General features: G+C 64.1%; 228 protein-coding genes, 4 tRNA genes, 3 pseudogenes and 1 riboswitch (1 of these 236 running past the window's edge). Of the genes and pseudogenes, 96 read left to right on the forward strand and 139 right to left on the reverse strand.

Translation table 11 applies throughout. The features are described 5' to 3' along the window. The first annotated feature begins 68 nt into the window (after window positions 1–68). Entirely contained in the window at window positions 69–410 is a 342-nt protein-coding gene (locus ACIPK7_RS01280) for a tRNA-binding protein (RefSeq protein ID WP_401084611.1), read from the forward strand. Window positions 411–497: 87 nt separating this feature from the next. After that, complete coding sequence (locus ACIPK7_RS01285) at window positions 498–1,364, forward strand: DMT family transporter (RefSeq protein ID WP_401084614.1); 867 nt, start codon at window positions 498–500, stop codon at window positions 1,362–1,364. A gap of 297 nt (window positions 1,365–1,661) precedes the next feature. Here the strand turns inward: ACIPK7_RS01285 and rfaD are convergent, their stop codons facing one another. Then, on the reverse strand, window positions 1,662–2,654 hold the full coding sequence (rfaD, locus tag ACIPK7_RS01290) for an ADP-glyceromanno-heptose 6-epimerase (RefSeq protein ID WP_401084617.1): 993 nt from the start codon (window positions 2,652–2,654) through the stop codon (window positions 1,662–1,664). Window positions 2,655–2,778: 124 nt separating this feature from the next. Beyond that, a complete protein-coding gene (locus ACIPK7_RS01295) occupies window positions 2,779–3,063 on the reverse strand; it encodes a SelT/SelW/SelH family protein (RefSeq protein WP_401084620.1) in 285 nt (94 codons plus the stop codon). A 70-nt stretch (window positions 3,064–3,133) separates the two neighbouring features. On the opposite strand from ACIPK7_RS01295, the gene ACIPK7_RS01300 reads away from it, so the two are divergent. Beyond that, the gene (locus ACIPK7_RS01300; protein ID WP_401084623.1) at window positions 3,134–5,338 is read left to right on the forward strand and encodes a patatin-like phospholipase family protein; all 2,205 of its coding nucleotides are present in this window, start codon (window positions 3,134–3,136) and stop codon (window positions 5,336–5,338) included. A gap of 96 nt (window positions 5,339–5,434) precedes the next feature. On the opposite strand, the gene ACIPK7_RS01305 is transcribed toward ACIPK7_RS01300, so the two are convergent. The 6 genes from ACIPK7_RS01305 to recQ form a co-directional block, all read right to left on the reverse strand. Further along, window positions 5,435–7,678, reverse strand: a complete 2,244-nt coding sequence (locus tag ACIPK7_RS01305) for a FimV/HubP family polar landmark protein (RefSeq protein WP_192430407.1) — start codon at window positions 7,676–7,678, stop codon at window positions 5,435–5,437. A 294-nt stretch (window positions 7,679–7,972) separates the two neighbouring features. Continuing rightward, window positions 7,973–8,407 carry a transcriptional regulator SlyA gene (gene slyA / locus ACIPK7_RS01310; RefSeq protein ID WP_192430408.1) on the reverse strand — a complete coding sequence of 145 codons (435 nt, stop codon included), beginning with the start codon at window positions 8,405–8,407 and terminating at the stop codon, window positions 7,973–7,975. Window positions 8,408–8,514: 107 nt separating this feature from the next. Continuing rightward, window positions 8,515–9,531 (reverse strand): DUF2804 domain-containing protein, encoded by a 1,017-nt coding sequence (locus ACIPK7_RS01315; protein ID WP_401084626.1) that lies wholly within the window; start codon window positions 9,529–9,531, stop codon window positions 8,515–8,517. Between the two features lie 131 nt (window positions 9,532–9,662). Beyond that, on the reverse strand, window positions 9,663–10,859 hold the full coding sequence (locus tag ACIPK7_RS01320; protein ID WP_192430410.1) for a diguanylate cyclase: 1,197 nt from the start codon (window positions 10,857–10,859) through the stop codon (window positions 9,663–9,665). 67 nt (window positions 10,860–10,926) lie between these two features. Further along, complete coding sequence (locus ACIPK7_RS01325; protein ID WP_401084630.1) at window positions 10,927–11,199, reverse strand: hypothetical protein; 273 nt, start codon at window positions 11,197–11,199, stop codon at window positions 10,927–10,929. A gap of 103 nt (window positions 11,200–11,302) precedes the next feature. After that, window positions 11,303–13,447: a DNA helicase RecQ gene (recQ, locus tag ACIPK7_RS01330; protein ID WP_192430412.1), complete on the reverse strand. Its 2,145-nt coding sequence runs from the start codon at window positions 13,445–13,447 to the stop codon at window positions 11,303–11,305. Between the two features lie 196 nt (window positions 13,448–13,643). Here recQ and ACIPK7_RS01335 point away from each other — a divergent pair, with 196 nt between their 5' ends. The 4 genes from ACIPK7_RS01335 to lapD all read left to right on the forward strand — a co-directional run bounded on the left by ACIPK7_RS01335 (window position 13,644) and on the right by lapD (window position 17,500). Then, window positions 13,644–14,231, forward strand: a complete 588-nt coding sequence (locus tag ACIPK7_RS01335) for a YecA family protein (RefSeq protein ID WP_192430413.1) — start codon at window positions 13,644–13,646, stop codon at window positions 14,229–14,231. 51 nt (window positions 14,232–14,282) lie between these two features. Next, window positions 14,283–14,681: a YbaN family protein gene (locus ACIPK7_RS01340; RefSeq protein ID WP_192430414.1), complete on the forward strand. Its 399-nt coding sequence runs from the start codon at window positions 14,283–14,285 to the stop codon at window positions 14,679–14,681. Window positions 14,682–14,830: 149 nt separating this feature from the next. After that, window positions 14,831–15,532, forward strand: coding sequence for a cysteine protease LapG (gene lapG / locus ACIPK7_RS01345; RefSeq protein WP_192430415.1), 702 nt, complete (start codon window positions 14,831–14,833; stop codon window positions 15,530–15,532). Window positions 15,533–15,544: 12 nt separating this feature from the next. Further along, entirely contained in the window at window positions 15,545–17,500 is a 1,956-nt protein-coding gene (gene lapD, locus ACIPK7_RS01350) for a cyclic di-GMP receptor LapD (protein WP_192430416.1), read from the forward strand. An 89-nt stretch (window positions 17,501–17,589) separates the two neighbouring features. On the opposite strand, the gene pap is transcribed toward lapD, so the two are convergent. Then, window positions 17,590–19,095, reverse strand: a complete 1,506-nt coding sequence (pap, locus tag ACIPK7_RS01355) for a polyphosphate:AMP phosphotransferase (protein WP_401084637.1) — start codon at window positions 19,093–19,095, stop codon at window positions 17,590–17,592. A 107-nt stretch (window positions 19,096–19,202) separates the two neighbouring features. Here pap and mnmC point away from each other — a divergent pair, with 107 nt between their 5' ends. After that, a complete protein-coding gene (mnmC, locus tag ACIPK7_RS01360; RefSeq protein ID WP_401084639.1) occupies window positions 19,203–21,170 on the forward strand; it encodes a bifunctional tRNA (5-methylaminomethyl-2-thiouridine)(34)-methyltransferase MnmD/FAD-dependent 5-carboxymethylaminomethyl-2-thiouridine(34) oxidoreductase MnmC in 1,968 nt (655 codons plus the stop codon). 55 nt (window positions 21,171–21,225) lie between these two features. Beyond that, complete coding sequence (locus ACIPK7_RS01365; RefSeq protein WP_401084642.1) at window positions 21,226–21,975, forward strand: sulfite exporter TauE/SafE family protein; 750 nt, start codon at window positions 21,226–21,228, stop codon at window positions 21,973–21,975. Between the two features lie 16 nt (window positions 21,976–21,991). On the opposite strand, the gene ACIPK7_RS01370 is transcribed toward ACIPK7_RS01365, so the two are convergent. Further along, window positions 21,992–22,471, reverse strand: coding sequence for a MarR family winged helix-turn-helix transcriptional regulator (locus ACIPK7_RS01370; protein WP_192430420.1), 480 nt, complete (start codon window positions 22,469–22,471; stop codon window positions 21,992–21,994). A 132-nt stretch (window positions 22,472–22,603) separates the two neighbouring features. Here ACIPK7_RS01370 and ACIPK7_RS01375 point away from each other — a divergent pair, with 132 nt between their 5' ends. The 4 genes from ACIPK7_RS01375 (at window position 22,604) to ACIPK7_RS01390 (ending at window position 27,759) form a co-directional block, all read left to right on the forward strand. Continuing rightward, window positions 22,604–24,373, forward strand: a complete 1,770-nt coding sequence (locus ACIPK7_RS01375) for an N-acetylglutaminylglutamine amidotransferase (protein WP_401084645.1) — start codon at window positions 22,604–22,606, stop codon at window positions 24,371–24,373. 75 nt (window positions 24,374–24,448) lie between these two features. After that, complete coding sequence (gene ngg, locus ACIPK7_RS01380) at window positions 24,449–26,248, forward strand: N-acetylglutaminylglutamine synthetase (protein WP_401084648.1); 1,800 nt, start codon at window positions 24,449–24,451, stop codon at window positions 26,246–26,248. After that, entirely contained in the window at window positions 26,245–27,468 is a 1,224-nt protein-coding gene (locus tag ACIPK7_RS01385) for an osmoprotectant NAGGN system M42 family peptidase (RefSeq protein WP_192430423.1), read from the forward strand. Before ngg ends, ACIPK7_RS01385 begins: the two co-directional genes overlap by 4 nt. Window positions 27,469–27,528: 60 nt before the next feature. After that, on the forward strand, window positions 27,529–27,759 hold the full coding sequence (locus tag ACIPK7_RS01390; RefSeq protein WP_401084651.1) for a YheU family protein: 231 nt from the start codon (window positions 27,529–27,531) through the stop codon (window positions 27,757–27,759). 367 nt (window positions 27,760–28,126) lie between these two features. On the opposite strand, the gene ACIPK7_RS01395 is transcribed toward ACIPK7_RS01390, so the two are convergent. The 10 genes from ACIPK7_RS01395 to ACIPK7_RS01440 all read right to left on the reverse strand — a co-directional run bounded on the left by ACIPK7_RS01395 (window position 28,127) and on the right by ACIPK7_RS01440 (window position 36,693). Next, window positions 28,127–28,456, reverse strand: coding sequence for a YnfA family protein (locus tag ACIPK7_RS01395; RefSeq protein WP_401084654.1), 330 nt, complete (start codon window positions 28,454–28,456; stop codon window positions 28,127–28,129). Between the two features lie 31 nt (window positions 28,457–28,487). Then, window positions 28,488–28,913 carry a hypothetical protein gene (locus ACIPK7_RS01400; protein WP_024766159.1) on the reverse strand — a complete coding sequence of 142 codons (426 nt, stop codon included), beginning with the start codon at window positions 28,911–28,913 and terminating at the stop codon, window positions 28,488–28,490. Window positions 28,914–29,241: 328 nt separating this feature from the next. Next, window positions 29,242–30,054: an SDR family oxidoreductase gene (locus ACIPK7_RS01405; RefSeq protein ID WP_192430426.1), complete on the reverse strand. Its 813-nt coding sequence runs from the start codon at window positions 30,052–30,054 to the stop codon at window positions 29,242–29,244. Between the two features lie 167 nt (window positions 30,055–30,221). After that, window positions 30,222–30,521: a hypothetical protein gene (locus tag ACIPK7_RS01410; RefSeq protein ID WP_192430427.1), complete on the reverse strand. Its 300-nt coding sequence runs from the start codon at window positions 30,519–30,521 to the stop codon at window positions 30,222–30,224. A gap of 375 nt (window positions 30,522–30,896) precedes the next feature. Continuing rightward, the gene (locus tag ACIPK7_RS01415) at window positions 30,897–31,055 is read right to left on the reverse strand and encodes a DUF3309 family protein (protein WP_017522017.1); all 159 of its coding nucleotides are present in this window, start codon (window positions 31,053–31,055) and stop codon (window positions 30,897–30,899) included. Window positions 31,056–31,174: 119 nt separating this feature from the next. Next, complete coding sequence (locus ACIPK7_RS01420; protein ID WP_401084657.1) at window positions 31,175–31,801, reverse strand: 3'-5' exonuclease; 627 nt, start codon at window positions 31,799–31,801, stop codon at window positions 31,175–31,177. Then, a complete protein-coding gene (locus ACIPK7_RS01425) occupies window positions 31,798–33,588 on the reverse strand; it encodes a DUF294 nucleotidyltransferase-like domain-containing protein (protein ID WP_401084660.1) in 1,791 nt (596 codons plus the stop codon). Before ACIPK7_RS01425 ends, ACIPK7_RS01420 begins: the two co-directional genes overlap by 4 nt. Before the next feature lie 74 nt (window positions 33,589–33,662). Then, window positions 33,663–35,318, reverse strand: a complete 1,656-nt coding sequence (locus tag ACIPK7_RS01430; RefSeq protein ID WP_192430430.1) for a cation acetate symporter — start codon at window positions 35,316–35,318, stop codon at window positions 33,663–33,665. Then, window positions 35,315–35,626, reverse strand: a complete 312-nt coding sequence (locus ACIPK7_RS01435; RefSeq protein ID WP_024763446.1) for a DUF485 domain-containing protein — start codon at window positions 35,624–35,626, stop codon at window positions 35,315–35,317. The genes ACIPK7_RS01430 and ACIPK7_RS01435 overlap by 4 nt, the downstream gene beginning before the upstream one ends. Window positions 35,627–35,838: 212 nt before the next feature. After that, window positions 35,839–36,693: a glycine betaine ABC transporter substrate-binding protein gene (locus ACIPK7_RS01440; RefSeq protein ID WP_401084663.1), complete on the reverse strand. Its 855-nt coding sequence runs from the start codon at window positions 36,691–36,693 to the stop codon at window positions 35,839–35,841. A 283-nt stretch (window positions 36,694–36,976) separates the two neighbouring features. On the opposite strand from ACIPK7_RS01440, the gene ACIPK7_RS01445 reads away from it, so the two are divergent. Then, window positions 36,977–37,198, forward strand: coding sequence for a DUF2061 domain-containing protein (locus ACIPK7_RS01445; protein WP_192430432.1), 222 nt, complete (start codon window positions 36,977–36,979; stop codon window positions 37,196–37,198). A gap of 74 nt (window positions 37,199–37,272) precedes the next feature. After that, the gene (locus ACIPK7_RS01450; protein WP_401084666.1) at window positions 37,273–38,832 is read left to right on the forward strand and encodes a beta (1-6) glucans synthase; all 1,560 of its coding nucleotides are present in this window, start codon (window positions 37,273–37,275) and stop codon (window positions 38,830–38,832) included. A 1-nt stretch (window position 38,833) separates the two neighbouring features. Here ACIPK7_RS01450 and ACIPK7_RS01455 read toward each other — a convergent pair whose 3' ends face one another. Continuing rightward, window positions 38,834–39,199: a hypothetical protein gene (locus ACIPK7_RS01455; protein ID WP_192430434.1), complete on the reverse strand. Its 366-nt coding sequence runs from the start codon at window positions 39,197–39,199 to the stop codon at window positions 38,834–38,836. A gap of 111 nt (window positions 39,200–39,310) precedes the next feature. On the opposite strand from ACIPK7_RS01455, the gene ACIPK7_RS01460 reads away from it, so the two are divergent. The 5 genes from ACIPK7_RS01460 (at window position 39,311) to ACIPK7_RS01480 (ending at window position 43,684) form a co-directional block, all read left to right on the forward strand. Next, window positions 39,311–39,877, forward strand: a complete 567-nt coding sequence (locus ACIPK7_RS01460) for a hypothetical protein (protein WP_192430435.1) — start codon at window positions 39,311–39,313, stop codon at window positions 39,875–39,877. A gap of 69 nt (window positions 39,878–39,946) precedes the next feature. Continuing rightward, window positions 39,947–40,432: a GNAT family N-acetyltransferase gene (locus ACIPK7_RS01465; protein ID WP_192430436.1), complete on the forward strand. Its 486-nt coding sequence runs from the start codon at window positions 39,947–39,949 to the stop codon at window positions 40,430–40,432. An 85-nt stretch (window positions 40,433–40,517) separates the two neighbouring features. Further along, window positions 40,518–41,867 carry a serine/threonine protein kinase gene (locus ACIPK7_RS01470; RefSeq protein ID WP_401084671.1) on the forward strand — a complete coding sequence of 450 codons (1,350 nt, stop codon included), beginning with the start codon at window positions 40,518–40,520 and terminating at the stop codon, window positions 41,865–41,867. Between the two features lie 4 nt (window positions 41,868–41,871). Next, window positions 41,872–42,684, forward strand: coding sequence for a VacJ family lipoprotein (locus ACIPK7_RS01475; protein ID WP_401084674.1), 813 nt, complete (start codon window positions 41,872–41,874; stop codon window positions 42,682–42,684). A gap of 139 nt (window positions 42,685–42,823) precedes the next feature. Then, entirely contained in the window at window positions 42,824–43,684 is an 861-nt protein-coding gene (locus ACIPK7_RS01480; RefSeq protein WP_401084677.1) for a pirin family protein, read from the forward strand. Between the two features lie 122 nt (window positions 43,685–43,806). On the opposite strand, the gene ACIPK7_RS01485 is transcribed toward ACIPK7_RS01480, so the two are convergent. Both ACIPK7_RS01485 and ACIPK7_RS01490 read right to left on the reverse strand, forming a co-directional pair. Next, window positions 43,807–44,976 (reverse strand): patatin-like phospholipase family protein, encoded by a 1,170-nt coding sequence (locus ACIPK7_RS01485; protein ID WP_401085563.1) that lies wholly within the window; start codon window positions 44,974–44,976, stop codon window positions 43,807–43,809. Window positions 44,977–45,049: 73 nt separating this feature from the next. After that, the gene (locus ACIPK7_RS01490; RefSeq protein WP_401084680.1) at window positions 45,050–45,982 is read right to left on the reverse strand and encodes a lipid A biosynthesis lauroyl acyltransferase; all 933 of its coding nucleotides are present in this window, start codon (window positions 45,980–45,982) and stop codon (window positions 45,050–45,052) included. 144 nt (window positions 45,983–46,126) lie between these two features. Here ACIPK7_RS01490 and minC point away from each other — a divergent pair, with 144 nt between their 5' ends. From minC to ACIPK7_RS01515, 5 genes are all read left to right on the forward strand, one after another. Further along, window positions 46,127–47,074 carry a septum site-determining protein MinC gene (gene minC, locus ACIPK7_RS01495; RefSeq protein ID WP_192430441.1) on the forward strand — a complete coding sequence of 316 codons (948 nt, stop codon included), beginning with the start codon at window positions 46,127–46,129 and terminating at the stop codon, window positions 47,072–47,074. Between the two features lie 61 nt (window positions 47,075–47,135). Next, window positions 47,136–47,951, forward strand: coding sequence for a septum site-determining protein MinD (gene minD, locus ACIPK7_RS01500; RefSeq protein WP_017522034.1), 816 nt, complete (start codon window positions 47,136–47,138; stop codon window positions 47,949–47,951). Beyond that, the gene (gene minE / locus ACIPK7_RS01505; protein WP_015478210.1) at window positions 47,948–48,202 is read left to right on the forward strand and encodes a cell division topological specificity factor MinE; all 255 of its coding nucleotides are present in this window, start codon (window positions 47,948–47,950) and stop codon (window positions 48,200–48,202) included. Before minD ends, minE begins: the two co-directional genes overlap by 4 nt. A 77-nt stretch (window positions 48,203–48,279) precedes the next feature. Further along, window positions 48,280–48,915, forward strand: coding sequence for an RluA family pseudouridine synthase (locus ACIPK7_RS01510; protein WP_192430442.1), 636 nt, complete (start codon window positions 48,280–48,282; stop codon window positions 48,913–48,915). A gap of 114 nt (window positions 48,916–49,029) precedes the next feature. Further along, window positions 49,030–50,319: a M18 family aminopeptidase gene (locus tag ACIPK7_RS01515; protein WP_192430443.1), complete on the forward strand. Its 1,290-nt coding sequence runs from the start codon at window positions 49,030–49,032 to the stop codon at window positions 50,317–50,319. 53 nt (window positions 50,320–50,372) lie between these two features. On the opposite strand, the gene ACIPK7_RS01520 is transcribed toward ACIPK7_RS01515, so the two are convergent. Further along, window positions 50,373–51,089 (reverse strand): UTRA domain-containing protein, encoded by a 717-nt coding sequence (locus ACIPK7_RS01520; protein WP_401084686.1) that lies wholly within the window; start codon window positions 51,087–51,089, stop codon window positions 50,373–50,375. A gap of 325 nt (window positions 51,090–51,414) precedes the next feature. On the opposite strand from ACIPK7_RS01520, the gene ACIPK7_RS01525 reads away from it, so the two are divergent. From ACIPK7_RS01525 to ACIPK7_RS01550, 6 genes are read left to right on the forward strand one after another with little or no spacing between them, the layout of a single operon-like run. Continuing rightward, window positions 51,415–52,473, forward strand: coding sequence for an ABC transporter substrate-binding protein (locus ACIPK7_RS01525; protein ID WP_401084689.1), 1,059 nt, complete (start codon window positions 51,415–51,417; stop codon window positions 52,471–52,473). A gap of 57 nt (window positions 52,474–52,530) precedes the next feature. After that, window positions 52,531–53,340, forward strand: coding sequence for an alkaline phosphatase family protein (locus ACIPK7_RS01530; protein ID WP_401084692.1), 810 nt, complete (start codon window positions 52,531–52,533; stop codon window positions 53,338–53,340). Beyond that, window positions 53,337–54,179 (forward strand): ABC transporter permease, encoded by an 843-nt coding sequence (locus ACIPK7_RS01535; protein ID WP_401084695.1) that lies wholly within the window; start codon window positions 53,337–53,339, stop codon window positions 54,177–54,179. The genes ACIPK7_RS01530 and ACIPK7_RS01535 overlap by 4 nt, the downstream gene beginning before the upstream one ends. Then, window positions 54,163–54,951 carry an ABC transporter permease gene (locus ACIPK7_RS01540; protein WP_401084698.1) on the forward strand — a complete coding sequence of 263 codons (789 nt, stop codon included), beginning with the start codon at window positions 54,163–54,165 and terminating at the stop codon, window positions 54,949–54,951. The genes ACIPK7_RS01535 and ACIPK7_RS01540 overlap by 17 nt, the downstream gene beginning before the upstream one ends. Then, a complete protein-coding gene (locus ACIPK7_RS01545) occupies window positions 54,948–55,943 on the forward strand; it encodes an ABC transporter ATP-binding protein (protein WP_401084701.1) in 996 nt (331 codons plus the stop codon). The genes ACIPK7_RS01540 and ACIPK7_RS01545 overlap by 4 nt, the downstream gene beginning before the upstream one ends. Next, complete coding sequence (locus ACIPK7_RS01550; RefSeq protein WP_192430450.1) at window positions 55,943–56,596, forward strand: HAD family phosphatase; 654 nt, start codon at window positions 55,943–55,945, stop codon at window positions 56,594–56,596. The genes ACIPK7_RS01545 and ACIPK7_RS01550 overlap by 1 nt, the downstream gene beginning before the upstream one ends. Before the next feature lie 77 nt (window positions 56,597–56,673). On the opposite strand, the gene ACIPK7_RS01555 is transcribed toward ACIPK7_RS01550, so the two are convergent. Further along, the gene (locus ACIPK7_RS01555) at window positions 56,674–57,636 is read right to left on the reverse strand and encodes an NAD(P)H-quinone oxidoreductase (protein ID WP_192430451.1); all 963 of its coding nucleotides are present in this window, start codon (window positions 57,634–57,636) and stop codon (window positions 56,674–56,676) included. Between the two features lie 138 nt (window positions 57,637–57,774). On the opposite strand from ACIPK7_RS01555, the gene ACIPK7_RS01560 reads away from it, so the two are divergent. Together ACIPK7_RS01560 and ACIPK7_RS01565 are read left to right on the forward strand one after the other, a co-directional pair. Further along, window positions 57,775–59,853 carry a carboxy terminal-processing peptidase gene (locus tag ACIPK7_RS01560; RefSeq protein WP_192430452.1) on the forward strand — a complete coding sequence of 693 codons (2,079 nt, stop codon included), beginning with the start codon at window positions 57,775–57,777 and terminating at the stop codon, window positions 59,851–59,853. Window positions 59,854–59,942: 89 nt separating this feature from the next. After that, the gene (locus ACIPK7_RS01565; protein WP_401084706.1) at window positions 59,943–61,691 is read left to right on the forward strand and encodes a bifunctional diguanylate cyclase/phosphodiesterase; all 1,749 of its coding nucleotides are present in this window, start codon (window positions 59,943–59,945) and stop codon (window positions 61,689–61,691) included. A gap of 1 nt (window position 61,692) precedes the next feature. Here the strand turns inward: ACIPK7_RS01565 and ACIPK7_RS01570 are convergent, their stop codons facing one another. The 3 genes from ACIPK7_RS01570 to ACIPK7_RS01580 form a co-directional block, all read right to left on the reverse strand. Next, complete coding sequence (locus ACIPK7_RS01570) at window positions 61,693–62,109, reverse strand: sel1 repeat family protein (RefSeq protein WP_225614658.1); 417 nt, start codon at window positions 62,107–62,109, stop codon at window positions 61,693–61,695. Between the two features lie 70 nt (window positions 62,110–62,179). Next, entirely contained in the window at window positions 62,180–62,545 is a 366-nt protein-coding gene (locus ACIPK7_RS01575) for a hypothetical protein (protein WP_081520209.1), read from the reverse strand. Beyond that, window positions 62,542–62,859 (reverse strand): helix-turn-helix domain-containing protein, encoded by a 318-nt coding sequence (locus tag ACIPK7_RS01580; RefSeq protein ID WP_401084710.1) that lies wholly within the window; start codon window positions 62,857–62,859, stop codon window positions 62,542–62,544. The genes ACIPK7_RS01575 and ACIPK7_RS01580 overlap by 4 nt, the downstream gene beginning before the upstream one ends. Before the next feature lie 85 nt (window positions 62,860–62,944). On the opposite strand from ACIPK7_RS01580, the gene ACIPK7_RS01585 reads away from it, so the two are divergent. After that, window positions 62,945–63,703 carry a transporter substrate-binding domain-containing protein gene (locus tag ACIPK7_RS01585; protein WP_192430903.1) on the forward strand — a complete coding sequence of 253 codons (759 nt, stop codon included), beginning with the start codon at window positions 62,945–62,947 and terminating at the stop codon, window positions 63,701–63,703. Here ACIPK7_RS01585 and ACIPK7_RS01590 read toward each other — a convergent pair. The 4 genes from ACIPK7_RS01590 to ACIPK7_RS01605 all read right to left on the reverse strand — a co-directional run bounded on the left by ACIPK7_RS01590 (window position 63,691) and on the right by ACIPK7_RS01605 (window position 65,682). Then, entirely contained in the window at window positions 63,691–64,116 is a 426-nt protein-coding gene (locus ACIPK7_RS01590; RefSeq protein WP_045210318.1) for a YkvA family protein, read from the reverse strand. The genes ACIPK7_RS01585 and ACIPK7_RS01590 overlap by 13 nt on opposite strands. Window positions 64,117–64,490: 374 nt before the next feature. Continuing rightward, a complete protein-coding gene (locus ACIPK7_RS01595) occupies window positions 64,491–65,231 on the reverse strand; it encodes an FKBP-type peptidyl-prolyl cis-trans isomerase (RefSeq protein ID WP_192430455.1) in 741 nt (246 codons plus the stop codon). Window positions 65,232–65,516: 285 nt separating this feature from the next. Then, window positions 65,517–65,593 (reverse strand) — tRNA-Asp (locus ACIPK7_RS01600). Window positions 65,594–65,606: 13 nt separating this feature from the next. Then, window positions 65,607–65,682: transfer RNA gene (locus ACIPK7_RS01605), tRNA-Val, on the reverse strand. 177 nt (window positions 65,683–65,859) lie between these two features. Here ACIPK7_RS01605 and rdgC point away from each other — a divergent pair. From rdgC to ACIPK7_RS01625, 4 genes are all read left to right on the forward strand, one after another. Further along, window positions 65,860–66,780: a recombination-associated protein RdgC gene (rdgC, locus tag ACIPK7_RS01610; protein ID WP_138215251.1), complete on the forward strand. Its 921-nt coding sequence runs from the start codon at window positions 65,860–65,862 to the stop codon at window positions 66,778–66,780. 71 nt (window positions 66,781–66,851) lie between these two features. Then, window positions 66,852–67,808 carry a bile acid:sodium symporter family protein gene (locus ACIPK7_RS01615; protein WP_401084714.1) on the forward strand — a complete coding sequence of 319 codons (957 nt, stop codon included), beginning with the start codon at window positions 66,852–66,854 and terminating at the stop codon, window positions 67,806–67,808. Window positions 67,809–67,941: 133 nt separating this feature from the next. Continuing rightward, window positions 67,942–68,256: a quaternary ammonium compound efflux SMR transporter SugE gene (gene sugE, locus ACIPK7_RS01620; RefSeq protein ID WP_017522056.1), complete on the forward strand. Its 315-nt coding sequence runs from the start codon at window positions 67,942–67,944 to the stop codon at window positions 68,254–68,256. Between the two features lie 205 nt (window positions 68,257–68,461). After that, a complete protein-coding gene (locus tag ACIPK7_RS01625; protein WP_138215253.1) occupies window positions 68,462–68,671 on the forward strand; it encodes a cold-shock protein in 210 nt (69 codons plus the stop codon). Between the two features lie 63 nt (window positions 68,672–68,734). Here the strand turns inward: ACIPK7_RS01625 and ACIPK7_RS01630 are convergent, their stop codons facing one another. The 4 genes and pseudogenes from ACIPK7_RS01630 to ACIPK7_RS01645 form a co-directional block, all read right to left on the reverse strand. Next, complete coding sequence (locus ACIPK7_RS01630; protein ID WP_401084719.1) at window positions 68,735–70,609, reverse strand: MFS transporter; 1,875 nt, start codon at window positions 70,607–70,609, stop codon at window positions 68,735–68,737. Between the two features lie 167 nt (window positions 70,610–70,776). Continuing rightward, window positions 70,777–72,948 (reverse strand): TonB-dependent receptor family protein, encoded by a 2,172-nt coding sequence (locus tag ACIPK7_RS01635; protein WP_401084722.1) that lies wholly within the window; start codon window positions 72,946–72,948, stop codon window positions 70,777–70,779. 205 nt (window positions 72,949–73,153) lie between these two features. Then, window positions 73,154–74,005 (reverse strand): AraC family transcriptional regulator, encoded by an 852-nt coding sequence (locus tag ACIPK7_RS01640; RefSeq protein ID WP_401084725.1) that lies wholly within the window; start codon window positions 74,003–74,005, stop codon window positions 73,154–73,156. Window positions 74,006–74,072: 67 nt separating this feature from the next. Beyond that, window positions 74,073–74,659 (reverse strand): annotated as a pseudogene (locus ACIPK7_RS01645) (GNAT family N-acetyltransferase). 244 nt (window positions 74,660–74,903) lie between these two features. Here ACIPK7_RS01645 and ACIPK7_RS01650 point away from each other — a divergent pair. Next, window positions 74,904–78,380 carry a PAS domain-containing hybrid sensor histidine kinase/response regulator gene (locus ACIPK7_RS01650; protein WP_192430461.1) on the forward strand — a complete coding sequence of 1,159 codons (3,477 nt, stop codon included), beginning with the start codon at window positions 74,904–74,906 and terminating at the stop codon, window positions 78,378–78,380. A 127-nt stretch (window positions 78,381–78,507) separates the two neighbouring features. Here the strand turns inward: ACIPK7_RS01650 and ACIPK7_RS01655 are convergent, their stop codons facing one another. Then, window positions 78,508–78,966: a DMT family transporter gene (locus ACIPK7_RS01655; protein WP_081520199.1), complete on the reverse strand. Its 459-nt coding sequence runs from the start codon at window positions 78,964–78,966 to the stop codon at window positions 78,508–78,510. 83 nt (window positions 78,967–79,049) lie between these two features. On the opposite strand from ACIPK7_RS01655, the gene ACIPK7_RS01660 reads away from it, so the two are divergent. After that, on the forward strand, window positions 79,050–79,964 hold the full coding sequence (locus ACIPK7_RS01660) for a LysR family transcriptional regulator (protein WP_401085566.1): 915 nt from the start codon (window positions 79,050–79,052) through the stop codon (window positions 79,962–79,964). 4 nt (window positions 79,965–79,968) lie between these two features. Here the strand turns inward: ACIPK7_RS01660 and ACIPK7_RS01665 are convergent, their stop codons facing one another. Beyond that, window positions 79,969–80,667: a MerR family transcriptional regulator gene (locus ACIPK7_RS01665; RefSeq protein ID WP_318652846.1), complete on the reverse strand. Its 699-nt coding sequence runs from the start codon at window positions 80,665–80,667 to the stop codon at window positions 79,969–79,971. 392 nt (window positions 80,668–81,059) lie between these two features. Between ACIPK7_RS01665 and ACIPK7_RS01670 the strand changes: the two genes are divergently transcribed. The 4 genes from ACIPK7_RS01670 to ACIPK7_RS01685 all read left to right on the forward strand — a co-directional run bounded on the left by ACIPK7_RS01670 (window position 81,060) and on the right by ACIPK7_RS01685 (window position 86,048). Continuing rightward, on the forward strand, window positions 81,060–81,944 hold the full coding sequence (locus tag ACIPK7_RS01670) for a M24 family metallopeptidase (RefSeq protein ID WP_192430463.1): 885 nt from the start codon (window positions 81,060–81,062) through the stop codon (window positions 81,942–81,944). Continuing rightward, on the forward strand, window positions 81,941–83,713 hold the full coding sequence (locus ACIPK7_RS01675; protein WP_401084729.1) for an SDR family oxidoreductase: 1,773 nt from the start codon (window positions 81,941–81,943) through the stop codon (window positions 83,711–83,713). Before ACIPK7_RS01670 ends, ACIPK7_RS01675 begins: the two co-directional genes overlap by 4 nt. An 8-nt stretch (window positions 83,714–83,721) precedes the next feature. Then, window positions 83,722–84,612, forward strand: coding sequence for a metal-dependent hydrolase (locus ACIPK7_RS01680; RefSeq protein ID WP_401084732.1), 891 nt, complete (start codon window positions 83,722–83,724; stop codon window positions 84,610–84,612). An 89-nt stretch (window positions 84,613–84,701) separates the two neighbouring features. Continuing rightward, a complete protein-coding gene (locus tag ACIPK7_RS01685; RefSeq protein WP_401084734.1) occupies window positions 84,702–86,048 on the forward strand; it encodes an NAD(P)/FAD-dependent oxidoreductase in 1,347 nt (448 codons plus the stop codon). A 124-nt stretch (window positions 86,049–86,172) separates the two neighbouring features. Here ACIPK7_RS01685 and rmuC read toward each other — a convergent pair whose 3' ends face one another. From rmuC to ACIPK7_RS01705, 4 genes are all read right to left on the reverse strand, one after another. Further along, window positions 86,173–87,537 (reverse strand): DNA recombination protein RmuC, encoded by a 1,365-nt coding sequence (gene rmuC / locus ACIPK7_RS01690; RefSeq protein ID WP_401085570.1) that lies wholly within the window; start codon window positions 87,535–87,537, stop codon window positions 86,173–86,175. A gap of 568 nt (window positions 87,538–88,105) precedes the next feature. Continuing rightward, the gene (locus ACIPK7_RS01695; protein WP_192430467.1) at window positions 88,106–88,315 is read right to left on the reverse strand and encodes a hypothetical protein; all 210 of its coding nucleotides are present in this window, start codon (window positions 88,313–88,315) and stop codon (window positions 88,106–88,108) included. Window positions 88,316–88,391: 76 nt separating this feature from the next. Next, window positions 88,392–89,156 carry an RES family NAD+ phosphorylase gene (locus tag ACIPK7_RS01700; protein ID WP_401084737.1) on the reverse strand — a complete coding sequence of 255 codons (765 nt, stop codon included), beginning with the start codon at window positions 89,154–89,156 and terminating at the stop codon, window positions 88,392–88,394. Continuing rightward, window positions 89,157–89,525, reverse strand: a complete 369-nt coding sequence (locus ACIPK7_RS01705) for an antitoxin Xre/MbcA/ParS toxin-binding domain-containing protein (RefSeq protein ID WP_401084740.1) — start codon at window positions 89,523–89,525, stop codon at window positions 89,157–89,159. A gap of 265 nt (window positions 89,526–89,790) precedes the next feature. On the opposite strand from ACIPK7_RS01705, the gene ACIPK7_RS01710 reads away from it, so the two are divergent. Further along, a complete protein-coding gene (locus ACIPK7_RS01710; protein WP_401084743.1) occupies window positions 89,791–90,237 on the forward strand; it encodes an RcnB family protein in 447 nt (148 codons plus the stop codon). 6 nt (window positions 90,238–90,243) lie between these two features. Here ACIPK7_RS01710 and ACIPK7_RS01715 read toward each other — a convergent pair whose 3' ends face one another. Next, window positions 90,244–90,678 carry a hypothetical protein gene (locus tag ACIPK7_RS01715; protein ID WP_401084746.1) on the reverse strand — a complete coding sequence of 145 codons (435 nt, stop codon included), beginning with the start codon at window positions 90,676–90,678 and terminating at the stop codon, window positions 90,244–90,246. Window positions 90,679–90,803: 125 nt separating this feature from the next. On the opposite strand from ACIPK7_RS01715, the gene ACIPK7_RS01720 reads away from it, so the two are divergent. The 3 genes from ACIPK7_RS01720 (at window position 90,804) to ACIPK7_RS01730 (ending at window position 92,245) form a co-directional block, all read left to right on the forward strand. Continuing rightward, complete coding sequence (locus tag ACIPK7_RS01720) at window positions 90,804–91,286, forward strand: GreA/GreB family elongation factor (protein ID WP_401084748.1); 483 nt, start codon at window positions 90,804–90,806, stop codon at window positions 91,284–91,286. 143 nt (window positions 91,287–91,429) lie between these two features. Beyond that, entirely contained in the window at window positions 91,430–91,777 is a 348-nt protein-coding gene (locus tag ACIPK7_RS01725; protein ID WP_017522075.1) for a carboxymuconolactone decarboxylase family protein, read from the forward strand. A 99-nt stretch (window positions 91,778–91,876) separates the two neighbouring features. Continuing rightward, window positions 91,877–92,245: a hypothetical protein gene (locus ACIPK7_RS01730; RefSeq protein WP_401084751.1), complete on the forward strand. Its 369-nt coding sequence runs from the start codon at window positions 91,877–91,879 to the stop codon at window positions 92,243–92,245. A gap of 87 nt (window positions 92,246–92,332) precedes the next feature. Here ACIPK7_RS01730 and ACIPK7_RS01735 read toward each other — a convergent pair. From ACIPK7_RS01735 to dapA, 5 genes are all read right to left on the reverse strand, one after another. Next, a tRNA-Ser gene (locus tag ACIPK7_RS01735) sits at window positions 92,333–92,422 on the reverse strand. Between the two features lie 95 nt (window positions 92,423–92,517). Continuing rightward, a complete protein-coding gene (gene purC, locus ACIPK7_RS01740) occupies window positions 92,518–93,228 on the reverse strand; it encodes a phosphoribosylaminoimidazolesuccinocarboxamide synthase (RefSeq protein WP_045210340.1) in 711 nt (236 codons plus the stop codon). A gap of 29 nt (window positions 93,229–93,257) precedes the next feature. Continuing rightward, a complete protein-coding gene (locus tag ACIPK7_RS01745) occupies window positions 93,258–94,016 on the reverse strand; it encodes an MBL fold metallo-hydrolase (protein ID WP_081520173.1) in 759 nt (252 codons plus the stop codon). Next, window positions 93,955–95,145: an outer membrane protein assembly factor BamC gene (gene bamC, locus ACIPK7_RS01750; protein ID WP_081520172.1), complete on the reverse strand. Its 1,191-nt coding sequence runs from the start codon at window positions 95,143–95,145 to the stop codon at window positions 93,955–93,957. Before bamC ends, ACIPK7_RS01745 begins: the two co-directional genes overlap by 62 nt. Before the next feature lie 13 nt (window positions 95,146–95,158). Then, window positions 95,159–96,037, reverse strand: coding sequence for a 4-hydroxy-tetrahydrodipicolinate synthase (gene dapA, locus ACIPK7_RS01755; protein ID WP_401084756.1), 879 nt, complete (start codon window positions 96,035–96,037; stop codon window positions 95,159–95,161). 171 nt (window positions 96,038–96,208) lie between these two features. Between dapA and ACIPK7_RS01760 the strand changes: the two genes are divergently transcribed. Both ACIPK7_RS01760 and ACIPK7_RS01765 read left to right on the forward strand, forming a co-directional pair. Further along, the gene (locus ACIPK7_RS01760) at window positions 96,209–96,766 is read left to right on the forward strand and encodes a glycine cleavage system protein R (RefSeq protein WP_081520171.1); all 558 of its coding nucleotides are present in this window, start codon (window positions 96,209–96,211) and stop codon (window positions 96,764–96,766) included. A gap of 25 nt (window positions 96,767–96,791) precedes the next feature. Then, a complete protein-coding gene (locus ACIPK7_RS01765; protein WP_401084760.1) occupies window positions 96,792–97,265 on the forward strand; it encodes a peroxiredoxin in 474 nt (157 codons plus the stop codon). Between the two features lie 58 nt (window positions 97,266–97,323). On the opposite strand, the gene ACIPK7_RS01770 is transcribed toward ACIPK7_RS01765, so the two are convergent. Next, window positions 97,324–98,403 carry an AI-2E family transporter gene (locus ACIPK7_RS01770; RefSeq protein WP_192430539.1) on the reverse strand — a complete coding sequence of 360 codons (1,080 nt, stop codon included), beginning with the start codon at window positions 98,401–98,403 and terminating at the stop codon, window positions 97,324–97,326. Window positions 98,404–98,457: 54 nt separating this feature from the next. Continuing rightward, window positions 98,458–98,709, reverse strand: coding sequence for a sulfurtransferase TusA family protein (locus ACIPK7_RS01775; protein ID WP_192430540.1), 252 nt, complete (start codon window positions 98,707–98,709; stop codon window positions 98,458–98,460). A gap of 226 nt (window positions 98,710–98,935) precedes the next feature. Here ACIPK7_RS01775 and ACIPK7_RS01780 point away from each other — a divergent pair, with 226 nt between their 5' ends. Continuing rightward, window positions 98,936–100,372 carry a M48 family metalloprotease gene (locus ACIPK7_RS01780; RefSeq protein WP_192430541.1) on the forward strand — a complete coding sequence of 479 codons (1,437 nt, stop codon included), beginning with the start codon at window positions 98,936–98,938 and terminating at the stop codon, window positions 100,370–100,372. Between the two features lie 62 nt (window positions 100,373–100,434). On the opposite strand, the gene nadA is transcribed toward ACIPK7_RS01780, so the two are convergent. The 4 genes from nadA to queE form a co-directional block, all read right to left on the reverse strand. After that, window positions 100,435–101,493, reverse strand: coding sequence for a quinolinate synthase NadA (gene nadA / locus ACIPK7_RS01785; RefSeq protein ID WP_401084763.1), 1,059 nt, complete (start codon window positions 101,491–101,493; stop codon window positions 100,435–100,437). 158 nt (window positions 101,494–101,651) lie between these two features. Further along, window positions 101,652–101,727, reverse strand: a tRNA-Lys gene (locus tag ACIPK7_RS01790). A gap of 59 nt (window positions 101,728–101,786) precedes the next feature. Next, window positions 101,787–102,479: a 7-cyano-7-deazaguanine synthase QueC gene (queC, locus tag ACIPK7_RS01795; RefSeq protein ID WP_401084765.1), complete on the reverse strand. Its 693-nt coding sequence runs from the start codon at window positions 102,477–102,479 to the stop codon at window positions 101,787–101,789. Between the two features lie 20 nt (window positions 102,480–102,499). Beyond that, complete coding sequence (queE, locus tag ACIPK7_RS01800) at window positions 102,500–103,147, reverse strand: 7-carboxy-7-deazaguanine synthase QueE (protein WP_401084768.1); 648 nt, start codon at window positions 103,145–103,147, stop codon at window positions 102,500–102,502. 322 nt (window positions 103,148–103,469) lie between these two features. Here queE and ACIPK7_RS01805 point away from each other — a divergent pair, with 322 nt between their 5' ends. Beyond that, window positions 103,470–103,673 (forward strand): YegP family protein, encoded by a 204-nt coding sequence (locus ACIPK7_RS01805; RefSeq protein WP_401084771.1) that lies wholly within the window; start codon window positions 103,470–103,472, stop codon window positions 103,671–103,673. A 74-nt stretch (window positions 103,674–103,747) separates the two neighbouring features. Here the strand turns inward: ACIPK7_RS01805 and ybgF are convergent, their stop codons facing one another. From ybgF to ACIPK7_RS01870, 13 genes are all read right to left on the reverse strand, one after another. Beyond that, window positions 103,748–104,590 (reverse strand): tol-pal system protein YbgF, encoded by an 843-nt coding sequence (gene ybgF / locus ACIPK7_RS01810; protein WP_401084774.1) that lies wholly within the window; start codon window positions 104,588–104,590, stop codon window positions 103,748–103,750. Window positions 104,591–104,596: 6 nt separating this feature from the next. Then, window positions 104,597–105,103 (reverse strand): peptidoglycan-associated lipoprotein Pal, encoded by a 507-nt coding sequence (gene pal, locus ACIPK7_RS01815; protein ID WP_017522099.1) that lies wholly within the window; start codon window positions 105,101–105,103, stop codon window positions 104,597–104,599. 52 nt (window positions 105,104–105,155) lie between these two features. After that, entirely contained in the window at window positions 105,156–106,454 is a 1,299-nt protein-coding gene (tolB, locus tag ACIPK7_RS01820; protein ID WP_088416498.1) for a Tol-Pal system beta propeller repeat protein TolB, read from the reverse strand. After that, entirely contained in the window at window positions 106,451–107,506 is a 1,056-nt protein-coding gene (gene tolA / locus ACIPK7_RS01825; protein WP_192430548.1) for a cell envelope integrity protein TolA, read from the reverse strand. The genes tolB and tolA overlap by 4 nt, the downstream gene beginning before the upstream one ends. After that, window positions 107,503–107,967 (reverse strand): protein TolR, encoded by a 465-nt coding sequence (gene tolR / locus ACIPK7_RS01830; protein ID WP_026079377.1) that lies wholly within the window; start codon window positions 107,965–107,967, stop codon window positions 107,503–107,505. The genes tolA and tolR overlap by 4 nt, the downstream gene beginning before the upstream one ends. Window positions 107,968–107,991: 24 nt before the next feature. After that, complete coding sequence (gene tolQ / locus ACIPK7_RS01835) at window positions 107,992–108,687, reverse strand: protein TolQ (RefSeq protein ID WP_045210353.1); 696 nt, start codon at window positions 108,685–108,687, stop codon at window positions 107,992–107,994. A 1-nt stretch (window position 108,688) separates the two neighbouring features. Beyond that, window positions 108,689–109,135, reverse strand: a complete 447-nt coding sequence (gene ybgC / locus ACIPK7_RS01840) for a tol-pal system-associated acyl-CoA thioesterase (protein WP_192430549.1) — start codon at window positions 109,133–109,135, stop codon at window positions 108,689–108,691. 52 nt (window positions 109,136–109,187) lie between these two features. Further along, the gene (gene ruvB, locus ACIPK7_RS01845) at window positions 109,188–110,246 is read right to left on the reverse strand and encodes a Holliday junction branch migration DNA helicase RuvB (RefSeq protein ID WP_401084780.1); all 1,059 of its coding nucleotides are present in this window, start codon (window positions 110,244–110,246) and stop codon (window positions 109,188–109,190) included. A gap of 10 nt (window positions 110,247–110,256) precedes the next feature. Continuing rightward, window positions 110,257–110,862, reverse strand: a complete 606-nt coding sequence (gene ruvA, locus ACIPK7_RS01850) for a Holliday junction branch migration protein RuvA (RefSeq protein ID WP_192430551.1) — start codon at window positions 110,860–110,862, stop codon at window positions 110,257–110,259. 34 nt (window positions 110,863–110,896) lie between these two features. Next, a complete protein-coding gene (ruvC, locus tag ACIPK7_RS01855) occupies window positions 110,897–111,421 on the reverse strand; it encodes a crossover junction endodeoxyribonuclease RuvC (RefSeq protein WP_207885031.1) in 525 nt (174 codons plus the stop codon). Between the two features lie 116 nt (window positions 111,422–111,537). Then, the gene (locus ACIPK7_RS01860; RefSeq protein WP_401084784.1) at window positions 111,538–112,284 is read right to left on the reverse strand and encodes a YebC/PmpR family DNA-binding transcriptional regulator; all 747 of its coding nucleotides are present in this window, start codon (window positions 112,282–112,284) and stop codon (window positions 111,538–111,540) included. A gap of 73 nt (window positions 112,285–112,357) precedes the next feature. Next, on the reverse strand, window positions 112,358–114,136 hold the full coding sequence (aspS, locus tag ACIPK7_RS01865; RefSeq protein WP_401084787.1) for an aspartate--tRNA ligase: 1,779 nt from the start codon (window positions 114,134–114,136) through the stop codon (window positions 112,358–112,360). A gap of 43 nt (window positions 114,137–114,179) precedes the next feature. Next, window positions 114,180–114,449 (reverse strand): FmdB family zinc ribbon protein, encoded by a 270-nt coding sequence (locus ACIPK7_RS01870; protein ID WP_017522110.1) that lies wholly within the window; start codon window positions 114,447–114,449, stop codon window positions 114,180–114,182. Window positions 114,450–114,689: 240 nt separating this feature from the next. Here ACIPK7_RS01870 and ACIPK7_RS01875 point away from each other — a divergent pair, with 240 nt between their 5' ends. The 3 genes and pseudogenes from ACIPK7_RS01875 to ACIPK7_RS01885 all read left to right on the forward strand — a co-directional run bounded on the left by ACIPK7_RS01875 (window position 114,690) and on the right by ACIPK7_RS01885 (window position 115,973). Then, window positions 114,690–115,160 (forward strand): Dps family protein, encoded by a 471-nt coding sequence (locus ACIPK7_RS01875; RefSeq protein WP_017522111.1) that lies wholly within the window; start codon window positions 114,690–114,692, stop codon window positions 115,158–115,160. 216 nt (window positions 115,161–115,376) lie between these two features. Beyond that, window positions 115,377–115,640: pseudogene (locus ACIPK7_RS01880) on the forward strand (cold shock domain-containing protein membrane protein); the annotation flags it as partial. A gap of 93 nt (window positions 115,641–115,733) precedes the next feature. After that, window positions 115,734–115,973: a cold-shock protein gene (locus ACIPK7_RS01885; protein ID WP_192430913.1), complete on the forward strand. Its 240-nt coding sequence runs from the start codon at window positions 115,734–115,736 to the stop codon at window positions 115,971–115,973. Window positions 115,974–116,043: 70 nt separating this feature from the next. Here the strand turns inward: ACIPK7_RS01885 and ACIPK7_RS01890 are convergent, their stop codons facing one another. Together ACIPK7_RS01890 and ACIPK7_RS01895 are read right to left on the reverse strand one after the other, a co-directional pair. Next, window positions 116,044–116,250, reverse strand: coding sequence for a SlyX family protein (locus tag ACIPK7_RS01890; protein ID WP_192430554.1), 207 nt, complete (start codon window positions 116,248–116,250; stop codon window positions 116,044–116,046). 3 nt (window positions 116,251–116,253) lie between these two features. Next, window positions 116,254–116,679, reverse strand: a complete 426-nt coding sequence (locus tag ACIPK7_RS01895; protein ID WP_138215296.1) for an HIT domain-containing protein — start codon at window positions 116,677–116,679, stop codon at window positions 116,254–116,256. A gap of 715 nt (window positions 116,680–117,394) precedes the next feature. On the opposite strand from ACIPK7_RS01895, the gene ACIPK7_RS01900 reads away from it, so the two are divergent. Further along, window positions 117,395–118,717, forward strand: coding sequence for an OprD family porin (locus tag ACIPK7_RS01900; protein WP_192430555.1), 1,323 nt, complete (start codon window positions 117,395–117,397; stop codon window positions 118,715–118,717). Between the two features lie 85 nt (window positions 118,718–118,802). On the opposite strand, the gene ACIPK7_RS01905 is transcribed toward ACIPK7_RS01900, so the two are convergent. After that, window positions 118,803–119,210 carry a PaaI family thioesterase gene (locus ACIPK7_RS01905; RefSeq protein WP_139791665.1) on the reverse strand — a complete coding sequence of 136 codons (408 nt, stop codon included), beginning with the start codon at window positions 119,208–119,210 and terminating at the stop codon, window positions 118,803–118,805. 111 nt (window positions 119,211–119,321) lie between these two features. On the opposite strand from ACIPK7_RS01905, the gene ACIPK7_RS01910 reads away from it, so the two are divergent. Both ACIPK7_RS01910 and ACIPK7_RS01915 read left to right on the forward strand, forming a co-directional pair. Then, entirely contained in the window at window positions 119,322–121,037 is a 1,716-nt protein-coding gene (locus tag ACIPK7_RS01910; RefSeq protein ID WP_401084793.1) for a proline--tRNA ligase, read from the forward strand. Between the two features lie 8 nt (window positions 121,038–121,045). After that, window positions 121,046–122,002 (forward strand): hypothetical protein, encoded by a 957-nt coding sequence (locus ACIPK7_RS01915; RefSeq protein ID WP_192430557.1) that lies wholly within the window; start codon window positions 121,046–121,048, stop codon window positions 122,000–122,002. 3 nt (window positions 122,003–122,005) lie between these two features. Here the strand turns inward: ACIPK7_RS01915 and ACIPK7_RS01920 are convergent, their stop codons facing one another. Both ACIPK7_RS01920 and ACIPK7_RS01925 read right to left on the reverse strand, forming a co-directional pair. Next, a complete protein-coding gene (locus ACIPK7_RS01920; RefSeq protein WP_192430558.1) occupies window positions 122,006–122,281 on the reverse strand; it encodes an acylphosphatase in 276 nt (91 codons plus the stop codon). Then, window positions 122,281–122,751 carry a TlpA disulfide reductase family protein gene (locus ACIPK7_RS01925; RefSeq protein ID WP_401084797.1) on the reverse strand — a complete coding sequence of 157 codons (471 nt, stop codon included), beginning with the start codon at window positions 122,749–122,751 and terminating at the stop codon, window positions 122,281–122,283. The genes ACIPK7_RS01920 and ACIPK7_RS01925 overlap by 1 nt, the downstream gene beginning before the upstream one ends. 30 nt (window positions 122,752–122,781) lie before the next feature. Here ACIPK7_RS01925 and ACIPK7_RS01930 point away from each other — a divergent pair, with 30 nt between their 5' ends. Together ACIPK7_RS01930 and ACIPK7_RS01935 are read left to right on the forward strand one after the other, a co-directional pair. Beyond that, a complete protein-coding gene (locus ACIPK7_RS01930) occupies window positions 122,782–124,191 on the forward strand; it encodes a PilZ domain-containing protein (protein WP_401084800.1) in 1,410 nt (469 codons plus the stop codon). 185 nt (window positions 124,192–124,376) lie between these two features. Further along, a complete protein-coding gene (locus ACIPK7_RS01935) occupies window positions 124,377–124,772 on the forward strand; it encodes a hypothetical protein (RefSeq protein WP_401084803.1) in 396 nt (131 codons plus the stop codon). A 4-nt stretch (window positions 124,773–124,776) separates the two neighbouring features. On the opposite strand, the gene ACIPK7_RS01940 is transcribed toward ACIPK7_RS01935, so the two are convergent. Together ACIPK7_RS01940 and ACIPK7_RS01945 are read right to left on the reverse strand one after the other, a co-directional pair. Then, a complete protein-coding gene (locus ACIPK7_RS01940; RefSeq protein ID WP_401084806.1) occupies window positions 124,777–124,974 on the reverse strand; it encodes a hypothetical protein in 198 nt (65 codons plus the stop codon). A 157-nt stretch (window positions 124,975–125,131) separates the two neighbouring features. Next, window positions 125,132–126,361, reverse strand: coding sequence for a YihY family inner membrane protein (locus ACIPK7_RS01945; protein WP_401084808.1), 1,230 nt, complete (start codon window positions 126,359–126,361; stop codon window positions 125,132–125,134). A gap of 125 nt (window positions 126,362–126,486) precedes the next feature. Between ACIPK7_RS01945 and arsC the strand changes: the two genes are divergently transcribed. Genes arsC through ACIPK7_RS01960 form a run of 3 tightly spaced genes read left to right on the forward strand, consistent with a single transcriptional unit; the run spans window position 126,487 to window position 127,883 of the window. Beyond that, window positions 126,487–126,840, forward strand: coding sequence for an arsenate reductase (glutaredoxin) (gene arsC, locus ACIPK7_RS01950; protein ID WP_192430564.1), 354 nt, complete (start codon window positions 126,487–126,489; stop codon window positions 126,838–126,840). Further along, complete coding sequence (gene wrbA, locus ACIPK7_RS01955) at window positions 126,837–127,433, forward strand: NAD(P)H:quinone oxidoreductase (protein WP_401084811.1); 597 nt, start codon at window positions 126,837–126,839, stop codon at window positions 127,431–127,433. Before arsC ends, wrbA begins: the two co-directional genes overlap by 4 nt. Next, window positions 127,434–127,883, forward strand: coding sequence for a DUF2069 domain-containing protein (locus tag ACIPK7_RS01960; protein ID WP_401084813.1), 450 nt, complete (start codon window positions 127,434–127,436; stop codon window positions 127,881–127,883). A gap of 30 nt (window positions 127,884–127,913) precedes the next feature. On the opposite strand, the gene hda is transcribed toward ACIPK7_RS01960, so the two are convergent. After that, entirely contained in the window at window positions 127,914–128,618 is a 705-nt protein-coding gene (hda, locus tag ACIPK7_RS01965; RefSeq protein WP_024764559.1) for a DnaA regulatory inactivator Hda, read from the reverse strand. 145 nt (window positions 128,619–128,763) lie between these two features. Then, the gene (locus ACIPK7_RS01970) at window positions 128,764–129,804 is read right to left on the reverse strand and encodes a DUF2066 domain-containing protein (protein WP_401084816.1); all 1,041 of its coding nucleotides are present in this window, start codon (window positions 129,802–129,804) and stop codon (window positions 128,764–128,766) included. Between the two features lie 212 nt (window positions 129,805–130,016). Here ACIPK7_RS01970 and purM point away from each other — a divergent pair, with 212 nt between their 5' ends. Genes purM through ACIPK7_RS01985 form a run of 3 tightly spaced genes read left to right on the forward strand, consistent with a single transcriptional unit; the run spans window position 130,017 to window position 132,455 of the window. Next, window positions 130,017–131,078: a phosphoribosylformylglycinamidine cyclo-ligase gene (purM, locus tag ACIPK7_RS01975; protein ID WP_236171633.1), complete on the forward strand. Its 1,062-nt coding sequence runs from the start codon at window positions 130,017–130,019 to the stop codon at window positions 131,076–131,078. After that, window positions 131,078–131,728: a phosphoribosylglycinamide formyltransferase gene (gene purN / locus ACIPK7_RS01980; protein WP_401084819.1), complete on the forward strand. Its 651-nt coding sequence runs from the start codon at window positions 131,078–131,080 to the stop codon at window positions 131,726–131,728. The genes purM and purN overlap by 1 nt, the downstream gene beginning before the upstream one ends. 10 nt (window positions 131,729–131,738) lie before the next feature. After that, the gene (locus tag ACIPK7_RS01985) at window positions 131,739–132,455 is read left to right on the forward strand and encodes a DUF3108 domain-containing protein (RefSeq protein WP_138215311.1); all 717 of its coding nucleotides are present in this window, start codon (window positions 131,739–131,741) and stop codon (window positions 132,453–132,455) included. A gap of 70 nt (window positions 132,456–132,525) precedes the next feature. Here the strand turns inward: ACIPK7_RS01985 and ACIPK7_RS01990 are convergent, their stop codons facing one another. From ACIPK7_RS01990 to ACIPK7_RS02010, 5 genes are all read right to left on the reverse strand, one after another. After that, window positions 132,526–133,461 (reverse strand): DUF2167 domain-containing protein, encoded by a 936-nt coding sequence (locus ACIPK7_RS01990; protein ID WP_401084823.1) that lies wholly within the window; start codon window positions 133,459–133,461, stop codon window positions 132,526–132,528. Between the two features lie 170 nt (window positions 133,462–133,631). Beyond that, a complete protein-coding gene (locus tag ACIPK7_RS01995) occupies window positions 133,632–134,189 on the reverse strand; it encodes a glutathione peroxidase (protein ID WP_401084826.1) in 558 nt (185 codons plus the stop codon). A 48-nt stretch (window positions 134,190–134,237) separates the two neighbouring features. Next, entirely contained in the window at window positions 134,238–134,360 is a 123-nt protein-coding gene (locus ACIPK7_RS02000) for a hypothetical protein (protein WP_401085628.1), read from the reverse strand. Next, window positions 134,357–135,550, reverse strand: a complete 1,194-nt coding sequence (locus ACIPK7_RS02005) for an MFS transporter (protein ID WP_401085574.1) — start codon at window positions 135,548–135,550, stop codon at window positions 134,357–134,359. The genes ACIPK7_RS02000 and ACIPK7_RS02005 overlap by 4 nt, the downstream gene beginning before the upstream one ends. Window positions 135,551–135,624: 74 nt before the next feature. Continuing rightward, complete coding sequence (locus ACIPK7_RS02010; protein WP_192430573.1) at window positions 135,625–136,041, reverse strand: MarR family winged helix-turn-helix transcriptional regulator; 417 nt, start codon at window positions 136,039–136,041, stop codon at window positions 135,625–135,627. A 191-nt stretch (window positions 136,042–136,232) separates the two neighbouring features. On the opposite strand from ACIPK7_RS02010, the gene ACIPK7_RS02015 reads away from it, so the two are divergent. Next, complete coding sequence (locus ACIPK7_RS02015; RefSeq protein WP_401084829.1) at window positions 136,233–138,053, forward strand: acyl-CoA dehydrogenase C-terminal domain-containing protein; 1,821 nt, start codon at window positions 136,233–136,235, stop codon at window positions 138,051–138,053. Window positions 138,054–138,229: 176 nt separating this feature from the next. Here ACIPK7_RS02015 and ACIPK7_RS02020 read toward each other — a convergent pair whose 3' ends face one another. The 10 genes from ACIPK7_RS02020 to cobO form a co-directional block, all read right to left on the reverse strand. Continuing rightward, window positions 138,230–138,952, reverse strand: coding sequence for an adenosylcobinamide-GDP ribazoletransferase (locus ACIPK7_RS02020; RefSeq protein WP_225614665.1), 723 nt, complete (start codon window positions 138,950–138,952; stop codon window positions 138,230–138,232). Window positions 138,953–139,044: 92 nt separating this feature from the next. After that, entirely contained in the window at window positions 139,045–139,632 is a 588-nt protein-coding gene (gene cobC, locus ACIPK7_RS02025) for an alpha-ribazole phosphatase family protein (RefSeq protein WP_192430576.1), read from the reverse strand. After that, complete coding sequence (gene cobT, locus ACIPK7_RS02030; RefSeq protein WP_401084832.1) at window positions 139,629–140,684, reverse strand: nicotinate-nucleotide--dimethylbenzimidazole phosphoribosyltransferase; 1,056 nt, start codon at window positions 140,682–140,684, stop codon at window positions 139,629–139,631. Before cobT ends, cobC begins: the two co-directional genes overlap by 4 nt. Then, window positions 140,681–141,202 carry a bifunctional adenosylcobinamide kinase/adenosylcobinamide-phosphate guanylyltransferase gene (gene cobU, locus ACIPK7_RS02035; protein ID WP_401084835.1) on the reverse strand — a complete coding sequence of 174 codons (522 nt, stop codon included), beginning with the start codon at window positions 141,200–141,202 and terminating at the stop codon, window positions 140,681–140,683. The genes cobT and cobU overlap by 4 nt, the downstream gene beginning before the upstream one ends. Before the next feature lie 196 nt (window positions 141,203–141,398). Then, window positions 141,399–142,838 carry a cobyric acid synthase gene (locus tag ACIPK7_RS02040; protein WP_401085577.1) on the reverse strand — a complete coding sequence of 480 codons (1,440 nt, stop codon included), beginning with the start codon at window positions 142,836–142,838 and terminating at the stop codon, window positions 141,399–141,401. Window positions 142,839–142,846: 8 nt separating this feature from the next. After that, window positions 142,847–143,848 (reverse strand): threonine-phosphate decarboxylase CobD, encoded by a 1,002-nt coding sequence (gene cobD, locus ACIPK7_RS02045; protein ID WP_401084838.1) that lies wholly within the window; start codon window positions 143,846–143,848, stop codon window positions 142,847–142,849. Beyond that, window positions 143,848–144,777: an adenosylcobinamide-phosphate synthase CbiB gene (gene cbiB, locus ACIPK7_RS02050; RefSeq protein WP_401084841.1), complete on the reverse strand. Its 930-nt coding sequence runs from the start codon at window positions 144,775–144,777 to the stop codon at window positions 143,848–143,850. The genes cobD and cbiB overlap by 1 nt, the downstream gene beginning before the upstream one ends. Beyond that, complete coding sequence (gene bluB / locus ACIPK7_RS02055; protein WP_401084843.1) at window positions 144,774–145,424, reverse strand: 5,6-dimethylbenzimidazole synthase; 651 nt, start codon at window positions 145,422–145,424, stop codon at window positions 144,774–144,776. The genes cbiB and bluB overlap by 4 nt, the downstream gene beginning before the upstream one ends. Continuing rightward, window positions 145,421–146,713, reverse strand: coding sequence for a cobyrinate a,c-diamide synthase (locus ACIPK7_RS02060; RefSeq protein WP_192430582.1), 1,293 nt, complete (start codon window positions 146,711–146,713; stop codon window positions 145,421–145,423). The genes bluB and ACIPK7_RS02060 overlap by 4 nt, the downstream gene beginning before the upstream one ends. Window positions 146,714–146,741: 28 nt before the next feature. Beyond that, a complete protein-coding gene (gene cobO, locus ACIPK7_RS02065) occupies window positions 146,742–147,353 on the reverse strand; it encodes a cob(I)yrinic acid a,c-diamide adenosyltransferase (protein ID WP_401084845.1) in 612 nt (203 codons plus the stop codon). Between the two features lie 269 nt (window positions 147,354–147,622). Then, window positions 147,623–147,846, reverse strand: a riboswitch (cobalamin riboswitch). Between the two features lie 130 nt (window positions 147,847–147,976). On the opposite strand from cobO, the gene ACIPK7_RS02070 reads away from it, so the two are divergent. From ACIPK7_RS02070 to ACIPK7_RS02085, 4 genes are read left to right on the forward strand one after another with little or no spacing between them, the layout of a single operon-like run. Continuing rightward, on the forward strand, window positions 147,977–149,122 hold the full coding sequence (locus tag ACIPK7_RS02070; RefSeq protein ID WP_401084847.1) for an ABC transporter permease: 1,146 nt from the start codon (window positions 147,977–147,979) through the stop codon (window positions 149,120–149,122). Continuing rightward, a complete protein-coding gene (locus tag ACIPK7_RS02075; RefSeq protein ID WP_401084849.1) occupies window positions 149,119–149,904 on the forward strand; it encodes an ABC transporter ATP-binding protein in 786 nt (261 codons plus the stop codon). Before ACIPK7_RS02070 ends, ACIPK7_RS02075 begins: the two co-directional genes overlap by 4 nt. Continuing rightward, entirely contained in the window at window positions 149,905–150,843 is a 939-nt protein-coding gene (locus ACIPK7_RS02080; protein WP_192430586.1) for an MlaD family protein, read from the forward strand. Continuing rightward, window positions 150,840–151,469, forward strand: a complete 630-nt coding sequence (locus tag ACIPK7_RS02085; protein WP_401084852.1) for an ABC-type transport auxiliary lipoprotein family protein — start codon at window positions 150,840–150,842, stop codon at window positions 151,467–151,469. The genes ACIPK7_RS02080 and ACIPK7_RS02085 overlap by 4 nt, the downstream gene beginning before the upstream one ends. Window positions 151,470–151,475: 6 nt before the next feature. Here ACIPK7_RS02085 and ACIPK7_RS02090 read toward each other — a convergent pair whose 3' ends face one another. From ACIPK7_RS02090 to ACIPK7_RS02100, 3 genes are all read right to left on the reverse strand, one after another. Next, a complete protein-coding gene (locus tag ACIPK7_RS02090) occupies window positions 151,476–151,727 on the reverse strand; it encodes a hypothetical protein (protein ID WP_401084855.1) in 252 nt (83 codons plus the stop codon). Window positions 151,728–151,927: 200 nt separating this feature from the next. Next, window positions 151,928–152,134, reverse strand: a complete 207-nt coding sequence (locus ACIPK7_RS02095; RefSeq protein WP_192430594.1) for a hypothetical protein — start codon at window positions 152,132–152,134, stop codon at window positions 151,928–151,930. A gap of 117 nt (window positions 152,135–152,251) precedes the next feature. Then, window positions 152,252–152,686, reverse strand: coding sequence for a hypothetical protein (locus tag ACIPK7_RS02100; protein ID WP_225614623.1), 435 nt, complete (start codon window positions 152,684–152,686; stop codon window positions 152,252–152,254). A gap of 256 nt (window positions 152,687–152,942) precedes the next feature. Between ACIPK7_RS02100 and ACIPK7_RS02105 the strand changes: the two genes are divergently transcribed. The 5 genes from ACIPK7_RS02105 (at window position 152,943) to ACIPK7_RS02125 (ending at window position 157,125) form a co-directional block, all read left to right on the forward strand. Next, entirely contained in the window at window positions 152,943–153,944 is a 1,002-nt protein-coding gene (locus ACIPK7_RS02105) for a D-cysteine desulfhydrase (RefSeq protein WP_401084858.1), read from the forward strand. A gap of 120 nt (window positions 153,945–154,064) precedes the next feature. After that, the gene (tcyJ, locus tag ACIPK7_RS02110; protein WP_401084861.1) at window positions 154,065–154,865 is read left to right on the forward strand and encodes a cystine ABC transporter substrate-binding protein; all 801 of its coding nucleotides are present in this window, start codon (window positions 154,065–154,067) and stop codon (window positions 154,863–154,865) included. Further along, window positions 154,865–155,536 carry a cystine ABC transporter permease gene (gene tcyL / locus ACIPK7_RS02115; protein ID WP_171049556.1) on the forward strand — a complete coding sequence of 224 codons (672 nt, stop codon included), beginning with the start codon at window positions 154,865–154,867 and terminating at the stop codon, window positions 155,534–155,536. The genes tcyJ and tcyL overlap by 1 nt, the downstream gene beginning before the upstream one ends. Further along, on the forward strand, window positions 155,533–156,300 hold the full coding sequence (gene tcyN, locus ACIPK7_RS02120) for an L-cystine ABC transporter ATP-binding protein TcyN (RefSeq protein WP_192430597.1): 768 nt from the start codon (window positions 155,533–155,535) through the stop codon (window positions 156,298–156,300). The genes tcyL and tcyN overlap by 4 nt, the downstream gene beginning before the upstream one ends. 126 nt (window positions 156,301–156,426) lie before the next feature. Next, entirely contained in the window at window positions 156,427–157,125 is a 699-nt protein-coding gene (locus ACIPK7_RS02125; RefSeq protein WP_401084864.1) for a pirin family protein, read from the forward strand. Window positions 157,126–157,188: 63 nt separating this feature from the next. Here ACIPK7_RS02125 and ACIPK7_RS02130 read toward each other — a convergent pair whose 3' ends face one another. Then, window positions 157,189–157,608, reverse strand: coding sequence for a divergent PAP2 family protein (locus ACIPK7_RS02130; protein WP_192430599.1), 420 nt, complete (start codon window positions 157,606–157,608; stop codon window positions 157,189–157,191). Then, window positions 157,605–158,492, reverse strand: a complete 888-nt coding sequence (locus ACIPK7_RS02135) for a decaprenyl-phosphate phosphoribosyltransferase (protein ID WP_401084868.1) — start codon at window positions 158,490–158,492, stop codon at window positions 157,605–157,607. Before ACIPK7_RS02135 ends, ACIPK7_RS02130 begins: the two co-directional genes overlap by 4 nt. A gap of 41 nt (window positions 158,493–158,533) precedes the next feature. Here ACIPK7_RS02135 and ACIPK7_RS02140 point away from each other — a divergent pair, with 41 nt between their 5' ends. Genes ACIPK7_RS02140 through ACIPK7_RS02150 form a run of 3 tightly spaced genes read left to right on the forward strand, consistent with a single transcriptional unit; the run spans window position 158,534 to window position 160,984 of the window. After that, window positions 158,534–158,935 carry a GtrA family protein gene (locus ACIPK7_RS02140; RefSeq protein ID WP_192430601.1) on the forward strand — a complete coding sequence of 134 codons (402 nt, stop codon included), beginning with the start codon at window positions 158,534–158,536 and terminating at the stop codon, window positions 158,933–158,935. Further along, complete coding sequence (locus tag ACIPK7_RS02145) at window positions 158,932–160,233, forward strand: FAD-dependent oxidoreductase (RefSeq protein ID WP_401084871.1); 1,302 nt, start codon at window positions 158,932–158,934, stop codon at window positions 160,231–160,233. The genes ACIPK7_RS02140 and ACIPK7_RS02145 overlap by 4 nt, the downstream gene beginning before the upstream one ends. 1 nt (window position 160,234) lies before the next feature. Next, window positions 160,235–160,984, forward strand: a complete 750-nt coding sequence (locus ACIPK7_RS02150) for an SDR family NAD(P)-dependent oxidoreductase (protein ID WP_401084874.1) — start codon at window positions 160,235–160,237, stop codon at window positions 160,982–160,984. A gap of 45 nt (window positions 160,985–161,029) precedes the next feature. Here ACIPK7_RS02150 and ACIPK7_RS02155 read toward each other — a convergent pair whose 3' ends face one another. The 7 genes from ACIPK7_RS02155 to ACIPK7_RS02185 all read right to left on the reverse strand — a co-directional run bounded on the left by ACIPK7_RS02155 (window position 161,030) and on the right by ACIPK7_RS02185 (window position 165,747). Next, the gene (locus tag ACIPK7_RS02155; protein ID WP_192430604.1) at window positions 161,030–161,692 is read right to left on the reverse strand and encodes an O-methyltransferase; all 663 of its coding nucleotides are present in this window, start codon (window positions 161,690–161,692) and stop codon (window positions 161,030–161,032) included. A 15-nt stretch (window positions 161,693–161,707) separates the two neighbouring features. Further along, complete coding sequence (locus ACIPK7_RS02160) at window positions 161,708–162,238, reverse strand: C40 family peptidase (protein ID WP_401084877.1); 531 nt, start codon at window positions 162,236–162,238, stop codon at window positions 161,708–161,710. Window positions 162,239–162,318: 80 nt separating this feature from the next. Further along, window positions 162,319–162,945 carry a C40 family peptidase gene (locus ACIPK7_RS02165; protein WP_192430606.1) on the reverse strand — a complete coding sequence of 209 codons (627 nt, stop codon included), beginning with the start codon at window positions 162,943–162,945 and terminating at the stop codon, window positions 162,319–162,321. A gap of 69 nt (window positions 162,946–163,014) precedes the next feature. Then, the gene (locus ACIPK7_RS02170; RefSeq protein WP_192430607.1) at window positions 163,015–163,779 is read right to left on the reverse strand and encodes an NAD-dependent deacylase; all 765 of its coding nucleotides are present in this window, start codon (window positions 163,777–163,779) and stop codon (window positions 163,015–163,017) included. Window positions 163,780–163,807: 28 nt separating this feature from the next. After that, the gene (locus tag ACIPK7_RS02175; RefSeq protein WP_401084881.1) at window positions 163,808–164,479 is read right to left on the reverse strand and encodes a DNA-3-methyladenine glycosylase I; all 672 of its coding nucleotides are present in this window, start codon (window positions 164,477–164,479) and stop codon (window positions 163,808–163,810) included. Between the two features lie 19 nt (window positions 164,480–164,498). Further along, window positions 164,499–165,326, reverse strand: coding sequence for a tRNA 2-thiocytidine(32) synthetase TtcA (ttcA, locus tag ACIPK7_RS02180; RefSeq protein ID WP_017522174.1), 828 nt, complete (start codon window positions 165,324–165,326; stop codon window positions 164,499–164,501). A 253-nt stretch (window positions 165,327–165,579) separates the two neighbouring features. Next, window positions 165,580–165,747: a hypothetical protein gene (locus tag ACIPK7_RS02185; RefSeq protein ID WP_401084884.1), complete on the reverse strand. Its 168-nt coding sequence runs from the start codon at window positions 165,745–165,747 to the stop codon at window positions 165,580–165,582. 276 nt (window positions 165,748–166,023) lie between these two features. Between ACIPK7_RS02185 and ACIPK7_RS02190 the strand changes: the two genes are divergently transcribed. Beyond that, window positions 166,024–166,233: a cold-shock protein gene (locus ACIPK7_RS02190; protein ID WP_081520103.1), complete on the forward strand. Its 210-nt coding sequence runs from the start codon at window positions 166,024–166,026 to the stop codon at window positions 166,231–166,233. 103 nt (window positions 166,234–166,336) lie between these two features. On the opposite strand, the gene ACIPK7_RS02195 is transcribed toward ACIPK7_RS02190, so the two are convergent. The 14 genes from ACIPK7_RS02195 to ACIPK7_RS02260 form a co-directional block, all read right to left on the reverse strand. Next, window positions 166,337–166,714, reverse strand: coding sequence for a response regulator (locus ACIPK7_RS02195; protein WP_401084887.1), 378 nt, complete (start codon window positions 166,712–166,714; stop codon window positions 166,337–166,339). A gap of 140 nt (window positions 166,715–166,854) precedes the next feature. Then, window positions 166,855–167,871, reverse strand: coding sequence for a tyrosine-type recombinase/integrase (locus tag ACIPK7_RS02200; protein ID WP_401084890.1), 1,017 nt, complete (start codon window positions 167,869–167,871; stop codon window positions 166,855–166,857). Further along, window positions 167,871–169,166 carry a hypothetical protein gene (locus ACIPK7_RS02205; protein ID WP_401084892.1) on the reverse strand — a complete coding sequence of 432 codons (1,296 nt, stop codon included), beginning with the start codon at window positions 169,164–169,166 and terminating at the stop codon, window positions 167,871–167,873. The genes ACIPK7_RS02200 and ACIPK7_RS02205 overlap by 1 nt, the downstream gene beginning before the upstream one ends. A 134-nt stretch (window positions 169,167–169,300) precedes the next feature. Next, on the reverse strand, window positions 169,301–170,482 hold the full coding sequence (locus ACIPK7_RS02210) for a zonular occludens toxin domain-containing protein (protein WP_401084895.1): 1,182 nt from the start codon (window positions 170,480–170,482) through the stop codon (window positions 169,301–169,303). A 12-nt stretch (window positions 170,483–170,494) separates the two neighbouring features. Next, window positions 170,495–170,821 (reverse strand): DUF2523 domain-containing protein, encoded by a 327-nt coding sequence (locus ACIPK7_RS02215; protein WP_259753269.1) that lies wholly within the window; start codon window positions 170,819–170,821, stop codon window positions 170,495–170,497. Further along, window positions 170,821–172,329 (reverse strand): virulence factor TspB C-terminal domain-related protein, encoded by a 1,509-nt coding sequence (locus tag ACIPK7_RS02220; RefSeq protein ID WP_401084897.1) that lies wholly within the window; start codon window positions 172,327–172,329, stop codon window positions 170,821–170,823. Before ACIPK7_RS02220 ends, ACIPK7_RS02215 begins: the two co-directional genes overlap by 1 nt. 144 nt (window positions 172,330–172,473) lie before the next feature. After that, a complete protein-coding gene (locus tag ACIPK7_RS02225) occupies window positions 172,474–172,716 on the reverse strand; it encodes a major capsid protein (protein ID WP_401084899.1) in 243 nt (80 codons plus the stop codon). A 13-nt stretch (window positions 172,717–172,729) separates the two neighbouring features. Beyond that, window positions 172,730–172,942, reverse strand: a complete 213-nt coding sequence (locus ACIPK7_RS02230; RefSeq protein ID WP_401084902.1) for a hypothetical protein — start codon at window positions 172,940–172,942, stop codon at window positions 172,730–172,732. 98 nt (window positions 172,943–173,040) lie between these two features. Beyond that, window positions 173,041–173,454 (reverse strand): DNA-binding protein, encoded by a 414-nt coding sequence (locus ACIPK7_RS02235; protein ID WP_401084905.1) that lies wholly within the window; start codon window positions 173,452–173,454, stop codon window positions 173,041–173,043. A gap of 223 nt (window positions 173,455–173,677) precedes the next feature. Then, window positions 173,678–173,905, reverse strand: a complete 228-nt coding sequence (locus ACIPK7_RS02240; protein ID WP_401084907.1) for a hypothetical protein — start codon at window positions 173,903–173,905, stop codon at window positions 173,678–173,680. A gap of 3 nt (window positions 173,906–173,908) precedes the next feature. Further along, window positions 173,909–174,238 (reverse strand): DUF5447 family protein, encoded by a 330-nt coding sequence (locus ACIPK7_RS02245; RefSeq protein WP_401084910.1) that lies wholly within the window; start codon window positions 174,236–174,238, stop codon window positions 173,909–173,911. Window positions 174,239–174,505: 267 nt separating this feature from the next. Continuing rightward, window positions 174,506–174,721 (reverse strand): DNA-binding protein, encoded by a 216-nt coding sequence (locus tag ACIPK7_RS02250; RefSeq protein WP_192209794.1) that lies wholly within the window; start codon window positions 174,719–174,721, stop codon window positions 174,506–174,508. 736 nt (window positions 174,722–175,457) lie between these two features. Beyond that, window positions 175,458–176,066, reverse strand: a complete 609-nt coding sequence (locus ACIPK7_RS02255) for a helix-turn-helix transcriptional regulator (RefSeq protein WP_401084913.1) — start codon at window positions 176,064–176,066, stop codon at window positions 175,458–175,460. Window positions 176,067–176,408: 342 nt separating this feature from the next. Continuing rightward, window positions 176,409–179,552, reverse strand: a complete 3,144-nt coding sequence (locus ACIPK7_RS02260) for a type ISP restriction/modification enzyme (protein ID WP_401084916.1) — start codon at window positions 179,550–179,552, stop codon at window positions 176,409–176,411. Window positions 179,553–180,053: 501 nt separating this feature from the next. Here ACIPK7_RS02260 and ACIPK7_RS02265 point away from each other — a divergent pair. From ACIPK7_RS02265 to ACIPK7_RS02275, 3 genes are all read left to right on the forward strand, one after another. Then, window positions 180,054–180,650 (forward strand): DNA-J related domain-containing protein, encoded by a 597-nt coding sequence (locus ACIPK7_RS02265; protein WP_192430626.1) that lies wholly within the window; start codon window positions 180,054–180,056, stop codon window positions 180,648–180,650. Between the two features lie 160 nt (window positions 180,651–180,810). Further along, window positions 180,811–181,407, forward strand: coding sequence for a Yip1 family protein (locus ACIPK7_RS02270; protein WP_088419777.1), 597 nt, complete (start codon window positions 180,811–180,813; stop codon window positions 181,405–181,407). 170 nt (window positions 181,408–181,577) lie between these two features. Continuing rightward, window positions 181,578–182,075 carry a SprT family zinc-dependent metalloprotease gene (locus tag ACIPK7_RS02275; RefSeq protein ID WP_138525106.1) on the forward strand — a complete coding sequence of 166 codons (498 nt, stop codon included), beginning with the start codon at window positions 181,578–181,580 and terminating at the stop codon, window positions 182,073–182,075. Window positions 182,076–182,081: 6 nt separating this feature from the next. On the opposite strand, the gene ACIPK7_RS02280 is transcribed toward ACIPK7_RS02275, so the two are convergent. Next, window positions 182,082–183,263 (reverse strand): CaiB/BaiF CoA-transferase family protein, encoded by a 1,182-nt coding sequence (locus tag ACIPK7_RS02280; protein ID WP_192430627.1) that lies wholly within the window; start codon window positions 183,261–183,263, stop codon window positions 182,082–182,084. Between the two features lie 42 nt (window positions 183,264–183,305). Continuing rightward, window positions 183,306–184,445, reverse strand: coding sequence for an acyl-CoA dehydrogenase family protein (locus tag ACIPK7_RS02285; protein ID WP_192430628.1), 1,140 nt, complete (start codon window positions 184,443–184,445; stop codon window positions 183,306–183,308). Between the two features lie 145 nt (window positions 184,446–184,590). Between ACIPK7_RS02285 and ACIPK7_RS02290 the strand changes: the two genes are divergently transcribed. Beyond that, window positions 184,591–185,055: a GNAT family N-acetyltransferase gene (locus ACIPK7_RS02290; protein WP_192430629.1), complete on the forward strand. Its 465-nt coding sequence runs from the start codon at window positions 184,591–184,593 to the stop codon at window positions 185,053–185,055. A 193-nt stretch (window positions 185,056–185,248) separates the two neighbouring features. Here ACIPK7_RS02290 and ACIPK7_RS02295 read toward each other — a convergent pair whose 3' ends face one another. Next, the gene (locus tag ACIPK7_RS02295) at window positions 185,249–186,565 is read right to left on the reverse strand and encodes an OprO/OprP family phosphate-selective porin (protein ID WP_192430630.1); all 1,317 of its coding nucleotides are present in this window, start codon (window positions 186,563–186,565) and stop codon (window positions 185,249–185,251) included. 301 nt (window positions 186,566–186,866) lie between these two features. Between ACIPK7_RS02295 and ACIPK7_RS02300 the strand changes: the two genes are divergently transcribed. After that, window positions 186,867–187,781 (forward strand): DedA family protein/thiosulfate sulfurtransferase GlpE, encoded by a 915-nt coding sequence (locus ACIPK7_RS02300; protein ID WP_401084923.1) that lies wholly within the window; start codon window positions 186,867–186,869, stop codon window positions 187,779–187,781. A 90-nt stretch (window positions 187,782–187,871) separates the two neighbouring features. Here the strand turns inward: ACIPK7_RS02300 and ACIPK7_RS02305 are convergent, their stop codons facing one another. Genes ACIPK7_RS02305 through ACIPK7_RS02315 form a run of 3 tightly spaced genes read right to left on the reverse strand, consistent with a single transcriptional unit; the run spans window position 187,872 to window position 189,837 of the window. Beyond that, the gene (locus ACIPK7_RS02305) at window positions 187,872–188,111 is read right to left on the reverse strand and encodes a zf-HC2 domain-containing protein (protein ID WP_138215361.1); all 240 of its coding nucleotides are present in this window, start codon (window positions 188,109–188,111) and stop codon (window positions 187,872–187,874) included. Next, window positions 188,105–188,713, reverse strand: a complete 609-nt coding sequence (locus tag ACIPK7_RS02310; RefSeq protein WP_192430632.1) for an RNA polymerase sigma factor — start codon at window positions 188,711–188,713, stop codon at window positions 188,105–188,107. Before ACIPK7_RS02310 ends, ACIPK7_RS02305 begins: the two co-directional genes overlap by 7 nt. Window positions 188,714–188,715: 2 nt before the next feature. Continuing rightward, window positions 188,716–189,837 carry a beta-ketoacyl-ACP synthase III gene (locus tag ACIPK7_RS02315; protein WP_401084927.1) on the reverse strand — a complete coding sequence of 374 codons (1,122 nt, stop codon included), beginning with the start codon at window positions 189,835–189,837 and terminating at the stop codon, window positions 188,716–188,718. Between the two features lie 426 nt (window positions 189,838–190,263). On the opposite strand from ACIPK7_RS02315, the gene ACIPK7_RS02320 reads away from it, so the two are divergent. Next, window positions 190,264–190,776: an ankyrin repeat domain-containing protein gene (locus ACIPK7_RS02320; RefSeq protein WP_401084930.1), complete on the forward strand. Its 513-nt coding sequence runs from the start codon at window positions 190,264–190,266 to the stop codon at window positions 190,774–190,776. 1 nt (window position 190,777) lies between these two features. Here the strand turns inward: ACIPK7_RS02320 and ACIPK7_RS02325 are convergent, their stop codons facing one another. Next, window positions 190,778–191,680: a LysR family transcriptional regulator gene (locus tag ACIPK7_RS02325; RefSeq protein ID WP_192430635.1), complete on the reverse strand. Its 903-nt coding sequence runs from the start codon at window positions 191,678–191,680 to the stop codon at window positions 190,778–190,780. A gap of 103 nt (window positions 191,681–191,783) precedes the next feature. On the opposite strand from ACIPK7_RS02325, the gene ACIPK7_RS02330 reads away from it, so the two are divergent. Both ACIPK7_RS02330 and ACIPK7_RS02335 read left to right on the forward strand, forming a co-directional pair. Further along, complete coding sequence (locus ACIPK7_RS02330) at window positions 191,784–192,968, forward strand: MFS transporter (RefSeq protein WP_401084934.1); 1,185 nt, start codon at window positions 191,784–191,786, stop codon at window positions 192,966–192,968. 86 nt (window positions 192,969–193,054) lie between these two features. Next, window positions 193,055–194,098 carry an acyltransferase family protein gene (locus ACIPK7_RS02335; protein WP_401084937.1) on the forward strand — a complete coding sequence of 348 codons (1,044 nt, stop codon included), beginning with the start codon at window positions 193,055–193,057 and terminating at the stop codon, window positions 194,096–194,098. On the opposite strand, the gene ACIPK7_RS02340 is transcribed toward ACIPK7_RS02335, so the two are convergent. Further along, window positions 194,080–195,144, reverse strand: coding sequence for a GGDEF domain-containing protein (locus tag ACIPK7_RS02340; protein WP_401084940.1), 1,065 nt, complete (start codon window positions 195,142–195,144; stop codon window positions 194,080–194,082). The genes ACIPK7_RS02335 and ACIPK7_RS02340 overlap by 19 nt on opposite strands. Window positions 195,145–195,318: 174 nt before the next feature. On the opposite strand from ACIPK7_RS02340, the gene ACIPK7_RS02345 reads away from it, so the two are divergent. After that, a complete protein-coding gene (locus ACIPK7_RS02345; RefSeq protein ID WP_192430639.1) occupies window positions 195,319–195,738 on the forward strand; it encodes a 3-isopropylmalate dehydratase in 420 nt (139 codons plus the stop codon). Between the two features lie 19 nt (window positions 195,739–195,757). Here the strand turns inward: ACIPK7_RS02345 and ACIPK7_RS02350 are convergent, their stop codons facing one another. After that, on the reverse strand, window positions 195,758–196,195 hold the full coding sequence (locus ACIPK7_RS02350; RefSeq protein ID WP_401084943.1) for an HIT family protein: 438 nt from the start codon (window positions 196,193–196,195) through the stop codon (window positions 195,758–195,760). Window positions 196,196–196,349: 154 nt separating this feature from the next. On the opposite strand from ACIPK7_RS02350, the gene ACIPK7_RS02355 reads away from it, so the two are divergent. Beyond that, window positions 196,350–197,054, forward strand: coding sequence for a glutathione binding-like protein (locus tag ACIPK7_RS02355; RefSeq protein WP_401084946.1), 705 nt, complete (start codon window positions 196,350–196,352; stop codon window positions 197,052–197,054). A 189-nt stretch (window positions 197,055–197,243) separates the two neighbouring features. Here the strand turns inward: ACIPK7_RS02355 and hrpA are convergent, their stop codons facing one another. The 4 genes and pseudogenes from hrpA to fadD1 form a co-directional block, all read right to left on the reverse strand. Then, complete coding sequence (gene hrpA, locus ACIPK7_RS02360; protein WP_401084949.1) at window positions 197,244–201,263, reverse strand: ATP-dependent RNA helicase HrpA; 4,020 nt, start codon at window positions 201,261–201,263, stop codon at window positions 197,244–197,246. Between the two features lie 163 nt (window positions 201,264–201,426). Beyond that, window positions 201,427–202,182 (reverse strand): methyl-accepting chemotaxis protein, encoded by a 756-nt coding sequence (locus ACIPK7_RS02365; protein ID WP_401085580.1) that lies wholly within the window; start codon window positions 202,180–202,182, stop codon window positions 201,427–201,429. 102 nt (window positions 202,183–202,284) lie between these two features. Further along, window positions 202,285–203,157: pseudogene (locus tag ACIPK7_RS02370) on the reverse strand (cache domain-containing protein); the annotation flags it as partial. 39 nt (window positions 203,158–203,196) lie between these two features. Continuing rightward, on the reverse strand, window positions 203,197–204,882 hold the full coding sequence (gene fadD1 / locus ACIPK7_RS02375) for a long-chain-fatty-acid--CoA ligase FadD1 (protein ID WP_401084952.1): 1,686 nt from the start codon (window positions 204,880–204,882) through the stop codon (window positions 203,197–203,199). A gap of 445 nt (window positions 204,883–205,327) precedes the next feature. On the opposite strand from fadD1, the gene ACIPK7_RS02380 reads away from it, so the two are divergent. After that, window positions 205,328–205,564, forward strand: a complete 237-nt coding sequence (locus tag ACIPK7_RS02380) for a YdcH family protein (RefSeq protein WP_192291468.1) — start codon at window positions 205,328–205,330, stop codon at window positions 205,562–205,564. Between the two features lie 75 nt (window positions 205,565–205,639). Here the strand turns inward: ACIPK7_RS02380 and fadD2 are convergent, their stop codons facing one another. Continuing rightward, window positions 205,640–207,328 (reverse strand): long-chain-fatty-acid--CoA ligase FadD2, encoded by a 1,689-nt coding sequence (gene fadD2, locus ACIPK7_RS02385; protein WP_401084956.1) that lies wholly within the window; start codon window positions 207,326–207,328, stop codon window positions 205,640–205,642. A 306-nt stretch (window positions 207,329–207,634) separates the two neighbouring features. On the opposite strand from fadD2, the gene ACIPK7_RS02390 reads away from it, so the two are divergent. The 3 genes from ACIPK7_RS02390 (at window position 207,635) to ACIPK7_RS02400 (ending at window position 210,373) form a co-directional block, all read left to right on the forward strand. Beyond that, complete coding sequence (locus ACIPK7_RS02390) at window positions 207,635–208,588, forward strand: lysophospholipase (RefSeq protein ID WP_401084959.1); 954 nt, start codon at window positions 207,635–207,637, stop codon at window positions 208,586–208,588. After that, window positions 208,585–209,055, forward strand: a complete 471-nt coding sequence (locus ACIPK7_RS02395; RefSeq protein ID WP_138215376.1) for a MaoC family dehydratase — start codon at window positions 208,585–208,587, stop codon at window positions 209,053–209,055. The genes ACIPK7_RS02390 and ACIPK7_RS02395 overlap by 4 nt, the downstream gene beginning before the upstream one ends. A gap of 142 nt (window positions 209,056–209,197) precedes the next feature. Next, complete coding sequence (locus ACIPK7_RS02400) at window positions 209,198–210,373, forward strand: MFS transporter (protein WP_401084962.1); 1,176 nt, start codon at window positions 209,198–209,200, stop codon at window positions 210,371–210,373. Here the strand turns inward: ACIPK7_RS02400 and ACIPK7_RS02405 are convergent. The 7 genes from ACIPK7_RS02405 to ACIPK7_RS02435 form a co-directional block, all read right to left on the reverse strand. Then, on the reverse strand, window positions 210,357–211,211 hold the full coding sequence (locus tag ACIPK7_RS02405; RefSeq protein ID WP_401084965.1) for an efflux RND transporter periplasmic adaptor subunit: 855 nt from the start codon (window positions 211,209–211,211) through the stop codon (window positions 210,357–210,359). The genes ACIPK7_RS02400 and ACIPK7_RS02405 overlap by 17 nt on opposite strands. A 13-nt stretch (window positions 211,212–211,224) precedes the next feature. Continuing rightward, window positions 211,225–211,434 carry a DUF1656 domain-containing protein gene (locus ACIPK7_RS02410; RefSeq protein WP_037010214.1) on the reverse strand — a complete coding sequence of 70 codons (210 nt, stop codon included), beginning with the start codon at window positions 211,432–211,434 and terminating at the stop codon, window positions 211,225–211,227. Beyond that, a complete protein-coding gene (locus ACIPK7_RS02415; RefSeq protein WP_401084968.1) occupies window positions 211,421–213,409 on the reverse strand; it encodes an FUSC family protein in 1,989 nt (662 codons plus the stop codon). The genes ACIPK7_RS02410 and ACIPK7_RS02415 overlap by 14 nt, the downstream gene beginning before the upstream one ends. Window positions 213,410–213,591: 182 nt before the next feature. Next, window positions 213,592–213,702: a cytochrome c oxidase subunit CcoM gene (ccoM, locus tag ACIPK7_RS02420; protein ID WP_277873429.1), complete on the reverse strand. Its 111-nt coding sequence runs from the start codon at window positions 213,700–213,702 to the stop codon at window positions 213,592–213,594. Between the two features lie 203 nt (window positions 213,703–213,905). Then, on the reverse strand, window positions 213,906–214,067 hold the full coding sequence (locus ACIPK7_RS02425; protein WP_192430650.1) for a hypothetical protein: 162 nt from the start codon (window positions 214,065–214,067) through the stop codon (window positions 213,906–213,908). Next, entirely contained in the window at window positions 214,064–214,663 is a 600-nt protein-coding gene (locus ACIPK7_RS02430) for an alpha-ketoglutarate-dependent dioxygenase AlkB (RefSeq protein ID WP_192430651.1), read from the reverse strand. The genes ACIPK7_RS02425 and ACIPK7_RS02430 overlap by 4 nt, the downstream gene beginning before the upstream one ends. Window positions 214,664–214,711: 48 nt before the next feature. Continuing rightward, window positions 214,712–215,017, reverse strand: a complete 306-nt coding sequence (locus tag ACIPK7_RS02435) for an aspartate-semialdehyde dehydrogenase (protein ID WP_081515872.1) — start codon at window positions 215,015–215,017, stop codon at window positions 214,712–214,714. A 227-nt stretch (window positions 215,018–215,244) separates the two neighbouring features. Here ACIPK7_RS02435 and rapA point away from each other — a divergent pair, with 227 nt between their 5' ends. Together rapA and ACIPK7_RS02445 are read left to right on the forward strand one after the other, a co-directional pair. Continuing rightward, window positions 215,245–218,097, forward strand: a complete 2,853-nt coding sequence (gene rapA / locus ACIPK7_RS02440; RefSeq protein ID WP_401084973.1) for an RNA polymerase-associated protein RapA — start codon at window positions 215,245–215,247, stop codon at window positions 218,095–218,097. Between the two features lie 216 nt (window positions 218,098–218,313). Further along, entirely contained in the window at window positions 218,314–218,766 is a 453-nt protein-coding gene (locus ACIPK7_RS02445; protein WP_401084976.1) for a universal stress protein, read from the forward strand. A 77-nt stretch (window positions 218,767–218,843) separates the two neighbouring features. On the opposite strand, the gene ACIPK7_RS02450 is transcribed toward ACIPK7_RS02445, so the two are convergent. Next, window positions 218,844–220,365, reverse strand: the 3' portion of a protein-coding gene (locus ACIPK7_RS02450; RefSeq protein ID WP_192430654.1) for a phosphoethanolamine transferase. Its footprint extends 137 nt past the window's final position; the window shows 1,522 of its 1,659 coding nt (coding positions 138–1,659); its start codon lies beyond the right edge, outside the window; it ends in the stop codon at window positions 218,844–218,846.

The following is a 220,365-nucleotide window of genomic DNA, read 5'->3' on the forward strand; positions in this document are numbered from 1 at the left end:
CGCGCGACAGACAGCCGCGCGCCAACAACCTAGACTGCCGGCAATCAAGCAGACCAGCAGGAGTCGCGATGTCGGCAGACACCATCGAGTGGCAGGATTTCGAGCGCGTCGAACTGCGCGTGGGCACCATCGTCCAGGTCGAACCCAATGTGAAGGCGCGCAAGCCTGCATACATCCTCCAGGTCGACCTCGGCCCGCTGGGAATCAAGACCTCCAGCGCGCAGATCACCGCGCATTACGAAGCCGACGAGTTGATCGGCCGCCAGGTGCTCTGCGTGTGCAACTTCGAGCCCAAATCCATCGCTGGCGTGCGCTCGGAAGTGCTGGTCACCGGCGCCTACGACAGCGACGAGAAAGTGGTGCTGGCCGGTTTCGACAAGCCGCTGCCCAATGGCGCGCGACTGGCCTGACCCTCGTCTTACCGCGTGCCGGCTGGCCCGGCGCGCCTTCCTCTTTCCAGACAAGGCCCCGCCACGACTGTCGGCGGGAGCTCAGGCATGAAGCGCGTTACTGAACTCACTCCCCGCGGCGCCCTGATCGGCCTGCACATCGGCGCCCTGATGTTCGGGCTGTCCGGCATCTTCGGCAAACTCATCCTCGCCGGCCCCCTGGTCATCGTCTTCGGCCGCGCGCTGTTCGGTTCACTTTCACTGGCAGCAGTGTTCGCCGGGCACTTGCGTCAGCAGAAGCGCCCCACGCTGAAACAGGCGGCCATGCTGGTGGGCGGCGGCGTGCTGCTGTGCACGCACTGGCTGACCTTCTTCCTCGCGGTGAAGGTGGGCAACGTCGCCGTGGCTACCCTCGGCTTCGCCAGCTTCCCGGCCTTCACCGTGTTGCTGGAAGGCCTGCTGTTCCGCGAACGGATCCGCAAGGGCGAGTACCTGGTGGTGGCGCTGGTGTGCATTGGTCTGGTGATGGTCACGCCGACCCTCGACCTGCGCGACGGCGCCACCGCCGGCCTGCTCTGGGGCACGCTCTCCGGTCTGCTGTTCGCCCTGCTGTCGCTGGCCAACCGAGTGAGCGTGCGCGGCATCGACCCGATCCAGGCGGCGCTGTGCCAGAACCTGACGATCATCGCCTGCCTGCTGCCGTTGGTGCTGTTCGACCTGCCTTCGGTACGCGGGATGGACTGGCTCTGGCTGATCGCACTCGGCGTGCTCTGCACCGGCGTCGCCCACAGCCTGTTCGTCGCGAGCTTACGGCTGATCAAGGCGCGCACGGCGGCGGTGATCTTCGCCCTGGAGCCGGTCTACGGTATCGCCTTCGCCACCGTACTGTTCGGCGAAGAGCCGAGCCTGCGCATGCTGGCGGGCGGCGTGTTGATCATCTTCGCGACCTTCCTCAGCGCCCGCGGCTCGCACTGAGCAGGGCTTTCTGTAGGAGCGAGCTTGCTCGCGAACGCATCCTGCTCCGCTGCCAAGCGGTTCGCGAGCAAGCTCGCTCCTACAAGGGCGGAATCGGTGCGTGAGGCAAAAAAGAAGGCCGCCCCGCAGCGCGCGAAACTCGAACCTTGCCCCGGGGAGGGAATGCCAAGGATTCATCGCACGACAGCCTGCGTGGCGGCCTGTTCGGTGGGTGCCTGTGGATATTCTCGCGCGCGCTTCCCCTGCGCAGTGTCAGCACGGGGTAAAGACTGGGTAAAAAACCCGTTACACGCGGTGTCAGTGCGGCTGCAAAAGCCAGTGGCAATAGCGCTGCACGCCCTCCTCCACACCCATCATCGGCGCCCGGTAGCCCGCCTCGCGGAGGAAGGCGATATCGGCGCAGGTGTAGCACTGGTACTTGCCACGCAGCTCATCCGGGAACTCGGTGTATTCCAGCAATCCGGCGCGGATCGCCGCTTCCAGCGTCAGCGGCTGCAGGTCCTGCTGCTCACGCAAGGTGTTGATCACCGCCAGGGCCACGTCGTTGAACGACTGGGCGCGGCCGCTGCCGAGGTTGAAGATGCCGCTGCGCTCGGGGTTCTCGAGGAAGTGCAAGTTGACCTTCGCCACATCCTCAACCGAGACGAAATCGCGCAGGTGGCCGCCGGCCGGATAGTCGCCATACTCGCCGAACAGCTTGACCTTTCCGGTCTCGCGGAACTGGTTGAAGCAATGGAAGGCCACCGAGGCCATGCGGCCCTTGTGCTGCTCGCGCGGGCCATAGACGTTGAAGTAGCGGAAACCGGCAACCTGGGTGCGAGCAGTGGGCAGCACCTTGCGCACGCGCTGGTCGAAGAGAAACTTCGAATAGCCGTAGACGTTCAGCGGCTTCTCGCAGGAGCGCATCTCGCGGAACTCATGGCCACCGCCGTATACCGCTGCCGACGAGGCATAGAGGAACGGCACGCCCAGCGACAGGCTGGCGTCCAGCAACTCGCAGCTGTAGCGGTAGTTGTTGTCCATCATGTAGCGCCCGTCGCGTTCCATGGTGCTGGAGCAGGCACCCTGGTGCAGCAGTGCGCGCACCACGCCGAAGTCGCCGCGGGCGTAGCGCTCGATGAAATCGCGCTTGTCGAGGTAATCGCCGATGTCGCAGTCGGCGAGGTTGGCGAACTTGTCGCCTTCGGTCAGGTCGTCGACTGCGATGATGTCGGTCTCGCCGCGCTGGTTCAGCGCCTTGACGAGGTTGCTGCCGATGAACCCGGCAGCGCCTGTGACGATGATGCTCATGGCGGGCATCCTTTGCGGAGAATGGATGCCACCAGCCTAAAAGCGAGACGCAAGTCTCCTTTTGATGTGAAGCAAAGAAGTTAGCCAGCTATCGAATTAATCTGCCGGGCGGTACAGCCCGGATTCAGGAGCGGTCGTTGTGGCCCAGGTCGCGCTGCGGATCGATGCGGTCGCGCACCCGCTGCTTGAGCACCTTCGCCTCGGGGAAACCGCCGTCGACCTTGCGCTCCCAGATCTGCTCGCCGTCGCAGGTGATCTGGAAGATCCCACCGGTACCCGGTACCAGGCTGACCTTGCCCAGGTCGTCGCCAAAAGTGCTCAGCAGCTCCTGCGCGAGCCAGGCGGCGCGTAGCAGCCACTGGCACTGGGTGCAATAGGTGATGACGATTTCGGCTTTGGCTTCGGACATGAATCAGACTCTGCTGTAGGACGCGAACCTATAATACCGCTCTGAAACGCCCTACCGGACTCATCTCTTCATGCGCCGACTGCTGTTCGCCCTCCTCCTGATCCTTCCCCTTGGCGCCCTGGCGGCGAACACCCCACCGAAGATCGGCCTGGTCCTCTCCGGCGGCGCGGCGCGCGGCCTGGCGCACATCGGCGTGCTCAAGGCGCTGGACGAACAGGGCATCCATGTCGACGCTATCGCCGGCACCAGCATGGGCGCGGTGATCGGCGGCCTGTACGCGGCGGGCTATACGCCCAAGGAGCTGGAACAGCTGGCCCTGGGACTGGACTGGAAACAGGCGCTGTCCGACTCGCCACCGCGGGTCGACGTACCTTTCCGCCGCAAACAGGACGACCGCGACTTTCTGGTAAAGCAGAAGCTCAGTTTCCGCGACGACGGCACCCTCGGCCTGCCGCTGGGCGCGATCCAGGGGCAGAACCTGTCGATGCTGCTGGAAAGCCTGCTGGTCCACACCAGCGATACGCGCAACTTCGACCAGTTGGCGATCCCCTTCCGCGCGGTGGCCACTGACATCTCCACCGGCGAGAAGGTGGTGTTCAGCAAGGGCCACCTGCCCCAGGCGATCCGCGCCAGCATGTCGATCCCGGCGGTGTTCGCGCCGGTGGACGTCAACGGCAAGCTGCTGGTGGACGGCGGCATGGTCGACAACATCCCGGTGGACGTGGCGCGGCAGATGGGTGTCGACGTGGTCATCGTGGTCGACATCGGCAACCCGCTGCTGGACCGCAAGCAGCTGACCACAGTGGTGGACATGCTCAACCAATCCGTCACCCTGATGACCCGCAAGAACTCCGAGGCGCAGCTGGCCACCCTGAAGTCCAGCGACATCCTGGTGCAGCCGCCGCTGAGCGGCTACAGCTCCACCGACTTCGGCCGCGTGCCGCAGCTGATCGACGCCGGCTACCGCGCGACCAGCATCCTCGCCCCGCGCCTGGCGACGCTGCGCAAGCCCGCCGATGCCGAGGCGGTCGCGCTCACCGAAGCGCGCGCGCCGGGCGAACGGCAACCGGTGATCGACCGGATCAAGGTGGAGAACAATTCCAAGGTCAGCGACGACGTCATCCTCCATTACATCCGCCAGCCGCTGGGCGAGCACCTGGACCTGGAGCGCCTGCAGCGTGACATGAGCACCCTCTACGGCCTGGACTACTTCGACCAGGTGCAGTACCGCGTGGTGCACAACAAGCCGGGCGCGGACGGCAAGTCCGACAATGTGCTGGTGATCCACGCGTACGGAAAGCGCGGCGGCACCGACTACCTGCGCCTGGGGCTGAACCTCTCCGACGACCTGCGCGGCGACAGCACTTTCAACGTCGGCGGAAGCTACCGCATGAACGGCATCAACCGCCTCGGCGCGGAATGGCTGACGCGCCTGCAGATTGGCGACCGCCAGGAACTCTACAGCGAGTTCTACCAGCCGCTGGACGTGGGCTCGCGCTACTTCGTCGCGCCCTTCCTGTTCAACCAGGCGCAGAACGTCGAGGCCACCGACAACGACGATCCCATCGCCGAATACCGGCTGGAGCGCTACGGCTATGGTCTAAACCTAGGCCGGCAGATCGCCAACAACGGCGAATTCCGCCTCGGCGTGGCCCAGGCCTTCGGCAAGGCCGACGTGCGCGTGGGCGAGCAGGACCTGCCCGACTACCACTTCAACGAAGGCTACGCCCATCTGCAGTATTCCTTCGACACCATGGACAACGTGGACTTCCCCCGCGAGGGCGAGAACATCCAGACCTCCTTCCGCGAGCACACGCCGTCCCTGGGCGATGACGACCGCTACCGGCAATGGGAATTCCAGCTCGACAAGGCGCTGAGCAGCGGGCCGAACACCTGGGTGCTGGGTGGCGGCTACGGCCGAACCATCGATGACGCCAACGTGGTGGTGTCGAGCTTCCTGCTTGGCGGCGCGCGGCAGCTCTCCGGCTACCGCCAGGACGCGCTGGCCGGACAGAACTACAGCCTCGGCCGGGTCATCTATTACCGGCGCATGACCGAGCGCTCCTTCCTCCCACTGGACTTCCCTTTCTACCTGGGCGGCAGCCTGGAGCGCGGGCGGGTATGGAACAACGACAACAGCTACGACACCGGCTACGTCAACGCCGGCAGCATTCTCATGGGTTTCGAGACGCCCCTGGGGCCGCTGTCCTTCAGCTACGGTCTGAACGATGCGAGCGAGCACGCGGTGTACATCAACCTGGGGCGTAATTTCTGAAGCATACGCTCGGTGGCTCCGTGTAGGACCAGGAACAATTTCCCGCAGGTATGAAAAAGCCCGGCATTGGCCGGGCTTTTTCATACGCGGTGAGGCTCAGGCAATCAGCGCCAGCAGCTCTCTCGCTTCGGCCTTGGCCTTGGAGTCGCCGCTAGCGATCACCTGCTTGAGGATGCCGTAGGCCTCTTCCAGGTTGCCTTGGTCGATGCACTGGCGGGCGCGATCGAGGCTCGCCAGCAGTTCGTCGTGCTCGTGGCCGATATCGTCCGGCAGGTCGAAGGTCAGCTCCTCCTCCACGCCCATGGCCTTGCCGCCATGACCGAACATCTCGCCGTGCTCGCCCAGGTCCAGCTCGGTGATTTCCGGCAGCTCATGCAGATTGCTGCGAAAGTCCGACGGCACTTCCTGCGCGGCTTTAGGTGCGGCAGCCTTGCCTTGCCTGTTGGAGTCGAAGGGGTTGTCGAGTTTGTCCCAATCCAGGTCCAGCGACAGGTCGCTCAGGTTCATCGCGAAGTCCGGTTGGTCCTGCGCAGCCTTGGGTTGTTCCACGGGCGTGGTCGCGGGTTCGCCGAGCTCCAGGTCGTCCCAATCGGTCAGAGTCTCGCCGGTGGGCGGCTGCAGGCTGTCTTCCGGACGAATCAGCATCGCCGGGTAACGCGACTTGAGCTGGTCAATCTGCTTCTGGTCTCCGCCGACAGCCACCAGCGCGTGCTCTTCCTCATGGAAGCCAGCCACATCGCCCAGCTCAGCCAATACCAGCAGCAGCTTCATGCGCAGCTCGCGGCGATTCGGCTCGGCGTTGACGGCCTTGCGCAGCATATCGCGGGCCTGGGTGAAGCGGCCGTAGGCGATGTAGATATCCGCACCTTCCAGGCTGTCCGCGCTGGCGGCGGGCAAACGGGCGACGCCGGGCTCCGGTGTCGCGACAACCACCGGATGCGGCGTCGGCACGGGAGCCACAACAGCAGCAGCCAGCGGCTTGACCTGCGGAAGCGGCTTCACCGGCTCAGGCGCGGCCGCGCGCAGGGGCGGCATCTCGACCGGTTTTTCCTCGCGTTTGCGGCGGGCGAACAGCAGCCCGACCAGCAGCGCGCCAAGGGCGCCGGCGCCCAGCCAGGGCCAGTAATTGAAACCGGAGCCCTGCGCATCCTGCGCTGGAGTTGCCGGCTGCGCGACGCTCGGAGCGTGATTGTCCTGTTGCGCCGGCACCACGGAATTGGGGGCGGCGGGCACGGCATTGGTCGAGGCGTTGCCGGTCGGTGCGGAGGCTGCCGGGGCATTGCCCACGGTATCCGTGCCGTGGCGGCGATCCAGTTCGGCCTGCAGCGACTGTACCTGCTGGTCGCGGCTCTGCAGGGCCTGCTGGAGGGATACCAGTTGCTTCTGCAGGTCGTCCATGCGCTGGTTCATCTGGTCGCGCTGGGCGTTGGCCAGGAGCAGGTCGGCTTCCACTTTATTGGCGACGTTCGCATCGGCGACCGGTGCGGCAGCGTTGCCCTGGGCCTGAGCCGGAGCGCTGGCCGCAGCAGTGGCAGGTGCCTGCGGTGCGCCATCGGCGGCCGGCGCGGGAGCGGAAGCAGCAGGCTGCGGCGCCGAGGCCGTGTTGGCGCTGCCGGCGTGCTGCTGGCCCTGCGGCAGGACCAGCGTTTGACCCACCTTCAGGCGGTGCGGGTCACCATTGACGAAGGCCTGCGGATTCAGCGCGACGATGCTGTCCATCAGTTGCGCGCGCGAGGCGCCACTGCCCGTCAGACGCGAACTGATCTTCCACAGCGTGTCATTGCGCACCGTGGTGTAGCGGCCATCACCCGCCGGCAGCGGCGGTTGTGCCGGCGCGCGGTGCACGGGCTCCGAGCGGTAGGCGTCAGGACGGTAACCCGAAGAGCGCGAAGGCGCGACGTCGCGCGCCGCGACATTGGCGGCCACGCTGCGGTTGGCGCTGTACTCCGGCGGATCGATCAGCACGGTGTACTCGCGCAGCATGCGACCGTTGGGGCGCTCCACAGCGATCAGGAAATTCAGGTAAGGCTCGTGTACCGGTTGCGTGGACATCACCTTGATGTAACCACGACCATTGCGGATCACCGGCGTGAAACGCAGGTTCTGCAGGAACACGAAGCGATCGACGCCAGCGTTCTCGTAGTCCTCGGGACTCGCGAGTTTGGCGATGAGTTCGTCGGAGGTCATGTCGCCGGTTTCGAGCAGGGCGATCTCGGCATCCAGCGGCTGGTTCAGCCCGGAGTGCAGCGTGATATCGCCGAGCCCGAGGGCATTCGCGTGAGCGGAGACAAAAACCGAAAGTGCGGCAAGCGTCAGCGGAATTCTATTTATTCGAGCCATAACCCCATCCCATTGTCCGGGTCTGCACGCCATTCCCTGACCACTCAAGAGCGGCAGGTTGAACCTGTCCACACACTGGACCCATGCCGGACTGCAGACCACAACGCACCACTCCTCTGTACCTTGCAGGGTACAGGCCGTCTGATATCACGGATTAGGTGGTGGCCAGGGTTTGGTCAAGATAAATCGTCGAAAAACCGGCGAATGGTTAGGGGGTGGATAGCGAATGGCCAGCGGCCCGGTAAGGGACCGCCAGAAAAATGGCTACTTTACCCGAATAACGTGACGAATTGCTCAGTTTCGCTCGAGATTGCCGAGAATCCGGCTGAGCGTTTTTTGACACAGCGCGATTTCTTCTTCCGATATCCCCGACAGCACTTCATTGCGAACGGCGGCGGCAATGTTTTCGATATCGGCGATAAGAACGTCTGCCTTGGGGGTGAGGGCGATGCGTTTGGCGCGGCGATCTTCGGCCACTGCCTGGCGACGGACCAACCCCTGGGCTTCGAGACCATCGAGCAGGCGGGCCAGTGTCGGACCTTCGACACCTACCGACTGGGCCAGCTCGCGCTGGGTCGGGGCGGCGGCGTGACGGGCCAGGTGCAGCAGCACCAGCCAGCGAGCCTGGGACAGGCCGAGGTGGCTGAGACGCCGGTCGAGCTCGGCCCGCCATGCACGCGAAGCCTGGGCCAGTTGGGTACCGAAATAGTGCTTATCGTTGTCTGACATTGTGCTGCGTACGGTAGGAGGTTGGTCGGCTAATTGATTTGACTAATTATTAGCCAGCTAATCAAGCCCGTACAATGACAGATTGTCGCAGGGTGTAAATCGTTGTCTCACCATTTCGCATACTGGTCTTCGACGAACCCCCAAAGATTCTCGATGCGCACCTCGGCTTGCCCCACCGGGCGCAGCACGCCGGTGAAGCGCCCGAATATCTGCTTGAAGTTGCTGGCCAGCACACCAAGATTGAGGCGTTCCTGGTGCAGGCCGTGAGCCTCGAAGCACAGCTCGACCTGACCGTCGTAGGAACGAATGGTCCAGGGCTTGAGTGGATGGTCACGGTCGAACTCGAAGCGCACCGTGTCGACTTTCACCAGTTTGCCATCGAGCCAGTAGCAGTTCTCGGTAAAGCTGGTCTCGTTGACGCCACACGACAAGTTCAGGCCGATGCGCCGGCCCGCGGTCTCGCCGGACAGGCAGGCCCAGTTCCAGAACGTCTCGCGGCGCATGTAGCCGGCGGACCAGTCGTGGTGCGCGTAGGCATCCAGCTCGCGCAGGTCGTAGTTGCCCAGCGCGCTGCGTACCTCGCCGTGGCAATGCACGCCGGCCACCTTGCGCGCGTAGACCCAGCCGTTCACCGCCGTCGGCGTGCAGATGCTCATGGGCTCGAAGACCGGTTCCTCCTCGCTGAAGCGCGCGTCTATGCGTGTGCCGTCGTCCAGTTCGACCAGCAGGCGCTTCTCGAAGGGCGAGGAGCTGTTCTCCAGGCGCAACAGGTTGCGCCCCTGGCGCAGTTCACAGACGCCATCGTTGGGTGCCTGCGAGAAATTCGTCCCCATGCCCAGCGGGCACTTGAACTGGCGCTCGATCATCCGCCCGCTCTCGGGGTGGTAGAGGTAGACGAAACCGATGGTGAGCAGGCTGACATCCGCCAGTGCACATCCGCCGATCAGCGTCGGGCTGATCAGGCCGAAGTACTGGAACTGGTGAAAGCTGCGCCACTTGCTCAGCGCACCGAGGCGACGGCCCATCGGCGAGCGGAAGTCGAAGTCGCGGTAATTGATGGTCGCCGGGGTGCCGGGAAAGATGCCGTAGTGCGGTTGGCCGTTGGGCTGGATCAGCTGCTGCATGGGCTCGGGCTCGGTGGCGGGATGCGGCGCATGCTAGCACCGCGCCTGCGCGCGCCGCAGTCACGCACGGCGCCAGCTCGGGGGACGGAATGGGCCACCACCGAAACACCGGACTCGCTGTAGGTCAAGGCTCAGGCCACGACCTGGTTGCGCCCGAACGCCTTGGCCTCGTAGAGCGCACGGTCAGCATGCTCATAGATGCTGCGCAGCGGATGGCCGGTCTCCGGCCACAGGCAGGAGACGCCGATGGACAGCGTCACCTCGTCCGCCGTCAGCGACCCTTCGTGAGCGATGCCCAGCGCCTGCACAGACTCGCGAACTACCTCGGCGCGCTCTCTGGCCTCGCGCTCGCTGGCGCCGTAGAGCAACACGGCAAACTCCTCGCCACCCAGGCGCACAGCCATGTCCAGTGGACGCCGCGCGCTGGTCGCGAGCACCTCGCCGATGCGCTGCAGCACGCCGTCGCCTGCCTGGTGGCCATAGCGGTCGTTGTAGGCCTTGAAGTGGTCGACATCGCAGAGCAGCAGCGCCAACCCCACGCTCTCGCGCTGGGCTTGGCGCCACAAACGTTCCAGCTGGCGGTTGAAACTGCGGCGATTGTGCAGGCCGGTCAGGGCATCGTGCTCTGCCATCACTTTCAGCAAGCGGCTGATGAGGAAGTGCTGGCGCGACTTGTAGTCCAGCAAGTAGCAGCCCACCGCACCGACCAGGTTGGCCAGCAGCAGGAACACCACGTTGCTGATCAGCTCGGGCAGCGGCAACCCCGCGTACAGCTCGAAGCCCACGTAGGCCAGCAGGATCACCGACGCGCAGCCCACCGCCTCGGTGAAGCGCAGGCCGATCAGGAAGTAGGCCGCCATGCTGACCAGCAGCAAGCCTTCGTAGGGATAGCGCTGGTCCACGGTATGGGCGATGCCCACTACGGCCGCTGCGCCGATACCGACGCTGAGAATGCAGGCCAGGCTCAGCGGCACCAGCAGGTGGATATGCCGGCGCTGCAGGATCAACCCACCGCAGACGCTCAGCAGCACGAGCACGCCGATGCGCACGGCAAGCATGTCCCAGTGTTCTGCAGTCCGGATCAGGAGAAAATCGATGGCCGCCAGCGCCAGCCAGATCAGCACCCCGATGGTCAGCGCGGTGCGCTTGAGATCGAAGCTGTCTTCGAGCAGGTAATGGCGGTACTGGGTCTCGAGGTCGGGTTCGAAACGCAGGCGGCGAAAGCCCCGGGAGAGCTGTTCGGCATAGGCATTGGAGCGGACGTCGTCCAGCCAGCTTTGTTGTTGTGGCACGCTCACCTCTTCTCGTGGAGGTCTAAGTGCCACCATAGCCTTTCGGGACGCGCGTCACAAGTTTGTCGTTTTGCCCCGTCACTAAACTGACGGAGCAGCGCACTCACCAGCGATCGTCGCGAGAGTTCCGGTAACGGTCGTGCCCATAGTAGGAGTCGTGGCAGTAGCGGCGATCCGAATGCCCACGGTGCTTGCGGCACTCGCGATCCTCGTCATCGTCGTCCTTGGACATGATGACCAGCCCCGCCACCAGCGCGACCGCCGCAACGCCGATCAAGGCGTTCTTGCCGCCCTCGGTCAGCCCGCCGCCGCTGGCGCATCCACTGAGTTGCCCGACGACCAGCAGCCCCGCCACTACCCGCACCCAGCTCGCCATCTGTCACTCCGAAAGTGATTCGTTCTGACAGATAGGACTGATGGGAAACGGCGCCGTCGCTGGCACATTGATATTTCATCTGTAACGCCGCATTTCTGGGCGATCAGACTTCCAGCTCGGCCTGCAAAGCGGCGCGCACGCAGTGCAGGACGCCCAACGGCACGCGGCCTTCGAACAGCTCGGCGATGGCGCTCACCGGCGGCAGTTCGCCGTCCTCGTCGAGGAAGGCATCCTGGACTTCGCCGAGCAGTTCCTCGGGCAGGTCCAGCGCCTGCTCCAGGCTCAGCTGCTGGCGGCCGATGGCCTCGGCTAGCAGGCTGTACACATTCTTCTCGCTGCAATCGAGCTGGCGGGCGATCTGCGCCGGCGTCATGCCGGCGCGGGCCAGGGTCACCAGTTCGTGGCGCAGGTCGGTGACCGGGGCCGGGGTGTCCGGCGCCTTCTCCGACTCGGTGAGCACGTCGAGGAAGGCCTGGCCGTAGCGCTCCAGCTTGCGCGCGCCGACACCACTGACCTGGGCCATGGCAGAAAGCGTGGTGGGCTGACTGCGGAGCATTTCCAGCAAGGTCGCATCGGGGAATATGACGTAGGGCGGCACCGAGTGCTCCTCCGCCAGCTTGCGCCGCAGGGCGCGCAGGGCTTCCCACATTTCGCGCTCTTCCTGGCGCACCAGTTGGCTGGCGGGGCTGGCGCCACCGGAGGAGGAAGACTTGCTGCGCTGTGGCTTGGGATCGCGGCGCAGGGCCAGCGTCTGTTCACCGCGCAGCAGCGGACGGCAGGCCTCGGTCAGGCGCAGGCCGTTGAAGCCGTCGACGTCCACGTCGGCAAAGCCACGGGCAACCAGTTGGCGGAACAGCGTGCGCCACTCGTCCTCGCCACGGGACTTGCCGATGCCGAACACCGCCAGGTGCTGGTGCCCGACGCTGCGCACCTTTTCGGTGTCCTTGCCCAGCAGCACGTCCACCAGATGGCCGACGCCGTAGCGCTGGCCGCTGCGGTAGATGGCCGACAGCGCCTGGCGCGCGGGCTCGGTGGCGTCCCAGGTTTCCACGCCGTCGACGCAAATGTCGCAGTGGCCGCAGGGGTTGGGCATCACCTCGTCGAAGTAGGCCAGCAGGGCCTGGCGGCGGCAGCGGGTTTCCTCGCAAAGCGCCAGCATGGCTTCGAGTTTGTGCCGTTCGACGCGCTTGTGGCGCTCGTCGCCCTCGGAGTTCTGCATCATCTGCCGCAGCAGCAGCACGTCCTGCAGGCCGTAGGCCATCCAGGCGTCGGCGGGCAGGCTGTCGCGGCCGGCGCGGCCGGTTTCCTGGTAGTACGCCTCCAGGCTCTTGGGCAGGTCCAGGTGCGCGACGAAGCGCACGTTGGGCTTGTCGATGCCCATGCCGAAGGCGACGGTGGCGACCATGATCAGCCCTTCCTCGTTGAGGAAGCGCTTCTGGTGGAAGGCGCGCAGGTCGTTGGACAGCCCGGCGTGGTACGGCAGCGCCGGGAAGCCTTGGTTGGAGAGGAACTCGGCGACTTCCTCGACCTTCTTGCGCGACATGCAGTAGACGATGCCCGCGTCGCCGCGCCGCTCGCTGAGGAAGCCCAGCAGCTGCTTGCGCGGCTGCTCCTTGGGCACGATGCGGTAGAAGATGTTCGGCCGGTCGAAGCTGGAGAGGAACTGCTCGGCGTTCTGCAGGTGCAGGCGCTGGATCATCTCCTCGCGGGTGCGCATGTCCGCCGTGGCAGTCAGGGCGATGCGCGGCACATGCGGGAACAGCTCGGCGAGTTGGCCCAGCTGCAGGTACTCAGGACGGAAGTCGTGGCCCCATTGCGACACGCAGTGCGCTTCGTCGATGGCAAACAGGCCAATCTCCAGGCGCTGCAGGAAGGCCAGCATGCGCGGCTGCACCAGGCGTTCCGGGGCGAGGTAAAGCAGCTTGATCTCACCGCGCTGCAAGCGGTCGGCAATATCGCGCTGGGCTTCGGGGCTCAGCGAAGAGTTCAGTGCCGCCACTGGCACACCCAGCTCGTCCAGCGTGGCGACCTGGTCCTCCATCAGCGCGATCAGCGGCGAGACCACTACCGTCAGGCCTTCGCGCAGCAGCGCCGGGACCTGGAAGCACAGCGACTTGCCGCCGCCGGTGGGCATCAGCACCAGCGCATCGCCGCCGCCGGCTACACGCTCGATGATCCGCGCCTGATTGCCGCGGAAGGCGTCGTAACCGAAAACGTCTTTGAGGATGCGCAGGGCCTGATCGAGCATGAGGGACTCCGAATGAAGCCGCGCATTATACGCAAGCGATCCCACTACGACCGGCACCTTGTCCGGGAAACCGTGGAAAAATCCGTCACATGCGTCCGAACCCCGTGTCGGCGCGGGCTGCAAGGGCATTTGGCTTTTGCCGCGAGCCAGCGGAAAGACTACAATTCGGGACCGATCACCTCCGAGGTAGTACCCGATGTCCTTCGCCGACCAATTGTCCCGCCTGCAAGCCTTTCTCGATGCCGATGATCTGCACGAGGAAGCCTTGGACTACGTGGCGGCACACGGCTACCTGACCGCCCTGGCGATCTGCCCGGAGGAAGTGCCGGAGCGCGAGTGGATCGATGCGCTGTTCGCCGAGCCGCCGCACTACCGCAGCGAAGAAGAGCGCAGCGAGATCGAATCCACCCTGGTCCAGCTCAAGGCTCACATCATCCGCCAGATGGCCGGTGACGAGGAACTGGAGCTGCCCTGCGAGCCCTACCTGGGCGACGAGCCGGACGACTCCGATATCCGCGGCTGGTGCATCGGCTTCATGGAAGGCGTGTTCCTGCGTGAAGCAGTTTGGTTCGAGCAGGCCGAGGAAGAGGTCAGCGAGCTGCTGCTGCCGATCATGGTCGGTTCCGGCCTGTTCGACGAACAGCCCGAGTTCGACGAGATCGCCAGCGACCGCGGCCTGGTGGACGACATGGTCGCGCAGATCCCCGAGTTGCTGACCAACCTCTTCCTGCTGTGCCAGGCGCCGGAAGAGAAGCCGGCGCTGCTGAAGCCGCGCACTCACTGATCCGCCACCGGAGCTGCGCCGCGCGGCTCCGGAATCGTTTCGCGCCAGTCGATGCCTCGAGAAATCCGCCAGAGCCGTCACGCCTGGGTTCGCTACTGCCTGCTCGGCGTCGGCTGGCTCAGCGTGGCGCTGGGCGTGATCGGCATCTTCCTGCCGGTGCTGCCCACCACGCCCTTCCTCCTGCTCGCCGCCGCCTGCTTCATGCGCAGCTCCCAGCGCTTCTACGACTGGCTGGTGAACCACCCCAGGCTCGGCCCGTGGATCCGCGACTACCTGGACGGCGAAGGCATCCCGCTCAAGGGCAAGGTCTACGCCATCGGCCTGATGTGGTGCAGCATCCTGATCTCAGGCTTTGTGGTGCAGCGCCCCTGGGCCTGGGCGTTCATGCTGACCAGCGCCACGCTGGTCAGCATCTATCTGATTCGGATGAAAACGCGGCGGCTGGACTGAGTCTTTTGCGGGCTCGAATACTGCCTCCTGCCCCTCCCTCTGAGCCCCGCCAAGCCCCGTGCTGCGGGGCCTTGCACCCAACGGCGATACGCCAGCGCAAGTTTTCGAAGAGCGCCTAGACTCCACACATCCCACATGGAGCGCTGGCGATGCAGCCACCCCGAGGAGCCCCCCGGCTGTTCGCCAGCCCGCTGCGTCTGCGGGCCGGCGTGCTGCTGCTCGCTCTCCTCGCACTGACAGCCGGCGCAGCCTGGAACTTTGACACCATCCTGAAGAACGCCGAGCAGAAGTACGGCAACCTCGGCACCGCCAAGACCCGCATAGAATCCTGGGGTCGCTTGATCCAGGACAGCGAAAACCTCGACGAGCCCACCAAGCTCAAGGCGGTCAATGCCTTCTTCAACGGCGCCCTGGTCTTCACCGACGACCGCACCGTCTGGCGCCAGGAGGACTACTGGGCGACGCCGGTGGAATCCCTCTACAAGGGCGCCGGCGACTGCGAGGACTACTCCATCGCCAAGTTCGTCACCCTGCGCCGCCTCGGGGTCGCCAGCGACAAGCTGCGCATCACCTACGTCAAGGCGCTGCAGCAGAACCAGGCGCACATGGTGCTCACCTACTACGCCTCCCCCACTGCCGAGCCGCTGGTGCTGGACAACCTGATCCCGCAGATAAAGCCCGCCTCCCAGCGCAAGGACCTCCTGCCCGTCTACGCCTTCAACGCCGAGGGGCTGTGGCTGCCCGGCCCCGGCGGCGGCAAGCGCACCGGCGACAGCAAGAAGCTGTCACGCTGGCAGGACCTGTTGACCAAGATGCGCGCCGAGGGCCTGGACCTCGACGAGACGCGATAGGAGAAACCCGGCATGTCATTGCTCAAGCAACTGTTCCTGGCGATCTGCCTGTTCCTCGTGGTGGCCTTCGCCGGCAGCTTCGCCGCCAGCCTGGAAAGCTCCCGCGAGCAACTGATCGGCCAGTTGCGCTCCCACGCTCAGGACGCCGCCACCGCGCTGGGCCTGTCGCTCACACCGCACGTGGACGACCCGGCGATGATTGAGCTGATGGTCAGCTCGATCTTCGACTCCGGCTACTTCGCCACCATCCGCGTGGTGAGCATTCCCGAGGGCAAGGTGATAGTCGAGCGTGACAGCGACACGCAGAACCAGCAGGTGCCGGCCTGGTTCGCCAAGCTGGTGAACCTCAAGGCCCAAGGCGGCGACGCCCTGATCATGCGCGGTTGGGAACAGGCCGCGCGGGTCGAGGTGGTCAGCCATCCGCAGTTCGCCCTGGCCAAGCTGTGGGACGGCGCGCTGGGCAGCCTCGCCTGGCTGCTGGCCTGCGGGCTGGTCAGCGCCATCCTTGGCGGCTGGCTGCTGCGCACCCAGCTCAAGCCGCTGGATCAGATGGTGCAGCAGGCCCACGCCATCACCCGCCGCGAATTCCTCACCCTGCCCAAGGAACCGCGCACCCCGGAACTCAAGCGCGTGGTGCAGGCGATGAACCAGATGGTCGACAAGCTAAAGGCGCTGTTCGCCGAGGAAGCCACCCGCAGCGAGAAACTGCGCGAGGAGGCCTACCAGGACAGCCTCTCCGGCCTGGCCAACCGCCGCCTGTTCGACGCGCGGCTGGATGCACAACTGTCCCCCAGCGAACAGAACGCCGCCGGTTATCTGCTGCTGCTACGCCTGAACGACCTCGCTGGGCTCAACCAGCGCCTGGGCGGGCAGCGCACCGACGCGCTGATCCGCGACGTCGCCGAGTTGCTGGAGCGTGAGCGCGAGACCCACGGCACCCCGGACTGGCTCGCCGCGCGCAGCCGTGGCGGCGAGTTCACCCTGCTCGCCCCCGGCGTCGACAGCGCCAGCGCCGAACTGCTGGCCGACCAGCTCAGCGCCGCCCTGGAGAACCTGCGCAGCACCGGCGCCAGCGATTGCAAGCCGGTGGCACACCTTGGCCTGGCGGCCTTCCGCCCCGGCGAATCGGCGGCCAGCGTGCTGTCCCGCGCGGACCAGGCACTGGCGCAGGCGCAGTCCTCGCCGGATCGTCCCTGGCAGCGCCTGGACAGCTCCGGCGGCCAGCCCGCGCAGGACTCCCGCGCCTGGCGCGAATGGCTCGACGATGCCCTGCAGAAAGGCAAGCTGCAGCTGTGGTTCCAGCCGGTGCGCGCCTGCGCCGAGAAGGGCGAACTGCTGCACCAGAAAGTCCTCGCTCGGCTGCTCGATCCCCAGGGCGAGGCCGTCGCGGCCGGGCAGTTCCTGCCGTGGATCGAGCGCTTCGGCTGGTCTGCGCGCTTCGACCTGGCGATGCTCGAACACGCCCTCGCCCACCTCGCCCAGCAACCGGCGCCGCTGGCCTTGTCGCTGTCGGCAGAAACCGTGCGCAGCGCCGAGCCGCTGCGTCAGCTGTTCGAGATCCTCCGCGCCCATCCGCAGGAAGCGCAGCTGATGATCCTGGAAGTGGACGAGCGTTACCTGCCGCCGCCGGCAGAGCTGGAGAAGCTCGCCCAGTCGGTGCAGGACGTCGGCGCCAAGCTTGGCCTGCAGCACTTCGGCGGACGCTTCAGCCTGATCGGCAACCTGACCCGCCTGGGCCTTGCGTACCTGAAGATCGACGGCAGCTACATCCGCGCCATCGACCAGGACAACGACAAGCGCCTGTTCATCGAGGCCATGTATCGCGCGTCCAACAGCATCGACCTGCCGCTGATCGCGGAGATGGTCGAGACCGAGGGCGAACTGGCCGTCCTGCGGGAGATGGGCATCGCCGGCGCGATGGGGCGGCTGGTCGGGGCGCCGAAGCCTTCGCAGAGGAATGGAGGGTAGAGGATCGCTGCCTGGTCGGCTCCTACAGGGGAATGCCGTGCCATGCGGTTCGCGAGCAAGCCCGCTCCTACAAAACACAGCGCGAAACCTCAGCCCTTCTTGCCCTTCTTCGCACTGGCGTAAGCCGCCTCCAGCGCATCGTTGATGGTCTTGAGGACCTTCACCCGCGCATAGCGCTTGTCATTGGCTTCCACCAGCGTCCAGGGCGCGATCTCGGTGCTGGTACGGTCGACCATGTCGCCCACCGCATCCACGTAGAGGTCCCACTTGTCGCGGTTGCGCCAGTCTTCCTCGGTGATCTTGAAGCGCTTGAAGGGGATCGACTCGCGCTCCTTGAAGCGCTCCAGCTGGGTCTCCTGGTCGATGGACAGCCAGAATTTCACCAGCACGATGTTGTAGTTCGTCAGCTGCTCCTCGAAGTCGTTGATCTCCGCATAGGCGCGCAACCAATCTGCATCCGAAGCAAAGCCCTCGACCCGCTCCACCAGCACGCGGCCGTACCAGGAACGATCGAAGATGGTGAATTGCCGGCGCGCCGGGATGTGCCGCCAGAAGCGCCACAGATACGGCTGCGCGCGCTCCTCCTCGGTAGGGGCGGCGATCGGCACGATGCGGTACTGACGCGGGTCCAGCGCATCGGTCACGCGACGGATCGCGCCGCCCTTGCCGGCGGCGTCGTTGCCTTCGAACACGGCGATCAGCGAATGGCTGCGGAAGAGCTTGTCGCGCATCAGCGTGGCCAGGCGCGCCTGCTCCTTGGCCAGCTGTTCCTTGTACTGGTCCTTGTCCAGCGACAGGCTCAGGTCCAGCGCATCCAGCAGGCCCTTGTTGTCCAGGCTGGAGACCAGCGGCGCAGCATGGGGCTGCGGGGTCGGGCGGTCCTTGCGCTTGAGCGCGGCCTGCAGGCTTTCGAGAATAGTGCGGCCGACCGTCAGGCTGCGGTAGCGCTCATCGGAGCCCTCCACCACGTACCAGGGCGCATAGTCGCGACTGGTGCGGCGCAGCACGCGCTCGCCGTAGCGCACGAACTTGTCGTAGACCTCGCTCTGCTTCCAGTCGATCTCGCTCAGCTGCCAGCTGCGGGTCGGGTCGTTCTCCAGCGCCTTGAGGCGCTCCTTGAGCTGCTTCTTGGAGAGGTGAAACCAGAACTTGAAGATCAGCGCGCCTTCGTCGGAATACATCCGCTCGAAGCGTTCGGCATCGCTGATCAGGCCATCGAGCTGGCTGTCCTTGATCTCGCCGGTGACCCGCGCATAAAGCATCTGGCTGTACCAGTTGCCGAAGAAGATACCGGTCGTACCCTTGGGCGGCAGGCGGCGCCAGAAGCGCCACTGCGGTGGCCGCGAGAGCTCCTCGTCGGTGGGCAGGAGGAAGCTCTCCACCCGGATCAGCCGCGGGTCCATCCACTCGTTGAGCAGCTTCACCGTCTCGCCCTTGCCGGCACCCTCGATGCCGTTGATCAGGATGATCACCGGGAAACGCGCCTGCTGCTTGAGCTCGTACTGCGCCTCGAGCAGGGCTTCGCGCAGCACCGCGACTTCCTTCTCGTAGGTTTCCTTGTCGATGGAATGACCGATCTCGGCGGATTCGAACATGCAGCTCTCCTTGTTTCGAAGTGAATAGAAGGTAGCGGATGTGACGCAGGCTGTCTGCGCGGCGGATCGGCTAAACTGCCGGCTTCGTTTCACAACCCTGCCCCCACATGCCAGACATCAGCAGCGCCCAGATCGACTGGGACGAGAACGGCCAGCCGACCTCCCGCGTCTACGGCGACGTGTATTTCTCTCCCGTCTCCGGGATCGCCGAAACCCACCACGTGTTCATCAACGGCAACCGCCTGCCCGAACGCTTCGCCGCGCTGCCCGCCGGGGGGCGCCTGTGCATCGGCGAGACCGGCTTCGGCACCGGGCTGAACTTCCTCTGCGCCTGGCAGTTGTTCGAAGAGCAGGCGCCGAGCGATGCACGGCTGCACTTCGTCAGCACTGAAAAGTACCCCGTGGCGCCGGAGGACCTGCGCCGCGCCTGCGCCCTTTGGCCGGAGCTGGCGCATCTGTCAGAGCAGTTGCTGGAGCAGTACGTGGCGATCAACCCCGGCTTCCAGCGCCTGGTCTTCGCCGAGGGCCGCGTGGTACTGACCCTGCTGGTGGGCGATGTGCTGGAAACCCTGCCCGAGCTGGACGCACGCATCGACGCCTGGTTCCTCGACGGATTCTCCCCAGCGAAGAACCCGGAGATGTGGAACGACGCGCTCTATGCACAGCTCGCCCGCCTCTCGGCGCCGGGCACGAGCCTTGCCACCTTCACCAGCGCCGGCTTCGTCCGCCGCGGGCTGGGCGCGGCCGGCTTCAAGATCCGCCGCACCCTGGGCTTCGGCAAGAAATGGGAGATGTCCCAGGGCGAATTCCTTGGCAACGAACAGCCGGCCGGCAAACCCTGGTACAGCCGCCCCGTTCACCCCAAAGGCCCTCGGGAAGCACTGGTGATCGGTGGCGGCATGGCCGGTTGCGCCAGTGCCGCCAGCCTGGCCGCGCGGGGCTGGCAGGTGACGCTGATCGAGCGTCACGCGGGCCTCGCCGAAGAGGCCTCGGGCAATCCTCAGGGCGTGCTGTATCTGAAGCTTTCCGCCCACGGAACCGCGCTGTCGCGGCTGATAGTCAGCGGCTTCGGCCACACACGGCGGTTGATCCAGCGCCTGCAGAAAGGCGAGGAATGGTCCGATTGCGGTGTGCTGCAACTGGGTTTCGATGACGCCGAGACTCAGCGCCAGGCGAAGCTGGCCGACGCCTTCCCGCCGACGCTGCTGCGTCAGCTGGACAAGGCCGAGGCGGAATCCATCGCCGGCATCGGCCTGCCGGCCGGCGGGCTGTTCTACCCCGAAGGCGGCTGGGTGCATCCGCCCGCGCTGTGCCGGCATCTAGCAGCGCATCCGAATATCCGCGTGCTGACCGGCAAGGAAGTCCTCCTGCAACGCGAAGCCGATGGCTGGAGTGCTTGGAGCGGCGAGCAGAAGCTCGCCGGCGCGCCCGTCGCCATCCTCGCCACCGCCGCCGAAGTGCGTCGTTTCGCAGGTGCCGAGTCGCTGCCGATGAAACGCATCCGCGGGCAGATCACTCGCGTGCCGGCCACCGCCGAGAGCGCCGTGCTGCGTACCGTGGTCTGCGCCGAAGGCTACGTCGCCCCGCCGCGCCGCAGCGAGCACACCCTGGGCGCCAGTTTCGAATTCAAACGAGACGACACTGAGCCATCATTGGAAGAACACCTGGGCAACCTCGACCTGCTGGCGGAGATATCCACAGACCTGAGCGAGCGCCTGCACATCGCCCAACTAGACCCGGCAACGCTGCAGGGCCGCGCCGCCTTCCGCTGCACCACCCCGGACTACCTGCCGCTGGTGGGCCCGTTGGCGAATCGCGAAGCCTTCATGCAGTCGTACGCGGTGCTCGGCAAGGATGCGCGCCAGGTACCGGAGACGCCCTGCCCCTGGCTGGACGGCCTGTACCTGAACAGCGCCCATGGCTCACGCGGGCTGGTCACCGCGCCACTGGCGGGCGAGCTGCTGGCCGCCTGGATCGACGATGAACCGCTGCCCTTGCCCCGTGCCGTGGCCGAGGCCTGCCACCCGAACCGCTTCTTCCTGCGCGACGTCGTGCGCGGCCAGAAGAACTCCTGAACACCTCGCAGCCCCTCGACAGGGCCGCGACCAGCTTCCAGAGCGGACCACCGACATGGATGCACTGCTGCTTGAATCTTCCGCCATCGGCCTCATCCTCGGGCTGCTGCTGGGCCTGACCGGCGCTGGCGGTTCGCTAGTGGCGCTGCCCCTGCTGCTCAGCCTGCACCTGCCCTTGCACGACGCCATCGGCGTCAGCCTCGGCGCGGTCGCGCTGTCGGCAGCTATCGGTGCCGTGCCGCGCGCACGGCAGGGCCAGGTGGCGTGGAAGCCGCTGTTCTGGCTGGTAATCACCGGCTGGCCGGGCAATGCCGTCGGCCAGTGGCTGGGCAAGTTCATGCCGGACGCCTGGCTGATCGTCGGCTTCTGCCTGCTGGTACTGTGGTCGGCCTGGCGCATGTGGCAGGGCTCCAGCCAGCCACGCACCTGTGACAAACCGATGCGCAACGCGCCGCTGCTGGGCGTCGGCCTGGCAGTGGGCTTGCTGTCGGGCCTGATGGGCGTGGGCGGCGGGTTCCTGATCGTGCCGGGGTTGCTGTGGTTCACGCCGCTGTCGATGCTGGCGGCGACGGCGACCTCGATGGCGGTGATCGCGCTGGTGTCCGGCGGCGGTTTCCTGCTCTATCTCACCCATGCGCAACCGCCGCTGCCTTTGCTGGCGTGCCTGGCAGCGGGCGGTGCGCTCGGCGTGCTATTCGGCAATCGCCTCGCGGTACGGCTGGGTGGCGCGACGCTGCAGCGCCTGTTCGCGCTGATGCTGGTGGCGGTCAGCCTGTCGCTGGCCGCACAGAAACTGATGAGCTGATTGTCGTCGAAAGGGCCTAGAACTCTTCTTCCTCGGCCTCGGCTCCCGGCGTCTCGAACAACTCGGCGGCGCGCAGCAGCCCGGCGAGGATGGCGTGCTGCTCCCACTCGGGCAGCCCGGCGAAACGCTCCAGGGCATGCTCCGGCAATAGCGCGGGGCCGTGTTTGAGGGCCTTGCGCCCGTCGGATTCGAGGCTCATCCACTGCTTGCGCCGATCATCGTCGTCGCGCCGGCGGGCCAGCAGCCCTTTGCTTTCCAGGCGAGTCAGCGCGCTGGAAATGGACGACTGCGACAGCGCCACCTGCCGCGCCAACTGACCAGCGGTTATCTCCCCCTCCAACTCCACCACCTGCAGGATCAGTAGCTGCAGCGGCGTCAGTTCGCCGTCGCGGCCCAGGCTCTTGGAGTGCACTTCCGCCGCCTGCTGCAGCCGTCTCAGGGCCTGCAGCATGGAGAGTGCGTGGGCGTTGCGCATCGAAGTCTTGCTGTCGGCCATCTCAGTCCACCTGCTGCTCCGTCATTTTTTCTCAATGAAATCAGATAGAACTCTCGCCAGATCGACGGGTCATCCCCTAAGGCGTCCCTGAGGCGCCACCCACTTCATCCCCAACGGAGATCCGGTAAGGACATGTGCGGAATAGCAGGAGAGTTACGTTTCGATAAACAGGCTGCGGACCTTGCCGCAGTCGAACGCATCACCCATCACCTGGCCCCGCGAGGTCCCGATGCCTGGGGCTTCCACAGCGAAGGGCCGGTGGCCCTCGGGCACCGGCGGCTGAAGATCATGGACCTGGCCGAAGCATCCGGTCAGCCGATGATCGACACTTCGCTGGGCCTGTCGCTGGTATTCAACGGGGCAATCTACAACTACCCCGAACTGCGCGGCGAGCTGGAAGCCCTTGGGTACCGCTTCTTTTCCGGAGGCGACACCGAAGTACTCCTGAAGGGATACCACGCCTGGGGCGAACAACTATTGCCACGCCTCAATGGCATGTTCGCCTTCGCCATCTGGGAACGCGACAAACGGCGCCTGTTCATCGCCCGCGACCGCCTCGGTATCAAGCCGGTGTACCTGTCGCAGACCGGCAAGCGCCTGCGCTTCGCCTCCAGTCTGCCGGCACTGCTCAAGGGCGGTGATATCGACCCGGCGCTGGACCCGGTGGCACTCAACCACTACCTCAACTTCCACGCCGTGGTCCCCGCGCCGCGCACCCTGCTGGCCGAGGTGCAGAAACTGCCGCCGGCTACCTGGATGACCATAGACGCTGATGGCCACACCGAGCGCCAGCGCTGGTGGACCCTGGACTACGGCCCGCTGCCGGACGAGCGCGAGCTGACCCTGGACGACTGGGAAGACCGCCTGCTGAGCAGCCTGCGCGATGCCGTGAGCGTGCGTCAGCGTGCCGCCCGCGAAGTCGGCGTGCTGCTCTCCGGCGGGGTGGATTCCAGCCTGCTGGTCGGCCTGCTGCATGAAGCCGGCGTCGAGGACCTGCTGACCTTCTCCATCGGCTTCGAGGATGCCGGCGGCGAGCGCGGCGACGAGTTCCAGTACTCCGACCTGATCGCCAAACGCTACGGCACTCGTCACCACCAACTGCGCATCGACGAGAACGAAGTCATATCGCAGCTGCCGGCGGCGTTCCGCGCCATGAGCGAGCCAATGGTCAGCCACGACTGCATCGCCTTCTACCTGCTCTCGCGAGAAGTCTCGAAGCGCTGCAAGGTGGTGCAGAGCGGCCAGGGCGCCGACGAGCTGTTCGCCGGCTACCACTGGTACCCGAAGGTGGCCGGCGCCAAGGACCCATTGCAGGCTTATCGCGCAGCGTTCTTCGACCGCACTCACGGCGAGTACCTGGACACCGTGCGCGAAGCCCTGCGGGTGGAGGACGTCGCCAGCGACTTCGTCCGCGAGCACTTCGCCCAACCCGGCGCGGAGGATCCGGTGGACAAGGCCCTGCGCCTGGACAGCACCATCATGCTGGTCGACGACCCGGTCAAGCGTGTGGACAACATGACCATGGCCTGGGGCCTGGAGGCCCGCGTGCCGTTCCTCGACTATCGCGTGGCGGAGCTGTCGGCGCGCATTCCGTCGCGCTTCAAGCTCGGCGACGGCGGCAAGCAGGTGCTCAAGGCCGCCGCGCGCAAGATCATCCCCAGCGAGGTGATCGACCGGCCCAAGGGCTACTTCCCGGTGCCGGGCCTCAAGCACCTGCAAGGCAATACCCGCGCCTGGGTCAGCGAGTTGCTGCTGGACCCGAGCCAGGACCGTGGCCTGTTCGAGACGGCGATGTTCGACCGCCTGCTCAGCGACCCGGCAACCGACCTCACCCCGCTGCGTGGTTCCAAGCTGTGGCAGTTGGCAGCCCTCAACCTCTGGCTGACGGAACAAGGCCTCTAGAGCTCGGCAGCGCCGCCTCGCGCGGCGTTGCCTTTTCCTTCAGCCCAGGACAGAAGCCTTATCAGGGAGCGCAAGATGAAACCCCATTCCAACCTGCCCCATCCCCACAACCAGCGGCTGCTGCGCGGCCAGACACCGACCTACGAGCGCCTGCAGGCGCGCTTCGCCGGGGATCACGCGGAAAGTCATGGCCCACTGATCCTGCAGTGCGGCTGGGGTCGCCTGCTGATCGGTCACACCTTCTCCAGCCCGGACAAGCTCGCCGCCGAGCTGCTCAACGAACAGCCCGGCGAACGCGACATCGCCCTTTACGTCGCCGCGCCGCAGCAGGTGCTGGCCCACGCCCCGCAGCAACTCTTCCTCGATCCGTCCGACGCGCTGCGCCTGTGGTTCACCGACTACCGCCCGGCGCGCCGGCCCTTCCGTGGCTTCCGGATTCGCCGCGTGCACAGCGATGACGACTGGGCTGCGATCAATCGCCTGTACCTGTCGCGCGGCATGCTGCCGGTCGACCCTTCCAACGTCACGCCGCGCCACCAGGGCGGCCCGGCCTACTGGCTGGCAGAAGACGCCGAAACCGGCACGGTGATCGGCACCGTCATGGGCATCAACCACGCCAAGGCCTTCCGCGACCCGGAAGGCGGCTCCAGCCTCTGGTGCCTGGCGGTGGACCCGCAATCCAGCCGGCCCGGCGTCGGCGAAGCGCTGGTGCGCCACCTGATCGAGCATTTCATGAGCCGAGGTCTTGCGTACCTGGACCTGTCGGTGCTGCACGGCAACCAGCAGGCCAAGTCGCTGTACCGCAAGCTGCGCTTCCGCGAGCTGCCGACCTTCGCGGTGAAGTGCAAGAACGGCATCAACCAGTCGCTGTTCCTCGGCCCCGGCCCGGAGGAAGGCCTCAACCCATACGCCAAGATCATCGTCGACGAAGCACATCGGCGCGGTATCGAAGTACAGGTGCAGGACGCCGACGCCGGTCTTTTCACCCTGACCCAGGGCGGCCGGCGCATCCGCTGCCGTGAATCGCTGTGCGATCTCACCAGCGCCGTGAGCATGAGCCTGTGCCAGGACAAGACCCTCACCCACCGCGCCCTCGACCGAGCCGGCCTGCGCCAGCCGCAGCAGCGGCTGGCTGGCAGCGAGCAGGAGAATGCCGAGTTCCTCAAGGAGCACGGCACGTTGGTGGTCAAGCCGGTGGACGGCGAACAGGGCCAGGGCGTCGCCGTGGACCTGCGCACACCAGAAGAAGTGGAGGACGCCATCGCCCACGCGAAGCAGTTCGACACCCGGGTGATCCTCGAGAGCTACCACCCCGGCCAGGACCTGCGCATCGTGGTGATCGGCTATGAAGTAGTGGCCGCCGCCATCCGCCGCCCCGCCGAGGTGATCGGTGATGGCCGGCACAGCATCCGCAAGCTGATCGAGGCGCAGAGCCGCCGTCGCCAGGCCGCCACCGGCGGCGAGAGCCGCATCCCGCTGGACGCCGAAACCGAACGCACCCTGAGCGCCGCCGGCTTCAGCTACGACGACGTGCTGCCCAGCGGCCAGCGCCTGGCCGTGCGGCGCACCGCCAACCTGCACACCGGCGGCACCCTGGAAGATGTCACCGAGCGCCTGCACCCGGCGCTGGCCGACGCTGCCATCCGCGCGGCGCGGGCGCTGGAGATTCCGGTCACCGGCCTCGATCTGCTGGTCACCGAGGCCGACCAGGCGGACTACGTGATCATCGAAGCCAACGAGCGGCCGGGTCTGGCCAACCATGAGCCGCAACCCGTCGCCGAGCGCTTCGTCGACCTGCTCTTCCCGCTCAGCCGCGAACTGCTGCACCGCGACAACCGTGACCAGCCACACTCCAACGTGGAGGCCCCGGCATGACCCAACTGCCACAACCGGACCTGAACTACCTGCAGCGCGTGCTGCTGGAAATGCTCGCCATCCCCAGCCCTACCGGCTTCACCGACACCATCGTGCGCTACGTCGCCGAGCGGCTGGAGGAGATCGGCGTACCCTTCGAAATGACCCGCCGCGGGACCATCCGCGCGACCCTGCTGGGCCGGCGCAAGAGCCCGGACCGCGCGGTCTCGGCGCACCTGGACACCATTGGCGCGATCGTCCGCGAGATCAAGCCCAACGGCCGCCTGGCACTGGCGCCGGTGGGCTGCTGGTCGAGCCGCTTCGCCGAGGGCAGCCGCGTCACGGTGTTCTGCGAGAACGGCGTGTTCCGTGGCAGCGTGCTGCCGCTGATGGCCTCCGGGCACGCCTTCAATACCGCCGTGGACTCTCTGCCGATCAGCTGGGACCACGTCGAGTTGCGCCTGGACACCTACACCGCCAGCCGCGCCGACAGCGAGTCCCTGGGCGTCGCCATCGGCGATTTCGTCGCCTTCGACCCGTTGCCGGAGTTCACCGAAAGCGGCCACATCAGCGCCCGCCACCTCGACGACAAGGCCGGCGTCGCCGCGCTGCTCGCCTCGCTCAAGGCCATCGTGGAAAGCGGCCAGGTGCCGCCCATCGATTGCCACCCGCTGTTCACCATCACCGAGGAAATCGGCTCCGGCGCGGCCGGCGCGCTGCCCTGGGACGTGAGCGAGTTCGTCGGCATCGACATTGCCCCGGTGGCCGAGGGGCAGAACTCCAGCGAGCACGCGGTGAGCGTGGCTCTCCAGGACTCCGGTGGGCCCTACGACTTCCATCTTTCCCGCCACCTGCTGCGCCTGGGTGAGCGCCATGAGGTCGCCGTCCGGCGGGACCTGTTCCGCTACTACCACAGCGACGCGCAATCGGCGATCACCGCCGGCCACGACATCCGCACCGCCCTGCTGGCCTTCGGTTGCGACGCCACCCACGGCTACGAGCGCACCCACATCGACAGCCTTGCCGCCCTGGCGAAACTGCTGACGGCGTACATGCTCAGCCCGCCGGTGTTCGACAGCGATGCGGAACCCAGCGAAGGCACACTGGAGCGCTTCAGCAAGCAGCTGGAGCATCCGGTACACATGGAAAGCACCACCCACGTGCCGCCGGTGGACGACCTGATAGACAGCGGCGATGGCTCGTCCGACAAGGGCAAGGAGCCGGACAAGGGCAAGAAGTGAAGCTGCGTTGAGCGCTGCGCGGGACTACAATCCCGCGCTGCGATTCACGAGTAGCCCGCCATGCTGATTCCCTTCGAGCTGATCGAAGCCGACACCCTCAACAACCTGCTGGAAGACTTCGTCACCCGCGAAGGCACCGACAACGGCGACGACACGCCGCTGGACGTGCGCGTGGAGCGCGCGCGCCATGCACTCAAGCGCGGCGAGGCGGTGATCGTCTTCGATCCGGAAAGCCAGCAGTGCCAGCTGATGCTGAAAAGCGAAGTGCCGAGGGATTGGCTGGAGGACTGACACCTCCTTTCAGGAACGCCCATGGCCATCGCGCCAGGTTAATGCCGCGCAGGATGGCGTGGAGCGCAGCGATACCCATCGATTGCGCGTACCCACAGCATGGGTATCGCAAGCTCCACCCATCCTACGCCGAAGCTCAGCGGCTGGACGGTGCAGGCTCTTCGTAGGAGCGAGCTTGCTCGCGAACCCCGCGCTCGCGGGCCATGTCTGTATCGCCGGTTACTCTGTTCGCGAGCAAGCTCGCTCCTACAGGTTTGGCTGGACCATGGGCGATGTAGGGCGCATAACGCCAACAACGTTATCCGCCGATTGCTGACCGGCGGATAAAGCGTTCCGCTTTATCCGCCCTACGGCAATTCCGTCCCGCTCAGGGCGCGAAGCGCGGCCCGAGCAGCACCACGCTGGCGCCGATCACGCAAAGCGCCACACCAACCCAGTCGCTCCACAGAGGACGACTCTTCTCGACGAAGGCCAGCCAGAACAGCGACGCGGCGACGTAGATGCCGCCGTACGCGGCATAGGCGCGCCCGGCGTAGTTCGCCTCGACGCGGGTGAGCAGCAGGGCGAAGACCGTCAGGCTGAAAAGGCCGGGAACTATCCACAGGGCGCTCTTGTCCAGGCGCAGCCATAGGTAGAAGGCGTAGCAGCCGGCGATCTCGCAGAAGGCGGCGAGGACGAACCAGAGGTAGTTGATCATGGGGTTCTTTCCGTGACGGGAAGTACGCCGGTCAGCCACGCAGGCCGCCTTCGCGTTCCCAGGCGCAGCGCACTTTCAGCTCACCTTCGCGGGGGCTGTGGAAGCCGTTCTCGGACTCCCAGCGGAAGGTGTGGCTGCCGTTGACTTCGGTTTCCAGATGCACCACCGCGCTGGCCCAGTAGAGGCGGCGCAGCAGGGCTTCGAACTGTTCGACCCAGAGTTTCCACTCGTACTCGATGGTCTGGTAGCTGGCGCCGAAATGGATCACCTGGGATTGGTAGAGGCCCGCGCCTTCGGTCTCGCAGCGGCTGAACATCTCGCGGCCGAGGAACGGCCAGGCCTCGCCCATGGGCAGGCTGTCGAGCACCTTGCGGTTGGCGGCACGCCGCAGGCGGCGCTCCATCGAGTCGCCGGGCCAGTCGCGGATGCAGCCATAGACGATGGATTCACAGTGCAAGCGGATTCTTCCTTCAATGACACCGGAGCCTTCTAACACAGGCCTGGCATGGCGCAAAGCGCGAATCCCCGCAGCTGCGCAGTAGCCCGAAAAAGCAAAAGCCCCGCGAAATGAGCGGGGCTTTCACCGGGGTCCAACGTACATCAGCCAGGCAGGCCGGTGACTAAAATTAACCCTTTGCACCGGCCTGGGCAAGCCCTCTCTTTCATTGCACCGAAAGGGGGCAAATTCCTGGTTCAGAACCTGCTTTACGATCTTGCGAGCTAGAGCATTTCTCAGCTGTACTCAACGCAGTTATGCCGACGCGCAGCAGATCGTAATCAGGCTCTCAGCTCAGGCTACGGCGCTTGGCTTGCATCTTCTCGGCCATTTTCGCCATCTCGTCGTAGATCGCCTGGGGGTTCTGCTGCTTGATCTGCCAGGCCATGCGGCCCTGTTCGTGGGGCAGGATCATGAAGACGTCGCGGGCCACTTCCTGGTGGATGTAGTCGGCGATGTCGGCGGCGCTGATGGGCGAGCTTTCCAGCAGCTTGCCGACCTGGGTCTTCATTTCCGGACTCGGGCCGCGGAAGGAATCCAGCAGGTTGGTCTGGAAGAACGACGGGCAGACCACGTGGACCTTCACGTCCACCAGGCTGAGGTCGGCCAGCAGGCTTTCCGAGAGCGCCACCACGCCGGCCTTGGCGACGTTGTAGTTGCTCATCGCCGGGCCCTGCATCAGAGCGGCCATGGAGGCGATGTTGACGATGCGTCCCTTGCTCTTTTCCAGCAGCGGCAGGAAGGCCTTGCAGCCCTTGACCACACCCATCAGGTTGATCGAGATCTGCCAGTCCCAGTCTTCCAGCGACAGTTCGCTGAAGAAGCCGCCGGACGCGACGCCGGCGTTGTTGACGATGATGTCGATGCCGCCGAATTTCTCTTCGCAGGACTGCGCCAGCTGGGTCAGCTGGCTGTAGTCACGCACGTCGCAGCGCTGGGTGAAGCCGTCACCGCCGGCGTCGCGCACCAGCTTCAGGGTTTCCTGCAGGCCTGCTTCGTTTACGTCGGCCAGCGCCAGCTTCCAGCCCTCGCGGGCCCAGCGCAGGGCGATTTCGCGTCCGAGGCCGGAACCGGCGCCGGTGATCATGATGCGATTTTGCATAGGGGAGGTCTGCCTTTTCTTGTCTTGTTCGGGACGGGCAATCGACAGGGTTTGTCGACGACTGTGGGCCGAAGTGTAACCAAGGCTTTCTGCTCTCAGCGGCGAAATCAGGGCGCTGAATGCCCCTGGCAAACCGCCGGCGCACCAGCAGTTCGCGGGTTGCGCGGTCAGGCCTGGAGGAGCACGCAGAGCTTGCCCAGCACCAGGGCGATACCGGCGGAGACAAGAAGGTGAGCGGCGCAGTTGATGCGCTCGCGCTTGAGCTGGGCGAAACCGCTGATACGGTAGCGCAGCATGAAGACCCCCAGCGCCACGGGAAGGGCCGGGCCAAGGAAGGCGAACTGCCAATAGCGATCGGGGTTGACCACCGGGTCCAGGGTCATGGCTTCGGCCAATGGCGGCAGGCCCAGCCCGCACTGGACGAGCAACCACACCACGCCCAGCACAACCAGTACAACGCCCAGCATCCCTACGACTCCCTGATGGCAAAGGCCCAGTATGTTAGTACAGGAGCCCCACGAGGGCTGTGCGACGAATCACCCTGCGGCGTATCAGCGCTGTGACGTAGGTGGGGAAAACGGATACCCGCCGGAGCGAAGGCCGAATGATCGCGGACGACGTCCGCTCCTGCGCAGGTGAAGGATGCGGTGTATTAGTAGGAGCCACTGTTTTCTTCTGTCAGCCCGTACCAGGGTTTGCCCTCTCCCCCGCCCTGGCTGCACGCCCCGCTCCGAAGGGAGAGGGAGCAGATCGTGCCAGCTGACGCCATGGTTTCACCGTCTGCACGACGGTCCCTCCCCCGCTTGCGGGAGAGGGTTAGGGAGAGGGCGCTCTAACAGCCTTCAGATCCGTCCGAGCAACAACAACACCAGCAGCACGACCAGCACCACGCCAATCACACCGGAGGGGCCATAGCCCCAGTTACGCGAGTGGGGGAAGACCGGCAGGCCGCCGATCAGCATCAAGATCAGGATGATCAACAGGATAGTCCCGAGTCCCATATCGTCTCTCCTCTTTCAGTCGACGAGGGGCGATGGCTCGCGGGATGCGATAGGCCAGCGCTTGTAGATACCGACCGAGGCGGCACGCGGAAGATTCAAAGAATCTGCGCGCGCCAGAGTCAGCTCAGCTCGCGGGGCAGCGAGCCCTTGCGCAAACGCAGGAACATCAGCGCGGCGGTGCGCGCATCGCCGATGGCGGTATGACGGCCTTCGATGGGGATATCCAGATTGCGCGCCAGGGTGTCGAAGCGCAGGTCCAGGTGCAGGTCGGGAAAGCGCCGGCTCATCTTGCGGTGGTAAATCTCCGAGACCTCCACGCGAGGGTTGTCCAGCCGCGCATCGAACTGCTCGCGCAGGTGCCGGCGCAGCACCGCGACGTCGAAGGACAAGTAATAGCCCAACAATGGCCGCTCGCCGATGAATGCCTGCACCCGGCGCAACGCCTCCGCAAGCGACAACTGGCCTTCGAGGTCGGCCCGACGCAGCTTGTGGATGCGGATCGACTCGCCATCCAGCGACGGCGGCGGCTCCACCAGCAGTTCCAGGCGCTCGCCGAGGATCAGCTTGCCACGCCGGATCATCACCGCGCCGATGCTGAGGATGTCAGCCTTGCGCGGGTCGAGGCTGGTGGTCTCCAGGTCCAGCGAGACCAGCTCGTCCGCTTCCACCGGGTCGTGCCGCCACCAGTAGAGACGGCGGCGCCAGGCGGACCAGTGCGGATCGGGGGCAACGACGCAGGCGTTCATCGGGTCTCCAGGTGGAATTGGCGGGTCAGGCTCTGCTTGAATTTCTTCACCGTGTGCAGCCCGAAGCGCAGCAGGTCGCGCTCATGGCGGCTGAGACGGGAAACATCGAGCCCCTGTTCCCGTCCGTCGCGCTGGCCGTCCAATTGCTGGCGCAGGCGCAGCTGGAGGAACAGCTCGAAGGCTTCGGACAGGTTATCGACCAGCGATTCATCCAGCACGCCGAGCGCCTTCAGCGCGGCGAGGCGGCCGAGCGTGCCGCGCTCGTCCAGCCCTTCGCGCACGGCCAGCACGCGGGCGCCGTGAACGATGGGAAAGATGCCGCCGCGCTTCACGTCCAGTTGCGCGTCCCGGGTCTTCAGCTGGCCGAGGAAGGTCAGCGGCGTGTCAAATTGCAGGGCCGGCAGCGCCAGATCGCTCATCCAGCGGCTGCTGTCGCCGGCCAGCTGGTACAGGCATTCGCGCAGGCTGTCGAACAGCCTCCGGTTGCCTGCCACCGGCCAGGCGTCGGCGAGGATCGACAGGCGCATCAGTTGTTCGGGGCGGCCTTGCAGCGGCAGCTCGCGCAACTCGCGCTGCCATTCGGACAAGGGTTTGCACCACTCCGGCCGGCTGGCCATCACGCCGCCTGGACACGGCGGGTAACCGAACTCCAGCAACGCGGCGGAGAAGCGCTGCATCAGCAGCAGGCCCTGCTCCACCGGCAGGCCGTCGTCGAGTATCAGCGCGTTGTCCTGGTCGGTCTTGAGCAGTTGCTCCGCGCGTCCTTCGCTGCCCATCACCAGCAGGCAGCAACGGCCCCGCAGCACCGGCGGCACCTGCAGTTCGAACAGGCGCTCGAGCAGTTGTTCGTTGAGCGCGCTGACCAGTTGCATGATGAAGCGCAGGCGAATGCCATTGCCCGCCAGGGTCGCGATCAGCGTGTGCAGGGTCTCGGCGGCGGCGCGCAGCTCGGCCTCGCTTTCGGCGCGGGCGATGCGCAGCGCCAGCACGTGGGAATGGGTGGAGAACAGACTGAGCACCTGAGTCAGGTGCAGCAGGCCGACCACCCGACCCTCTTCGCACACGGCCACGCGTTCGATGCGCTGGCGGGTCATGAGAATCATCGCGTCGAAGAGGAAATCGCCCAGCTCGACATGGCTCAGCGGACGGTGCGCCAGCGGGCCGATGGGTTGTGCCTCGCTGAAGCCGTCGCGGAAGTGCGCGGTCATCAGGTCGGTGCGGGTGACGATGCCCAGCGCCCCATCCTCGCGCACCAGCAGCGCGTCCGCACCACGGCAGAGTTGCAGGCGCGCCGCGTCGCCCAGCGGCAGGCCGGGCTCGACTTCGATGGCGGGCAACAGATGTTCGGGGGCGATGCGGGTGAGGATGAACTCGGCCAGGTTCTGCCCGTCGCGGCGCTCCAGCTGGCGCTTGCTGGCCAGGTCCGCGCGGAAGAAGCGGGCGAATTGCGGGTTGTCCGTGCACAGCTGGTGGAACACCGCCGCCGGCAGTTCGTAGACGATGCTTTCTTCCACCGCCTGGTAGCGGTGCTTGCTGCTGCCGGAGAACAGCCCGCGCACATCGAACAGATCTTCGGCGCCGTACTGGGCGAACAGCTTGCCGTCCTCGCCGCGCTCCTCGATCACGCCCTTCATCAGGATGAACAGGCAAGGCACCGGCGCACCGGCTTCGAGCAGCACTTCGTCGACCGTGTAGTAGCCCACGCTCAGCGCGTCGCGCAGCTGCTCGCGCTCCAGCGGGCGGAGCTGGTCGAAGGGTGGCGAGGCGAAATTGAAATCGTCGGACATCCGTAATCCATCCCTGTAAAAAAGCAGGGCCGGAGGTGTTTCCACCCCCGGCCCCGGCAGGTTAGCTCAGGCTATCAGTGGGCGGCTGCGCCACTGGCCCCCAGGCCGGTCTGCGAACGGATGAACTGCGGGAAGAAGCGCGCGCGCTCCTCGTCGGCAGCGGTCGACTTGTCGGTGATGGAGAAGAACCAGATACCGATGAAGGCCACGGCCATGGAGAACAGCGCCGGGTACTCGTACGGGTAGATGGCTTTCTCGTGGCCGAGGATCTGTACCCAGATAGTCGGGCCGAGGATCATCAGGGTCACCGCGGTGATCAGTCCGAGCCAGCCGCCGATCTTGGCGCCACGGGTGGTCAGCTTCTTCCAGTACATGGAGAGCAGCAGCACCGGGAAGTTGCAACTGGCGGCAATGGAGAAGGCCAGGCCGACCATGAAGGCGATGTTCTGCTTCTCGAACAGGATGCCGAGCACGATCGCGACGACGCCCAGGCACACGGTGGTGATCTTCGAGACGCGCAGTTCATCCTTCTCGTTGGCCTTGCCGCCCTTCAGCACGCTGGCGTACAGGTCGTGGGACACGGCCGAGGCACCGGCCAGGGTGAGGCCGGCAACCACCGCCAGGATGGTGGCGAAGGCCACGGCGGAGATGAAGCCCAGGAACAGGCTGCCGCCCACGGCGTCGGCCAGGTGCACGGCCGCCATGTTGTTGCCGCCCAGGAGGGCGCCGGTGGCGTCCTTGAAGTCCGGGTTGGTGCTGACCAGCAGGATCGCGCCGAAGCCGATGATGAAGGTCAGGATGTAGAAGTAGCCGATGAAGCCAGTGGCGAAGAATACCGACTTGCGGGCTTCCTTGGCGTCACTGACGGTGAAGAAGCGCATCAGGATGTGCGGCAGGCCGGCGGTGCCGAACATCAGCGCGAAGCCCAGGGAGAACGCGGAGATCGGGTCTTTCACCAGGCCGCCGGGGCTCATGATGGCCTCGCCTTTGGGGTGAACCTTGATGGCTTCGGAGAACAGGGTGCTGATGTCGAAGTTGACGTGCTTGAGCACCATGATCGCCATGAAGGTGGCGCCCGAGAGCAGCAGCACGGCCTTGATGATCTGGACCCAGGTTGTGGCGAGCATGCCGCCGAACAGCACGTAGAGCACCATCAGGATGCCGACCAGCACGACCGCGACGTGGTAGTTCAGGCCGAACAGCAGCTCGATCAGCTTGCCGGCGCCGACCATCTGCGCGATCAGGTAGAAGGCCACCACCACCAGCGAACCGCAGGCGGACAGGGTGCGGATATCCTTCTGCTTGAGGCGGTAGGACGCCACGTCGGCGAAGGTGTACTTGCCCAGGTTGCGCAGGCGTTCGGCAATCAGGAAGAGGATGATCGGCCAGCCGACGAGGAAGCCGATGGAGTAGATCAGGCCGTCGTAGCCGGAGGTGAACACCAGCGCGGAAATGCCCAGGAAGGACGCGGCGGACATGTAGTCGCCGGCGATTGCCAAACCGTTCTGGAAACCGGTGATGCTGCCGCCGGCGGTGTAGAAGTCAGCGGCGGATTTGCTGCGCTTGGAGGCCCAATAGGTGATGCACAGGGTCAGGCCGACGAAGGCGACGAACATGACGATGGCGGAGATATTCAGCGGCTGGCGCTGCACCTCGCCAGTGAGGGCGTCAGCCCAGAGTGCGGGGGCAAATACGGCCAAAGCGAGGGCCGCAGAAATTCGGCCTTTCATTGCTGGGCCTCCTTGAGGATTTCCTGGTTCAGGCGGTCGAATTCACCGTTCGCCCGGCGCACGTAGATGCCGGTCAGCACGAAGGCCGAGAGGATCAGCCCGACGCCCATGGGGATGCCCCAAGTGACGGACGAATCGGCACTGATCTTCGCGCCGAGCAACTGCGGCTGGAAGGCGATGAGCAGGATGAAGACCACGTACAGGCCCAACATGATCAGGGAGAGCAGCCAGGCGAATCGCTCGCGCTTGGCCACCAACTCTTTGAAGCGCGGATTGGTATCAATCCGCTGGTAGATGCTGTCGTTCATTTTGTTCTTGTCCTCACAGCGGGGATGACGCGGATGTCGTCGATCCCTAATTTATTTGAGCGCTGCAAGGGCTCCAGACGACTTTAGTCGTAGCGCTCAGTCAGACTTCGCGGAGAAGCCCGGAATAGACGCTGTGAAATAAAAAAATCCCCCGCGAACCGGGAGGTCCGCGAGGGATTATTCTGTGGCGCGTGTCAGTTCGATCTAGCTGCTTACAGCCATCCCTTCACGCGATCCGGGTGCGCCTCGACCCATTTCTTGGCGGCCACTTCCGGCTTCTCGCCGTTCTGTACGGCGAGCATGACTTCGCCGATTTCCTGGCCGTCCTTCCACTGGAATTTCTTCAGGAAGGCCCAGACTTCCGGTGCCTTCTTCTCCAGCGCCGGGTTGGCCACGCTGTCGACGTGTTCCTCTTCGCCGTAGACCTTTTTCGGGTCTTCGAGGAACTTCAGTTTCCACTTGGCAAACATCCAGTGCGGAATCCAGCCGGTGACGGCGATGGCCTTCTTGTCGTTCTCCGCGCGGGTCAGCTCGGCGATCATGCCGCTGCCGGAACTGGCCACCAGCTTGTAGTCCAGGCCGTAGTCCTTGATCGCCTGGTCGGTCTTGAGCATCACCCCGGCGCCGGCGTCGATGCCGACGATGCGGCCGTCGAAATCAGCCTTCTGCGCCTTGAGGTCTTCGATGCTGTTGGCTTTCACGTACTCCGGGACGATCAGGCCGATCTTCGCGCCCGGGTAGTTCACGCCCAGGTTGACCACCTTGTCCTTCATCTTGTCGTAGTAGGCACCGTGGGTGACCGGCAGCCAGGCCGAGAGCATGGCGTCGAGCTTGCCGCGCGCCACACCCTGCCACATGATCCCGGCGGCGACGGGCATCAGCTTGACCTGGTAGCCGAGCTTCTCGCGCATGATCTCGGCGGCGACGTGCGTGGTTGCCACGCTATCCGACCAGCCGTCCACATATCCGATGGTGATTTCCGGCTTGGCCGCCGCACCGGCCAGCCCGGCAGCCGCCGACAGCATCAGCCCTGCGCCCAGGCCCAACAGGCGTCGCATCATTTGCATGGTTTTCTCCCCGTGATTTTATCGGCGCGCCTGGGCGAACCCGACGCATTTCGCGGTCTTGGCCGCCCCTTCATGATCGGCGCACCCTGATGGCGAACTGCTCTGAGAGCGACGCCAAACGGTCCGATCCGCGACAGAACCCGTCCATCCACGACCGCGCCAATCCAACCACGACGGACGTGACGGCCTATCGCCTTCATACAGAAGCTCGATTACCCGCGACGGCTGCCGCGCGATAGTCTTCCCGCAACGGAGAATCATTCTCGACTGGAGGAGCACCACCATGCTCAAGACCGTCACCTTCACCCTGATGCACTTCATGATCGCTTTCAGCGTCGCCTACGCGCTGACCGGCAGCATCACCGTGGGCGGCCTGGTCGCGGTGGTCGAGCCGCTGTGCAACGCGGTCGGGTTCCACTTCCACGAGAAGTTCTGGAAGCGCATCGAGGGAAACGCCGCAGGCAAATCGGTCCCGACGCACAACTGGGTTCACCGCCACGCCTGAGTGCCCCGCGTGGGCACTGACGGCGGCCGATGGCGTTGCTAAGATGCGCGCCTCGCCACGGTTCGCGTGCCCTCATGCCACAGTCCTCGCGCTTTCCAGTCCTTCCCTACTGCCTCGCCCTGCTGCTTGCCCTGATCGCCCTCTGCGGGCTCTGGTACGGACTGGGCAAACCGGTGGTCCTGCCCGACGCGGCCACACCCACGCACAAGCTGCAGTGCGCGTCCTACAGCCCGTTCGCCAAGGACCAGTCGCCCTTCGACCAACCTTTCGTGTTGCGCCCGGAGCAGATGGACGCCGACCTGGCCCTGCTGGCGACGCGCTTCGACTGCGTGCGCACCTATTCCATGACCGGCCTGGAAGGCATTCCGGCGTTGGCCCGCAAGCACGGGTTGAAGCTGATGCTCGGTGCCTGGGTCAACGGCAACCCGGCAGATACCGAGCGTGAAGTCGAAGCGCTGATCAAGGCCGCCAACCAGTATCCGGACGTGGTGCAGGCGGTAATCGTCGGCAACGAGACCCTGCTGCGCAAGGAGGTTACCGGGCGCTACCTCGCCGGACTTATCCACAAGGTAAAAGCCCAGGTGCGCCAGCCGGTGACCTACGCCGATGTCTGGGAGTTCTGGCACCAGCACCCGGAAATCGCCCCGGCGGTGGACTTCGTCACCATCCACCTGCTGCCCTACTGGGAAGACAACCCCAGTGGCATCGACGACGCCCTCGCCCACGTCGCGAAGATCCGCGAGGACTTCGGCCGCGAGTTCGCCCCCAAGGACATCCTCATCGGCGAGACCGGCTGGCCCAGCGAAGGCCGCCAGCGCGAGACCGCCCTGCCCAGCCGGGTCAACGAGGCGCGCTTCATCCGCGGCTTCGTGCACATGGCCGAAGAGAAAGGCTGGCACTACAACCTGATCGAAGCCTTCGACCAGCCCTGGAAGCGCCAGAGCGAAGGCGCGGTGGGCGGTTACTGGGGCCTGTTCAGCGCCGACCGCGAAGAGAAAGGCGTGCTCGCCGGGCCGGTCAGCAACCTGCCGGGCTGGCCGCAATGGCTGGGGCTTTGCGCCGTGATCCTGCTCGGAGCCCTGCTGGTGGGCGGCCGCCCGGCCTCTGCGCGCAGTGCTTTCCTGCTGCCACTGGCCGGCGCGCTGGGTGCCGGCTGCATCGGCCTGTGGCTGGAGCTGTCGGTGATCACCAGCCGCTTCTGGGGCGAATGGCTCTGGGCCGCGGCGCTGACGGGCCTCAACCTGCTGGTATTGCTGCACATCAGCCTGGCGTTGTCGGCCCGCGTGGGCTGGCGCGCACGGGCGTTCGACGCCCTGCAACGCCGCGCCGGCCTGTGGCTGGCGGCGGCCGGTTTCGCCGGCGCGGTGCTGATGCTCGGGATGGTCTTCGATGCGCGATACCGCAGCTTCCCCAGCGCGGCCTTGCTGTTCCCGGCGCTGGTCTACCTGTGCCGACCGGTCGAAGCGCCGCGCCGCGAAGCGCTGCTGCTGGCACTGATCATCGCCGTCGGGATTCCCGCACAGCTGGCACTGGAAGGCCTGCGCAATCTTCAGGCCCTGGGGTGGGCGGCGGTGAGCCTGCTACTGCTGGGTGCGCTGTTGCGCGGGCTACACCCGGCACAGCCAAAGGCCTGACTCAGCGGGTCGGCGCGCGCACCAGGCGCAGCCCGGCCAGCACCACGGCGAAAACCGCGAGCCCGGCGTTGTAGAGCACCAGCGCGGGCAGCGTGACCAGCATGGCCAGCACAGCCAGCCACCAGCCAGCCCGACGCGGCACGAAGAAGGCCAGCAGCGAAAGCCCCAGCGCCAGCTTGCCGAACACGCCGAAGTGTATCGCCCAGCCCAGTTGCGAACGCGCGCCGCACTCCCAGCGCGTCGCTTCGTCGGCGCAGATGCCAACCCAGCGACTGTCCTCCATCAGCCCGAAACGCAAGCCATAACTGGCGGCCAGCCAGAGCGCCAGGGCGAGCAGCAGGAGGATCAGGGGCAAACGTCGGGGCATGGCGCCACTACTCCGGGAGGCAGGGAAATCGGCGCCCAGCATAACCAGCGCCGGGGCCGATGCAAGAGGGGCCTAACCCTGCCTAAACTTCCCTCACCCACGGAGCCCTCGATGAAGCGATCGACCCTGTTCCTGTTGGTCTGCGTGGCCACCAGCTTCTGGTGGCTGTGGCCGACCGAGCGCCCCCTGGCACCGCAACAGCAAAGCCAGGCCCTGTCCGGCGGCGGCTTCCGCGTCGAGCGCTATTCCATCTATCCATTGCAGGACTTCAGCATCGAAGCTCGCGTACTCAGCCGCGAGGATTACCGCCTGGGCCGCGAGGCCGAACTGTCGCCCACCGACCTCGCCTTGGGCTGGGGGCCGATGGATGATCCGCGCGTGCTCGCCGATATCCGCATCAGTCAGGGCAACCGCTGGTTCTACTGGCACGCCGACAAGCTGCCGATTCCCCGCCGCGAGCTGGAAACCCACGCCGCCAACATGCACATGATCCCCGCCAATGACGGCGTGGCGCGCACCCTGGCCCAGATCAGTGCCGGGGAGCATGTGCGCCTGTCCGGCAAGCTGGTGCGCGTGGAAGGCGACGACGGCTGGCGCTGGGTCAGCTCGCTGAGCCGCGAGGATACCGGCGCCGGCGCCTGCGAGCTGGTCTGGCTGGAGAGCCTGGAACGCTATTGAAGCGCCCTGTTGCCAGCAGCTCGGGGCATTGGGCATGCTCCTGAACATTCGCAGCACAAGGACTTTCCCATGCCCCGCGTCACCCTGCGCCCTGCCGCCCCCGACGACATCCCGCTGATCCTCGCGTTGATACGTGAACTGGCCGACTACGAAAAGCTGGTCCACGAAGTAAAGGCCGATGCCCAGCGCATGCACGATCACCTGTTCGGCCCGCGCCCCTATGCCGAGGTGCTGATCGGCGAAGTGGACGGCGAGCCCCAGGGCTTCGCGCTGTTCTTCCACAACTACTCCACCTGGCTGAGCCAGCCGGGCATCTACCTCGAAGACCTCTACGTGCGCCCCGCCGCGCGCGGCGCCGGACTGGGCAAGGCGCTGTTGACCGAACTGGCGCGGCTGACAGTGGAGCGCGACTGCGGACGCCTGGAATGGTCGGTACTGGACTGGAACGAACCGGCGCTCGGTTTCTACCGCAGCCTGGGTGCGCGCCCACAGGACGAATGGACCGTCTATCGTCTAACCGGCGACGCCCTGCATGACCTGGCGCGCAAGGGCTGAAACGCACATCGCACTTGTAGGAAATGTGCTGGTCTTAATGCGCGGTCACCTTAGAGTTGGCCTCCTCTTGAAAGGACTCCGAACCATGACATTTCTTCGCCGCGTGGCCGCCCTGATCGGCGGCCTCGCACTGGGACTTGCCGGGCCCGCTTTCGCCCGCGATGTGGATCAGGCCAGCTACGGCTATCCACTGCTCAACCCGTTCGAGGCGACCATCGCCACCACCCCGCCGGAGCTGCGCCCGCAGCTGCCGACGGATGACGACATCCGCCAGTCGGACTACGCCCTCAAGCTGCGCCCGGAGCGCGAGTACGAGCTGCCAAGCAACTTCTGGCCGGTGAAGAAGCTGCACTACCGGCTTGCCTGGCAGGACCACGAAGCGCCGCTGGTGTTCATCATCGCCGGCACTGGCGCCAACTACTCCAGCACCACGCCCGAGTACCTCAAGCGCCTGTTCTACAACGCCGGCTACCATGTGGTGCAACTGTCCTCGCCGACCAGTTGGGACTTCATGGTCGGCGCCTCCCGCGTCGCCACGCCCGGCTACACGCCGGACGACGCCGATGACCTGTACCGGGTCATGCAGGCCGTGCGCGCGCAGCATCCGGACCTGCCCGTCAGCGACTACTACCTGACCGGCTACAGCCTCGGCGCGCTGCACGCGGCCTTCGTCAGCAAGCTCGACGAAACCCGCCGCAGCTTCAACTTCAAGCGCGTGCTGCTGCTCAACCCGCCGGTGAACCTCTATACCTCGGTGAGCAACCTCGACAAGCTGGTGCAGACCCACGTCAAGGGCATCAACGACACCAACACCTTCTACCAGGTGGTGCTCGCCAAGCTGACCCGCTACTTCGAGCAGAAGGGCTACGTCGACCTCAACGACGCCTTCCTCTTCGACCTGCAACAGTCCAAGCAGCACCTCTCCAACGAGGAGATGGCCATGCTGATCGGCGCGGTGTTCCGCTTCTCCTCCGCCGACATTGCCTTCACTTCGGACCTGATCAACCGCCGCGGCCTGATCACCCCGCCCAAGTACCCGATCACCGAAGGCACCAGTCTGACGCCCTTCTTCAAGCGCGCCATGCAGTGCGACTTCGAGTGCTACATGACTGACCAGTTGATGCCGCTGTGGCGCGCCAAGTATGACGGCGGCAGCCTGCCGCAGCTGGTCGATCAGGTCAGCCTTTACGGCGTCCAGGATTATCTCAAGGAGAGCCCGAAGATCGCCGTCATGCACAACGCCGACGACGTCATCCTCGGCCCCGGCGACATCGGCTTCCTGCGCCGCACCTTCGGCGACCGCCTGACGCTCTATCCTCGCGGCGGCCACTGCGGCAACCTCAACTACCGCGTGAACGCCCAGGACATGCTCGACTTCTTCAAGGGACACGATGCCACGGCCGCCGGCATCGCCACCGCGCAGACAGGGAACTGACTCCATGCCACTTCGCCATTCCTGGACCCTCGCCCTGCTGCTGGCCTGCGGCCTCGCCCAGGCCGAGACACCGCAACCCATAAAGACGCCGATCTCCACCGCCTTCGACATGGCGCCGGACGAGGACGGCTTCAAGCACCCCCTGGACGCGCTGAAGTTCAACCCCGGCCTCGACCAGCGCGAGTTCGAGCGCGCCACCTTCGACGCCCTCAACGTCTATGACCCCTGGGAGTCGTGGAACCGCCGGGTCTACCACTTCAACTACCGCTTCGACGAGTGGGTGTTCCTGCCCGTGGTGAACGGCTACGAGTACGTCACCCCGCGCTTCGTGCGCACCGGGGTGAGCAACTTCTTCAGCAACCTGGGCGAGGTGCCGACCCTGCTCAACAGCGTCGCCCAGCTCAAGCCCGAGCGCGCGGCGAACAGCACCGCACGACTGCTGTTCAACACCATCCTCGGCATCGGCGGCCTGTGGGACCCGGCCACGGCCATGGGCCTGCCCAAGGTCAGCGAAGACTTCGGCCAGACCCTGGGCTACTGGGGCGTACCGGACGGCCCGTACCTGATGCTGCCGATCCTCGGCCCGTCCAACCTGCGCGACACCGGCGGCCTGGTCACCGATTTCATCGCCGCCCGCGAAGTGAATTACCTGAACTACTCCGAGCTCAGCCGCGATTACTGGGAGCTGCCGGTGCTGGAGATCGTCAACAAGCGCTACAGCAACAGCTTCCGCTACGGACAGATGAACACGCCGTTCGAGTACGAGAAGCTGCGCTACTTCTACACCGAAGCCCGGCGCCTGCAGATCCAGGAGTAAGCCGGACCGCCGCCTTCGGGCGGCGGTTTTTCTTCCGGGCAATAATCGAATTAATCGATATTTAGACCAAAAAACTCGCAACCATTCATCCATCAATTGGGACTAGGATGATCTCCATTCACAGATCAAGGAGGTCCCCATGACCCGTTTACGTACCGTGATCGACCAGCACATCGGCCACCCGGCCTCCGACGGCGCCGGCGTGCGCCTGACCCGCGTGATCGGCGGCCCCGGCATCGAACGCTTCGATCCGTTCCTGATGCTCGACCAGTTCGACACGCAGAATCCCGACGACTACATCGCCGGCTTCCCGGCCCACCCGCACCGTGGCTTCGAGACCGTCACCTACATGCTCGAAGGGCGCATGCGTCACGAAGACCACCTGGGCAATACCGGCCTGCTCAAGCCCGGCGGCGTGCAGTGGATGACCGCGGCCCACGGCATCATCCACAGCGAGATGCCCGAGCAGGTGGAAGGCGCCATGCGCGGCTTCCAGCTATGGCTGAACCTGCCGGCGAAGGACAAGCTGTCCCCGGCCGGCTACCGCGACATCGAACCCGAGGACGTGCCCCGCGTGACCACCGCGCAAGGCGTGGGCGTGACCGTGATCGCCGGGCGCTTCGTCGATGGCCAGACCGTCACCGAGGGTGCCGTGCAACGACCGGGCACCGAGCCGCACTACTACGACCTGGTGCTGCCGGCGGGCACCTCCGTGGCTCCGCGCATTCCGGCGGGCCATCGGGTGATGCTGTACGTCTACGAAGGATCGCTCAAGGTGCCGGGCGAGCGCGGTGACGAGACCGTCGCTACCAATCGTCTGGTGCGCCTCGGCCAGGGCGACGAGATCCAGCTGTCCAGCGACAAGGGCGCCCGCGTCCTGCTGCTGGCCGGCAAGCCGCTCAATGAGCCGATCGTGCAGTACGGCCCGTTCGTGATGAACAGCCGCGAGGAAATCGAGCAGGCCCTACGCGATTACCGCGATGGTGTGTTTGCCGTCTAACCGTCTCACTGGCCCTTATGTGGTATTTCAGCGCCAGGCCCAGCCCTCACCCTGAGGGCTGGGGTGAGGGAGAAAGCGCAAAAAACGGGACTTCGCGGGGAAAATAGACGGGAGCCTGCGCTCTACAGCGACCAGTCCACCATCCCCAGAAAGCGCGCGATTTCCGTGCGCTTCTCCATCGCATCGCGATACCCCAACTCGATCAACGCATTGCAGTAGCCCGGCTCGAACAGCAGGTAGCTGAGCACGCCGGCCCCGCTCGCCTTGGTCGCCCCCGGCCCGCGCAGGAACAGGCGCAGCGGCTTGGGCAGTTCATGGCGGTATTGTGCGGCGATCTCGTCCAGCGGACGACTCGGCGAAATCAGCAAGACATCCACCGGCGCCAGTCCCAGCGTCGCGCGGCGCGCTTCTTCTGGCACCAGTGAGCTGAGGAAGTTGATGCGATGCAGCAGCTCGATATCGCCCTCAAGGCTGTCGATGAAGGTGCTGTTCAACAGGTGGATGCCTACCTGCGCCAGGCTCGGCGGCTGTCCCGTGCGGTAGTTCGCCACCTGCTCGTTGGCGCTGCCCACCGTGGGGTTGCCGCTGACACCGATCACCAGCACCCGGTTGGCGCCCAGGTGCAGCGCCGGGCTGATCGGCGCCTGCTGACGCACGGCGCCGTCGCCGAAGAACTCACGGAGAATCTTCACCGGGCGGAACAGCAGCGGTATCGCCGAACTGGCCAGCAGGTGCTCGATCTGCAGCCGCGTCGGCACGCCGATGCGGCGGTGGCGCAGCCAGGGATCGATGGTCGCGCGCCCTTGATAAAAGGTCACCGCCTGGCCGGATTCGTAGCCGAACGCGGTGACCGCCACCGCACGCAGGTTGCGCCGGCGCACGGCGGCGGCAATGCCGGAGAGGTCCAGCTCGCGTTCGAGGAGATAGCGCAGCGGCGTGCTATCCAACAACGCCACCGGCTCGCGCTTGCCCAGACCCAGCAGGCTGTGGCCGAGGAACTTGAAAGCCTGGCTGAACACACCGGGCCAGTCGGCGCGGTATACCTGTCCGGTGCGAAAGCCCTTCCAGACCTTGGTCAGGCGCTCTACCGCGCCGGTGAAGGACATCGCCCCGCACGCCAGCCCGACAGCATTGATGGCACCGGCGGAGGTACCGACGATGACCGGAAAGGGATTCTCCGCGCCCTCAGGCAGCAGTTCGGCGATGGCAGCCAGCACGCCGACCTGATAGGCCGCCCGCGCGCCGCCGCCGGAGAGGATCAGGCCGGTGACGGCCGATGATCCTGGGTGAATTGCGGGGGAAGTGGCGGAGTCGGTCACGGCAGAAGTCCTTGTCTCGTCGATTCCAGCGTAGCCCGCCAGCCCACTACTTCTTCTTGTCGTAAAGCTTCGGCTCGCCTTCGGGGCGGCTCTTGAAGCGGCGGTGCGCCCAGAGGTACTGCTCGGGCTGGCGGCGAATCTCGCTCTCCACCCACTGGTTGATACGAATGCAGTCGGCCTCTTCGCTCTCGCCGGGGAAGTCTTCCAGCGGCGGGTGGATGGTCAGGCGGTAGCCAGAGCCATCGGCCAGACGCGACTGGGTAAAAGGCAGCACCAGCGCGCGGCCCAGGCGGGCAAACTTGGTAGTGGCGGTAACGGTGGCCGCCTGGATGCCGAACAGCGGCACGAACAGGCTCTGCTTGGCGCCGTAGTCCTGGTCCGGCGCGTACCAGATGGCACGGCCGGCGCGCAGCACCTTGAGCATCGCGCGGACATCCTCGCGCTCGATGGCGGTGGCGTCGGCATTATGCCGCTCGCGGCCGGTACGCTGGACGAAATCGAACACAGGGTTGTCGTGCTCGCGGTACATGCCATCGATGGTCTGCACCTGGCCCAGCAGCGCGGCACCGATCTCCAGCGTGGTGAAGTGCATGGCCATGAGGATCACGCCCTTGCCTTCGGCCTCGGCCTTCTTCAGGTGCTCGATGCCTTCGATATGGGCCAGTTTCGCCAGACGGGCCTGCGGCCACCACCAGCTCATGGCCATTTCGAAGAAGGCGATGCCGGTCGAAGCGAAGTTTTCCTTGAGCAGGCGCTTGCGCTCGGCGGCGGAGAGCTCCGGGAAGCACAGCTCCAGGTTGCGCGCGGCAATCGCCCGGCGGCTGCCCACCACGCGGTACATCAGCGCCCCCAGTGCACGCCCCAGGCCCAGCAGTGCCGGGTACGGCAGTTGCACCACCAGCCACAGCACGCCAAGGCCGAGCCAGAGCGGCCAGTGGCGGGGATGGAGGAATTCTTGGCGAAAGGTGGGGCGGTCCATGGAACTTTCCGGTCACGATCAAAGCCCGACATTCTACCTTGCGCGGGCGCGCCGTGCCTGCCTTGCGCCCTGGCTATGCGCCACGCTTGCGGCTGCCGGGGCGGTCCGCTATAAGTCCAACCATTTTGATGACGCAGTCCGACCATGAGCCAAGCTGACCTTCTCGACCACGATCCCGTATTCCAGCTCAAGGGCAGCATGCTGGCCGTCACCGTTCTGGAACTGGCCCACAATGACCTGCCGCGCCTGGACCGCCAGCTCGCCGACAAGGTCGCCCAGGCGCCCAACTTCTTCCGCGATACCCCGCTGGTGCTCGCGCTGGACAAGCTGCCCGACGGCGAAGGCCAGCTCGACCTGCAAGGCGTGCTGGACATTTGCCGCCGCCACGGCCTGCGTACCCTGGCCATTCGCGCCAGCCGCGAGGAAGACATCCGCCTGGCCACCATGTTCGACATCCCCGTGCTGCCGCCGTCGGGTTCATCCCGCGAGCGCGCGGTCGAGCCCAAGGACACCGTCCCGCAAGTGACTGGCGCCGCGCCAGTACGGCGCCCGCGTGGCGAGAAGCTCTCCGAGAAAGTCGTCGAGCAGGCAGCCGGCGCTGGAGTGCAGGCCGAGAAAACCGTGGAGAAGCCGGCTGAGCAACCCGCCGAAGCCAAACCCGAGAAGCCGATCGAAGCTGCCGCCGAGGCAACAGTCGAAGCGCAGGAAGCCGCTGCGCAAGCTGCTGTGGAAAAGCCTGCCGAACCGCCGGCGCCGGTCGTCCGTCCGACCAAGCTGGTGACCACCCCGGTACGTGGCGGCGTGCAGATCTACGCCGCCGGCGGCGACCTGATCGTGCTCGCTCCCGTCAGCCCCGGTGCGGAACTTCTCGCCGACGGCAATATCCATGTGTACGGTCCGATGCGCGGTCGTGCCCTGGCCGGTGTCAAGGGCGACACCAGCGCGCGGATTTTCTGCCAGCAACTGGCCGCGGAACTCGTGTCCATCGCTGGTAATTACAAGGTCGCCGAAGACCTTCGACGCAGTCCGCAATGGGGGCAGGCGGTGCACGTCAGCCTGTCGGGTGACGTGTTGAACATCACCCGCCTTTAACGGATACTGCCGCGACTTTCAGGGACCAGAATTCTTCGTTTTTTCTTTGGGGTGAATCACCTTGGCCAAGATCCTCGTAGTCACTTCCGGTAAGGGTGGCGTCGGTAAAACCACCACCAGCGCAGCCATCGGCACCGGCCTGGCCCTGCGCGGCCACAAGACCGTCATCGTCGACTTCGACGTAGGCCTGCGTAACCTCGACCTGATCATGGGCTGTGAACGCCGCGTGGTCTACGACTTCGTCAACGTCATCAACGGCGAAGCGACCCTCACCCAGGCCCTGATCAAGGACAAGCGCCTCGAGAACCTGTTCGTGCTGGCCGCCAGCCAGACCCGCGACAAGGACGCACTCACCCAGGAAGGCGTCGGCAAGGTCATCGAAGAACTCAAGCAGTCCTTCGACTACGTGATCTGCGACTCCCCGGCCGGCATCGAGAAAGGTGCCCACCTGGCCATGTACTACGCCGATGAGGCGATCGTCGTGACCAACCCGGAAGTTTCCTCGGTCCGCGACTCCGACCGCATGCTCGGCCTGCTGGCCAGCAAATCCGCCCGCGCCGAGAAAGGCGAGGACGCGATCAAGGAACACCTGCTGCTGACCCGCTACAACCCCGAGCGCGTCACCAAGGGCGAAATGCTCGGCGTCGAAGACGTCGAGGAAATCCTGGCCATCCGTCTGCTCGGCGTGATCCCGGAATCCCAGGCGGTGCTCAAGGCATCCAACCAGGGCGTACCGGTCATCCTCGACGAAGAAAGCGATGCCGGCCAGGCGTACAGTGACGCCGTCGAGCGACTGCTGGGCAAAGAAATGCCCCACCGCTTCCTCGACGTGCAGAAGAAAGGATTCCTGCAACGACTGTTCGGAGGACGTGAATGAGCCTTTTAGATTTCTTCCGCAGCCGGAAGTCGCAAAACAGCGCATCCATCGCGAAAGAAAGACTCCAGATCATCGTCGCCCATGAGCGCGGCAACCGTTCGCAACCGGACTACCTCCCGCAGCTGCAGAAAGACCTGCTGGAAGTGATCCGCAAATACGTACCCATCGACCAGGAACAAGTCCAGGTCGAGCTGGCCAACCAGGGCAGCTGTTCGATCCTGGAACTCAACATCACCCTGCCGGAGCGTTGATCCGGCCCGGGTGAACCTGCGGCGGCCTCGGCCGCCGCAGTCGTTTCTGTCTTACTTACTTTCGCGTACGAGTTTCCATGCCGCTTTCCCAGATCGAATTCGTCCATGAGGACGCCGCCCTGCTGGTGGTGAACAAGCCCACCCTGCTGCTCTCCGTGCCCGGCCGCGCGGACGACAACAAGGACTGCCTGATCACCCGCCTGCAGGAAAACGGCTACCCGGAAGCGCGTATCGTCCATCGCCTGGACTGGGAAACCTCCGGCCTGATCGTGCTGGCCCGCGATGCCGACAGCCACCGCGAGCTGTCCCGCCAGTTCCACGACCGCGAGACCGAGAAGGCCTACACCGCGCTGTGCTGGGGCGAGCCTGCTCTGGACAGCGGCCGCATCGAAGCACCGCTGCGCTACGACCCGCCGACCAAGCCGCGTCACGTGGTGGACTTCGAACAGGGCCGCCATGCGCTGACCTTCTGGCGCGTCATGGAGCGCCACGGCAACTGGAGCCGCGTCGAGCTCACGCCGATCACTGGCCGCTCGCACCAACTGCGCGTGCACATGCTGACCATCGGCCACCCGCTGCTGGGTGATCGCCTGTATGCCGAAGGCGAAGCCCTGGAACTGCGCGACCGCCTGTGCCTGCACGCCAGCATGCTGGCGCTGACCCATCCGCAGACCGGCGAGCGCCTGCGCTTCGAGTCGCCTGCGCCGTTCTGACCGCTCTCTGATCGGCGTGCAACCGTAAACGGTTGTACACCCGACACCCCGTCCCAGGCCGCAGATTCGTGCATTTACGTTAAACTTCCGGCCATTCGCTGTCCGGAGTTACCCATGCGTACAGAACTCAACCAGGGCCTGATCGATTTCCTCGCGGCCTCCCCCACTCCTTTCCACGCCACTCAGGCCCTCGCCCTTCGTCTTGAAGAGGCCGGCTACCAGCGCCTGGACGAGCGCGACGCCTGGCGCACCGAAGCCGGTGGCCGCTACTACGTCACCCGCAACGACTCCTCGCTGATCGCCTTCAAGCTGGGTACTTCGCCCTTGCTGGAGAACGGCCTGCGCCTGGTCGGCGCGCACACCGACAGCCCATGCCTGCGCGTCAAGCCGAACCCCGAGCTGGTGCGCAACGGCTACTGGCAGCTGGGCGTCGAAGTCTATGGCGGCGCGCTGTTCGCCCCCTGGTTCGACCGCGACCTGTCCCTGGCCGGCCGCGTCACCTTCCGCCTGGCCGGCAAGGTCGAGAGCAAGCTGATCGATTTCAGGGCGCCCATCGCGGTGATCCCGAACCTGGCGATCCACCTCAACCGCGAAGCGAACATGGGCTGGTCGATCAACGCGCAGACCGAGCTGCCGCCGATCCTTGCCCAGGTCGCCGCCGGCGAGACCCGCGACTTCCGCGACCTGCTCGGCGAACAGCTGCAACTGGAGCACGGCATCACCGCCGACGCCATCCTCGACTACGAGCTGAGCTTCTACGACACCCAGCGCGCCGCCGTGATCGGCCTCGATCAGGCCTTCATCGCCGGCGCCCGCCTGGACAACCTGCTGTCCTGCTTCGCCGGCCTGCAGGCCCTGCTGAGCAGCAGCGACGAGCAGAGCGGCGTGCTGGTCTGCACCGACCACGAGGAAGTGGGTTCCTGCTCTGCCTGCGGCGCCGACGGCCCGTTTCTGGAGCAGGTGCTGCGCCGCTTGCTGCCCGAGGGCGATGCGTTCACCCGCACCGTGCAGCGCTCGCTGCTGGTTTCCGCCGACAACGCCCACGGCGTGCACCCGAACTACGCCGACAAGCACGACGGCAACCACGGCCCGAAGCTCAACGGCGGCCCGGTGATCAAGATCAACAGCAACCAGCGCTACGCCACCAACAGCGAGACCGCCGGCTTCTTCCGCCACCTGTGCCTGGAAAACGAAGTGCCAGTGCAGAGCTTCGTGACCCGCAGCGACATGGGCTGCGGGTCCACCATCGGCCCGATCACCGCCAGCCAGATCGGCGTGCGCACCGTCGACATCGGCCTGCCGACCTTTGCCATGCACTCCATCCGCGAGCTGGCCGGCAGCCAGGACCTGCACTACCTGGCCAAGGTACTCAGCGCCTTCTACGACAGCGCCGACCTGCCCTGACCCGACGCCCGGCACAAGCCGGGCGTTTTTCTCCCAGCACTCCGCTTCTGCAATCAGTCCGGAACTTCCACGCTCACGTGGATGGCATCGTGCCGCCAGAACTCGAGGTCGCAATCGATGATACGGCCGTGCTGGTCGCCGTTGATGCGGGTGATGCGCAGCGCCGGGCTTCCCTCGGCGACGCGCAGCACGCTGGCTGCCTCACCGTGCAGGGCGGTGGGCACCATGTCGAAGCGCACGCGGCCGTAACGGATGTCATAGCGGCTGGCGTAAAGCTCAGTGAGCGAGCAGGTCAGGTCGCTGTCGAGGATGCCGGGGAAGTACGCCGGGTTGAGGTAGTGCTCGACGTAGAGCACCAACCGCCCGTCCACCCGCCGCAGCCGGCGAATCTGGTAGACGCTGGACAGCGCCGGCAGCTCCAGCAGCTCACAGATCGCCGCACTCGCCGGTACCTGCCGGGCCGACAGCACTTCGGTCGCCGGCACTCGCCCCTGCCCTTCCACCATGGCGTGGAAGTGGCTGCGCACCAGCGGGTTGTACAACAGGCGCGGCGGCGAAACGAACCAGCCGCGGCGCTCCTCGCGATAGATCAGCCCCTGGGCCTCCAGTTGCCCCAGCGCCTCGCGCAGGGTGATCCGCGTGGTGTCGAACAGCTCGCTGAGCTTGCGTTCGGCCGGCAGCTTGCCGCCGGCGCTGAGCAGGCCGCTGTCGATCTGTTCGATCAGGGCGCGGCAGATCGCCGTCACCGTGGGTAGCGCCGTATCGCGCATTCGTTTCCCTCTTTTGGACTAGTCCAGCCCCAGAACAGGGCATTTCTTTCACCCGACGGGGTGCGGTCATCCTAGGAAAGCCCGATGACCGTCCCGTGACAACGCCTTTTCAAGCAGCCGCCATGCCAGTTAACGACACCAGCGTAGACCAGGCGGATCAAGGCATAGGCGATGGTCTACGCTTTTCCCCGACGACTCGCTGGCAGCGCGCGGCCGGGTCAGCGCGCCTGGGGTTTACATCAAACTGTCATCCGCCCCGCTTAGATTGGCCTGCGTCTTGCTGATCTAGACCAAACCTGAAAACACTGAACCGAAGGAGCACCGAATGAAACGCTTGCTTGCTTCACTGCTGGGATCGGCCATTGCCTTGGGCAGCGGCCTCGCCATGGCGGCCACCGCCGATCTGCAATCGCTGGAAGCCGCCGCCCGCAAGGAAGGCCAGGTCAACAGCGTGGGCATGCCCGACAGCTGGGCGAACTGGAAGGACACCTGGAAGGACCTGGAAAGCAAGTACGGCTTGAAGCACATGGACACCGACATGAGCTCGGCCCAGGAGCTCGCCAAGTTCAAGGCTGAAAAGGAAAACGCCAGCGCCGACATCGGCGACGTCGGCGCCGCCTTCGGCCCCATCGCCCTGCAGATGGACGTCAGCCAGCCCTACAAACCCAGCACCTGGGACCAGGTCCCGGACTGGGCCAAGGACAAGGACGGCCACTGGGCGCTCGCCTACACCGGCACTATCGCCTTCATCGTCAACAAGCAGTTGGTGAAGGACGTTCCGCGCAGCTGGGCCGACCTGCTCAAGGGCAAGTACAAGGTCACCATCGGTGACGTCAGCGCTGCTGCCCAGGCCGTCAACGGCGTGCTGGCCGCGAGCATCGCCAACGGCGGTGACGAGAAGAACATCAAGCCGGGCCTGGAGTTCTTCGCCCAGTTGGCCAAGCAGGGTCGCCTGTCGCTGACCAACCCGGTGATCAACACCCTGGAGAAGGGTGAAGTGGAAGTCGGCATCGTCTGGGACTTCAACGGCCTGAGCTACCGCGATCAGATCGACCCGTCGCGCTTCGAGGTGCTGATCCCCTCCGATGGTTCGGTGATCTCCGGCTACACCACCATCATCAACAAGTACGCGAAGAACCCGAACGCCGCCAAGCTGGCGCGTGAATACATCTTCAGCGACGCCGGGCAGATCAACCTGGCCAAGGGCAACGCCCGTCCGATCCGCGCCGAGCACCTGACCCTGCCCGATGACGTGAAGGCCAAGCTGCTGCCCAACGAGCAGTACGCCAAGGCCCAGCCGATCAAGGACCCCAAGGCCTGGGAAGAGACTTCCAAGCGTCTGCCGCGCCTGTGGCAGGAAAACGTCATCATCAACATGCAATGACGCCCAGCCGCCCCGGTTCGCACCGGGGCGGCCGCGTTCCCACGAAGGCCCCGCCCCATGCGCCACGACGTCATCCTGGTCGTCCTCGACGGCCTCAACTACAGCGTCGCCCACGACTGCATGGGCCACCTGCAGGCTCTGAGCAACGCTGGCCGCGGCCAGCTCTATCGGCTCGAATGCGAGCTGCCTTCGCTGTCGCGCCCGTTGTACGAATGCATCCTCACCGGCGTGCGACCCATCGACAGCGGCATCCTGCACAACGACGTATCACGCCTGTCCAACCAGCGCAGTCTGTTCCACTATGCCCGCGATGCCGGCCTGACCACCGCGGCGGCGGCGTACAACTGGGTCAGCGAGCTGTACAACCGCACGCCCTTCGACCCGGCGCGTGACCGTCACACCGACGACGAATCCCTGCCGATCCAGCACGGCCACTTCTACTGGACCGACCACTACCCCGACTCGCACCTGTTCACCGACGCCGAGTCACTGCGCCGCCGGCACGCGCCCAACTGCCTGCTGGTGCACCCGATGAACATCGACGACGCCGGCCACAAGCACGGCCTGGGCACGCCGCAGTACCGCAACAGCGCGCGACACGTCGACATCATCCTCTCCGAGTACCTGCACCAGTGGCTGGCCGACGGTTACCAAGTAATGGTCACCGCCGATCACGGCATGAACGACGACCGCAGCCACGGCGGCATCCTCCCTGAGGAGCGCGAAGTGCCGCTGTTCGTCTTCGGCGATGCATTCAGCCTGGATGACCAGGCGCGCCCGCGTCAGGTCGAACTCTGCGGGACGCTGTGCGAGATTCTCGGCGCCGCCCACGACAAACCGGTCTGCAGGGAGTTGCTCAAGGCATGAGATCGAACACCGGAAAACTCTTCGCCCTGCTCTGCCTGCTGCCCTTCGCGCTGTTCTTCTTCGCCTTCCAGCTCGCACCATTACTGTGGGTGATGATCAACAGCGTGCGCACCGGCGAGGGCTGGGGCCTGGCCAATTTCAGCGAGATATTCGGCTCGCCCTTCTACCGACAGGCGATCCGCTACAGCCTGGAAATCTCACTGTGGTCGAGCCTGATCGGCCTGTTCATCGCCATCCTCGGCAGCTACTCGCTGCGCCAGGTGGACAGCAAGCTGCGCGACTTCGTAATGGCCTTCGCCAACATGACTAGCAACTTCGCCGGGGTGCCGCTGGCCTTCGCCTTCATCATCGTCCTGGGCTTCAACGGCGCGATCACGCTGCTGCTGAAACAGGCGGGGATCATCGAGGACTTCAACCTGTACTCGAAGACCGGCCTGATCATCCTCTACACCTACTTCCAGATTCCCCTGGGGGTCATGCTGCTCTACCCAGCCTTCGACGCCCTGCGCGAGGACTGGCGCGAGTCCGCCGCGCTGCTGGGCGCCAGCCAGTGGGCCTTCTGGCGGCACATTGGCATCCCGGTGCTGACGCCGGCGCTGCTGGGCACTTTCGTCATCCTGCTGGCCAACGCGCTGGGCGCCTACGCCACGGTCTACTCGCTGACCACCGGCAACTTCAACGTGGTGCCGATCCGCATCGCCGGGCTGGTCTCGGGCGACGTATTCCTCGACCCGAACATGGCCAGTGCGCTGGCGATGGTGCTGGTCGGCCTGATGAGCATCATTACCCTGGCCCACCAGTGGCTGCTGCGCCGGAGCTACCATGTCGCGAAACGCTAGCCCCCTTTACCACCGCGTGGTGGTCTACGCGCTGTTCCTGATCCTGCTGGTGCCGCTGGTAGCCACCCTGCTCTACTCGCTGGCCACCTCGTGGAGCGCCAGCGTGCTGCCGGACGGACTGACCCTGAAGTGGTTTCTGACCCTGTGGAGCGACTCACGCTTCCTCATCGCCTTCGGCCAGTCGCTGCTGGTGTGCTTCGGCGCGCTGATCCTGAGCGTGATGCTGGTGCTGCCACTGATGTTCGTCATCCACTACTACTTCCCGCGCCTGGACGCGCTGATGAACGTGCTTATCCTGCTGCCCTTCGCGGTGCCGCCGGTGGTGTCGTCGGTCGGCCTGCTACAACTCTATGCCTCGGGCCCGGTGCCCATCGTCGGCACACCGTGGATACTGATCGGCTGCTACTTCACCATCGCCCTGCCCTTCATGTACCGGGCGATCAGCAACAACCTGCAGGCGATCAACCTGCACGACCTGATGGACGCCGCCCATTTGCTCGGCGCCAGCACCTGGCAGGCCGCCCTGCTGGTGGTGCTGCCGAACCTGCGCAAGGGCCTGATGGTGGCCCTGTTCCTGTCCTTTAGCTTCCTCATCGGCGAGTTCGTCTTCGCCAACCTGCTGGTAGGCACCCGCTACGAAACGCTGCAGGTATTCCTCAACAACATGCGCAACAGCAGCGGCCACTACACCAGCGCGGTAGTGGTTTCCTACTTCCTCTTCGTCCTGCTGCTCACCTGGGCAGCCAACCGTTTAAGCAAGGACAAGGCATGAGCTTCCTCAGCGTCGAGACACTGAACAAGAGCTACGGCACCACCACGGTGTTCCAGGACATCGATTTCGCTGCCGAGCGCGGCGAGTTCGTCACCCTCCTCGGCCCCAGCGGCTGCGGCAAGTCCACGCTGCTGCGATGCATCGCCGGCCTCACTGCGGTGGACAGTGGGCGCATCCTACTGGACGGCGAGGACATCGTGCCCAAAAGCCCGCAGAAGCGCGGGATCGCCATGGTGTTCCAGAGCTACGCGCTCTTCCCCAACATGACCGTGGAGCAGAACGTCGCCTTCGGCCTGCGCATGCAGAAGGTGCCGGCTGCAGAGTCCGCCCAGCGCGTGCGCGAGGCGCTGGAGATGGTCGAGCTCGGCCCGCTGGCGGCGCGCTATCCGCACCAGCTGTCCGGCGGCCAGTGCCAGCGCGTCGCCCTGGCCCGTTCGCTGGTCACCCGCCCGCGCCTGCTGCTGCTCGACGAGCCGCTGTCGGCGCTGGACGCGCGCATCCGCAAGCACCTGCGCGAGCAGATCCGCCGCATCCAGCAGGAGCTTAAGCTGACCACGGTGTTCGTCACCCACGACCAGGAAGAAGCGCTGACGCTGTCCGACCGCATCGTGCTGATGAACGCCGGGCGCATCGTCCAGAGTGGCGACGCCGAAACCCTCTACACCGCGCCGGAGAATGCCTTCGCCGCCGGCTTCATCGGCAACTACAACCTGCTTGATGCCGCCCAGGCGACGAAGCTGCTGGACCGTCCTTATCGCCAGCAGGTGGCGATCCGCCCCGAATCCCTGCGCCTGAGCGTGGAACCCGGCGAAGGCATCCCGGTTCAGGTACTCTCCCACAGCCTGCTGGGCAACGTGATCCGCTACCGGGTCGACGCCAGTGGCATCGAGCTGACCGTGGACGTCCTCAACCGCAGCGCCGAGCGTCTGTACCCGGCCGGCACCCAGCTCGGCCTGCAAATCGATAGTGAAAGCATTCGGGAGGTGGCCTGATGGCCCTGGTGATATTCGACCTCGACGACACCCTGATCGACGGCGACTGCGCGAGCCTGTGGAGCCAGCGCATGGCCGATCTCGGCTGGGTCGACGCGGAGTCGTTCCTCAAGCGCGACGCCGAGCTGATGGCGCTGTACGCGCAGGGCAAGCTACCCATGGAGGACTACATGGCCTTCGCCCTGGAGCCGATGGCCGGGCGCAGCGTGGACGAGATCGAGCGTGAAGTCGGAACCTTCGTCGAGGACGTGATCGAGCCGCTGATCCACACCGACGCCTGCACCACCCTCGCCCGCCACCGCGAGGCGGGTGACCGTCCGCTGGTGATCTCCGCCTCGGGCGTGCATCTGGTCCAGCCCATCGCCGAACGCATCGGCATCGACGAAGTACTGGCCATCGACCTGGAAGTCGTCAACGGCCACTACACCGGCCGCACCGTGGGCGTGCTGACGTACCGCGAAGGCAAGGTGCTGCGCCTGCTCGACCTGCTGGAGGGCGACGACAGCCCGCTGGCCAAAGCACATTTCTACTCCGACTCGCGCAACGACCTGCCGCTGCTCAAGCTGGTGGGCAAGCCGCACGTGGTAAACGCCGACCCGGTGCTGCTGGAGCACGCGCAGAAGATGGGCTGGGACGTGCTGAACTGGAAGTGACTTCTTCCACAGAAAAAGGGCCGCATCAGCGGCCCTTTTCTTTTGCTTTTCCTGGAGGAGCGAGCTTGCCCGCCCCCTCAGTTCAGGCTCTCGTCGATCAGCACCACCACCTTGCCCTGCACCTGGTTGCTCGCCAGGGCATCGAACGCGCTCTGCGCGTCGCGGACCGGGAAGGTGCGCTCCAGTTGCGGGCTGAGCTTGCCTGTCTCGAACAGCGGCCAGACCTTCTGCCCCAGCTCGGCGATCAGCTGCGCCTTATAGTCGGCGTCGCGCGAACGCAGAGTCGAGCCGATCAGCTGGATGCGCTTGCCCAGCAGCAGGGCCAGGTCCAGCTCGGCCTTGCGACCGCCCATCAGGCCAATGACCACCCATCGACCGTCGCGGCCGAGGATTTCCAGGTCCAGCTTGGCGTAGTTCGCGCCTACGGGGTCGAGGATCACATCGAAGGGCGCGAAATCCCGAAGCGATTCGAGGCTCTCCCCTCGAAGCGCGCCGCCCTCGGCGCCCAGCGCTTCGCAATAGGCCAGGCGATCGGCCGAACCGACGCTGACCCAGCACGGGCTGTTGAAAGCCTTGCACAACTGGATGCCGGCCGAGCCGACGCCGCTGGCGCCCGCGTGCAGGAGGACTTTCTCACCGGGCTGCAGCGCGCCGAGCATGAACAGGTTCAGCCAAGCCGTGGCGTAAACTTCGGGCAGCGCAGCGGCTTCGGCCAGGCTCAGGCCGGCGGGCACCGGCAGTGCATGGCGCTCGTCCACCACCACTTCCTCGGCCATGCCGCCACCGGCCAGCAGGGCGCAGACGCGGTCACCCACCTGCCAGGTGCTGCCGGCCCCGACCTCGGTCACTACGCCGGAACATTCCAGACCGATGATGTCGCTCGCCCCCGGCGGCGGCGGGTAGAGACCGGCCACCTGCAACAGGTCAGCGCGGTTGAGTCCCGCGGCGGCGACCTGGATGCGGATCTGTCCCTGTGCGCAAGTCGGGTTCGGGCGCTCGGCCCACTCCACTCGCCCTTCGATGCCTTGCAATGCGTTCACGCTGCCTCCATAGTGACTTCGCAGGGCCCGATCCGTAAGGTCGGGCCCTTTCTTCGCGCCGAATTCACCTGCGATTGAACCCGGCGCCGCCAATTAAGGCCTAATATGCGTCATAACTCCGCGATCAGTCGAATCAGCATGAAGCGATTTTTGCCCCGTACCGCCCTGTTGTTCATCCTCGGCGCAACTGCCTTTTCCTCGTTCGCGGCGACCACCAGCCCGAACGTCTGGGACGGCCTGCAGCCCGACCGGGATCAAGTGATCGCCAGCCTCAACATCGTTGAGTTGCTCAAGCGCCATCACTACAACAAGCCGCCGCTGAACGACGAGCGCTCGGCGAAAATCTACGACAGCTACCTGAAGACTCTCGATCCGGCGCGCATGTACTTCACCGCCGCCGACATCGACCAGTTCGCGCCCTGGCGCACTCAGTTCGACGACTTCCTGAAAAGCGGCGAACTGGAGCCCGGCTTCACCATCTACAAGCGTCACCTCGACCGCCTGAAGGAGCGCCTGGACTTCGCCCTGGCCACCCTGAACAAGGGCGTCGACAAGATGGACTTCAACACCGACGAATCACTGGAAATCGACCGCGAGAAATCGCCCTGGGCGAAAGACAGCGCCGCGCTGGACGACCTGTGGCGCAAGAAGGTGAAGGACGAAGTCCTGCGCCTGAAAATCGCCGGCAAGGACAACAAGGCCATCCAGGAACAGCTGACCAAGCGCTACAAGAACCAGCTGATGCGCCTGGAGCAGACCCGCAGCGAAGACATCTTCCAGGCCTACATCAACGCCTTTGCCCAGACCTACGATCCGCACACCCAGTACCTGTCGCCGGATAGCGCGGAAAACTTCGACATCAACATGAGCCTCTCGCTGGAAGGTATCGGCGCCGTACTGCAGAGCGACAACGACTACGTGAAAGTCGTGCGCCTGGTACCGGCCGGCCCCGCCGAGAAGAGCAAGCAGATCGCCACCTCCGACAAGATCATCGGCGTCGCCCAGGGCAAAGGCGAGATGGTCGACGTAGTCGGCTGGCGTCTGGATGAAGTGGTCAAGCTGATCCGCGGTCCGAAGGGCTCGCAGGTCCGCCTGGAAGTGATCCCGTCGACCAACGCGCCGAACGACCAGACCAGCAAGATCGTCACCATCACCCGCGAGGCTGTGAAGCTGGAAGACCAGGCGGCGAAGAAGTCGGTGATCACCATCGACCACGAAGGCAAGAACTACAAGCTGGGCATCATCGACGTGCCCGCGTTCTACCTCGACTTCAAGGCCTACCGCGCTGGCGACCCGGACTACAAGTCCACCACCCGCGACGTGAAGAAGCTCATCGCCGAGCTGCAGAAGGACAAGGTCGACGGCATCGTCATCGACCTGCGCAACAACGGCGGCGGCTCCCTGCAGGAAGCCACCGAGCTGACCGGTCTGTTCATCGACCAGGGTCCGACCGTGCTGGTTCGCAACAGCGACGGCCGTGTCGACGTGCTCAACGATGACGAGGGCAAGGCTTTCTACACCGGGCCGATGACCGTGCTGGTCAACCGCCTGTCCGCCTCGGCTTCGGAAATTTTCGCCGGCGCCATGCAGGACTATCACCGCGCGCTCATCGTCGGTGGCCAGACCTTCGGCAAGGGCACAGTGCAGACCATCCAGCCGCTCAACCACGGCGAGCTGAAGCTGACCCTGGCCAAGTTCTACCGCGTCTCCGGCCAGAGTACCCAGCATCAGGGTGTGATCCCGGACATCAGCTACCCGTCCATCGTCGACGACAAGGAAATCGGCGAGAGCGCCCTGCCCGACTCCATGCCGTGGGACACCATCAAACCCGCACTGAAGGCCCAGGCCGATCCGTTCAAGCCGTTCCTCGACCAATTGCGCACCCGTCACGACGTGCGCACCGAGCACAACGCGGACTTCGTCTATGCCCGCGAGCGTCTCGCCCTGGCCCAGGAGCTGATGAAGGAAAAGACCGTCAGCCTCAACGAAGCCAAGCGTCGCTCCCAGCAGACCAGCATCGAGAACCGCCAACTGGCCATGGAGAACGCTCTGCGTAAATCCAAAGGCCAGGAGCCGCTCAAGGAGCTGAAGAAGGAAGACGAGAACGCCCTGCCGGAAGAGGACAAGACCAAGCCGCAGGACGACGCCTACCTCACTGAATCCGGGCACATCCTGATCGACTACCTGAATCTGGACTCCCAGGTCGCCAAACACTGATCGGATGTAATCAAACAGTCATGACGCTGTCGTGAAATGCACAGGGCCGGGAAACCGGCCCTTTGCTTTTCCAGCCACCGAGAACCGTCATGACCGTCACCGAGCAGTTGAGCGCCCTGGACCAGATCCTCGCTCACGGCGACCTGCACTGCCTGTTCCAGCCCATCCTGTCGCTATCGGAACGACGGCTGGTGGGCTACGAAGCCCTTACCCGTGGCCCGTCCAACGGCCCACTGCACTCGCCCCTGCCGCTGTTCAGCATCGCCCGCAGCAGCGGCCGCCTCAGCCAGTTGGAGCTGCTCTGTCGGCGCACAGCCTGCGCGCGCTTCCGCGACCTGAAACTCGAGGGCAAGCTATTCCTCAACGTGTCCCCGGAATCCCTGCTGGAACCGACCCACCAGCCCGGCCGCACGTTGCAACTGCTGCAGACCTTCGGCATCTCACCCAGCGACGTGGTGATCGAGCTGACCGAGCAAACGCCCATTGAGGACTTCACCCTCCTCGACACCGCGCTGCACCACTATCGCGCCATGGGCTTCTCCATCGCGCTGGACGACCTGGGCGCCGGCTACTCCAGCTTGCGCCTATGGTCCGAGCTGCGCCCCGACTACGTGAAGATTGACCGCCACTTCATCGAAGGCATACACCTCGATGCGGTGAAGCGCGAGTTCGTCGGCTCGATCCTGAAGATGGCGCATGCCTCCCGCGCCCAGGTGATCGCCGAAGGCATCGAGATTCCCGAAGAGCTGGCCGTGCTCTCGGAGATGGGCGTGGACCTCGTGCAGGGCTACCTGCTCGGCCGCCCCAACGAAACGCCGCCGCGCGATGCCCGTGCCCTGCTGCCGGAAGTCGACAACGCCGGCGCTCTGCTCGCCGAGGATCAATCCGATCTCGAACCGCTGCTGCTGGAACAACAGGCTGTGCGCGACAGCACGCCCATTGGCGACGTGCTGGAAGCCTTCCGCGCGCAGGCCAACCTCAACTCCCTGGCCGTGCTGGACCGCGACGACCAGCCAGTGGGCATCGTCCACCGGCACGCGCTGTCCGATGCCCTGCTCAAGCCCTTTGCGCCGGAGCTTTACGCGCGCAAGCCGATCAGCCGGCTGATGAGCGACGACTTCCTCGCGGTAGAACGCAGCCAGTCGCTGCAGCAGGTCAGCCGCCTGCTCACCAGCCGCGCGCGGCAGCGCATCGAGGAAGATTTCATCATCACTTTGAACGGCCGCTACCTCGGCCTGGGCCGGGTGATCGACGTGCTCAAGCTGATAACCGAGCAGAAGATCCGCCAGGCCCGGCACGCCAACCCGCTGACCCTGCTGCCGGGCAACGTGCCCATCCAGCAGTGCCTGGCGCGCCTGCTGCAACAAGGCCGCGAAGCCGTGGTCTGCTACGTCGACATCGACAGTTTCAAGCCCTTCAACGATCTCTATGGCTATGCGCGCGGCGACGAAGTGCTGCTCTGCCTGGCGCAGTGCCTGGGCGAACGCGTGGACCCGACGCGGGACTTCGTCGGCCACATCGGCGGCGACGACTTCATGCTGGTGCTGGGGACGCAGGACTGGCGCGAACGCCTCAATCACCTGCTGGAGGATTTCCAGGGGCAGTGCCGACGCTTCTACAGCCGCGAGCACCTGGACGCGGGCTGCTTCGTCGCGCACAACCGTCAGGGGCGGCGCGAGGAATATCCACTGCTGTCACTGTCGATTGGCGTGGTGCACGTGAAGAGCGGCGCCGGGCAGCGCCTGGACGCCAGCCAGTTGGCCGGGCTGGCCTCGGAGGCAAAGCGCCACGCGAAGAACATGCCGGGTTACAGCCTGCACATCCTCACTGCGGAGTGAGTCAGAGGCCCAACTGTCGGGCACGCGTTTCGTAGCGCTCGGCCTGGGCATCGTCGGGTTCCAGCCCCGGGCCGCCGCTGCGATACAACTCGCCGAGTTTGCGTGCCGCCAACGGGTGGCCCGCTTCGGCTGCCTGGCCCCAGTAACGCGCGGCTTCCCGCGCATCAGCGGCATGGCGGGTATCACCCTTGAGCGCTTGCACACCCACTTGGTAGGCCGCCTTGTGGTCTCCCGCTGCAGCAGCCAGACGCAGCAGACGCAAGCCCTCTTCGCGAGCGCCGAAACCCTGTCCGCGGAACAGCAGCAGGTGCCCGTAGAAACTCTGCGCGCCCACATCCCCCAGCGCTGCCATGCGCGAAAACTGGCCCTGCATCCAGGCCCAGGAACGCGGCTGGCGAACCATCCAAGGCCAGCCCATCAGGCGTCGCGCCACGGCGTAACTCAACCGCGCACGCAGGCGCCAGAACAGCTCGCGGGGTGTCGCCACGTCAGAGCTCCTCGGGGTACTCGAACTCGAAGACGCGCGCCACTTCCGCCGCATGCCAACCGGCGGCAGCGGGCCCATCCGGCGCGCCGGAGAAGCGGCCCAGGCGCTCGACGTATTCGAAGAAGCCGGTTCGCGGCAGGCGGCTGGCGCCCTGGCTGATCACCAGCGAGCTGCGCAGCGGACGACCACCGCGGGCATCCAGCGCAGCCAGATGCTCCAGCGCGGCGGTCAGCACGGTCATCGCCGGGGTCGGCAGTTGCAGGCGCTCGATCAGCGCGCGGTAGGTGAGCAGATGGCGTTGGCGGCGGGCATCTTCCAGCTCGCCGAGCAGGCCTTCCCAATGCTTGCGACTGATCTGCACGCTCAAGAAGCGGACTCCCCAGTGCCCAGGGCACGACGCAGGCCATGCTGGATGGCGTCGCTGGCTTCGCGTTCGCCGTTCTCGATCTGTCCGAGGTAGGACGGGCTGATGCCCACCGAACGCGCCAGCGCTTCAATGGACAGGCCACGGGCTTCACGCAGTGCTTTCCAGTCCGGCTTCTCGTCGAGTGCCGGGGCGGCAACGGGTTTGACAACCTGGGCGACACCACGGCCGGCGGCAGCCAGCAGGGCCTGGTATTCGGCCCAGGGAACCACGGCGTACTCCGCTTCGCCGTCACGCATGATGACTTGAACGTTCATGACAACACTCCTTGCAGGCGGCCATCTTAACAGCCTGATGCGCGCCTGTGCCGGCTATACTGCGGACCGCCTCTCGCCACCAGACATGGGGACCGATTTGCCGCGATTCCTTCCGTTCTGCCTATGCCTGGCCAGCGCCCTGTGTGGCGCCGAGGAGCTGCGCTGGGGCTATTCGCCAAGCAACGGCATGCCCTACGCGGAAAGTATCGACCATGAATTGGCACCTGGCTTCATCCGCGATCTGGGCGAAAGCGTCGGACAGCGCCTGGGGCTCGAGGTTCGCTTCGTGGAAACGCCGGACAAGCGCGCAGAACCGGCGCTCGCCCAGGGTGCGATCCATCTGCTATGCATCAACAATCCGCAGTGGATGAAGGCGCCGGAGAAGCTGCACTGGTCGCCGAGCCTGTTCGAAGAAGAGGATGCGCTGGCCCAGCGCGCAGACACGCCGCCGGTGGAAAACCTGGCGCAGTTGCACGATATCCGCATCGGCACCAATCTGGGCTATGTCTATCCCGCCCCACTGATGCAGGCCTTCGCTGAAGGTCGGGTTAAGCGCGCCGACGTGCGCGATCTGGATACCCGCCTGCACATGCTCGAAGCCCGTCGCCTGGACGCATTGATCGAGATGCGCCGCCCCCTGGAATTCCTCCTCGCGCAGCATCGCGAACTGCCCGTGGCGATCAACAGCAGCAATGTGCAGCGCTACTCGATCTTCTGCTCGTATGGCCCAGCGCTGCCGATCCCCGCCGAGCGACTGGATGCGGTGCTGGAGGCGATGGTCAGCGACGGCTCGATCCAGCGGCTGCTTGGCCAACAGACGGCACGGATGCGTCAGAGGCGCTGAATCGCTTCGGGCGGCGGGAGTTGCTTCAGGGCTTCGCGGGTTTCCACGCCTTGCGCATCGCGCCAGACCTTGAAGGCATCGATCTCCGACTGCCAGCGGCGGATCACCCAGGCCAAAACCGCCAGGTCGTCGAGGAAACCGACGCCCAACAGCCAGTCAGGCACCAGATCCACTGGCGAGAGGAAGTACAACAGCGCCGCCACCACCGAGACTAGTGCCTGGGAACTGATGCCGCGGTAATCACCACGCACCCAGGCCACCAGCAACTCCTGCAGCAGCTTCAGGTCGGTCTTGGCCAGCTTCACCCGACCACTCTTGCGCGACACCGCGAACAGCAGCGCCGGCAATCTCCCGCCAGCGATAAAACGGCTGGCGAGCTTCAGGAAACGGTCAAATCCCGGAGGCTTTTTCATCGATTCACCTCGATAGGAAAGTTCGTACAAGATAGGTTCAGGTTATCCACCTTTCCTGTGGATAACTCTGTTGAAAGCCACCCTCGATGCCCCCAAAAGGCCCGAGCCATGAGGGCTGCAGACAGATCGGCGATTTTTTGTTCAGCCCTTTAAATGCGTTAAAAATCATGCAGTTGCGGCTAAGCGATGGGCTCATCAATGTCAAGGGGAGGACATTGTTTCATCTGCGTCAAATATGTGCATAAGGGTAACACCGGCGCGAAGGTTACTCCCATTCAGACCCGGCGGTCAGCGCAGCGTTCCAGAGCGCTTCCCGCACAAATGAAAACGCCCCGTGGGTAACGGGGCGTTTTCTCTGGTACGAAGGTACTCAGTTACTTCTTCGGTTCTTCCGCCGGAGCTTCTGCAGCGTCAGGCTGGTTCGGATCCTTGATGGCCAGCAGTTCCAGGTCGAATACCAGGACCGAGTTGGCCGGGATGGTCGGGCTCGGACTCTGGGCGCCGTAGGCCAGCTCGCTGGGGATGAAGAGCTTGATCTTCTCACCGACGTGCATCAGTTGCAGCGCCTCGACCCAACCCGGAATCACGCCGCCCACCGGCAGGTCGATCGGGCTGCCACGCTGGATAGAGCTGTCGAAGACCGTACCATCGACCAGCTTGCCTTCGTAGTGAACGGTGACGACGTCGGTGGCCTTGGGCTGCGCGCCGTCGGCTTTCTTCACGACTTCGTACTGCAGGCCGGACTTGGTGGTAACCACGCCCTCACGCTTGCCGTTTTCCTCAAGGAATTTCTTGCCGGCTTCCAGGGCCTCGGAATTCTTTTTAGCGACTTGCTCTTCAGCGCGCTTCTGCAGGGCGGTAAAGGCTTCGGTCAGCTCTTCGTCGGTCAGCTTCTGCTTCTGCTTGCCGACGGCGTCTTCGATACCCAGGGCGACGGCTTTCGAATCCAGGTCATTCATGCCTTCCTGGGCGAGGCTCTTGCCCATGTTCAGGCCGATGCCGTAGGAGGCTTTCTGCGCAGGAGTCTTGAGTTCCACTTCGGCGGCCTGTTTGTCGCAGCCCGCGAGAACCAGGCCGACCAGCGCGATCGCTGCCGCCAACCGATGTTGTTTCATGCTGAATCCTTGTCTTTGCGCCGTCATGGCTGAAGTAATGAAGCCGCGAGCTTATCAGGCGCTCGTGGCCAGTGGCTATGGGCAATAGGAACCACTACCGGGGGAGAAGTTCCCACAGCAAACTTATAAGAAAATTAACAGGATAAGTCAGACGGCCAGCACGGAATCGCTGTGATCAAAACGAGCAACTTTCGACGGGAAGCTTCGCAGGAAAGCCCGTTGCCGATAAAAAGGCAGGCAAAGAAAAAGCCCTCAGGCATTGCTACCTGAGGGCTTTTCGAATTGTGGCGCAGCGGACGGGACTCGAACCCGCGACCCCCGGCGTGACAGGCCGGTATTCTAACCGACTGAACTACCGCTGCGTCGGACCTCGAGTGGTGGGTGATGACGGGATCGAACCGCCGACCCTCTGCTTGTAAGGCAGATGCTCTCCCGGCTGAGCTAATCACCCTTCGTCTCGAAGTGGGGCGCATTCTACGGAGGACATTTACACCTGGCAAGCCCCCGGATGAAAAAAATTTTCAGATGTTCCAAAGGCTTAGATGAAGAGAGCGAATGACGAAACGGGGTTGGCCTGAACCGCGCCGAACGGAATAATGCATCCTTTGTGTCCAGGAGTTAGCCCCTCATGTGGTTCCGCAATCTGCTCGTGTACCGACTCACCCAGGATCTGCAGATCGACGCCGATGCCCTGGAGAAAGCCCTGGCCAGCAAGCCGGCGCGTTCCTGCGCCAGCCAGGAACTGACTACCTACGGTTTCTCTGCGCCTTTCGGCAAGGGCCCGGACGCCCCGCTGGTGCACGCCAGCGAAGGCTTCTTCCTGGTCAGCGCGCGCAAGGAAGAGCGCATCCTCCCCGGCAGCGTCGTGCGTGACGCGCTCAAGGAGAAGGTCGACGAAATCGAAGCCACGCAGATGCGCAAGGTCTACAAGAAGGAACGCGACCAGATCAAGGACGAGATCGTCCAGACCCTGCTGCCGCGCGCCTTCATCCGTCGTTCGGTGACTTTCGCCGCCATCGCCCCGAGCCTCGGCCTGATCCTGGTCGATACCTCCAGCGCGAAGAAGGCCGAAGACCTGCTGTCGACCCTGCGCGAAGCCCTGGGCTCGCTGCCAGTTCGCCCGCTGACCGTGAAGACCGCGCCGACCGCCACCCTGACCGACTGGGTGAAGACCCAGGAAGCCGCCGGCGACTTCTTCGTCCTCGACGAGTGCGAGCTGCGTGATACTCATGAAGACGGCGGCGTGGTGCGTTGCAAGCGCCAGGACCTGACCAGCGAGGAAATCCAGCTGCACCTGACCTCCGGCAAGCTGGTCACCCAGCTGTCCCTGGCCTGGTCGGACAAGCTGTCCTTCGTCCTCGACGACAAGGTCGCGATCAAGCGCCTGCGCTTCGAAGACATGCTGCAGGAGAAAGCGGAGCAGGACGGTGGAGAAGACGCCCTCGGCCAGCTCGACGCCAGCTTCACCCTGATGATGCTGACCTTCGCCGAGTTCATCCCGGCGCTGATCGAAGCACTCGGCGGCGAAGCGATGCCCGAAGGCATCTGATGCCCCGGCAGGCGCCGCCTCCGCGCGGCGCCTGACACCATAAAAGGCCCACATAAAAAGAAGGACGGCCCATGCGTGCTCTCATCCTGCTCAGCCGCTTCATGGGCAACACCTTCGCCCTCTGGGTGCTGCTCTTCGCCATCCTGGCGCTCTTCGTCCCCTCCCTGTTCACTCCGCTCACCGCCGCCATCGTGCCCATGCTCGGCGTCGTGATGTTCGGCATGGGCCTGACGCTCAAGGTCGAGGACTTCGCCGAAGTCGCCCGGCATCCCTGGCGCGTCACCCTCGGCGTGATCGCCCATTTCGTCATCATGCCAGGCATGGCCTGGCTGCTCTGCCAGCTGATGCACCTGCCGTCGGAAATCGCTGTGGGCGTCATCCTGGTCGGCTGCTGCCCCAGTGGCACCGCCTCCAATGTGATGACCTGGCTCTCGCGCGGCGATCTGGCGCTATCGGTAGCCATCGCCGGCGTGACCACCCTCCTCGCCCCGCTGCTGACCCCGGCGCTGATCTGGCTGCTGGCCTCGGCCTGGCTGCCGGTATCCTTCGGCGCGCTGTTCTGGTCGATCCTCCAGGTCGTCGTGGTGCCTATCGTTCTCGGCCTCGCAGCCCAGCGACTGCTCGGCGCGCGGGTGCGCCATGTGGTAGACGTGCTGCCGCTGATCTCGGTGATATCCATCGTCATCATCGTCGCCGCCGTGGTCGCCGCCAGCCAGGGGAAGATCGCCGAGTCCGGCCTGCTGATCATGGCCGTGGTAATCCTGCACAACGGCTTCGGGTTCCTGCTCGGTTATTTCACCGCCAAGGTCTTCGGCCTGCCGCTGGCGCAGCGCAAGTCACTGGCCCTGGAAGTTGGCATGCAGAACTCCGGCCTTGGCGCGGCGCTGGCCAGCGCGCACTTCTCGCCGCTGGCGGCAGTTCCCAGCGCACTGTTCAGCGTCTGGCACAACATCTCCGGCGCGACGCTTTCCACCTGGTTCCGCCGGATGACCGAGGCGCCAGCCACCCAGGAAAAGCCCCCACAATAGGGCAGAAAACGAGCGCCGGCTTGCCCGGCGCACCGATTTTGTGCAAAATACTGCACATTGTGAGGACGACCTCACCACCTTCCGGTGCTCCAGCGGGGACGGCCCTCATACCATCCACCGTCTGGAGAGCTCCATGTCCTGGATCATTCTGTTCGTCGCCGGCCTGTTCGAAGTCGCCTGGGCCGTCGGATTGAAATACACCGAAGGTTTCACCCGTCCGATACCGACCGCTCTGACCGTGCTGGCGATCATCACCAGCATGGGCCTGCTTGGCCTGGCGATGAGAAACCTGCCGCTGGGCACCGCCTACGCCATCTGGACCGGCGTCGGCGCGGTGGGCACCGTCATCGTCGGCATCGTGCTGTTCGGCGAGTCCATGGCGCCGGTGCGCCTGCTCAGCGTTGCGCTGATCCTGTGCGGACTGGTCGGCCTGAAATTGAGCCACTGACGCTGTATCGGTTCTCGATACCGGCGGGCTGTCGCTTTCCCGAAAATTTGTCGGTATGCTCCGGACCACTGTGTTTGCTTGGGTCACTGTGGCTCGTGACCTGGTGGGGCCATTCCCCATCACCCGGCTTCGACTGCACCTTGCAACTCAGGAAGAGCGCGGACTGTTCCGCAAAACAATATTCAATAGTTCAAGGTGTATCTCCATGTCGAATCGTCAGACCGGCACCGTCAAGTGGTTCAATGACGCCAAGGGCTTCGGCTTCATCACTCCGGAAAGCGGCAACGATGTCTTCGTTCACTTCCGCTCGATCCAGGGCAACGGCTTCAAATCGCTGCAGGAAGGCCAGAAGGTCTCCTTCGTTGTGGTTGAAGGCCAGAAGGGCCTGCAGGCTGACGAAGTTCAGGTGATCTGAACCGCGACACGCCCATGAAAAAGCCCCGGCAATGCCGGGGCTTTTTCTTTGCCGCGAGAAAAGTCAGCGCGCCGCACCACGCAGCGCAGCGACCTGTTCCTGCAGCACCAGGCGCTTGGCCTCCTCCGGCGCCATTGGCTGGCCGGCCACCAGGCAGACCCGCGACCACAGGCGCCGGAAGAAGCCCTTCTGCGGGTCGCGGCTGAAGAAACTGCCCCACAGTCCCTGCAGCGCCATCGGGATCACCGGCACCGGGGTCTCCTCGATGATGCGCTCCACGCCGCCGCGGAACTCGTTCATCTCGCCATCCAGGGTCAACATACCCTCGGGGAAGATGCATACCAGCTCCCCTTCCCGCAGATACTCGGCGACCTTGGCGAAAGCCCTCTCGTAGGTCTGCGCATCTTCGTTGCGCCCGGCGATGGGTACGGCGCCCGCGGTGCGGAAGATGAAGTTAAGCACCGGGATGCGGAAGATCTTGTAATACATGACGAAGCGTACCGGGCGACGCACGGAGCCGGCGATCAGCAGCGCATCGACGAAGGACACGTGGTTGCATACCAGCACGGCCGGACCTTCGTCGGGGATGGCTTCGAGGTTGCGATGGTCGACCCGGTACATCGAGTGGGTCAGCAGCCAGACCAGGAAGCGCATGGTGAACTCGGGCACGATCTTGAAGATGTACACGTTCACCGCGACGTTCATCAGCGAGAGCACGAGGAACAGCTCGGGGATCGACAGCTTCGCTACCGACAGCAGCAGGATCGAGACGATCGCCGCGACCACCATGAACAGCGCGTTGAGAATGTTGTTGGCGGCGATCACCCGCGCACGCTTGTCCTCCTCCGTGCGCGCCTGGATCAGCGCATACAGCGGCACAATGTAGAAGCCGCCGAAGGTGCCGATGCCGAGGATGTCCGCCAGCACCGCCCAGGACTGCGAGTGCTCCAGCACTGCCAGCCAATTGTAGGGCTGCTCGCCTTGCGGGAAGCCGCCCGAATGCCACCACAGGAGGATGCCGAACAGGCTCAGGCCGATGGAGCCGAAGGGCACCAGGCCGATCTCCACCTTCTTGCCGGAAAGTTTTTCGCAAAGCATCGAGCCCAGCGCGATACCGACTGAGAACACGGTGAGGATCAGCGTCACCACGCTCTCATCGCCGTGCAGCAAGTCCTTGGCGTAGGTCGGGATCTGCGTCAGGTAGACCGCGCCGAGGAACCAGAACCAGGAGTTGCCCACCAGCGAGCGCGACACCGCCGGACGCTGGCGCAGGCCGAGCAGGAGGATGCTCCAGGACTGGCGGAAGATGTTCCAGTCGACCTTCAGGTCGGGCAGCGCGGCGGCGGCGCGGGGGATGTTGCGGCTGGCAAGGAAACCACAGACCGCCACCAGCACCACCGCAACGCCGACGCCGGCGGCGTAGTCCTGCCGCGACATCAGCACGCCCGCACCGATGGTGCCGCAGAGGATGGCGAGGAAGGTGCCCATTTCCACCAGGGCGTTGCCGCCGACCAGTTCGTCCTCGCGCAGGTGCTGCGGCAGGATCGAGTACTTCACCGGGCCGAACAGCGCCGAGTGGGTGCCCATGGCGAACAGCGCGAGGAACAGCAGCGGCAGGCTGCCGAACACGAAGCCGGCGGCGCCCACCGCCATGATCACGATCTCAGCCAGCTTCAGCGCGCGCATCAGCGCGTCCTTGTTGAACTTCTCGCCGAACTGTCCGCCCAGGGCGGAGAACAGGAAGAACGGCAGGATGAACAACAACGCGCAGAGGTTGACCAGCAGGTTGCGGTCGCCGCTGACGGTGAGGTGGTAGAGGATCGCCAGGATCAGCGACTGCTTGAAGATGTTGTCGTTGAACGCACCCAGCAACTGGGTGATGAAGAAGGGCAGGAATCGCTTGGTGCCCAGCAGGGCGAATTGCGAGTGTTGAGACATCGTCCTTGTATACCTGCGTAGCGGCCTTGAGCCGGAATGACAGCACGGATATGACGGCAACAGCGTGAAGAAAAGCCACATTTCCCGCACAAATCCATTCGAACAATGCAATCCGTGCAAGAAAAAGCCCGTCGCGAAGGACGGGCTTTTCACTGAGCCAGGCGACGTCAGAAACCGACGCTGCCCTGCACGTAGAAGGTGCGCGGCTCGCCAAGGTAGATACCGGCGTTGTTGTCGCTGGAGCGGGTGTAGTTCATCTGGTCGAAAATGTTCTTCACCCCGGCGGCGACCTTCAGGTTCGAGGCCTGCGGGCCGAAGTCGTAACCGACGCGGGCATTCCACAGCACGTAGCCGGGAATGTCGCCGTACTGGCCGTCTGCGGTCGGCTCGGTGATGTAGTTGTCGGTGAAGCTGCCGTTGGAGTTGGTGGTCGGGCCGGGCGCGCGCTGCTTCGACTGAGCGAAGCCGTCGAAGTTGTAGGTCCAGCGGTCATGCTCGTAGCGCAGGCCGATGGTCGCCACCTGGCGCGAGTAGAGCGGCAGGTCGCGGCCCTTGAAGCCGGGGATCTCGCCTTCGTAGGTCGCGCGGGTGTAGGTCAGGGTGCCGTAGGCGGTCAGGCCGGCGAGGACCGGGTCGAGCGCTGCCATGTCGTAGTGCGCCGAGGTCTCGATACCCTGGTGCTTGGTGGCGCCCAGGTTGGTCCAGCCCACGTCGTTGCTGATGTACTGCAGCTCGTCGTCGAAGTCGATGTAGAACAGCGTGACTTCGCCCCCCCAGGTGCCGTTGTCGTAGCGGGTGCCCACTTCGTAGGTCTTCGCCTTCTCCGGCTGCAGGCCGCTGGCAGTGTCGTTGCCGCTGCCGCCCTGGCCGAGCTGGAAGTACTGCAGGCTGCCGAAGGACGTCTCGTAGTTGGCGAACAGCTTCCACTCGTTGGACAGGTGATACATCACTGCCAGCGCCGGCAGCGGCTCGTTGTAGTCCTTGCTGCGGTTCTTCTCCTGGACCGGCTTGCCCTTGTTGTCGATGACCGGGCGCTCGTGCCAGTCGGTGGAGATGCGCTCGAAGCGGATGCCCGGGGTGACGGTCCAGTTGCCCACGTCGATCTTGTCGTCGAGGTAGATGGCGTTCGCCTCGGTGCCACCGGTGCGGTCCTGGTAGGTGTGGCCGTCGCCGCCGGGAGTCGGCAGCGTGGTCGGGATATTGTTGATCAGCGCGACCTGGCTGGCGCGCTCGTGCATCGCTTCCTTCAGGTAGCGGTAGCCAATGCTCGCTTCCTGAGTGGTCGGGCCGACCATGAATATCTTCGACACGCGCGGTTCGATACCGAAGGTGTGATAGTCGCGCGGGTACGACGCCAGGGTCTTGAGGTCGCGGTTGGCGATGGTGCTGCCGCGGAAGCTGTCGCTGTAGTAGGTCAGCACTTCGACCTGGGTGAGGTCGTCGATCTGCCGCTTGTACTTGAGCGAGACGTCCTTGCGGCGGCCGGTGAAGTTGTCGTAGTCGCGCACCGACTGGTAGGGGTCCTTGTCGAACTGCGCCTGGGTCAGGCCGCCGGGCATGTCAGCGCTGCCATCGTAGTAGTGGAAGTTGGCGGAGAACTCGTCGGCGTCGGTGGGTGCCCAGTGGGTCTTGAACATCACGTCGTCGATGTCGGTGGCGTCGTTGCTGTCGCGGTAGCCCGCGCCTTTCACGCCCGAGTACAGCAGTGCAGCGCCCATGCCGTTGTCGGCGGTGCCGCCGAGGAAGACGTTGTAGAGCTTCTTCCAGCCGCCGTGGGAAGCGGTTTCCACGGTGCTGCCGACGTCACCGGAGAATTCCTTGGGAATCGCGCGGGTGACGAAGTTGATCACCCCGCCGACGTTCTGCGGTCCGTAGCGCACGGAACCGGCGCCACGCACGACGTCGACGCTGTCCAGGTTACCCACCGACAGCGGGAACATCGACAGTTGCGGCTGGCCGTAGGGCGCCACGGCGGCCGGGACGCCATCGATGAGCACGGTGGAGCGCGGCGACAGGCGCGAAGTCAGGCCGCGCACGCCAACGTTGAGTGACACATCGCTGCCGCCGGTGCCGTTGTTGTCCTGCACCTGCACGCCGGGGATGCCGCGCAGTACGTCGCGCACGTTCTGCGCGCCTTCTTCGATCATCTGCTCGCGACGCACTACGGTGCGCGCGCCGGGGTGGTTCTGCACCACTTGCTGATCGGCCTCGCCAAGCCAGTCACCGACCACGGTAACGGTCTCCAACTCCTTGGTCTCTTCCTCAGCCTGCGCAGGCACCAGAGGCGTGGCCAGGGCCACGGCGATAGCCAGGCGCGACCACGAACGAACGTGCGACATACTTCCCCCTCCCCGGGTACTTCGTTAAGGGGCGGGAAATTAGAACTGATTGTAAATTTTGTAAATGCAAATATATCGCAAATGAAAAAATATTCCGGTTGACTCAAATTCTCTTTTCGGCATCTCGAACGACTGTTCATCAGCCTCGGCAATCGGCCAGCAGCCTTTCGGTGGCGGGGTATGGCTGATAACGGTGCAGGAAGAATCAGGCGGGACTGAAAGACCGCGCACAAGCCTGACGGTACTCGCCGGGACCGACCCCATAGGCCTGCTTGAACTGCCGACTGAGGTGGCTCTGGTCGGCGAAGCCCAACTGCATCGCCACGTTAACCGGCATGCAACCCTGCTTGAGCAGCGCCCGCGCCTGTTCCAGCCGGCGCTGCTTGAGCCAGGCGTGGGGCGGCAGGCCGGTGGCCTTGCGGAACACGCGAGCGAAGTGGAAGGGGGACAGCCCGACGGCGGCGGCCAGTTCTTCCAGCGATGGCGGCTCCATCAACCGCGAACCGAGCAGTTCGCGGGCGCGGGCCACGGCGACGGGCTCGTTGCCGGCAGCCGGTGCCTCGGGAATCCGCGCGTGGCGCTGGAACAGCAACAGCAGCGCCTCGCGCCAGCAGGTCTGGCGTTGCAGCACAGTGGCATCGGAATCCACCAGACTGTGGGCGGCGAACAGCGCCTGCACCAGCTCGGGGTCGAACACCACGCTAGCGTCGAACGACGGCGTGCCACGTCCCCCCAGCTCCAGCTCTTCCAGCACGCCGGAAACCTGCGCCAGCTCCGGGTAGAACCCGCGATAGCGCCAGCCGGCGTCGTCGGCCTTGGAGCCGGTATGCACCTCGTCGGGGTTGATCAGCACCACGCTGCCCGCCGGCGCGAAATGCTCGGCGCCGCGATGGTGGAAGCGCTGGGCGCCCTGCTCGATCATCACGAAGGCGAAGCCTTCATGGACGTGGGGCGAGAACACCTGCTCGATGTAACGCGCGTGCAGTAGCTCGACGCCGCCCAGCTCCTGGGCGCGCCAGAAACGGGTGCGTTCGCCGCTCGCGTGGTGTTCTGCCATGGTCCTGCCTCGATGCCGCACCGCTGCTCTGCAGACTGCGCGGGGTCGATCACCTTACACCGCCCCTTCAGCCGTTGAAACCGGCTTCCAGCGCAGCCTTCACCTGCGGCCATTCCTGGTCGGTGATGCTGTAGAGGATGGTGTCGTCCAGCCGCCCGCCGGCCAGGCGCCGGTGGTTGCGCAGCACGCCCTCACGCACCGCGCCGAGCTTCTCGATGGCGCGCTGGGAGCGCTCGTTGCTGGCGGCAGTCTTGAACTGCACGCGGACCATCTTCCAGCTGTCGAAGGCGTGGCGCAGCATCAAGTACTTCATCGTGGCGTTGAGGCCGCTGCCGTGCTGGGCCTGATCCAGCCAGGTGGCGCCGATCTCGCAGGCCGGCAGCGCCGGGAGGAAGTCCATGAAGCGCGTGGTGCCGACGATCTGGTTGCCCAAACGCACCACCAGCGGCAGGGCGCGACCCTCGCGCTGGTCCGCCAGCCCCTGGCGGTACCAGTCCGGACGCCCCGGCGCACTCATGAACTGCAGGACATCGCGGTTCTGCTCCGCCAGCGTCACCAGGTCCGGCACGTCGGCCTCCACCATCGGCTCCAGGCGCAGGGCCCCGCGCTGCAAGGTGATGGGTAACGGTCTGAACATGGCGCCCTCCTCGACACACGACGCGAAATCATCGCTCACATCAGAGCGTAGCGGCCCTCTGAAGTGCCGCGCGCCGGCAGGCGCATGACAGACGGACCGCGAAAAGGCCGGCAAGCTACCAGCCCGGCGCTCCGTCCTCAAGTGTGAAGCGCGGCACAGCGCCACTGAGACATTGGTAGCAGGCGTCTGACAGTTCCGGACTTTGGTGCGAAACTGCTGCGAGCGCTCCTGCGGGGGAGCCAGTTCACTTCCGGAGTCAGCATGTCGTTGTCCAGTGGGTTGATCGCAACGGTCGCCCTGCTTTACATGGCGGTCCTGTTCGCCATCGCGTTCTATGGCGACCGCCGTCGCGCCCCTCTTTCGCCGCGTGTCCGCGCCTGGGTCTACAGCCTCTCCCTGGCGGTCTACTGCACCAGCTGGACGTTCTTCGGCGCCGTCGGCCAGGCCGCCGACCAGTTGTGGTCCTTCCTGCCGATCTATGTCGGCCCGGTGCTGCTGATGCTCTTCGCGCCCTGGGTGCTGCAGAAGATGATCATGATCAGCAAGCAGGAGAACATCACCTCCATCGCCGACTTCATCGCCGCGCGCTACGGCAAGTCGCAGGCGCTGGCGGTCGTGGTGGCGCTGATCTGCGTGGTCTGCGTGCTGCCCTACATCGCCCTGCAGCTCAAGGGCATCGTCCTCGGCGTCAACCTGCTGATCGGCGCCGGCCCCGACTCCACCGGCATCCGCGCCCAGGACACGGCCCTGATCGTGTCGCTGATCCTCGCGCTGTTCACCATCGTCTTCGGTACCCGCAACCTGGACGTCACCGAACACCACCGCGGCATGGTGCTGGCGATCGCTTTCGAATCGCTGGTCAAGCTCACCGCCTTCATCGCCGTCGGCATCTTCGTCACCTACGGCCTCTACGACGGCTTCGGCGACCTGGTCGACCAGGCCCGCGTCGCCCCGCAGCTCAACGAGTACTGGAAAGAGACCGTTCACTGGCCGGCGATGCTGCTGCAGACCGGCGTGGCGATGACCGCCATCATGTGCCTGCCGCGCCAGTTCCATGTGCTGGTGGTGGAAAACATCGAGCCGCGCGACCTCAACCTGGCGCGCTGGGTGTTCCCGATCTACCTGGTGCTGGCCGCGCTGTTCGTGGTGCCCATCGCCCTCGCCGGGCAGATGCACCTGCCCGCCGGCGTGATGCCCGATTCCTTCGTAATCAGCCTGCCGCTGGCCGAGGCGCATCCAGCGCTGGCCCTGCTGGCCTTCATCGGCGGGGCTTCGGCGGCCACCGGCATGGTGATCGTGGCCAGCGTGGCGCTGTCCACCATGGTCTCCAACGACATGCTGCTGCCCTGGCTGTTGCGCCGCAAAGGCGAAGCCGAGCAGCCGTTCGAGGTGTTCCGCCACTGGCTGCTGACCGTGCGCCGGGTGAGCATCGCGCTGATCCTCTTGCTGGCCTACGTCAGCTACCGCCTGCTGGGTTCCACCGCGAGCCTCGCCACCATCGGCCAGATAGCCTTCGCCGCCATCGCCCAGCTCGGCCCGGCCATGATCGGCGCGCTGTACTGGAAGCAGGCCAACCGCCGCGGCGTGTTCGCCGGACTCGCCGCCGGCTCGCTGCTGTGGGCCTACACCCTGGTGCTGCCGGTGGTCGCGAAGGGCCTGGGCTGGCCGCTGCAGGCCTTTCCCGGCCTTGCGTGGCTGGCCGGGCGCCCGTTCGGCCTGTCCATCGAGCCGCTGACCCTTGGCGTGCTGCTCTCGCTGATCGGTAACTTCGCGCTGTTCGGGCTGGTCTCGGTGTTCTCCCGAACCCGCGTCTCCGAGCACTGGCAGGCCAGCCGCTTCATCGGCCAGGAAATCTCCCAGAAACTCAGCTCGCGCTCGATGCTCGCGGTGCAGCTGGAAGACCTGCTGATGCTCGCCGCCCGCTTCGTCGGCGAAGAACGCGCGCGGCAGAGCTTCATCCGCTTCGCCTACCGCCAGGGCAAGGGCTTCACCCCCAGCCAGAACGCGAATGACGAGTGGATCGCGCACACCGAACGCCTGCTCGCCGGCGTGCTCGGCGCCTCCTCTGCGCGTGCCGTGGTGAAGGCCGCCATCGAAGGCCGCGAGATGCAGGTGGAGGACGTGGTGAAGATCGCCGACGAAGCCTCCGAAGTGCTGCAGTTCAACCGAGCGCTGCTGCAGGGCGCCATCGAGAACATCACCCAGGGCATCAGCGTGGTCGACCAGTCGCTGCGCCTGGTGGCCTGGAACCACCGCTACATCGAACTGTTCGAGTACCCGGACGGGCTGATCTACGTCGGTCGGCCGATTGCCGACATCATCCGCTACAACGCCGAGCGCGGCCTGTGCGGCCCCGGCGACCCCGACCTGCACGTGGCCAAGCGCCTGTACTGGATGCGCCAGGGCACGCCGCACACCTCCGAAAGGCTGTTCCCCAACGGCCGGGTGATCGAGCTGATCGGCAACCCAATGCCCGGCGGCGGCTTCGTCATGAGCTTCACCGACATCACCAACTACCGCGACGCCGAGCAGGGCCTGAAGGACGCCAACGAGAGCCTGGAACAGCGAGTGCAGGAACGCACCTTCGAGCTGTCGCAGCTCAACCAGGCGCTCACCGAGGCCAAGGGCACGGCCGAGGCGGCGAACCAGTCGAAGTCGCGCTTCCTCGCCGCGGTCAGTCACGACCTGATGCAGCCGCTGAACGCCGCGCGGCTGTTCTCCGCCGCCCTCGCCCATCAGGAAAAACTGCCCGAGGAGGCCACCGAACTGGTGCGCCACCTGGACTCGTCGCTGCGCTCGGCGGAAGACCTGATCACCGACCTGCTGGACATCTCGCGTCTCGAAGGCGGCCGCGTCAGCGCCGACGTCACGGCCTTCCCGCTGAGCAACCTGTACGACACCCTCGGTGTGGAATTCCGCGTACTGGCCCAGGAACATGGCATCGACTTCCACGTGCGCGGCAGCAAGCTGCGCGTGGAAAGCGACATCAAGCTGCTGCGCCGCGTGCTGCAGAACTTCCTCACCAACGCCTTCCGCTACGCCAAGGGTCACGTGCTCCTGGGCGTGCGCCGGGAGGCCGGGCACCTGCGCCTGGAGGTCTGGGACCACGGTCCGGGCATACCGCCGGACAAGCTGCAGGTGATCTTCGAGGAATTCAAACGCCTGGACAGCCACCAGACCCGCGCCGAAAAAGGTCTGGGCCTCGGCCTGGCGATTGCCGACCGGCTGTGCAAGGTGCTCGGCCACCGCCTGGAAGTTCGCTCCTGGCCAGGCAAGGGCAGCGTGTTCAGTGTCAGCGTGCCGCTGGCGCGCCAGCCGGCCCCGGCGCCGCTCAACGGGCACAAGGTGGAAACGCCGGAACAGCTCAACGGCGCGCAGGTGCTTTGCGTCGACAACGAAGATAGCATCCTCACCGGCATGAACAGCCTGCTGACCCGCTGGGGGTGCCGTGTGCTCACCGCGCGCAGCCGCGAAGAATGCCAGGCGCTGCTGGACGAGGATGCGCGCCCGCAACTGGCACTGATCGACTACCACCTGGACGACGGTGAACTGGGCACCGACCTCATGGCCTGGCTGCGCACCCGTTTGGGCGAGCCGGTGCCGGGCGTGGTCATCAGCGCGGATGCACGCCCGGAACTGGTGGCGCAAATTCACGCGGCCGGATTGGATTTCCTGCCCAAGCCGGTGAAGCCGGCGGCGCTGCGGGCGTTGTTGAGTCGGCATCTGAGCCTGAGATAAGTCGCCAAGCCGAGCTTTGGCAGCGGCGGCGGTTCGCGAGCAAGCTCGCTCCTACGAAGAGCATCCGACTTTTTCCTATAGGAGCGAGCGTGCTCGCGAACCCGCCCAACGCCTGTCGCAACAGGCCTCAAACCACCCTCCCCCGCCACTGCAACAACACCACCCCGGCAATTATCAGCCCGACCGCCAGCAGGCCCTCGACCGACAACCGCCGCACCGGGAATCCAGCCCAGCCGAACTGGTCGCACAACGCCGACATCAGCATTTGCCCCGCCACTACACAGGCGAGGAAGGTGGCCGCACCCAGCTGAGGCGCCAGCATTACCGCGACGGTCAGGTAGGCCGCGCCGAACAGCCCGCCCAGCCACCCCCACCACGGCGTTGTGGCGATGCCGGCTGCCGGCGGAAGCGGCACGCGAAAGGCCAGCAGCGCGATGATCACCGCCGCCAGACTCACGCCCAGGGAAGTCAGGCTGGCACTCAGCGGATGGCCCAGCTGGCGGCCGAGCAGCGAGTTGCTGCCGGCCTGCAGGGCGACCAGGGCGCCCACCCCAATGGCGGGCAACAGCAGAAGCAATTTCGACATCGAGGGTTCTCCATGGCTTGTCGATAGGCGCCAGCTTCTGCTATCCATCCTGCGCATGGAAATGAATGATCGGTACAGCACAGATGCACTCAATTCATGACTTGCGCCGCATCGACCTCAACCTGCTGGTGATCCTCGATGCCCTGCTGGACGAGCGCCACGTCTCCCGCGCGGCCGAGCGGCTGGCGATGACCCAGCCGGCGGTGAGCCATGCGCTCAATCGTCTGCGTGACCTGCTCGACGACCCGCTGCTGGTGCGCGCCGGCAACCAGATGCAGCTGACCCGCCGCGCCTTCGAACTGGCCGGGCCACTGCGTGAAGTCCTTGGCGGCGTCCGCCGGCTGGTACTGGGCGACGATTTCGACCCGACCAGCGCCGAGCTGGAATTGCGCCTGGGCATGTCCGACTACGGCGCCTGGGTGGTGCTGCCGGCCCTGCTACCGCTCCTGCGCCGCGAAGCGCCGGGCATTCACCTGGACGTGCGCCAGGCCTCGCGTGTGGGTATGGCCGAGCAGGTGGCGAGCGGCGAGCTGGATGGCGCGCTGGGGGTCTTCCCGATGCTGCCCGAAGGACTGCGGATGCAGCAGTTGTTCGAGGAACGCTTCGTCTGCCTGTGCTCAAAGGAAACCCTGGGCGCAAGACAGCGCCTGGACCTGGACGACTACCTCGCCGCCCCGCACCTGCGGGTAGCCCTGCAGCAGAGCCCGGCGGAAGAGATCGACAGTCACCTGGAAAAACTCGGCCGGCGCCGTCAGGTAGCCGCCACCGTGCCGCACTTCAGCGTCGCACCCAGCCTGCTGGCGGGCACCGATCTGGTCCTGACGATTGCCGCGCGGATGCTTCCGGACGATCTCGAAAGCCATGGCCTGACCAGCTTCGAACCGCCACTGAAACTGGCGCCTTTCGACTTCGTGCAGATCTGGTCGGATACCAGCGAGGACGAACCCGCGCGGCGCTGGCTACGGGGAAAACTGGCCGAGGTGGCCGGCCGGACCTGAGCCACTACTCCGGCGTTTCCAGCCGGCGGAGGATTTCCCCGACACGCTCGCCGAGCATCTCGTTGGCCGAGCGCTTCAGGCCGCGCGCCAGCTCCACCAGTACCACCTGCTCGGCTACCGGCCGCAGGCGCTGGAAGACTTCGGCGAGACGCTCGAGATCCGCCGCGCCGGGCAGTAGGTCGGCGCCTGGCTTGTCCACCAGATGGGTCACCACCAGCCGCACGATGCCGGCGGCCAGGTGTTCGGTGTCGGTGCGCAATACCGCCAGATGATCCAGCAGTGCCGCCAGCGGAATACCGGCGCGGTACAGCTCGACGCCGGCATTGAACAGGCGCGGGCTGGGAATGCTGATGCGCTCGCCATCGAATGCCAGCAAGCCCTGCGACAGCGCCTGGTCGATCACCGCGTCATTGAGCTCATCGCCGAAGAGTGTCTGCAGGTCGCTGAACTCGATGCTGCCGGGGGACTCCAGGTTCCACGGCCCGACGATGGCTTCGTCGAGGCCGAGCACGTGGTCCAGGTCGTGGCCATGCTCCCAGCTCTGCAGCAGCTCCTTGATATTGGCGATGTTGTAGCCGCGCTCCAGCAGGCGGTTGATCAGCCGCAGCCGGCGCAGATGGCTGGCGAAATACACCCCGGCGCGGCCACGGCGCTCGGGCGGCGGCAGCAGGCCACGATCCTGGTACGCGCGCAGGTTGCGCACCGTGGTGCCGCCCTCGCGGGCCAGCTCATCCACCGTGTATTCGCGCTCGTCCTCCACCGCGGAAGGCGCGTCGTCCGGGCATTGCAGCAGGCGCTGCAGAAGATTCAGGGGTGTGCTCATGGCGCGGATGATAGTCACCGTTGCGCCCTCAGAACAATCGAAAGCACTAGTCCCAAAGTGATCCGCCGCACAGCCCGGCAGCCCAACCAAAGACGGGAACTGCGCCCGCTGCAAATCCCACTCCCCTCTACAACCCGCGCCGCCAGCGGCTCCACGCCGCGGTAACACTCAGGGACCGACGCGCACAGCGTGGCGCAACGCCCGCTGATGGGTCAGCATCGATCGTGACATTGTTCAATGTCACGATAACAATAACCAGCCTGGAGAAAGTCATGTCCCAAGGCGCCTGGGTGCCCACCCAAGAAGACCTGCGGCACTTCCGCGAGACTCAGCAACTGGCCTACCGCTGCTGCGAAACCATTGCCGGCGAACTGCGCCCAGGCATCAGCGAACGCGAGACCGCCGCCCTGATGAAGACCTGGCTGCTCGATCACGGCGTGCGCGACTGGTTCCACCAGCCCTTTGCCTGGTTCGGCCCGCGCACCTCGTTCAAGGGCTTCGACGGCCTGCGCCACCTGGGCGGCTTCAACCTGGCCTTCTACCCCGGCAAGCAGCGTCTGGAGGAAGGCATGCCCTTCATCCTCGACTGCGCGCCGACCCTGGGCGCCTACACCGCCGACGTCGGCTACTCCGGCGCGCTGGGCCACAACCTGCTGGTGGAGCGCCTGATGGACGACCTGCTGGCGCACCGCAACCTGATCGTCGAACAGGTGCGCCAGCGCCTGCCGCTGGCCGAAGTCAGCCAGTCGGTCGACCGCCTCTGCCAGCGCCAGGGCACTCTGCCGCGGCACAAGGCCTACCCCTTCGAAGTGCTGGCCCACCGCGTGGAGAAACTCGGCGCGCGGGACAGCGGCCCTTCGCTGGCGCGCTTCGGCGTACGCAACATCGCCACGCTGATGAAGAACGCCCTGATCACCGGCCGCCGCGAAGGCTGGTCGCCGCTGTGGTCGAGCAATGACCGCTCGCAACACGCCCCGACGCCCGGCCTATGGGCCGTCGAGCCACACCTGGGGCTGCGCGGCGTGGGCGCCAAGTTCGAGGAGCTGCTGGTGGTCACCGACGACGATGCCTACTGGCTGGACGACGACCTGCCCCACGTGCGCCGCTGGATCGCCCGCGGCCTGATCAGCGCCCCGGCGCGGCGGGAGGTGGCATGAACGCGATGCTGGAGAGCGCGCTGCCGACGCCCGAACGCCTGGAGGTGCAGTCCGGCAACGTGCGCCTGGCCGTTTGGCGTTGGGGTGAACCGCACCTGCCGATGGTGCTGTTCGTCCACGGCTACCCGGACAACCATGAAGTCTGGCTGCCGCTGATCCGCCGGCTGTCCGGGCGCTACCAGTTGGTCGCCTACGATGTGCGTGGCGCCGGCGAATCGGACAAGCCGCGCAAGACCCGCGACTATCGCCTGGAGCTGCTCAGCCAGGACCTCAAGGCTGTGCTCGATGCGGTCAGCCCGCAGCGCGCGGTGCACCTGGTGGCTCACGACTGGGGCTCGATCCAGACCTGGGAAAGCGTCACCGATCCGCAACTGCGCGCCCGCATCGCCTCCTACACCAGCGTCTCCGGCCCCTGCCTGGACCACGTCGGCTTCTGGATGCGCGACCGCCTGCGCCGTAAGACGCCACGCGCGTTGCTGCAGATGATCAGCCAGCTGCTGCACTCCTGGTACATCTACTATTTCCACCTGCCGCTGCTGCCGTCGCTGTCGTGGCGCTTCGGCGCGGCGAAGGCCTGGCCGCAGTACCTGCGCAAGGTCGAAGGCATCCGCAACCCGGCACGCAACCCGCACCAGGCCAGCGACGGCGAGCACGGCGTGAAGCTCTACCGGGCCAACTTCATCACCTCGATCTTCAAGCCCCGCAAGCGCCATACCGAAGTGCCGGTGCAACTCATCGTGCCGACGCAAGACCGCTACGTCGGCCAGCAACTGTTCCAGCAACTCTCGCTGTGGGCACCGCGCCTGTGGCGGCGCGACGTCACCGCCGGGCACTGGCAATTGCTTGCCGAACCGACCCGCCTGGGCACCTGGATCGACGAGTTCGTCAGCCATATCGAAGGCGGCGAAGCCACGCCGGAACTGCAGCGCGCCGCGCTGAAGCCCGGCACCGGTCCGTTCGCCGGCAAGCTGGTGGTGGTCACCGGCGGGGGCGGCGGCATCGGTCGTTCGACCCTGCTGAGCTTCGCCGAACGCGGCGCCAGCGTGCTGGCCGCGGACATCGACCCGGCCGCCGCCGAGCGCAGCGCCGAACTGGCCCGCGCGGTGGGGGCCAACGCCTACAGCTATTGCGTGGACGTGGGCGACAGCGCCGCCATGGAGCGCTTCGCCCAGTGGGTGAAGAGCAGCCTCGGCGTGCCCGACGTGGTAGTCAGCAATGCCGGCATCAGCATGGCCGGGCCAATGCTCAAGACCACTCCAGAGGAATGGGAGCGCCTGCTGCGCATCAACCTGTGGAGCGTGATCGACGGCTGCCGGCTTTTCGGCAAGCAGATGGTCGAGAGCGGCAAGCCGGGGCACCTGGTCAACGTCGCCTCCGGCGTGGCCTTCGCGCCGTCGCGCAACTACCCGGCCTACGCCACCAGCAAGGCGGCGGTGCTGATGCTCAGCGAGTGCCTGCGCGCCGAACTGGCAGGCAATGGCATCGGCGTCAGCGCGGCGTGCCCGGGCTTCGTCGATACCGGCATTGTCCAGGCCACGCGCTTCGCCGGCCTGGATGACGAACAACAGGCGAAACACCGCGCGAAGGTACAGCGCTTCTACCGTCGGCGCCGGCTCAGCCCGGACACCGTTGGAGAACGCATCACCCGCGCGGTGGAACGCAACCAGCCGGTGGTGAAGGTTGGCAGCGAAGTGCACCTGGGCGCCCTGCAATGGCGCTTCATGCCCTGGCTGTCGCGCCTGTTCGCCCGCCTCAACCTGACTGCCTGAGAATCCCCATGAACGACCATCATCACAAGCTGGTGCAACGCAAGGTGCAGTTCGACTACAGCGACTCGCCACTGCACTGGATTCCCGGCGAGGCCGAGGCGTCCCACACGATCAACGTCATCCACATGATGCTGCCGGCCGGCGAGTTGTGGTTCTGCCGGCTGTACAACAAGGCCCTGCCCTTCGTGAAGGAAGGCAACCTGCGTGATGACGTGCAGGGATTCATCCGCCAGGAAGCGATGCACGCCCGCGCCCACAGCGGCGCGCTGGAGCGTTACCTGAGCCATCACGGTATCGACTCGACGCGCTACCTGAAGGTCATGGACTACCTGTTCGAACAGTTGCTCAGCGATACGCCGCTGGGCCTTACGCTGTTCACTCGCACGGCCTGGCTCAAGCGCTGGTGGATCGGCCAGCGCTGCGCCATCGTCGCGGCGGTGGAGCACTTCACCTGCGTACTCGGCAAGTGGATCCTGGAGGCCGATGCGCTGGACCGCGCCAAGGCCGATCCGGTACTGCTGGACCTGTTCCGCTGGCACGGCGCCGAAGAGGTGGAGCACCGTAACGTCGCCCACGACCTGCACGTGCACCTGGGTGGCACCTTCGTCAGCCGCCAGCTGTGGATGTTCGTGGTCTGGCCACTGATCATCTACTTGTTCGCCTTCGGCACCCGCACCCTGTCGCGCCAGGACCCGAGCATCGCCCGACCGCGTTCCTTCGCCGCCATCTGGCGCGACGGTTCGCGCAACGGCGTGCTGCCGAAGATCAGTTCGGTGGCCACCAGCTTCCTGCGCTACTTCAAGCCCTGGTACCACCCCGACCACGAGGCCAATACCCAGGAAGCGCTGGACTATCTGGCCCGTTCGCCGGCCGCCAGCCGGGCCGCGCGCGCATCCTGAAGGCCTGTCGGCGCGCCCGCGCAGTGGATGCGCGGCGCACGGCAATCGCATACTGCGGCATCCGTTACTCGATTCAGGGACGCCGCCGTATGCCGATGGGAACCTATCCGCTTCACCCCACCCTTTCCTCCCGCGTGGAGCGCCTGCCGGAGCAGGTGGACGTGGTCATCGCCGGCAGCGGCATCATGGGCTGTGCCACCGCGTGGCAGCTCGCCCGCCTGGGCCTGAGCGTGCTGGTGCTGGACAAGGCCGGCCTCGCCAGCCAGCAATCCACCCGCGCCTGGGGCTTCGTCCGCCAGCAGGCGCGCGACCCGGCGGAAGTGCCGCTGATGATGGCCGCCATCCCGCTATGGGAACGTCTGGAAGAGGAGCTGCAACTACCGCTGGAATGGCGTCAGGGCGGCTGCCTGTACCTCGCTGAATCACCGGAGCAACAGCACAAGTACGAGGACTGGCTGAAGGTCGCCGCCAACTTCGGGCTCAGCACTCGCCTGCTGGCCCGCGCGGAAGTCGCGCAACTGATGCCGGCGCTTAGCGATCCGGCACTCGGCGCTCTCTACACCGCCAACGACGGCCAGGCCGAACCACGTCGCGTCGCTCCCGCCTACGCGCTGCGCGCCATCGAGCGCGGCGCCGTATTCGTCGAGGGCTGCGGCGTCACCGGCATCGACCGCGCGGCCGGCGCCATCTGCGGTGTGCAGACCGAACGCGGCTACGTGAAGACCCGGCAACTGCTGGTCTGCGCTGGCGCCAGCAGCTGGCGCCTGGTGCAGAGCCTCGGGCTGACGTTGCCGCAACAGGCAGTACGCTGCACCGTCTCGCGCACCAGTCCTGGCCCGGATGTCGGCGCGCAGAGCTTCATCGGCCACGGCATCGGCTTCCGCCAGCGCGCCGACGGCAGCATCAACCTCGCCGACGAAACCCAGGCCGATATCGACCTCAACCTCGATTACCTGCGCGGAGCAAAACATTACCTGCCGCACCTGCCGGAGCACCGCGCGGGCTTCTCCTTCAAGCTCAACGGCGCGCTGTTCCACGACCTGCGCCAGCGCCTGCCCGGCTCGGAACGAAGCGTGAATGGCCCGGTCCTTGGCGAACGCGATCCGCAGGTGGAGGTAAATACCTCACGCGTATTTCAGGCACAGACAAACCTCGCCAAGGCATTCCCGGCGCTGCGCGATGTGAAGGTAGTGGAAAGCTGGGCCGGCCTGATCGACGTGCTGCCCGACGGCATCCCCGTGCTCGACGCCCCGCCGGAAGTCCCCGGCCTGCTGATCGCCACCGGCTTCTGCGGCCATGGTTTTGCGATGGGACCCATCGTCGGCCAGGTGATGAGCCAGTGGCTGCATAACGGCGAGCCGGGGATGGACCTGCATGCCTTCAGGTTGCAGCGCTTTGCCGACGGAACGGCCGGCAAGCCCTACTCACTGTTCTGAGGGGCTGCTTGCGGCGGATGTTCACGACGGGCTTTCTTTGTAGGAGCAAGCGATGCGCGCGATCGCGGGCATGGCCCCTTCCTACAGGGAGATTCCGGCGCTCAGGCGAAAACGCAGATTCGCCTTACTCGCCCTCTTCAACCACCGGCGCGTCATCGCTCAATGCCCGCTCCAGCCACTCGGTCGGCAGGCTCTTGCTGGCCCGAGCCCCGAGTAGCTTCACCTGTTCGGCGCGACTGATCAGGTTGCCGCGTCCTTCACAGAGCTTGTTGCGCGCGGCCGCGTAAGTCTTGTCCAACTGCTGCAGGCGGGTGCCCATCTCGTCCAGGTCCTGCACAAATAGCACGAACTTGTCGTACAGCGCCCCGGCACGCTCGGCGATCTCACGGGCATTCTGGTTCTGCCGTTCCTGGCGCCAGAGGCTGTCGATCACACGCAGCGTCGCCAACAGGGTGGTCGGGCTGACGATCACGATGTTGCGCTCGAAGGCCTCCTGGAACAGGTTCGGCTCGGCCTGCAGCGCCGCCGAGAAAGCCGCTTCGATCGGCATGAACAGCAGCACGAAGTCGAGGCTGTGGAGGCCCTCCAGTCGACGGTAATCCTTGTCGGACAGGCCCTTCACATGGCTGCGCAACGACAGCACGTGCGCCTTGAGCGCCTGCTGGCGGATCAACTCGTCCTCGGCGGCGATGAACTGCTGGTAGGCGGTCAGGCTGACCTTGGCATCCACCACCACCTGCTTGTCGCCGGGCAGGCGGATCAGCACGTCCGGCTGGAAGCGCTCGCCGTCCGGCGCTCGCAGGCTGACCTGGGTTTCGTATTCGCGCCCCTTCTCCAGGCCGGCATGTTCCAGCACGCGTTCAAGCACCAGTTCGCCCCAGTTGCCCTGGGTCTTCTGGCCCTTCAGCGCGCGGGTCAGGTTGGTAGCTTCCTCGCCCAGCCGCAGGTTCAGCTGTTGCAGGCGCTCCAGCTCCTTGGTCAGCGAGAAGCGTTCGCGGGCCTCGGCCTGGTAGCTCTCCTCCACACGTTTCTCGAAGGACTGGATGCGCTCTTTCAGCGGATCCAGCAATTGCCCGAGGCGCTGCTGGCTGGACTCGGCAAAACGCTGTTCGCGCTCGTCGAAGATCTTCCCGGCCAGCTCGGCGAATTGCGCACGCAGGTCGTCCTTCGCGGCTTGCAGATCGCCCAGGCGCTGCTGGTGATTCTCCTGCTGCTCGCGCAATTCGGCGGACAGTGCCGCGTGCTCGGCGGAGAGTCGGCGCAGTTCGACTTCCTTGTCGGCACGCTCGGCCTGCCAGTCCTGCTCAGCGTTGCCCAGGCGCGCGCGCTCATCCTTGCCCAGCTCGACTTCACGGCGCAGTGCCGCCGCCTCGGCGGAGAGTTCAGCGTGCCGGCCGCTCAGGCGCTGGAAGGCCTCGCGGTCCGCCTCGGCCTGGGCGGAGAGTCCGTCCTGCGCCAGTTGCGCCATGGCGAGGCGCTCGCGCAGCAGGGTCGCCTCCTGCTCCACCTCCACCCTGCGCGCCTGCAGGCGCCAGGCGAGCACCGCCATGGGCAGCAATCCGGCGAGCGCACCGAACAACAGGGCGGAAAGATCGAGGGGCATGCAGGACTCCAGGTGTGGCAATGGATCGCGCCAGTCTAACAGTCGCCCGTGCGAGGAGCCTCTTCCGCTGTAAAGGCCTTGGAACAAGGCTCCTGAGCAAGCGCTCGGGACAATCCACAGAAGCTGTGGATAACTCAGTGGAGAACTTGCTTAAAACAGCCCATACCCCCAGTGAACTGGGGCCGTGTGACAGATTGGTGATTTTTTCACCAATCGAAATTTACTTTATTTTTCAATGAGTTAAAAAACGCAAGGAAATTCGAGAGGTGGCCAACTGCAATGTTTCGGGGACTTGACAGAGTGCGTCAGCATTGTGCACAAGTGCGCGCCACGCAACAGCCGACCGCCCCGTTTCAGGGCAGTGGATAGGAAGTGTTCTCAGGCAGACAGTGCATTCATCCGGGTACAGCGCGCGCCGGAAGCTCCGTCTCCCGACGCCGATACCCGGAGAATTTCATGCGATCTGGACCTGCCGGCGCGGCAAGCGCTGCGGCCGGATGATGCGGGGTGGATCGGGAAGCTGGACCGCCTGCCGCTCGGCGGCGCTGACCCGCGCGTAAATGCGCTCGGCAGCACTGCGGCTGTTGCAGTCGTAGAAGAACTGGTTGAGGTACACGCGCCAGCGACGATCGTCGCTGGGATGGACGGCTATCCGTATATCCATGGTCTGGCGCTCCCTGCTTGGCCATCCCGAAACATACACCGCTCGCCATGACGCGACAGTGGCAAACGATGAACGGTCAGGCCGGATGCGGCAGCCTGCCATCCACCAGATACTGCTCGCGCCGGTACAGTCGCGGGCTGTCGGGCACCTGGGCATGCTTGAAGGCGACGTACTCGGAAGTCGTCTCGCACAGCCATGGCATCAGATTGCGCGGACGCTTCTCGGTGAAGGCCGAGGGAGCGAACAACGCCACGTTTACGCCACCGTTCGGGCAACGTGCCGAACGGTATTCAAATGCCTCAACCCCCGCCTCACGCATCGCGCTGCCCAGGCCCTGGGTCACGCTGTAATCCTGAGGATCGAGCAGCGCTTCGTGTTCCCGGAAAGGCGGCAGGTGCAGGCGCACGCCCTTCTGTACCTGGAAACGCGCCTCGAAGGACGCGTGTTCGGAAAGGATTCGCCCACTGGGCGGCGGTGTCGCCATCCCTTCCCACAGCACGAAGCGGTAAAAGGCCGATTCCGCCATCGCCGTTTCCAGCTTGAGCGCGCCGTAGAACAGGCTCGGCTCATGGCGCCGCCCGAAGCGCGAGCCCCAGCGCAGCGGTGGATAGCGGAATGGTGTCTTCAATAGATAGTGCAGCGGCTCGGCGGGTGGCGGCATGCGCGGCTTGCTGGTTTCCAGCAATTCCTCGAGCAGCGCCTGCTCCTCCAGGGTGTCCACCAGTTGCAACGTCGCTACCTGGCCCTGGCTTTCCACCAGGCGCACCAGGCGCCCACGTATGGGAGCGACGGCCAAATCCTCATACTTCGCCCAGAGACGGGCGCCAGCTGTGAAGGACATTCAGACCTTGCCCCGGATAGCGTCCAGGTACTCGACCACCGCAACCAATCCCTGCACCTGTTCCATCAGCTGCAACGGCACACCGCCGAGGTGACGGTTCTCGGTGCGCAGGAAGTGGCGCATGTCTTCATGATTGCCGCCAAACAGCGCGAACAGTGCGCGGTAGACGCGCACCAACAGTAGTGCCAGCTCACCGGTCTTGCTGTCCACCCGTAGGCCGTTCTGCTTCCAGCGACTCACCGCGCTGCGGTCCACGCCGACGATGGCAGCTAGCTCCAGCTGGGTCATTGCCAGGTGCTCGCGCGCAGTCAGCACTGCCTTCGCCAGGACGGCATCGGCAGCCGGGTTTTCCTTCAGCAGAGCGCTCATGGCGGAACTCCATTCAGTGCATTCATTGCAAACATACCATTAAATGCTGCAATCACACAAAGACGAAATAGCGCAGCCCGACTTAGGTCGACTCACGCACGGCCTTGTATCCACGTGCTGACAAAGTGGAAAAACTCTTTACCAGACATTTACTTAGCCTTGGCATTCATTGACGCGGTGCTGCGGTCAGATGAAGTACCCGGATCGTCCGGGACGATGAAAGTGGAAATACGTACCGCGATAGCGCTTGCGCCAGGAGAACACCATGAAGAAGTCCGTCGCCCTGCTCTGTGCCGCCCTGATGCTTGGCGGCCCGCTGGCCAGTTTCGCTCAACCCGGCCCCGGCCCGGACAACGGCCCTAACCGGCACGACAACCGCGGGCCGCAGCAACCGCAGTACCAGCAGCACCAATCGCAACACGCGCCCCAGAGCAGTTATAACCAGCAGGCTCGTCCCGGCCAGAACAACACTCACGCCTATCGCAACCCGGACTTCCGCCCCCAGCCCGGCATGCCGGTACCCCACCGCGACTGGCGCCGCGGCGTGGTTGTGGAGCCGAACTATCGCGGCGATCGCTACTGGGTCACCGACTGGCACGCTCGCCACCTGTACGCACCGCCGCGCGACCATCGCTGGCTGTACGTCAACGGCGACTACATCCTGATCGCCATTGCAAGCGGCGTGATCGTCAACATCCTCAGCGGTTACTGATTCATTTCAGGCGCTGTCGCTGACCATCGAGCCGCTGCCACTGCCGCCTCCCCGGCGGATCGCGTCGGCCAATGCCGCGGCGGTCTGCTGCATGGCCGCGCTGGTGCTGGCGATACGGCTCTGCAGCGCCATCAGTGCAGCGGTCCGCTCGGCGTCGGAGGAGTAATGACGCTGCTGCGCCTCCGCCAACTCGCGCTGTTCCTCCTGCAATTGCCTCTGAAGCTCCTTCAGGCGCTTCTGCAACTGTTCGACGGTCGTGCTGGCGCCTCCGGAACTACCGGAACTCTTGCCACTGGGTGCCACGCCGCCGGCTTGCAGGCGCGGGCTCTGGGCATTACTGCCGGTGTCTTCGCTGGCGGCTCCAGCCGATGCGCCGGCATCGCTCGCCACGCGAAGCTGGGTGGCAAACGTCTGGATGGCGGGGGTAATGGAAAGGCTCATGCCGGATGTCCTTTGTTCCGGGAATTCAGCCGATCTATCGGCCACTGCGGGAAAATCTTGAAAGCTCCTTCGCACAGGCTGGCAAAGCTCCTAGGATAGGCGCCTTTATTTCCCAGCCTGTCGCCATGGACAAGAAACGCGCCTACCAACTGATCCTCGCTCGCCTCGCCGAAGACCTGGAGATCGCCGTGCGCGCCGCGCAAACGGCCCACGAGACCGCGACCCACGAGGAGAACATTGCCGAAAACAAGTACGACACGCTCGGCCTGGAAGCGGCTTACCTCGCCGCCGGCCAGTCGCGCCGCGTGGAGGAGATCCGCCACGCCCTCGCGCTGTTCGAGAACCTGCAGCTACGCGACTTCGATGAAGAACAAGGCATCCAGACCAGCGCCCTCGTGCAACTGGTCAACGAGCAGGACCAGCAGCGCTGGGTCTTCCTCGGCCCGGACGGCGCCGGCCTCAAGGTGCAATTAGAAGGCAACGAAATCCTCGTCATCACTACCCGTGCCCCACTGGGTAGCGCCCTGCTTCATCGCCACCCCGGCGACGAAGTGGAAGTCGGCACCGGCAGCGCTCGTCAGCGCTACGAAATCCTCGACGCCCACTGACAGGCCATGCGTCCGGCTGCCGCAAAGCAGTCGAGAGCATCGATGAAAAATCTGAGCGGAACAGACAATACCCGGCACGCCGGCTGACGCAGACTAAGCTTCAAGGCCACACCCCATCCCTATCGGCCTCAAGGAGAAGCACCATGCTGTTCAACTGGTCCGAATACGTCCCCGCCGTGAAGAAAGCCTTCGGCGCGCTGGGCAAGAAACACCCGAAGATGATCGCCGCCTACCAGGCTCTGGAAGCTGCCGCCGCGGACGGCGACGCCCTGGACGCCAAGACCCGCGAACTGATCGCCATCGCTGTGGCCATCACCACCCGCTGCGACGGGTGCATCGGCGTCCACGCCGAAGCCGCACGCAAGGCCGGCGCCACCGAGGCCGAGATCGCCCAGACCCTGGCCACCGCGATTTCCCTCAATGCCGGCGCCGCCTACATCTACTCCCTGCGCGCGCTGGAAGCCTACGAGTCCGCCGCCGCTCCGAAGTGAGCAGCCGCCCGCGACGCCCTCAAGTGTCGCGGGCCTGCCCCTTTCCCTCCACGGCACGATGGGTTATCAGTGGCGCTCCACACATCCAAGCCTGCGCCAATGCCACAGCCTACTCTCGGTTTCTGGAAATTCACTTTCGCCATCGCCGCCGGAATCTGGCTCGGCTGCCTGGCCGTCGCCGCGACCGCCTGGCTAATCTGGCCCGACCTCCCGCCCGCGGTCGTCTCCCGCCTCTCGCAACCACCCGCGGCAACTCCCACCAGTCCCCCGCCGCCGAGCAGCAACGAAGAAATGTTCCAGCAGTATCTGCAACGCCAGCAGGCCACGCAGGAACAGCAGAATCGACAGATCGAGAAATCGGAGCAGGAAAAGCGCTTCAACAGCGCGCCGTGCCAATTCTGGCGGCAGCAGTACCAGGCGAATCCCACGCAGGGGAATCGAGAGAAGATGGATGGGTATTGCGGGTGATGGCGTACGGGATGGGATTTTCAGAGCGCAGAAAAGACAAAGCCCCTGAAACTCTAAGAATTTCAGGGGCTTCAGCCATTGCAATAATGGCGGAGAGATAGGGATTTGAACCCTAGGAACTGTTGCCAGTTCAACGGATTTCGAATCCGTCCCGTTCGGCCACTCCGGCATCTCTCCGTGCGGCGCGCATGATACCAGCTTGAAGCCTGAAGGCGAAGCCCTTATTCAGGATTTTTTCGCGTGGTATCAGACGCTTGCGTGCACTGGTGGAATCAGAGCGGTACGCCGAGGCGGTGGGCCACTTCTTCGTAGGCTTCGATGACGTCGCCCAGGCCCTGGCGGAAGCGGTCCTTATCCATCTTCTTGCGAGTCTCCTTGTCCCACAGGCGGCAGCCGTCCGGGCTGAATTCGTCGCCCAGGACGATCTTGCCGTGGAACAGGCCGAACTCGAGCTTGAAGTCCACCAGCAGCAGGCCGGCGTCGTCGAACAGCTTGTTCAGCACTTCGTTGACCTTGAAGGAGTAGGCCTTCATTTCGGCCAGTTGCTCCAGGGTCGCCCAGCCGAAGGCCTGGACGTGGGATTCGTTGATGAACGGGTCGCCCAGGGCGTCGTTCTTCAGGAACAGTTCGAAGGTCGGCGGAGTGAGCTGCAGGCCCTCTTCCACGCCCAGGCGGCGCACCAGGCTGCCGGCGGCGTAGTTGCGCACGACGCACTCGACCGGAATCATGGCGAGCTTCTTGACCAGGACTTCGTTGTCCGACAGCAGGGCGTCGAACTGGGTCGGGATGCCGGCGGCTTCGAGCTTCTGCATGATGAAGGCGTTGAACTTGTTGTTCACCATGCCCTTGCGATCGAGCTGCTCGATACGCTTGCCGTCGAACGCCGAGGTGTCGTTGCGGAACAGCAGGACGAGGCGGTCGGCGTCATCGGTGGTGTAAACCGACTTGGCCTTGCCGCGATAGAGTTCTTCGCGTTTTTCCATGATGGGCTCCGCTTGCTTAGGGGGTGGGCTCAGGCGATGGTGCGCCAGTCGAGTCCAGAATGCTGATCGGCTACCTGCAGCCAGTCCGGGTCGCACCCGAGGGTGTCGACGAAGCTTTGCCGGGCCAGCTGCGGCGAGTTGTTCTTTTCGCTGAGATGCGCCAGCACCAGGTGCTGCAAGCTTTCCCAGCCCAGCTGGGCCACGAGTTCGGCGGCCTGCCGGTTGTTCAAATGTCCCCACTGGCCGCCTACACGGACCTTGAGTGGGTAGGGATACGGACCGCGGGCCAGCATGTCGGTATCGTGATTCGCTTCGATGATCAACGCATCGAGGCCACGATAGCATTCCAGCACCTGCGCCGTGGCGGCTCCCAGATCGGTGAGCTGGCCAAAGCGCTTCCGGCCATCGGAAAACACGTACTGCAGGGGCTCCCGCGCATCGTGGGAGACGCTCACCGCAGTGACTTCCAGGTCTTTCAGTACCAGGCGGTCGCCGCATTTGAGCAGCCCCGCCGGTGTCACCGGCTTGCGCATTCCCTGCAGGGTGCCGGCGCTGAGGTACACGGGTATTCGATGGTGCCGGGCCAGCAGTTCGACGCCGTTGATGTGATCGGAGTGCTCGTGCGTCACCAGTACCGCGTCCAGCTGCCCGGGCTCCACGCCCAGGCGTGCCAGACGGCGGATGGTTTCACGCAGCGGGAAGCCGCAATCAATCAGTATCCGGGTGTCAGAACTGCTCACCAAGGCCGAATTGCCCCGGCTTCCGCTCCCCAGGACCGCGAAGTGCATTCCGCATACTCTCCTGGAGTTTTTCCAACACACCCTGCGCCACGTCAGCCGGTGCGGAGGTGTTGATGTCTTTGTCGACGGTGATCTGGACGGTGTTGCTCACGCTGGTCAGGCGAACCTGGTAGCGCTGGGCCTTGGCGTCCTCTTCTTCCTTGGTCTTCTCGCCACCGCCGAACAGGCGGCTGAAGAAGCCAGGCTTGTCTTCGTCCTTCTTCTTCGCGCCTTCGGCGATGTTGACGTAGTACACGCCCAGGCTGCGGTTGAGGTCGTCGACACGGATGTCGGCACGATCCAGCGCACGGCCGACGCTGACCCAGGCACGGTCGAAATCGGAGTCGACGGTCAGCACCGGGTTGCCGCTGCCGTCCTTGTTCAGCTGGACGGCACCGGGGGTGTCGTAGTCCGAGTGCGCGGCGAGCAGGGAGACGGAGCCGCCCTTCTCGGCGCTGGTGGCCATGCTGGCGATCATTTCGTCGAGCAGCGCGGCGTCCAGGCTCGGCACGGCCGGCTTGGTCGGCCAATCGCCAGTGGCGGTGCTGCCGGCCGGGCGGGTTTCGCTCAGCACGTAGACTTCACTGGTGTTGGTCTGCACGCCGGGCTCGATGCGCACACGAACGCGCGCTTCGCTGTCAGGCTCGACGCCCGACACACGGCTGCTCAGGCGACGCGCCAGGGGCGCGGAGAGCTGCGACAGCGGCTGCCAGTTGGTGCTGAATTCGCCAGTCTGCGGACGTTCGTTGGCGATGGAGAAGCCGTTGTCCTGGAAGAACTGGTGAGCGACCGGCCAGACTTCGGCCGGCGGACGCTGGGCAACCAGCCAGCGCGAGTCGCCGCTCTTCTGCAGGCTGAAGTCGCTGACTTCGCCAGCGCCGGACAGCGGCTGCGGACGCGGCACTTCGAACTCGCCTTCCTTCTCGGTGCTGGTGGCGACGTTCATCGGGATCGGCAGCAGCGGGTCGAGCTGCTTGCTCTGCATGCCCTCGGGCACCTTCATTGGTGCGGTTTCGCGGGCGTTGAGGTAGTCGTCGCCACGGTCGCGGAAGTAGCCTTCCGGGCCCCACAGCCAGCCGCAGCCGGAGGTGTTGCCGATAACCAGGGCGAGCGCAGTCAGTCCTGCCAGTCGCTTCATGCGAGGGAGCTCCTTAAGCCAGGACGCCGGTCTGGCGCATGGCCTGACGCAGCGGTTCGTGGCAGCGCGGGCTGAGCCAGGTCAGAGGCAGGCGGATGCCCTCTGGAATCAGCCCCATTTCGTGCAGGGCGAACTTGACCGGGATGGGGTTGGATTCGATGAACAGGGTTTTGTGCAGCGGCATCAGGCGATCGTTGATGGCACGGGCAGCGGCGGCGTCGCCACGCATGGCGGCGGCGCAGAGGTCGCTCATGGCGCGCGGGGCGACGTTGGCGGTCACCGAGATGTTGCCCTTGCCGCCCATCAGCATCAGCTCGACGGCGGTGGCGTCGTCACCGGAATAGACGAGGAAGTCCTTGCCGACGCGGTCCAGCACTTCCTTGCCGCGCTGCAGGTCGCCGGTGGCTTCCTTGATGCCGACGATGTTCGGCACCTTGGACAGGCGCTCGACAGTCTCGGGCAGCATGTCGCAGGCGGTACGGCCCGGCACGTTGTAGAGGATCTGCGGGATGGCCACGGCTTCGGCGATGTGGCGGAAGTGCTGGTACAGGCCTTCCTGGGTCGGCTTGTTGTAGTACGGGGTTACCAGCAGGCAGGCGTCGGCGCCACCGGACTTCGCAGCCTCGGTCAGCTCGACAGCCTCGCGGGTGGAGTTGGCGCCGGTGCCGGCGATGACCGGGATACGGCCGTTGACCTGGTCGACGACACGACGGATGACGTCCAGGTGTTCGTTCACGTCCAGAGTGGCCGATTCACCTGTGGTGCCGACCGCTACGATGGCATTGGTGCCTTCCTGCAGGTGGAAGTCCACCAGCTTGGCGAGGCTGTCCCAATCCAGTCGACCCTGAGCATCGAAGGGGGTGACCAGCGCCACCATACTGCCCGCAATCATGCAACCGCTCCTGCCGGAAAAAGAAAGCCGTAATGGTACTGTCGCCACCGGCCACGCACAAGGTGACGCAGCGACCCGCGAGCGGCCAGACATTCCCCTCATCGGCGCTTTTCGCTACCCTTCCTCCTTTGTCGATGCGGCCCGCTTGGCCGCCACTCCCAGGAAAGCTGCATGTCCACCTCTCACCCTCGTGAACAATTCCTTCTGATCAGTGCTCTGGGCCCGAACCCGATGGAGTTAACCAGCGTGCTGTGCCGCACCTGCGTCGACAACCGCTGCTCGGTGGTCAGCAGCCGCCTGACCCGTCACGGCGAGTTCAGCGCGCTGATCCTGCAGATCTCCGGCAGCTGGGATGCCCTGGCCCGCCTTGAAGGCGGTCTGCCGCCCCTGGCTAAGCGTCACGGCTTCACCCTCAGCGTCACGCGCAGCAATGTGCACGTTACCCGCGCCCAGGCCCTGCCCTACGTGGCCTATGTCAGCGCCGTCTATCGCCCGGACATCCTCAACGAGCTGTGCCAGTTCTTCATCGACCACAACATCGAACTGGAGAACCTCACCTGCGACACCTACCAGGCGCCGCACACCAACACCAGCATGCTCAATGCCACCATCACCGTGACGCTGCCGGCCGGCACCCAGATCAGCTGGCTGCGCGATCAGTTCCTCGACTTCGCCGATGCGCTGAACCTGGACGCGCTGATCGAACCCTGGCGTCCGCAGCATCCGTAAGGTGGCTCTCAAGGAGAAAATCCCAATGGCAGTCGAACTGAACAAGCCCGTCGCCGATTTCCAGGCCCCGGCCACCAGCGGCACCGAATTCCGTCTGTCCGAACTCAAGGGCAAGCAGGTTGTCCTGTACTTCTATCCCAAGGACAGCACCCCCGGCTGCACCACCGAGGGCCAGGGCTTCCGCGACAGGATCGAGGACTTCGCCAAGGCCAACACCCTGGTATTCGGCGTCTCCCGCGATGGCATCAAGTCCCACGAGAACTTCAAGGCCAAGCAGTGCTTCCCCTTCGAACTGATCAGCGACAAGGACGAAGCCGTCTGCCAGCTGTTCGACGTGATCAAGCTGAAGAAGCTCTACGGCAAGGAATACATGGGAGTGGACCGCAGCACCTTCCTGATCGACGCCAAGGGTGTGCTGCGCCAGGAATGGCGCGGCGTGAAAGTGCCCGGCCATGTGGACGCCGTGCTCGCTGCCGCCCAGGAACTGAACAAGGGCTGAGTGACCGCACGCAAGAAAAAGGCCGCTTATCAGCGGCCTTTTTCTTTTCCCGGCTTCATCACATCAACGGGCTGACTTGCGGCTGCGGCGCGGGTTGCCGCGGCCAGGCGTCGAGCACGGCCTTCACCAAGGTCGCCAGCGGGATGGCGAAGAACACCCCCCAGAAGCCCCACAACCCGCCAAACAGCAGCACCGCACAGATGATGGCGACCGGGTGCAGGTTCACAGCCTCGGAGAACAGCAAAGGCACCAGGACGTTGCCATCGAGCGCCTGGATGATCGCATGGGCAACCATCAGGTAGATGAACTGATCGCTCCAGCCCCACTGGAACAGCGCGATCATCGCCACCGGCACAGTAACCACCACCGCGCCAATATAAGGCACCACCACCGAGAGGCCGACCAGCAGCGCGAGCAGCGCCGCGTAGTTGAGCCCCAGTACCGCGAAGGCGATGTAGGTCGTCACGCCGGTAATGAATATCTCGATGACCTTGCCACGGATGTAGTTGGCGATCTGCTGGTTCATCTCGTTCCACACCTGCTTCATCAACCCTCGCTCACGGGGCAGGTAGCGGCGGAACCAGTGGTAGAAGCGGCGGCGGTCCTTAAGGAAGAAGAACACCAGGATCGGCACCAGGACCAGGTAGATCATGATATTAACCACCACCGGCAGCCCCGACAGCGAGAAGGTCAGCGCCCACTGACCGAGTTGACCCAGTTCGTTGCGCGCCGCCTCGACGGTGTGCAGCACCTGCTCTTCGGTGACCATGTCCGGGTAGCGTTCGGGCAGCATCAACAGCGTCGCCTGCCACTCGCCGAGCATGCCGGGCAGCTCGTTGAACAGGGTGAACAACTGCTTCCAGAGCAGCGGCACAAGCACCAGCAGGAACACCGCCAGCAGCCCGAGGAACAGCGAATACACCAGCCACACCGCAAACAGGTGCGGCACGCGCAGGCGTTCGAGCACGCCGACCATGCCCTGGATCAGGAAGGCGATGACCATCGCCGCCAGCACCGGCGCGAGCATCCCGCCAAAGGCCAGGATGACGGTGAATCCCAGCCCGAGAATGACCGCCAGCACTATCGCCTCCTCGTCGGAGAAATAGCGCTGCATCCAGTCCTGCAAAACCTTGAGCATCAATGAAACCTGCGAAACGAATGGGGTAACGTCGCGGCAACCCGCGATCGGGGGCTACTTCTTGCGCAGCCAGTAGCGATAGACGCCGGCTTCGACCTCTTCACGCAGCAACGAGTGCCCGGCAAGATCGGCGAAAACGCGGAAGTCTCGCTGGGAGCCAGCGTCGGTGGCGATCACCTTGAGCACCGCTCCGCTGGGAAGGCGGTTCAGCTCGAGCTTGGCCTTGAGCAGCGGCAATGGACAATTGAGACCGCTGGCGTCCAGCTCCGCGTCACAGACGGGGACGGACGGCGTGGAATCGGACATCGAAACGAACTCCGGTCAGGGCGCCCAAGAATACCGAAAGCGTTGGAAAAGTAACCAGGCCCTGCAGAGTCGCCATGCATGAATGAAATCGTCAGTCTCGGGGGTTGAAAGGGCTACGGAGCGGAAATACCCGTTTCGAATTGCGCCGTACTTCCTCCCTGCAAACTAGGCATAGGCGTCAGCGTGCGGCTAAAGTAGAGCCTTTCTCGGAACGAGCCTCGTGTACATGAAAGTACTCCGCCCTGCCCTGCTGTCGCTCGCTATCGCCTTCGCCATGCCGGCCCTGGCGGACGACCTGCCCTCACTGGGGGACGCAAGCTCGTCCATCGTCTCCCCGGAGCAGGAGTTCCAGCTCGGCCGCGCCTGGCTGAGCATGCTGCGCAACCAGGTCGACACGCTCAACGACCCGCAACTCAAGGACTATGTCGAGTCCAGCGTCTACCGCCTGGCCGAGTCCAGCGAACTGCAAGACCACCGCCTGGCCTTCATCCTGATCCGCGACAAGCAGATCAACGCCTTCGCCGCCCCCGGCGGCGTGGTCGGCGTCAACGGCGGCCTGTTCATCTACGCCCAGACCGAAGGCGAATACATCGCGGTACTGGCGCACGAGCTCGGCCACCTGAGCCAACGTCACTTCGCCCGTGGCATCGAAGCGCAACAGCGCATGCAGATTCCGGTGATGGCCGCCATGCTGGCCGGCATCGTCGCCGCCGCAGCAGGCGCCGGTGACGCCGGCATCGCCGCTATCGCCGGCACCCAGGCCGCGGCCATCCAGAACCAGCTGCGCTTCTCCCGGCAGAACGAGCAGGAAGCTGACCGCGTTGGCGTTGCCACCATGGTCCGCGCCGGCTACGACCCGCGATCCATGCCCAACATGTTCGAGCGCCTGGCCCGCCAGTACCGCTACGAGGGCAAGCCGCCGGAATTTCTGCTGACTCACCCGGTCACCGAATCGCGTATCGCCGACACCCGCAACCGCGCCGAGCAGTACCCCAAGGGCGGCAAGGAAGACTCGCTGCGCTACGAGCTGATGCGCGCCCGCGTCCAGCAGATGTTCGAAGACACGCCGGGCATGGCCAGCAAGCAGTTCCGCGCGCAACTCGACGAAGACCCGAAGAACGACGCCGCGCGCTACGGCCTTGCGCTGTCGCAGACCAAGATCGGCCAGCTCAACGACGCCCGCAGCAACCTCCAGCAGTTGCTGGCCAAGGCGCCCAACGACATCAGCTACAACCTGGCCATGTCCGATCTCGACATCACCGCCAACAAGCTGCCCGACGCCCAGGCGCGGGTGCAGAAGATGCTCGGCCAGTACCCGGACAGCTACCCACTGATCCAGGCCAATGCCGACCTGATGATGAAGACCAACCGCGCAGCTGACGCCGAGAAGACGTTGTTCAAGCTGTCCCAGCGCCGCCCACTGGACCCGGACGTGTGGAACCGCCTGGCGGACGCCTGCACCCTGAGCGGCAACGCCATCGGCGTATACCAGGCCAGAGCGGAGTACTACGCGCTCACCGGCGACTACAAGCAGGCTATCGAGCAGTTGGACTTCGCCAAGCGCCGCGCCGGCGGCAACTTCACCCTGGCCGCGCGCCTGGATGCCCGCCAGCAGGAGTTCCGCGAGCAGGAGCGCATACTCAAGGAAATGATGGGCCGCTGAGCCCTTCTCCCACCCACAAAAAAGCCCGGCATCTGCCGGGCTTTTTCATTCACGCATGCTGATCAGGCATTGCCCGCCAGCTTCAACTTCGCCGCCTGGGTAAAGTCGAGCATGCGCTTGAGCGGCTTGATCGCCTTGGGAATCACCGCCGGGTCGACGAAGATTTCGCCCGAGCCGTCCTTCAGGCACGCCAGGGTGCGCTCAAGGGTGTTCATGGCCATCCACGGGCAGTGCGCACAGCTGCGGCAGGCCGCGCCGTTGCCGGCGGTGGGCGCCTCGATGAATTCCTTGTCCGGGCACAGCTGCTGCATCTTGTAGAAGATGCCGCGGTCGGTGGCGACGATGAAGCGCTTGTTCGGCAGTGTTTGCGCGGCCTTGATCAACTGGCTGGTGGAGCCCACGGCATCGGCCAGGTCCACAACGGCTTCCGGCGATTCGGGGTGCACCAGGATCGCGGCGTCCGGGTAGATCGCCTTGAGGTCTTCCAACTGCTTGGCCTTGAACTCCTCGTGAACGATGCAGGCACCGTCCCAGAGCAGCATGTCGGCGCCGGTCTCGCGCTGGATGTAGCGGCCCAGGTGCTGGTCCGGCGCCCAGAGGATCGGCTCGCCGTTGTCCATCAGGTGCTCGACGATTTCCACGGCGCAGCTGGAGGTCACCACCCAGTCGGCGCGCGCCTTCACGGCTGCCGAGGTATTCGCGTAGACCACCACGGTGCGCTCGGGATGTTGGTCGCAGAAAGCGGAGAACTCTTCCACCGGGCAGCCCAGGTCCAGCGAGCAGGTCGCCTCCAGGGTCGGCATCAGCACGCGCTTTTCCGGGTTGAGGATCTTCGCGGTCTCGCCCATGAAGCGAACACCGGCGACCACCACGGTCTGCGCCGAATGCTGGTTGCCGAAGCGGGCCATTTCCAGCGAGTCGGAAACGCAGCCGCCAGTCTCTTCGGCCAGCGCCTGGATCACCGGGTCGCAGTAGTAGTGCGCGACGAGTACAGCGTTCTGCGCCTTCAGCTCGGCAGCGATGGCAGCACGGTAGTCGGCCTCTTCCTGCGCGCTCAGCACCCGCGGCTGCTTGCCTGCCAGATGGGCCTGGACCAGAAGGCGTTCGGAAATCTGGGACATCGTGTGAAAACCTCAACAGGCACGGTCTGATTATGCCGGCGATTTTATCACCACCGCCTTACGACGCGGTGCACCGTGGATGGCCATACGGCAGACTTTTTCCGGCACATGGCAAAAGCCCCGTGATCTTTCGATCACGGGGCTTTTGTCTTACATGTTGGTGGGTCGTGTGGGATTCGAACCTACGACCAATTGGTTAAAAGCCAACTGCTCTACCGACTGAGCTAACGACCCAACGTGGGGCGTATAATACTGATTTCTAACGCAAAAACAACACCCTTCGAAAACTTTTTTCAGAAATACCGCGTCGGGTCGGAAATTCCCGCGGCCAAAAAGCCCTCGGAACGCAGTCGACAGCTATCGCATTTACCGCACGCCAGCCCGTCATCATCAGCCTGATAGCAGGAAACGGTCAGGCTATAGTCCACGCCCCGGGCGATACCCGTCTCGATGATCTGCGCCTTGGAAAGGAACTGCAGCGGCGCCTGGATGCGGAAGCCGTCGCCCTCCACACCGGCCTTGGTCGCCAGGTTGGCCATGCGCTCGAAAGCCTCGACGAACTCGGGACGACAATCCGGGTAGCCGGAATAATCCACGGCGTTCACGCCGATGAAGATATCCCGCGCACCGAGCACCTCCGCCCACCCCAGCGCGAGCGAAAGGAAAACGGTATTGCGCGCCGGCACGTAGGTGACCGGGATACCTTCGCTGGGTGCCTCGGGCACATCGATGCGGCTATCGGTCAGGGCGGAGCCGCCGATGCCGTTCAGGTTCAGGCCGATCACCTTGTGCTCGATCACGCCCTGCTGGCGAGCGACCCGCTCAGCCGCCTGCAACTCGGCGCGGTGACGCTGGCCGTAGTCGAAGCTCATGGTGTAGCAGTCGTAGCCTTCAGCCTTGGCCATGGCGACCACGGTCGCGGAGTCCAGGCCGCCGGAGAGCAGGATCACGGCTTTCTTGTCATTCACAGTCTTGTTGACGGACATAAACAGGGTCTCCTCCGCGCTCAATGGCCCGGCTCGTCGTTCCAGAGAATCTTGTGCAACTGCAGTTGCAGGCGCACCGGCAGGTTGTCGCTGACGATCCAGTCGGCCAGGGCGCGGGCGCTCACTTCGCGGTGACTGGGCGAGAACAGCACCTCCCCGGCGCGCAGCTCCAGGCGGTACTCGATCAGCTTGGAGACAGCCCAGTCATAGTCCTCGCGGGAGCAGATGACGAACTTCACCTGATCGTTTGACGTCAGCTCGCCGATGTTCTCGTAGCGATTGCGCACCACTTCCCCGGAGCCCGGCGTCTTCAAGTCGAGGATACGGCTGACGCGGCGGTCGGTGCCGGAGATGTCCAGTGCACCACTGGTTTCCAGCGACACCTCATAACCGGCATCACACAGGCGCTGGAGCAGCGGGATGCAGTTGGGCTGTGCCAAAGGCTCGCCGCCGGTCACGCAGACGTAGCGCGGGCGGTACTGAGCAACCTGATCGAGGATAGCGTCGAGGGTCTGGATCTCGCCGCCACTGAAGGCATAGGCGGTATCGCAGTAGTTGCAGCGCAGGGGGCAGCCAGTCAGGCGTACGAACACGGTCGGCAAGCCGGCGGTGCGCGTTTCCCCCTGCAACGAGTAGAAAATCTCGGTAATGCGCAGGGTCTGTTGCATATCAGCCACGGGCGTGACGGCTACACAGGCCATCCGCCTCCGTTGCGTTGGAGTCGTGGGTACGGTGGAGTACCCGGCAAAGCCCGGAGCACAGCAGACATCAGCCGAGCTGAAACCACTGTCGCTTCCGAGAGCGGCGACGATTCTACCAGAAGTCGCCCGCGCCTTCCGAAGATCGGAGCGTCCGAAACATGCAATGGCGGGTCATCGTTTTCCGTTAGCCACGTCAGACTCGGTGAGCGCCGTCCCTAGTCACGCGCCGCGCTGTTAACGTCACCCGACCGGCGCACAAGACCGGCCCCACGCCATGAAGGAGAACTGTATGACGGCTGCGCACTTCCATGTTTACAAGGACATCCGCCACGAATGGCGCTGGCGATTCGTGGCGAAGAACTCGAGAATCATCGCCATGAGTTCGGAGAGCTATCACAACCTCACCGATTGCGAACACTCCATCGCACTACTGCAACATGGAGCCGAAGCGCCCATCCGCGGCGACGAACACTATGAGCAATTGCGCCCCTGACGACTCGCCATGTGCTGTCCGGCGCCCACAAAAAAAGCCCGCGATCAATGCGGGCTTTTTTTGTGGGCGAAACCTTACTTGAGGTTCTTCAGGTCACGCTGGGACAGTTGTGCAGCGGAAGTACCCGGATACTGGGCCACGACCTGCTGCAGGATGCCACGAGCCTTGTCGTTGTTGCCCAGGCGACGCTCGACGTCGGCAAGCTTGTACAGCGAGTCCGGCACCTTGGCGCTGCTCGGGTAGGCCTGGCTGACGCGAGCGAAAGCCTGGCCGGCGCCCAGCAGATCACCCTTGGCGAGGTTGACTTCACCCAACCAGTACTGCGCGTTGCCAGCGTACTGGCTGCTCGGGTACTTGCGCAGGAAGGCGCCGAAGGCCTGGCTGGCCTTGTCGAAGTCCTTGGCCTTGATCAGATCGAAGGCGGCGTCGTAGTAGAGCTTCTCTTTGGCCGGGTCACCCGGCTCGCTGCTGGCGGCGGGCTGCTGTTGCTGGGCGGCGGCAGTGCCTGCGCCTGCGGCAACTCCGGCACTTGCGCCGGCAGCGGGGGAATTGGGTTGAACAGCAGCACCTGCCGCTCCTGCACCTGCACCGCTTGAAAGGCGGCTGTCGATGTCCTGGAAGCGTTCCTGGTTTTCCTGCTTCATTTGCTGGATCTGGTTCTGCTGCTCTTCGAGCATGCCACGCAGACGGGACATTTCGTCCTGCATCTGCTGCAGCTGCATGAACAGCTGAGCCTGACCGGAGACGGGAGTAGTCATCCCGCCTCCGGCGTAGGCGCCATCGGCGCCTGCGGTGCCATAACCCGAGGGCGGTGTGCTGGCATAGCCACCATTACCGTCCTGTACCGGAACCGCGGCTGCCGCCATTAGGGGCAGTCCGCATGCGATCAAGGTCAGAAAACGCAGGCGCATCGGCATCAGGTCTTACTTCTTCAGCTCAACGCGACGGTTCTGGGCCCAGGACTGCTCGTCATGGCCAGTGGCAACCGGACGCTCTTTGCCGTAGGAAACCAGTTCCAGCTGAGCCGGGGAAACGCCCTGCAGTACCAGATAGCGCTGAACGGCCTTGGCACGGCGCTCGCCCAGAGCCATGTTGTACTCACGGGTGCCGCGCTCGTCAGTGTGACCTTCCAGAACTACGCGCTGGCCGGAACCTTTCAGGTCCTTGGCGTGTACGTCCAGGGCACGCATAGCTTCCGGCTTCAGGTCGGAGCTGTCGTACTCGAAGTAGAAGGTGGTGATAGCGCGCAGAGCGGCTTCGTCGCTCAGGGAGCCATCAACGGCACCGCTGTTGGCGCCGTAGCCAGCGTTCGGATCAACGCCGCCATTGGCGCCTTCGCCAGTAGCATCGCCTTTCTTGGACGAACAGCCGACGGCAACAGCCATGGCGAGGGCGATAACGGCAAATTTGCCGAATTTCAGCATTTCCATCATGTAACTCCTAATGAACCCCAGTGTATAAATTTGAAACAGTTGGCAACCGTCAGTTCAGGTAAGGGGACCAGGAAGGCTCGCGCACGTCGCCTTGAGCGGTGGGTAGCGGTAACCGAACACGTCCGTTGATGCTCACGAGCATTAACACGCCCCGGTCCTGCTGGCGGGTGGCGTATATTAGCATCGTGCCATTTGGCGCAACAGTGGGCGAATCATCCAGGTTGGTGTTGGAAAGTACCCGGAGATTACCGCGCTGAAGGTCCTGAGCTGCAATCTGGAAGTTAGTGAAACCGTCCTGGCGGTGAACCATGACCAGGGTCTTCTCGTCCGCCGACAGTTTCGGGTTGGCGTTGTAGTTGCCGATGAAGGTCACGCGGTCGGTAGCGCCCGAGTTCACGTTCATCTTGTAGATCTGCGGTTTGCCGCCACGATCCGAGGTGAAGTAAAGGGTTGAGCCGTCCGCCCCCCAGAAGGGTTCGGTGTCGATCGCCGAGTTGTTGGTCAGGCGACGCAGCTGGCGGCTGCCCAGGTCCATCACGTAAATTTCCGGGTTGCCGTCGCGCGACAGCACAAAGGCCAGGCGGTTGCCGTCCGGCGAGAAGGCCGGGGCGCCGTTGAGGCCTTCGAAGTTGGAGATCTGCTCGCGGCGACCGGTGTCAACGTACTGCATGAAGATGCGAGGACGCTTCTGCTCGAACGACACGTAAGCGATACGGCGGCCATCGGGCGAGAACCGCGGCGAGAGGATCGGCTCGCGCGACTGCAACAGGGTCACCGGGCGTGCGCCGTCATAGTCCGAGCGCTGCAGGGTGTAGCGGGTGTTGTCCACCGAGAAGCGCTCCGCAGTCACGTAGAGCAGCTTGGTGGAGAACGCGCCCTTGATACCGGTGAGCTTCTCGAACGACTGATCAGCGATGTAGTGCGACATGTCGCGTAGCTGGTCGGTAGTGCCGCCCACGCTGCCGGTCAGTACCTGCTCCTGGGTCGCCACGTTGAGCAGGGCGTACTGGATCTGCAGACGGCCACCGCTGGGCACGATGCTGCCGACCAGAACGTACTGCGCGCCAAGGGCCTGCCAGTCGCGGTAGATCACTTCGCTGGCCTGGGCCGGCTGGCTGATCATGTTCTGGCGCGGGATCGGCTCGAAGTAACCGGAGTTGCGCAGGTCATTGCCGATGATGTTCGACATGTCTTCGGGCAGGACGTTGCCGCCCTGCCAACCGAACGGAACCACAGCGATCGGAACGGCCGAGTCACGACCGCTGGAGATCACCAGCGGGTCGGCGGCCTGCGCGGCACCGGCCACCAGGGCCAGGGCGAAGAGCGCGAAGCGAATCAGGGTACTCACAGATCTAAATCCTCCGGTTTGAAGACCATTCGGCGCTGACGATACAGGCTATCGAACGTGGCGCGATCCAGTTTTTGCAGTTCGGGAATACGACCCACGTTTTTGACCGCTGCCACCGCCGAGTCGTCGAACGGCTTGTCACCACTGGAGCGCGTCACACTCACGTTGGTGATGGCGCCACTCGGCAGCATCTGAATCAGCACTTCTACGCTCATTCCGTTACGAGCTGAAGGAGGACGGCTCCACTGCTGGCTAACCAGGCTGACGATCAGATCGTCGAAGTTGCCCGCCACCTCGTTACCTTGCTCGTCGGCCAGGGCCTGTTGCCGCTGCGTGTCATCCGACAGCAGCTCGGCCAGCGCCTGGGCCTTCTTATCTTCCGTTGCCTTGCGGGCTGCAGCGGCGGCCGCAGCGGCGGCCTTCTTCTTCGCAGCCTCGACCGCGGCAGCCTTCTTCTTGGCTTCGTCCGCGGCGGCTTTTTTCTTCGCATCCTCGGCGGCCTTCTTCTTGGCCTCCTCGGCAGCTTTCTTCTTCGCCTCCTCAGCGGCCTCTTTCTTGGCCTCTTCCTCGGCTTTCTTCTTGGCGATATCCGCCTGCTGTTTCTGCTCGGCAGCCTTCGCCTCTGCCGCTTTCTTGGCGGCCGCAGCGGCATCGGCCGCCTTCTTGGCGTCATCTGCCTTCTTGGCTTCAGCGGCCTTCTCAGCGGCATCTGCAGCTTTTTGAGCGGCATCGGCCTTCTTTTGTTCCTCGGCTTTCGCAGCAGCCAATGCCTGCTGCTCAGCCTTCTTCTGCTCGAGCTGCTCCTGCTCGTATTGCTTGGCCGAAGTCTTCTTCGACTCACCGGCTATCTTCTGGTTGGTCTGCTGGGTCGCCTGGCTCTTGGACTTGAGCTGGTACAGGGTGGCCTGGACGATCGGCCGCGAAGGCGGAAGTTCAGGCGTACTGGCCCAACTGACGAACAGCATGGCGAAGATCAGTACATGCAGGGCCACGGCCAGGACCGTGGGCCAGAAGTAGCCTTCCGATTGAGAGCGCTCGAGCTGGTGCATCAACTACCTGGTGCCTCGGTAATCAGACCGACGTTGCCGACTCCGGCCTTCTGCAGACCGCCCATGACGGCCATGACCGAGCCATAGTCGACTGCCTTGTCGCCACGGACGAAGACCTGGACTTTCTTACCCTGGCGGCTGTTCTCGGCCATGATGCCGGAGGCAGCGTTGACCAGTTGATCGAGGTCCACGGCAGTCTGGCTGGCTTTGCCCTGGTCCGGGTCCACTTCGGAGCCCATGTTCCAGTAGTAGGTCTTGTCGGCCTTGATGGAGATGGTGAGCACGCGGGAATCGTTATCCTGCGGCAGCGCTTCGCTGGAAACCTTGGGCAGGTCGACCTTGACGCCCTGGTTGAGCATGGGCGCGGTCACCATGAAAATGACCAGCAGCACCAACATCACGTCGATGTAGGGCACCACGTTCATTTCCGCGACCGGCTTGCGCTTGTGACGAACTCTTGCCATGACGGCTTACCTCTTGGTCGTCGATCAATCGTCGCTGGTGTGCACTTTGCGGTGCAGGATCGCCTGGAACTCGTCGGCGAAGGTGTAGTAGCGACCGATGAGCATTTCCGAGCGGGCGGCGAAACGGTTGTAGGCGATGACCGCGGGGATGGCCGCGAACAGGCCGATGGCGGTGGCGATCAGCGCTTCGGCAATACCCGGCGCCACGGTGGCGAGGGTGGCCTGCTGCACGGTGGCCAGGCCACGGAAGGAGTTCATGATGCCCCACACGGTGCCGAACAGACCGATGTACGGGCTGGTGGAACCGACGGTGGCGAGGAAGGGCAGGCTGGTTTCCAGCTTCTCTTCCTCGCGGGAAATCGCGACACGCATGGCGCGGGAAACGCCCTCCATCACCGCATCCGGATCAACGCCGGCCTGCTGGCGCAGACGGGAGAATTCCTTGAAGCCGGCACGGAAGATCTGCTCGACCCCCGAATCCGGATCGGGGTTGCTGCCCGCCTGGCGATAGAGCTTGGACAGGTCGATGCCCGACCAGAAGCGCTCTTCGAAGGTTTCCAGGGCCTTCTTCGCCGAGCGCATCATGTTGCTGCGCTGGAAAATCATGATCCAGGAAGTGACCGATGCGGCCACCAGGGTCAGCATCACCAGCTGTACCACGACGCTGGCGTTACTGATCAAGCTCCACATGGAAGTATGGTCGACGACGTTCGGTTCCACGTTAATCTCCTGCTGAAAGGGTGTCCGGACTGCCGGCAAATGCCGCACGCAACACATCTGGGATAGCGCGGGGTTTCAGGTTGTCCGCCCGCACGCACGCCACCAGGAATCGCCCCTCGCAGAGCAAGGTCGAATCCGACGCCCGTCGAACCTGTTGACGAAACTTCAGGCTCGCACGGTTCAACTCCTCCACCTCTGCGCTGACGAGCAGCTCATCATCCAGGCGAGCGGGCGCGTGATAACGCGCCTCGGCCGAATGAACGACAAAAAGCAGGTTCTCCCCCGCCAGCTGTGACTGGGCGAAGCCCAGATCACGCAGCCGCTCGGTACGAGCCCGCTCCATGAACTTGAGGTAGTTGACGTAGTAGACGATGCCGCCGGCATCGGTGTCCTCGTAATAGACCCGATACCGCTGCTGGAACGGCTGACCCCCGTGTTGCGCGCGCATACTCTAGAACCAAGTAAAGACTTTGCCAATCGGCAATCGTCTACAAATGCAATTAATTACCATCTTCAGGGACGAACAGATCCGGCGTCGCCCCCTCCCCCATCCGCTTCGGCACGTTCAGGCCGAAATGCAGGTACGCATGCCGGGTAACCACACGGCCACGCGGTGTGCGCATGATATAGCCTTGCTGGATCAGATAGGGCTCCAGCACGTCTTCAATCGTGTGTCTTTCTTCGCTGATGGCCGCCGCCAGGTTGTCGATACCCACCGGACCACCATCGAACTTGTCGATCATGGTCAGCAGCAGGCGGCGATCCTGGTGATCGAAGCCCCTTTCATCCACATCCAGCAGGTTCAGTGCCTTATCGGCGATGTCGCTACTGATGTGCCCGGTGCCGCGCACCTCGGCAAAATCCCGCACCCGACGCAGTAGGCGGTTGGCGATCCGCGGCGTACCGCGGGCGCGCCGGGCAATCTCGTACGCGCCCGCCGGCTCGATCTCAAGACCGAGGATGCTCGCAGAACGGGCAACGATGCTGGACAGGTCGTTCACACCGTAGAATTCAAGACGCTGCACGATACCGAAGCGGTCACGCAGCGGGTTGGTCAGCATGCCGGCGCGCGTAGTCGCCCCCACCAGGGTGAAGGGCGGCAGATCGAGCTTGATCGAGCGCGCAGCCGGACCCTCGCCGATCATGATGTCCAGCTGGAAGTCTTCCATGGCCGGATACAGCACTTCCTCGACGATGGGCGACAGGCGATGAATCTCGTCCACGAACAGGACGTCGTTAGGCTCGAGATTGGTCAATATCGCCGCCAGGTCTCCGGGACGCTCCAGCACCGGGCCGGAGGTACTCTTGATCGAAACCCCCATCTCCTGAGCGATGATGTTCGCCAGGGTGGTCTTGCCCAGGCCGGGCGGGCCGAAGATCAGCGTGTGGTCCAATGCTTCCTGACGCCCACGAGCCGCCTGGATGAACAGTTCCATCTGCTCGCGCACTACGGGCTGGCCGACGTAGTCCGCCAGCTTGAGCGGGCGGATGGCACGGTCGAACTGCTCTTCGCGGTCACGACTGGAGACAGAGGAAATCAGGCGATCGGCTTCGATCATCACTATCTACCTAGACCATGCCCTTGAGGGAACGGCGGATAAGTTCTTCGCTGGACAAGCCTTCCTCCTGCACGGCGGCCACGGCGCGGCTCGCCTCCTGGGGTTTGAAGCCCAGGGCGATCAGCGCGCTGACCGCATCGGACTCGGCGCTTGAGACTGCGGTGACCAGTCGGGGTTCCACCACCAATGGCGCGATGGAAGGAATATTTTCCCACGCCTTGAAGCGATCTTTCAGCTCCACCAGCAGGCGCTCGGCAGTCTTCTTGCCCACGCCCGGAATCTTCACCAGGGTGGAAGTATCCTGCGCTTGCACGCAACGCACCAGTTCATCCACCTCCAGGCCCGACATCAGCGCCAGTGCCAGCTTCGGGCCCACACCATTGAGGCGGATCAGCTCGCGGAACAGCTCGCGCTCGCGCTTCTCAGCAAAGCCGTAGAGCAGGTGGGCATCCTCGCGCACCACCAGGTGGGTGTGCAGGGTCACCGGCTCGCCCAGGCTGGGCAGGCGATAGAGGGTGGTCATGGGCACTTCGAGCTCGTAGCCCACGCCGTTCACGTCGACGATCAGGTGCGGCGGTTGCTTTTCCGCCAGAGTGCCACGCAGGCGTCCAATCACGGGTGTTTGTCCTTGCTCAATGTTTTTCCGGATATCACAGGCGCAGGCGTCCACCACGACGGCGCGCGCCCACCAGACCGTGCGGCACAAGGCTCTGCCGAGTGTGCGCGTGGCACAGGGCGATTGCCAGGGCATCGGAGGCGTCGATCTGCGGCTTCTGCGTAAGCTTGAGCAGATGCATGACCATCATCTGCACCTGCTGCTTGTCCGCGCCGCCAGTACCGGCGATGGCCTGCTTGACCTGGCTCGCCGTGTACTCGGCAATCTGCAGGCCCTCTTCCGCCGCCGCAACTATGGCCGCGCCGCGCGCCTGGCCCAGCTTCAGCGCCGAATCAGCGTTGCGTGCCATGAACACCTGCTCGATGCCCATCATCGTCGGCTGGTAGGTCTGGATGACCTCGCGCACGCCACGAAAGACGATCTGCAGGCGCTCGAACAGTTCGCCGTTGCCGGTACGGATGCAGCCCGAAGCCACGTACTCGCAGCCACGGCCGGTGTCGCGCACCACGCCGAAGCCAGTAATTCGTGAGCCTGGATCGATGCCGAGAATCAGGGTCATGTCCGTCCGATCAAACCTTATCCGTAACCTGTGCTTCAGATAACAAAAACCGGAAGCGGGAGGCGCCGCTGACGACCACTCCCGCTTCCGGCTTCAGACCAGCGCCGGTGGTGGGATCAGCCCAACTGGGCCATCACCTCGTCCGGGATTTCCGCATTGGAGTAGACGTTCTGCACGTCATCCAGGTCTTCGAGCATGTCGATCAGCTTGAGGACTTTCTGCGCGGTTTCCAGGTCCAGGGCCGCAGTGGTCGACGGGATCATGGTGATCTCGGCGTCCTCGCCCTTGAAACCCGCTTCGGTCAGCGCTTCGTTGACCGAGATGAAGTCGGCGAAAGTGGTGAACACGTCGATGGAACCATCGTCGTTGACCACCACGTCGTCGGCGCCGGCTTCCAGCGCAGCATCCATCAGGGCTTCTTCGTTCACGCTCGGCGCATAGCTGATCTGGCCCTTGCGCTCGAACATGTAGGCCACCGAACCATCGGTACCCAGGTTGCCGCCGCACTTGCTGAAGGCATGGCGCACTTCGGCCGCAGTACGGTTGCGGTTGTCGGTCATCGCTTCGACGATGATCGCCACACCGCTGGGTGCATAACCTTCGTAGGTCAGCTCGGCCATGTTGTCCGCTTCGCTGGAGCCCACGCCGCGCTGGATGGCGCGGTCAATGGTGTCGCGGGTCATGTTGGCGGTCAGCGCCTTATCCACGGCCAGGCGCAGACGCGGGTTGTCCGCCGGGACCCCGCCGCCCTGCTTGGCTGCGACGGTCAGCTCACGAATGAGCTTGGTGAAGATCTTGCCCTTCTTGGCGTCCTGACGTTCCTTGCGGTGTTTGATGTTGGCCCATTTGGAATGACCAGCCATAACTCACTCCGTATCGCTTGTTTGCTTCGCACGCGGCGCCCGGTTTGCGGGCGCCGCGGCAATCTGGATCGACTTACTCGGCGGCCTTCTGCTGCTCGCGCAGGCGGATGTTGAGCTCGCGCAGGGCCTTGGCATCCACAGTGCCCGGAGCCTGGGTCATGACGTCGCCGGCGCTCTGGGTTTTCGGGAAGGCGATGACTTCGCGGATCGAGGCCGCGCCGGTCATCAGCATCACCAGACGGTCCAGGCCGAAAGCCAGGCCACCGTGCGGCGGCGCGCCGTACTTGAGGGCGTCCAGCAGGAAGCCGAACTTCTCTTCCTGCTCCGCATCGTCGATGCCCAGCACGCGGAACACCGCCTGCTGCATGGCCTTGTCGTGGATACGGATGGAACCGCCGCCCAGCTCGGTGCCGTTGAGCACCATGTCGTAGGCGCGGGACAGCTTGCCGGCCGGGCTGGCTTCGAGCTCTTCCGGGGTGCACTTGGGCGCGGTGAACGGGTGGTGCAGGGAAGTCAGGCTGCCGTCGTCGTTCTCTTCGAACATCGGGAAGTCCACGACCCACATCGGCGCCCACTCCTTGGTGAGCAGGTTCAGGTCATGGCCGACCTTGATACGCAGCGCACCCAGGGCGTCGCAGACGATCTTGGCCTTGTCCGCGCCGAAGAACACGATGTCGCCATCGACCGCGCCCACGCGATCGAGGATCTCGTTCAGGTTCGGCTCGGCGATGTTCTTCACGATCGGCGACTGCAGGCCTTCCACGCCCTTGGCGCGCTCGTTGACCTTGATGTAGGCCAGGCCCTTGGCGCCGTAGATGCCGACGAACTTGGTGTAGTCGTCGATCTGCTTGCGCGGCATGCTCGCCCCGCCCGGAACGCGCAGGGCGGCAACGCGGCCCTTCGGATCGTTGGCCGGACCGGAGAAGACCTTGAACTCGACGTCTTTCAGCTGATCGGCCACGTCGACCAGTTCCAGCGGGATACGCAGGTCAGGCTTGTCCGAACCGTAGCGGCGCATGGCCTCTTCGAACGGCATGTGCGGGAATTCGTCGAACTCGACGTCCAGCACTTCCTTGAACAGCTGGCGCACCATCTTCTCGGTGATCTCGATGATGTCGCTTTCTTCCAGGAAGCTGGTCTCGATGTCGATCTGGGTGAATTCCGGCTGGCGGTCGGCACGCAGGTCTTCGTCGCGGAAGCACTTGGCGATCTGGTAGTAGCGGTCGAAGCCGGCCACCATCAGCAGTTGCTTGAACAGCTGGGGCGACTGCGGCAGGGCGAAGAAGTGACCCGGGTAGGTGCGGCTCGGCACCAGGTAGTCGCGCGCGCCTTCGGGGGTCGGACGACCGAGGATCGGGGTTTCCACGTCGAGGAAACCGTTGTCGTCCAGGTAGCGGCGGATGCTGCTGGTGATGCGCGCGCGCAGCTTCAGCTTGGCGGCCATCTCCGGGCGACGCAGGTCGATGAAGCGGTAGCGCAGGCGGGTTTCCTCGCCCACGTCGGAGTATTCGTCCAGCGGGAACGGCGGGGTCTCGGCCTGGTTCAGCACTTCCAGCTCGTGACCCAGCACTTCGATGGCGCCGGAAGCCATGTTCGAGTTGCGCGCACCTTCAGGGCGCAGGCGCACCTTGCCGGTGATCTTCACCACGTACTCGCTGCGCACGCGGTCGGCCTTGGCGAAGGTCTCGACGCGATCCGGGTCGAACACGACCTGGGCCAAGCCCTCACGATCACGCACGTCGAGGAAGATCACCCCGCCGTGGTCGCGGCGACGGTGTACCCAACCGCAAAGAGTGACTACCTGGCCGTCCAGGCTCTCGTTCAACTGGCCGCAATAGTGGCTGCGCATCATGGTGTGTTTCGCTTCTCGAAAGTCTTGAATTCTAGGGAACCGCTCATTCGCTGGCGGAGCAGGCGCCGGCACCGCAACCGGTGGCCGGACAGGCCGCTGGGGCATCGCCGGAGGCCAGGTTCTTCTTCGCTCCGGTCTTGAAGTCGGTCTCGTACCAACCGCTGCCGCCCAGGCGGAAGCCCGGAGCCGACAACATCTTCTTCAATTCGGGAGCCTTGCAGGCCGGACAATCGACCAACGGCGCATCGCTGATCTTCTGCAGCGATTCCAGCTGATGCGCGCAGGACTGGCACTGGTACTCGTAAATCGGCATGGAACACCTTGGCTGTGTAACGCCACGGGTCCGCGTCCCGCGGCAAAGAGGCCGATTATAGCCTGAAAAATCCGCAGGTTGCAGCCGGGCTCCGGTGGCGAAAAAGCCCGCCGGGCGCACCGCCTTTTAATAGAAATGCTCAATCGATTGCCTTGATATAGACCAAGAGCTTCGCACCTTCCCCGGTGATAGCCTCGAATCCAGCGCTTTAAATCATTCATGCACGATGAGGAGATCGCCATGGACATCGATATCGGAATCGCCAAACAGGATCGCGCCGCCATCGCTGACGGCCTGTCGCGCCTGCTGGCCGACACCTACACGCTGTACCTGAAAACCCACAACTTCCACTGGAACGTCACCGGCCCGATGTTCAACACCCTGCACCTGATGTTTGAGGGTCAGTACAACGAACTGGCGCTGGCCGTCGACAGCATCGCCGAGCGTATCCGCGCCCTGGGCTTCCCGGCGCCGGGCACCTACGCAGCCTACGCTCGCCTGTCCTCGATCAAGGAAGAAGAAGGCGTGCCGGACGCCCAGGAGATGATCCGCCTGCTGGTGCAAGGACAGGAAGCCGTGGTGCGCACGGCACGCAGCATCTTCCCGCTGGCCGACAAGGTGGCGGACGAGCCGACCGCCGACCTGCTGACCCAGCGCATGCAGGTCCACGAGAAGACCGCCTGGATGCTGCGCAGCCTGCTTGCCGAGTGATCCCTCCTTATATAAGGAAGCCCGCCAGTCGGCGGGCCTTCCTTCCCCTACGAATGGCCTAAGCGGTTGATTTGAGAAGGCAAGTGGTTTGCGGTTAAATAACCGCCGTGCGTTTAGCGCATAGGCCGTCCGACACGCTTTCATTTTCTTATCCGGCGTGGAACCTGGTGACGGCTGCTTCTTTTTTCGTTACCCGCTCAAGGTGAATCCGTAGCCATGCTCAAAGTCGTCCATCTCGTGACGGGCGTTGCCGCACTCGTGCTGTCCCTTATCCCGAGTCTGCGCAGTGATGCCCTGCCCTACCTGCAACAGAGCGATGCCATTTACCTGGCTCTGCTCGGCCTGACCAGCCTCCTGCTCGCCCCGGGCAGCAACCTGAAACAGCCTTCGGCCCTGCAAGGCCTGGCCACTGCCCTGGTGGTTCTGGCCGTGGTGCTGCAGGTGCTGATCCTGCTCGCCCCGCTACCCTTCATCGGCGAACAGCCAGCCATCGTACTGCCGCTGCTGAGCCTGGCGGGCGCCGTTGTCCTGCAATGGATCGCAAGCCTGAACAAACCGAGCACCAGCATCGCCATCGAAACCTTCGCCGGCGTCGACCGCGAAACCGGCACCGTGAAGTGGTTCAACACCTCCAAGGGCTTCGGCTTCATCTCCCGCGACTCGGGCGAGGACATCTTCGTCCACTTCCGCGCCATCCGCGGCGAGGGCCACCGCATCCTGATCGAAGGGCAGCGCGTGGAGTTCTCGGTGGTGCAGCGCGACAAGGGCCTGCAAGCGGAGGACGTGATCGCCGCCCTGCCCAACCGCCGCTAATTCACGGCACCATGAAAAAGCCCGCCAATCGGCGGGCTTTTTTATTTCCGCACCTAGTTAACAGTGCGGCCTAATAGTGCGGCGGCGGAACATCATCTTCCGCCACACCAACCTGGCCCTGCAGGTCTTCCAGGCGCTTGAGCAGCGCCTGCATCTGCAGACGGGTGCGCTCGATCACCCGCTCCTGCTCGTAGACCACGTCGCTTAGGGTCTGCAGTGCGTCATCCTGAAAGGCCAGCCGGCTCTCCAGGTCCATCACTCGAGTTTCCAGATCCATCATTCACTCCTGACTGAAGCGAAAGCCATCGCCCAGCGCCATGCGAAGCTTCTCGCGCACCCGCGCCAGCTCTTCTTCTTTATAAGGAACCGCCGGATGCTTGCCCCAGACCGGCCCCGGCCAGGCGACGTCATCCTGCTTGCGCACAATTACATGCACATGCAGTTGACTGACGACGTTACCGAGATTGGCCACGTTCATCTTGTCTGCATCGAAAGTGTCCTTGAGCACTTCTGCCAGCTGAGTCGCTTCGCGCCACAACTGTTGCTGATCGGCGGAATCCAGCTGGAAGATTTCACTGACGTCTTCGCGACGCGGAACCAGGATGAACCACGGGTACTGCGAGTCATTCATCAACAGCAGGCTGCTCAGCGGGAAATCACCCAGCGCAACGGTGTCCTGCTGGAGACGGGAATCCAGGGCGAACATAAGACCTCTCCTGTTCGACGAGCCTTGTTTAAGCCTAGCTCCACGGGGGAGCCGAAGGGCGCGAAGAATACTAGAGAGCCCTTCCGGCGAACATGCCCGACCGACGCATCGCGCTGGAGCACGTCCCTTGCAGCGCCGCACCAGGATCGTGCATGGCGCGAATTGACACATCCCGACAACAGGCGCGTGCAGGAATCTGCACGGCAATCCCGGCAATCAGCAGCGAAAAACCGTTTAAACAGCTACAACTACGGGATGCCAGAAAACGACATGCGTGCTCATGGATGTTGCAAATCCCCAACGGAAGCCGTGAAATGCGTCAACGCGTCGCAAGACGAACACTGTGAAGGCGGCTCCGGGCATTTGTGCACGGTTGTTGCTAGAGGCAAGGACAGCGCACCGACGGCCACCCCTTTGGAGAAGTGGACGCGGAGGCGAGAGAACTTAAGAAGTGGTCAATGGAATAGAGAACCACAAGGACTGAAGCATCAATGAAGCAATCAGGGGGCAATCTCTTTTTGCAACATGAGAACTGCTTGAATGCGACATGCGTCATGCAGCTTTGCGACAGCCCCGTAAAGATTTTGTGTGTTCATTTGGGCAACTATCGCCAACTGAACACGCGTGCTATAAGTTAGCGCCGACAAAAAAAGAAAGAGCCGTCACCGCGGCATTAGTGATGGCGAATAATTTCAAAACCAAAGGAGCAATCACAATGAAAGTGATGAAGTGGAGCGCCATCGCCCTGGCCGTTTCTGCAGGCACCACGCAACTGGCAATGGCCGAGCCCTTCGTAGGCAATCAGGCTGACGCTAAAGGCTTTGTCGAAGACAGCAGCCTGAACTTCCTGGTTCGCAACTACTACTTCAATCGCAACAAGAAAGACGGCGCCACCGATGCCCGTGACTGGACCCAAGGTTTCTGGGCCAATTACAACTCCGGCTTCACCCAAGGCACCGTTGGTTTCGGCGTTGATGCTTTCGGCTACCTGGGTCTGAAACTCGATGGTGGCAGCGGCTACGGCGGCACCGGCAACCTGCCGGTTCATGATGACGGCGACAAGGCTGACGACTTCGGCAAGGCCGGCGCAGCTGTCAAGATCCGCATCTCCAAGACCGAGCTGAAATTCGGCGACATGCAGCCCACCGCTCCGGTGTTCGCTGTAGGCGGCACCCGTCTGCTGCCGCAAACCGCCAGCGGCTTCAGCCTGATGAGCAGCGAAATCGACGGCCTGGATCTGGAAGGCGGTCACTTCTACTCCGGTACTGGCCAGGACACCACCAACCGTGACGGTGAGATCTGGTCCCAATACGGTGGCGTTACCGCCAACAGCGCTGACTTCCTGGGTGGCAAGTACGCCATCAACGACCAGTTCTCCGCTTCGCTGTACGGCGCCAAGGTCGAAGACCTGTGGAACCAGTACTACGTAAACCTGAACTACACCCTGCCGATCGCTGACAATCAGTCCCTCGGCCTGGACTTCAACTACTACAACACCCGCGACGAAGGTTCTGCCAAGCTCGGCGACATCAGCAACAACACCTTCTCGCTGGCCGCCGCCTACACCATCAGCGCCCATACACTGACCCTGGCCTTCCAGAAAGTGAACGGCAACACCCCGTTCGACTACATCGGGATCGGCGACAACAACGCTGGCGGCGACTCCATCTTCCTCGCCAACTCCGTTCAGTACTCCGACTTCAACGGCCCAGGTGAAAAATCCATCCAAGGCCGCTACGACCTGAACATGAAAGAGTACGGTGTTCCGGGCCTGACCTTCATGGGCCGCTACATCTACGGTAAGGACATCGACGGCGACAAGATCGATCCGACCAGCCCCTACGCCAACTATGGTTATGGCCCGGACGGCAAACACCGCGAGACCAACCTGGAAGCCAAATACGTCATCCAGAGCGGCCCGGCAAAAGACCTGTCCTTCCGCGCTCGTCAGGCTTGGCACCGCGCCAACTCCGACCAGGCTGAAGGCAACATCGATGAATTCCGCCTGATCATCGACTACCCGCTGTCCGTTCTGTAATCCAGAGCGAACTGCAGGTAACTAAAAAGCCCGGCTTCTGCCGGGCTTTTTTATTGCAACTTACCTACAACTTCGAACGTATCTGTTACATCGGCAATACATAAGTGCCGGTTACATGCGCGACCAATTCCTGCGGATTGCTGACCGAGTAGACAGCTACCTCGCAAACCACTTGCCGGCGCCCCAGCTTCAATATTTTCGCCTCGGCCAACAGGTCTTCCGGCTTGGGCTTGCTGAGAAAGTTGATATTCAGGTTGGAAGTAACGGCCATCTCGACGTTATCCAGCTGCGCCAGGATCACCGCGTACATCGCCGCGTCCGCCAGTGCCATGATGGTCGGCCCGGACACGGTTCCGCCCGGTCTCACCAGCTTTCCATGGAAGGGAATCCGCGCGAAGGCGCTGCGCCCTTCCAGGGCATCGATGCGGAAATCCATCTCGTCCGCCATGGGCAATCCCGCGCGGATGAACGCCTGTACTTGAGCTGCATTCAATCGACTCACACCACTCCTCCGTCTCCACCCGCCGCACGCTGTACGCAGCCAGACCTGCACCGTACAATGCCCAGCCTATATTCCCCTTCGCAACCGACAAAACGGCCAAAGATGCGTACCAGTCAGTACCTGCTGTCCACCCTGAAAGAAACCCCTTCCGATGCGGTCGTCATCAGCCATCAGCTGATGCTGCGCGCCGGCATGATCCGCAAGCTGGCGTCCGGTCTCTACACCTGGCTGCCAATGGGTCTGCGGGTACTGCGCAAGGTGGAGACCATCGTTCGCGAAGAGATGAACGCCGCCGGCGCCCTGGAAGTGCTGATGCCCGCCATCCAGCCCGCCGAACTGTGGCAGGAATCCGGCCGCTGGCAGCAGTACGGTCCCGAGTTGCTGCGCCTGAAGGATCGCCATGACCGCGACTTCTGCGTCGGCCCGACCCACGAGGAAGTGATCACCGACCTCGCGCGCAACGAGCTGAACAGCTACAAGCAGCTACCGATCAACATGTACCAGATCCAGACCAAGTTCCGCGACGAGATCCGTCCGCGCTTCGGCCTGATGCGCGGCCGCGAGTTCATCATGAAGGACGCCTACTCCTTCCACGCCAGCCAGGACTCGCTGCAGGCGACCTACGACGTCATGTACGGCGCGTACAGCAAGATCTTCACCCGCCTGGGCCTGGACTTCCGCGCCGTGCAGGCCGACAACGGCTCCATCGGCGGCAGCGGCTCCCATGAGTTCCACGTGCTGGCCGGCTCCGGCGAGGATGACATCGTCTTCGGCGAATCCACCGACTACGCTGCCAACATCGAGAAGGCCGAGGCCCTGCCGCGCGAAACCGCTCGCGGCGTCGCCAGCGAAGAGCTGCGCCTGGTCGACACCCCCGAGACGAAGACCATTGCCGCCCTGGTGGAGAAGTTCGGCCTGCCGATCGAGAAGACCATCAAGACCCTGGTGGTGCACGCCGCCGAGGAAGGTAAGCTGATCGCCCTGATCGTCCGTGGCGACCACGAGCTCAACGAAATCAAGGCCGGCAACCACCCGCTGGTGGCCAGCCCCCTGCAGATGGCCAGCGAAGCGGACATCAAGGTCGCCATAGGCGCCGCACCCGGCTCCCTCGGCCCGCTGAACCTGCCGCTGCCCTGCATCATCGACCGCTCCGTGGCGCTGATGAGCGACTTCGCCGCCGGCGCCAACGTCGACGACAAGCACTACTTCGGCGTGAACTGGGAACGCGACCTGCCGGTACCGGAAGTCGCCGACCTGCGCAACGTCGTCGAAGGCGATCCGAGCCCGGACGGCAAGGGCACGCTGGTCATCCGTCGCGGCATCGAAGTCGGCCACATCTTCCAGCTCGGCACCAAGTACAGCGAAGCCATGAAGCTCTCAGTGCTGGGCGAGAGCGGCAAGCCGGTCACCCTGATCATGGGCTGCTACGGCATCGGCGTATCCCGCGTGGTTGCCGCCGCCATCGAGCAGAACTACGACGACCGAGGCATCCTCTGGCCGGCCGCCCTGGCGCCCTTCCAGATCGCTATCGTGCCGATGAAGTACGAGAACGAAGCCGTGCGCGCCGCCACCGACAAGCTCTACGCGGACCTCACCGCCGCCGGCTTCGAAGTGCTGCTGGACGACCGCGACAAGAAGACCAGCCCCGGCGTGAAGTTCGCCGACATGGAGCTGATCGGTATCCCGCACCGCATCGTCGTCAGCGAGCGCGGCCTGGACGAAGGCACCCTGGAGTACAAGGGCCGCCGTGACGCCGAGTCGCAGCCTGTCGCCCTGTCCGACCTGCAAGCCTTCATCACGGCCAAGATCCGCAACTGAGCAGAGCGATGTCCACCGGAAGTACCACAAGCCTCGCGGCTGCCGCCCTGTGCGGCAGCCTCCTGCTGAGCGGCTGCGCCAACCAGCTGTCGCAACGCAGCGAGCATGAAGAGCGAGTCGAGCGCAAGCTGCTCGACCACAGCCTGCAGATCGACGTGGGCACACCGGGCACCCTGGAACTGCCGCAGCGCCGCATCCGCGTGCAGGAACAGAAGACCTTCGAAGTCACCGAGTTCGAGGTGACCCGTCGCTACGACCGCTACACGCCGTATCAGGGCTGGCGCAAGGTGTATGAAATGCCGCTGGGCATTGTCGCCTTTGTCGGTGGCATCGGCGCCAACGTGGTCAACGTGTTCGCCCTCGGCAACCTGCCTGAAAGCGTAACCCGCGGCTGGATTCGCTATGGCATCGACGGGATGAATCCGTTCATGAACGTCGAGTCCAACGGTCGCGCCGAGCAGAACCTGGCATCGATCGACGAGAAGCAGCGCGACAAGCGCACCGAGTACTCCAGCCTGCCATGGTCGGAGCGCCCGGTGACGGTCACCGCCGGCAATAACTCCCAGGAGCTGCTGACCGACCGCCACGGTGTGCTGCGCCTAAACCTGCTGGAAGGCCCTTTCAGCGACGACGAGGTCAGCCGCATCGGTCGCTTGCAGTTCAGTGTCCAGGACCCTTCGGACGACACCCGTGCCGACGCCAGCCTGCTGGTCAGCCGCTCGCTGCGAGGCAAGCTGCAGGAAGCCCACGCACTGATCTACGACGACCTGGAAGGTGACGACGTGCACCACTGGGTACACCGGGTGAAACGCCTCTCCGACCTCGGCCTGGAAGAGGAAGCGAGTGAGCTGGAACAGAGCCTGATCGAGCTGACCCGCAACGATCCGGAGCTGCAGAAGGAATTCCTCCACAGCCTGATGACTGACGCCGGTCGCCTGGCAGCAGACCCCGGCGTCAGCAACTGACGTCTAGCGGCGAACGATGAAACCGGTGATGCCCTGAGGCGTCATCGGCTTCAATTCCACCGCAGTCACCTTGGCTTTCACCGGGCCGCGCGCCAGCCACTTCTCCAGCTCGCGCACAGCATCTTCCTCACCTTCGATCAACAACTCGACGCGCCCGTCCTCGAGGTTGCGCACCCAGCCATCGATCTCCAGCCGATCTGCCTGTTCCTGGGTGCTCTGGCGGTAATAGACGCCCTGCACCTTGCCGCTGATGTAGCCGTGCAGACAGATTCTCGCCATCACTGCCCCTCCTCGCGCAGTGCGCTCAGCCGCGCCTGCAGGCCGGCGGCGGTCTGCTCACCAAGCAACTGCTCGCGCATTTTGCCTTCAGGGTCGACGATATAAGTGACAGGCAACGCTTCGCTGCGCGGCAGGCTGAAGCGCGGTGCAGGGTCGTCCGCCAACACGGTGTACTCCACGCCCAGGTCCTGCGAAGCCTTCACCAGGTCCGCGTCGCGCAGCCCGTCGAAGTTCACCCCCAGCACCCGGAAGCCCTTCGCCTTGCCCTCCTCCGCCAGGTGATTCAGTTCTGGAATCTCCTTCCGACACGGCGCGCACCACTCCGCCCAGTAATTAATAACTAGCCACTGGCCATCTACACTCGCAGCGGGTACTTTCTGTCCATGCTGATCGGTGCCATAGTCCGCCGAGCAGCCGGCCAGGATCAGGCCGGCCATCAAGCCCATCACAATACGGAGCCGCACTCCCATGCCTTCAATCCTCGTGTATGCGGGGTGGTCATGATGCTCGATGCCCTGCGCCTGGAGGTGCCGGACATCCTCGAAGAAGATGTCGAGGCGATGAGCAATCTGGCGGTCAGGCTCCAGGAATCGCGGCAACAGCCCTTGCAGGAAGGTCTGCAAAAGGCGCTGGGCACGCTGTTTCGCCTCAACCGATGCGCGCTGACCTTACTGGAAAGGCAACGCGCCCTGCAAAGCCTCAGCGAAGAATACCGCCATTACGAACGGCTCATCCGCCAGGAAAAGACACCGCCGGCGCTCTTCATGCACTTCTGCAGCGAACTGGCCGCCGGCTTCAAGCGTCTGCTGCTGCAGATACTGCACGGCCGCAAGCCGTCGCGGCCACACATGGCGTGGTGCCTGTACATGGCACAGCACTTCCTTGCGCAGGCCCTGCTTCGTCACTACCAACAGTACCAACAGCCGCCGGGCAGCCTATGGCGCGACAGCCACCTGCTGTACTGGATCGGCGAGCACCAGGAGTGCCTGGACGAACCGGTGGCGGCGGCATTCGATCCAATCCCGGCCGGCACCCTGCGCGGGCTGTACCAGCAGATCCTGCTGCTGGCCCTGAGCAACCCGTTCCACCTGACCGAGGGCGAAGCCCCCCAGTTGTTCTCGGCCCTGGCGCCACTGGCCGCGCTGGGCCGCCTGCTCCCCTGGGACGATGAGGAGCAGGAAGGCTTCGTCGTCGACCTCGGCTCGGACGAGCCCTGCCTCGCAGCGGAACAGGCCGCTAACGCCCCGGCCGATCAACTGCGCCGACTGGAGCTGGGCGCCCTGCTGATTGCCCTGCACGACCCGGCGCCATTGCGCCGCCTGGACCAGGGCGTGCTACTCGAGCGCGTTCGCCACCATTGGCTTGGACACCAAACTCGTCGTCATGAACGTGCCGAGCAGAAGGGTACCTGCCGCGTCGTCGTCGGCCTTGCGGCTATCCAGCAGCACCTGCTGGACAGCGCGGCCAGCCCCTGTCGGGAAGCAGCGCTGATGGACGCCAGCGCAGGCGGCGCCCGCATTCTCTGCACCGGCCAGCAGGCCGGGCAACTGCCGGTCGGCCAGTTGCTGCTGATTCCCGGCAATGGCGGCACGCCAACCCTCGCCGTGGTGCGCTGGCGACACCTCAACAACGACGGACTACACCTCGGCCTGCGCTACCTGAAGGGGCTTCCCCGCCCGGTCTGGCTGCGCCGCGCACCTGACGCACAGCGTCACCCCGGCGTCCTGCAGAGCACGCCGGAACCGGGCAATGGCTGGTATCACGGGCTATGGGTAGCCCAGGGGCAGTTCGTCGAAGGCGAGAACCTGTGGCTGCAACTGGCCAGCTTCGACAACCAGACCATCCTGCCGCTGCCCGTCGCCAACCTCTGCACGCCGTTGGTAGCTCGCCATCCACTGCGCCTGGCCTGATTGTCGAATTTGGGAGAGATGTCACAGGCAAGACCGGCAGTAAGCCCGGAATGCCCGGAAGCCTCCTCCCTATAATTCGAACGTTCGTCCTGACTTCCGGGACGACTCTCGCTCGCCGATCATTCAGCGGCCTTCAGAATGCGACTGGCACCATGTACGCCAGCCTCCATCGACAGGACAGCCCGATGCAGCCTACAGACCAGCTTGTCAGCAAGGTTCCCAGCCATATTGTCGCCAGCGCGCGGCCGGCCAATGCGGCCAATGGGGGACGGCTGGCCGACTTCAATGTCGCGGTCTGGCTGCATCTGCCCGGCGTGGCGGAACTGCCGGTGACGCTGCTGCTCAGCTACCGCGATGGCGAGCGCAGCCGGGAAGTGGTGATCGATCACGGCACGGTCAACAAACAGAGCCGCATCCTGCTCTCGGGTGTGGCGCGCCTGGCGTTTTCCCTGCGAATCGAGGAAGCGCAGATCAAACTGCGCACGGCCGTCCCCTTGTCGCGGGTGATCGCCGAGGAAGTCTTCATGCAGGCGGTGGAACAGCAGGCCGGCGCAACGCGTCCGGTAGCCACCAGCCTGTGAAGATTCAGCCCAGCTGACGCACCAGCGTGTCGTCTTCCGACGGCTCTACTACAGCGGGTTCGGCAGCTTCCTGCGAGACGGACGGCAGGAGCGATTCGGGCCAGCTGCTGAACTGCAAACCAGTAATTCTATTCAACCGCTCCAGGGCGCTCGTCAGATCGCGCTGATGCAGATGTACTACGTTGTTCTGGTCTTTTTCCATGGATTCACTGGCCTTGGAGGAACTTCTGAAGGACTCCTGTGTCCTGAATCCTCCATAGCCAGAACTGTGCCAATTCTGAAATAGCCAGAAATGGCGCATTTCTGAAGTGGTACAAAGCCGTCAAAGCATCAGATTCGCCGCAAACTGACGTTTTGCGTCACTCGGAATGTGACGGCTTCAACCATTTCGCCAGACTGTCACCGAACAGCTGCTGACGATCCGCCTGATAGCGCGCCAGCGTTTCCCGCAATCCCGGGTACCAGGGCTCGTCCAGCTCCGCCGGCAGCGCCTCCAGGCAAGGCAGCGGCCAGGGGCTGCGGTTGAGCAGGTGATGCAGACTGTAGCTGCCCAGGTCGCGGCACAGCACCCAGGCAGCGGTGGCCGAGCCGGCACGGCAGACCAACTGCTCGCCCTCGAGAAAATCCAGCACCTCTTCCCACTCATCTTCGGGCAGCAGCCAGCCGGCGCGGTGCAGATGCACCAGGCGCGTCGGCAGACCGTGGCGCTGACGGTCGAAGAACACACGCAGCACGCCGAGGATCACCAGCAAACGCGGCATTGCTCGCCGACGCCAGAGACGGGTCGAGGACAGGTTGCAGACCAGTTCCGCGCCGAACAGCACGATCAGCCATGACAGGTAGATCCACAGCAGGAACAGCGGCACCGTGGCGAAGGCGCCGTAGATCAGCTTGTAGCCGGGGAAGAAACTCACGTAGAAGCCGAACAGCGACTTGGCCGCTTCGAACAGGATGGCGGTGAAAACGCCGCCGGCCAGAGCATGCAGCACCGGAACCCGCGCGTTGGGCACCGCCGCGTAGATCAGCGTGAAGGCCGCCACGCTGGCCAGCAGCGGCATGAATTTCAGCAGCATCGCCGCTCCCGGCAGCGCGTGGGGGCCGGAGAGCAACGACAGTGAAGTGATATAGGTCGACACCGCGAACCCCGTACCCAGCAGCAGCGGACCCAGGCTTAGGATTGCCCAGTACAGCAGGAAGCGCGTCACGCCGCGGCGCGGCTGGCGCACGCGCCAGATAGCATTGAATGCCTTCTCGATGGTCACCAGCATGGTGAAGGCGGTGACCGCCAGGAAAGCCACGCCCAGCCACGTCAGATGCCGCGCCTGCACGGTGAAGTTGCGCAGGTAGGCCTCGACCGCCTCGCCGGTGGACGGCACGAAGTTGCGGAACACGAACAACTGGATGCGCTCCCCCATGCCTTCGAAGGCCGGAACGGCCGAGAGCATGGCGAAGGTCACGGTCATCATCGGGACTACCGCGAACAGCGTGGTGTAGGTCAAGGCTGCGGCGCTATTGGGCGCTTTGTCGGCGAGGAAGCGCTGGACCAGATAGCGGCCGAATTCGACCAAGCCCTGCAAGCGTTCGTGCATGAAGTGTCCTTTGGCTGCACTGAAAAAACCGTCCTCGTAGATCGCGGCGAACGACAGCGGTTCAGTCCAGTCCGAGGAGGCGGTTAGAATAGCCGCCACTTCATCGGCCTTGCGAGTCCCGGCACATGAGCCAGATTTCAATTTTCCACAATCCGCGCTGCTCCAAATCCCGCGGCGCCCTCGAATTGCTCGAAGCGCGCGGTATCCAGCCGACCATCGTTCGCTACCTGGAAACCCCGCCCAGTGCCGCCGAACTCAAGGCACTGCTCGGCAAGCTGGGTATCAGCGCGCGGCAGCTGCTGCGCACTGGCGAGGACGAATACAAGGAACTGGACCTGGCCAACCCGGCGCTGGGCGATGACCAACTGATCGCGGCGATGGCTGAACATCCCAAGCTGATAGAACGTCCGATCGTCATCGTCGGCGACAAGGCAGTGATCGGCCGTCCGCCGGAGAAAGCGCTGGAGATCCTGCCTTGAGCGCGCCCTATATCCTAGTCCTGTACTACAGCCGCCACGGCGCCACCGCCGAAATGGCCCGGCAGATCGCCCGCGGCGTCGAGCAAGGCGACCTGGAAGCCCGCGTGCGTACGGTGCCGGCGATTTCCACCGAGTGCGAAGCGGTCGCCCCAGATATCCCGGCCGAAGGCGCCCTGTACGCGACCCTGGATGACCTAAAGGACTGCTCCGGCCTCGTCCTCGGCAGCCCGACCCGCTTCGGCAACATGGCCGCGCCGCTCAAGTACTTCCTCGACGGCACCAGCAGCCTGTGGCTGACCGGTGGCCTGGTGGGCAAGCCGGCGGCTGTGTTCACCTCCACCGCCAGCCTGCACGGCGGCCAGGAAACCACCCAGCTGTCGATGATGCTGCCGCTGCTGCACCACGGCATGCTCATCACCGGCATCCCCTACAGCGAGCCCGCCCTCCTGAAAACCCGCGGCGGCGGCACGCCTTATGGCGCCAGCCACTTCGCTACGGCCGACGGCAAGCGCAGCCTGGACGAACACGAAATCACCCTGTGCCGCGCGCTGGGCAAGCGCCTGGCCGAAGTCGCCCGCAAACTGGAGAGCTGAATGGCCCGCAAGAACAAACCGCTGCCGCCCATGGAATGGCTAAAACCCCGGCTGGCCGCCAGCCGCGCGGTCGCCCTCGGCAGCTTCATCGGGCTGATCCTGCTCATCGTCATCTGGGACGTGCTGTTTGCCGACGCCCACGGTGGCGCGAACTGGGTGCCGTGGGCCTTCCTCGGCTTCAAGCTGCTACCGTTGCTGGTGGTGGCGCCGGGAATCCTGATCGGCAGCGCGCGTGGCCACGCCTGGGCGTGCTACGTGATCAACCTGTACTTCATCCTCGGCGTGCTCAACGCCTTCGATCCCAACCACGCCATCTTCGGCTGGGCGGAGATCATCCTCAGCGTGTCGCTGTTCTGTTCGGCGCTGATGTACACGCGCTGGCGCTTCCAGTACGACCGCAAACTGGCGGGCGAAGGCCAGGAGCCACAACAGGAAGCGACAAGCGCCTGATCGGAAACCACGAATCGGGGAAACCGGGGCTTACCAGCCCATGGTTTCCTTGAGGAAGGGAATGGTCAGCTTGCGCTGGGCCTGCAGCGAGGCCTTGTCCAGTTCGTCCAGCAGGTCGAAGAGGAACTGCATGCTGCGCGCGCCGCGAGTGAGGATGAAGCGTCCCACTTCGTCGGTCAGGTGCAGGCCCCGGCGCGAAGCGCGCAGCTGAAGGGCGCGCAGCTTCTCGTCGTCGGTCAGCGGGTGCAGCTGGAAGATCAGCGAGAGGGTCAGGCGGGATTTCAGGTCCGGCAGCTTCACCCCCAGCTCGCGCGGCGATACCGAGGCCGACAGCAGCAGCTTGCGACCGGAATCGCGCAGGCGGTTGAACAGGTGGAACAGCGCCTCTTCCCACTCGCGCTTGCCGGCCAGGGCGTCAAGATCGTCCAGGCACACCAGCTCGCGCTGCTCCAGGTTGTCGAAGATTTCCGGACCGTAGGCCACGAGGTCTGCCATCGGCAGGTAGACCGACGGCTCCCCCAGCTGCTCGGAGCGAATGCAGGCAGCCTGCAGCAGGTGGCTGCGGCCCACGCCCTCGGCGCCCCAGAGATAGATCAGGCTTTCCGTCCACCCCGCCTCGGGCTCGCACAGACGCTCGACATAGCCGAGCGCCGCGGCGTTGGCACCGGGGTAGTAGTTGGCGAACGTTGCGTCATCGCGCAGACGTACGCTGAGTGGGAGCTGCATAGGAGTCATGCCGGGCCGGGCGTTTCTTCAATCGCTTGGGGTGGGCCTTGGTGACTGAAAGTTTATCCAAATCAGAAGGATAACGCAGCTACCACGTGCGACTCAGAGCCATCGGCGCCGGGAAGCGGGACTTTGCCCGCTTCCGGAGCGCTCGTCACCAGTGGAAACGCAGGGTGTTCTGAGCCGGAACGGCTGCGTTCGGCACCGGCTGGCCATTGGCGTCGACCGCCGGTTGCGCCGGCTCGGCCGGGGCTTCCTGCAGGCGGGCCAGCGCCAGTTGCGCACGCAGTTGCTCGGTGCTGGCAGTCACGCGGTAGACGAGCTTGTTACCCTGGACTTCCACCAGCTTGGCGCCCATCGGCTCCAGCAGGCGCGAGACTTCGGCGTAACGGGCCAGGTCGGCGCCCTCAATCTGCAGGACCTGGGCCGAAGCCGAGCCTGCCGAACCGACGAAACGCTGCGACAGACGCTGCGACACACCGAGCATCACCGCATCGGCCAGCGCGTCCGGGGTATCGCCCTGGGCCTGGCCCTGTTCACGGCTGTCGCCCATCCACACGCGCCAGGTGGCGGTCCACTTGCCGTCGGCTTCCTTGGCGTCCACCGCCAGCAGGGCATCGGCGCCGTAGCGCTCGGAGGCGGCCTGCAGCGCGTCCGGCTGGGCGGCGTTGAGGTTCTCGGGGGTGCCGACCTGCTGCTCGCTGAGGTCGGCCATCGGCAGGCGCAGCGGCAGTCCGCGGCGCTGGGCCGCACGGTTCAGCGAGGCGGAGGCTTCCTGGCTGTCGCCCACCAGGCTGCTGCCGTTGGCGCTTTCGTTCAGCCACCAGGCCAGCACGCTCGGCCGGCTGGCACCCCACACCGGCAGTCCGGCCTGGCGCAAGGCGTTGTCGGTGGCGGTCGGGTCGAAGTCCACCACCAGCGCCATGGGCGGGCCGTTCTCGAAGCCGTACTGGCTGATCAGTTGCTGCGGGTCCTTGAAGTAGCCGGCCAGCGCCGGGCTCTGTGCGGCGCTGGCGTTGCCGGTCAGGCGCAGCACCAGGGTCTGCAGGGCACGGGTCAGGCCGGCATTGCGCTCGTCCGGCTGCTGGGAAGCGACCGGTTCGTGCACCTGGTACAGGTTGCCCAGCGTTTCAGCGAAGGACGGCAGGCTGAACAGCGACAGGCAGAGGATCAACAGGCGGGCGGTCAGGCGCATGGCGGGCTCTCGCGGCAAAAACGAAGATGCCAGCGTGCAACGAGCTGGCAAGGAAGGCCTATACCTTAAACAGCCGTCCGGCCAGCGGCAACAGCGCGAGATGGCCGCTGCCGGGCAAGCCTGATAAAATCCCGCGCCTCCCGCGCAGGCCGGGAAGCGCGAACGGCGCACCCGGCGGCAAGACGAATCATCCCTTCTATAGGCCTGGATTTATGAGCAACAAGCAACCCTCGTTGAGCTACAAGGACGCCGGTGTGGACATCGACGCCGGCGAAGCCCTGGTCGAACGCATCAAAGGCGTTGCCAAGCGCACCGCGCGTCCGGAAGTCATGGGCGGCCTGGGTGGCTTTGGCGCTCTTTGCGAAATCCCGGCCGGTTACAAGCAGCCCGTACTGGTCTCCGGTACCGACGGCGTCGGCACCAAGCTGCGCCTGGCGCTGAACCTGAACAAGCACGACAGCATCGGCCAGGACCTGGTCGCCATGTGCGTGAACGACCTGGTCGTGTGCGGCGCCGAGCCGCTGTTCTTCCTCGACTACTACGCCACCGGCAAGCTCAACGTCGACGTTGCTGCCACCGTGGTCACCGGCATCGGTGCCGGCTGCGAGCTGGCTGGCTGCTCCCTGGTCGGTGGTGAAACCGCCGAGATGCCGGGCATGTACGAAGGCGAAGACTACGACCTGGCCGGCTTCTGCGTCGGCGTGGTGGAGAAGTCCGAGATCATCGACGGCTCGAAAGTGGTCGCCGGCGACGCCCTCATCGCCCTGCCCTCCTCCGGCCCGCACTCCAACGGCTACTCGCTGATCCGCAAGATCATCGAAGTCTCCGGCGCCGACATCGAATCCACCCAGCTCAACGGCAAGCCCCTGGCCGACCTGCTGATGGCCCCGACCCGCATCTACGTGAAGCCGCTGCTGCAGCTGATCAAGCAGACCGGCGCGGTCAAGGCCATGGCCCACATCACCGGCGGCGGCTTGCTGGACAACATCCCGCGCGTCCTGCCGGACAACGCCCAGGCCGTGGTTGACGTGGCCAGCTGGCAGCGCCCGGCGGTCTTCGACTGGCTACAGGAAAAAGGCAACGTCGACGAGACCGAGATGCACCGCGTGCTGAACTGCGGCGTAGGCATGGTCATCTGCGTTGCGCAGGATCAGGTCGAGGCTTCCCTGAAAGCCCTGCGTGACGCCGGCGAGCAGCCGTGGGTCATCGGCCGCATCGACGCTTGCGCCGCCGACGCCGAGCGCGTCGTCCTGAACAACCTGAAAGGCCACTGATGTCCACACCTTGCAATGTCGTAGTGCTGATTTCCGGCTCCGGCAGCAACCTGCAAGCCCTGATCGACAGTCTCGCCGGCGCTGACACGCCGGCGGTGATCCGCGCGGTGATCTCCAACCGCGCGGACGCCTACGGCCTGGAGCGTGCGCGCAAGGCCGGCATCGAGACTCACTTCCTCGACCACAAGTCCTACGCCGACCGCGAAAGCTTCGACGCCGCGCTGATCCAGGCCATCGACGGCTTCGACGCCGACCTGGTGCTGCTCGCCGGCTTCATGCGCATCTTGAGCGCGGACTTCGTGCGTCACTACCAGGGTCGCCTGCTGAACATCCATCCGTCCCTGCTGCCCAAGTACAAGGGCCTGCACACCCACCAGCGTGCGCTGGAGGCTGGCGACGCCGAGCACGGCTGCAGCGTGCACTTCGTCACCGAGGAACTTGATGGCGGTCCTCTGGTCGTACAGGCGGCAATCCCGGTAGAGTCTGACGACACGCCGGAAACGCTGGCGCAGCGCGTTCACGTGCAGGAACATGTGATCTATCCGCTGGCCATGCGCTGGTTCGCCGAAGGCCGAGTACGGCTGGGTGAACATGGCGCCACGCTGGATGGGGAGCTTCTGCCCGCATCCGGCCATTCGTACCGAACCTAGGAGATTCGTGATGCGTAGAGCCCTGCTGTTCCTGATGGCTGTACTGACCCTGCCGGCCCAGGCCTTCGAGCTGAAGCCGTTCGAGGCCAGCTACACCGCCGACTGGAAACAGATGCCGATCAGCGGGACCGCCTCCCGCAGCCTCAAGCAAGGCGACGGCGGCCGCTGGGAACTGGATTTCAAGGCGTCCATGCTGCTCGCCAGCCTCACCGAGATCAGCACCTTCAAGGTCGAGAACGACACCTACCTGCCGCTGACCTACCGCTGGGCCCGCGAAGGCCTGGGCAAGAACAAGCAGACCGAGCTCGATTTCGACTGGGCCGAGAAGCAGGTGCTGGGCAGCGACCGTGGCGACCAGGTGCGCCAGCCGCTGAACAAGGGCCAGCTGGACAAGTCCACCTACCAGCTCGCGCTGCAGCATGACGTGGCCGTCGGCAAGAAGGCCATGAGCTACCAGGTGATCGAGGGTACCGATACCGATACCTACGACTTCCGCGTACTCGGCGAAGAGAAGGTCCGCACCCAGGCCGGCCTGATCACCGCAATCAAGGTGGAGCGCGTGCGCGACCCCACCAAGAGCAACCGCAAGACCATCCTCTGGTTCGCCAAGGATTGGGACTTCCTCCTCGTGCGTCTGTACCAGCAGGAGTCCGACGGTAAGGAATACCAGATCATGCTCAAGGAAGGCACCGTGGGCGGCAAGGCCGTCCAGGGCGAAAAGGGCTGATCCTTCAGCGCACAAGAAAAAGCCGGGCAGATGCCCGGCTTTTTTGTGCCTCGAAACCCTGGTCGATGAATCAACCTTCGTTCGACGGCTTGCGCTTGAAGCGGCGAGCGATCCAGCCGATCGCCAGGGCCGGGACGATCCACAACTTCTTCAGCAGGACCAGCAGGGTGGCGAACAGACCGACCTTGGCGGCGACCTTGCCGGCGATCAGCGCGCCCAGACCATAGGCAGCAACCTTGTCGACGCTGGGGTTGAAGTCGACATAGCGGCTGCCCGGATTGAACTCGGTCATCGCCAGCACCTTGCTGACGTTCTTCTCGATTTCCGGCAACTGCTCCATGCCCGCGACGAAGTTCAGCACCAGCACGCCTTTGCGGCCCAGCGCGCGGATGTTGTAGTTCAGCGTGTGTTCCTTGGCGTCGCCGAACTGCAGCTCCTTGGCCCAGTACAGCTTCTTCTCCGCGGCGTCATAGCGCGGCGGCGCGGCCCAGCCGATCAGCTGGATCGCCTCGAAGCCCTGCTGCTCGCGCTGCGGATTGGCTTCCTTGAGGTCGTCCTGCATGTCCTTGAGCATCTCGGCGTAGTCGATCTTCGCCGCATCCTCGTCGGAAACGTAGCCGCTCTCCTCGTACTGCACGGTCACCGCCCAGGACTCGGCAGCGAAGGGCGAGACACCGGCCGGCATCAGCATGCCCAGCGGCGGTTCGGAGCTGGGCGGGTTGCCCCAGGCTTCGAGGACGCGCTCGGCATCCTTGCCGTCGAGGAAGACGAAGTTGTCCGGGAGGTCGAAGGTCGCGAGGTTGTCGCCGACTACCACCTTGCCCTTCTGGAAGTGCAGGCTGGCGACGAAGGTCTCGGGCGACATTTCCTCGTCCGACTCAGCGGCAGGCGCGGTGGCAGCAGCCGCGGGGGCTTCGCTCTGGTTGGAGGTGACGGGTGCGGCGAATGCCGGCGTGGCGACGGCCTGCGCGAGCAAGGCAGCCAGGAAGAGGGCTTTGCCATCCATAGGGTGAATCTCCTGAATCGTATCCATGACATCGACGGCCAATCGCTGTGCCGCCGGCCTCGAATTGTCGCACTCCAATGTCGAACCTGTAACAGAAAATTTCCTTTCCACCTGCGCTGGCGCACAAAAAAACCGGGCATCAGCCCGGTTTCATCGAGCGCGGCAAACCGTCAGGGCTGGCTAGCGATAGCCTTCTCGATCGCCGCCTGCAGTTGCGGATCATCCGGCTTGGTCAGGCTGGAAAACTGGGCCACCACCTTGCCCTGGCGGTCCACCACGTACTTGAAGAAGTTCCAGCGCGGCACCTGGTCGGCCTGCTGCGCGAGCTCCTTGAACAGCGGGATCGCCTCGTCGCCGCTGACGTGCTGCACCGCCGTCATGTTGAAGGTCACGCCGTAGTTGCCGTAGCAGACCTTGGCGGTCTCGGCGGCGTCAGCGTCTTCCTGCTTGAAGTCATCGGAGGGCACACCGAGCACTTCCAGGCCCTGCCCCTTGTACTTCTGGTAGACCGCCTCGAGACCCTTGAACTGCGGAGTGAAGCCGCAGTGGCTGGCGGTATTCACCACCAGCAGCGGCTTGCCGGCGTACAGCTCGCAGAGATCGAGGCTGTCTTTGGAGCGCAGCTTGGGCAGTTCGCCCTGGGTCTTGAGCAGCGCCGGGCAGTCGGCGGCCAGCGCGGCCATCGGCAGCAGCAGGGTCAGGGCGAGCAGGGACAGACGTGGGCGCATCGTGGGAATCCTCCGGTTATCAGGCCACGCTACCCCGCGCGCCGGGCATCAGCAACTGCCCATGCCCAGTTGCATCAGCGCCAGCCCACCGCGCTGCCAGCCCCACCAGGCAAGACCGGCCAGCGCCAGGCCGAAGCCCAGCACCAGCGCGGCCACCAGCGGGCGTTTCACGCCGCTCCCAGCGCGGCGCGCTCGACCGGACGCTCGCGCACTGGCCAATTGAGCAGGCCAGCCAGCAAGCTGAGGAGGATGGAAACCTGCCAGACCAGGTCGTAGTTGCCGGTGTGGTCATACACGTAGCCACCCAGCCAGCCGCCGAGGAAGGCGCCGACCTGGTGAAACAGGAAGGTGATGCCGCCGAGCATCGACAGGTTGCGCACGCCGAACAGCGTGGCGACCGTGCCGTTGGTGAGCGGCACGGTGGACAACCACAGCAGCCCCATGGCGATGCCGAAGGCGTAGGCCGTCCAGACGCTCAATGGCGTCCAGATGAAGGCGACGATCACTACCGCACGCAACAGGTACAGGCCAGTGAGCAGCCTAGGCTTGCTCATCTTGCCCCCCAGCCAGCCGGCGATGTAAGTGCCGAACACGTTGAACAGCCCCACCAGCGCCAGCACCGTGGTGCCGACCGTCGCGGGCAGGTGACGGTCCACCAGGTAGGCCGGCAGGTGCACGCCGATGAACACGACCTGGAAGCCGCAGACGAAGAAGCCCAGGGACAGCAGCCAGAACCCGGAATGCCCGGCCGCCTCGCGCAGCGCCTCGCTGAGGGTCTGCTCGTGGCCCTGCACTGGCAGCGGCTTATCGCGCATCAGCGCCGCCAGCGGCACGATCAGGGCCACCAGCAGGCCTAGCGCCAGCAGCGCGGCAGACCAGCCCAGCCACCCGATCAGCCCGAGTGTGCCCGGCAGCATGGCGAATTGGCCGAAAGAGCCGGCCGCCGCCGAGATACCCATGGCCATGCTGCGGCGCTCCAGCGGTACCGCGCGGCCGACTGCGCCCAGGATCACCGAGAACGACGTGCCTGACAGGCCGACACCGATCAGCAGGCCAGCACTCATGGACAGGCTGAAGGCCGAGTCGGAGTAGCCCATCAGCACCAGGCCGACGGCATAGAGGATGCCGCCCACCAGCACGGTACGCATGGCACCGAAGCGGTCGGCGATAGCCCCGGTGAACGGCTGGGCGATACCCCAGATCAGGTTCTGCAGAGCGATGGCGAAGGCGAAGGTCTCGCGCCCCCAGCCGAATTCGGCGCTCATCGGCGCGAGGAACAGGCCGAAGCCATGGCGGATGCCCAGGGACAGGGCGAGGATCAGGGCGCCGGATACCAGTATCCAGAACCCCGTGCGCGACAGCTTCGACATCGGTTGCTCCTACACGGGTATATACCCGCTTTTGTTCGTTCTTCTAGACAGTACGCAGGCAGCGACTAGCTCTCTAGCGCGGCCAATTCATCCAGCAAGGTTTCCAGCTGACGGCGCTTTTCATCGCCCAGGTGCGCCGCCACATCCTGCTGCGCCGCGTCCCAGGCATCCCGTCCGCGCACGATGCGTTCGAGCCCGGTCGGTGTCAGCACCACGATGCGATTGCGCTGATCCTCGCCCTCTTCCAGCTTCACCAAGCCTTCGGCCTCCAGCGGCTTGAGGTTGCGCCCCAGCGTGCTGCGGTCCAGGCCCATGGCATCGGCCAGCTCGGAGATGCTCGGCTGTTCCAGCCGTGAAAGGTGCCGCAGCAGGGAGAACTGCGCAGTGGTCAGCCCGACGCCCCTCAGGGCATCGTCGTAGACGCGGGTCACGGCACGGGCCGAGCGGCGCAGTTTGGTGCAAAGGCATTGGGTCGTCAGCATGGATACGTGTATATACCCGCAAATCCCGCTCGGTCAATGGCCGGCGCGACTGATTGTCCCATCTGGCCTATTGTCCCAACTGCCAGTGCGAGGCGTTGGCGCAGCCAAGGGCACCACCGTGCCCCGGCCGTATAACTGCGGTCATCCAGCCCCGCGCTTTCGACGGGGCGCATCACGGTCCGAGGTCCCCGATGCCCGTCTACAAAGCCCCGCTGCGCGATACCCGCTTCCTGCTCAACGAAGTCTTCGATTTCCCCAGCCACTACCAGAATCTGGTCAACGGTGGCGAAGCCACGCCGGACATGGTCGACGCCATCCTTGGCGAATGCGCCAAGCTCTGCGAGGAAGTGATCGCCCCGCTCTACCACAGCGGCGACGAGGAAGGCTGTCATCTGGAGAATGGCGAAGTGCGCACGCCCGCAGGCTTCAAGGAAGCCTACGACGCCTACGTCGCCGGGGGCTGGCAAGGCCTTTCGCACCCGGTGGAGTACGGCGGCCAGGGCCTGCCGATGAGCCTGGGCGCGCTCAAGCAGGAGATGCTGGGCACCGCCAACTGGCCGTTCTCGATGTATCCGGGCCTGTCGCTGGGCGCGATGAACACCGTGATGCAGCACGGTACCGAGGAACAGAAACACACCTACCTCACCCCGCTCACCGAAGGCCGCTGGGGCGGCACCATGTGCCTGACCGAGCCACAGTGCGGCACCGACCTGGGCCAGGTGAAGACCCGCGCGGAAACCAATGCCGACGGCAGCTATGCGATCACCGGCACCAAGATCTTCATCTCCTCCGGCGAGCACGACCTCACCGAGAACATCGTGCACATCGTCCTCGCGCGCCTGCCCGATGCGCCCAAGGGCACGCGCGGCATCTCGCTGTTCATCGTGCCGAAATTCCTGCCGGGCGACGGCGCCAGCCTGGGCCCGCGCAACGGCGTGACCTGCGGCGCGCTAGAAAAGAAGATGGGCATCAAGGCCTCGGCCACCTGCGTGATGAACTTCGACGGCGCCACCGGCTACCTGATCGGCGAGCCGAACAAGGGCCTGGAGTGCATGTTCACCTTCATGAACAGCGCACGCATCGGCACCGCCATCCAGGGCGTCGCCACCGCAGAACTGGCCTACCAGGGCGCGCTCGCCTATGCCCGTGAGCGTCGTTCGATGCGTGCTCTCTCCGGCACCAAGGAGCCGGGCGAGATCGCCGACAGCCTGATGCACCACGGCGACGTGCGCCGCATGCTGCTGACCCAGAAAGCCGTGGCCGAGGGCGGCCGCGCGCTGATCTACCTGGCCACCCAGTACGCCGACAAGATGATCCAGGGCCTGCTGACCAACGACAACGCCGAGTACGACCGCTGGGACGACAAGCTCGGCTTCCTCACCCCGATCCTCAAGGGCTGCCTGACCGAGCTGGGCCTGGAAAGCGCCAACCTCGGCATGCAGGTATTCGGCGGCCACGGCTACATCAAGGAACACGGCATGGAGCAGATCGTCCGCGATGCGCGGATCGCCACGCTCTACGAGGGCACCACCGGCATCCAGGCGCTGGACCTGCTCGGCCGCAAGGTGCTGCTGATGACACAGGGCAAGGCCGTGCGCGACTTCACCCGGCAGGTGGCGAAATTTGCCGTCGAACTGCTCAAGCAGGAGCCGGCCATGCGCGGTCGCGCGCTGACGCTGCTCAAGCTCTGCGCGCAGTGGAACCTGCTGACGATGCGCATCGCCCTCACTGCCCGCAAGCAGCGCGACCTGGTGAGCACCGCCAGCCACGACTACCTGATGTTCTCCGGCTACGCCGCGCTGGCGTACTCCTGGGCGCTGCAGGAGTCCGCCGCGCGCAGGCGCCTGCGCCAGGGCGGCAGCGAGTCGAGCGACTTCTACAAGGCCAAGATCGCCACTAGCGACTTTTACTTCGCCCGCCTGTTGCCGCGCGCCAAGGGCCATGCGGCGGCGATGGCTAAGCCGGTGCGGTCGATCATGGGGCTGAAGACGGAGCATTTCGCCTTCGATTGACGCATGCGCTTTTTGTAGGAGCGAGCTTGCTCGCGAACAATCTCACCGGACACGCAGGCGTTATGCGGTTCGCGAGCAATAACGATGGCGTCCCCCCTCGCTCCTACAGGATTGCTCCGGCGGCGCAGGATATCGAGAACCTAGGATGTATAGGTCAGGCTAACGGCAAGGCGAGATCAGAGCGCCAACGCCACCAGCACGGCGCACTCGATCACTTCCAGCATCGCCCCGGCGGTATCGCCGGTGGTACCGCCCAGGCGGGCGATGAAGCGGCTGCGCAGCCAGACGAACACCACCAGCGCCACTACCAGCGCCAGCAGGCCGGTGAGGCCCACCAGCACCATCAGGGCGGCGTTGGCCGCCAGCATCCACGGCATTGCGCCGCGCGGCAGGTGATCGGCCAGCGCCTGGCCCAACCCGCCCTTGCGCGCATAGTCAGTGGTGAAGAACAGCAGCGGCAGCGCGCAGCGCCCCAGCCAGGGCGCCAGCAGCAACCCCCAGTGCTGGTGATTGCCAAGGATCGCGGTGATCGCCGCGAACTTCAGCAGCAGCAGCAGCACCAGCGCGACCACCGCCGCCGGGCCGCAGCGCGGGTCCTTCATGATCGCCAGGGTACGTTCGCGATCACCCAGGCCGCCGATCCAGGCGTCGGCCGAATCGGCCAGGCCGTCCAGGTGCAGGGCGCCAGTGAAAGCCACCCACACCAGCAGGATCAGCGCCGCCTGCAACAGCAGGTGCACGCCACTGAGCAACTCGCCCATGGCGAACAGCACGGCACCGATCAGCAGCCCCACCAGCGGGTAATACAAGGTGGCACGGCCAAACTGCTCCGGCGTCGGCATGTGTCCCAGGCGCACCGGCAGCCGGGTGAGGAACTGCACCGCCACCAGCGGCAGCAGCCAGTCGCTGAGGTGGGGGGCGTGCACCTCCGCCCCGCTCTGCTCAGCGGGCTCGGGTGCCTCTTGCTCGTGGTCCCGATGCGGGTCGTTCATCAGTTGCTTGCCTTGTGGATGCGCCAGCCGGCGCCGTCGCGGGTCACGTCCAGCGCCATGCATTCGCCGTGGGCCACCACCACTTCCAGCAGGCGCCTGGCCGGCAGGCCGATGGCCAGCGCGCCGAGCAGGCGCATCACACCGCCGTGGGTGACGACCAACACGGACGAGCCGGCGTGGGCTTGGTAGAGGCGCTCCAGCGCCGCGAAGACGCGGGCTTCGAAGTCGCCCATGGCCTCGCCACCGGGCGGCGGGAAGGCGTATGGATCGTTCCAGAACTGCTCCAGCGCCGCGGCATCGCTCTCCATCAGCTTAGCTGGCGAAAGGCCTTCCCACTGGCCGAAATCCAGCTCCTGTAGGCCCGGCTCGAAGCCCAGCGGCAAGCCATGGCGCGCCGCCAGCTCCTCGGCGAAAGCCGCGCAACGCTGCAAAGGCGAGCTGACCAGCGCCGCCCAGCGGCACTCATCGCCCAGCGCGCCGCGCATCTGCGCCCAGCCGGTTTCGGTGAGCGCGTCGTCCAGGCGGCCGCGAAAGCCGCCGCCAAGTTCGGTCTCGCCGTGGCGCAGCAGTTCCAGGCGCAGCGTCATGCCGGGCGATCCGACACCGCTGCTTCGGCGAAGGTCGCCATCCCCGAGTGCAAGCGGCAAGCCTGGCGCAGCAGCGGCACCGCCAACGCGGCGCCGCTGCCTTCCCCGAGGCGCAGGCCGAGGTCGAGCAGCGGCCGCGCATCGAGCGCAGCGAGCACGCGGTTATGCCCTGGCTCGGCGCCGGCGTGGGCGAACAGCAGCCAGTCGCGGCAGCCGGGGTTCAAGTGCGTCGCGCAGAGTGCGGCGGTGGTGCAGATGAAACCGTCCACCAGCACGGGAATACCTTTCTGCGCACAGGCGAGATAGGCGCCCACCAGCGCGGCGATCTCGAAACCGCCAAGCCGGCACAGGGCCTCGAAGGGCTCGTCGCAATGGGCGCGGTGCAGCGCCAGCGCGCGGTCGATCACCTCGACCTTGCGTGCGACGCCCTGCAAGTCCAGCCCGGTACCGGGACCGACCAGCGCCTGCGCCGGCTCGTCCAGCAGGGCGCAGGCCAGAGCCGCCGCCGAGCTGGTATTGCCGATGCCCATTTCGCCACCGATGAACAACTCCGCACCGGCCTGCTGCGCGCGGCGCACGGACTCGCGGCCGGCTTCCAGAGCGATCAGGCACTGGGCGGCGGTCATCGCCGGCTCTTTGGTGAAGTTCGCGGTACCAGCGCCAACCATCACATGCAGCACACCCGGCAGCGGTTCCAGTGGCGTGGCGGTTCCCAGGTCGATCACCTCCAGGCGCGCGTCGAGATCGCGTGCCAGCACACTGATCGCCGCACCGCCGCGAACGAAGTTACGCAGCATCTCGACGGTCACCGCCTGCGGGTAAGCCGACACGCCTTCGGCGACCACACCGTGGTCACCGGCGAACAGGGCGATCCAGATGTGTTCCAGAGTTGGCCGCTCGCGGCCCTGCAGGCCGGCCAGGCGGACGGTTTCCTCTTCCAGCCGGCCCAGCGCGCCGCGCGGCTTGGTCAGCTGGTCCTGGCGCGCGGCAGCCTTGTCCTGCGCCACGCGGTCGATCGGCTGGGTGCCTTGCAGCCACCATTGCAGACTCATAACGCTTCCCCCTTCAACACCATGGGCAGGCCGGCGACGGTGAACACCACGCGCTCGCTGACCTCGGCCAGGGACTGGTGCAGCCAGCCGGCCTCGTCGACATATCGGCGGCTGAGCTCGCCCATCGGCACCACGCCCAACCCGGTTTCGTTGCTGACCAGAACGATGCGTCCGGGCAGTTGCGGCAGCGTTTCCAGCAGCGCGTCGATCTCGCCGCGCAGGCGCCAGCCGTCTTCATGGATCAGCAGGTTGGTGACCCACAGGGTCAGGCAGTCCACCAGCACGCACTGCTGCGGCGCCGCCAGGCGCTCCAGCGCGTCGGCCAGGGCCAGCGGCTCTTCCACCAGCCCCCAGTGCTCGGGGCGGCGCTCGCGGTGCTGGAGGATGCGTGTGGACATCTCGCCGTCGCCGGCCTGGGCCGTGGCGACGTAGGTGACCGGTAGGCCGCTTTCCAGCGCCAGGCGCTCGGCCAGACGGCTCTTGCCCGAACGGGCGCCGCCGAGGATCAGTTCAAGCATGGGTTCTCCATTTGTAGGAGCGAGTGTGCTCGCGAACGCTCTCGCCGGACGCCGGCGTTATGCGGTTCGCGAGCAAGGACTGGGGCGTCCCCCTCGGTCCTACGAAAAGCTGCCGTAGGGCGCATAACGCCCCAAGCGTTATCCGCCGGAACATTGGCAAGCAGAAACGGCGGGCAACTGCGAACGGTTATCCGCCCTACAGTCCGCACAGCCGCCTCAGTTTTTCCGTATCCAGATGCGCCTCAACCTGATCGGCCAGGCGCTCGATGTCGCGTTCGCGCAGGGCGTGGTAATCGATGCTCTGCACCTCGCGCAGCCCGGCCCAGCGCAGCAGCGCCGAGCTGGATGCGCTGGACTCGAACAGCCCGTGCAGATAAGTCCCCATCACCCGCCCGTCGGCACTCAACGCGCCGTCACTGCGGCCATCGCTCAGGCGCACGGCCGGGTTCGCCAGCGCCGGGCCTTCGCTGACGCCGGCATGAATCTCGTAACCACTCACCGGCGCGTCCTCCAGCGCCAGCTGGCCGCTGACATTGCGCAGCTGTTTCTCCGGTTCGAGGACGGTGCGGAAATCCAGCAGGCCGAGGCCGTCGCTCTCCCCCGCCGCACCTTCCAGCCCGTACGGGTCGGCCAGGGTGCGGCCGAGCATCTGCAAGCCGCCGCAGATGCCCAGCAGTTTGCCGCCGTAGCGCAGGTGACGGCGGATTGCCTCTTCCCAACCCTGGGCGCGGAGGAAGGCCAGGTCCGGCCGCACGCTCTTGGAGCCGGGCAGGATGATCAGGTCCGCCGGCGGGATCGGCTGGCCGGGGCCGACGAAGCTCAGTTCGACCTGCGGGTGCAGGCGCAGCGGATCGAAGTCGGTGTGATTGCTGATGCGCGGCAGCACCGGCACCACCACGCGCAGACGCTCGCCGGTCTTGGCGGCCTGGCGGGTGTCGATGGCGTCCTCGGCTTCCAGGTGGAAGTCCATCAGGTACGGCAGCACGCCGAGCACCGGCACGCTGGTACGCTCTTCCAGCCAGTCGAGGCCGTTCTGCAGCAACGCGATGTCACCGCGGAAACGGTTGATGACGAAGCCCTTCACCCGTGCCCGTTCGCTCTCGGAAAGAAGCTCCAGGGTGCCGACCAGATGGGCGAACACGCCGCCACGATCGATGTCGGCAATCAGGATCACCGGGCAGTCCACCGCCTCGGCGAAGCCCATGTTGGCGATGTCGTTGGCGCGCAGGTTGATCTCCGCCGGCGAGCCCGCGCCCTCCACCATCACCACCGGGTATTGCGCACTGAGGCGCTGGTGGGATTCGAGCACCGCCTGCATCGCCACGCGCTTGTAGTCGTGGTAGGCCACGGCGTTCATGCTGGTCACCGCGCGGCCATGGATGATCACCTGGGCGCCGGTGTCGCTGTTGGGCTTGAGCAGCACCGGGTTCATGTCAGTGTGCGGTGCTAGATGGCAGGCCTGCGCCTGAACCGCCTGGGCGCGGCCGATCTCGCCGCCGTCGGCGGTCACTGCGCTGTTGAGCGCCATGTTCTGCGGTTTGAACGGCACCACGGCCACGCCCTGTCGGCGCAGCCAGCGGCACAGTGCGGTCACCAGCGTGCTCTTGCCGGCATCGGATGTCGTGCCCTGCACCATCAGTGTGCTCACCGCAGGCTCTCCATCTGGTTGAAGGTGCGCAGGCCATGCTCCAGGCGTTCCCAGCCTTTCTCGTCCGGCGGCAGACCGAAGCGCAGGCTGGCGGGCGTTTCGAACAGGCGCACGAAGATGCCCTGGCGCGCCAGATGATCGCGCAGCGCGTGGGCGCGCATGGACACCACCCACTGGAACAGCGCCGTGCCGCCCTGCGGGGCGAAACCGTGCTCACCGAGCAGCCCGGCCAGATGCCGGCTGGCCTCATGCAGGTCGCGGCGGCGCTGGATCTGTTCCTGGAACTCGCCCAGCACGGCCTGCGCGATCCAGCGCGTCGGGCCATTCACCGCCCAGGGGCCGAGCAATTTCGCCAAGCTCTCCAGCAGGCGCGGTTCGGCGAAGGCGAAGCCCAGGCGCGCGCCAGCGAGGCCGAAGAACTTGCCGAAGGAGCGCAGCACGATCAAACCCGGACGGCTTGCGCAGCTGGGCGCCAGGCTGTGCTCGGGCGTGCAGTCCATGAAGGCTTCGTCCACTACCAGCCAGCCGCCGCGTTCCTGCAGGCGCGCATGCCATTCCAGCAGCACGCCGGCCTCGATGCGCCGGCCGGTGGGGTTGTTCGGGTTGACCACCACCAGCACGTCGAAGCGCTCCAGGTGATGAGGGACTTCCTGGTCGCTGACCTCGCGCAGGATGTGTCCGGCGGCGCGCCAGGACTCGGCATGCTCGGCATAACAGGGCGAGATCACACCGACCTTGCCGGGACGACGCAGTCGCGGCAGCAACTGGATCGCCGCCTGGCTGCCGGGCAGCGGCAGCAGCTTTTCGGCGCCGTAGTAGCGGCGCGCGGCGGCTTCCAGGCCGTCGCCGTCCTCGGGCAGGCGCATCCATGATGCCGCCGGCACGCTGGGCACGGCCCATGGCCAGGGCGAGATGCCAGTGGACAGGTCGAGCCACTCGGAGAGCGGAATTCCGTACTGCTGCGCCGCTTTGCGCAAACGGCCGCCGTGTTCGAGCATCAGAGCACTCCCAGAATGAAAATGACCACCAGCCACAGCAGCACACCCTGGCGCACCAGGGTCAGCGCGCGCCAGATGTCCGTGGCGGTCGGCGCCGGGCCTTCGCCCAGCTGCGGGCGTTCGTGAAGTTCGCCGTGGTAGCGGGCGCAGCCGCCGAGCGACACGCCCAACGCCCCCGCCCCGGCCGCCATCACCGGGCCGGCGTTGGGGCTGTCCCACTGCGGCGCCTGTGTACGCCAGCAGCGCAGGGCGAGCCGGGTGTGGCCAAGCAGCGCGTAGGTGAAGGCCACCAGGCGTGCCGGGATGTAGTTGAGCACATCGTCGATTTTCGCCGCGGCCCAGCCGAAGCGTTCGAAGCGCGCGTTGCGGTAGCCCCACATGGCGTCGAGGGTGTTGCTCAGGCGATAGAGCATCACGCCCGGCGCACCGGCCACGGCAAACCAGAAGAGCGCTGCGTAGACCGCATCGCTGCCGTTCTCCAGTACCGACTCGGTGGCGGCGCGGGCCACGGCGGTATCGTCCAGCTGGGCGGTTTCGCGGCTGACCATGTAGCCCACGCGCAGGCGCGCTTCGTTCAGGTCACCGGCGCGCAGGGCCAGTGCCACCGGCTCGGCATGCTCACCCAGGCTGCGCAGGCCCAGCGCGGCGTACAAAGCGAGCGCCTGCACGACCCAGCCGACATAGGGCAGCAGGCTGAGCAGCAGCGCGATCAGGGTCAGCGGGATGACAGCGATGATCCAGGCAGTGACGCCGTGGCTGCGCCAGCCGAGGCCGGGGGTGTCCTTGCCAGCGTCGGCGCGGGAGCGATTGAAACGCCGCTCCAGCCGATCCGCCAGACGCCCGAAGGCCACCAGCGGGTGCCAGCGTTTCGGTTCGCCGAACAGGGCATCCAGCACCACGCCGAGGACGCTCAGCAGAGCCAGGCTCATGGCTGTTCTCCCCAGCGATTCTCGAACAGCAGCTCGCTGAGCGCGCGCGGTTGGCGCCAGCCTTCCAGGGCCAGCATCGGCGCCGGGTAGAACTCGCTGACCGGGCCGAGGCAGATCACCGCCACGGCCTCGGCTCCCGCCGGCAGGCCGAGCAGTTCGCCCAGCGCGGCGGGGTCGAACAGCGATACCCAGCCCATGCCCAGGCCTTCGGCGCGCGACGCCAGCCAGAGGTTCTGGATGGCGCAGGACAGCGAGGCCAGGTCCATGTGCGGCAACGTGCGACGACCGAATACATGTGCCTCGCGGCCCTCCATCAGCGCGGCCACCAGTACTTCGGCGCAGTCGAGCACGCCCTCGACCTTCAGCCGCATGAACTCGTCGGAACGCTCGCCCAGTGCCTCGGCGGTGCGCACGCGCTCCGCCTCCACCAGCCCGTGGATCGACCGGCGCAGCTCCCGCGAGGTGACGCGGATGAATCGCCAAGGCTGCATCAGCCCGACGCTGGGCGCCTGGTGCGCCGCTTCGAGCAGGCGCGCGAGCAGTTCCGGCGCCACCTCACCGCCGCTGAAATGACGCATGTCGCGACGCTCGGCAATGGCGCGATAGAGCGCGGCGCGCTCCTCAAGGCTGTAGGCGTGCTCGGTCATGGTCTCAGCAGGGCTGCTGCAGCGTCCGGGTCGGACGGCAGGTAGAAGTGGATGTAGGAGGCGGTGAGCCGGCCGCGGCGAAACACCGCTTCGGCCACCGGCTTGTCGTTGGGGCAGACGCCTCGGGCCAGCGGCTCCTCGCTGCTGTCCAGCAGCGAGTGGTGGAAGGTGTGCCCGCGCAGAGTGCCTTCGGGCAACGTCACCGCCTGCAACGCCAGCGCGGCGAGGCGCTTCTGCATGCGCGCCTTGCCCGGCAATAGGCCGAGTAATTCGGCGCGCTCGCCGGCCACGTCGGTCAGCGCATCGAGCAGATAGAGCATGCCGCCGCACTCGGCGAGGATCGGCTTGCCCATTTCGTGGTGCGCGTGGATGGCCTGGGCCATGGCGCGGTTGCCAGCCAGCGCCTGCAGGTGCAGTTCGGGGTAGCCACCGGGCAGATAGAGGCTGTCCACGTCCGGCAATGCGTCATCACGCAGCGGCGAGAAGAACACCAGTTCGGCGCCCAGTTCACGCAGCAGGTCGAGGTTGGCCTGGTAGAGGAAGGCAAAGGCGTTGTCCCGTGCCACGCCGATCCGCACGCCATCGAGGCGGGAAGACTCACGGCGCAACTCAGACGCGGCGAAGCTCACCGGCAGCGGCAGCTCGGTACTGGCGCTGGCCGCCAGGGCATCGGCGGCGGCGTCCAGGCGGGCGTCGAGATCGGCCAGCTCATCGGCCTGCACCAGGCCGAGGTGTCGGCTGGGCAGCTCCACTTCGGTATCGCGCGGCAGCGCGCCATACCAGCGAATCCACTCCGGCAGGCTGTCGCGCACCAGGTCGCGGTGACGCTGGCTGCCGATACGGTTGGCGAGCACGCCGGAGAACGGCAGGTCGCTCTGGTAGGTCGCCATGCCAACGGCCATGGCGCCGAAGGTCTGCGCCATGGACTGGCCGTTGATCACCGCCATCACCGGCACATTGAAGCGCCGCGCCAGGTCGGCCGCAGACGGCGAGCCGTCGAACAGGCCCATCACGCCTTCGATGAGGATCAGGTCGGCCTCGCCGGCCGCTTCCCATAGCAGCCGACGGCTCTCTTCCTCGCCGACCATCCACAAGTCCAGTTGGTAGACCGGCGCGTCACTGGCGCGGGCGAGGATCATCGGGTCGAGGAAGTCCGGGCCGCACTTGAACACCCGCACCTTGCGCCCGAGGCGTGTGTGCAGGCGTGCCAGGGCGGCGGTCACGGTGGTCTTGCCCTGCCCGGAAGCGGGGGCGGCGATCAGCAATGCGGGGCATTGGCGCGAGGTCATAAGACGCGCTCCGCCACAACGGGATGCATCAGAACTCCACCCCTTTCTGCGCCTTGATGCCGGCCTTGAAGGCGTGTTTCACCAGGCCCATCTCGGTCACGGTGTCGGCGGCCTCGAGCATCGCCGGCTGCGCGCCACGGCCAGTGGCGACCACATGCTGCATCGACGGACGCGCGGCGATATCGGACAGCACGGTGTCCAGTTCCAGGTAGCCGTGTTTGAGGGCGATGTTCACCTCGTCCAGTACCACCAGGCCGACTTCGGGGTCGGCCAGCAGCTGGCGCGCCACGTCCCAGGCGGACTGAGCCTTGGCGATGTCACGCTGGCGATCCTGGGTTTCCCAGGTGAAGCCCTCGCCCATCACGTGAAAGCTGACCTCCTCGGGGAAGCGGCGGAAGAACGCCTCTTCACCCGTGGTCGCGGCGCCCTTGATGAACTGCACTACGCCTACCTTCATGCCATGGCCAAGCGCGCGGGCGACCATGCCGAAAGCCGAGCTGCTCTTGCCCTTGCCGTTGCCGCTGTTGACCAGGAACACGCCGCGCTCCCCCTGGGCCTGGGCGATCTTCTCGTCGATCACTGCCTTCTTGCGCTGCATGCGCGAGCGATGGCGCTCGTCCTTTTCCGGGGATTCAGTCATGGGAAGTTGCTCCTGAAAGCGAATGCGCAGGCGTCAGGCTGCCGCCCGGGTGGCAGCGCACGAGGAATGGAATGGGCAGGGACGAACCGCGGCGACGCACAAGCGCCATGCGGCAGAGGCCGCCCAGCGCAAAGGCTGTCGACCTGGGGAATAGGGATTGCACCTGAAGGATTCTCCGCCGCTCTCACCCGCGCGGCACTGACCAGTCGGGGCAGGCGGAGGACGGCAACGCGCGGCGCGCAGCGCCGACGTCGGCAGCGCCTCCCGCGATGCCATGCGATGCAGCAGGCCGGTCTCCGGGCTTGCGAGTGACGCCGTGAGGCTGTCGATGAACCGCGCCTTCCCATGCCGATGGCACAGTGGCGGATTGCGGTTCGAAGCTCGCTTACCGTTGCGGGGGCAGCGCCGGAATGGTCGATTGCGCATCGATTTCACCGGCTTCCCTGTTTCACTCGCGGCTTGCGCCGAGAGCACCTGAAGCAGGCGCGCAGCTTAGTGGCTGGCGGCCTGGGGCGTCAATTGAACAGGATGTCGCCGGGCTTGTCCCAGCATCAGGCAAGCGCTCTACAATGCGACACACCTGTCCAATCATGGCACTGTGTAACTCCGCTAGAATGCGAACCATGACGATGACTGCCCAGCCCGGCCAGCTTCAGCTCGACACCTCCGCCAGCCCACCGCTGATGCACGTCAGCGGCGACTGGACGCTCGCGCATTTCTCCGTGCTGGAAGCCCAGGTAGCCGCCCAGCGCCATGCCGAGTCCCCCGCCGAGCTGGATTTTGCCGGCCTCGGCGCGCTGGATACCGCCGGCGCCGCGCTGCTCGCCGAGATCATCGGCGGCGCACGCATGAGTCAGCTGGAACAGATCGCCCGCAACCTCCCCGCCGAACGCCAAGCCTTGCTGCGCGCCGTCGGCAGCGCCATCACCCAGTGCCGCCTGGACGAAAAGGCGCCGGAGCCGGGCAACGCGCTGGTCGACGTGCTCGAGCGCATCGGCATCGCCACCCTGACCTTCCGCGAACACCTGGTCGGCCTGCTCGGATTCATCGGCCTGACCCTGCAGACGCTGCTGCGAAACCTGCTGCGCCCAAGACGCTGGCGGCTCACCTCGCTGGCCGCGCACATGGAGGAAACCGGACTGGACGCCGTGCCCATCGTCGCCCTGCTGACCTTCATGGTCGGTGCGGTAGTGGCCTTTCTAGGTGCCACGGTGCTGCAGAAATTCGGCGCGCAGATATACACCGTCGATCTGGTGGGCTTCTCCTTCCTGCGCGAATTCGGCGTGCTGCTCACCGCGATCCTGCTTGCCGGCCGCACCGCCAGCGCCTTCACCGCGCAGATCGGCTCGATGAAGGCCAACCAGGAAATCGACGCCATCCAGGCCTTGGGCCTCGACCCAGTGGAACTGCTGGTGTTGCCACGCGTCCTGGCCCTGCTGCTGACCCTGCCGATGCTGACCTTCCTGGCGATGATCTCCGGCATCTTCGGCGGCGGCGTGGTCTGCGCCCTCGCCCTTGATATCTCGCCACGCATGTTCCTCTACATGCTGCAGAACGACATCGCCGTGCAGCACTTCCTGGTCGGCATCGTCAAAGCCCCGATATTCGCTTTCATCATCGCCGTGATCGGCTGCCTGGAGGGCTTCCGCGTCAGCGGCAGCGCGCAGTCAGTGGGCGAGCACACGACCTCAAGCGTGGTCCAGTCGATCTTCGTGGTGATTCTGCTGGATGCGGTCTTCGCGCTGTTCTTCATGGAGATGGGCTGGTGAGCGAACCGATCATCGTCGTCCGCGACCTCGCCAACCGTTTCGGTACCCACGCCGTGCACGAGCACCTGGACCTCGACGTGATGAAGGGCGAGATCCTCGGCGTGGTCGGCGGCTCGGGCACCGGCAAGTCGGTGCTGCTGCGCAGCATCATCGGCCTGCGCCAACCCAGCGAAGGCAGCGTGCATGTGTTCGGGCAGAACCTGCCGGCGCTGCCGCCCCTTGAGCGCTCGAAGCTGGAAAGGCACTTCGGCGTGCTGTTCCAGAACGGCGCGCTGTTCTCCTCGCTGACCGTGAGCGAGAACATCTGCCTGCCGCTGATCGAGCACGCCGGGCTGTCCCGCGCCGATGCGCAGTTCATGGCCAAGGTGAAGATTTCCCTGGCCGGCCTGCCGCCGGACGCCGGCGGCAAATACCCGGCCGAGCTCTCCGGCGGCATGGTCAAGCGTGCCGCCCTGGCCCGCGCCCTGGCGCTGGACCCGGACATTCTGTTTCTCGACGAACCCACCGCCGGCCTCGACCCCATCGGCGCGGCGGCTTTCGACCAACTCATCCTGACCCTGCGCGACGCCTTCAACCTCACGGTGTTCCTGGTCACCCACGACCTGGACACCCTCTACACCATCTGCGACCGCGTCGCCGTGCTGTCGCAGAAACGCGTGCTGGTGGTGGGGCCACTGGACCAGGTCGCCCGTACCGACGACGCCTGGGTACAGGAATACTTCCACGGTCCGCGCGGCCGTGCCGCGCTGCAGGCCACCGAACACCTGCGGGAGGAAAGCTGAATGGAAACCCGTGCCCATCACGTGCTGATCGGCCTGTTCACCCTGGTCGTGTCGATCGGCGCGTTGCTCTTCGCCCTGTGGCTGGCGCAGTCGAGCAACGACCAGAAGTACAAGGTCTACGACGTGATCTTCAACGAGGCGGTGACCGGCCTGTCCGAGGGCGGCACCGTGCAGTACAGCGGCATCCGCGTGGGTGACGTGGTGTCCCTGCGCCTGGACCCGAACGACCCCCGCAAGGTCCGCGCACGCATCCGCGTCTATGACAGCACACCGATCCGCGAAGACACGCGCGCCAAGCTGGCCCTCACCGGCGTCACCGGCCAGGCCATCATCCAGCTATCCAGCGCCGCCCAGGACAGCCCGCCGCTGGCCAGCAAGGACGGCGAAGTGCCGGTGATCAAGACCATCCCCTCGCCGTTCGCCAAGTTGCTGGCCAACGGCGAGGACATCGCGACCAACATCAACAACCTGATCAACAACGTGAACCGAATGTTCTCCCAGGAGAACGTCGACCGCATCAGCCGCACCCTGGACCACATCGACCAGGCAACCGGCGTGGTCGCCGAACAGCGCGACGACATCCGACAAACCTTCAAGGAACTGGCTGCCGCCAGCGAGCAGGCGCGCATCACCCTGGCCAACGCCAGCCAGCTGCTCGAACGGGCCAACCAGACCCTTGGCGGCAAGGGTCAGGACATCCTTGATGACACCCAGAAGACTCTCGCTTCCCTGCGCACCAGCAGCGAGCGCGTGGAGCAGTTGCTGAACAGCAACTACGACTCGGTGAATGGCGGCCTCAATGGCCTGGGCGAGATTGGTCCGGCGGTCCGCGAACTGCGCTCCACCCTGGAAGACCTGCGCGGCGTCACCCGCCGCCTGCAGGAAAACCCCACCGGCTACCTGCTCGGCCGCGAGCGCAACAAGGAGTTCCAGCCATGATCGCCCCTCCCCGCCTGCTCGGCGCTGCTGCCCTGATCGGCCTGCTGGGCGCCTGCTCGATCCTCCCGGAAGCGGAAAGCCCGGACTTCTACCTGCTGCCGGCAACCCTGCAACCCGTGCGCAGCAACGCGGCGGTGAACTGGTCCCTGCGCGTCAGCGCGCCCACCGCCAGTCTGGCGCTGGATAGCAACCGCATTGCCGTAGTCCCGCAGGGCAACCAACTGAGCAGCTACCAGGGCGCGCGCTGGAGCAACCGCGCACCGGGCCTGCTGCGTGATCGCCTGCTCGACGCCTTCACCGCGAGTGGCAGTATCCCGGCCCTGAGCAGCGACGAGACCAGCCTGCAGGCCGATTTCGACTTGACGGGAGAGCTGCGCGCCTTCCAGAGCGAATACCAGAACGGCAAGCCGGTAATCCACATCCGCTATGACGCCCGCCTGGTGCGCACGCTTGGCCAGCGCATCATTGCCTCGCGCAGCTTCGAGGTCAGCCAGCCGGTAGATGGCAAACAGGTGCCCGAAGTGGTCAGCGCCTTCGGCAAGGCAGCCGATCAGCTATCCGGCCAGGTGGTGCAGTGGACGCTGCAGCAAGGGCAGCGACAGAAGGTCACGCCACCTGCCCCGTAAGAAGGCTCAGCGGCAGCGGTAGGGACTTTCGCCTTCCAGTTCCTGGTCCGACTCCACGTCCTTGATGGTGACGATGGCCTTCGGGTAGACCGAGCACAGCGAGTTGCGCACGGTGTAGATGCCACTGCCGTGGGCGAGGAACTTGCCCTTGCTCAGCTCCTTGCCTGACTCATCGTGAGCGGTGACCTCGTAGTTGCCGGTCATGGTGATGCAGCCGGCGAGCGCCAGCAGCGAGAAAATGGGAACGAGGACTTTCATTGATTCTCCTTTGACGCGAGGCGCCCCTCCAGCCATGGCATAGGGGTGCGCTACTGTCGATCCTTGACGTGTTCGCGAGACGGGAAGTTGCCAGCCGACCTGGCCCGGCGGATGCGAATACGACCTGAGCCGGTCGTCGCAGTTCAGCCAGCGCTCCCCGCAAAAGCGCTGGTTGACGGAGTTTCAGATGAGAGGTTGTCTCAGCGCTTGCCCATGGAGCGACGCGAGCCGCGCGGGTGTGGCGGACGGTACTCAGCCTTGTCGTGCTTCTTGCGGTGCTGGTAGGCGCCATTAGCCTGCTGCTGCGCAGCAAGGGCGGCCTTGGCCAGCTCGGCCAGGGAGAGAGTGGGTTGTTCCTGCGCGTTGTCGGCGCTGTCGTCGCGGGGCGGCTGCTGAGAGGACGTCATGGGTAGACCGGTTCTGAAAGGTATGAAACGGCGCACATGATAGCCGAACTCGCCCCGCTCCGGCTGCCCGTCCGCGCGAGCGGCTCAGGCAGAGCCTTCAGCGCGCTGGCAAAGCCATCAGCTCGGCGGGAACAGCGTGTCCGGGCGGGTCACGTATTCGGTCGCTTCGGCCTCGGTCATCACCCAGATCTGGCTGATCCGGCTGTCCAAGCCCATCTTGATGCCGACGAACTTGCCGGCGATCTTCGGCAGCATGCCGTAGACCATGAAGCGGTTGCTCTCATCACGGATGCGGATGGTGACCGACAGCGGATAACTGATGGTCTTCTTGTACAAACCAATGGTGATCACCTGGCGCAGCAAGCTCGGCTTCGGCCGCTTGAGGGTGATCACCGGATACACCGCGCTGTCGACGAACCCCACCAACATTCCCGAAGGCAGCTCCCGGGCAGCCAGCGCCGGGTTGCTCAGTCCTGCCATCAGGGCGAGTGCGCCGAGCAGCTGAAGCGTCCAGCGTTGCAGCGAAGCGCGTGAAAGTACTGCTGAAGTCATCGGATTTCCCCGCCCTGGTTTTCCAGTTTTCATTATCTGCCCGGTTAGTTGCCCGGATCTTGAGCGTGGAGCGTAGCGGTTCGCCACGCCGCTGTCCGCACATTGATTCACAGCCTCTGGAGATTCCCACGGCGAGATGGCGAATCATTGCGCGACATTCCCGTGCAGGTCGGCGTCACGCGGTCGCCAGCCACATTGCAGCCACCCCTCGCGGGCTCTATCGTGACGCATCCCGCCGTCACTCCGAGAACCAGCCATGAGCTCTCTTCGCGAAGCCCTCGCCCGATTTTCCCGACTCGACCTGGCCGGCGGCCCGACGCCGCTGGACAAGTTGGAGCGGCTGTCCACACACCTGGGCCGCGAACTCCATGTGAAACGCGACGACACGACACCCTTCGCCCTGGGCGGCAACAAAGTGCGCAAGTTGGAATTCCTCGCCGCGGATGCCCTGAAGGCCGGCGCCGATACGCTAGTGACCGCCGGCGCGATCCAGTCCAACCATGTCCGCCAGACCGCCGCCGTCGCGGCAAAACTCGGCCTGCGCTGCGTGGCGTTGCTGGAAAACCCAATCGGCACCGATGACCGCAACTACCTGAGCAACGGCAACCGCCTCCTGCTGGACCTGTTCGGCACCGAGGTCGAACTCGTGTCCAACCTCGATACCGCAGACGAGTTGCTGGCCCAGACCGGCGAACGCCTGCGCCGCGTAGGCCGCAAGCCCTACATCGTGCCCATTGGTGGCTCGAACGCGCTGGGCGCCTTGGGCTACGTGCGTGCCGGACTGGAACTGGCGCAGCAGATTCACGGCAGCGGCCAGGAGTTCTCGGCCGTGGTGCTCGCCTCCGGCAGCGCCGGTACCCATGCAGGCCTGGCGATCGCCCTGGCCGATACCCTGCCGGAACTGGACGTCATTGGCGTGACCGTCTCGCGGACAGACGCGGCACAACGGCCGAAGGTCGAAGGGCTGGTTGAGCGCACGTTGGAGCTGCTCGGCCACGACGCGCGGCCCCTGCCGAAAGTGCAACTGTGGGACAAATATTTTTCCCCGCGCTATGGCGAACCCAATGCCGGCACGCTGGAGGCCGTGCGCCTGCTGGCAAGCCAGGAAGGCCTGCTGCTGGACCCGGTGTACACCGGCAAGGCCATGGCCGGATTGCTTGATGGCATCCGCCGTGATCGCTTCGCTAAACCCGGGCCTATCCTGTTCCTGCACACCGGCGGCTCACCGGCACTATTCGCCTATCATTCGGCGAAGTGACCTACATACCATTCAGAACTAGGTATGTAATTTTTTATTATTTTATTGCATAACGATTCCAGCCCTATAGTCGCCACGCGTTGACTAACCTGCTAACAAACACCAATAACGGGGACCACCATGACCTTCTCCGCACTGCGACGTCATTTCCTGCTTGCCAGCCTGACCCTCACCCTTGGCGCCGGCCTCCTCGGCCAGGCCCAGGCCGCCGACGACCTGCTCGCCCAGATCAAGTCCAAGGGAGAAGTCCGCGTTGGGCTCGAAGGCACCTACCCGCCCTTCAGCTTCCAGGACGAGAACGGCAAGCTCGCCGGCTTCGAAGTGGACTTCTCGAACCTGATCGCCAAGGAGTTGGGCGCAACCGCCAAACTGCAGCCGACCAAGTGGGACGGCATCCTGGCCGCGCTGGAGTCCAAGCGCCTGGACCTGGTGATCAATCAGGTAACCATCTCCGAGGAGCGCAAGAAGAAGTACGACTTCTCCGACGCCTACACCGTCTCCGGCATCCAGGCGCTGGTGCGCAAGGGCGACGAAGGCAAATACGACGCGCCGGAGAAATTGGCAGGCGTGAAAGTCGGCGTGGGCCTGGGCACCAACTACGAACAGTGGCTGCGCGAACACGTGCCGCAGGCTGACGTGCGTACCTACGAAGACGACCCGACCAAGTTCCAGGACCTGCGCAGCGGCCGCATCGACGTGATCCTGGTGGACCGCCTGGCCGCCTTCGACATGGTCAACAAGACCAAGGGCGCCATGGCCCTGACCGGCGCGCCCTTCGCCCGCCAGGAAGCCGGCATCGCCCTGCGCAAAGGCAACCCGGAACTCCTCGCAGCACTGAACAAGGCCATCGAGAAATTCAGGGCCGATGGCACGCTGAAAAAACTCTCGGAGAAATGGTTCCAGGCTGACGTCACCCAATGATTGAAGAAAGCCTGCAGCTAGCGCTGGATTCCGCGCCCTTCCTGTTGAAGGGCGCGGTCTTTACGGTAGTCCTCAGCGTTGGCGGCATGTTCTTCGGACTGCTGCTCGGATTCGTACTGGCGCTGATGCGCCTGTACGGATTCACTCCCGTGCGCTGGATCGCGCGCATCTACGTGTCGTTCTTCCGCGGCACGCCGTTGCTGGTCCAGCTCTTCATGATCTATTACGGCTTGCCCCAAGCCGGCATCGAACTCGATCCGCTGCCAGCAGCGCTGATCGGCTTCTCGCTGAACATGGCCGCCTATGTCTGCGAAATCCTCCGCGCCGCCATCGGCTCCATCGACAAGGGTCAATGGGAAGCAGCCGCCAGCATCGGCATGACCCGCGCCGAGACCCTGCGCCGGGTGATCCTGCCACAGGCCGCGCGCACTGCCCTGCCGCCGCTGGGCAACAGCTTCATCTCGCTGGTCAAGGACACTGCCCTGGCCGCCACCATCCAGGTCCCGGAACTGTTCCGCCAGGCTCAGTTGATCACTGCGCGCACCTTCGAGGTCTTCACCATGTACCTCGCGGCGGCGCTGATCTACTGGATCCTCGCGAGCATCCTGTCGCACCTGCAGAACCGCCTGGAAGACCGGGTCAACCGTCATGACCAGGAGCACGACGCATGATCGAAGTACGCCAGCTGACCAAGCAGTTCCGCGGCCAGGAGGTGCTCAAGGGCATCGACCTGACCGTCGAGCCTGGCGAAGTGGTCGCGATCATCGGCCCCAGCGGCTCGGGCAAAACTACCCTGCTGCGCTGCCTGAACCTGCTGGAAGTGCCCAACGGCGGGACCATCCAGGTCGGCGACATCCTCATCGACGCGTCCAAGCCGCTAAGCGGCCAACAGGGGCTGATCCGCAAGCTGCGCCAGCATGTGGGCTTCGTCTTCCAGAACTTCAACCTGTTCCCCCACCGCACCGCGCTGGAGAACGTGGTGGAAGGCCCAATCATCGTGAAGAAGGAGCCACGCGCCCAGGCCATCGAGCGCGCCCGCCAATTGCTGGCGAAGGTCGGGCTGGCCGGCAAGGAAGAGTCGTACCCCAAGCGTCTCTCCGGCGGCCAGCAACAGCGTGTCGCCATCGCCCGCGCGCTGGCCATGCAGCCGGACGTAATCCTGTTCGATGAGCCCACCTCGGCGCTGGACCCGGAACTGGTCGGTGAAGTCCTGTCGACCATCCGCGGCCTGGCCCAGGAAAAGCGCACCATGGTCATCGTCACCCACGAGATGAGCTTCGCCCGCGACGTCGCTAACCGGGCGATCTTCATCGACAAGGGCGTGATTGTCGAACAGGGCGACGCCAAGGCGCTGTTCGCTCACCCAAAGGAAGAACGCACCCGCCAGTTCCTCAGCAAGTTCCTCAATCAGGGCGAGAAGCGCGCGGCCGAATAGAATCGAATTATTCGATTTATATCTGCCGATATTTGCGCTTTTTTATCGATCACCTGCGAGAGAAGATAGCCCCATGAACCGCGCGGACTGGCCCACCGGCCAGCCGCGCCCCATGAGGACTAAGTCATGATCGAACGCAGACCCTTCCAGCAACTCGGCGGCGCCAACCATGGCTGGCTCAACGCCAAGCACCACTTCTCCTTCGCCGAGTACTACGACCCCGAGCGTATGGACTGGGGCAACCTCCGCGTCTGGAACGATGACGAAATCGCCGCCGGCACCGGCTTCCCGCCGCACCCGCACCGCGAGATGGAAATCATCACCTACGTCCGCCAGGGTGCGATCACCCACCAGGACAGCTTGGGTAACAAGGGCCGTACCGAAGCGGGCGACGTGCAGGTAATGAGTGCAGGCTCGGGCATCGTGCATTCCGAGTACAACCTGGAGAAGGATGTCACTAAGATCTTCCAGATCTGGATCATCCCCTCGGTACGCGGCGGCACGCCGTCCTGGGGCGCCAAGCCCTTCCCGAAGGGCGACCGCGCCGGGCGCTTCGTGACCCTGGCCAGCGGCTATGAGAACGACGTCGACGCCCTGCGCATCCGCGCGGAAGGTCGCCTGGTCGCCGCCACTCTGAAGGCAGGCCAGAGTGCCGAGTACGAACTGGGCAACGGTCGCCGCGCCTATCTGGTACCGGCAACCGGCAAGGTCGAGGTCAACAGCATCGAACTGCTGGCCCGCGACGGTGCCGCCATCACCGACGAGACCGTAGTGAAAGTCACCGCGCTGGAAGACAGCGAAGTGATTCTGGTCGACGTAGCCTGATTCAGGCGCTAGTAACGAAAAAGGCACGCCAACTGGCGTGCCTTTTTCATGGCAACGGAAAACTCATATCCCGGTTGCCGCAACGCCCCAGGCCACCAGGATACCGACCAGGATACCGGCGGCGATCTCGATTCGAGTGTGTCCCATGCGTTCGCGCAGCGGCTTGTGATCGGTCGCATCCACTGCAAGCATATTGATGGCCGCAGCATGCCGCCCAACCTGCTGACGCAAGGTATTGGCATCCAGCATCACGATGAACGCCAGCGTCAACGCGACGCCGAATGCCGCTTGATCCAGCCCCTGCTTGAATGCAATCAGTGCCGCCATGCTGCAGACGATTGAAGTGTGGTTGCTCGGCAAGCCACCGTAACCGATCAGGCCAAAGGCAGGCGTGCGGGCCCTGATACTGTTGATGGCGAACTTGCTGCAGCCAGCGACCAGCCACGCCAGGAATGGCGTCAGTGCGTATGCATAGGTACTCATGCCGGCATCCCCGGCCAAAGTGCCCACATGCAGACGCCCCCCCAGGCAATGACGGTCAGTAGCAATTGCCAATCCGCCAACAATGCATCGGTAGGCGACTCGCCACCATCCAGTGCTTCAACCACGTACCAGTAGCGGAATAAACCGAACAGCACCAGAGGGACCGTGATCACAAGATCAGGCTTCGCCGACATCACGAACATGCTGTAGAACAGCAGGGCCCCGGTAGCGGAGATTTCTGCGTAGCGATCGACCAGCGAGAGAGTGTACTTGCCTAGCACCTCTCGAGCCCCCGCACCGCTCTTGCTCAGCTCCTGGCGACGCTTGACAGCTGCAAGATAGAGGGCAAGACAAAGCGTGGTGACGAACATCCAGGACGATACCGGGACGCTCAGCGCCACCGCGCCTGCAAATACCCGAAGTACGAATCCGATGGCAATGGTGAATATGTCGACCACGGGCTGATGCTTGAGCACGAAGGTATAAGCCAGGTTGAGCAGCATATAACCCACGATGACTGCAACAACTTTGGGTGCCAGGAACCATCCCACCACCAGTGCCCCATAGAGCAGCACCAGCAGGATTGCCGACGCCGGAACCGACACGACGCTAGCGGCAAGCGGGCGAGACTTCGACTTGACCGGATGCAGCCGATCCCGCTCTATGTCGTGCATATCGTTGATGACATAAGTCGCCGACGACGCTATGCAGAACAGCAGCACGGCCAGCAAAGCGTGACTCAGCGCAACGGAGCTGAGAAACTCGCCTGAGAAGATCAGCGGTGCAAGAACGAATCCATTCTTGACCCATTGTTTTGGGCGCATCAGTTTGATCAATCCACGCAACTGAGCCCCCGGAACACGAGTGATCGCCGACTCCTGCATCAAATTCCTACCTTGAGAAGCTAAATCAGAAGATACTTTTCATGAAACTGGTTCTTACCTACACAATTCTTGCATTAATCGCCACCGCAGCAAACATTGGCTCTCAGGATATTGTCGTCAGATCCTATAACGGCCCTTACTCCATCCTACTGTCAGTGATGATTGGAACCGGGGTAGGTCTGGTAGTGAAGTACATCCTCGACAAGCGATACATTTTCGGCTTTCGTGCGCAGAGCGCGGCCCACGACGGACAGACCTTCATCCTCTATACCATCATGGGACTCGCAACGACCGTCATTTTCTGGGGCTTCGAGTTCACCTTCCAGCACCTCTTCCAGTCCGATGGCATGCGCTATCTGGGCGGCGCGATCGGCTTGGCTATCGGCTACGTCACCAAGTACCACCTGGATAAGCGCTATGTATTCCGCATGGAGACTGCATGAGACCCATCAATTCCTGGGGCCGCCTGGCTGCGCCACTCCATGATGTCGTCCCGATCGCATCACCAGACCAAGCCGCGCGCGCGATAGGAGCAAGCAAACAACCGGGTCTTGCCCACGGCATGGGCAGAAGCTACGGGGACAGCTGCCTCAACCCCGGAGGCACGCTCTGGCTGATGACAGGCATGGACCGCCTAATCCGCTTCAACGAAGAAAGCGGTCGACTGACTTGCGAGGCGGGAGTCCTGCTGCGCGACATCCAGCAACTGCTGGTACCGCGCGGCTGGATGCTGCCAGTGACTCCGGGCACCCAACTGGTGACCGTGGGCGGCGCCATCGCCAACGATGTGCACGGCAAGAACCACCATGCACTCGGCTCATTCGGCGACCATGTGCAGCGCGTCCGATTATTGCGAACAGACGGTTTGGTGCTGGATTGTGGCCCACAAACGGAAACAGGCTGGTTCCGTGCAACGGTTGGCGGACTAGGTCTGACCGGACTTATAGTCGAGGCGGAACTGCAATTGCGCCGCGTCGCCAGTCCCTGGCTTGACACCGAGACCCTTCCCTACGGCGACCTGACAGAGTTCTTCGCCCTCGCCGACGGATCGGAGGCAGAATGGGAACAGACGGTCTCCTGGATCGACTGCCTTTCGGGCGGTGCCAGTCGCGGTATCTTCATGCGCGCGAATCCGGCAGCGAGCGGCCCGCCAGCGCGACCTCGCGGCCGCAAGTTGAGCATGCCACTGGTTCCGCCGATTTCGCTGGTCAACAGTCTGTCCCTGCGCCCTTTCAATGCCGCCTACTACCACCTCAACCTGCGCAAAGCCGGCAGGAGCGTCGCCCATTACGAGCCATTCTCTTATCCGCTGGACAATGTGCGGGACTGGAATCGCATGTACGGCCCTCGCGGGTTCTACCAGTACCAGAGCGTCGTGCCACGGAACGGTGGACAGGACGCCGTGCAAGCCATGCTGGACGCGATCTCGTCTTCGGGCGAAGGTTCCTTCCTGGCCGTACTCAAGACCTTCGGCTCCCGCAGCTCGATGGGCATGCTCGGCTTCCCTCAACCCGGCGTGACCCTGGCCCTCGACTTCCCGAACCGAGGCGAGAAAACCTTGCGCCTGCTAGAGCGGCTCGACGCGATCGTCCGCGAAGCAGGCGGGCGCCTGTACCCAGCCAAGGACGCACGCATGCCGCGTGACCTCTTCGAGTCCGGCTACCCCATGCTGAATGAATTCTTGCCTTATCGCGACCCGGGCATCAGCTCCGGTCTGTCCCGCCGCCTGCTAGGAAGCTGAAGTGAACAGGAAACGCATCATCATCATCGGAGCGACCTCCGCCATCGCCGAGCGCTGCGCCCGCCTCTGGGCGCAGGCGCAGGATGTCGACATGACGCTCGTCGGTCGCGACCTTCCGAAGCTGGAGCGCATCGCCACCGACCTCAGGGTCCGCAGCCCGAAGGGCGAAGTCCACTGCGCGACCGTAGACTTCACCGACCCGCAATCCATCCAGCCGCAAGTAGATGAGCTGACGGCCAAAGGCCCCGCCGATATCGTGCTGATTGCACACGGCTCGCTTCCCGAACAGCAGACCTGCCAGGACGACCTTGCAATCGCGCAGCAAGCGCTGGAAATTAACGGCATTTCGCCTGTGCTGTTCGCGGAAGCCTTCGCCGCGAAGATGGAGCGAATCAATCACGGCTCGTTGATCATCATCGGCTCGGTAGCAGGTGACCGCGGACGCAAGTCGAATTATGTCTACGGCGCTGCCAAGGGCCTGGTAAGTCGTTACGCACAGGGCTTGCAGCACCGCTTTGCAGGCAGCGACGTCAAGGTGCTGCTGGTCAAGCCGGGCCCCACCGACACCCCCATGACTGCGCATCTCAAAGGAGAAGGTGCACGCCTAGCTCCCGTGGAAGACGTGGCCAGCGACATCGTCCAGGCCTGCACCAAGGGTGTTGCCACGCTGTACACCCCGCGAAAGTGGCAATTGATCATGTGGGTCATCCGGCACATGCCGGCAGCGATCTTCAACAAGCTCAACATCTGACCCGGAACAGCCTCGCCGCCCGGCGAGGCTTCTGCCCTGGCGCGCCTAGCACTTGCGGCAGAGACTCATCCCGTCACCAATCGGCACCAGCGAATAATCCACACGCTCATCCGTCTTCAGCGCCAGGTTGAGCTGCTGGATCGCCCGCGTGTCCGCGCTTTCCGGATTCGTCTCCAGCACCCGCCCACTCCACAGCACGTTATCGAAGACCACCAGGCCGCCGTCACGCAGCAGGGTCAGGGCATGCTCGAGGTAAATGGGATAGTTGGCCTTGTCGGCATCGATGAAAACCAAGTCGAAACTGCCTTGCTGGTCACCGGCCAGCAGAGCTTCCAGCGTGGCCAGCGCCGGCCCGAGGCGCAGTTCGATGCGCGAATCGACGCCAGCATCATTCCAGTAGCGTCGGGCGATATCGTTGTACTCCCCAGGCAGATCGCAACAAAGGATATGGCCGCCTTCCGGCAAAGCCTCGGCCATGCACAGGGCGCTATAGCCGGTGAAGGTGCCGATTTCGAGGATGCGTTTGGCGCCAGTCAGCCTGACCAGCAGGGCGAGGAACTGCCCCTGCTCCGGAGCGACCTGCCAGCGGGACATCGGCAGGCTGGCAGTCTCGGCGCGCAGCCGTGCTTTGATCGGCGAATCGCGCAGGGAGACGTCAAGAAGGTACTGGTAGAGCGAGTCGTCCAGGTTCAGCGTGCGGGTGGTCATTGTCCCTCCTGAGGATCAGGGGTGGAGGGCGAGATTCTGCACGGCGAGGACACGCTTGGCTTCCAGAAAGGCTTTCTGCCAATAGGCGCTGTCGAGGCTGTCCAGGCGCACGGTCCCGCCCGTTCTGGGCGCATGAACGAAGCGCCCTTCCCCGACATAGATACCCGCATGGCTGACGCCACGTCCACCGCTCGTGGCGAAGAACACCAGGTCTCCGCTCTGCAGGGACTCGCGGCCGACGGTGGGCGCGCGCAGGGTGATCATCTCGCGGGTAGAACGCGGCAGCATCAGGCCGGTGGCATCGCGATAGACGTAGCCGATCAGCCCGCTGCAATCGAATCCGCCGTCTGGCGTATTGCCCCCCCAGCGATAAGGAGTACCGACCAGGCCAATGGCACGGATCAGGACATCATCAGCAGCCTGGGTGTTGTAGACGGGAGCAGCGGGCGCATTCACCACGGGAGGCGGCGACGGCGGATTGCGACTGGCGCAGGCGGCCAGCGAGGCGAGAACAACGAGGAGAATGATGCGCTGAGAAACGAGCATGTGATGGCATCCCGTCAAGGAGTGCCATCACTTTGTATCAACAGTGATTTGAACGCAATACTTAAAGTAAAACTTTAAGTTCAGCGGGTCGCCGTCTTCGGCTCGTAGCCGGGCTCGAGCACACGCTTGGCTTCCATGAAGCTCAGGCGCCAGTAGCTCTCGTCCAGGCGATCCACCCGCACCCCACCACCGCGGCGGCTAGCAGAGTGGATGAATTGTCCGTCACCGATATAGATGCCGGCGTGGCTGACCCGACCGCGACCACGGTTGTTGAAGAAGATCAGGTCGCCCGGTTGCAGGTCTTCTTTCGAGACCAGCGGGACGTCCATATTGATCATCTCGCGCGTGGAACGTGGCAGGCTGATGCCCGCTTCTTCACGGAACAGATAGCCCACGAAGCCGCTGCAATCGAAGCCCGTCCGCTCCGATTTCCCACCAAAGCGGTACGGAGTACCGATCAGCGAGAACGCGCGGTCCAGAATGTCGGATACATGGGCAGTCGAACTGCCGTTATCGTTTTTGGCCCCCTCGTCCTGCGACTCATTCATCAGCGCTATGTTGTGCTGATTTACCTGGAACGCTGCTCGAGTGGCAGGCACTGAAGCGACCTGGTTCGGCTGCGATTCCGGCGAATGGCTGGCGCAAGCTGCCAGCAGCAGAACGAAACTCATGGGCACGAGGGGTGCTAAGCGTTTAAGCATGGGCACGACCGTGTCTCATTAGCTCCATTTATTAGCGGGCTAATTTGCCCGCTCAATGGGGCCAATGCAAGTTTTTTATCGAGGAATGTGACTTAGCAGGCGCGGCATAATGTCTAAGGCTCGACCAACCATTCTTTCTTCGACCACCGAGCTGAGATCAGTCAGCCCCGGATTTACCTCGGCGGTGAAGCCTCCCGCGTCCCGCGTGCGCAGCACCGGCTCGATGATATAGGGGAAGCTGGCAGTGGTTCCTACCAACAGAACGGCGTCGAATCCCTTGCGCAGTTGCGCATAGAGCGTGTCGATCGCCTCCTCCGGCAGCATCTCCTCGAACAGCACCACCGGCGGGCGCAATATGCCTGCACAGCGCGCGCATGTCGGCGGCAGCGGGCCATCCAGATGTCCGGCCAGTTCGGTGCTTTGCAGCCCGCACGACTGGCAGTACAGCGGCGCCAGATCGCCATGGATTTCGATCAGCCGCTCTGCCGGCGAGCCAGCGCGACGGTGGAAGCCATCGATGTTCTGCGTCAGCACCCAGCATTCGGGCTTGAGACGTTGCAGTTCCGCGATGGTATCGTGGCCGGCGTTGGGCTGCGCATTCAGACAGGCCTTACCGAGCTCAGCCAGATACTTCCAACACAGCGCGGGGTCTTTCTGCAGCATCGGACCGGAGATCGCCGCCTCGATGGGGATCCCTTCCGCCGTACGGCCGTTGTAAAGGCCGCCGAGGCCGCGATAGGTCGGCATGCCAGAATCGGCGGAGAGCCCTGCGCCGGTGATCACCAGGATGCGTTCGGCGCGAGCCAGTGCCGCGCCGGTGCGTTCGATGGCCGAATCCATGCGCCCTCCTCCGCGGCCAGGCCGCGCGTCAGTGGTTGACCGTGTACGACAGCATCATCGAGATATGGCACAGCGGACGGCCACTTTGTTCCTGCCAGGCGTTGAACGCGGTCTGTACCAGCGCCAGGTCCTTCAGGCTGGTCGGGGTCTTGTCGACTATTTCCTGGGCCTTGAGCGCGGCGACTACATCATCGCTGAGCACGAAGGTGTCCTTGCCGGCCATGCGCAGGAAGCGCGGCGCGGACATGCCGCCTAACTGATTGCACTGTTTGGCCAGCAGCTTCCAAAGGCCGACGATGTCGCTGGACGGCCAATCGGCCAGCAGCTTGCCAAAGCTGCCGTACTCGCGGGCGATGTCCAGGACGAACTGTGCATTGCGCGGCACGCTCTTGAGCTTGTCCAGGTGGCGGATCAGCCGGGTGTCCTGCATCAGGTTTTCCAGGCGCTCGCCGCCCATCAGCACGACCTTCTCCGGATCGAAGCCGAAGAAGACTTCCTCGAAAGCCGGCCACTTGGCGTCCACCAGGCTGTGCTTGAGGCCTGCACGGAAGATGCGCAGGCTGATCAGCGACAGGTAGCGATCATCGCCGACCGCGGCCAGCTCCGCCGCGGATTTCGTCTGCGGCAGGCGGGCTTCCAGCGCGTCGACCGAGCCGAAGCGGTTCAGGCAGAATTCATACAGCCACTGGTAATCACGCATCGGGCGTCCTTGCGAGGTTTTACAGGTTCATCACGTCGAGGAAGCGCGGGGTGGCGGTCTCGTCGATGCGCAGACTGTTGAAGTCGAACAGGTTGCGGTCGGCCAGTTGCGACGGAACCACGTTCTGCAGGGCACGGAACATGATCTCGGTGCGGCCCGGCGACTTACGCTCCCAGTCCAGCAGCATTTCCTTGACCACCTGACGCTGCAGGTTTTCCTGCGATCCGCACAGGTTGCACGGGATGATCGGGAATTCCTTGAGCACCGAATAGGCCTCGATGTCCTTCTCGTTGCAGTACGCCAGCGGGCGGATCACCACGTTGCGGCCGTCGTCGGACAACAGCTTGGGCGGCATGGCCTTGAGGGTGCCGCCGTAGAACATATTGAGGAAGAAGGTTTCCAGGATGTCGTCGCGGTGGTGCCCCAGCGCCATCTTGGTCGCGCCGATCTCGTCGGCGTAGGTATAGAGAGTGCCACGGCGCAGGCGCGAGCACAGCGAGCAGGTGGTCTTGCCCTCCGGGATCTTCTCCTTCACCACCGAGTAGGTGTCCTTCTCGATGATGTGGTACTGCACGCCGATGGACTCCAGATACGCCGGCAGCACGTGCTCGGGGAAGCCAGGCTGCTTCTGGTCCATGTTCACCGCAACGATCTCGAACTGGATCGGCGCCACCTTCTGCAGGTAAAGCAGGATGTCGAGCAGGGTGTAGCTGTCCTTGCCGCCGGACAGGCAGACCATCACCTTGTCGCCGTCCTCGATCATGTTGAAGTCGGTGACCGCTTCGCCAACCTGGCGGCGCAGGCGTTTCTGCAGTTTGTTCTGGTTGACCGAAAGGGTGCTGGCCATGGTGCTCTGGAATCCGAAGGGCAAGACGAAAAGCCGGTCATTTTACGCGCAAATCGCCCAGGGCGGACACTGCCCCTTCAAGCCACTGATCCCAAAGGATTTTTCCCACCAGCCATTCTGAGGTGTCGAAAGAGTGTCGAAAACAACAAAAGACGCCTGCAAACCAATGGCAGCTTCCCAGATCAATGCAGACTTACGGGACGAGACCAAGCAAACCACATAGCCGGGCACGGCCTTTTCAAGCGTTAAGGGCCTATTCCTGCGGATTCTTCTTGCTTATGGTCCACTCGGATCGCTTGAATGGCTCTTTGCGACCGTACCTCCCGGCAGGAATTTCCTGAATTTCTCCACCCTTGGAAAGAAATGCTGAGATTTTCTTATCCAGCTCCAAACGTGCGGCTTTCGTCTCTGAATCGGACATAACTTCACCTGAGGTGAGGAGCCACCGAGCCGGCAGCTACCGATCTACTATACGCAAATATCGCACTCATACCTGACCGCCTGACAGATATCTTCAATTCCCTGAAATTTACCTATCTATTCCCTGCAAAGCCTGTATGGTGACCACCTGCCTGCTCGGTTTAGCGGCACCGTTCGATGACTTATCTTCGTGATTCTCCATCTTTGCGGCCCCTCTTCACTTCGCATCCAGTCATGCATCGCATTTTGCATAGCATGAACTTTTTGGAGACTCATTATGACTACTCGTCAAACTGGCACCGTTAAATGGTTTAACCCTGAAAAAGGGTTTGGCTTTATTACCCCCGAAAGCGGCGCGGACGTTTTTGTTCACTTCCGAGCGATTGAAAGCTCCGGTTACAAAACCCTGGACGAAGGCCAGCGCGTTAGCTTCTATGTGACCTCAGGTGCCAAGGGCCCCCAGGCTGACCAAGTGCAAGCGATGTAGCTTCTGCACTAATCAAAAGCCCCGCAAATGCGGGGCTTTTTGCTTGTCGATACACCTAGAAATTACAGCCGCTCACATAAAATAAAACCGATGAAATCCCCGTTCATTCGGCCATATTGGATTTCACTGCACTGATGAGCGCATCCATCGCAATCGGCTTTTGCAGAAACAATCTATCTACTGGGGCATCGAGCTGAGGAACAGCAGACATCAGTATTACTGGCAGAGCAGGAAACTCACAGGCTAAAAGCACCGAGAATCCAACCCCATTCATTTCTCCAGCAAGATTTACATCAGTCAAAATCAACTGAACGTTATGTTTTCCCTGTCTCAATACTTCAAGAGCGTCCTCTGCCGCTCCAAACATTAAGGCTGAAATTCCAACCTCTTCCATCACTAACTGAATAAGAAATGCCAGGGTTGCTTCATCCTCCACGATCAAAATCACCCGATCATCGGCACTACAGTCTTGGATTTTCACAACGATGTCCAGAAAGCCCACCCTAAACAGGAGGGATGAGGCAGTGATCCTCCCTTTTCCCCCAAAGGGCAAGCCATTTCGTGTCACAGAAACATAATGAGGAGAACGGCAGACGCCTCTAGCCACGAGCCGTGCATCACTCACACCCCAGCTCCGGGTATCGACTCCCCTTCGTACATCGACAATGGGTTGAGCCGAACTGCGTCCTGTAAGTACTCCGGCGACAAATGAGCGTATCGCATCGTCATGTTCAGCGACGTGTGTCCCAGAATCTCCTTCAGCGCCAGGATGTTTCCGCCGTTCATCATGAAATGAGATGCGAAGGTGTGGCGCAGGACGTGGGTGCATTGACCACGCGGCAGCACGATATTGCAGCGTTTCACCATGCGGGCGAATGCCTCTCGGCAGAACGGGAAACGGTTTTTCTTGGCGAAATAGGCTTCAAGCCGATCCTGCAATTCCTGGGAGATCGGGACCGTCCGCACTCGCTTCGACTTGGTATTAGCGAACACCACACAGCCCGCACGAACCATCGGCCAGGTCAGACGCTGGGCCTCGGACCATCGCGCACCCGTAGCCAAGCAGATCTCTGATATCAGCGCCAAGTGTGGGAACGTCGAGTAGTCCCGCAGTGCAGACACCAGGGTCGCGACCTGAGCTTTCGACAGGAACGAAACCACCTCCTGCTGAGGCTTCAGCGGCTTCAACGTGTCCAGGGGATTGGCATAGTCGATGTCACCGAGTCGGCGCAGCTCGGTATAGATGGACTTGAGGTACGAGTACCTCACGTTGATCGAGCGCGGGAGCGCCCCCTCCTCCAACTCCACCTTACGCAATGCCACCAAGTCAGAGACGGTGAACGTCTGAGCGATGGGATTCCCCAGCTTCGCAGCAATGAACAACAGCATGTTCCTGCGACGTCTCCCGCTGGTGATTGCATGCCCGTGCAGCTCGTACCAGCGCTCTATGAGCTGAGACAGGCGACGCGTGTCCTTCGGCCTGGGATTCCACTCCGGCGTGACCGCCAGCTTTGCGCGCACTGAAGCTTCAAAGCGCTGAGCCTCCCCCTTGGTCTTGAACCGCTTGCGGAAGCGCTTCCCCTTGATGGGTTCGACGTCAACGAACCAACGACCATCCTCCAGCTTGGTGATCGCCATCAGATCGCGTACCCGCGCTTCAAGTACCGATCATTTATGAGTCCAATGATGTGTCTTTCGAGGTCGCGAGTGCTGTAGCCCTTGGCGGTGTAGTGATCCTCGATCACGTGCCAAAAGGGCAAAGTACGCCCGACCTCCAAGGCTTTTTTTGGTGGTACGCGCTCCCGTGCAATGAGGCTGGCGAACTGGCCCAGGAACATCTCGCAGTTCTTGCCGGAGAAGCCCTGAGCTGTCTTGTAGTAGCGGCGATATTCGGTGCGATCAATGAGCGGATCGGCCTCTACCTGCACCTGGGTATCCAGGGTGATGAGCGACCAGAACGGATTGAACTCCTTCGGGCTGTCCAACAGCCGGAAGCTCTCACAGGCGTAGCCCCACAGGCCTTGCAGGTGCGGGCATAGTCCCGCGTAGGTGCGGCAGCCGATTACCTCACCAGAGGTCATGGTGGAGCCTTCGGAGAACTGCTGAACCACCGAATGGTGGAAGCGAAACTCGATACGCCACACCGTTTCCAGCGGGTTGTAAGCAGGGTCACCATCACCGAAGGGGTCGCCATTTAGGTTGGCCCAAACGCATTCCCAATAGTCGAGCTTGTCGGTTGTCCGGGCTTGGAGCGTTTTGTTGTAGATGCACAGTTGCAGCCCGCTGGCCGAGCCGAACATGTAAGTCTCACCACGTCCGTAGACCGAGGCGTTGCCATCGAACTCGATACGCTCGATGCCACTGATCTGGCGAACACGCCGGGAGCGGCAGTGCATGCGATCCACCAAGTCAGACGGAGGCGTCCAACCCTGCACGTCGAGCGCGAGATGCACGGCGCATTGGTTGGTTTCGCAAGCGGAGAGCACGCCTGCGGCCAGGTCATCGAGCATGCCTTGCAGGATCAATGGATCAGCACCATCGAGGGCGTGCGGGGACACTTCAATCTTGAGGTGCGGGCCGATGTTCTCCAGCTTCACGTTGTGGTTTTTGATTAGCAGGATCAGCCCCAGATCGGCGTTCTGCAGGCGGTACTGGTAGCCTGAATCTCGACCGATACGGCCCTTGGCCCACTGGTAGCCGGCGAACTCCACGATGTCTTCCGGCTCATCGAAGATCGCCATGACCTCGGGGCGGATCAGGCCGTTGTACAACTGCCGGACCGTATCCACGCCGCAGCGCAACAGACGCACACCGGAAAGGTCGGTGAACTCCCCTGCCCTACTGCTGAAAAAGATGCGCCCTTTGGGCGACTCGAAGAACTGCCCGTCTTCCTGAAGTACTGCGCGAATCTGGTGTTCTGCTGCCTTAGTCATGATTCAAACCTATCCAATGCTATCCAATGAGTAACTGGGTTATCCGACGTGTTACAGGGTCGTCGGCCGCCCCGCCGGGCCGTTTGCGGGTGGCCTCCTGCGTCGGCTCAAACCGCAAAACGGCCCTGGCGGGCTCACCACAAGAATTTGCCCTTCTCATAGGGGATGACCGTCACCGTGGGCCCGCTCGGCTCATTGCTGGCCGTTGGCTGAGCGCTCGGGTAGATCGGGGGCGGAGGTGACGGCTGCGCCATGCGCGCATCAGGGCCGGTGCCACGGTCGGGCAAGGTGGGATCGAAGTAGCCGTTGCGCGCCACGCTGAGGCAGAACTCGAAGGAGGTCGCGAACTTGGTCGCTTGCTGCGTGTAGCACTGGCACGACTGGCCGTCCTTCACCGTCTCCGGTGGTCGCCGCTCCACCAGCCTCGGGTCGCTGGTGGACAGGCAATAGATGCGCGGCTTGCTGACCGGGGTGTTGAGCTGGTCATACACCGGGGCCGAGGCTGGCAGATCCGCGATGCGGGGTTTTCGCTGCTCGATGTACTGCTCAGGGGTGACGGCCTTCGGAGCGTCGCCGCCGCTGGGGCTGATCAGCGAGCCCACCATCGACTTGGCCTGATCGACCATGCCGGGCTGGTCCTTCGGTGCGGTGGTGGTCGCCGCCGCTTCTGCCGGCTTGCTGCCTTGCTGGTAACGCTCGAAGGCGCGATACACCATGAAGCCGGCGCCGACGATCACCGCCAGGGCGAGCACCATCTTCTTCGGCGGTTTGAACTTGAAGTGGTGCTGCGCCTGGGTGCTGGTGTAGACACCGAAGTACTTCTTATCGAGCTTGATGACCGTCTTGTCGGCGTCCTTGAAGCTGGTCTTCTTCTCGACTGCCTCGATGACCGCCTCGGACTCGAAGCGCAGCAGTTGCTGGCTCTTGAAGACCCGCCAGTAGTGGATGTGCCCATTGCACAGGCGGCGCAGGTGCACGTCGATGTAACGCGGGTCCTGGGTGACCAGATGCACTTCGTGACCTTGGTGGCGCATGGTTTCGAAGCGGGTGATGTGCTCCGGCGGCCGGTTGCGCGGATCGCGGGCGCCGAACCAGCCCTGCGCCTCATCCACCACGATGATCGCGTCCTGGGGCAGCTCGTACCATTTGAACGGGTCTTCGAACTCGAACCAGGCCGCTTCGAGTTTCTCGGGCTTGAGGCCGGCGACGTTGTGGAAGTAGACGATGCGGCCTTCGGCTTTGGCCTTGGCATCCACTTCGCGGATGGTGTTGAGGGTTTTGCCGTGGCCGGGCTTACCGGTGCGGATATAGAGCATGACCGATCCCCCTTATGCGTCGATGTAGTCGCGGCCCGGCGGGTTCCACACCTGCCGACGGAGACGGTCCTGCGCTTTGAGCCAGCCAGCCATGAGCGCGCGGGTGGTGACGGCAGCGAGGTACATGTTGATTGCTACATCGATCTTCGCGAGGCCGAGGATCTGCTGGATCGGCACGGCGACATTGCCCATCTGCGACATCAGGTAACTACGGGCCATGTCGATCAGCAGGTTGAAGCCGACGTAACTGACGACCGCGAAGCCGATGGCGCGCAGGACCATCTTCACGATGGGCACGGCGATGATCAGGAGCATCTGGACGATAAAGGCGTATTGCATCATTCACCTCCGAGAGAGCGCCCGACGTAGAGGACGCAGAAAGCCCCGACCGCGATAACGATCAGGTAGCCAAGGTCAGTGGCAGCCGCGCACAGCGGCTCATAGGTCACGGCGAACGTGCGGCCGCCGTTGGTTCTGAGGGAGAAGGTCTTGTCAGCCGGGCAGGAGGCGGGAAGGAAGCGCGTGCCCTGGTTGATGAAGGACGGGATTTGAATCTCGGTGCTGTCGTCCATTTCGAACTTGGCACCGGTGACGGCGGCCTTGATGTCGGCCTCGTGCTTCTCGTAGTCGCTCTGCTTTTCGTAGGCGCAGCGCAGGGCTTTTTCCTGGGTCAGCACCGCGCAGTCGATGGCGTCGCCGGAGCAGGACAGCGGCACGTCGCAGGGTTCACCGGAGGCGAGGCGTTCGGGCTTTTCCTCGTCCTCCTTGTCCTTCTCTTCCTCGGGCTTTTCCTGCGGCTCACCTTGATCACTGGTGGTTTGCTCGCCGGTCTTCTGGCCGTCCTGATAGGTCGTGGTGGTGGTGACCGTGTCGTAGTCGAAGTACGTATCGCCGTAGCGGATGTTATAGGTGGTGTTGGTTGTGGTGGAGGTGTTGCCGAGGGTGCCGTCCGGTCGGTTGTAAGTGCCGGTGGTGGTTTGCTTCGGCCCCTGGACGGAGGCCGGGCCGGTGATGATGGCTTTGGATTGCTTCTGCAGGTCGTCGTAGCAGGCCTGCGGGGCCAGCGAGCCTTCGCAGGTGGCTTTCAGCAGGTCGCGCAGGAAGGGCGCGGTCTGCGCGCTCACCCACGGGTCCAGCTGGTTCAGGTCGGAGTCGGTGACGTCGGTCTTCAGCGACTGGACTTCATCGATGGAGATGGTCCGAGTCCCGGAGACTGGCCAGTAACCGGTGGCACGGTTCCAGTCGAAGCCCAATTTGGTATTGGTGCAGTTGTTGAGGTGTCTGTAGCCGGACGGCACTCCATCTCCCGGCGTGGCTCCGGACGGCCATGCGCCGATGGCATAGGTGACGCCGTTGCTGGTCACCACCTTGATCTTGTTGAGGACTTCGGCAGCGGGATACGAACAAGCATCGACGGAGCCGGTGCCACTGCCTGACACCGGGATGCCATCCACCGACTCCTGTTTCTTTTGCAGCTTGGTGTTGTCGTCCGACATCACCCAGCCCACCGCCGCGATAGCTCCGGAAATGGCGGCGCTCATCGCCAGTTGCCCGGCATTGGTCTTGAGGCCGGCCTTGAGCTTTGAGCCGATCCCCGCTACCGGCACGGTGACCTTGGGTTTGACGGTGACCGGGGTCTTCGCAGCAGAGGTGCCCATCCAGCCTTTGCGCTCGGCTTCGAGCAGAAGATCAGCATTGGATTTCGACGGGACGTAGCCGGTGATCGAGCCGTTGGCGGCGCTGTAGCCGGGGCCGGCTTTGATGAAGGGATCTACCTTCACTCGCTCGGTGGCAATCGTCGGCGTGGCGACCAGGGCGGCAAGCAGCAGGATCAGGAAACGGCCCATGGTCAGACCCGCCCGAACAGGACCACGGCGAAGGCCACGGTGGTGACGATGAGGACGAACCATTGAACGGACATTGTTCGGACTCCAGAAGAAAGAACCCCGCCGGAGCGGGGTTCGGTGCTTCGGCTGTTAGGCCGGGTGGACTTACAGGGCGCGGCGCATGTACTTGAACGCCGCGGCGGCGACGAGCACGGCGAAGACGGCCCAACCGATGGTGTTGGTGTCGTCGCCGGCGGTGGTCAGGGCGCCGGTGGCTTCTGCCGGGACAGCGGCATAGGCGGTGGCCGCCAGGGTGGAGCCGACAGCGGCGATACCAACCACGGCTTGGCGAGCGCGACGGCCGTAGCCGGAAGCGCGGTTTTGCAGGTGGGTCTTGAGCTGTTTCATGGGTACTACCTCGCTACTTGAGCAGTCGTTTCAGGACCAGGAAGCCGAAAGCGATGCAGAACAGCGTGAGGACTTCGCCCCGCAGTTCCGCGACCTGATCCCAGGTGAGTGCAGAGCCGAACTCGCTCTGCATTTCCTCGCTGGTGACGACGTGCAGGGTGCCGGTGCAGATGGCGGAACCATCGGCGCCAACGGCCCAGCTGCCGTCACAGGCGAGGAAATTCATAGGAAGCGCGCCGCGCCATCGATCCAGCCCCAGACGTAGCCGGCAGCAAGACCCACGGCGAACAGGGAGAGGTATCGAGTCATGGCGCTACTCCCGAATTAGCTCTTGGCCGAGTCGCCGGGTTTCTCGGCGGCAGGCTGTTGAGTGGGGCGCTGGGCCTGCGGAGCAGCCGGGCGGGCCGGAGCCGGCGCGGCAGCGTCTTGGCCAGTGGCGAGCAGTTCGGTCAGCACCTGGGTGTTCTTGGTGTTGCCGAAGCGGTCTTTGGTCGGGCGGACCACGGTGGCGAACTTGCACAGCACTGGGGAGCCTTCGAAGACGATGCCGTCGAGCAGGGTCGGCTCGATGTCGTACTGGGTGATTTCGAAGCCACGGGCATTGCCGCGTACGCCGTCAGGGATCGGGGAAATCGCCTGGACGCTGGCGAAGATCTCGCCGGAAGTTTTGGAGGTGAAGGTGTCGGTCTGGGTGACCCACAGTTCAACGATTCCGCCAGTGGTTGCAAACATGTTCATCTGAAGCTCCTTTGCCTTTTTCGGGCATGAGTTGGCCCGCTGCTGCAAATTGGGCGCGTTGGTGGCCGTCTTTCAGCGGGTGTGGTGGTGCCGGGTTTTGCGGTGGTGCGTGCGGTGAGTGGGGAAAACACCAAGGGCGCTGCCCTTGTCATCCCGCTCTTGCCGCCGAGGGCTCAGGAGCGCGGGGCGGTGAAGCTGCCCCTCACTCCCGAGCGGAGGCTATTCAGGGCGGGGGACGGTCAAGGGTGCGCTTCGCCCGGCGCTCCGTTTGTCCGAACGGGAAAGCGCGTTCGGACAAGCCGGTGCGGCGGCCCTGGACCTGATTGGCGTGGGTGCGGTTGTTGCGGTCGGCCCACTTCGAAATTTCGTGGGCCACGCACATCAGCGGAAAGCCAACGCAGGTGAGAAGAGCAAACAGCAAGGTAAGGCTGAAGGCGGCGTCAGTGTGCATGGCTCAGGCCTCCAGCTCGAAGGGCTCGCGGATCGGCACGAAGGGAGTCGGTTTGCCGCTGTCGTACACAACGTGCCAATACTGCGGGGGACGGAGCGCGGGCATGTGTTTCGCGCAGGTAAAACCCGACTCCACTCGGTAGGTCGAGTGGATCGAGCGCCACACTCCCGCAACCTTGGTCATCGTGGTAACGACCGTGAAGACCCGCGTAGGGCGGCACTCGGTGCAGCGTGTGGACTGGCAGGCTGCGGGCTTCGCCAGTTCGCGACGGGACCAGCAGACAGAGCAGTCGCAGTCCGGGGCGTGAGGTTGACGAACGTACTTCGACAACATCGGCAGTCACCTCGCGATCAGAAGGCAGACGCGGATGAATCACAACGAGGGAGAACAGGCACCGCGTAGAAGGAAGAACGTCATCATCGCGGTTGGCTTCGACGGTCAAACGTGCGGAGGCAAGCTCCATCCGCCCTTCCTCATGAAATCGGCGCGCTGCATCTGCGAAGCCATCGGCCACTGCCTTGCGCATCAGGCGGAACGACAGACGCGCAGCGGCGAGCTTTTCCCTAACACGCTGCGCACTGAGCGGAGAAAGAAGGCTCATCACAGGCCCTCTTGTTCCAGCAGACGGCGACTCAGCAGCGCCACATTCACCATGACGCGGTTGCCGATCTTGATGCGCGGGATGTAGCCCACGCGAATCCAGCCCTCCACTACCCCTTCATCCATACCAATCCAAGAGGCGAATTTTCGCCACGGCATCAGTACGGGTGCGTTTTTGACCGCTTCGAGAGAAACCTTGCTTCCTTCCGTTTCCATGACCTTTCCTGCACTATCAGATGTCATTATTCGGGGACACCCGGCATTGCATTAAATGCAATGCCATAGGTGCACCATAACAAATCATGCACTTAATGTGTTGCATTATTTGCAAGATCATTAGAACTTTACGGAATGATCAGAGAAAGAATTATTGCCATCTGGGAATATATGGACTTGTCAGCCGCTAAGCTTGAGAAGCTGACAGCTATTGACCGCAACAATTGGTACCACCTGAGAAACGGCAGGCGACGAGCCAACGAAGACGACATAGAGGCAATAATCAAGATCGCCCCCCAGTTCGCTTTTTGGCTAACTACAGGACAGATTGCCCCGGAGATTGGACAGGTCAGCCCCGAGTTCGAAGAGGCAGACGCCCACTTGCAAGGTCCCCACGTGGGATAGAGCTGACAAGGAAGGCAGCCCTCAAGTGGTTCAAAGGAAAAAAGGGGTAACACCTATAAGGTGTTGTGCTACGTGCAAGAAACCCAAGCACTGAAACGAAGAAGTCCGCCGATTTGCGGGCTTTTTTATGGTCAGCTACCGACCCAGGCTGTGTGAAAACGCTTTCGAGAATGAACGCTGCTCAGAAAACGAGCAAATTTCGCGCTTCCTCGCGAATTCCTGCCGGGCCAACTGAGAAAATTTCCGCAGATTTCACGTAGCGACGTGCACCTCAAAATTAAGCGAACGTTTTCACACAGCCTGGACCCATAGCAGCCCTTGGAAAGTATTACTAAGTCCGTACATGCAGGAAACGACTGCGATGCTCTACAGGACTGATCCCAAACCAACGGCGATGGGCCCGCCCGAACGACGTCGCCCGCCGATAACCTAAAAGAACAGCGATTTCTTGAATGCTCAGATCAGAATTACGTAGCAGCTGCTCCGCTTGCCTGCGTCGGACTAGATCGGTTATTTCCTCGAACTCAAAACCTCTGACGGCTAATCGACGCTGAAGCGTACGTGTATTCAATCCAAGTAAATCGGCTATCCGCTCAATCCGGCACTCCTGGGTACGAAGCAATGCTCGAGTGAGTCTGAACACCTCAACGATCAAATCGTCTTCTGTTGCCAGAATCGACGTCGTATCGAGATAGCCATCGTACAAGTTGGAGAGTTTTTCGGCGCCTTCAGAACCAAGGCGCTGCAGATCCTTCAAGCTGGCAGAGAGCGCGCGAAGGCTCTCTGCATCGTCCTGTAGCGATGCAATCACCAGTTGGACGGGGCGTTTAACTTTCTTACTGAGTTTTGTAGTGATTTCTTCTAATGCGGCTGCATTAGCTTCATTTCGGAGCGCCATAGCCACCAGAATGGCACGTAGCTCTATCGAATCCTTCCCCACTCGGTCGCTCCTTTTGTGCAGGGCCAGCGCTCCAGCTTAGCCATTCAGCAAAACTCGAGCTGTTGGTGAAGGCAACATAAACCTTAAAGAGGGGGCTACGCGAGCGATCTAACCAATGCGGATGACTTGGTGGCAGCTTCTGGCCGATTTGGGTCATCCGCGAATGGCTGCAATTGGCCGTAAGCAGTCAATTGCGATACGCATAGTCGTCCCAGTGCTGGCGCTCGGCGACATCAATATCGCAGTCTGCCCCGATTGTTTCCCTCACTAAAAAATGGAGATGCCCTCTATCTGGGAGCATCTCCAGCCGCACCACTACCGTTTGAATGAATCTTGATAGTTTTACAGCTTGATAAGCGTATCTATTTTATCCATAACAGAGACAGAACAGCGGACTACTTCAATAATTTTTTGCACATGCCTGACATCGCTGTAACTTAGCGCCATGCCTTGCCTATCCTTTAGCCATTTGAACGGGGGTTTATAACCACCTATATAGAACGTATCTATACATTCAGGAACTTCTTCAAACCACTGCCGTGGATTGATCCACAACTTCCCGCCTTCATATCTTACCGATTCTACTACATTATCTCCTTCCCCAAGGAGGGGATAATGTGCACTGGCAACAGTATCAGCCTTCATCAAATGGAGCTCTCGCAACTTAGTCCCCTCCGAAGATAAGGCCCAGAAGTACTCTGGACTCTCCGGCCACGGTATACGAGGGTAATCAACTTTCAAAAAGTCAGAATACACTTTCCTATAGGTAGGAGAGTAAAGCACCGCATAAATGTAATCGAACACATTCAACTCATCTGGCGCCGCATGACTGTGATCTGTCGCAAGAGTTTTAATCTTTGCAAAAAGCTCTTTTGAGTAATTAACAGTCCGCCCTGAATCTATACCGCCGCCAGATGGATAGATGTAAAGAGGGAAATTTATCGCATTCGAGCCTGTTGTAGCGGAGAAATGTATTGCCTCCGTCGGCTTATCCGTTACAAAAGCGTGCGCAAAGCTAGCGTCGCGATGCGCTTTAGATGCCAAAAGACCTATATTATCTCCATTGATATAGTTTTCCATCACTTGGGGGACGGGCCATCCCACCAAGCCCCTCGAACGTCCAGAATAAAAAATGAATCGAGTATCAAAAATACGATAGCCAATCTTCTCAACAGGAATTACTGGATAGTTATCCTGAACGTCTTGCTTAGCCCACTCATAACGCCAATCTCTGACATCCGCTTTCAATTTATATTTTAGTCTAAAATCATTTTCGCTCAAATTGACAATATCATGAGCAACCGTTTCAACTCCCACCCTAGTATCATGAATATTTAGACTGTCCCGTTTCGTAACAACCCCATTGCCATGTAGCGGCATGAACTCGCTCAGCAAGAAACCATTGTTATAGGTATCTATTTCGGTGAGATCTTGCCTTGCCAGTGCGTACTGCGGCGCTTTATAGTCCAACTCTTTGAACATCTCACCATAGATGCTTTCGGCTGAAAGCACCTGGTACTTCATAGCTCGACTCCCCCTAAGCTCAGCATGATAAACCTTCGCTAGCTCACGGGCTCTGGGGGCGCGCAATTTAACCGCGATAATAATTGACACACCCTGTTTGATGTCAAAGACATTCTTATCAGTCACATCACTTACAGTGCTAAGTTTCTTTTTTGCACTTCCGTTCAGGTCAAGAATCCAAATCTTGTCAAATGTCTTGAGTAGGTGCCAGCGCATGCCTCTAAACGTGGGATTATCCAGATACCCATGATTTGTAATAAACCCAAGAATACCTTCGCTATTTTTCTCTATAAAATACGACGACATCCGCATGAACTTCACGTAAAGGTCGTTTAGCCACTTTGAGTTACGCTCTTTCAACTTGACCTTGCCGCCAGGCTCTTTCTTGTAATCTTCTAAGAGATTCCCCAACCATCCTGTAGTTTTTCCACCCTCCCCGAGATATGGCGGATTTCCTATCACACACATGATAGGCATATCTCTCTTGATCGTATTGGCGAATTTAACCTCGTTTGAAAGCCACTGCGCAAATGGAAGAGTCATATTGGCGGCCTCTCCCTCTTCCAAAGAGTTGGTTAGAAAGACAGAAAGTCGCGGAGCAGTTGACGTGGGTTGATAACCAAGCTCGGTAAGTATCATGTCTATTTTCATATGGCACATAGCATAGGACGCCATAAGAATTTCGAAACCATGGAGACGCGGTATTAATTCATTTTCAATATATGAAGACCATCCCCCAGGCGCAACGCTTTTGACTTTAGGAGCTATATTTTTTACTACTTCAGCCAGGAACGTGCCTGTACCTGTCGCAGGGTCCAATATCTGAACCTTATGCACGCTTTTCTTCGTCGATATTGGTTTACCTTTTTTATCAAACTGCCCAGTATCCCAATCTATGTCAATTTTCGAGTTATCAGCCAACCCCTCTGACAGCTTGTATTCATTTTGCAAGACTTCATCGACAGCGCGAACTATGAAATGCACTACTTGCTCGGGCGTATACCATACGCCTTTGGCTTTTCGCTTTTTGGGGTTATAGGCTGCGAGAAACGTCTCATAAAAATGCAAAAACGGATCTTTCCTTCCTGTAAACCCTCCAAATCCACGCATTACTTTAGCCGTATCTACTGCCTCAAACACGGTGGCTAAATCATCAATAATCCACGCTATCCGAGCGTCAAGATCGGCTCCCGCGATATAAGTAAAGAGATTTCTAAGAAACGGATTAGACTTGGGCAATAGACTAAGCGCTTCTTGTCTATCGAAGCTACTCTGAGTCGTATCGTGCAGCCTCGCCGCGAACATACCGTAGGCCATAGTCTCCGCATATATATCGGCAAACTCTTCTTTCTCGATATCGTGTATCAGATGCTCTTTAAATGTTCGATACTGGACTGTTAGCTCCGACTCGGCCTGCTCATCTGCCACTAAGGTCCTATAAAGAACCTCCTTTATCAAAGATGCCTTTCCGGCCATTCTTTCAGCAAGATCAACTGGCGACGTGATAGACTGCGGACGCTGGCTTATGAATTCTACAAGGTAACTCGTAAATTTATCATAACAATCTGGATTGGGTTGAATACCAAGAATAAAATCAGCAATTGTTATCGACTCTACTAGCTGCCCATCTCGATAGAAATCCCAGTCCAAACAGTTAGTATAAATCAGATTGGGAAGCGCCTTGCGATACCTATCTTGCTGGTTTTTATTATTAGGATCCTTCATATTTCGAATCCCGACGCCGACATCTTTTGCCTCAATATGCCCTACGACCAACTCACCTCGCTGCACAATAAAGTCCGGCGCGCCGCATTCAATCCGTTTGGGTTCGTTGAGGGCTCTTACCTGAGGGTCAAGTGCAGAAAATAACGACTCAATAGCGGATCTATAAGAATGCTCCGTCGCACTGCCAGAATTACGAATGGCAATTACTTTACTGACAAATTCTGCAACGATACTCACTGTCATTCTCCCTAATGAAAAATCCTCGATCAGTGAATATATCACCAGTCGCCGATTTTTATCGACTTCAAATAATTTGTAGTTAATATATAAAGGATTGCTTCCTGAAACCGTCCTACGTGTTGTTCCTGGGTTGGTAGGGGATGGGGGGAAGCCAAGCTAAATAATGCACCTACCATTGTCCCCTGTCCGCATATGTTCCTTGGGGATAGCCTACAGCCTAATATCCAGCTCTCCTAACCGTTCCCATGAGCGTATGCCTGGCAGAGGCTGAGCGGTAGCTTTTGGTCGGTTGCGGCCCCTGCAACGTGTCGAAAAAGTGTCGATATCGCTACCCATTGCTATCCGAAGCTATCCAGCTCTGATGCAGTAGATAGCCCCAGGCCCCTGATCTATCAGGGGCTATCCAGCGCTATCCACCCCGAAACCATGGCTAGCTTTTCTACGCGCAAAGCGACGCGTACCCCAGCCCCTCTATCGGCCTACTGCTAATCTGACAGCATGACGCCCGATCTCGAACCCTCCCTCGACCTGACGGACCAGCTCCTGCAGCTGCTGCAGGAAGCGGCTGAAGGAATCTCCGAATTCCAGCTGATCCAGCAATTGAAGGCACGGCATTCCACGCATGTGCCCAACCTGCCGCTGACCGACAAGCTGGTGCTGTTCCGCACCCACTTCCTGGTGTTCAACGCGCTGTATCGCCTGCGCGACCGGCTATGGGAAGAGAACGCCGCTCATCTGGAGATCGGCCCGTTGCAGATCCGTCTCTCTCCTTATGTAAGCGGCGCGCAGGCGCTCGGCGAACAGGATGCCCTGCGCGCCTATTACCTAAACGAGAAGCACCTGAAGGAAACCACCGAGCGCGACGTGGAGAAGCTGCTGAAAAGCTTCTGGACGCGCATGCAGGGCAACGAGGAAAAGGCTGCGGCGCTGGCCCTGTTCGAGCTGGAAGACGGCCCGGTGGACTACGCGCTGATCAAGCTGCGCTACCGCCAGTTGGTCAGCCAGCACCACCCCGATCGGGGCGGCAGCACCACTCGATTGCAGTCGATCAACAAGGCCATGGAAATTCTGGAGCGCTATTACAGCCGCCCCTGAAACTTCCATTTGCTCTAACCCCGCGGACGACGTGGCCTGCAGCCATTCCTATACTGCGACTTAAGGTCGCATAGGTCGGCCGGGCACCGGATGACGCTGGCTACGCGCATTCGGCGCCTCGCTGGGGGGCGACCTTCTATAAGAAGAGGAGAATGCTGACATGATCCATCATGTGTGGGGGCTCTTCACCCATCCCGATCAGGAGTGGCAGGAAATCCGTGGCGAGGAAGAATCCATCAGCCACATGTACCTGACCCACGTCCTGATCCTCGCTGCCATCCCCGTCATTTCCGCCTACATCGGCACCACGCAGGTGGGCTGGGTATTGGGAAGCGCGGGACCGGTCAAGCTGACGGCCGCCAGTGCGATCCAGCTGACCATCATGACCTACATCGCAATGCTCGCCGGCGTCGCCATCATGGGCGCTTTCATTCACTGGATGGCCCGCACCTACGACGCGTCGCCATCGCTGACCCAATGCATAGTATTCGCCGCGTACACCGCTACTCCGCTGTTCATCGGCGGCCTGGCGGCGCTCTACCCGCACCTGTGGCTGGGCATGATCATCGGCACCGCCGCGATCTGCTACACCGTCTACCTGCTCTACGTCGGCATCCCGACCTTCATGAACATTCACAAGGATGAAGGGTTCCTGTTCTCCAGCTCGGTGCTGGCGGTAGGACTGGTGGTGCTGGTGGCGATGATGGCGCTGTCGGTCATCCTCTGGGGCAGCGGCGTCGGCCCGGAATACACCTGATTGCACGACATGAACGGAAAACCGGGCCTTAGCGGCCCGGTTTTGTTTTGCGTGCTTGCCCGAAACTCGCCCGCCTTGCCTGAACCTGCGCCCCCGGACGAGTGGCCGCGAGAAATCCTCCACCCGCGCTCCGACTGCGGCATAATCTGCCCCCGTCGGAGAACCACTGTATGCCTGAACAGCTCAACGCTCGCGTCGAAGCCTGCTACCAGCAGGCCGAAGCCTTCTTCCAGCGGCGCTTTCCCCGCCCGGAGGTGAGCTTCCGGCTACGCGGCCAGAAGGCCGGCGTCGCCCACCTGGACGAAAACCTGCTGCGCTTCAACCCGCAGCTGTACCGGGAAAACCACGAACACTTCCTGCAGCAGACCGTGGCCCATGAAGTGGCCCACCTGATCGCCCACCAGATGTTCGGCCCGCGCATTCGCCCGCATGGCGAGGAGTGGCAACTGATCATGCGTGGCATCTACGGCCTGCCGCCCGATCGCTGCCATACCTACGAGATCAAGCGCCGCCGCTCCACCCGCTACCTGTATCGCTGCCACTGCGGCGAAGGCAATGAATTCCCCTTCTCCGCCCAACGCCACAACCTGGTCGCCCAGGGCCGCCGCTACTACTGCCGGCGTTGCCGCGCGACGCTGATCTTCACCGGCGAAACCCGCCGCGAGTGATGCGACTCAGGCGATGACCTTCGCCGCCTTGAGTGCTGCGACCTGCTCGTCGGTGTAACCCAGCTCCGCCATCACCTCCGCAGTGTGCGCGCCCAGCGCAGCGCCTATGTGACGTGGCTCGGGCAAGCCGGCGGAGAAGCGAATCGGGCAGGCCACCTGCCGCTGCTCACCGCCCTTGCCATTGGGCACCTGGGTGACTACGCCACGCTCGCGCAGTTGCGGATGCTCCACCGCCTCGGCCAGTGACAGCATCGGCTCGACGCAGGCGTCCAGTGCGGCGAAGCGCTCCTGCCACTGGACGAAATCCTGCTTCTCGAACTCGATGGCGATCTCGCGCTTGAGCGCCTGCTGGTCTTCCGGCTTGGGCGACAGCCCGCGCGCGGCCAGTTCCGGGCGGCCGATGGCAGCACAGAACTGTTGCATGAACTGCGGCTCCAGACTGCCCACCGAGAACCAGCGGCCATCGCGGGTGCGATAATAGTCGTAGAAACTGCCACCGTTGAGTGCGAGGCCTTCCATCTCCGGCTCCACGCCCGCCGCGAGATAGCCCGCGCCAGCCATGCCGTGCAGGCTGAAGGCGCAGTCGGTCATGCTCACATCGACCTGCTGCCCCTCCCCCGTCTGCTGCCGATGGATCACCGCTGCCAGCAGGCCCATCACGCCATGCAGCGATCCGCCGCCGATGTCCGCCAGTTGCACGCCCAGCGGCAGCGGGCCGCTCTCGCGACGACCGGTGTAGCTGGCAATGCCAGCCAGTGCCAGGTAGTTGATGTCATGCCCCGCGCGGTCACGGAAGGGACCGGTCTGGCCGTAGCCGGTGATCGACACGTAGATCAGCTTCGGGTTGATCGCCTTGAGCGCCTCGTAGCCCACGCCCAGCTTGTCCATCACGCCGGGGCGGAACTGCTCCAGTACGATGTCGTATTCCTGCACCAGTTGCTTCACCACCTCCACTGCCTCGGCCTGCTTCAGGTCCAGCGCGATGCAGCGCTTGTTGCGATTGAGGTAGGCGTGACTGGCGGAGGTGCCATCCACGTGCGGCGGCAGCACGCGCACCAGGTCCATGCGCGTCGGGGATTCCACGCGCAGCACCTGGGCGCCCATGTCGGCCAGCAGCAGCGAGGCGAACGGCCCCGGCAGCAAGGTGGAAAAATCGAGGATCTTCAGTGAGGCGAGCGGGCCGTTCATGGGCACTCCTGTTTCGCTCAATCGATGCGTGGGCGCCGCGCCTCAGAGCTTCATGCCGCGGCTGATGATCTCTTTCATGATCTCCGACGTACCAGCGAAGATGCGCTGGATGCGCGCGTTCGCGTACATCTTGCAGATCGGATACTCCCACATGTAACCCCAGCCGCCGTGCAGTTGCACGCCTTCGTCGACCACCTTGCACAGCAGCTCGGTGGTGAACAGCTTGGCCTCGGCAGCCACTTCGGGGGTGAGTTTCTTCTGGTTGTGGTCCATCACGCAGCGGTCGGTGAAAACCTGCGCCACGTCGATCTGCGTGCGCATCTCGGCGAGCTTGAAGCGGGTGTTCTGGAAGTGCGCCACCGGGCGGTCGAAGGCCTTGCGCTCCTTCACGTAGTCGACGGTCGCGTTCAGTGCCGCCTCCGCGCCGGCCACCGCGCCGCAGGCGTTGGTCAGTCGCTCCTGAGCCAGCATGTTCATCAGGTAGAAGAAGCCGCCCTTGGCGTCGCCCAGCAGGTTTTCCTTCGGCACTTTCACGTTGTTGAAGAACAACTCGGCGGTATCCTGGCTCTTCATGCCCAGCTTCTTCAGGTTGCGCCCGCGCTCGAAGCCTTCCATGCCTCGTTCAACCACGAACAAGCCCATGGCGTGCTTGTTCACCGGGTCGGTCTTGGCCGCGACTATCACCAAGTCCGCCAACAGGCCGTTGGAGATGAACACCTTGGAACCGTTGAGGACAAAGTGGTCGCCCTTGTCCACCGCCGTGGTGCGCATGCCGGCCAGGTCGGAGCCGGCCGACGGCTCGGTCATCGCTACCGCCAGGATGCTTTCCCCACGGATGATGCCCGGCAGCCAGCGGGCTTTCTGCTCGGCGTTGCCGTATTCGGCGATGTAGGGGCCGCACAGCGCCGAGTGCAGCGGGATCATGAAACCCGGCTCGTTGATGGCGGCCAATTCCTCACACATGATCTGTTCGTAGCGGAAATCCTTCAGCGCGGTACCGCCGTACTCCTCTTCCGCCCAGGGCAGCAGGAAGCCCATTTCCCCCGCCTTGCGCCAGACGCTGCGGTCGACCACGCCGGCTTCTTCCCATTCCTCCTGGTGAGGCACCACTTCCCTGTCGAGGAAGGTACGGAACGCATCGCGGAACAGGTTGTGCTCGGTCTCGAAGTGATTGCGCAGCATGGTCGACTCCCAGTGGGTTGAGTGCCCGCAGGGTAGGTGCTGGCTGCGCGCGGCCTCAATGACGCGAGCGCTCAGGGTCGATTGACGCAATCGCCCAGCAAATGCGAGTGTGAAACTTCCCAAAGCTGCACCGGAGAGCGCCCGCATGCAGATTCGCCCTTTCCAGGCGGATGACATCCCACCGTACGAAAGCTGGTTCGACGATCCACTACTCGACGCGCAATTGGGCCCGATGGACCGCTACTGGCTGGAACAGGTGCTGAACGATGCGGACAAGGCCCAGTACAGCATTCTGCGCGGTGGCCAGCTGGTGGCGGTGGTTGGAGTTTGCCTGCCCACTCCGGCGCGTCCGTATTACTTCGTGACCGATCTCGCCGTGCGCCCGCAGTTACGCGGCTCGGGGATTGGGCGCGCAGTCATGGCGCTGGTGATGGGCCGACCGGAACTGCAGAGCAACCCCTTGTGGCGGGCTAGCGTGAGACCGGACAACCTGGCGGCACTGGCTTTCCTTATCAAGCTGGGCTGGACACGGCTGGAAATGGGCAACCCGTTCGACGAACTGCTCGAGTTCGAATTTCGCCGACGGCCGGCGGGGCCCTTACTCCGCTGATCCAGCAGGGGCATAGGAGCGCACTTTGTCAGCGATAGCTCACCGCCTACGCCGGGCACACCGATCGCGGATGAATCCGCTCCTACGCGAGCGTGAGCTTCCGTGTTCGTAGGAAGGTAATTTTCCGACTCCATAAAAAAACCCCGCCGAAGCGGGGTTCACACAAAGGAGTCGAACGGTAGCGATGTAGTTCTTAGAACACGTACTGCAGACGGGTCACGACACCGTTGCCGTCGTCGTCGCCGTTGGCGTTGCGGATGCCGTCGGTGCTGACGTGAACGTAGTCCAGGGAGACCTTCACGGCTTCGTTGGCGTACCAGTTCACACCGATGGTGTTGGTGCTGGCCTTGGTATCGCCCACGTCGCGGGTGGCGGTAGCCACGACCACGTTCGGGTCATCGACCTTGATGTGGTCGTAACGATAGAAGACTTCCCAGGCACCGATTTCCTTGTTGGACGGCTTGATGGTGTCGAACTTGGCGCCATCGAGCTTGTACACGCGGGATTCACCGGTGATGGTGTAGGCCAGTTGGCCGTAGTAACCGTCAGCCTTGATGTCTTCGTAAGCGTCGGCATCAGCCTTCAGCTTGCGCTTCAGGTATTCGGCCTGAGCGGAGAACGGGCCGATGGCGTAGGCGAATTCAGCACCCCAGGTGGAGTCATCCTTGTAGGAACCGGCCGGGCTCAGGGTGGCGCCGCCGAAGGTAGCACGGTTGCCGTTGTCGCCAGCGTCGTTACCGCCGTTGGTGGCGATACCACGCATGCCCAGACGCGGACGGATGCGGGAGTCGAAGGCGGTGTCATCCAGGTCACGGTAGGCGTAGTCCACGCCAACGTGCAGGACGTTGCCGTCGGTGTTCAGCGGAGCGAACACGCCGCGGAAGTTGAACTGCTTGACGCTGTCACCGTCGGTGTCGTCGGCGTCCTTGGCGAACACGCCGGCGTCCAGGTAAGCCATGTTGGCGACCACGCCGCCAACCTGGGCACCCATGCCGTCCTGGTGAGTGTTGATCCAGTCAGCCAGTTCGTAGGCGGAGGTACGCTCGGTAGCGGTGACCCACTTGGAGCTGGTGGCTTTTTCCAGGCCGAAGTCCGGGTCGAAGCGGCCGAACTTCAGGGTCACCGGAGCGAAGCCGATGTAGCTGAAGGAAGCTTCGTCGAAGTAACCGTTGTCAGCGTTACCGGAGTTGTGGGACATGTCGTAGTTGATCTGGTATTTCCAGTCTCTGTAGACAGTGCCGCCCAGTTCCAGGTAGGCGCGGCGGAAGTAGGCGCCGTCACCGTTGTTGCCGTTCTTGGTGTAGAAACCATCGAAGCGGCTGTAATCCGCTTGCAGACGGCCACCAAGCTTGAAGCTGAATTCCTTGTCGGTGGTGCCGACTTCAAGACCGCCTTTGGTCTTGATCACGATATCGGCGCCATCGGTGGTGACTGTGCCTGCGAAAGCCTGGGCGGAAACGGCCAGTGCCAGGGCAGTGGCGGCGTAACCGGCGAAGTGCTTACGGATCATCGAAGATTCCCCTTAATGGTATTTGCGTTGAACACGCCGAGTGCCTGGCTGCTGCGCGCCCCCCAAGGACTCGCACAGGCCGTTCTGGCGGCCCCCGTTTGTGTTGCTGGGAATCTTGGCGAGGGGTTATTTCAGATCAGTTGCTCGTAGATAAAACTTTTATTACAAAGGAACTTTTGATTCCCTTATGGCATAACCGTCCTAGGCCATGTCCCACTAGGCTTGCAGGCAGTTTCTGACGTCCGCTTTGCCGGTATGCTGTCACCCTCCCCTGGAAGACCTTCCCCGCTCAGGCTTTCCCATGCACGAACTGCAGCCCCTGATCCAGCAGCACGGCCTCACCCTGCTGTTCTTCAACGTCCTACTCGAGCAGTTGGGCCTGCCGATCCCTGCCTACCCGGCGCTGATCGTCGCCGGCGCCCTGGCGCTGCAAGGTAGCGGTGTCCCGCTGGGCCAGGCACTGGTGGTGGCGGTATGCGCGTGCCTGATCGCCGACCTGATCTGGTTCTGCGCCGGCCGGCGCTATGGCGGCTTCATGCTGCGCAGCGTGTGCAAGGTCTCGTTGTCGCCGGACAGCTGCATTCGCCAGAGCCAGAGCCTTTACCTGCGCGTCGGCCCGCGCGCCCTGCTGATCTCGCGCTTCCTCCCAGGCGCCAGTGCGCTGACCACCACCATGGCCGGCATGACCCGCACGCCGATAGCGCGCTTCCTCGCCTACGACTGCGCCGGAGCGGCGCTCTGGGCCGGCTCCGCACTGCTGCTCGGGAGCATCTTCAGCAACGCGGTGGACCGCATCCTCGACGTGCTGACCGAGTACGCCAGCGTTGGCGTCGCCGCACTGCTGGGTGCCTTCGCGCTGTTCATCGCCTGGAAGCTCTGGCAGCGTTTCAGCCTGCTCAAGCGCACCTCGCGGATTCCGCGCATCAGCGTCGACGAGTTGCGCGCGCGCCTGGACACTGGCGAGCCGCCACTGATTCTCGACGTGCGTGCGCAGTTCGATGACGAGGCGATTCCCGGCTCCATCGCCTTCAGCCTGGACGGCGCGCTGGACGAACTGGGTGACAGCCTGGCGGACAAGGACGTAGTGATCTACTGCGCCTGCCCCCACGAGCTTTCCGCGGCGATACTGGCGGAGCGGCTACAGGCCTTCGGACACCCGCGCACCTGGGCGCTTTCGGGTGGGTTGGATGCGTGGCGGGCGCAAAGTCTGGGCTGAGGATTCGGCTGCAGGACCGTCATCGCACGGACGTATCCGGCAAGCGCTACGAGGTGTTCATCCCGCGCCGACTGCACAGGTCCGAATGATTCATCGCCGCGCGCTATCGCGGCGCAATTCGGCGAGGTGGTCGGCCAGGCGTTCCGAGTCAGGGCGCGGCGGTTCCGGCAGCAAGCGCAGGGTCGCCTGGGCCAGACGCATCTGCCGCAGGTAGCGCCGGCAGTTCCGGCACAGCAGCAGGTGTCGGCGCAGCGCGAGCTTCTCGCGCCAGCCCAGCTGTTCGTCCAGCAGGTCGCTCGAGCGCGCCACCAATTCCTTGCAGGTCAGCATTCCCCGGTCTCCTCGAAGTGCTCCACGGTGGCGAATACCTTCAGCCGCGCACGGTGCAGCAGCACCCGGACATTGGAGAGCGAAACCTCCAGCAGATTACAGATCTCCTCCAACTCCAGCCCCTGACGCTCGCGCAGCAGCAACACGCTACGCTGCAGGTCGGAGAGGCTCAGCAGGGTCTTTTCCAGGCACTGGCGCAGTTCGTCCTCGGCCAGCAGGGCTTCGGGCGAGTCCTCGTGCCAGGCCAGCGGCGCCGGGCTCCAGTGGCCGTCAGCGGCGAAACGGGTTTCGTCGAGGCTGCCGTGAGGCGCAGGCAGGTCGTCCAAGGAGACGTCGCGGCGAACCCTGCGCAGGCGGGATTTGGCGGTATTGGCGGTGATGGTCAGCAGCCAGGTCTTGAGGCTGGAGCGCCCCTGGAAGCCGTCCAGGTTACGCACAGCGGCGAGCCAGGCGTCCTGCACCACTTCATCGGCATGGGCGGCGCCGACGATGGCAATGGCCACGGCGCGCATCGCGCCCTGGTAGGTGGCTACCAGGGTACGGAAGGCCTGCTGGTCACCGGCCAGCAGGCGTGACAACAGCTCACTGTCGTCGGCGGGCACGATCAGCGCTTGCGCAGGATCACGCTGCCGATGGAGTAGCCGGCGCCGAAGGAACTCAGCACGCCGATGGAGCCGGCGGGCAGGTCGTCCTGGTACTTGTGCAGGGCAATGACCGAACCCGCCGAGCTGGTATTGGCGTAGGTGTCGAGGATTACCGGCGCTTCATGCGCCTCGGCGTCGCGGCCGAGAAGCTTGCGGGTGATCAGCAGGTTCATGTTCAGGTTGGCCTGGTGCAGCCAGAAGCGCTTCACGTCGCTGACCGGGATGTCGTTCTGCGCCAGGTGCTCGCCGATCAGCTCGGCCACCATTGGGCAGACGTCCTTGAACACCTTGCGGCCTTCCTGCACGAACAGCTTGTCACGGGTGCCGATGCCCTCTTCCGCGGCGCGGTTGAGGAAGCCGAAGTTGTTGCGGATGTTGTTGGAGAACTGGGTCAGCAGTTTGGTGCTGACCACCTCGAACTGGTGCTCGCTGGTGGCCTGGTCGGCACGCTCGATGACCACGGCGGTGGCCGCGTCACCGAAGATGAAGTGGCTGTCGCGGTCGCGGAAGTTCAGGTGGCCGGTGCAGATTTCCGGGTTGACCATGAGGATCGCGCGGGCCTGGCCCAGTTGCACGCTGTTCACCGCGGCCTGGATACCGAAGGTGGCCGAGGAGCAGGCGACGTTCATGTCGTAACCGAAGCCCTGGATGCCGAGGGCAGCCTGCACTTCGATGGCCACGGCCGGGTAGGCGCGCTGCAGGTTGGAACAGGCGACGATCACGCCGTCGATGTCTTCGGGAGTACGGCCGGCGCGCTGCAGGGCCTGCTTGGCGGCAGCAGCAGCCATCTCGCAGAGAATGCCCCAGTCTTCGTTGGAGCGTTCCGGAATGCGCGGCGTCATGCGCTGCGGATCGAGGATGCCTTCCTTGTTCACCACGAAGCGGCTCTTGATGCCGGAGGCTTTCTCGATGAAGGCGGAGCTGGATTCGGTCAGCGGTTCCATCTCGCCCTTGGCGATGGCTTCGGCGTGCTGCTCATTGTGAATGCGGACGTAGCTGTTGAAGGATTCCACCAGTTCATCGTTGGAGATGCTGAACGGCGGGGTATACAGGCCGGTTCCGCTGATCACGACTTTATGCACGGTCAATCCTCTTCAATTCTCAAAGCCGCCGGGCCGGGCGGCTGGGTTAGGCATCAAGGTGCCCGCACACTGGCCGGCACTGAATATTCTCGGGCCTTCACGCTCTGCGCGAAGGCTGTGGGATGGCACCCCCTGCAACCGGGCAGTTTGCCATCCCGCACGGCGAGCGGCACTTCGGGCCGCCCGGCGGTTCGCGGCAACACTGCAGGTGCAACCACTAACCGCCGATTATGCTGCAATTTTCGCCGAAAAGCCGCCGCGCGAGGGCGGCATTTGCGCAAGATCATGGACATAGATCACGCCACTCCTGCGTTGAAGCAACAGATTGAAATTTTCCACCGGCACCATAGGCACAGTGTTGGCGCGCCCAGGCGCGTCAGTCCTTATCCTTCAGTGCATTCCAGACTTTGCCAAGGAGACTTCAGGATGAGTGCCGCGAACCGCCCGGAAATGGACGAACAGACCCTGGAATTCGCCAATCAGGTGATCGATCTGGCCCGCCAGGGCGATACCCCGCGTCTGGCGGAACTGCTGCAGCAGGGCCTCCCGGCCAACCTGCGCAACCACAAGGGCGACAGCCTGCTGATGCTGGCCAGCTATTACGGCCACCACGACACCGTTGGCCTGCTGCTCGACCACGGCGCCGACCCGGACCTGCGCAACAACGCCGGGCAGACACCGCTGGCTGGCGCCGCCTTCAAGGGCGACCTGGAGATGGTTCGCCTGCTGCTCAGCCGTGGGGCGCAGGTGGAAGGCGCATCCCCAGACGGCAAGACCGCGCTGATGATGGCGGCGATGTTCAATCGTCCGGAAATCGTCCGTTGCCTGCTGGAACACGGCGCCAACCGCGAGGCCCGTGACGCTAGCGGCCTGACGGCGCTGGCCGCGGCGAAGATGATGGGCGCGGCCGATACCCTGGCATTGCTCGAAGCCGCCTGAGTCAGTCGATGCGCACGTGCTCGGCGAGGAAGTCGAGCACCGCGCGCACCCGTGCCGGCAGGTGTCCCGGCTTCCCCAGGTAGAGCGCATGCATCGGCTTGCGGTCGCCGGGATTGAAGCCTGCCAGCACCTCCACCAGCCGCCCGGCAGCGATATCCTCACGCACCTGGAATTCCGCCAGCCGTGCCAGCCCCAATCCGGCCAGCGCCAGGTGACGCACACTGTCGCCATCGCTGGCCTGCACGTTGCCGTTGGGTTCGGCCTGCTCCAGAGAGCCACCGAGGAACGGCCAGTCCGGCTCGATTCGTCGATAGCTGAAGCCCACGCCGTTGTACCGGACCAAATCGCTCGGCTGAAGCGGCGTACCATGCCGCGCCAGGTAGTCGGGCGAGGCGACGACCTTGTGTCCGGATTCCCCCAGCGAGCGCGCTACCAGTCGCGAGTCACGCAGTGGGCCGCTGCGTATGGCGACGTCAGCGCGCACCTCCAGCAGGTCCACCACTTCGTCGGTCAGTTGCAGGTCGAGGCTCACGCCTGGGTAGCGCTCGAAGAACAGCGGCAGCGCCGGGATGAGGAACTGCCGGCCCACCGGCAGGTTGCAACTGATGCGCACCCTGCCCTGCGGTTCGGCGCTGACCGAAGCCTCGCGCTCGGCTTCATCCAGATCGGCAAGGATGCGCAGGCTGCGCTCGTAGAACGCCGCACCTTCAGCCGTGAGCTGCTGACGTCGGGTAGAGCGGTTGAACAGCCGCGCACCGAGGCGATCCTCCAGGCGTGCCACCAGCTTGCTCACCGCCGAGGGCGTCATCCCGCACTGCTGCGCGGCGGCGGTGAAACCGCCGGTTTCCACCACGCGGATAAACACTTCCATTTCGCCGAAGCGGTTGACGTCGGGGCGAGCCATATTGAATTCAATTCACAGGTGATTTGCTTACAAGCAGTCTATATCAGCAATGCGCACGGGGATAAGGTGGCGGCCATTCTACGAATCATCCGGGAGAGCCCACGTGCCCATTGCCTTGTACGCCTTGACCGCCGGTGCCTTTGGCATCGGCGTTACCGAATTCGTGATCATGGGATTGCTGCTGGAGGTCGGCCATGATTTCGGCGTCTCCATCTCCGCCGCCGGCCTGCTGATTTCCGGCTACGCGCTGGGCGTAGTGCTCGGCGCGCCGCTGCTCACCGCCCTCACCGCGCGCTGGCCGCAACGCCGCACCCTGCTCGGGCTGATGGTGATCTTCACCCTCGGCAACCTCGCCTGTGCCCTGGCGCCGGATTACGCCACGCTGATGGCGGCGCGGGTGCTGACCTCCTTCGCCCATGGCACCTTCTTCGGCGTCGGTTCGGTGGTCGCCACCAGCCTGGTGCCGGCCGAACGCCGCGCCTCGGCCATCGCGCTGATGTTCACCGGCCTCACCGTCGCCACCATCCTCGGCGTGCCGCTGGGCACCTGGCTCGGTCAGCTCTATGGCTGGCGCGCGGCTTTCTGGGTGGTGACCGGCATTGGCCTGCTGGCCCTGGCGATCCTGGCGATCTACCTGCCGCGCCACAGCGCACCGCCGGCCGCCGGCAACCTGCGCGATGACTTCCGCGTGCTGAAGCGCCCGGCCGTGCTGCTCGGCCTGCTGACCACCGTGCTCGGCTTCGGCGGCGTGTTCACCGTGTTCAGCTATGTGTCGCCGCTGCTGACCCGCCTCGCCGGTTTCTCCGAAAGTGCGGTGTCGCCGGTGCTGCTGGTATTCGGCGGCGGGCTGGTGCTGGGCAACCTGCTGGGCGGCAAGCTCGCCGACCGCAAACTGGTGCCCGCCCTGCTCGGCAGCCTGGTCGCGCTGGCGGTGGTCATGGGCCTGATGAGCTTCGCGCTGGAGAACCGGGTTGCCGTGGTCATCTTCATCGCCCTGCTCGGCGCCGCCGGTTTCGCCACCGTGCCGCCGCTGCAGATGTGGGTGCTGGAGAAGGCCCACGGCGCAGTCCAGAGTGTCGCGGCCAGCTTCAACATAGCCGCCTTCAACCTGGGTAACGCCCTGGGTGCCTGGCTCGGCGGCATGACCATCGACCACGGCCCGGGCCTCGCCGCGCTGCCCTGGGTCGGCGCCACGCTGCCGGTGGCGGCCATCATCACGGCGCTGCTGTGCCTGCGCCAGGAGCGTGACCCGGCGATGCCGGCCGCGACCGTCCAGCAGGCCCGGTGAACGATCGGCGAAACCCTACTGTCGAGGAAAGGGGCGCGCAAAGTCGCGCCCTTTCTTTTATCCACCGACGGAGGACTCGCCCACCCATGCTGGTTTCGCTTCAGGCACTGCGGGCACTGGCCGCCTGGCTGGTGGTGTTCCATCACTTCATGCAAGTGTTCTTCGACTTCCGCGCCGACAGCCTCGGCGGCAAGCTCCTCTCCACCCGCGGCCAGGTCGGGGTGGACATCTTCTTCGTCCTCAGCGGCTTCGTGATCCACCTCTCCAGCGCCGGGCGGCCGATGTCGCCAGTGACCTTCCTGGTCCAGCGCCTGGCCCGTGTCGCCCCGGCCTACTGGCTGTACACGGCGATCACCGCCCTGATCATCTATGCCTTCGCCGACGTGATGCCGATCTACGGTGTCGGCGGCAAATCACTGCTGCTATCGCTGCTGTTCATCCCCAGCGAAAACCCCGGCGGCTTCGGCCTTTACCCGGTGCTGCCGGTGGGCTGGACGCTGAACTTCGAGATGCTTTTCTACGGCCTGTTCGCCGTCTCCTTCCTGGTCGCCGAACGCTGGCGCCCCTGGCTGGTGACCGCGCTGGTACTGCTGGTGGCGCAGGTGCTGGCGCGCGAACCCTGGCTCAGTAACTTCTACCGCAATCCGATCATCTTCGAGTTCCTTCTCGGCCTGAGCCTGGCGGCACTGTACCGACGCGGCTGGCTGAACTGGCCCCGGCCGCTGGCCCTGCTGATGGCCGTGGCGTCAGTGTCGACCATCGCGCTGTTCCCCGCCGACCATCCCTGGCGCCTGCTGACCTGGGGTCTGCCCGCCGCCGCACTGCTGGCCGCGTGCGTGGCTCTGGAGCCGCTGTTCGAGCGCAACCGGGTGCTGCACGCGCTGGGCGACTGGTCCTACTCGGTGTACCTGCTGCACGTCATCGTGCTCTGGCTGGCGGCCTACTGGCTACACGAACGATTAGGCCTGACGCCGTATCAGACACTGAGCCTCAGCGTCCCGGCGATCCTGCTGTTGTCCTGGCTGAGCTACGAATGGGTGGAACGCAAGATGGCCCGCCAACTGCGCGCCGCCTATGCGCGCATTGCCGAGCCGCTGGCGGCGAAACGGGCTCAGGCCGGGTCGCTGTAGACCAGGCGATTGCGCCCCTCGGCCTTGCCGCGATACAGGCGGCGGTCGGTGCAGCGGTAGAGTTCGTCGGCATCCAGACCGTCACCCGGCCACTCGGCGAGGCCGAAGGTGGCGGAAATCTGGATACGCTGACCGTGGTACATCAGCGGCGCCTCGTCGATGTCGCGGCGCAGGGATTCCACCAGCGGCTTGGCGTCGAAGCGATCGGTGAAGGGCAGCAGCAGGCCGAACTCCTCGCCGCCCAGCCGGCCGATCAGGTCGGTGGCGCGCAGGCGGTGGCGCAGGCGATTGCACAGGTGCTGCAGCGCCTTGTCGCCGGCATCGTGGCCCCACTGGTCGTTGATGTTCTTGAAGTGATCGACATCCAGCACCACCAGCACCAGCCGCGTCTCGTAGCGGGCCGCCTCCTGGATGCAACGCCTCAGCGCACGCTGGAAGCTCTCGCGGCTGGCCACGCCGGTCAGCGCATCGGTCAGCGCCAGGTGCCGCAGCTGCTTGTAGGCGGCAGCGCGGCGCTCTTCATAGACGTGCATGAAGGCAATCACCAGCACGCCACAGAAGATGCCATTGCCGATATCGATCAGCCCCGGCGCATCCAGGCGCAGGTGGTTGGCATGCAGGTACATCAGCGTGGCGATCAGCATGAACGGCACGGCGAGCAGGAAGCCACGCCACTTGCCCAGCAGCAGGTAGGCCATCACCGGCATCAGGTAGACCCAGACGAAGGCTGACGCCGAGGCGTTGGGCATGACGATGATGTAGAGGATGAAACAGAAAGTCGGCAGCAGGTAGGCGATGATCCACGGCACCAGCCGGCGCACACGCTGCAGCCGGTGCGCCGCCCACAGCAGCAGCCCGCAGGTGACCAGTTCGGCGCCAGCCAGCCAGAGATTGCCGGCGAGGTACTGCAGGATCGAGAACAACCCCAGGGTCGCTCCGGTGCAACCGAAGATCAGCCGCATCAGCAGGCGATGGTCTGCCTCTTCCAGCCCGGTAGGTCCGGCACTGGAGTCGAACAGATGGTCGGGATCGCTGTTGCGGTGCATCAGCCCTACTCCTTGGCTCGACCGCCCGGCGGATCGGCCTGAATGGCGGCAATCGGGCACTCCAGCCCGAACACATGTGCTGAAGACTACTCCAATTTCCTACGGTGCGTAGCCCAGCCGACGGAAACCGGCCGGATGGGCTAGCCTAGGCTGCATTGTCCATGGAGGAAGTTTATGCGTTCGATCCTTGCCGTCCTGTCCCTGCTCGCGCTTTCCGGCTGTGCTTCGTACCAGAGCGATGAAGTCCAACCCGTCCCCACCGACCGCCTGCTGGCCTACCAGCAACCGGGCAAGGACAGCGTCAAGGTCGATGTCACCCGCGACGTCGGCTACATCGGCGGCGGCTGCTACGTCGCCTTCACCATCGACCACGAGATCGCCGCGCGCATCGGCAAGGGCGAGTCGGCCAGCTTCCACGTACCGATCGGCAAGCACGTGGTCGGCATCATCGGCGACAAGGATGGCGAAGGCCTGTGCAGCAAGGCCATGCTGCGCCGCGAGCTGCTGGTGCCGCTGGAGCCGGGCGGCAACAACGCCTTCCGCATCGTCAGCGACAACCGCACCGGTTTCGACATCAAGCCGGCGGTCGAGTAACCGCAGGCACAGGTGCGCCTCAGCCGTTCAGGCGGGCAACGAGGCGCGCCTGCAGCTTCTCCAGCTCCCCCGCATCGGCCTTGTTCGCCGCGTGGATGCCCAGGCCCTCGCCAGCATAGCGCGGGACGATGTGCACATGAACGTGGAACACCGTCTGCCCGGCCGGCGCGCCATTGAACTGGGCGACCTGCACGCCATCGGGATTGAGTTCCTCGACGATCACGCCGGTCAGACGCTGCACCACGCGCATCACCTTGGCCAATGCATCGGGGTCGACCTCGAGGATATTGCGCGCCGGGGAATTCTTCGGAATCACCAGGGCATGGCCGTAGGACTGCGGGAACAGGTCGAGGAAGGCGAGCACGTCGTCGTCCTCGTACAGCTTGTAGCAAGGGGCTTCGCCACGAATGATCTGGGCGAAGATGTTCTGCGGATCGTAAGTGCCTTGCAGGCTCATGCTGGGTTCCTTGTCTGTTGACCGCGTCGCGGGCCGGTTGCTTGTCTGTGGGCCCGAACCATACCGGTTTGTCGCGCGCGGGTCATGACCGGCGGTGCGCGGAGGTCTATCCTGAGGACAGACTCAAGAACCTGCTCACCTGACCGGAGTATGCATGTCAGACCTTTCCGCGTTCCCCATCACCCGCAAATGGCCCGCCGAACACCCTGACCGCCTGCAGCTGTACTCGCTGCCCACGCCCAACGGCGTGAAGGTGTCGATCATGCTGGAAGAGCTCGGCCTGCCCTATGAGCCGCATCTGGTCAGCTTCGAGCGCAACGACCAGATGTCCCCGGAATTCCTCTCGCTGAACCCGAACAACAAGATTCCGGCGATCCTCGATCCCAACGGTCCCGACGGCAAGCCGCTGGCGCTGTTCGAGTCCGGCGCGATCCTGGTCTATCTCGCCGACAAGACCGACTCGCTGATCGCCCCCGGCGCCAGCGGCCGCTATGAAACCCTGCAATGGCTGATGTTCCAGATGGGCGGGATCGGCCCAATGTTCGGCCAGATCGGCTTCTTCAACAAATTCGCCGGCAAGGACTACGAGGACAAGCGCCCGCTGCAGCGCTACGTGGACGAGTCCAGGCGTCTGCTGGCCGTGCTCGACCGCCACCTCGAAGGCCGCGACTGGATCATGGGCGAGCGCTACACCATCGCCGACATCGCCACCTTCCCGTGGATTCGCAACCTGATCGGTTTCTACGAGGCGGGAGAGTTGGTGGGCTTTGAGAACTTCCACAATGTGAAGCGCGTGCTGGAGCGATTCCTTGCACGGCCGGCCGTGCAGCGCGGGCTGAACATTCCCAAGCGCGACTGAGGACTTATCCCTTGTAGGAGCCAAGGCCGCGCCCCGTAGGGCGCATAACGCGTCGGTGTTATCCGCCGCGCTGAGCCGGCGGATAACCTGTCCCAGGTTATTCGCCCTACGATTGGAGTCCCGCCGGACAACCGTGTCAGCCTGACACGCCTCGCTCGCGAGCAAGCTCGCTCCTACAGGAGCAAAACATCAGGCCTCGACCTGGCTCCACTGCTTCGACAGGCGCTTGTCCGACACCGGCAGTTTCGTCCCCAGTTGCTGGGCAAACAGCGAGACTCGGTACTCCTCCAGCATCCAGCGGTACATCACCAGTTCCGGATCACGCTTGCCTTCCTGGGCGTGCTTGGCCAGGCGCGCCGAATACTGCTCCCAGTAACCGGCCATCTCGCCGCTCCATACACGGTCGCGCTGGACCTGGCCGGCGACCTTGTCCAGACGCTGTTCGACTGCCTTCAGGTAGCGCGGGTATTCCTTCAGCCACTCCAGCGGCGTGTCGCGCACGAAGCCGGGGTAGACCAGCTTGGCCAACTGCCCCTTCACGTCGTTGAGCGGCACCGTCATGGCGAGGTCGACCTTGCCCTTGAAGCGCTTCTGCAGGCCGTGCCAGAGCTTGAGGATTTCCAGGGTCAGGCGGGCGATGCGCTCGGCATGTTCGGTCCAGGCGCCGCGCTTCTTCTCGGCCAGTGAGGCGAGCCCTGCGCCATCACGCGGCAGGTTGCTCTCGCCGTCGAGAATGGCGCTGTCCAGGCTGGCCAGCAGGATGTCTTCCACCAGCGACTCGACGCGGCCCAGCTCGCGGTAGAGCAGGCCCATGTCGGTCTGCCCCGGCAGCTTGCTGCGCAGGAACTTGGCCGGCTCCGCGAGCTGTTGCAGGAGCAGGCGCTGCAGGGCGCGGCGGTGCTGGTAGTCGGCCTCGGCCTGGGTCGGGAAGCGGTTTTCCTTCACCACGCCAGCCTCTTCCACCAGAGCCGGATAGACCGTCATCGACAGCCCGGCGACCTTCTGCTGGACCTTCTCCGCGACTTCGCCAAAGCCCTTGGCTTCCACCGGTTTCTGCGGCTTGTCCGCCTGCGGGATCGCCAGCGCGGCCTGGCTGGCCTCGGCGAAACGCGCGGTGAGTTCAACGAGGTCGCGGCCTTCGCCGAGGAACTTGCCACGGGCGTCGACCACTTCAATGTTCATCCGCAGGTGGCTTTCCACCTGGGTCTCGGCCTCCGCCCAGGCTTCTTCCGGTACGCGGCTGCCGGTCATACGCTGCAGTTCGCGGCCCAGGGACTCGGACAATCCGCCCTCGGCGAAGACCATCTTGCCCAGCGCGGCACGGACGAAGTCCGGCACCGGCACGAAATTCTTGCGGATCGCCTTCGGCAGGCTGCGCACCAGCTCGATGCACTTGGCCTCCAGCAGCCCCGGCACCAGCCATTCCAGGCGTTCGGCGGGCAGCTGCGGCAGCAGCGGCGCCGGTACGCGCACGGTCACGCCGTCACGCACGTGGCCGGGCTCGAAGTGGTAGGTGAGCGGCAGCTGCAGGTCGCCCAGGCGCAGGCGGTCCGGGTAGAGGCCGGCGGTGACTTCGCTGGCGTCGCGGGCGAGGACGTCTTCCTCGCGCATGATCAGCAGGTCCGGCTGCTGCCTGTACTCACGCTCGTACCACTTCTCGAAGCTGGCGGACTGGTAGATGTCTGCCGGCAGGCGCTCGTCGTAATAGGCGAACAGGGTTTCCTCGTCGGCGAGAATGTCGCGCCGGCGCGCCTTGGCTTCCAGCTCGTCGAGCTTCTCCAGCAGTTGGCGGTTGGCCGACAGGCACTTGGCGCGGCTGTTGATCTCGCCGCGTACCAGCGCCTCACGAATGAACATCTCGCGTGATACCGCGGGGTCGATCGGACCATAGTGAACGGCGCGGCGGCCGATGATGATCAGGCCGTAGAGGGTCACCTGCTCGTAGGCCACGACCTGACCACGGCGTTTTTCCCAATGCGGCTCCAGGTAGTTCTTCTTCACCAGGTGCGCGGCCAACGGCTCCAGCCAGTCCGGCTCGATCTTCGCGACCATGCGGGCAAACAGCTTGGTGGTCTCCACCAGCTCGGCGGCCATGATCCACTGCGGCTTCTTGCGGCCGATCACGCTGGAGGGGTGAATCCAGAAACGCCGCTGGCGCGCGCCGAGGTAGTCGCCCTCCTCCGCCTTCTGGCCGATCTGGCTGAGCAGGCCGGAGAGGATCGCCTTGTGCACGGCGGCGTAATCGATATCACGGGCCTTCGGCTCATCCGCCTTGGCGACCGGCTGGCGGCCACGGTTATCGTGCTGCCTGGGCTGTTCGCGAGCGGGCTCGCTCTTGCGCTGGGCACCGTCCGACTTGGCGCCGAAGGGCAGCTGCAGTTCACGGCAGATCAGCGTCAGCTGGCGGTGCGCATCGCGCCATTCGCGCAGACGCAGGTAATTCAGGAAGTTCTTCCGGCACCAGTTGCGCAGCGGGTTGGAGCCCAGCGCCTGGCGCTGCTCCTCGAAGCCGCGCCAGAGGTTGATCAGCGCGGCGAAGTCCGAGTCCGGGTCCTTCCACTGTGCGTGGGCCTGGTCGGCGGCCTGCTGGCGGTCCATCGGCCGCTCGCGCGGGTCCTGCACGGATAGCGCGCTGGCCACGGTGAGCACTTCGGGGAGGCTGCCCAGTTGCGCCGCTTCCAGCAGCATGCGCCCCAGCCGCGGGTCGACGGGCAGGCGCGCCAGTTGGCGGCCCAGCGGCGTCAGCTGGCCCTCGCGGTTCACCGCCGAGAGTTCCTGCAGCAGGGTGAAGCCGTCGTTGATCGCCTTGCCATCCGGCGGCTCGATGAAGGGGAAGGCCTCGATGTCGCCCAGGCGCAGATGGAGCATCTGCAGGATCACCGCCGCGAGGTTGGTGCGCAGGATTTCCGGATCGGTGAAGGCCGGGCGGCCGTTGAAGTCTTCTTCGCTGTACAGGCGCACGCAGATGCCCGGCTCGACCCGGCCGCAACGGCCCTTGCGCTGGTTGGCGCTGGCCTGCGAGACGGCTTCGATGGGCAGGCGCTGGACCTTGGCACGGTAGCTGTAGCGGCTGATCCGCGCGGTGCCGCTGTCGATCACGTAGCGGATGCCCGGCACGGTCAGCGAGGTTTCCGCGACGTTGGTGGCGAGCACGATCTTGCGCCCCGGCATGGGCGCGAAGATCTTCTGCTGCTCGGCCGGCGTCAGCCGTGCATAGAGCGGCAGCACCTCGGTGTGGCGCAGGTTGGCCTTGCGCAGCATCTCGGCGGCGTCGCGAATCTCGCGCTCGCCGGGGAGGAACACCAGCACGTCGCCGGGACGCTTGCCGACTTCACGCTCGTGGGCGGCGATCTCGTCCAGCGCGCGGAGGATGCCCTGGTCCACGGAGAGGTCGTCGAACAGCGCTTCGCCGTCCTCATCCACTTCCGCTGCCAGCGGGCGGTACCAGGTGTCCACCGGGTAGGTGCGCCCCGAGACCTCGACGATGGGCGCATCGCCAAAGTGTTTGGAGAAGCGCTCCAGGTCGATGGTCGCCGAAGTGATGATCAGCTTCAGGTCCGGCCGGCGGTGCAGCAGGGTTTTCAGGAAGCCGAGCAGGAAGTCGATGTTCAGGCTGCGTTCGTGGGCTTCGTCGACGATGATCGTGTCATAGCGCTCGAGGTAACGGTCATGCTGGGTCTCGGCCAGCAGGATGCCGTCGGTCATCAGCTTGATCAGCGTGCTGTCGTCGCTCTGGTCTTCGAAACGCACCTGGTAACCGACCAGCGAACCCAGCGGCGTGCCGATCTCCTCGGCAACGCGAGTGGCCACGCTGCGCGCGGCCAGCCGGCGCGGCTGGGTGTGGCCGATCAGGCCGTGGGTGCCGCGGCCCAGCTCCAGGCAGATCTTCGGCAGCTGGGTGGTCTTGCCCGAGCCGGTCTCGCCGGCGATCACCACCACCTGGCTCTTGTCCAGCGCGGCCTTGATCTCGTCGCGCTTGGCGGCGATGGGCAGGCTGTCGTCGTAGCGGATCTTCGGGATGCTCGCACGACGCGCCTCGGCCTTGGCGCAGGAGGCCTGGAAGCGCTCGGCCCACTGGGCGAGCTTGGCCTCGTCGGGGTGCTTGCGCAGTTCGTGGAGCTGCCGGCGCAGGCGATGGCGGTCGCGGATCATCGCGTGATCCATGCGCTGCAGGAGCTGTTCGGGGGTCGGCGTACTGTCTGTGGTCATCGGCTTCGCGGGCATCAGGCGGGAGCGGCGCGAGCAGGTGCGGAGCCGGTCCCTGGAATGGGCTGTCATGGCGACAATGGGTGAATTGTCGCAAAAGACCGGCACGGGCCGCCAATCCGATTGCTTGGCGACCCGGATTGACGGGGCATTGCGCCCCGCCGGATCAGATGCGGAACTGGCCTACCAGTTGGCGCAGGCGCTCGCCGAGGCCGTTCAGCTCGGTCGCGGTACGCGCGCCCTTGGCCGCGTCGTCCGCCACGCTGTCCACGCCGCCGGCGATCTGGTGCACGCTGCGGTTGATCTCCTCGGCCACCGCGGTCTGCTCTTCGGCGGCGCTGGCGATCTGCGCGTTCATCGAGTTGATGGTGCCGATCAGCTGGGCGATGGCGTCCAGCGACTGGCCGGCCTGGTTGGCCTGGCCGCGGGTGCGCTCGGCCATTTCGCTGGCGCGCTGCATGGCACTCACCGAGCCTTCGGTGGTGCCGCGCAGGCGGTCGATCATCTGCTGGATTTCCCCGGTGCTCTGCTGGGTGCGGCTGGCCAGGGCGCGGACTTCGTCGGCGACCACGGCGAAACCACGTCCGGCCTCGCCGGCGCGGGCGGCTTCGATGGCGGCGTTGAGCGCCAGCAGGTTGGTCTGCTCGGCAATGGAGCGGATCACTTCCAGCACGCCGACGATGCCCTGAACATCCTGCCGCAGAGTGTCGAGGGAGTCGCTGCTGCTGCGCACCTCGCCCGCCAGGTCGTTGATCTGCGCGACGCACAGGTCCACTTCTCGCTTGGCCGCCTGGCCTTCACGGTCGGTCTGCTGGGCGGCATCGGCGGCCTGTTGCGCGCTGCGCGCCACTTCCTGGGCGGCGGCGGTCATCTCGTTGATGGCGGTGGCGACCTGGTCGGTTTCGTGGCGCTGGCCGTCCATCGCGCGTTCGGAGCGCTGCGCCTGCTGGGCGACGTCGCCGACCAACCCGGAAAGCTGTTGGGTGGTGCCGGCAACCTGCTGCACCAGCACATGGATCTTCTCGACGAAGCGGTTGAACGAACCGGCCAGCTCACCCAGTTCGTCATGGCGACCGAGGTTCAGGCGATGGGTCAGGTTGCCGTCACCGGCGGCCATGTCGTCGAGGTTGTCGCGTACCTGCACGATGGGCTGGACGATGGTGCGGCTGAACAGCCCGGCGAGCACGCCGATCACTACCAGCAGCGCCAGCGCGGAGCCGCCCATGAGCAGCAGCAGGTTATCGATCTTGGCGTCGAAGGCGGCGCCGGCCTCCTTCACTTCACGCTCGACGTCGTCGAGGTTCAGCGAGGTGCCGAACACCAAATTCCACTTGGGCAGGAAGTGGGCGTAGCCGATCTTCGGCACGATGGCGTTGCCGCCCGGCAGGGTGAAGCTGTAGCGCACGTAGTGCTGGCCACTCTGGCCCGCTGCCACCAGCTCGCGGATGGCGTAGATGCCATTGGGATCACGATAGCTGCTGAAATCCTCGCCCAGGCGCTCGTCGCTGGTGCCCTGGAAGACACGCACGGAGCGGATGTCGTAGCCCCAGAAGTAGCCGCCCTTGCCGTATTCGAGGCGTTTTAGAATCGCGATGCCCTGCTCGCGCGCCTGGGCATCGCCCTGCGCTGCAGCCTGGTAGACCGGGCCGACGGCGGCCAGCGCCACGTCGACGAAGTTCTTCAACTGGGCTTCGCGGTCCTGGGTGAGGTTCTCGCGGATCTGCGCTTCCTGCTGGGCCGCCAGCTGCTTCAGGGCAACGGTGGAAATGGCACATAACAGCAGGGTCAGGAGGAGGATTGGCACGATGGCCAGGAGCAGGACCTTGGCGCGCAAACGGAGGGCAGTGTTCAAGGCGTTCACCTCAGGCAGATAAGGGACATGGCTTCCTTGCCCCATCAAAAAACCCGCCTTGCGGCGGGTTTCTTATCTATCGGCTCAGGCCCTGATCTTCTTGAGCTCTTCGTCGCGCAATTCGCGGCGCAGGATCTTGCCGACGTTGGTGGTCGGCAGGCTGTCGCGGAACTCCACGGACTTGGGACGCTTGTAACCGGTGAGGTTGTCGTGCATGTGCTGCATGACTTGCTCCTTGGTCAGGGTGACGCCCGGCTTGGACACCACGAAGACCTTGATCGCCTCGCCGGACTTCTCGTCCGGGATGCCGATGGCGGCGCACTGCAGCACGCCCGGCAGGGTGGCGAGTACGTCTTCCAGCTCGTTGGGGTACACGTTGAAACCCGACACCAGGATCATGTCCTTCTTGCGGTCGACGATACGCATGTAGCCGTCTTCCTGGATGATCGCGATGTCGCCGGTACGCAGCCAGCCGTCCTTGTCGAGGATCTCGTCGGTGGCTTCCTGGCGCTGCCAGTAGCCCTTCATCACCTGCGGGCCCTTGACGCACAGCTCGCCACGCTCGCCCAGCGGCAGGTCCTGGCCGTCATCGCTGATGACCTTGCACAGGGTCGACGGCACCGGGATGCCGATGGTGCCGATCTGGATGTTCTGGAACGGGTTAACCGACACCACCGGGCTGGTCTCGGTCATGCCGTAGCCTTCGCAGATGGCGCAGCCGGTGACGTCCTTCCAGCGCTCGGCGGCAGCCTGTTGCAGGGCCATGCCGCCGGAGAGGGTCAGCTTCAGCGCGGAGAAATCCAGCTTGCGGAAGCCTTCGTTGTTGCACAGGCCGACGAACAGGGTGTTCAGCCCGACGAAACCGGTGAACTTCCACTGCGAGAGTTCCTTGACCATGCTGGCCAGGTCGCGCGGGTTGGTTACCAGGATGTTGTGGTTGCCGGTGAGCATCATCGCCATGCAATGGAAGGTGAAGGCGTAGATGTGGTACAGCGGCAGCGGGGTGATGAGGATCTCGCAACCTTCATTAAGGTTGGCGCCCATCAGTGCCTTGCACTGCAGCATGTTGGCGACCAGGTTGCGGTGGGTCAGCATCGCGCCCTTGGCCACGCCGGTGGTGCCGCCGGTGTACTGCAGCACGGCGACGTCGTCGTTGTGCGGCGAGACTTCCTTCACGGCCTTGCCACGGCCCTTGGCCAGGACGTCGATGAGTTTCTGCGCATTGGGGATGTTGTAGGCCGGAACCATCTTCTTGATGTTCTTGACCACGAAATTGACGATGAAGCGCTTAAGCGGCGGCAGCATGTCACCCACTTCGGTGACGATGACGTTGCGGATGCCGGTCTTGGGCAGCACTTCCTCGGCCAGGTGCGCCATGTTCGCCAGGCACACCAGCGCCTTGGCGCCGGAGTCGTTGAACTGGTGCTCCATTTCCCGCGCGGTGTACAACGGGTTGGTGTTGACCACGACCAGGCCGGCGCGCATGGCGCCGAAGACCACGACCGGGTACTGGAGCACGTTGGGCAGCTGCACGGCGATGCGGTCGCCGGGCTTGAGATCGGTGTTCTGTTGCAGGTAGGCGGCGAAGTCCCCGGAGAGCTTGTACATCTCACCGTAGGTCAGGGTCTTGCCCAGGTTGCTGAAGGCAGGCTTGTCTGCAAAACGTTGGCAGGATTCTTTGAGTACCGCGAGGATGTTCGGGTACTGGTCAGCGTTGATCTCGGCAGCGATCCCCACTGGGTATTTGTCCTTCCAGAAATTGTCGGTCATGGAAGCCCACTCCTAAGCAACAGCTCATCTTTACCGCGTTCGCGGTTATTTGTTGTGTTTATGTCGCTTTCCCCTGACTCGGGGAGCGAAAAGCGGGCCGAGATTATCAGCTTTGAGAAACAGCGACCAGCACCAAACACAGGCTTGTCAGTAAGAAAAATGACCAGAGACAGGCCTTCCGGTCACCAACGCTCCGCTCGTCGGAAAAGCCCGTGCCAGAAGGCTTTCAGACTTGTTGGATTGTCCGACAAAGTGGATTTCAGGGAAATGAAACCGGAAAAAAGAACGGAAAGTGGTTCTCGGTCCGGTCGCCGCTACAGGGTATCTCGTCGGAGTTCGATCCGGCGATTTCGCCTCGCTACACGCGACGCCTTCAATGATCTGCCTCAACACTTCCAGGGTCGGGATCTCGCAAAGTGCTATTGCACTCTCCTGGAGAACCCTCATGTTTCCTGAATACCGCGAAAAGATTACCCGCCTGAAAGCCGAAGACCCGCATTTCGCCAGGCTCTTCCATAGCCACAACGATCTCGACCAGGAGATCAAGAACATGGAAGCCGGCATCACCCCTGCCTCCCACGACGCCATCGAGGCGCTGAAGAAGCAGAAGCTGCAGCTCAAGGACGATCTCTACGAAATCCTGCGCAAGAAAGACGGCTGTTGCGGCGGCTGTGGTGGTTGACCAGCTCAGACTGACAACCGGCAATAAAAAAGGGGGCTGATCGCGGATCAGCCCCCTTTTTCGTTCATGCTGGGATCAAGCCGTTTCGCGCAGCTCCCGGCGCAGGATCTTGCCCACCGGCGTCATCGGAAGGGCGTCCTTGAGCACGATGTGCTTGGGCACCTTGTAGCCGGTGAAGTTTTCCTTGCAGTACGCCTTGAGCTCCTCGACGGTCACGCCGCCCTCGCGGGCCACCACGAACAGCTTCACCGCTTCGCCGGACTTCTCGTCCGGCACGCCGACGGCCGCGCAGTTGGCGACTTTCGGGTGGGCCATGACCACGTCCTCGATCTCGTTGGGATAGACGTTGAAGCCCGAGACGATGATCAGGTCCTTCTTGCGGTCGACGATGCGGGTGAAGCCGTCCGGGTCGATCACCGCGATGTCGCCGGTACGCAGCCAGCCCTCGGCATCCAGCACCTCGGCGGTGGCGTCCGGGCGTTGCCAGTAGCCTTTCATGACCTGCGGGCCTTTCACGCACAGCTCGCCGCGCTCGCCCAGACCGACATCGTTGCCGTCGTCGTCGATGACTTTCAGAGAGGTGCCCGGCACCGGCAGGCCGACGGTTCCCAGACGCGCCGCATCACCGTAGGGGTTGGTGCTGACCACCGGGGAAGTCTCGGTGAGCCCGTAGCCTTCCACCACGGTGCAGCCGGTCATGGCCTTCCAGCGCTCGGCGGTGGCGGTGACCAGTGCGGTACCGCCGGAGTTGGTGACCTTCAGGTTGGAGAAATCCAGTTCCTTGAATTCCGGGCGATCCATCAGCGCGACAAACAGGGTGTTCAGGCCCAGCAGCGCGGAGAAGCGCCACTTCTTCAGTTCCTTGATGAAGCCGGGAATGTCGCGCGGGTTGCTGATCAGCACATTGTGGTTGCCGTTGACCATCATGCACATGCAGTTCGCGGTAAAGGCATAGATGTGGTACAGCGGCAGCGGCGCGATCATCACCTCGTTGCCGACCTGCATCAACGGCTTGCCGTCCGGCCCATGCTGCTGCAAGCAGGCGTGCACCTGCTGCATGTTCGCTACCAGATTGCCGTGGGTGAGCATGGCGCCCTTGGCTACGCCGGTGGTGCCGCCGGTGTACTGCAGCACCGCGATATCTTCCAGGCCGACCTTGACCGGCTGCAGACCGTGGCCGCGGCCCTGGCGCAAGGCTGACTTGAAGGAGACGGCCTGGGGCAGGTTGTACTCCGGCACCATCTTCTTCACGTGCTTGACCACGGTGTTGACCAGCAGGCCCTTGAGCGCGGGCTGCAGGTCGCCCATCTGCGCCTCGATCAGGTATTCGATGCCGGTATCGGGCAGCACTTCCTGCACCAGCTTGCCGAACAGGTTCACGTAGACCAGCGCGCGGGCGCCGGAATCCTTGAACTGGTGGCGCATTTCGCGGGCGGTGTAGAGAGGGTTGGTGTTGACCACGATGAGGCCGGCGCGCAGGGCGCCGAACACGGCGATGGGGTATTGCAGGACGTTCGGCATCTGCACGGCGATGCGGTCGCCGGGCTTCACGTCAGTGTGCTTCTGCAGGTAGGCGCCGAAGGCGGCGGACAGGCGGTCCAGCTCGGCGTAGGTCAAGGTCACGCCCATGTTGCTGAAGGCCGGACGGTCGGCGAATTTCTTGCAGGAGCGCTCGAAGACTTCCACCACCGATTTGTAGGCGGTCAGGTCAATGTCGCTGGGCACGCCGGCCGGGCGTTTGTCGTTCCAGAAATCAGGTTGCATTTATTCTTGTCCTCATACCTGAGCGAAACCGAACCGTCATTGCGGTCATTCGACGGAAGCTAGCAGTTCCTTTGGTCATCGCAAAGACTCCAGGCGGCGTCATAGACTGCGTGAATCTTGCGCCACCATCCCGGCATGGCGCGGGATAGAGCCGACGGCCGCCTAGGACGGGACTTACACGCCAATGGCCGGGTGCTGTCGGCAATCCATACAGAAAATGTCCCGGCGTGGCAGAATCGCCCCGTCAGGCCCGCTCCATGGCCCCATTCCAATAAGAATCGACGAACAAGAAGCAGGATGGACCCCATGCCCTACGCCGCCTACTGGCTTGCCGCCAGCGACGAGACACCGCTCTACACCCGCCACTGGGCGCCGGAAGGCCCGTCCCGCGGCGCCCTGATGCTGTCTCACGGCATGGCCGAGCACGCCGGCCGCTACGAACGCCTGGGGCTTGCGCTGAGCGCTGCCGGCTACCACCTCTACGCCATCGACCAGCGCGGCCACGGCCGCACCGCCGAGAACGGCGAACCGGGCCACTACGCCGACCGCGGCGGCTGGGGCAAGGTGATCGGCGACCTGCATACGCTGAACCAGCATGTGCGCGAGGAGCACCCGGACCTGCCGATCATCCTGCTCGGCCACAGCATGGGCAGCTACATCGGCAGCGCCTACCTGATGCAGCACAGCGCCAGCGTGAAGGCGGCGGTACTGTCCGGCTCCAACTACCAGCCGGTGGCGCTGTACAACAGCGCCCGCCTGATCGCCCGCTTCGAGCGCTGGCGACAGGGCCCGCTGGGGCACAGCGCGCTGATCGATTTCCTGTCCTTCGGCTCGTTCAACAAGGCCTTCAAACCCAATCGCACCGCCTTTGACTGGCTCAGCCGCGACCCAGTCGAAGTCGACAAGTACGTCGCCGACCCGCTCTGCGGCTTCCGCTGCAGCAACCAGTTTTGGGTGGACCTGCTGGGCGGCCTGGCGGATATAACGCCGGTGGAGCACCTGTCGCGCATCCGTGCCGACCTACCGGTGATGGTCATCGGCGGCGAACGCGACCCGGTCAGCGAGGGCAAGCGCCTGCGCGATCTCGCCCAGGCGATGACCAGGGCCGGGGTTCGTGACGTCCAACTGAAGATTTATCCCGACGCTCGCCACGAGTTGTTCAACGAGAGCAACCGCGACGAGGTCACCCGCAACCTGATCGACTGGCTGGGCGCGCACTGCCCCGTCCCGCAGGTCGAGAAAACCGAGGAGCCCCTATGACTTCCGTACAAAACGTCCCTTACGAAGAACTCGAAGTCGGCCAGAAGGCCAACTTCCAGCGCAGCGTCACCGAGCGTGACATCCAGTTGTTCGCCGAGGTCTCCGGCGACCGCAACCCGGTACACCTGGACGCCGAGTACGCCGCCACCACCCAGTTCAAGGAGCGCATCGCCCACGGCATGCTCACCGGCGCACTGATCAGCGCGGCGATCGCCACCACCCTGCCCGGCCCGGGCACCATCTACCTCGGCCAGAACCTGAGCTTCACCCGCCCGGTGAAGCTTGGTGACGAACTGACAGTAGAGCTGGAAGTGCTGGAAAAGCTGCCGAAGAACCGTGTGCGCATCAGCACCACCGTGCTCAACCAGGACGGCAAGGCGGTGGTCAAAGGCGAGGCCGAAGTCATGGCGCCGACCGAGAAGCTCAACATCGAACTGCCCGCCCTGCCGCCGATCACCATCGGCTGAGGCGCGTTCCGGGGCCGTCCGTCCGGCCCCGGAAGCTTGTATACTGTTTTCCCCTCGACTACCCTGCCCCCGTCACACCACATCCACTTGGGATAACCGAAGGCTACGTGCCCGAAACCCCTCACCGGGAATCGGAGCCGCCATGGACCTTCGACTGCTATTGCTGTCCCTCTGCACCTTCGCCGCGGGCCTCGCCGAGGCCATCCTCACCGGCATCCTGCCCTCGCTCGCCGCCGACCTGCACGTCTCCCTCAGCCTCGCCGGGCAGCTCACCAGCCTGTTCTCCCTGAGCTTCGCCATCGCCGCGCCGTTGCTCGGCTGGTTCACCCGTGGCGCCGACTGCCGCCGGCTGCTGGTCATCACCCTGCTGGTATTCGCCGCGTTCAACGCGGGTGCTGCGCTGAGCCCCGGCTATGTTTCGCTGCTGCTGATGCGCATCGGAATGGCCGCCTGCTGCGGGCTGCTGATCATGCAGGCCAGCCTGCTGGCGGTGGAGCTGGCGCCGCCGGCCCAGCGCGGGCGCGCCATCGGCCTGATCTTCATGGGCATCAGCGGTTCCCTGGTATTCGGCGTGCCGGCCGGCGTGCTGGTCAATGACTGGTTCGGCTGGCGCTGGATCTTCGCCGCCATCGCCTTCTATTCGCTGCCACTGGCCGCGCTGCTGCGGATCGCCCTGCCCCGCCGCACACTGGATAGCCCGGCCAATGGCGCGGCCTACCGGCGCCAGTTGCGCAATCCGGCGCTGAACCTCGCACAACTGGTATCGATCCTGCTGCTGGGCGGGCACTTCACCCTGTTCGCCTACATCACCCCGTGGTTCCAGCAGGTTGCCGGGATCACCGACAGCCAGAGCATCGCGCTCACCCTGCTGCTGATCGGACTGGCGGCCATCGGTGGCGGCTACCTGGGCGGTTGGCTGAGCGATCACCTCGGCCATCGCCGCGCGCTGCTGGTGGTGCCGGTACTGTTCGCCCTGGCAATGCTGGCGATCCCACTGAGCCTCGGTCATCCGTGGCTGCTGCTCGGCGCGCTGATGGTCTGGAGCACCATCAGCTGGATGATCTCGCCAGCAGTGCAGAGCTACCTGCTGGCCAGCGACCCGGCCAGCGGCAGCGCGGGGGTGGCGCTGAATACCTCGGCGATGCACCTGGGCGTGGCCCTCGGTGCGGCGCTGGGCGGTGCGGTGATCGGCCTGGCCGGCATCGCCTGGACACCCTGGGTGGGCGTCTCGCTGGTCGCCGCGTCGATCTTCTGCGCGGCCTTGTCCTGCTGGCTTCAGCGCGAGCGAACAGGCACCCCGATCACGGCTTTACAGTGACGCTGGCGGTCATGCCGGCGCTCAGATGTACGCCCTCGGGCACCTTGTCGAGGTGGATACGCACCGGAATGCGCTGGGCCAGGCGCACCCAGTTGAAGGTCGGTTCGACGTTGGCCAGCAACTGGCTGTCGGGAATCGCGTTTCGGTCGGTGATGCCGCTGCTGATGCTTTCCACCGTGCCGCCGATGGCGATGTCGCCGCTCATCAGCACCACCCGCGCCGGCTGGCCGATGCGAATGCCGGGCAGCTTGGTTTCCTCGAAGTAGGCGGTGACATAGAAGGACTTCTGGTCCACCAGCGCCATCATCGCCTGGCCGGCCTGCACATAGTTGCCCTGGGCCAGCCGCAGGTTGGTGATCTGCCCGTCGCGCGGGGCGCGCATCTCGCTGCGGGTCAGGTTCAGTTGCGCCAGGCGCACCTGGGCCTGCGCCTCGTCGTACTCGCTCTTGGCGATGGAAGCATTGATCTGCGCGGTTTCCTTGTCCTCCGCGCTGATCGCCGCGATGCCCAGTTTGCTGCGCCGCGAAGCCTCGCTCACGCGCAGCAGGTACTGTTGGTGTCGGGTCTCGGCCAGGGCCTTGGCCTGCTCCAGGTTCGCCGCGTAACGCTCGTGGTCGATGCGCATGATCAAGTCACCGGCCTTGACCTGCTGGTTGTCCTGCACGGCGAGGTCGGTGACCCAGCCGGAGACATCCGGTGCAATCACCACGACGTCGGCACGCACCCGCGCATCGCGGGTCCACGGCGACAGCATGTAGTAACGCCACAGCCAGGTGCCGGCCAGGACGGCGACAATGACCAGGACAATGGTGACGGTTACGCGAAGGTATCCGCGCATACAGCTTCTCCTCTCAAGGCGCTGCGCTGAGCGCCCAGGTGATGGCGCAGAGAATCAGCACGAACAACGCGCAGTCGAACAGCGCCTCGTGCCAGATCCAGCGCCCGAAGGGGGTGGCCTGCAGCAGCAGGCGCAATACGACCGTCAGGCCCAGAGCAAGCACCGCATAGATGAACAGCGGGCTCAGGAACACTCCACCCCAGCCGAACTCATGCAGTCCCATTGGCGTCCTCCAGACGGCACCACTGGCGCCAGGTGCGGCGCAATTGCGCCAGCGCGGCACGGGCCAAGCGGTTGGGTTCGTTGTCGCCCTGCAGATCGTGCGCGAGGGCCTCTTCCAAAGGCGAGCAGAGGCTTTCCAGGCGCTGCTCGCGCCCGCCTCCGGGCCCTTTTTCCAGCACGCTGCCCAGCGCGCCGAGGAACTGGTCGCGGCGTTTGCGCAACTGTCCCTGGGCGCCGCTGAGGCAGGAGCGCAGGTGGATCAGCTCGTTGCCCAGGTCCAGCGCCAGCAGACCGTCCTGCCAGCGCCGCTGCTCCTCCTTCGGCAACAGGGTGTAGTGCCGCGCCAGGCGGATCAGGCGGTCGGCCATGCGCCCGCCGAACCAGCTCTCGGCTTCGGCCAGCGGCCGCCGGGTCAGCCGCCCGAGGTCTTCGCAGGTGGCCTGGATCAACCGCCGGTTGAGCCAGTCCGCCGGCAGGGTGAGCAGGCGGAACACCAGCACCGCAAAACCCACGCCGATGACGATGCCCTGCGCCGAATTGAGCAGGTTGGCGAGGTCGTACCTCATCACGTTGCTCGGCGCCACCAGGGTGATGAAATGGATCGAGAAGGATGTCGCCGTACCCGCCAGCGCCGGCGTCGCCATGCCCAGCAGCGCAAAGAACAGCGGCACGCCCAGGGCCAGGCAAAGCAGCGGGAAGCCGTTCCACTGCGGCAGCAGCCACTGGGTCACCACCGCAGCGGCGGGCACGGCGAGGAGAATGCCGCGCAGGAAGCCCAGACCGATGGCGACTGCGTTGTCACGGTTGGCGAACAGGCTGCAGATCACCGCGGCCAGCAACATGCCACCCGTAGCCGCCGGCCAGGCCGTGGCCATCCAGAAGGCCGACATGCCTAGCAGCGCCAGCGCACTGCGCAGTCCATAGAACAACGCCATCAACCAGTCGCGGTGCCAGGACAGGGTGCCGGTGGCGACATCGTCCACCCGCCCGTCCGCCACCGCTCGCATGGTCTTCTCCGAGTTCAGCGCCTTGAGCAGCAGCAGGGCGCAGCGGGTCAGGCAATAACGCAGGTCGTTGGAGTAGCCCTCTTCCAGACCAGCCTCCTGCAAGCGCTGCTGCAATGAACGCATGGCATCGACCTGCGGATCGTCCAGTACAGCGCGCAGTTCGTCGAACCAGGGTTGCAGACGCGCGCGGTCCTCGGCATCCAGCACGCTGCGCTGGCGGGCCACGCCGCGCGCGGTGCGCAGCAGGCTGAGCAGGTCGCGGGAAAGAATCCGCAGCGCACGCGAACGCATCCGCCCGCGGTAGCCCTCGAACCAGGCGTGGTCACGCTGCACATCGACTTCGACGATCTTGCCCAGAGCCTGCAGCAAGCCCTTTATCTGCCGCGCGTCGGCGTCGATCTCGCTGCGCGCGGCCTGCATGCCGGTGAGCCAGGTGGCGTGGGCCTGCTTGTCCAGGTTGGCCTCGACGCGGCGCGGCCAGAGGATGGCGCTGACCGCCGAGGCGCAGAGAATCCCCAGGCAGATTTCCGTACTGCGTGCCACAGCCTGATCGAAGACGTCCAGCGGATGGCTGATCGCCGGCAGGCCGATGATCGCCACGGTGTAGCCCGACAGCACGAACGCGTAAGAGACGTGGTTGCGCAGGGAGGTGGAAGCGGCGGTACAGAGTCCTAGCCAGAGCGAGATGGCCAGCAGGAACAGCCAGGGCGTCTGGGCGAACAGCGCGAGCATCACCACCGACATGACCGTGCCGATCAGGGTCCCGATCAGGCGGAAGATGCCCTTGGCGACCACCATGCCCGACAGCGGCTGGGAGACGATGAACACCGTCATCAGCGCCCACTGCGGCTGTTCGAGGTCGAAACGGAAGGCGCACCAGAGCGCCAGGCCGCCTGCCAGGAGGGTCTTGATCGCGAATTTCAGCGCCAGCGTATCCGGCGCGAGGAATGCCTGTAGCGTAGGTCGCACGCGGTCTCTCGAAAGGGTCCGGATCTATCGCATAAAGATAGTCGGCAAAGAGAATGACAGAATCGTTGCTGATAATATTATTAGCAAGCTAACAATATGTCATCCCGACTTTCGTCGAGGCAAAAAAAACGGGCGACCTAAGTCGCCCGAAGTGCCTTGCGTGCTCTGTGTATCCGTAAGGATCAGCCCTTCTTGTGGCTGTCCTTCCAGATGAAAATTCCGACCCCACCGAAGAACAGAACCATGAGGCCAACGGTGAGGACGCCTGCTAGAACCACTTCGTCGATGAACATGATGCTGGCCTCCTGTTGCCTACATCGTCTGGGGATGTGTGCAGATTACCGGCGGCCGGGTGGGACCAATTGACCTGGATCAATGGTCGACAAGGCGCTTTCCGGGGAGGGCCGGAGCACTGACGCAGATCAAGTTCCGGAGGGTATCGGGTGCGGCGGGAAGCCGCGCAGAGCGGGGCCTTGCGGTCCCGGGAGGGGGTAAATCAGCGCTTCTTCGGCTTGTTCTTGCCCTTCTTGCGTGGCTTGCCCAGTGGCAGCGCCTGCTCGAAGGCCTTGCGCACGTCCTGCAGACGCTTTTCGTGCACGTCGTGGATGCGCTTGTCGCGCTCGGCGGTGAAGTCGATCAGCTTGTCGTCGTTGCTCATGGCAGGGCGTGCACCAGGCGGAAAGTCAGATTCAGGCGCGGAGCAACCGGACGGCGCGTCTTGGCAACCTGATGTTGCCAATAATGCTGTGTCGCGCCAGACATGACCAGCAGCGATCCGCCGGCCAGCTCGATGGAGTGTTCGATTGTATTTCGTCCCTTGCGCCGCAGATCGAAGCGCCGCGTGCCGCCAAGGTTCAGCGAGGCCACCACCGGGTTGCGTCCGAGCTCCGGCTCGTCGTCGCTGTGCCAGCCCATCGAGTCCTGGCCGTCGCGGTAATAGTTGAGCAGCACGCCGTTGAAGCGCTGGCCGGCGGTCTGCTCCACCGCCGAGCGGATTTCCGCCAGCAGCGGCGTCCAGGGCAGCGGCGCGTGGGTCTGGCCGGAGTAGGTATAGAAAGCCTCGGGATCGCCGTACCAGTTGACCAGGCGCGGCACCGGGTAATCGCGCCCGTGCAGGTGCACGACGGTCTGCTCCCAGGGCGTCTGTTCGAGCAATTGCTCAAACCACTGGGCCGCGCGTACCTGCGTGCACCAGTCGGGAATCAGGCGCAGCTCGGCATCGGATAGAAGGATCGGGGCGTCGTCGAACAGCATGGAAAGCTCGGTTACTCAGCGATGGGGCCAGTCTACTCCCCCGCCTGGTCAGACCTCGACATCGATCCACAGCCCCTTGCGCTGGGCGGCCTGTACGTCTTCGCCCAGTTCCTCGACTTCCTCCAGTTCTTCCAGCGCCTCGCCCTCGGGGGTGCCGTCGGCGAGCTGGCGACGTTTGCGCCGGCGCTGGTATTCCTCGCGCAGCGCCTGTTCGTCAGGGCGACGCTCCAGCTCCACGCCGGCATTGCCCGCGCTGGGCGCAGGCGGAGTCACCGGGGCGACATCCGGTCGCGGCTTGGGCACGTCCTGCTGGGCAGTGACGGGTGCCAGACTATGGGGAATGGGCGGCAGCATCGAGTGTTCCTGGGGGCGAGCCCCTGTGGGGAAGTGCGCTGACAAGTCCTCTGGTCAGGCTATCGGCCGGAGTGCTACAGACTTGAGTGTGCCTCGCTACACTTTCCACGATTCGCGATGAGTGCGCGCCTCCAACTGGCCCTGCCAATGATTCGGACGACCGGAGGCGCCGACGGCCATCGCTGAACGCTGCGCGTTCCGGTACCATAGCCGGCTTTTTTTGGGAGGTGTCCATGGCGCAGTATCAACCCGGTCAACGCTGGATCAGCGACAGTGAAGCGGAACTCGGCCTGGGGACCATCCTGGCACTGGACGGCCGCATGCTCACGGTGCTCTATCCCGCCACCGGTGATACCCGCCAGTACGCCGAGCGCAATGCGCCGCTGACCCGCGTGCGCTTCGCCCCGGGCGATCAGATCACCCATTTCGAAGGCTGGAAGATGACCGTCCGCGAAGTGGACGAGATCGACGGCCTGCTGATCTACCACGGCCTCACCGCGCAGAACGAGCAGCACACCGTCCCGGAAACGCAGCTGTCGAACTTCATCCAGTTCCGCCTGGCCAGCGACCGCCTGTTCGCCGGGCAGATCGACCCGATGTCCTGGTTCGGCCTGCGCTACCACACCCTGGAACACCGCACCCGCCTGCTGCAGTCCTCGCTCTGGGGCCTGGGCGGCGCCCGCGCGCAACCCATCGCGCACCAGTTGCACATCGCCCGCGAAGTCGCCGACCGCATGGCGCCGCGCGTCCTGCTGGCCGACGAAGTGGGCCTGGGCAAGACCATCGAAGCCGGCCTGGTGATCCACCGCCAACTGCTCTCCGGCCGCGCCAGCCGCGTGCTGATCCTGGTGCCGGAGAACCTGCAGCACCAGTGGCTGGTGGAAATGCGCCGGCGCTTCAACCTGGAAGTCGCCCTGTTCGACCGCGAGCGTTTCGTCGAGAGCGATGCCAGCAACCCCTTCGAAGACACCCAGTTGGCCCTGGTGGCGCTGGAGTGGCTGCGCGAGGACGAGAAGGCCCAGGACGCGCTGTTCGCCGCCGAGTGGGACATGCTGGTGGTCGACGAAGCCCACCACCTCGTATGGCATCCGGAACAGGCCAGCCCCGAATACCAGCTGGTCGAGCAACTCGCCCAGGTCATCCCCGGCGTGCTGCTGCTCACCGCGACCCCGGAACAGCTCGGCCTGGACAGCCACTTCGCCCGTCTGCGCCTGCTCGATCCGGACCGCTTCCACGATCTGGAAGCCTTCCGCACCGAAAGCACTCAGTACCGCCCGGTCGCCGAGGCCGTGCAGGAACTGGTGGACCAGGGCAGCCTCTCCCCTGCCGCTCGTCAGGCCATCCACGGCTTCCTCGGCAGCGCGGGCGACGAGCTGCTGGCCAGCGTCGAGGCCGGCAATGAAGACGCCCGCGCCCGCCTGGTACGCGAGCTGCTCGACCGCCACGGCACCGGCCGCGTGCTGTTCCGCAACACCCGCGCCGCCGTGCAGGGCTTCCCGGAGCGCCAGCTGCATCCCTACGTGCTGACCAACCCGATCGAGTACATGGAACTGCCGCTGGGCGAGCACCCGGACCTCTACCCGGAAGTCAGCTTCCAGGCCCAGGCCGAGGACGGCGACGAGAACGCCCGCTGGTGGCGCTTCGACCCGCGCGTCGACTGGCTGATCGACACCCTGAAGATGCTCAAGCAGTACAAGGTGCTGGTGATCTGCGCCCACGCCGAGACGGCGCTGGACCTGGGCGACGCGCTGCGCGTGAAGTCCGGCATCCCGGCCAGCGCGTTCCACGAGGGCATGAGCCTCCTCGAGCGCGACCGCTCCGCCGCCTACTTCGCCGATGAAGAATTCGGCGCGCAGGTGCTGATCTGTTCGGAAATCGGCAGCGAAGGCCGCAACTTCCAGTTCGCCCATCACCTGGTGCTGTTCGACCTGCCGGCCCATCCGGACCAGCTGGAGCAGCGCATCGGCCGCCTCGACCGCATCGGCCAGAAGCACACCATCCAGATCCACGTGCCGCACCTGGAGAACAGTCCGCAGGAACGCCTGTTCCAGTGGTACCACCAGGCACTCAACGCCTTCCTCAACACCTGCCCCACCGGCAACGCCCTGCAGCATCGCTTCGGCCCGCGCCTGGTGGAACTGCTGGACGGCGGCGACGACGACGCCTTCGAGGCCCTGCTGGCCGAAGGCACCGCCGCCCGCGAAGCGCTGGAAACCGAGATGCACAACGGCCGCGACCGCCTGCTGGAGCTGAACTCCGGCGGCGCCGGCGAGGGCGAGGCGCTGGTGGAAGAAATCGAGGAGCAGGACGACCAGTTCGCCCTGCCGATCTACATGGAACGCCTGTTCGACACCTACGGTATCGACAGCGAGGACCATTCCGAGAACGCGCTGATCCTGCGCCCGAGCGAGAAGATGCTCGACGCCAGCTTCCCGCTGGGCGACGACGAAGGCGTGACCGTCACTTACGACCGCGCCCAGGCCCTGGCCCGTGAAGACATGCAGTTCCTCACCTGGGAGCACCCCATGGTGCAGGGCGGCATGGACCTGGTGCTGTCCGGCTCTCTGGGCAACACCTCGGTGGCGCTGATCAAGAACAAGGCGCTCAAGCCCGGCACCGTGCTGCTGGAGCTGCTGTTCGTCAGCGAAGCCGTGGCGCCGCGCAAGCTGCAGCTGGGCCGCTTCCTGCCGCCGGTGGCGCTGCGCTGCCTGATGGACGCCAACGGCAACGACCTGTCCTCGCGTGTGTCCTTCGAGACCCTGAACGACCAGCTGGAAAGCGTACCGCGCGCCAGCGCCAACAAGTTCGTGCAGGCGCAGCGTGATGTACTGGCCAAGCAGTTCGCCCAGGCCGAGGTCAAGATCACCCCGCGTCATGCCGAGCGCGTCGAAGCCGCCCGCCAGCAGCTGACCGCGACCCTGGACGAGGAACTGGCGCGCCTGACCGCGCTCAAGGCCGTCAACCCCAGCGTGCGCGACAGCGAGCTGGACGCCCTGCGCAAGCAGCGCGACGACAGCCTGGCGCTGCTCGACAAGGCCTCCCTGCGCCTGGAAGCGATCCGCGTACTGGTCGCTGGCTGATCCCCGCCGTCGCGTCATGAAGAAGCCGCCACCGGGCAACCGGTGGCGGCTTTTTTCATGCCTGGCCGGCGCGACGGCCGACTTCGAAACACCCCGTTACGCCGCTCTATTCCCGGCACGATCGGACACACCGACTACCATTGACGCTGCGCAAGGGAATCTCCGCCCTGGAGGGATAGAGTTTTCCTACCAAGCCACTCATTGAGGGAACACATCATGTACGAGCGCATTCTGGTAGCGGTGGACGGCAGCCCGGTTTCCGACCGAGCCCTGGTTGAAGCGGCCAAGCTGGCCCAGCTGAGCGGCGGCGAGCTGCGGGTCATCACCATCGTCGACAGCCCGCTGCGCCATCTGCCCGACTACGCCGTGTACTACAACCCGGAGCCGCTGCGCGAAGCAGCGCTGAAGGCCGCCGACGACATCCTCGCCAAGGCGAAGGACAAGATCGCCGAATTCCCGGTGAAAACCAGTTTCGAGCGGGTCTGTCAGGAACGCGCCAGCGAAGAGATCGCCGAGCGCATCGAGATTGAGGCCGAAGGCTCCAAGGCCGACATCATCGTCATGGGCACCCACGGCCGCCGCGGTGTGCGCCGCCTGATGCTGGGCAGCGTGGCCGAAGGCCTGCTGCGCGTCAGCAACCGCCCGGTGCTGCTGGTTCGCGAGAAGTAACAGCCCCCGGAAAGACAAAAGGCCCTGCGGCTTTCGTCGCAGGGCCTTTTTCATGGCCGTCGTTCAGGCAGGCTCAGTCATTGCGCGGCGGTCATATCGCGTTTGCAGGAGTGGAAGATGTCCAGGTCCGGCTGGTACAGGCTGGTGTGCACACCGTAAAGACCAAGCACCGAGTGGAACAGGTTGTCGTGGCTCAGCTCGGCGCCGTCGGCCTTCTTCTCCAGGCAACCGCGATCCACACCCATGCCGCCCAGCGCGCCGCTGCCGAACCACATCACCATGGGCACATGGGTCTGCGCTTTCGGGGCGATGGCATAGGGCGCAGCGTGCAGGTAGACGCCATTCTCGCCCAGAGATTCGCCGTGGTCGGAGACATAGACCATCGAGGTGTCGAAGCGCTCCTGGTTCTGCTTGAGCAGCTCGACCACCTTGGACAGGAAGAAGTCGGTGTAGAGGATGGTGTTGTCGTAGACGTTCACCAGCTCCTCGCTGCTGCAACTGCCCAGCTGGTTGGTGCGGCACACCGGGGTGAAGCGCTCCAGCGACTTGGGATAGCGGTCGTAGTATTCCGGGCCGTGGCTGCCGTCGGCGTGCAGGACGATGATGGCGTTGTCCTTCAGTCCGTCGATGTACGCCTGCAGATTCTGCAGCAGAGCTTCGTCCAGGCAGTTCTTGCCGTCGCAGAACGGGCCGGGCTGATCCTTGGGAATATCGCGATTGGGCACGCGCAGGCAGGTGCCCTTGCAGTCGCTGTTGTTATCCAGCCACAGCACCGACACACCGACGCGCTGGAGGATGTCCAGCAGGCCCTGGTTGGTCTTGCCCTTCTTGTCGCTGTAGTCCTCGCGGGGGAACTTGGAGAACATGCAGGGCACCGACACCGCGGTGGAAGTGCCGCAGGAGCTGACGTTGGTGAAGTTGAGGATGTCGAGCTTCTTCAATTCCGGGTTGGTGTCGCGGGCGTAACCATTGAGGGAGAAGTGGTCCGCGCGAGCGGTTTCACCGACCACGAAGATCATCAGCGACTTGCGGCCATCGGCGCTCACCTTGCGCGGCATCACCGCGTCCTCGCCGATGGGCTGCACCACCAGGTGTTCCTTGATGCCCAGGCGCTGCTTGGTGAACTTGCTCACCGCGTAGATGTAGTTGGTCGGGTTGATGAAGTGGGTCAGTTTCTCCTCCTGGCGGAACACCGGGGCGTAGGTGGAATAGAACGCCCCCACGCAGACGGCGACCACCACCAGGCAGCCGAAGATCACCAGCACCTTGTTCAGCAGGCCGCGGAAGAACGAGCTGTAGCGCACCGGCGTCAGCCAGATGATCGTCACCGGCAGCACGCCGAGCACCAGCAGGTAGCCGACCATGCGCGCGCTGAACAGCGCGGTGGCCTCGCCAGGATTGGTCTCGATGACGTTCTGCACCATCACGGTATCGATCACGACACCGTAGGAGTTCATGAAGTACGCCGCGGACGCGGACACCAGCGCCACCAGGCTCAACGCGGGCTTGAGCAGCGGACGGAACGACACCAGGGTCAGCAGCAGGGTAAAGGCCGCCCACAGGAAGAGGCCGAAGGAGGCGAAGAACGCGACGCCCCAG

Origin of the sequence: Pseudomonas sp. NPDC086581, assembly GCF_044746165.1 — a bacterium.
Classification (GTDB): domain Bacteria; phylum Pseudomonadota; class Gammaproteobacteria; order Pseudomonadales; family Pseudomonadaceae; genus Pseudomonas.

Coding starts and splice junctions, on each gene's coding strand:
- ACIPK7_RS01515 (WP_192430443.1), top strand. CDS start 49,030: ATGCGTACAGAACTCAACCAGGGCCTGATCGATTTCCTCGCGGCCTCC.
- ACIPK7_RS01760 (WP_081520171.1), top strand. CDS start 96,209: ATGTCCACCTCTCACCCTCGTGAACAATTCCTTCTGATCAGTGCTCTG.
- ACIPK7_RS02015 (WP_401084829.1), top strand. CDS start 136,233: ATGCCCGTCTACAAAGCCCCGCTGCGCGATACCCGCTTCCTGCTCAAC.
- ACIPK7_RS01695 (WP_192430467.1), bottom strand. CDS start 88,315: ATGGATATACGGATAGCCGTCCATCCCAGCGACGATCGTCGCTGGCGC.
- ACIPK7_RS02095 (WP_192430594.1), bottom strand. CDS start 152,134: ATGACGTCCTCTCAGCAGCCGCCCCGCGACGACAGCGCCGACAACGCG.
- ACIPK7_RS01550 (WP_192430450.1), top strand. CDS start 55,943: ATGGCCCTGGTGATATTCGACCTCGACGACACCCTGATCGACGGCGAC.
- ACIPK7_RS01985 (WP_138215311.1), top strand. CDS start 131,739: ATGCGTAGAGCCCTGCTGTTCCTGATGGCTGTACTGACCCTGCCGGCC.
- ACIPK7_RS01655 (WP_081520199.1), bottom strand. CDS start 78,966: ATGTCGAAATTGCTTCTGCTGTTGCCCGCCATTGGGGTGGGCGCCCTG.
- minE (WP_015478210.1), top strand. CDS start 47,948: ATGAGCCTTTTAGATTTCTTCCGCAGCCGGAAGTCGCAAAACAGCGCA.
- fadD2 (WP_401084956.1), bottom strand. CDS start 207,328: ATGCAACCTGATTTCTGGAACGACAAACGCCCGGCCGGCGTGCCCAGC.
- ruvB (WP_401084780.1), bottom strand. CDS start 110,246: ATGATCGAAGCCGATCGCCTGATTTCCTCTGTCTCCAGTCGTGACCGC.
- ACIPK7_RS01520 (WP_401084686.1), bottom strand. CDS start 51,089: ATGCGCGATACGGCGCTACCCACGGTGACGGCGATCTGCCGCGCCCTG.
- cobO (WP_401084845.1), bottom strand. CDS start 147,353: ATGACTGAATCCCCGGAAAAGGACGAGCGCCATCGCTCGCGCATGCAG.
- ACIPK7_RS01480 (WP_401084677.1), top strand. CDS start 42,824: ATGACCCGTTTACGTACCGTGATCGACCAGCACATCGGCCACCCGGCC.
- ACIPK7_RS01685 (WP_401084734.1), top strand. CDS start 84,702: ATGCCGATGGGAACCTATCCGCTTCACCCCACCCTTTCCTCCCGCGTG.
- ACIPK7_RS01545 (WP_401084701.1), top strand. CDS start 54,948: ATGAGCTTCCTCAGCGTCGAGACACTGAACAAGAGCTACGGCACCACC.
- ACIPK7_RS02280 (WP_192430627.1), bottom strand. CDS start 183,263: ATGAACGGCCCGCTCGCCTCACTGAAGATCCTCGATTTTTCCACCTTG.
- ACIPK7_RS01570 (WP_225614658.1), bottom strand. CDS start 62,109: ATGGGCTGGCCTTGGATGGTTCGCCAGCCGCGTTCCTGGGCCTGGATG.
- rdgC (WP_138215251.1), top strand. CDS start 65,860: ATGTGGTTCCGCAATCTGCTCGTGTACCGACTCACCCAGGATCTGCAG.
- cobT (WP_401084832.1), bottom strand. CDS start 140,684: ATGAGTCTGCAATGGTGGCTGCAAGGCACCCAGCCGATCGACCGCGTG.
- ccoM (WP_277873429.1), bottom strand. CDS start 213,702: ATGTTCATCGACGAAGTGGTTCTAGCAGGCGTCCTCACCGTTGGCCTC.
- ACIPK7_RS01295 (WP_401084620.1), bottom strand. CDS start 3,063: ATGTCCGAAGCCAAAGCCGAAATCGTCATCACCTATTGCACCCAGTGC.
- ACIPK7_RS01285 (WP_401084614.1), top strand. CDS start 498: ATGAAGCGCGTTACTGAACTCACTCCCCGCGGCGCCCTGATCGGCCTG.
- queE (WP_401084768.1), bottom strand. CDS start 103,147: ATGCAACAGACCCTGCGCATTACCGAGATTTTCTACTCGTTGCAGGGG.
- ACIPK7_RS02210 (WP_401084895.1), bottom strand. CDS start 170,482: ATGCTCTATATCCGCACCGGTAAGCCCGGCCACGGCAAAACCCTCAAC.
- ACIPK7_RS02125 (WP_401084864.1), top strand. CDS start 156,427: ATGATCGAACGCAGACCCTTCCAGCAACTCGGCGGCGCCAACCATGGC.
- purN (WP_401084819.1), top strand. CDS start 131,078: ATGTCCACACCTTGCAATGTCGTAGTGCTGATTTCCGGCTCCGGCAGC.
- ACIPK7_RS01910 (WP_401084793.1), top strand. CDS start 119,322: ATGCGTACCAGTCAGTACCTGCTGTCCACCCTGAAAGAAACCCCTTCC.
- ACIPK7_RS01530 (WP_401084692.1), top strand. CDS start 52,531: ATGCGCCACGACGTCATCCTGGTCGTCCTCGACGGCCTCAACTACAGC.
- ACIPK7_RS01710 (WP_401084743.1), top strand. CDS start 89,791: ATGAAGAAGTCCGTCGCCCTGCTCTGTGCCGCCCTGATGCTTGGCGGC.
- ACIPK7_RS02205 (WP_401084892.1), bottom strand. CDS start 169,166: ATGACTAAGGCAGCAGAACACCAGATTCGCGCAGTACTTCAGGAAGAC.
- ACIPK7_RS01340 (WP_192430414.1), top strand. CDS start 14,283: ATGCCTCGAGAAATCCGCCAGAGCCGTCACGCCTGGGTTCGCTACTGC.
- ACIPK7_RS02290 (WP_192430629.1), top strand. CDS start 184,591: ATGCAGATTCGCCCTTTCCAGGCGGATGACATCCCACCGTACGAAAGC.
- tcyJ (WP_401084861.1), top strand. CDS start 154,065: ATGACCTTCTCCGCACTGCGACGTCATTTCCTGCTTGCCAGCCTGACC.
- ACIPK7_RS02285 (WP_192430628.1), bottom strand. CDS start 184,445: ATGCTGCGCAATCACTTCGAGACCGAGCACAACCTGTTCCGCGATGCG.
- ACIPK7_RS02275 (WP_138525106.1), top strand. CDS start 181,578: ATGCCTGAACAGCTCAACGCTCGCGTCGAAGCCTGCTACCAGCAGGCC.
- ACIPK7_RS02245 (WP_401084910.1), bottom strand. CDS start 174,238: ATGTTGTCGAAGTACGTTCGTCAACCTCACGCCCCGGACTGCGACTGC.
- ACIPK7_RS02240 (WP_401084907.1), bottom strand. CDS start 173,905: ATGCACACTGACGCCGCCTTCAGCCTTACCTTGCTGTTTGCTCTTCTC.
- ACIPK7_RS01325 (WP_401084630.1), bottom strand. CDS start 11,199: ATGGCGAGCTGGGTGCGGGTAGTGGCGGGGCTGCTGGTCGTCGGGCAA.
- recQ (WP_192430412.1), bottom strand. CDS start 13,447: ATGCTCGATCAGGCCCTGCGCATCCTCAAAGACGTTTTCGGTTACGAC.
- hda (WP_024764559.1), bottom strand. CDS start 128,618: ATGACTCCTATGCAGCTCCCACTCAGCGTACGTCTGCGCGATGACGCA.
- ACIPK7_RS01430 (WP_192430430.1), bottom strand. CDS start 35,318: ATGAAAGGCCGAATTTCTGCGGCCCTCGCTTTGGCCGTATTTGCCCCC.
- cbiB (WP_401084841.1), bottom strand. CDS start 144,777: ATGAGCCTGGCTCTGCTGAGCGTCCTCGGCGTGGTGCTGGATGCCCTG.
- ACIPK7_RS01465 (WP_192430436.1), top strand. CDS start 39,947: ATGCCCCGCGTCACCCTGCGCCCTGCCGCCCCCGACGACATCCCGCTG.
- pal (WP_017522099.1), bottom strand. CDS start 105,103: ATGGAAATGCTGAAATTCGGCAAATTTGCCGTTATCGCCCTCGCCATG.
- ACIPK7_RS02400 (WP_401084962.1), top strand. CDS start 209,198: ATGGACCTTCGACTGCTATTGCTGTCCCTCTGCACCTTCGCCGCGGGC.
- mnmC (WP_401084639.1), top strand. CDS start 19,203: ATGCCAGACATCAGCAGCGCCCAGATCGACTGGGACGAGAACGGCCAG.
- ACIPK7_RS02300 (WP_401084923.1), top strand. CDS start 186,867: ATGCACGAACTGCAGCCCCTGATCCAGCAGCACGGCCTCACCCTGCTG.
- ACIPK7_RS02105 (WP_401084858.1), top strand. CDS start 152,943: ATGAGCTCTCTTCGCGAAGCCCTCGCCCGATTTTCCCGACTCGACCTG.
- ACIPK7_RS01460 (WP_192430435.1), top strand. CDS start 39,311: ATGAAGCGATCGACCCTGTTCCTGTTGGTCTGCGTGGCCACCAGCTTC.
- ACIPK7_RS02130 (WP_192430599.1), bottom strand. CDS start 157,608: ATGAGTACCTATGCATACGCACTGACGCCATTCCTGGCGTGGCTGGTC.
- ACIPK7_RS01410 (WP_192430427.1), bottom strand. CDS start 30,521: ATGCTGGGCGTTGTACTGGTTGTGCTGGGCGTGGTGTGGTTGCTCGTC.
- ACIPK7_RS02270 (WP_088419777.1), top strand. CDS start 180,811: ATGATCCATCATGTGTGGGGGCTCTTCACCCATCCCGATCAGGAGTGG.
- ACIPK7_RS02085 (WP_401084852.1), top strand. CDS start 150,840: ATGATCGCCCCTCCCCGCCTGCTCGGCGCTGCTGCCCTGATCGGCCTG.
- ACIPK7_RS02355 (WP_401084946.1), top strand. CDS start 196,350: ATGTCAGACCTTTCCGCGTTCCCCATCACCCGCAAATGGCCCGCCGAA.
- ACIPK7_RS02390 (WP_401084959.1), top strand. CDS start 207,635: ATGCCCTACGCCGCCTACTGGCTTGCCGCCAGCGACGAGACACCGCTC.
- ACIPK7_RS02190 (WP_081520103.1), top strand. CDS start 166,024: ATGACTACTCGTCAAACTGGCACCGTTAAATGGTTTAACCCTGAAAAA.
- ACIPK7_RS02445 (WP_401084976.1), top strand. CDS start 218,314: ATGTACGAGCGCATTCTGGTAGCGGTGGACGGCAGCCCGGTTTCCGAC.
- ACIPK7_RS01370 (WP_192430420.1), bottom strand. CDS start 22,471: ATGGCCGACAGCAAGACTTCGATGCGCAACGCCCACGCACTCTCCATG.
- minC (WP_192430441.1), top strand. CDS start 46,127: ATGAGCCAAGCTGACCTTCTCGACCACGATCCCGTATTCCAGCTCAAG.
- ACIPK7_RS01280 (WP_401084611.1), top strand. CDS start 69: ATGTCGGCAGACACCATCGAGTGGCAGGATTTCGAGCGCGTCGAACTG.
- ttcA (WP_017522174.1), bottom strand. CDS start 165,326: ATGGCCAGCACCCTTTCGGTCAACCAGAACAAACTGCAGAAACGCCTG.
- ACIPK7_RS01315 (WP_401084626.1), bottom strand. CDS start 9,531: ATGCAGCAGCTGATCCAGCCCAACGGCCAACCGCACTACGGCATCTTT.
- hrpA (WP_401084949.1), bottom strand. CDS start 201,263: ATGACCACAGACAGTACGCCGACCCCCGAACAGCTCCTGCAGCGCATG.
- ACIPK7_RS01930 (WP_401084800.1), top strand. CDS start 122,782: ATGATGCTCGATGCCCTGCGCCTGGAGGTGCCGGACATCCTCGAAGAA.
- ACIPK7_RS01300 (WP_401084623.1), top strand. CDS start 3,134: ATGCGCCGACTGCTGTTCGCCCTCCTCCTGATCCTTCCCCTTGGCGCC.
- ACIPK7_RS01475 (WP_401084674.1), top strand. CDS start 41,872: ATGCCACTTCGCCATTCCTGGACCCTCGCCCTGCTGCTGGCCTGCGGC.
- ACIPK7_RS01490 (WP_401084680.1), bottom strand. CDS start 45,982: ATGGACCGCCCCACCTTTCGCCAAGAATTCCTCCATCCCCGCCACTGG.
- ACIPK7_RS01320 (WP_192430410.1), bottom strand. CDS start 10,859: ATGGTGGCACTTAGACCTCCACGAGAAGAGGTGAGCGTGCCACAACAA.
- ACIPK7_RS02185 (WP_401084884.1), bottom strand. CDS start 165,747: ATGTCCGATTCAGAGACGAAAGCCGCACGTTTGGAGCTGGATAAGAAA.
- ACIPK7_RS01935 (WP_401084803.1), top strand. CDS start 124,377: ATGCAGCCTACAGACCAGCTTGTCAGCAAGGTTCCCAGCCATATTGTC.
- ACIPK7_RS01425 (WP_401084660.1), bottom strand. CDS start 33,588: ATGTCCGACGATTTCAATTTCGCCTCGCCACCCTTCGACCAGCTCCGC.
- ACIPK7_RS01560 (WP_192430452.1), top strand. CDS start 57,775: ATGAAGCGATTTTTGCCCCGTACCGCCCTGTTGTTCATCCTCGGCGCA.
- ACIPK7_RS01775 (WP_192430540.1), bottom strand. CDS start 98,709: ATGTCCGATTCCACGCCGTCCGTCCCCGTCTGTGACGCGGAGCTGGAC.
- ACIPK7_RS02215 (WP_259753269.1), bottom strand. CDS start 170,821: ATGCAATACGCCTTTATCGTCCAGATGCTCCTGATCATCGCCGTGCCC.
- ACIPK7_RS02340 (WP_401084940.1), bottom strand. CDS start 195,144: ATGCACCGCAACAGCGATCCCGACCATCTGTTCGACTCCAGTGCCGGA.
- aspS (WP_401084787.1), bottom strand. CDS start 114,136: ATGATGCGCAGCCACTATTGCGGCCAGTTGAACGAGAGCCTGGACGGC.
- ACIPK7_RS02235 (WP_401084905.1), bottom strand. CDS start 173,454: ATGAACATGTTTGCAACCACTGGCGGAATCGTTGAACTGTGGGTCACC.
- ruvC (WP_207885031.1), bottom strand. CDS start 111,421: ATGACCCTGATTCTCGGCATCGATCCAGGCTCACGAATTACTGGCTTC.
- ACIPK7_RS01675 (WP_401084729.1), top strand. CDS start 81,941: ATGAACGCGATGCTGGAGAGCGCGCTGCCGACGCCCGAACGCCTGGAG.
- ACIPK7_RS01870 (WP_017522110.1), bottom strand. CDS start 114,449: ATGCCGATTTACGAGTACCAGTGCCAGTCCTGCGCGCATCAGCTGGAA.
- ACIPK7_RS02100 (WP_225614623.1), bottom strand. CDS start 152,686: ATGACTTCAGCAGTACTTTCACGCGCTTCGCTGCAACGCTGGACGCTT.
- ACIPK7_RS01470 (WP_401084671.1), top strand. CDS start 40,518: ATGACATTTCTTCGCCGCGTGGCCGCCCTGATCGGCGGCCTCGCACTG.
- ACIPK7_RS01875 (WP_017522111.1), top strand. CDS start 114,690: ATGGACATCGATATCGGAATCGCCAAACAGGATCGCGCCGCCATCGCT.
- purM (WP_236171633.1), top strand. CDS start 130,017: ATGAGCAACAAGCAACCCTCGTTGAGCTACAAGGACGCCGGTGTGGAC.
- ACIPK7_RS01970 (WP_401084816.1), bottom strand. CDS start 129,804: ATGCGCCTGACCGCCCGCCTGTTGATCCTCTGCCTGTCGCTGTTCAGC.
- ACIPK7_RS01375 (WP_401084645.1), top strand. CDS start 22,604: ATGTGCGGAATAGCAGGAGAGTTACGTTTCGATAAACAGGCTGCGGAC.
- nadA (WP_401084763.1), bottom strand. CDS start 101,493: ATGTCCCAGATTTCCGAACGCCTTCTGGTCCAGGCCCATCTGGCAGGC.
- ACIPK7_RS02170 (WP_192430607.1), bottom strand. CDS start 163,779: ATGGATTCGGCCATCGAACGCACCGGCGCGGCACTGGCTCGCGCCGAA.
- ACIPK7_RS01525 (WP_401084689.1), top strand. CDS start 51,415: ATGAAACGCTTGCTTGCTTCACTGCTGGGATCGGCCATTGCCTTGGGC.
- ACIPK7_RS02175 (WP_401084881.1), bottom strand. CDS start 164,479: ATGCGTGATTACCAGTGGCTGTATGAATTCTGCCTGAACCGCTTCGGC.
- ACIPK7_RS01335 (WP_192430413.1), top strand. CDS start 13,644: ATGTCCTTCGCCGACCAATTGTCCCGCCTGCAAGCCTTTCTCGATGCC.
- ACIPK7_RS02220 (WP_401084897.1), bottom strand. CDS start 172,329: ATGGGCCGTTTCCTGATCCTGCTGCTTGCCGCCCTGGTCGCCACGCCG.
- ACIPK7_RS02325 (WP_192430635.1), bottom strand. CDS start 191,680: ATGGCTCGCCCCGACGTCAACCGCTTCGGCGAAATGGAAGTGTTTATC.
- ACIPK7_RS01540 (WP_401084698.1), top strand. CDS start 54,163: ATGTCGCGAAACGCTAGCCCCCTTTACCACCGCGTGGTGGTCTACGCG.
- ACIPK7_RS01915 (WP_192430557.1), top strand. CDS start 121,046: ATGTCCACCGGAAGTACCACAAGCCTCGCGGCTGCCGCCCTGTGCGGC.
- ACIPK7_RS01670 (WP_192430463.1), top strand. CDS start 81,060: ATGTCCCAAGGCGCCTGGGTGCCCACCCAAGAAGACCTGCGGCACTTC.
- ACIPK7_RS01940 (WP_401084806.1), bottom strand. CDS start 124,974: ATGGAAAAAGACCAGAACAACGTAGTACATCTGCATCAGCGCGATCTG.
- ACIPK7_RS01535 (WP_401084695.1), top strand. CDS start 53,337: ATGAGATCGAACACCGGAAAACTCTTCGCCCTGCTCTGCCTGCTGCCC.
- ACIPK7_RS02250 (WP_192209794.1), bottom strand. CDS start 174,721: ATGGAAACGGAAGGAAGCAAGGTTTCTCTCGAAGCGGTCAAAAACGCA.
- ACIPK7_RS01895 (WP_138215296.1), bottom strand. CDS start 116,679: ATGTTCGCCCTGGATTCCCGTCTCCAGCAGGACACCGTTGCGCTGGGT.
- ACIPK7_RS02230 (WP_401084902.1), bottom strand. CDS start 172,942: ATGAATTTCCTCGCCTGTGACGGCAGCTGGGCCGTTGGCGCCGATGGT.
- ACIPK7_RS01925 (WP_401084797.1), bottom strand. CDS start 122,751: ATGGGAGTGCGGCTCCGTATTGTGATGGGCTTGATGGCCGGCCTGATC.
- dapA (WP_401084756.1), bottom strand. CDS start 96,037: ATGATTGCGGGCAGTATGGTGGCGCTGGTCACCCCCTTCGATGCTCAG.
- ACIPK7_RS01660 (WP_401085566.1), top strand. CDS start 79,050: ATGCACTCAATTCATGACTTGCGCCGCATCGACCTCAACCTGCTGGTG.
- ACIPK7_RS01920 (WP_192430558.1), bottom strand. CDS start 122,281: ATGGCGAGAATCTGTCTGCACGGCTACATCAGCGGCAAGGTGCAGGGC.
- slyA (WP_192430408.1), bottom strand. CDS start 8,407: ATGTCAGACAACGATAAGCACTATTTCGGTACCCAACTGGCCCAGGCT.
- ACIPK7_RS02155 (WP_192430604.1), bottom strand. CDS start 161,692: ATGACCACCCGCACGCTGAACCTGGACGACTCGCTCTACCAGTACCTT.
- ACIPK7_RS01640 (WP_401084725.1), bottom strand. CDS start 74,005: ATGGCAGAACACCACGCGAGCGGCGAACGCACCCGTTTCTGGCGCGCC.
- tcyN (WP_192430597.1), top strand. CDS start 155,533: ATGATCGAAGTACGCCAGCTGACCAAGCAGTTCCGCGGCCAGGAGGTG.
- ACIPK7_RS02080 (WP_192430586.1), top strand. CDS start 149,905: ATGGAAACCCGTGCCCATCACGTGCTGATCGGCCTGTTCACCCTGGTC.
- ACIPK7_RS02365 (WP_401085580.1), bottom strand. CDS start 202,182: ATGGACGGCCAGCGCCACGAAACCGACCAGGTCGCCACCGCCATCAAC.
- ACIPK7_RS01990 (WP_401084823.1), bottom strand. CDS start 133,461: ATGGATGGCAAAGCCCTCTTCCTGGCTGCCTTGCTCGCGCAGGCCGTC.
- ACIPK7_RS01455 (WP_192430434.1), bottom strand. CDS start 39,199: ATGCCCCGACGTTTGCCCCTGATCCTCCTGCTGCTCGCCCTGGCGCTC.
- ACIPK7_RS01720 (WP_401084748.1), top strand. CDS start 90,804: ATGGACAAGAAACGCGCCTACCAACTGATCCTCGCTCGCCTCGCCGAA.
- ACIPK7_RS02295 (WP_192430630.1), bottom strand. CDS start 186,565: ATGATCCGTAAGCACTTCGCCGGTTACGCCGCCACTGCCCTGGCACTG.
- ACIPK7_RS02135 (WP_401084868.1), bottom strand. CDS start 158,492: ATGCAGGAGTCGGCGATCACTCGTGTTCCGGGGGCTCAGTTGCGTGGA.
- ACIPK7_RS01765 (WP_401084760.1), top strand. CDS start 96,792: ATGGCAGTCGAACTGAACAAGCCCGTCGCCGATTTCCAGGCCCCGGCC.
- ACIPK7_RS01630 (WP_401084719.1), bottom strand. CDS start 70,609: ATGTCTCAACACTCGCAATTCGCCCTGCTGGGCACCAAGCGATTCCTG.
- sugE (WP_017522056.1), top strand. CDS start 67,942: ATGTCCTGGATCATTCTGTTCGTCGCCGGCCTGTTCGAAGTCGCCTGG.
- ACIPK7_RS02350 (WP_401084943.1), bottom strand. CDS start 196,195: ATGAGCCTGCAAGGCACTTACGATCCGCAGAACATCTTCGCCCAGATC.
- ACIPK7_RS01435 (WP_024763446.1), bottom strand. CDS start 35,626: ATGAACGACAGCATCTACCAGCGGATTGATACCAATCCGCGCTTCAAA.
- ACIPK7_RS01860 (WP_401084784.1), bottom strand. CDS start 112,284: ATGGCTGGTCATTCCAAATGGGCCAACATCAAACACCGCAAGGAACGT.
- ACIPK7_RS01890 (WP_192430554.1), bottom strand. CDS start 116,250: ATGGATCTGGAAACTCGAGTGATGGACCTGGAGAGCCGGCTGGCCTTT.
- ACIPK7_RS01405 (WP_192430426.1), bottom strand. CDS start 30,054: ATGCAAAATCGCATCATGATCACCGGCGCCGGTTCCGGCCTCGGACGC.
- ACIPK7_RS01440 (WP_401084663.1), bottom strand. CDS start 36,693: ATGCAAATGATGCGACGCCTGTTGGGCCTGGGCGCAGGGCTGATGCTG.
- fadD1 (WP_401084952.1), bottom strand. CDS start 204,882: ATGACCGACAATTTCTGGAAGGACAAATACCCAGTGGGGATCGCTGCC.
- ACIPK7_RS01705 (WP_401084740.1), bottom strand. CDS start 89,525: ATGAGCGCTCTGCTGAAGGAAAACCCGGCTGCCGATGCCGTCCTGGCG.
- ACIPK7_RS01680 (WP_401084732.1), top strand. CDS start 83,722: ATGAACGACCATCATCACAAGCTGGTGCAACGCAAGGTGCAGTTCGAC.
- ACIPK7_RS01565 (WP_401084706.1), top strand. CDS start 59,943: ATGACCGTCACCGAGCAGTTGAGCGCCCTGGACCAGATCCTCGCTCAC.
- ACIPK7_RS01510 (WP_192430442.1), top strand. CDS start 48,280: ATGCCGCTTTCCCAGATCGAATTCGTCCATGAGGACGCCGCCCTGCTG.
- ybgC (WP_192430549.1), bottom strand. CDS start 109,135: ATGCGCGCGCAACACGGGGGTCAGCCGTTCCAGCAGCGGTATCGGGTC.
- arsC (WP_192430564.1), top strand. CDS start 126,487: ATGAGCCAGATTTCAATTTTCCACAATCCGCGCTGCTCCAAATCCCGC.
- ACIPK7_RS02145 (WP_401084871.1), top strand. CDS start 158,932: ATGAGACCCATCAATTCCTGGGGCCGCCTGGCTGCGCCACTCCATGAT.
- ACIPK7_RS01805 (WP_401084771.1), top strand. CDS start 103,470: ATGACGGCTGCGCACTTCCATGTTTACAAGGACATCCGCCACGAATGG.
- ACIPK7_RS02305 (WP_138215361.1), bottom strand. CDS start 188,111: ATGCTGACCTGCAAGGAATTGGTGGCGCGCTCGAGCGACCTGCTGGAC.
- ACIPK7_RS02225 (WP_401084899.1), bottom strand. CDS start 172,716: ATGAAACAGCTCAAGACCCACCTGCAAAACCGCGCTTCCGGCTACGGC.
- ACIPK7_RS01585 (WP_192430903.1), top strand. CDS start 62,945: ATGGGGACCGATTTGCCGCGATTCCTTCCGTTCTGCCTATGCCTGGCC.
- ACIPK7_RS01745 (WP_081520173.1), bottom strand. CDS start 94,016: ATGCACTTCGCGGTCCTGGGGAGCGGAAGCCGGGGCAATTCGGCCTTG.
- cobU (WP_401084835.1), bottom strand. CDS start 141,202: ATGCTTGAACTGATCCTCGGCGGCGCCCGTTCGGGCAAGAGCCGTCTG.
- ACIPK7_RS01730 (WP_401084751.1), top strand. CDS start 91,877: ATGCCACAGCCTACTCTCGGTTTCTGGAAATTCACTTTCGCCATCGCC.
- ACIPK7_RS02200 (WP_401084890.1), bottom strand. CDS start 167,871: ATGGCGATCACCAAGCTGGAGGATGGTCGTTGGTTCGTTGACGTCGAA.
- ACIPK7_RS02335 (WP_401084937.1), top strand. CDS start 193,055: ATGCTGGTTTCGCTTCAGGCACTGCGGGCACTGGCCGCCTGGCTGGTG.
- ACIPK7_RS01415 (WP_017522017.1), bottom strand. CDS start 31,055: ATGGGACTCGGGACTATCCTGTTGATCATCCTGATCTTGATGCTGATC.
- ACIPK7_RS02435 (WP_081515872.1), bottom strand. CDS start 215,017: ATGCTGCCGCCCATTCCCCATAGTCTGGCACCCGTCACTGCCCAGCAG.
- ACIPK7_RS01615 (WP_401084714.1), top strand. CDS start 66,852: ATGCGTGCTCTCATCCTGCTCAGCCGCTTCATGGGCAACACCTTCGCC.
- ACIPK7_RS01305 (WP_192430407.1), bottom strand. CDS start 7,678: ATGGCTCGAATAAATAGAATTCCGCTGACGCTTGCCGCACTTTCGGTT.
- ACIPK7_RS01590 (WP_045210318.1), bottom strand. CDS start 64,116: ATGAAAAAGCCTCCGGGATTTGACCGTTTCCTGAAGCTCGCCAGCCGT.
- ACIPK7_RS02395 (WP_138215376.1), top strand. CDS start 208,585: ATGACTTCCGTACAAAACGTCCCTTACGAAGAACTCGAAGTCGGCCAG.
- ACIPK7_RS01960 (WP_401084813.1), top strand. CDS start 127,434: ATGGCCCGCAAGAACAAACCGCTGCCGCCCATGGAATGGCTAAAACCC.
- ACIPK7_RS01900 (WP_192430555.1), top strand. CDS start 117,395: ATGAAAGTGATGAAGTGGAGCGCCATCGCCCTGGCCGTTTCTGCAGGC.
- ACIPK7_RS01715 (WP_401084746.1), bottom strand. CDS start 90,678: ATGAGCCTTTCCATTACCCCCGCCATCCAGACGTTTGCCACCCAGCTT.
- ACIPK7_RS01445 (WP_192430432.1), top strand. CDS start 36,977: ATGCTCAAGACCGTCACCTTCACCCTGATGCACTTCATGATCGCTTTC.
- ACIPK7_RS01395 (WP_401084654.1), bottom strand. CDS start 28,456: ATGATCAACTACCTCTGGTTCGTCCTCGCCGCCTTCTGCGAGATCGCC.
- ACIPK7_RS01625 (WP_138215253.1), top strand. CDS start 68,462: ATGTCGAATCGTCAGACCGGCACCGTCAAGTGGTTCAATGACGCCAAG.
- ACIPK7_RS02010 (WP_192430573.1), bottom strand. CDS start 136,041: ATGCTGACGACCCAATGCCTTTGCACCAAACTGCGCCGCTCGGCCCGT.
- ACIPK7_RS01420 (WP_401084657.1), bottom strand. CDS start 31,801: ATGAACGCCTGCGTCGTTGCCCCCGATCCGCACTGGTCCGCCTGGCGC.
- ACIPK7_RS02405 (WP_401084965.1), bottom strand. CDS start 211,211: ATGCGCGGATACCTTCGCGTAACCGTCACCATTGTCCTGGTCATTGTC.
- ACIPK7_RS01635 (WP_401084722.1), bottom strand. CDS start 72,948: ATGTCGCACGTTCGTTCGTGGTCGCGCCTGGCTATCGCCGTGGCCCTG.
- ybgF (WP_401084774.1), bottom strand. CDS start 104,590: ATGCCGATGCGCCTGCGTTTTCTGACCTTGATCGCATGCGGACTGCCC.
- ACIPK7_RS02430 (WP_192430651.1), bottom strand. CDS start 214,663: ATGCTGTTCGACGACGCCCCGATCCTTCTATCCGATGCCGAGCTGCGC.
- ACIPK7_RS01365 (WP_401084642.1), top strand. CDS start 21,226: ATGGATGCACTGCTGCTTGAATCTTCCGCCATCGGCCTCATCCTCGGG.
- cobC (WP_192430576.1), bottom strand. CDS start 139,632: ATGACGCTGCGCCTGGAACTGCTGCGCCACGGCGAGACCGAACTTGGC.
- lapD (WP_192430416.1), top strand. CDS start 15,545: ATGTCATTGCTCAAGCAACTGTTCCTGGCGATCTGCCTGTTCCTCGTG.
- ACIPK7_RS01945 (WP_401084808.1), bottom strand. CDS start 126,361: ATGCACGAACGCTTGCAGGGCTTGGTCGAATTCGGCCGCTATCTGGTC.
- ACIPK7_RS02320 (WP_401084930.1), top strand. CDS start 190,264: ATGAGTGCCGCGAACCGCCCGGAAATGGACGAACAGACCCTGGAATTC.
- ACIPK7_RS02090 (WP_401084855.1), bottom strand. CDS start 151,727: ATGAAAGTCCTCGTTCCCATTTTCTCGCTGCTGGCGCTCGCCGGCTGC.
- ACIPK7_RS01595 (WP_192430455.1), bottom strand. CDS start 65,231: ATGAAACAACATCGGTTGGCGGCAGCGATCGCGCTGGTCGGCCTGGTT.
- ACIPK7_RS01780 (WP_192430541.1), top strand. CDS start 98,936: ATGAAAGTACTCCGCCCTGCCCTGCTGTCGCTCGCTATCGCCTTCGCC.
- ngg (WP_401084648.1), top strand. CDS start 24,449: ATGAAACCCCATTCCAACCTGCCCCATCCCCACAACCAGCGGCTGCTG.
- cobD (WP_401084838.1), bottom strand. CDS start 143,848: ATGCTCGAACACGGCGGCCGTTTGCGCAAAGCGGCGCAGCAGTACGGA.
- pap (WP_401084637.1), bottom strand. CDS start 19,095: ATGTTCGAATCCGCCGAGATCGGTCATTCCATCGACAAGGAAACCTAC.
- ACIPK7_RS01650 (WP_192430461.1), top strand. CDS start 74,904: ATGTCGTTGTCCAGTGGGTTGATCGCAACGGTCGCCCTGCTTTACATG.
- ACIPK7_RS02425 (WP_192430650.1), bottom strand. CDS start 214,067: ATGAGCAACGACGACAAGCTGATCGACTTCACCGCCGAGCGCGACAAG.
- ACIPK7_RS01725 (WP_017522075.1), top strand. CDS start 91,430: ATGCTGTTCAACTGGTCCGAATACGTCCCCGCCGTGAAGAAAGCCTTC.
- ACIPK7_RS02380 (WP_192291468.1), top strand. CDS start 205,328: ATGTTTCCTGAATACCGCGAAAAGATTACCCGCCTGAAAGCCGAAGAC.
- lapG (WP_192430415.1), top strand. CDS start 14,831: ATGCAGCCACCCCGAGGAGCCCCCCGGCTGTTCGCCAGCCCGCTGCGT.
- ACIPK7_RS01995 (WP_401084826.1), bottom strand. CDS start 134,189: ATGCGCCCACGTCTGTCCCTGCTCGCCCTGACCCTGCTGCTGCCGATG.
- ACIPK7_RS02160 (WP_401084877.1), bottom strand. CDS start 162,238: ATGCTCGTTTCTCAGCGCATCATTCTCCTCGTTGTTCTCGCCTCGCTG.
- ACIPK7_RS02345 (WP_192430639.1), top strand. CDS start 195,319: ATGCGTTCGATCCTTGCCGTCCTGTCCCTGCTCGCGCTTTCCGGCTGT.
- ACIPK7_RS01385 (WP_192430423.1), top strand. CDS start 26,245: ATGACCCAACTGCCACAACCGGACCTGAACTACCTGCAGCGCGTGCTG.
- ACIPK7_RS02040 (WP_401085577.1), bottom strand. CDS start 142,838: ATGGTGCAGGGCACGACATCCGATGCCGGCAAGAGCACGCTGGTGACC.
- bluB (WP_401084843.1), bottom strand. CDS start 145,424: ATGACCGAGCACGCCTACAGCCTTGAGGAGCGCGCCGCGCTCTATCGC.
- purC (WP_045210340.1), bottom strand. CDS start 93,228: ATGGAAAAACGCGAAGAACTCTATCGCGGCAAGGCCAAGTCGGTTTAC.
- queC (WP_401084765.1), bottom strand. CDS start 102,479: ATGTCCGTCAACAAGACTGTGAATGACAAGAAAGCCGTGATCCTGCTC.
- ACIPK7_RS02410 (WP_037010214.1), bottom strand. CDS start 211,434: ATGGGACTGCATGAGTTCGGCTGGGGTGGAGTGTTCCTGAGCCCGCTG.
- ACIPK7_RS01580 (WP_401084710.1), bottom strand. CDS start 62,859: ATGAACGTTCAAGTCATCATGCGTGACGGCGAAGCGGAGTACGCCGTG.
- bamC (WP_081520172.1), bottom strand. CDS start 95,145: ATGAAGCGACTGGCAGGACTGACTGCGCTCGCCCTGGTTATCGGCAAC.
- ACIPK7_RS01450 (WP_401084666.1), top strand. CDS start 37,273: ATGCCACAGTCCTCGCGCTTTCCAGTCCTTCCCTACTGCCTCGCCCTG.
- ACIPK7_RS02265 (WP_192430626.1), top strand. CDS start 180,054: ATGACGCCCGATCTCGAACCCTCCCTCGACCTGACGGACCAGCTCCTG.
- ACIPK7_RS02140 (WP_192430601.1), top strand. CDS start 158,534: ATGAAACTGGTTCTTACCTACACAATTCTTGCATTAATCGCCACCGCA.
- ACIPK7_RS01700 (WP_401084737.1), bottom strand. CDS start 89,156: ATGTCCTTCACAGCTGGCGCCCGTCTCTGGGCGAAGTATGAGGATTTG.
- rfaD (WP_401084617.1), bottom strand. CDS start 2,654: ATGAGCATCATCGTCACAGGCGCTGCCGGGTTCATCGGCAGCAACCTC.
- ACIPK7_RS01770 (WP_192430539.1), bottom strand. CDS start 98,403: ATGCTCAAGGTTTTGCAGGACTGGATGCAGCGCTATTTCTCCGACGAG.
- ACIPK7_RS02070 (WP_401084847.1), top strand. CDS start 147,977: ATGACGATGACTGCCCAGCCCGGCCAGCTTCAGCTCGACACCTCCGCC.
- ACIPK7_RS02060 (WP_192430582.1), bottom strand. CDS start 146,713: ATGACCTCGCGCCAATGCCCCGCATTGCTGATCGCCGCCCCCGCTTCC.
- ACIPK7_RS01390 (WP_401084651.1), top strand. CDS start 27,529: ATGCTGATTCCCTTCGAGCTGATCGAAGCCGACACCCTCAACAACCTG.
- tolR (WP_026079377.1), bottom strand. CDS start 107,967: ATGGCAAGAGTTCGTCACAAGCGCAAGCCGGTCGCGGAAATGAACGTG.